General features: G+C 71.2%; 159 protein-coding genes, 1 tRNA gene and 2 pseudogenes. 91 read left to right on the plus strand and 71 right to left on the minus strand.

Annotated elements, in window-relative coordinates:
* Positions 1-31 precede the first annotated feature (31 nt).
* The 4 genes from L942_RS15635 to mgtA form a co-directional block, all read right to left on the minus strand.
* The gene (locus tag L942_RS15635; protein WP_037360745.1) at positions 32-1,309 is read right to left on the minus strand and encodes an ABC transporter ATP-binding protein; all 1,278 of its coding nucleotides are present in this window, start codon (positions 1,307-1,309) and stop codon (positions 32-34) included.
* A 12-nt stretch (positions 1,310-1,321) separates the two neighbouring features.
* Positions 1,322-3,055 (minus strand): ABC transporter permease, encoded by a 1,734-nt coding sequence (locus L942_RS15640; protein ID WP_200862825.1) that lies wholly within the window; start codon positions 3,053-3,055, stop codon positions 1,322-1,324.
* Between the two features lie 2 nt (positions 3,056-3,057).
* Positions 3,058-3,777 (minus strand): MgtC/SapB family protein, encoded by a 720-nt coding sequence (locus tag L942_RS15645; RefSeq protein WP_037361022.1) that lies wholly within the window; start codon positions 3,775-3,777, stop codon positions 3,058-3,060.
* Positions 3,778-3,843: 66 nt separating this feature from the next.
* A complete protein-coding gene (gene mgtA, locus L942_RS15650; RefSeq protein ID WP_037360748.1) occupies positions 3,844-6,411 on the minus strand; it encodes a magnesium-translocating P-type ATPase in 2,568 nt (855 codons plus the stop codon).
* A 250-nt stretch (positions 6,412-6,661) separates the two neighbouring features.
* On the opposite strand from mgtA, the gene L942_RS15655 reads away from it, so the two are divergent.
* The 3 genes from L942_RS15655 to L942_RS15665 all read left to right on the plus strand — a co-directional run bounded on the left by L942_RS15655 (position 6,662) and on the right by L942_RS15665 (position 8,781).
* Entirely contained in the window at positions 6,662-7,012 is a 351-nt protein-coding gene (locus tag L942_RS15655) for an ArsR/SmtB family transcription factor (RefSeq protein ID WP_051166005.1), read from the plus strand.
* 25 nt (positions 7,013-7,037) lie between these two features.
* Entirely contained in the window at positions 7,038-7,760 is a 723-nt protein-coding gene (locus L942_RS15660; protein ID WP_037360751.1) for a mycothiol-dependent nitroreductase Rv2466c family protein, read from the plus strand.
* A 205-nt stretch (positions 7,761-7,965) separates the two neighbouring features.
* Positions 7,966-8,781, plus strand: coding sequence for an alpha/beta hydrolase (locus tag L942_RS15665; RefSeq protein ID WP_037360754.1), 816 nt, complete (start codon positions 7,966-7,968; stop codon positions 8,779-8,781).
* A 5-nt stretch (positions 8,782-8,786) separates the two neighbouring features.
* On the opposite strand, the gene L942_RS15670 is transcribed toward L942_RS15665, so the two are convergent.
* A complete protein-coding gene (locus tag L942_RS15670; protein ID WP_037360756.1) occupies positions 8,787-10,157 on the minus strand; it encodes a helix-turn-helix domain-containing protein in 1,371 nt (456 codons plus the stop codon).
* 183 nt (positions 10,158-10,340) lie between these two features.
* Here L942_RS15670 and L942_RS43765 point away from each other — a divergent pair, with 183 nt between their 5' ends.
* The gene (locus L942_RS43765; RefSeq protein WP_037360759.1) at positions 10,341-10,859 is read left to right on the plus strand and encodes a hypothetical protein; all 519 of its coding nucleotides are present in this window, start codon (positions 10,341-10,343) and stop codon (positions 10,857-10,859) included.
* Here L942_RS43765 and L942_RS15680 read toward each other — a convergent pair.
* Positions 10,795-11,640 carry an NmrA family NAD(P)-binding protein gene (locus L942_RS15680; RefSeq protein WP_037360762.1) on the minus strand — a complete coding sequence of 282 codons (846 nt, stop codon included), beginning with the start codon at positions 11,638-11,640 and terminating at the stop codon, positions 10,795-10,797. The genes L942_RS43765 and L942_RS15680 overlap by 65 nt on opposite strands.
* A gap of 124 nt (positions 11,641-11,764) precedes the next feature.
* Between L942_RS15680 and L942_RS15685 the strand changes: the two genes are divergently transcribed.
* Positions 11,765-12,742: an AraC family transcriptional regulator gene (locus L942_RS15685; protein ID WP_051166006.1), complete on the plus strand. Its 978-nt coding sequence runs from the start codon at positions 11,765-11,767 to the stop codon at positions 12,740-12,742.
* Positions 12,743-12,792: 50 nt separating this feature from the next.
* Here L942_RS15685 and L942_RS15690 read toward each other — a convergent pair whose 3' ends face one another.
* Positions 12,793-13,650 carry a sigma-70 family RNA polymerase sigma factor gene (locus L942_RS15690; protein ID WP_037360764.1) on the minus strand — a complete coding sequence of 286 codons (858 nt, stop codon included), beginning with the start codon at positions 13,648-13,650 and terminating at the stop codon, positions 12,793-12,795.
* Between the two features lie 72 nt (positions 13,651-13,722).
* On the opposite strand from L942_RS15690, the gene L942_RS15695 reads away from it, so the two are divergent.
* Complete coding sequence (locus L942_RS15695) at positions 13,723-14,406, plus strand: FMN-dependent NADH-azoreductase (RefSeq protein ID WP_235079154.1); 684 nt, start codon at positions 13,723-13,725, stop codon at positions 14,404-14,406.
* On the opposite strand, the pseudogene L942_RS15700 reads toward L942_RS15695, so the two are convergent.
* Positions 14,396-17,031 (minus strand): annotated as a pseudogene (locus L942_RS15700) (glycoside hydrolase family 3 protein). The gene L942_RS15695 and the pseudogene L942_RS15700 overlap by 11 nt on opposite strands.
* Before the next feature lie 202 nt (positions 17,032-17,233).
* On the opposite strand from L942_RS15700, the gene L942_RS15705 reads away from it, so the two are divergent.
* The 3 genes from L942_RS15705 (at position 17,234) to L942_RS15715 (ending at position 19,078) form a co-directional block, all read left to right on the plus strand.
* Positions 17,234-17,977: a dienelactone hydrolase family protein gene (locus L942_RS15705; RefSeq protein WP_037360766.1), complete on the plus strand. Its 744-nt coding sequence runs from the start codon at positions 17,234-17,236 to the stop codon at positions 17,975-17,977.
* Between the two features lie 88 nt (positions 17,978-18,065).
* Positions 18,066-18,422 carry a hypothetical protein gene (locus L942_RS15710; protein ID WP_037360768.1) on the plus strand — a complete coding sequence of 119 codons (357 nt, stop codon included), beginning with the start codon at positions 18,066-18,068 and terminating at the stop codon, positions 18,420-18,422.
* An 11-nt stretch (positions 18,423-18,433) separates the two neighbouring features.
* On the plus strand, positions 18,434-19,078 hold the full coding sequence (locus tag L942_RS15715; RefSeq protein ID WP_037360771.1) for a phosphate signaling complex PhoU family protein: 645 nt from the start codon (positions 18,434-18,436) through the stop codon (positions 19,076-19,078).
* Here the strand turns inward: L942_RS15715 and L942_RS15720 are convergent.
* The 4 genes from L942_RS15720 to L942_RS15735 form a co-directional block, all read right to left on the minus strand.
* On the minus strand, positions 18,990-20,210 hold the full coding sequence (locus L942_RS15720; RefSeq protein WP_037360774.1) for a phosphatase PAP2 family protein: 1,221 nt from the start codon (positions 20,208-20,210) through the stop codon (positions 18,990-18,992). The genes L942_RS15715 and L942_RS15720 overlap by 89 nt on opposite strands.
* Before the next feature lie 128 nt (positions 20,211-20,338).
* Entirely contained in the window at positions 20,339-20,725 is a 387-nt protein-coding gene (locus L942_RS15725; RefSeq protein WP_037360776.1) for a hypothetical protein, read from the minus strand.
* A complete protein-coding gene (gene ftsW, locus L942_RS15730) occupies positions 20,722-21,930 on the minus strand; it encodes a putative lipid II flippase FtsW (protein ID WP_037360779.1) in 1,209 nt (402 codons plus the stop codon). The genes L942_RS15725 and ftsW overlap by 4 nt, the downstream gene beginning before the upstream one ends.
* A gap of 63 nt (positions 21,931-21,993) precedes the next feature.
* Positions 21,994-22,365: a winged helix-turn-helix transcriptional regulator gene (locus L942_RS15735; RefSeq protein WP_037360782.1), complete on the minus strand. Its 372-nt coding sequence runs from the start codon at positions 22,363-22,365 to the stop codon at positions 21,994-21,996.
* A gap of 96 nt (positions 22,366-22,461) precedes the next feature.
* Here L942_RS15735 and L942_RS15740 point away from each other — a divergent pair, with 96 nt between their 5' ends.
* Together L942_RS15740 and L942_RS15745 are read left to right on the plus strand one after the other, a co-directional pair.
* Positions 22,462-23,289, plus strand: coding sequence for an alpha/beta fold hydrolase (locus tag L942_RS15740; RefSeq protein WP_106964908.1), 828 nt, complete (start codon positions 22,462-22,464; stop codon positions 23,287-23,289).
* Positions 23,280-24,404, plus strand: a complete 1,125-nt coding sequence (locus tag L942_RS15745) for a hypothetical protein (protein ID WP_037360786.1) — start codon at positions 23,280-23,282, stop codon at positions 24,402-24,404. Before L942_RS15740 ends, L942_RS15745 begins: the two co-directional genes overlap by 10 nt.
* Here L942_RS15745 and L942_RS15750 read toward each other — a convergent pair.
* A complete protein-coding gene (locus tag L942_RS15750) occupies positions 24,329-25,327 on the minus strand; it encodes a DMT family transporter (protein ID WP_051166007.1) in 999 nt (332 codons plus the stop codon). The genes L942_RS15745 and L942_RS15750 overlap by 76 nt on opposite strands.
* A 92-nt stretch (positions 25,328-25,419) precedes the next feature.
* Here L942_RS15750 and L942_RS15755 point away from each other — a divergent pair, with 92 nt between their 5' ends.
* The 6 genes from L942_RS15755 (at position 25,420) to L942_RS15780 (ending at position 30,744) form a co-directional block, all read left to right on the plus strand.
* Positions 25,420-26,310: a LysR substrate-binding domain-containing protein gene (locus L942_RS15755; protein WP_440201320.1), complete on the plus strand. Its 891-nt coding sequence runs from the start codon at positions 25,420-25,422 to the stop codon at positions 26,308-26,310.
* Positions 26,311-26,381: 71 nt separating this feature from the next.
* Positions 26,382-27,686 carry an FAD-dependent oxidoreductase gene (locus L942_RS15760; protein WP_037360789.1) on the plus strand — a complete coding sequence of 435 codons (1,305 nt, stop codon included), beginning with the start codon at positions 26,382-26,384 and terminating at the stop codon, positions 27,684-27,686.
* A 117-nt stretch (positions 27,687-27,803) separates the two neighbouring features.
* Positions 27,804-28,802: a zinc-binding dehydrogenase gene (locus tag L942_RS15765; protein ID WP_235079157.1), complete on the plus strand. Its 999-nt coding sequence runs from the start codon at positions 27,804-27,806 to the stop codon at positions 28,800-28,802.
* Positions 28,803-28,871: 69 nt separating this feature from the next.
* Positions 28,872-29,279, plus strand: coding sequence for a RidA family protein (locus tag L942_RS15770; RefSeq protein ID WP_037360793.1), 408 nt, complete (start codon positions 28,872-28,874; stop codon positions 29,277-29,279).
* Positions 29,280-29,307: 28 nt separating this feature from the next.
* Positions 29,308-30,162 (plus strand): MBL fold metallo-hydrolase, encoded by an 855-nt coding sequence (locus L942_RS15775; RefSeq protein WP_037360795.1) that lies wholly within the window; start codon positions 29,308-29,310, stop codon positions 30,160-30,162.
* Between the two features lie 54 nt (positions 30,163-30,216).
* Positions 30,217-30,744 carry a pyridoxamine 5'-phosphate oxidase family protein gene (locus tag L942_RS15780; RefSeq protein WP_037361036.1) on the plus strand — a complete coding sequence of 176 codons (528 nt, stop codon included), beginning with the start codon at positions 30,217-30,219 and terminating at the stop codon, positions 30,742-30,744.
* Between the two features lie 819 nt (positions 30,745-31,563).
* Here the strand turns inward: L942_RS15780 and L942_RS15785 are convergent.
* The 3 genes from L942_RS15785 to L942_RS15795 all read right to left on the minus strand — a co-directional run bounded on the left by L942_RS15785 (position 31,564) and on the right by L942_RS15795 (position 33,036).
* Positions 31,564-31,773 carry a hypothetical protein gene (locus L942_RS15785; RefSeq protein WP_037360798.1) on the minus strand — a complete coding sequence of 70 codons (210 nt, stop codon included), beginning with the start codon at positions 31,771-31,773 and terminating at the stop codon, positions 31,564-31,566.
* 53 nt (positions 31,774-31,826) lie between these two features.
* On the minus strand, positions 31,827-32,594 hold the full coding sequence (locus L942_RS15790) for a M50 family metallopeptidase (protein WP_051166008.1): 768 nt from the start codon (positions 32,592-32,594) through the stop codon (positions 31,827-31,829).
* 112 nt (positions 32,595-32,706) lie between these two features.
* Positions 32,707-33,036, minus strand: a complete 330-nt coding sequence (locus L942_RS15795) for a hypothetical protein (RefSeq protein ID WP_158684475.1) — start codon at positions 33,034-33,036, stop codon at positions 32,707-32,709.
* Positions 33,037-33,576: 540 nt separating this feature from the next.
* Here L942_RS15795 and L942_RS15800 point away from each other — a divergent pair.
* Positions 33,577-34,179, plus strand: a complete 603-nt coding sequence (locus L942_RS15800) for a hypothetical protein (RefSeq protein ID WP_037360803.1) — start codon at positions 33,577-33,579, stop codon at positions 34,177-34,179.
* 37 nt (positions 34,180-34,216) lie between these two features.
* Here the strand turns inward: L942_RS15800 and L942_RS15805 are convergent, their stop codons facing one another.
* Positions 34,217-34,726, minus strand: coding sequence for a MarR family winged helix-turn-helix transcriptional regulator (locus L942_RS15805; RefSeq protein WP_037360805.1), 510 nt, complete (start codon positions 34,724-34,726; stop codon positions 34,217-34,219).
* 55 nt (positions 34,727-34,781) lie between these two features.
* Between L942_RS15805 and L942_RS15810 the strand changes: the two genes are divergently transcribed.
* Positions 34,782-36,731, plus strand: coding sequence for an MFS transporter (locus L942_RS15810; RefSeq protein ID WP_037360806.1), 1,950 nt, complete (start codon positions 34,782-34,784; stop codon positions 36,729-36,731).
* Here the strand turns inward: L942_RS15810 and L942_RS15815 are convergent.
* From L942_RS15815 to L942_RS15865, 11 genes are all read right to left on the minus strand, one after another.
* Positions 36,728-37,552 carry an HpcH/HpaI aldolase/citrate lyase family protein gene (locus L942_RS15815; RefSeq protein ID WP_037360809.1) on the minus strand — a complete coding sequence of 275 codons (825 nt, stop codon included), beginning with the start codon at positions 37,550-37,552 and terminating at the stop codon, positions 36,728-36,730. The genes L942_RS15810 and L942_RS15815 overlap by 4 nt on opposite strands.
* A complete protein-coding gene (locus L942_RS15820) occupies positions 37,549-38,757 on the minus strand; it encodes a CaiB/BaiF CoA transferase family protein (RefSeq protein WP_037360811.1) in 1,209 nt (402 codons plus the stop codon). Before L942_RS15820 ends, L942_RS15815 begins: the two co-directional genes overlap by 4 nt.
* Complete coding sequence (locus L942_RS15825) at positions 38,754-40,736, minus strand: SUMF1/EgtB/PvdO family nonheme iron enzyme (protein WP_037360818.1); 1,983 nt, start codon at positions 40,734-40,736, stop codon at positions 38,754-38,756. Before L942_RS15825 ends, L942_RS15820 begins: the two co-directional genes overlap by 4 nt.
* Complete coding sequence (locus tag L942_RS15830; protein WP_037360821.1) at positions 40,733-41,635, minus strand: ribokinase; 903 nt, start codon at positions 41,633-41,635, stop codon at positions 40,733-40,735. Before L942_RS15830 ends, L942_RS15825 begins: the two co-directional genes overlap by 4 nt.
* On the minus strand, positions 41,632-42,951 hold the full coding sequence (locus tag L942_RS15835) for an ADP-ribosylglycohydrolase family protein (RefSeq protein ID WP_037360824.1): 1,320 nt from the start codon (positions 42,949-42,951) through the stop codon (positions 41,632-41,634). Before L942_RS15835 ends, L942_RS15830 begins: the two co-directional genes overlap by 4 nt.
* Complete coding sequence (locus L942_RS15840) at positions 42,948-44,108, minus strand: ADP-ribosylglycohydrolase family protein (protein WP_037360827.1); 1,161 nt, start codon at positions 44,106-44,108, stop codon at positions 42,948-42,950. The genes L942_RS15835 and L942_RS15840 overlap by 4 nt, the downstream gene beginning before the upstream one ends.
* Positions 44,109-44,199: 91 nt before the next feature.
* Positions 44,200-45,480, minus strand: a complete 1,281-nt coding sequence (locus L942_RS15845; protein ID WP_037360830.1) for an ABC transporter substrate-binding protein — start codon at positions 45,478-45,480, stop codon at positions 44,200-44,202.
* 38 nt (positions 45,481-45,518) lie between these two features.
* On the minus strand, positions 45,519-46,346 hold the full coding sequence (locus tag L942_RS15850) for a carbohydrate ABC transporter permease (protein WP_037360833.1): 828 nt from the start codon (positions 46,344-46,346) through the stop codon (positions 45,519-45,521).
* Between the two features lie 3 nt (positions 46,347-46,349).
* The gene (locus L942_RS15855) at positions 46,350-47,303 is read right to left on the minus strand and encodes a carbohydrate ABC transporter permease (RefSeq protein ID WP_037360835.1); all 954 of its coding nucleotides are present in this window, start codon (positions 47,301-47,303) and stop codon (positions 46,350-46,352) included.
* A complete protein-coding gene (locus L942_RS15860; RefSeq protein WP_037360837.1) occupies positions 47,300-48,337 on the minus strand; it encodes a LacI family DNA-binding transcriptional regulator in 1,038 nt (345 codons plus the stop codon). The genes L942_RS15855 and L942_RS15860 overlap by 4 nt, the downstream gene beginning before the upstream one ends.
* Before the next feature lie 197 nt (positions 48,338-48,534).
* Entirely contained in the window at positions 48,535-49,086 is a 552-nt protein-coding gene (locus tag L942_RS15865; protein ID WP_037360840.1) for a TetR/AcrR family transcriptional regulator, read from the minus strand.
* A gap of 65 nt (positions 49,087-49,151) precedes the next feature.
* Here L942_RS15865 and L942_RS15870 point away from each other — a divergent pair, with 65 nt between their 5' ends.
* From L942_RS15870 to L942_RS15880, 3 genes are all read left to right on the plus strand, one after another.
* The gene (locus L942_RS15870; protein ID WP_037360842.1) at positions 49,152-49,913 is read left to right on the plus strand and encodes an ABC transporter ATP-binding protein; all 762 of its coding nucleotides are present in this window, start codon (positions 49,152-49,154) and stop codon (positions 49,911-49,913) included.
* Positions 49,914-50,682: 769 nt separating this feature from the next.
* Entirely contained in the window at positions 50,683-52,008 is a 1,326-nt protein-coding gene (locus tag L942_RS15875) for an FtsX-like permease family protein (RefSeq protein WP_037360843.1), read from the plus strand.
* Positions 52,009-52,055: 47 nt separating this feature from the next.
* On the plus strand, positions 52,056-52,382 hold the full coding sequence (locus L942_RS15880; RefSeq protein WP_037360844.1) for a putative quinol monooxygenase: 327 nt from the start codon (positions 52,056-52,058) through the stop codon (positions 52,380-52,382).
* Positions 52,383-52,421: 39 nt separating this feature from the next.
* Here L942_RS15880 and L942_RS15885 read toward each other — a convergent pair whose 3' ends face one another.
* A complete protein-coding gene (locus L942_RS15885; RefSeq protein ID WP_037360845.1) occupies positions 52,422-54,026 on the minus strand; it encodes an amidohydrolase in 1,605 nt (534 codons plus the stop codon).
* On the minus strand, positions 54,019-55,314 hold the full coding sequence (locus L942_RS15890) for an MFS transporter (RefSeq protein ID WP_037360846.1): 1,296 nt from the start codon (positions 55,312-55,314) through the stop codon (positions 54,019-54,021). Before L942_RS15890 ends, L942_RS15885 begins: the two co-directional genes overlap by 8 nt.
* Positions 55,315-55,395: 81 nt before the next feature.
* Between L942_RS15890 and L942_RS15895 the strand changes: the two genes are divergently transcribed.
* A complete protein-coding gene (locus L942_RS15895; protein ID WP_051166009.1) occupies positions 55,396-56,910 on the plus strand; it encodes a PucR family transcriptional regulator in 1,515 nt (504 codons plus the stop codon).
* A 10-nt stretch (positions 56,911-56,920) separates the two neighbouring features.
* Here L942_RS15895 and L942_RS15900 read toward each other — a convergent pair whose 3' ends face one another.
* A complete protein-coding gene (locus L942_RS15900; RefSeq protein WP_037360847.1) occupies positions 56,921-57,946 on the minus strand; it encodes a LacI family DNA-binding transcriptional regulator in 1,026 nt (341 codons plus the stop codon).
* 138 nt (positions 57,947-58,084) lie between these two features.
* On the opposite strand from L942_RS15900, the gene L942_RS15905 reads away from it, so the two are divergent.
* Genes L942_RS15905 through L942_RS15915 form a run of 3 tightly spaced genes read left to right on the plus strand, consistent with a single transcriptional unit; the run spans position 58,085 to position 63,092 of the window.
* Entirely contained in the window at positions 58,085-59,422 is a 1,338-nt protein-coding gene (locus L942_RS15905; protein WP_037360848.1) for an MFS transporter, read from the plus strand.
* Positions 59,423-59,448: 26 nt separating this feature from the next.
* The gene (locus L942_RS15910; RefSeq protein ID WP_037360849.1) at positions 59,449-61,506 is read left to right on the plus strand and encodes a hydantoinase/oxoprolinase family protein; all 2,058 of its coding nucleotides are present in this window, start codon (positions 59,449-59,451) and stop codon (positions 61,504-61,506) included.
* Complete coding sequence (locus L942_RS15915) at positions 61,503-63,092, plus strand: hydantoinase B/oxoprolinase family protein (protein WP_037360850.1); 1,590 nt, start codon at positions 61,503-61,505, stop codon at positions 63,090-63,092. The genes L942_RS15910 and L942_RS15915 overlap by 4 nt, the downstream gene beginning before the upstream one ends.
* Positions 63,093-63,200: 108 nt before the next feature.
* On the opposite strand, the gene L942_RS15920 is transcribed toward L942_RS15915, so the two are convergent.
* The gene (locus L942_RS15920; RefSeq protein ID WP_037360852.1) at positions 63,201-63,611 is read right to left on the minus strand and encodes an NUDIX hydrolase; all 411 of its coding nucleotides are present in this window, start codon (positions 63,609-63,611) and stop codon (positions 63,201-63,203) included.
* Between the two features lie 82 nt (positions 63,612-63,693).
* On the opposite strand from L942_RS15920, the gene L942_RS15925 reads away from it, so the two are divergent.
* Together L942_RS15925 and L942_RS15930 are read left to right on the plus strand one after the other, a co-directional pair.
* On the plus strand, positions 63,694-64,191 hold the full coding sequence (locus L942_RS15925) for an HAD domain-containing protein (RefSeq protein WP_037360854.1): 498 nt from the start codon (positions 63,694-63,696) through the stop codon (positions 64,189-64,191).
* A gap of 150 nt (positions 64,192-64,341) precedes the next feature.
* Entirely contained in the window at positions 64,342-65,145 is an 804-nt protein-coding gene (locus tag L942_RS15930) for a BPL-N domain-containing protein (protein ID WP_037360856.1), read from the plus strand.
* A gap of 56 nt (positions 65,146-65,201) precedes the next feature.
* On the opposite strand, the gene L942_RS15935 is transcribed toward L942_RS15930, so the two are convergent.
* The 4 genes from L942_RS15935 to L942_RS15950 form a co-directional block, all read right to left on the minus strand.
* A complete protein-coding gene (locus L942_RS15935) occupies positions 65,202-65,732 on the minus strand; it encodes a hypothetical protein (protein ID WP_063695780.1) in 531 nt (176 codons plus the stop codon).
* Between the two features lie 94 nt (positions 65,733-65,826).
* The gene (locus L942_RS15940; protein WP_037360859.1) at positions 65,827-66,987 is read right to left on the minus strand and encodes a sulfotransferase family protein; all 1,161 of its coding nucleotides are present in this window, start codon (positions 66,985-66,987) and stop codon (positions 65,827-65,829) included.
* Between the two features lie 10 nt (positions 66,988-66,997).
* Positions 66,998-67,777 (minus strand): SDR family oxidoreductase, encoded by a 780-nt coding sequence (locus tag L942_RS15945; RefSeq protein ID WP_037360861.1) that lies wholly within the window; start codon positions 67,775-67,777, stop codon positions 66,998-67,000.
* A 4-nt stretch (positions 67,778-67,781) separates the two neighbouring features.
* Positions 67,782-68,951, minus strand: a complete 1,170-nt coding sequence (locus L942_RS15950) for a DUF1214 domain-containing protein (RefSeq protein WP_037360864.1) — start codon at positions 68,949-68,951, stop codon at positions 67,782-67,784.
* Between the two features lie 87 nt (positions 68,952-69,038).
* Here L942_RS15950 and L942_RS15955 point away from each other — a divergent pair, with 87 nt between their 5' ends.
* Positions 69,039-69,926 (plus strand): helix-turn-helix domain-containing protein, encoded by an 888-nt coding sequence (locus L942_RS15955; protein WP_037360867.1) that lies wholly within the window; start codon positions 69,039-69,041, stop codon positions 69,924-69,926.
* Between the two features lie 6 nt (positions 69,927-69,932).
* Here the strand turns inward: L942_RS15955 and L942_RS15960 are convergent, their stop codons facing one another.
* Positions 69,933-70,406, minus strand: coding sequence for a nuclear transport factor 2 family protein (locus tag L942_RS15960; RefSeq protein ID WP_037360868.1), 474 nt, complete (start codon positions 70,404-70,406; stop codon positions 69,933-69,935).
* Positions 70,407-70,487: 81 nt separating this feature from the next.
* Here L942_RS15960 and cysD point away from each other — a divergent pair, with 81 nt between their 5' ends.
* Together cysD and cysC are read left to right on the plus strand one after the other, a co-directional pair.
* The gene (gene cysD / locus L942_RS15965; protein ID WP_037360870.1) at positions 70,488-71,405 is read left to right on the plus strand and encodes a sulfate adenylyltransferase subunit CysD; all 918 of its coding nucleotides are present in this window, start codon (positions 70,488-70,490) and stop codon (positions 71,403-71,405) included.
* Between the two features lie 17 nt (positions 71,406-71,422).
* Positions 71,423-73,243, plus strand: a complete 1,821-nt coding sequence (gene cysC / locus L942_RS15970) for an adenylyl-sulfate kinase (protein ID WP_037361046.1) — start codon at positions 71,423-71,425, stop codon at positions 73,241-73,243.
* Positions 73,244-73,265: 22 nt separating this feature from the next.
* Here cysC and L942_RS15975 read toward each other — a convergent pair whose 3' ends face one another.
* From L942_RS15975 to L942_RS15990, 4 genes are read right to left on the minus strand one after another with little or no spacing between them, the layout of a single operon-like run.
* Entirely contained in the window at positions 73,266-74,447 is a 1,182-nt protein-coding gene (locus tag L942_RS15975; RefSeq protein ID WP_037360871.1) for an alkyl sulfatase dimerization domain-containing protein, read from the minus strand.
* The gene (locus L942_RS15980; protein WP_037360872.1) at positions 74,447-75,769 is read right to left on the minus strand and encodes an MFS transporter; all 1,323 of its coding nucleotides are present in this window, start codon (positions 75,767-75,769) and stop codon (positions 74,447-74,449) included. The genes L942_RS15975 and L942_RS15980 overlap by 1 nt, the downstream gene beginning before the upstream one ends.
* Before the next feature lie 44 nt (positions 75,770-75,813).
* Positions 75,814-77,133 (minus strand): alkyl sulfatase dimerization domain-containing protein, encoded by a 1,320-nt coding sequence (locus tag L942_RS15985; protein WP_037360874.1) that lies wholly within the window; start codon positions 77,131-77,133, stop codon positions 75,814-75,816.
* Entirely contained in the window at positions 77,126-79,174 is a 2,049-nt protein-coding gene (locus L942_RS15990; protein WP_235079162.1) for an acetate--CoA ligase family protein, read from the minus strand. The genes L942_RS15985 and L942_RS15990 overlap by 8 nt, the downstream gene beginning before the upstream one ends.
* An 80-nt stretch (positions 79,175-79,254) precedes the next feature.
* Between L942_RS15990 and L942_RS15995 the strand changes: the two genes are divergently transcribed.
* A complete protein-coding gene (locus tag L942_RS15995) occupies positions 79,255-80,424 on the plus strand; it encodes a helix-turn-helix domain-containing protein (protein ID WP_037360880.1) in 1,170 nt (389 codons plus the stop codon).
* A 185-nt stretch (positions 80,425-80,609) separates the two neighbouring features.
* Positions 80,610-81,080, plus strand: a complete 471-nt coding sequence (locus tag L942_RS16000) for a hypothetical protein (protein WP_158684476.1) — start codon at positions 80,610-80,612, stop codon at positions 81,078-81,080.
* 81 nt (positions 81,081-81,161) lie between these two features.
* Here L942_RS16000 and ggt read toward each other — a convergent pair whose 3' ends face one another.
* Positions 81,162-82,958 carry a gamma-glutamyltransferase gene (gene ggt / locus L942_RS16005; RefSeq protein WP_037360885.1) on the minus strand — a complete coding sequence of 599 codons (1,797 nt, stop codon included), beginning with the start codon at positions 82,956-82,958 and terminating at the stop codon, positions 81,162-81,164.
* A 177-nt stretch (positions 82,959-83,135) separates the two neighbouring features.
* Complete coding sequence (locus L942_RS16010) at positions 83,136-83,771, minus strand: TetR/AcrR family transcriptional regulator (protein WP_037360888.1); 636 nt, start codon at positions 83,769-83,771, stop codon at positions 83,136-83,138.
* Positions 83,772-83,851: 80 nt separating this feature from the next.
* Here L942_RS16010 and L942_RS16015 point away from each other — a divergent pair, with 80 nt between their 5' ends.
* Positions 83,852-87,037: an acetyl-CoA carboxylase family protein gene (locus tag L942_RS16015; protein WP_037360891.1), complete on the plus strand. Its 3,186-nt coding sequence runs from the start codon at positions 83,852-83,854 to the stop codon at positions 87,035-87,037.
* 14 nt (positions 87,038-87,051) lie between these two features.
* The gene (locus L942_RS16020) at positions 87,052-88,743 is read left to right on the plus strand and encodes an AMP-binding protein (protein WP_037360892.1); all 1,692 of its coding nucleotides are present in this window, start codon (positions 87,052-87,054) and stop codon (positions 88,741-88,743) included.
* A gap of 29 nt (positions 88,744-88,772) precedes the next feature.
* On the opposite strand, the gene L942_RS16025 is transcribed toward L942_RS16020, so the two are convergent.
* Positions 88,773-89,600 (minus strand): MBL fold metallo-hydrolase, encoded by an 828-nt coding sequence (locus tag L942_RS16025; protein ID WP_037360894.1) that lies wholly within the window; start codon positions 89,598-89,600, stop codon positions 88,773-88,775.
* 37 nt (positions 89,601-89,637) lie between these two features.
* Between L942_RS16025 and L942_RS16030 the strand changes: the two genes are divergently transcribed.
* Positions 89,638-90,207, plus strand: coding sequence for a TetR/AcrR family transcriptional regulator (locus tag L942_RS16030; RefSeq protein ID WP_051166011.1), 570 nt, complete (start codon positions 89,638-89,640; stop codon positions 90,205-90,207).
* 25 nt (positions 90,208-90,232) lie between these two features.
* Here the strand turns inward: L942_RS16030 and L942_RS16035 are convergent, their stop codons facing one another.
* Positions 90,233-91,264 carry a LacI family DNA-binding transcriptional regulator gene (locus L942_RS16035; RefSeq protein ID WP_037360897.1) on the minus strand — a complete coding sequence of 344 codons (1,032 nt, stop codon included), beginning with the start codon at positions 91,262-91,264 and terminating at the stop codon, positions 90,233-90,235.
* Between the two features lie 396 nt (positions 91,265-91,660).
* On the opposite strand from L942_RS16035, the gene L942_RS16040 reads away from it, so the two are divergent.
* From L942_RS16040 to L942_RS16060, 5 genes are all read left to right on the plus strand, one after another.
* Positions 91,661-92,761, plus strand: a complete 1,101-nt coding sequence (locus L942_RS16040) for an ABC transporter ATP-binding protein (RefSeq protein WP_037360898.1) — start codon at positions 91,661-91,663, stop codon at positions 92,759-92,761.
* A 113-nt stretch (positions 92,762-92,874) separates the two neighbouring features.
* On the plus strand, positions 92,875-94,152 hold the full coding sequence (locus L942_RS16045) for an ABC transporter substrate-binding protein (RefSeq protein ID WP_200862827.1): 1,278 nt from the start codon (positions 92,875-92,877) through the stop codon (positions 94,150-94,152).
* 33 nt (positions 94,153-94,185) lie between these two features.
* A complete protein-coding gene (locus L942_RS16050) occupies positions 94,186-95,166 on the plus strand; it encodes a carbohydrate ABC transporter permease (RefSeq protein ID WP_037360900.1) in 981 nt (326 codons plus the stop codon).
* On the plus strand, positions 95,163-96,059 hold the full coding sequence (locus L942_RS16055) for a carbohydrate ABC transporter permease (RefSeq protein ID WP_235079172.1): 897 nt from the start codon (positions 95,163-95,165) through the stop codon (positions 96,057-96,059). The genes L942_RS16050 and L942_RS16055 overlap by 4 nt, the downstream gene beginning before the upstream one ends.
* A 44-nt stretch (positions 96,060-96,103) precedes the next feature.
* Positions 96,104-97,768 (plus strand): glycoside hydrolase family 13 protein, encoded by a 1,665-nt coding sequence (locus tag L942_RS16060; RefSeq protein ID WP_037360902.1) that lies wholly within the window; start codon positions 96,104-96,106, stop codon positions 97,766-97,768.
* Between the two features lie 240 nt (positions 97,769-98,008).
* Here L942_RS16060 and L942_RS16065 read toward each other — a convergent pair whose 3' ends face one another.
* A complete protein-coding gene (locus L942_RS16065; protein ID WP_037360905.1) occupies positions 98,009-99,646 on the minus strand; it encodes an ABC-F family ATP-binding cassette domain-containing protein in 1,638 nt (545 codons plus the stop codon).
* Between the two features lie 121 nt (positions 99,647-99,767).
* Between L942_RS16065 and L942_RS16070 the strand changes: the two genes are divergently transcribed.
* The 4 genes from L942_RS16070 to L942_RS16085 all read left to right on the plus strand — a co-directional run bounded on the left by L942_RS16070 (position 99,768) and on the right by L942_RS16085 (position 103,228).
* Positions 99,768-100,658 (plus strand): PaaX family transcriptional regulator, encoded by an 891-nt coding sequence (locus tag L942_RS16070; protein ID WP_081655090.1) that lies wholly within the window; start codon positions 99,768-99,770, stop codon positions 100,656-100,658.
* Complete coding sequence (locus tag L942_RS16075; protein ID WP_037360908.1) at positions 100,655-101,425, plus strand: enoyl-CoA hydratase/isomerase family protein; 771 nt, start codon at positions 100,655-100,657, stop codon at positions 101,423-101,425. Before L942_RS16070 ends, L942_RS16075 begins: the two co-directional genes overlap by 4 nt.
* A gap of 199 nt (positions 101,426-101,624) precedes the next feature.
* A tRNA-Pro gene (locus L942_RS16080) sits at positions 101,625-101,698 on the plus strand.
* Between the two features lie 588 nt (positions 101,699-102,286).
* Complete coding sequence (locus L942_RS16085) at positions 102,287-103,228, plus strand: S1C family serine protease (protein ID WP_037360911.1); 942 nt, start codon at positions 102,287-102,289, stop codon at positions 103,226-103,228.
* A gap of 599 nt (positions 103,229-103,827) precedes the next feature.
* Here L942_RS16085 and L942_RS44305 read toward each other — a convergent pair.
* Positions 103,828-104,277: a MarR family transcriptional regulator gene (locus L942_RS44305; RefSeq protein ID WP_051166012.1), complete on the minus strand. Its 450-nt coding sequence runs from the start codon at positions 104,275-104,277 to the stop codon at positions 103,828-103,830.
* A 317-nt stretch (positions 104,278-104,594) separates the two neighbouring features.
* Between L942_RS44305 and L942_RS16095 the strand changes: the two genes are divergently transcribed.
* Positions 104,595-105,092, plus strand: coding sequence for a DUF1059 domain-containing protein (locus tag L942_RS16095; protein ID WP_037360914.1), 498 nt, complete (start codon positions 104,595-104,597; stop codon positions 105,090-105,092).
* A 710-nt stretch (positions 105,093-105,802) separates the two neighbouring features.
* Positions 105,803-106,738: a LysR family transcriptional regulator gene (locus tag L942_RS16105; RefSeq protein WP_037361055.1), complete on the plus strand. Its 936-nt coding sequence runs from the start codon at positions 105,803-105,805 to the stop codon at positions 106,736-106,738.
* Positions 106,739-106,740: 2 nt separating this feature from the next.
* Here the strand turns inward: L942_RS16105 and L942_RS16110 are convergent, their stop codons facing one another.
* Genes L942_RS16110 through L942_RS16145 form a run of 8 tightly spaced genes read right to left on the minus strand, consistent with a single transcriptional unit; the run spans position 106,741 to position 115,006 of the window.
* Positions 106,741-107,538, minus strand: coding sequence for an alpha/beta fold hydrolase (locus L942_RS16110; protein WP_037360919.1), 798 nt, complete (start codon positions 107,536-107,538; stop codon positions 106,741-106,743).
* Positions 107,539-107,547: 9 nt separating this feature from the next.
* On the minus strand, positions 107,548-108,759 hold the full coding sequence (locus L942_RS44915; RefSeq protein WP_037360921.1) for a cytochrome P450: 1,212 nt from the start codon (positions 108,757-108,759) through the stop codon (positions 107,548-107,550).
* A gap of 3 nt (positions 108,760-108,762) precedes the next feature.
* Positions 108,763-110,889, minus strand: coding sequence for an AMP-binding protein (locus tag L942_RS44920; RefSeq protein ID WP_037360922.1), 2,127 nt, complete (start codon positions 110,887-110,889; stop codon positions 108,763-108,765).
* On the minus strand, positions 110,889-111,626 hold the full coding sequence (locus L942_RS16125) for a thioesterase II family protein (protein WP_037360924.1): 738 nt from the start codon (positions 111,624-111,626) through the stop codon (positions 110,889-110,891). Before L942_RS16125 ends, L942_RS44920 begins: the two co-directional genes overlap by 1 nt.
* A complete protein-coding gene (locus L942_RS16130; RefSeq protein ID WP_037360925.1) occupies positions 111,623-112,849 on the minus strand; it encodes a cytochrome P450 in 1,227 nt (408 codons plus the stop codon). The genes L942_RS16125 and L942_RS16130 overlap by 4 nt, the downstream gene beginning before the upstream one ends.
* Positions 112,846-113,718, minus strand: coding sequence for an SAM-dependent methyltransferase (locus tag L942_RS16135; protein ID WP_037360928.1), 873 nt, complete (start codon positions 113,716-113,718; stop codon positions 112,846-112,848). Before L942_RS16135 ends, L942_RS16130 begins: the two co-directional genes overlap by 4 nt.
* On the minus strand, positions 113,715-113,975 hold the full coding sequence (locus L942_RS16140; protein ID WP_051166013.1) for an acyl carrier protein: 261 nt from the start codon (positions 113,973-113,975) through the stop codon (positions 113,715-113,717). The genes L942_RS16135 and L942_RS16140 overlap by 4 nt, the downstream gene beginning before the upstream one ends.
* A gap of 11 nt (positions 113,976-113,986) precedes the next feature.
* Entirely contained in the window at positions 113,987-115,006 is a 1,020-nt protein-coding gene (locus L942_RS16145; protein WP_235079174.1) for an acyl-CoA desaturase, read from the minus strand.
* Positions 115,007-115,123: 117 nt separating this feature from the next.
* Between L942_RS16145 and L942_RS16150 the strand changes: the two genes are divergently transcribed.
* The 8 genes from L942_RS16150 to L942_RS16185 are packed head-to-tail and all read left to right on the plus strand — an operon-like array spanning position 115,124 to position 124,435.
* Positions 115,124-115,645, plus strand: coding sequence for a YiiD C-terminal domain-containing protein (locus L942_RS16150; RefSeq protein WP_037360933.1), 522 nt, complete (start codon positions 115,124-115,126; stop codon positions 115,643-115,645).
* Positions 115,645-116,517 carry an alpha/beta hydrolase family protein gene (locus tag L942_RS16155; protein WP_037360935.1) on the plus strand — a complete coding sequence of 291 codons (873 nt, stop codon included), beginning with the start codon at positions 115,645-115,647 and terminating at the stop codon, positions 116,515-116,517. Before L942_RS16150 ends, L942_RS16155 begins: the two co-directional genes overlap by 1 nt.
* 54 nt (positions 116,518-116,571) lie before the next feature.
* The gene (locus L942_RS16160) at positions 116,572-117,537 is read left to right on the plus strand and encodes a LysR substrate-binding domain-containing protein (protein WP_235079177.1); all 966 of its coding nucleotides are present in this window, start codon (positions 116,572-116,574) and stop codon (positions 117,535-117,537) included.
* A gap of 53 nt (positions 117,538-117,590) precedes the next feature.
* Positions 117,591-119,165 carry a PfaD family polyunsaturated fatty acid/polyketide biosynthesis protein gene (locus tag L942_RS16165; RefSeq protein ID WP_037361062.1) on the plus strand — a complete coding sequence of 525 codons (1,575 nt, stop codon included), beginning with the start codon at positions 117,591-117,593 and terminating at the stop codon, positions 119,163-119,165.
* A complete protein-coding gene (locus L942_RS16170) occupies positions 119,162-120,883 on the plus strand; it encodes an acetyl-CoA carboxylase carboxyl transferase subunit (RefSeq protein ID WP_051166014.1) in 1,722 nt (573 codons plus the stop codon). The genes L942_RS16165 and L942_RS16170 overlap by 4 nt, the downstream gene beginning before the upstream one ends.
* On the plus strand, positions 120,880-121,365 hold the full coding sequence (locus L942_RS16175; protein WP_051166015.1) for an acetyl-CoA carboxylase biotin carboxyl carrier protein: 486 nt from the start codon (positions 120,880-120,882) through the stop codon (positions 121,363-121,365). The genes L942_RS16170 and L942_RS16175 overlap by 4 nt, the downstream gene beginning before the upstream one ends.
* Positions 121,362-122,699: an acetyl-CoA carboxylase biotin carboxylase subunit gene (locus L942_RS16180; protein WP_037360937.1), complete on the plus strand. Its 1,338-nt coding sequence runs from the start codon at positions 121,362-121,364 to the stop codon at positions 122,697-122,699. Before L942_RS16175 ends, L942_RS16180 begins: the two co-directional genes overlap by 4 nt.
* Complete coding sequence (locus L942_RS16185; RefSeq protein WP_235079179.1) at positions 122,696-124,435, plus strand: AMP-dependent synthetase/ligase; 1,740 nt, start codon at positions 122,696-122,698, stop codon at positions 124,433-124,435. The genes L942_RS16180 and L942_RS16185 overlap by 4 nt, the downstream gene beginning before the upstream one ends.
* A gap of 47 nt (positions 124,436-124,482) precedes the next feature.
* On the opposite strand, the gene L942_RS16190 is transcribed toward L942_RS16185, so the two are convergent.
* Positions 124,483-125,013, minus strand: a complete 531-nt coding sequence (locus L942_RS16190) for a PaaI family thioesterase (protein ID WP_037360939.1) — start codon at positions 125,011-125,013, stop codon at positions 124,483-124,485.
* Between the two features lie 226 nt (positions 125,014-125,239).
* Between L942_RS16190 and L942_RS16195 the strand changes: the two genes are divergently transcribed.
* From L942_RS16195 to L942_RS16220, 6 genes are all read left to right on the plus strand, one after another.
* Positions 125,240-126,439 carry an NAD(P)/FAD-dependent oxidoreductase gene (locus L942_RS16195; protein WP_037361071.1) on the plus strand — a complete coding sequence of 400 codons (1,200 nt, stop codon included), beginning with the start codon at positions 125,240-125,242 and terminating at the stop codon, positions 126,437-126,439.
* Between the two features lie 16 nt (positions 126,440-126,455).
* Complete coding sequence (locus tag L942_RS16200; protein WP_037360943.1) at positions 126,456-127,058, plus strand: SGNH/GDSL hydrolase family protein; 603 nt, start codon at positions 126,456-126,458, stop codon at positions 127,056-127,058.
* A gap of 88 nt (positions 127,059-127,146) precedes the next feature.
* Positions 127,147-133,686 (plus strand): type I polyketide synthase, encoded by a 6,540-nt coding sequence (locus L942_RS46005; RefSeq protein WP_063695781.1) that lies wholly within the window; start codon positions 127,147-127,149, stop codon positions 133,684-133,686.
* Between the two features lie 26 nt (positions 133,687-133,712).
* A complete protein-coding gene (locus L942_RS16210; RefSeq protein ID WP_037361074.1) occupies positions 133,713-135,863 on the plus strand; it encodes a hypothetical protein in 2,151 nt (716 codons plus the stop codon).
* A 16-nt stretch (positions 135,864-135,879) separates the two neighbouring features.
* Positions 135,880-137,079: a cytochrome P450 gene (locus L942_RS16215; protein WP_037360945.1), complete on the plus strand. Its 1,200-nt coding sequence runs from the start codon at positions 135,880-135,882 to the stop codon at positions 137,077-137,079.
* A gap of 22 nt (positions 137,080-137,101) precedes the next feature.
* Positions 137,102-138,280, plus strand: a complete 1,179-nt coding sequence (locus tag L942_RS16220) for an MFS transporter (RefSeq protein WP_051166016.1) — start codon at positions 137,102-137,104, stop codon at positions 138,278-138,280.
* Positions 138,281-138,348: 68 nt separating this feature from the next.
* Here the strand turns inward: L942_RS16220 and L942_RS16225 are convergent, their stop codons facing one another.
* The 5 genes from L942_RS16225 to L942_RS16245 are packed head-to-tail and all read right to left on the minus strand — an operon-like array spanning position 138,349 to position 143,522.
* Positions 138,349-139,194 carry a carbohydrate ABC transporter permease gene (locus tag L942_RS16225; protein WP_200862828.1) on the minus strand — a complete coding sequence of 282 codons (846 nt, stop codon included), beginning with the start codon at positions 139,192-139,194 and terminating at the stop codon, positions 138,349-138,351.
* Positions 139,195-139,207: 13 nt separating this feature from the next.
* Positions 139,208-140,146, minus strand: coding sequence for a carbohydrate ABC transporter permease (locus L942_RS16230; protein WP_081655093.1), 939 nt, complete (start codon positions 140,144-140,146; stop codon positions 139,208-139,210).
* A 3-nt stretch (positions 140,147-140,149) separates the two neighbouring features.
* Entirely contained in the window at positions 140,150-141,001 is an 852-nt protein-coding gene (locus tag L942_RS16235; RefSeq protein ID WP_037360948.1) for a metallophosphoesterase, read from the minus strand.
* The gene (locus L942_RS16240) at positions 140,998-142,380 is read right to left on the minus strand and encodes an ABC transporter substrate-binding protein (RefSeq protein WP_037360951.1); all 1,383 of its coding nucleotides are present in this window, start codon (positions 142,378-142,380) and stop codon (positions 140,998-141,000) included. Before L942_RS16240 ends, L942_RS16235 begins: the two co-directional genes overlap by 4 nt.
* Entirely contained in the window at positions 142,377-143,522 is a 1,146-nt protein-coding gene (locus L942_RS16245) for an ABC transporter ATP-binding protein (RefSeq protein WP_051166017.1), read from the minus strand. Before L942_RS16245 ends, L942_RS16240 begins: the two co-directional genes overlap by 4 nt.
* A gap of 241 nt (positions 143,523-143,763) precedes the next feature.
* Between L942_RS16245 and L942_RS16250 the strand changes: the two genes are divergently transcribed.
* Both L942_RS16250 and L942_RS16255 read left to right on the plus strand, forming a co-directional pair.
* Positions 143,764-144,732 carry a PDR/VanB family oxidoreductase gene (locus tag L942_RS16250; protein ID WP_081655094.1) on the plus strand — a complete coding sequence of 323 codons (969 nt, stop codon included), beginning with the start codon at positions 143,764-143,766 and terminating at the stop codon, positions 144,730-144,732.
* Positions 144,733-144,845: 113 nt separating this feature from the next.
* Entirely contained in the window at positions 144,846-145,655 is an 810-nt protein-coding gene (locus tag L942_RS16255; protein ID WP_037360954.1) for an MBL fold metallo-hydrolase, read from the plus strand.
* 178 nt (positions 145,656-145,833) lie between these two features.
* Here L942_RS16255 and L942_RS16260 read toward each other — a convergent pair whose 3' ends face one another.
* The 8 genes from L942_RS16260 to L942_RS16295 form a co-directional block, all read right to left on the minus strand.
* Complete coding sequence (locus L942_RS16260; RefSeq protein ID WP_037360956.1) at positions 145,834-146,235, minus strand: hypothetical protein; 402 nt, start codon at positions 146,233-146,235, stop codon at positions 145,834-145,836.
* Positions 146,236-146,249: 14 nt separating this feature from the next.
* Complete coding sequence (locus L942_RS16265) at positions 146,250-147,821, minus strand: right-handed parallel beta-helix repeat-containing protein (RefSeq protein WP_037360960.1); 1,572 nt, start codon at positions 147,819-147,821, stop codon at positions 146,250-146,252.
* A 352-nt stretch (positions 147,822-148,173) separates the two neighbouring features.
* Positions 148,174-148,923, minus strand: coding sequence for a GntR family transcriptional regulator (locus tag L942_RS16270; protein ID WP_063695782.1), 750 nt, complete (start codon positions 148,921-148,923; stop codon positions 148,174-148,176).
* Positions 148,924-148,997: 74 nt separating this feature from the next.
* Entirely contained in the window at positions 148,998-149,747 is a 750-nt protein-coding gene (locus L942_RS16275) for an aspartate/glutamate racemase family protein (RefSeq protein ID WP_037360963.1), read from the minus strand.
* Between the two features lie 97 nt (positions 149,748-149,844).
* Positions 149,845-150,504, minus strand: a complete 660-nt coding sequence (locus tag L942_RS16280; RefSeq protein WP_051166018.1) for a GntR family transcriptional regulator — start codon at positions 150,502-150,504, stop codon at positions 149,845-149,847.
* A gap of 57 nt (positions 150,505-150,561) precedes the next feature.
* Positions 150,562-151,512: an ornithine cyclodeaminase family protein gene (locus L942_RS16285; RefSeq protein ID WP_051166019.1), complete on the minus strand. Its 951-nt coding sequence runs from the start codon at positions 151,510-151,512 to the stop codon at positions 150,562-150,564.
* A 62-nt stretch (positions 151,513-151,574) separates the two neighbouring features.
* The gene (locus tag L942_RS16290) at positions 151,575-152,486 is read right to left on the minus strand and encodes an ABC transporter substrate-binding protein (RefSeq protein ID WP_051166020.1); all 912 of its coding nucleotides are present in this window, start codon (positions 152,484-152,486) and stop codon (positions 151,575-151,577) included.
* A 49-nt stretch (positions 152,487-152,535) separates the two neighbouring features.
* Complete coding sequence (locus L942_RS16295; protein ID WP_063695783.1) at positions 152,536-154,002, minus strand: MFS transporter; 1,467 nt, start codon at positions 154,000-154,002, stop codon at positions 152,536-152,538.
* 307 nt (positions 154,003-154,309) lie between these two features.
* Between L942_RS16295 and L942_RS16300 the strand changes: the two genes are divergently transcribed.
* From L942_RS16300 to L942_RS42970, 25 genes and pseudogenes are all read left to right on the plus strand, one after another.
* Positions 154,310-155,227 carry an ABC transporter substrate-binding protein gene (locus tag L942_RS16300; protein ID WP_051166021.1) on the plus strand — a complete coding sequence of 306 codons (918 nt, stop codon included), beginning with the start codon at positions 154,310-154,312 and terminating at the stop codon, positions 155,225-155,227.
* A gap of 46 nt (positions 155,228-155,273) precedes the next feature.
* Positions 155,274-156,668, plus strand: a complete 1,395-nt coding sequence (locus L942_RS16305) for an NAD-dependent malic enzyme (protein WP_037360966.1) — start codon at positions 155,274-155,276, stop codon at positions 156,666-156,668.
* Between the two features lie 284 nt (positions 156,669-156,952).
* Entirely contained in the window at positions 156,953-158,404 is a 1,452-nt protein-coding gene (locus tag L942_RS16310) for an MFS transporter (RefSeq protein ID WP_200862829.1), read from the plus strand.
* 35 nt (positions 158,405-158,439) lie between these two features.
* Positions 158,440-159,849, plus strand: coding sequence for a M24 family metallopeptidase (locus L942_RS16315; protein ID WP_037360970.1), 1,410 nt, complete (start codon positions 158,440-158,442; stop codon positions 159,847-159,849).
* A 218-nt stretch (positions 159,850-160,067) separates the two neighbouring features.
* The gene (locus tag L942_RS16320) at positions 160,068-160,298 is read left to right on the plus strand and encodes a DUF1490 family protein (protein ID WP_106964911.1); all 231 of its coding nucleotides are present in this window, start codon (positions 160,068-160,070) and stop codon (positions 160,296-160,298) included.
* On the plus strand, positions 160,295-162,469 hold the full coding sequence (locus tag L942_RS16325) for a heavy metal translocating P-type ATPase (RefSeq protein ID WP_037360973.1): 2,175 nt from the start codon (positions 160,295-160,297) through the stop codon (positions 162,467-162,469). The genes L942_RS16320 and L942_RS16325 overlap by 4 nt, the downstream gene beginning before the upstream one ends.
* 123 nt (positions 162,470-162,592) lie before the next feature.
* Positions 162,593-163,684, plus strand: coding sequence for a GTP-binding protein (locus L942_RS42030; protein ID WP_051166022.1), 1,092 nt, complete (start codon positions 162,593-162,595; stop codon positions 163,682-163,684).
* Positions 163,681-163,803, plus strand: coding sequence for a type B 50S ribosomal protein L36 (gene ykgO / locus L942_RS16335; protein WP_037360975.1), 123 nt, complete (start codon positions 163,681-163,683; stop codon positions 163,801-163,803). The genes L942_RS42030 and ykgO overlap by 4 nt, the downstream gene beginning before the upstream one ends.
* Positions 163,804-163,845: 42 nt before the next feature.
* Positions 163,846-164,250 (plus strand): hypothetical protein, encoded by a 405-nt coding sequence (locus L942_RS16340; protein WP_037360977.1) that lies wholly within the window; start codon positions 163,846-163,848, stop codon positions 164,248-164,250.
* Positions 164,251-164,283: 33 nt separating this feature from the next.
* On the plus strand, positions 164,284-165,108 hold the full coding sequence (locus tag L942_RS16345; RefSeq protein WP_037360982.1) for a class I SAM-dependent methyltransferase: 825 nt from the start codon (positions 164,284-164,286) through the stop codon (positions 165,106-165,108).
* 226 nt (positions 165,109-165,334) lie between these two features.
* Positions 165,335-166,294 (plus strand): metal ABC transporter solute-binding protein, Zn/Mn family, encoded by a 960-nt coding sequence (locus tag L942_RS16350; protein WP_037360985.1) that lies wholly within the window; start codon positions 165,335-165,337, stop codon positions 166,292-166,294.
* Positions 166,291-167,211, plus strand: coding sequence for a metal ABC transporter ATP-binding protein (locus tag L942_RS16355; protein WP_200862830.1), 921 nt, complete (start codon positions 166,291-166,293; stop codon positions 167,209-167,211). The genes L942_RS16350 and L942_RS16355 overlap by 4 nt, the downstream gene beginning before the upstream one ends.
* Entirely contained in the window at positions 167,201-168,100 is a 900-nt protein-coding gene (locus L942_RS16360) for a metal ABC transporter permease (RefSeq protein ID WP_037361113.1), read from the plus strand. The genes L942_RS16355 and L942_RS16360 overlap by 11 nt, the downstream gene beginning before the upstream one ends.
* Positions 168,097-168,966 carry a metal ABC transporter permease gene (locus L942_RS16365; protein ID WP_037360988.1) on the plus strand — a complete coding sequence of 290 codons (870 nt, stop codon included), beginning with the start codon at positions 168,097-168,099 and terminating at the stop codon, positions 168,964-168,966. The genes L942_RS16360 and L942_RS16365 overlap by 4 nt, the downstream gene beginning before the upstream one ends.
* Positions 168,963-169,409 carry a Fur family transcriptional regulator gene (locus tag L942_RS16370; RefSeq protein ID WP_051166023.1) on the plus strand — a complete coding sequence of 149 codons (447 nt, stop codon included), beginning with the start codon at positions 168,963-168,965 and terminating at the stop codon, positions 169,407-169,409. Before L942_RS16365 ends, L942_RS16370 begins: the two co-directional genes overlap by 4 nt.
* A gap of 17 nt (positions 169,410-169,426) precedes the next feature.
* Positions 169,427-170,785, plus strand: coding sequence for an amidase family protein (locus L942_RS16375; RefSeq protein ID WP_037360990.1), 1,359 nt, complete (start codon positions 169,427-169,429; stop codon positions 170,783-170,785).
* 356 nt (positions 170,786-171,141) lie between these two features.
* Positions 171,142-172,002: a MurR/RpiR family transcriptional regulator gene (locus L942_RS16380; RefSeq protein ID WP_037360993.1), complete on the plus strand. Its 861-nt coding sequence runs from the start codon at positions 171,142-171,144 to the stop codon at positions 172,000-172,002.
* 152 nt (positions 172,003-172,154) lie between these two features.
* Positions 172,155-173,267, plus strand: a complete 1,113-nt coding sequence (locus tag L942_RS16385) for an ABC transporter ATP-binding protein (RefSeq protein ID WP_037360995.1) — start codon at positions 172,155-172,157, stop codon at positions 173,265-173,267.
* 19 nt (positions 173,268-173,286) lie between these two features.
* Positions 173,287-174,654, plus strand: a complete 1,368-nt coding sequence (locus L942_RS16390) for an ABC transporter substrate-binding protein (protein ID WP_037360997.1) — start codon at positions 173,287-173,289, stop codon at positions 174,652-174,654.
* The gene (locus L942_RS16395; protein WP_037360999.1) at positions 174,651-175,397 is read left to right on the plus strand and encodes a tyrosine-protein phosphatase; all 747 of its coding nucleotides are present in this window, start codon (positions 174,651-174,653) and stop codon (positions 175,395-175,397) included. The genes L942_RS16390 and L942_RS16395 overlap by 4 nt, the downstream gene beginning before the upstream one ends.
* Positions 175,398-175,411: 14 nt before the next feature.
* Positions 175,412-176,251 carry a metallophosphoesterase gene (locus tag L942_RS16400; protein WP_037361001.1) on the plus strand — a complete coding sequence of 280 codons (840 nt, stop codon included), beginning with the start codon at positions 175,412-175,414 and terminating at the stop codon, positions 176,249-176,251.
* Positions 176,252-176,256: 5 nt separating this feature from the next.
* Complete coding sequence (locus L942_RS16405) at positions 176,257-177,213, plus strand: carbohydrate ABC transporter permease (RefSeq protein ID WP_037361003.1); 957 nt, start codon at positions 176,257-176,259, stop codon at positions 177,211-177,213.
* A 9-nt stretch (positions 177,214-177,222) separates the two neighbouring features.
* On the plus strand, positions 177,223-178,119 hold the full coding sequence (locus L942_RS16410; protein ID WP_037361007.1) for a carbohydrate ABC transporter permease: 897 nt from the start codon (positions 177,223-177,225) through the stop codon (positions 178,117-178,119).
* A gap of 26 nt (positions 178,120-178,145) precedes the next feature.
* Positions 178,146-178,556: a hypothetical protein gene (locus L942_RS16415; RefSeq protein ID WP_158684477.1), complete on the plus strand. Its 411-nt coding sequence runs from the start codon at positions 178,146-178,148 to the stop codon at positions 178,554-178,556.
* 158 nt (positions 178,557-178,714) lie between these two features.
* Positions 178,715-178,885, plus strand: a pseudogene (locus L942_RS42970) (amidohydrolase family protein); the annotation flags it as partial.
* A gap of 98 nt (positions 178,886-178,983) precedes the next feature.
* Here L942_RS42970 and L942_RS16420 read toward each other — a convergent pair.
* Together L942_RS16420 and L942_RS16425 are read right to left on the minus strand one after the other, a co-directional pair.
* Positions 178,984-179,685, minus strand: coding sequence for a hypothetical protein (locus L942_RS16420; protein WP_037361012.1), 702 nt, complete (start codon positions 179,683-179,685; stop codon positions 178,984-178,986).
* Positions 179,686-179,733: 48 nt separating this feature from the next.
* Positions 179,734-181,341 (minus strand): carboxylesterase/lipase family protein, encoded by a 1,608-nt coding sequence (locus tag L942_RS16425; protein ID WP_037361118.1) that lies wholly within the window; start codon positions 181,339-181,341, stop codon positions 179,734-179,736.
* A gap of 184 nt (positions 181,342-181,525) precedes the next feature.
* Between L942_RS16425 and L942_RS16430 the strand changes: the two genes are divergently transcribed.
* The 3 genes from L942_RS16430 to L942_RS16440 all read left to right on the plus strand — a co-directional run bounded on the left by L942_RS16430 (position 181,526) and on the right by L942_RS16440 (position 184,044).
* Entirely contained in the window at positions 181,526-182,752 is a 1,227-nt protein-coding gene (locus tag L942_RS16430; protein WP_158684479.1) for a sensor histidine kinase, read from the plus strand.
* Complete coding sequence (locus L942_RS16435) at positions 182,749-183,444, plus strand: response regulator transcription factor (protein WP_037361015.1); 696 nt, start codon at positions 182,749-182,751, stop codon at positions 183,442-183,444. The genes L942_RS16430 and L942_RS16435 overlap by 4 nt, the downstream gene beginning before the upstream one ends.
* 87 nt (positions 183,445-183,531) lie before the next feature.
* Entirely contained in the window at positions 183,532-184,044 is a 513-nt protein-coding gene (locus L942_RS16440) for a hypothetical protein (protein WP_037361017.1), read from the plus strand.
* Positions 184,045-184,281 lie beyond the last annotated feature (237 nt).

The raw sequence follows: 184,281 nt of genomic DNA on the forward strand, positions 1-184,281 counted from the left end.
TGGCGGCGCCGGTTAGAACCGGCGCCGCCACTCACGACGCGGTGACAGTGAGGCGGTCGCTGTCGGTGTCGTAGTCGAAGAGTTCCGCGTACCGGCCCCAGTCGATCGCCGTGTCCAGCTGCTGGCGGGCGTCGGCGGCGGAGAAGCCGCGGCGGAGCAGATCGAGGAAGAACTCCGCGCGGAGCGTGCCGTCCGAACTGGCGGTGAGCGCGTTGACGATCGTCCGCACCAGCGGCGCCCGGTCGCGGGCCTGACCGGCGAAGATCTTCTTGCTGGTCTGGATGTCCGCGGTGGTGAACGCGGTGCCGACCGGCGTCAGGTGCAGGTCGCCGCCGGCCACGAAAAGGAGGTCCAGCAGGGCGGCCGCGTCCACGAGCGGCAGCAGGTCGTCGACCTCGAAGCTGAGTTCGGCGGCGAGATCCGGTAGGTCCGCGTGTCCGCCGCGGGCGTGCACCAGCTCGACGAGCCCGGCCATCCCGCCGACTGACGCGGACGGCAGCGGCCGGGCCGTGGGCGTGGCCTGCGCGGGCTCGACCGCGGCCGGGTCGCGTCCGGTGAGCAGGTCGTAGAGCCGGTCGACCAGCGCGGCGAACGCGGGCGACTTGCGGTCGCGCGGCCGGGCCAGGTCGATTTCCACTTCCGCGCGCAGCTTCCCGGGGTTGGCGCCGAGGACGAGCACGCGGTCGGCGAGCAGCACTGCCTCCTCGATGTTGTGCGTGACGACGCAGACCGCCTTCGTCGGGAAATCGTCGCGCTGCCACAGGCTCATCAGCTCGGTGCGCAGGTTTTCCGCGGTCAGCACGTCGAGCGCGGAAAACGGCTCGTCCATCAGCAGCACGTCCGGTTCGAGCACGAGCGCGCGGGCGAACCCGACGCGTTGCCGCATCCCGCCGGAAAGCTCCTTGGGGTAGGCGGATTCGAACCCGTCGAGCCCGATGAGGTCGATCGCCCGCAGCGCACGCTCCCGGCGGGCTCTCGGCGCGACGCCGCGGGCGGCGAGGCCGAGTTCGACGTTGTCCTGCACGGTCAGCCACGGCATCAGCGCGAAGGTCTGGAACACCATCGCGGCGCCCGGGTTGGCGCCGTCGAGTTCTTCGCCGCGGTAGCGCACGGTGCCGCGGGTCGGGCCGATCAGCCCGGCGATCGTGCGCAGCAACGTCGATTTCCCGCTGCCGGACCGGCCGAGCAGGGCCACGATCTCGCCCGCGCGCAGGTCGAGGGTGATGTCGTCGAGGACGCGCAGTTCGTCGCCTGCCGAACCCGGGAAGCTCTTGCTGACGCGCTCGACGGACACGAGAACTTCGGACATGGGAATTGCCTTTCAGGACAGGGAGAACCGGCGTTCGGCGAGGCGGTACAGCCGCCGCCAGAAGAGCCGGTTGAGGCCGACGACATACAGGCTCATCACCGCGACGCCGAGCAGGATCCGGCCGGAGTCGCCGGAGCCGGTCGCGTCGGCGATGTACGCGCCGAGACCGGTCGCGGTGAGCGTAACCCCGTGGTAGGACACGATTTCCGCGACGATGGAGGCGTTCCACGCGCCGCCCGCCGCGGTGATCCCGCCGGTGACGTAGCTCGGGAAAATCGCGGGCAGCACGAGGCGGCGCCACCACAGCGACCGCGGCAGCCGCAGGTTCGCCGACGCCTCGCGCAGGTCGTGCGGGATCGCCGAGGCGCCGGCGATGACATTGAAGAGGATGTACCACTGCGCGCCGAGGCTCATCAGCAGGATGCCGCCCCAGTCCAGGGAAATCCCGGTCGCCACGAGCACCGCGGTGATCAGCGGGAACAGGAAGTTCGCCGGGAACGAGGCGAGCACCTGCACGACCGGCTGGGCGAGCCGCGACACGCGCGGGTTCATCCCGATCCACACGCCGGCCGGCACCCACACCAGGGTGCCGGCGACCACCAGCGCCACGACCCGCGCGAACGTGATCAGGCCCAGCAGCAGGACGTGGCCGATCTCGCCGTACCCGGTCGTCTCGCCGATGAACAGCACCATGCGCACGGCGCCGTAGAGGAGCAGCCCGAACACCACGACGCTGAACACGATGTCGGCGGCGCGCCGGCGGGCGGGCGAGAACCGCAGCGGGTACTCGGCGAGCCCGAAGACCGCCAGCGCGCGGTCGAGCGGGAACACCAGCTTGCCGAGCGCCCGGCCGAGCAGCGCCGGGATCCGCGACCGGCGCAGCAGGTCGAGCACCAGGCTGCGGGGTGCTTCGGCGGCTTCGGAATTTTCGATGCGGAACCGCTCCGACCACGCCGTCAGCGGACGCCAGAACAGCACGTTCACTCCGACGACGAGGACCACCATCACGCCGACCGCCAGCAGCACTTTGCCGAGATCGCCCTCTTCGGACGCCGCCGCGACATACGCGCCGATGCCGGGCAGTGCGAACTTCTGGTTGTTCACGCTGAGCGCTTCGGAGGCGGTGAGGAAGAACCAGCCGCCGCCGAAGCTCATCATCCCGTTCCAGACCAGCGGGATCATGCCGCTCGGCACGTCGACGCGCCAGAACCGCTGCCAGCGCGAAAGCCGCAGCAGCCGCGACGCTTCGTCGAGGTCCCGCGGCTGCGAGACCAGCGAATGGTGGAACGCGAACGTCATGTTCCAGGCTTGCGAGGTGAAGATCGCGAAGATCGACGCGCATTCCAGGCCCAGTTGCGAGCCGGGGAAGAGCGCGATGAATCCGGTGATCGTCACCGACAGGAACCCGAGCACCGGCACCGACTGGAGGATGTCGAGCGCGGGCAGCAGGATCTTTTCGGTGCGCCGGAGGCGGGCGGCCGCGGTCGCGTAGACGAAGGTGAAGCCGACCGACAGTACTAGCGCGACGAACATCCGCAGAAGCGAACGTCCCGCGTAGTAAGGAAGTTCGGCCGGGTCAGTGGACACAGTGGACGGTGCGGTCGCCGGGGTCCACGCGGTGGCGGCGCCGTGCGCGAGGCGCACGACCAGCCACAGCGCCGCGGCGGCGCCGAGGAACACCGCCACGTCGGCGATCGTGCGGCGGGGGCGGACGAGGGCCCCGCGGGTGGGGAAGGTGCGCAGCATGCTCAGTTCTCGCTGTCCTGCTCGGAGTAGGAGTGTTCGGCTTGCCAGCGCACGCTGGTCACCGACGGCTCCATGGACAGCCGGCTCACCGCCGACTCCATCTGCTTGTCGTCGCGCTGATCGGCGGACAGTTCGGCACGCACCTGCACCTGCCCGTCGGCGTCGGTATTGGTGCTGGTGACCGACTGCAGGGCGAAATCGGTGCGCGCCAACGCCTGCACCAGCAATGCGCGCACGTGCGCTTCGGAATCGTCCTTGGTCACCGCGAGGAAGGTGTACGACGTCGGGGTTTCGCGGCCGGTCGCCGGGCGGCGGTCGACCACCCGGCCGAGCGGGCGCAGCGCGATGTTCACCGCCATCACCACGGCGGTGCCCGCGCAGGCTGCCGAGTACAGCCCGGCGCCGGCCAGCGCGCCCACCGCGGCGGAACACCACAACGTCGCCGCGGTGTTGAGCCCGCGCACGGTCAATCCTTCGCGCAGAATCACGCCCGCGCCGAGAAAACCGATTCCGGAAACAATTTGCGCGGCGACCCGGGTGGGGTCGGCGCTCGCTCCGCTGAACCCGTGCGCGGACAGCAGCACGAACAGCGTCGCCCCGGCCGCGACCAGCGCATTCGTGCGCAGCCCTGCCATCCGGGCGCGGTATTGGCGTTCAAATCCGATCACTGTGCCGAGGCCCACTCCGGTGCCCAGGCGCAGCAGCATCTCCGCAGTCGTCATCTGCGCTCCCACTGTCTTTGGTGCGAAAAGGTCAGAAATGGTCGGGAAAAGCGGGAAAAAGAATGGTTACCACCACGTGCGTTGGCGGGCGTAGCAGCGTTTCGCGACTTGGGCCGCCAGCGCATACCCGGCGAGCACGAGCGCCAGCCACAGCAGGTAGCTGGCGGGGAGCGCCTGCATCCGCAGTGGTCCGGCCAGCGGAGACAGCGGCACCAGCAAGCCGATGAACGCGGCCGCCGTGGTGGCCAGCACGACCGGGCGGCTGGCGCGCAGGGGAGTGCCGCGCCCGCGCAGCACGAGCACGACCAGCAGCTGCGAGAGCAGCCCCTCGACGAACCAGCCAGTCTGGAACAGCAACGGATCCGCTCCCGCGCCGAACACGTGCCACAGCACGGCGAAAGTCGCGAGGTCGAACAGCGACGACAGCGGACCGAACACGAGCATGAAGCCGGTCAGCCCGCGCGCGTCCCAGCGGCGCGGACGGCGCAGGTACTCGTCGTCGACCCGGTCCCAGGCCAGCGCGAGCTGGGCGAGGTCGTAGAGCAGGTTCGACACCACGAGCTGGATCGGGAGGATGGGCAGGAACGGCAGGAACGCGCTGGCCGCGAGCACCGTCAGGACGTTGCCGAAGTTCGACGCGGCGGTGATGTTGACGTACTTCAGCGTGTTGCCGAGCGTCCGCCGTCCTTCGGCCACGCCGCGGGCGAGCACGCCGAGGTCGCGTTCCAGCAGCACCAGGTCCGCCGCGTCTTTCGCCGCGTCGGTGGCGGTGTCCGGAGCGATCCCGACGTCGGCGGTGCGCAGCGCGGTGACGTCGTTGACGCCGTCGCCGACAAAGCCGACCGCACGACCGTTCTCGCGCAACGCGGTGACCACGCGGGCTTTGTGCGCTGGCGTGAGCTTCGCGAAGACGGTGGTGTCCATGACGAGCGCGCGCAGCTCAGCGTCGTCCGCGGCTTCGACCTGGCGGCCGAGTACGACTTCGCCGACCGGGATGCCCGCCGAATCCGCGACGCGCGCGGCGACGTGCCGGTTGTCCCCGGTCAGCACTTTCAGCGCGACACCTTGCTCGCCAAGGGTTTTCACCGCGTTCACGACGCCGTCGCGGACCGGGTCGACGAATCCCACGAAACCGACGAGGATCATCTCGTTCTCGTCAGTTTCGTCGAATCCGTCGAGGCGGTTCTCGACTTCCCGGGCGGCCACCGCGAGCACCCGCATGCCGTGTTCGGCGTACGCGCGCACCAGTTCTTGCGCGGCGATCCGGGCGGCGTCGTCGAATTCGGCGACGGCGCCGTCGCGACGGGCGTAGCCGCAGCGCGGCAGGATTTCGTCCGGGTCGCCCTTGCTGATCAGCAGGTGCTGGCTGCCGCGCCGGACCACGACGCTGGCCCGGCGGCGTGTGTGGTCGAAGCCGATCTCGGCCACGCCGGTGAACAACGCGTCGGTGACCAGGTCGTCTTCGCGGTCGAAGAGGGTCTCGATCGCTTCGTCCAGCCGGTCGTGCCGGTCGGTCTGGAATCGCACGGCGAGCCCGGCGTATTCGGCCGCCTCGCCGTCCGGGCTGCCCGAGTAGTCGACGCTGTGCGCGTAGGCGATCCGGTCCTCGGTGAGCGTGCCGGTCTTGTCGACGCACAGCACGTCCATCGCGGCGAGATCCTGAATGGCGTTGAGCCGCTTGACGATCACCTGCCGCCGGGACAGCGCGGCCGCGCCCCGGGCGAGGTTCGTGGTGACGATGACCGGCAGCATTTCCGGGGTGAGCCCCACCGCGACGGCGACCGCGAACATCCCCGCCTGCGCCCAGTCGCCGGTGACCGTCCCGTTGACGACGAGCACGATCGGCACCATCACCAGCATGAACCGCACGAGCGTCCAGCCGACGCGGCGGACTCCGGCGTCGAAGCTGGATTCCGCGCGCGGTTGCGCGGATTGCTTGGCCAGCACGCCGAAGTAAGTGTCGCTGCCGGTAGCGGCCACGACCGCGGTGGCCGTTCCGCCGACCACTGACGTGCCCGCGAAGCCGAGCGCGGGCGTCTCGACGAGTTCGTGCTCTTCGTGCTTGCCGGGCTGGGGTGCCCGCTTCGCGACCGGCAGCGCCTCGCCGGACAGCGCGGACTGGTCGACGACGAAATCCTTGGCCGCGACAATGCGCACGTCCGCCGGGATCACGTCGCCCGGCCCGAGCAGCACGACGTCGCCGGGCACGAGGTCTGTCGTAGGCACTTCGCGCTCGCTGGCGTGGAACTCCGCGGCCGCGCGCCGCCGCACGGTGACCGTGGTGGTGATCTGGTCGCGGACCGCGCTGATCGCGCGCTCGGACCGGGCGTGCTGCCAGTAGCGCAGGCCGATGCTGAGCACGACCATCGCGCCGACGGTCACCGCGCCGCGAAGGTCGCCGACGCCCGCGAAGACGACGCCGAGCGCGGTCAGCAACGCGACGAAGGGGCTGCGCGCGGCGGCCCAGACGCGGACAGGCGCCCGGACGGCACCGTCGATGCGGTTGTCGCCGAAGCGGCGCAACCGTTCGGCCGCCTCGTTTTCGGTGAGGCCTTTGGGCGAGCTGTCGAGATTCCGGAAAAGGGTCAGCACCGGCGCGTCGCCGTGGGCGCGCAGGGCGGGAAAGCGGGTCATCGGTCGTCCCCTCGAGGTCTGCTGGGCGTCAGCGGACCGCGCGGGAGCCGCCGGACCTACCTGGCTGCCCGGGTTCCCGCGCGGTCGTGCCGACTACTTCCTTCGCCGGTCACCCGGCTCACCTCCTCCGCAAGACTCATCGACCGGCGTTCGCCGCCGGCCGGGGACCAGTAGAGCGCAGATCACGGAAACAGTCAAACACTTGTGCAACTGATGGGGGCTAAGTCACCCTGGAGCCCCGCCCGAGAGGATGTCCGTCGTGTCCACCCCGTCCCAGCCCGAATCCCTGCCCGCCGACCTGTTGCAGGACGCCGCCGCGACGTTCGGACTGCTGTCCGCGACCGTGCGGCTGCACCTGCTCTGGCTGCTGTCGCACGGCGAGCGCGATGTCGGCACGCTCGCCGAGGAGACCGGCCAGACCGTGCCGACCGCCAGCCACCACCTGGGGAAACTCAAGCTCGCTGGTCTCGTCCGCGCGCGCCGGGAGGGGAAGCGGCAGGTCTATGTGCTCGACGACCCGCACGTGCGGCACATCGTCCAGCTGGCGGTGCAGCATCACCGGGAGCTTTCCGGCGAGGTCCGGCGGAGCAAGGGCGCTTGATCGTCCCCGGACGTAGAGTGGGGCCATGGCCGAGCTGAACTTCTACTTCGATCCGGTGTGCCCGTTCGCGTGGATGACCAGCAAGTGGGTCCGGCAGGTCGCCCGCCAGCGTTCGTACGACGTGGACTGGCGGTTCATCTCGCTGCGGCTGCTGAACACGCACGTGGACTACGCGACGCACTTCCCGCCGGAGTACGACGCCTCGCACACGGCAGGCCTGCGCTTGCTCCGCCTGGCGGCCGCGGTGCGCGCCGGGGAGGGCCGCGAGGCAGTCGGGCCGCTGTACGAGGCGCTGGGGGAGCAGAACTTCGAGAGCGGTCTGGTCGAGGACACCGCCGAGGCACGCGCCGCGCACGGCACCCGTTCCGCGGCTGCGACGGCCCTTTCGCGCGCCGGCCTCCCGGAGTCTTTCGCGGACGCGGTCGACGACGAGAGCTGGGACGCGGAGATCCAGCGGGAAACGGACGAAGCCCTTTCGCTGACCGGAAAGGACGTCGGAACCCCGATCCTGCACTTCCGCCCGCCGGAGGGGGTGGCGTTCTTCGGCCCGGTGATCAGCCGCCTGCCCTCCGACGAGGAGGCGGTGCGGCTGTGGGACCACGTGGTGGGCCTGGCGGCGTTCCCGGGTTTCGCCGAGCTGAAGCGGAGTTTGCGGGAGATGCCGCAACTGCCGTCGTTCGGGGTCGAGCCGGGGGAGACCGGACGGGAACAGGACTGGCACGGCGGGAGCCGGAGGCTGAAGAAGTAGCAGCTGCGCGCGGAGCGGCCGCCCAAGACCGCCCGGCGGACGATCGCGTTGCCGACGGCGAACTGTGCCGTTTTCGCGGGCCTCGGCACCGCGAGCGTCGCATCCGGTGAGGCAGCTGTCGGCTCCGTTACACCGTCGGACAATTTCATCCCCCGATGGCGCGAACCTGACACACTGGGAGTTGACGACAACTCCGGGAGTGTCCATGTCACGCGACAGCTATCGGACAGTTCGCACACCGGACGGTCTTGATCTGGCCGGCACGCTGACCGAGCCGGACGGCCAGCCGCGGCGGGCGGTGTTGCTCATGCAGGGCGCGAGCGTCACCCGGGAGGAAGGCGGGTTCTTCACCCGGCTCGCGGCCGGTCTGGCGGACGCGGAAACAGCCTCCCTGCGAGTGGACCTTCCCGGCCACGGCGAGAGCGAAGGAAGGCAGGAGGATCTGTCGCTTTTCGCGCTGCTCAACGTGATTCGCGGCAGTATCGAGCACCTGGCCGGTGTGGTCCCGGGCGTGCGCACGTCGTTGGCGGCGGCCAGTTTCTCCGGCGGCGCCGCGGCGTATTACGCGGCCAAGCGACCGGAGGACGTCGAGCGGCTCGTTCTGTTCAACCCTCTTCTCGACTATCGCGGGCGGTTCATCGGCGAGAAGCCCGAATGGTCGCCTGACGGCTATCTCGACGACGCGGGCGCCGCCGAGCTCAAGCGGCAGGGATTTCTCGGGCACGGGCCCGGCTTCCGGCTCGGGCGGGCGCTGCTCAACGAGGCGTTCTGGTTCGAGGCCCGCGAAAACCTGCCTCGCATCACCGCGCCGACGCTCATCGTGCACGGCACCGAAGACACGTTCGTCCCGGTCGAGTCGTCGCGGGCCGCGGATCGGGCGCTGACCTGCGAACACCGGCTGCTCCAGCTCGACGGCGCGCAACACGGCTTCGCGGTGCACGACGATCCGCAGTACGCCGATCCGCGGACGCAAGCGTGGCAGGGGCAGGTGATCCGCGAAGTCCGGGAATGGCTGGGATAACCGGCTCAGCTGTTCAACGCCTCGCGCAATTCCCGGACGTCCGGACGGTTGTGCCACGGCTTGAGCACTTCGACGACCCGGCGGAGTTCCTCCTTGGTGCGGCGGGAGTTCGTTTCGGCCGCGCGCCGGGCGGAGACGAGACCGGTTCTGGCCGCTTGGTCCGGTTCGCCGGAAAGGGCCAGCGAGTTCGCCATGAGGGACAAGAAGAATCCGTAGTCGCGACGGGAGAATTGCGTTTCCTTCAACGTCTTCTCGTACAGCTCGACCGACCGCCGCGGCTCGCCGGCTTCGGTGTAGCAGATCGCGGTCTGCATATTCAGCAGAGTCGCGTTGAAGTGCGCGCCCAGCGGCGATTCGGCCGGACCGGCGTCGTCCAGCAGTTTCCAGGCGACGTCCAGGGTGCGGTTCACCCGGTCGGCCGACGCGCCGAGCATCGCCTCCGCGCGGGCTTCCTGCTGGGCGGCTTCGGCCTGCAGCCGCCGGGGGAGCGACCAGGGTCCGTTGCGCACCGCCCGGGTCAGGACGAGCATCCGCCGCGGATCGCGTTCGTCGTAGGCGACCTGGGCCTTCTTGAGCAGAATGTAACCCTGCATGGTGCCGTCGCCGGCCGCCTGCGCCCATTCCATCGCGCGGTCGTGCCAGTACAGGGAATCGGCCATCTGCCGGCGGTCCCGATACAGCCAGCCGGCGAATTCCGCGCCCTCCGAAGCGATGCGCAGCAGCTCGCACTGATCGTCCGCGGCCGCGTCGCGCGCGAGGCGGCCGGTGATGTCCAGCACGCCGAGCGTCATCGGCAGCGTTTTCGCCGGACCGCGTTCGCCGTCCTCGTGTTTGTACTGGTCGAGCTGCCGCCGGAAATAGTGCGTGACGGTTTTGTCCAGGTATCGGCGCGGATTTTCCAGCGCTCGCGCGACGTGCTCGGCTCCGCCTATTCCCAGTGCGGGCAAGGCCGCGACCGGCAGGCCGTTCTTGAGCAGCGAGCGGCGGCTGAGCGGGCTCATGGCGTCCCATTCTGTGGTCGGAACCGCGGACTGGGCCGCGTCGCCGGGCACGAGCCGGGCGAGGCCGCTGGCCGCGACGGTGGCCCGGTCCAGCGGCAGCGCGACCGTGCGTCCGTCCACGACGACGGGCAGCAGCACGCTCGGCGGTCTTCGCCGGTCCGCCGCGGTGCCCTCCCGGAGCAGCTCCTCCAGCCGGGCGGGGCTGATGCGCAGGAGCCGGGCGAGCCGGTCGCGCCGGTGCGGACGCGGCTCGGAGCGGCCGGATTCCCAGGCGCGGACGCTTTTCGCGTCGGCGGGGAGCAGCGCGGCGAGCTTTTCCTGCGTCAGATTCGCCGCCTTGCGTGCCCGGACAAGCCCTTCTCGCCGTTCGCCCATGGGCGACACCCCTTCGCCACGACCCGGGGTCGCTAGATTACCGCAGGTCACCATGGGGCGGGCAAGACGATTCCCTCGGTTGCCGCCCGCTTTTCTCCCGGTTTGCCGGCTGGTCCAGGCCATTCGCCGGCCCCATCGTGGTGGGGCACGCGAAGACACTTCCGAAGCTGAGGGGTGGGTCGCATGGAAGCAGCGGAGACGTTCGGGGAGGCGACCCGCACCGGCAGCCCGATCGCGGTCGTCGGGTGTTGCGTGCTCTTGCTGCTGGTCCTGGCCGCGACGTGGCTGTGCCGGACCCGCCGGTCGACCGTCCGTGATCCGCAAGCCCGCCTGGACTACGAGGTCCAGGCCGAACTCGAACAGGCCCGGCTGGCCGAATTCCGCCGGACGGCCGAGCAGGCCGCCGCCGAACGCGCCGGGGAGGAGCCCGAGGTCGTCCCGAAAGGCCTTCCCGAGGCCGGAAACCCGCGAAAACAGGAGAAACCCGATCAGGCTCGGTGCGGTCAGGAGCGTCCCGCCCATCGCTCACCGCACCGTTATGCCTGCCCCAGCCTGGCGCGGCACGCCACCTCCCCTGGGCTGGGGCAGGCCTCAGCGCTTCCCGAACGGGACGAGGACTCCGCCTCGAGCTGGCTGGTCAGCGCCACCGGGCGGCCGCGGCGCGGGCGTAGCCGGCGAAGGAGACCGGTGCCCGGCCGGTGATCCGCTGGACGTCGTCGGTCACTTCGGCGGCCCAGTCGTTGCGGATCCCTTCGTACAGCGCGGCGTAGAAGTCGGCGATCTGGCCGGAGGCGCCGCCGAGGAGCAGGGTTTCGCGGAACTCGGCCGGGTCCGTCGCCTGGTACCGGACCGGCTTTCCGGCGGCGTCGCTCACGATCGCGGTCATGTCCGAAAAGGACAGTGCATCGGGTCCGGTCAGCGAGTAGGCGCGGTGCTGATGTCCTTCCTGAGTCAGTGCGGCGGCGGCCGCGGCGGCGATGTCCTCGACGGAGACGGGCGCCACCCGGCCGTCGCCCGCCGGAACCGCGACGACGCCGGTGCGGATGCCCTGCACCATCGCGGGGTGCTCGGAGAAGTTCTCGGCGAAGACGTTGGGGCGCAGGATCGTCGCGGGCACCGGCCCGGTTTCGAGGAGGCGCTCGACCCCGTGCGGGAAGTCCGCGCCGGACCGGTGCGCCGTCATGTTCGCCAGGTGGACCACCCGGCGGACCCCGGCGGCCTTGGCGTCGTCCAGCAGTGCCGCGACCTCGGCCGTGCGGTCGCGGCCGAGCGGGAACCACTGGTAGATCGCGTCCACGCCGTCCAGCGCGGGCCGATAGGTCGCGGGGCCGCTCCAGTCGAAGCGGACCGGCGTCACCGAACCCTGCGGGCGTGCCAGGGCCTGGCTCGCCGCCCGGATCGCGTGCCCCTGCTCGGCCAGCAAGGACACGACCCGGCGGCCGGTGCGGCCGGTCGCGCCGAGGACAAGAACTGTGGCGGGCAAGCGTTCCTCGCAAGGTAGGGTCGAATCGGCAACGACCTCACCGTATGAAGGGTTTATCGACGCGCACCATGACAGTTCTCGCCGGATTCATATCCGATCGGCACGGAGCCGGAGCGAATCGGATATGACAGGGCAAGCGATCGGTCGTGCGCGCGACCATGTGGCCGACGTCGTGGGCGACCTCGTCGCCGCCCTGCGGCGCGGCGGCGTGGTCTACGGCAGGGCGTTGCTGTCCGCCCCCTGGGGCATGGCGTTCGGGTCGCGGTCGATCGCCACGATTTACGTCGTGATCGCCGGTTCCTGCGTGCTCGCGCCCGACGACGGACCGGCGCTGCATCTCGCCCAGGGCGACGTCGCGTTGCTGCCGTCCGGCGCCGGGCACGTGGTCAGCGACGCCCCGGGCCGACCGGCTCCCACCGTGCGGGAACTGTTCGGCGCCGATCTGGCGGAGCTGTCGGCCACCGACCTCGTCATCGAGGGCGCCGGTCCCGAGACCGTGCTGGTCTGCGGCGCGTACCTGCTCGAACCGGCGCCGCAGCACCCGTTCCTGGCCTCCTTGCCCGACGTGGTGCGGGTGACGGCGGGACAGATGCGCGGCGCCTCTCTCGCCGCTGCCGTCCACTTGCTGACCACCGAGGTCGACCACGCTGGCCGCGGCACGCCCGCGGTGGTGGCCTCGCTGCTCGACCTGCTGTTCACCTACACCCTGCGGTCCTGGTTTCTCAGCCAGCCGGACCAGCTGGCCGGGTGGGCCCGCGCGCTCCACGACCCCGCGGTGGGCCCGGCGCTCGCGCTCTTGCACGACGATCCCGGCAAACCCTGGACGGTGGACGCACTCGCGCACGCGGTCGGCGTCCCGCGGGCCCGGTTCAGCCGCAGATTCGCCGCGACGACCGGACACACCCCGATGGAGTACCTCGGCAGGTGGCGGATGACCGTGGCCGCCCGCCTGCTGCGCGAGGGCCCGGCCCCGCTGCGGCAGATCGCCCGGAAGGTCGGCTACGACTCGGAATTCGCGTTCGCGCGCGCGTTCAAACGGGTCGTCGGCGACGCGCCGGGCCGTTATCGCGCGATGCACCGCCGCGAGGACGGCACAAGCTGACCGTCGTTCGCCGGCCCCGCTGCCGCGATCCAACCAGACTGTATAACGACCTATACGGCACTGCGCGAAAGTGTCGCGATCTCCGTGCTCGCCAACCGTTCGGGACTCGCCACCACCTCATAAGCCTGGAGAAGGCCCCCGCGAACCTCGATCCGGAGCACCCCCGCCAACCGTCCGGCGGGGGCGAGCACCAGCCCGACATCCCCGTCGATCAGCGCGAGTTCGGCCAGCCGGGCGTTCGCCGCGAAGAGCTTCGTCCCCCGGGCCACCTCGTCCGCCCCGCGCAGCACGGCGGCAGCGCCCGGCGGCAGCATCGCCGGATCGGTGTGCCGGACGACATCCGGGGCCAGCACGGTCAGCAGCGCCGCCATGTCCCCGCCCCGGGCCGCGGACAGGAACGCCGTCACCACCTCGCGGTGTTCGGCCAGTTCCGCGGCGGGCACCGCCGGTTCTCCGCGCACCCGCGACCGCGCGCGGCTGGCGAGTTTCTTCGCGGTCGCGGGCGTGCGGTCGAGGATCGGGCCGACCGCGTCGAACGGCACCGCGAACAGGTCGTGCAGCACGAACGCCACTCGCTCAGGCGGGGCCAGCCGGTCCAGGACCACCAGCAGCGCGCGTCCGACCTCCCCGGCCTGTACGACCTCGTCCTCGGGAACAGCGCCGCCGGCGGCGTCCGGCACCGAAGAGACCGGGGTTTCCCGCCGGGCGCGCAACGCGTCGAGGCACAACCTCGACACCACTGTGGTGAGCCAGCCGCCGAGGTTGTCGACACCGGATGTGCGGTTCAGCCGCAGCCACGACTCCTGCACGACGTCCTCGGCCTCGGCCGCGGAGCCCAGCATGCGGTAGGCCAGCGCGTGCAGCCGCGGGCGCTCGTTTTCGAAGCGCCGCGCCAGCGTGTCGTCCATCGGTCACCTTTTCCCGTCTCGATCCGTCATGGGAGTGCCGGCCCGAGGACCAAGGACGAGGAGAGGAACCGGATGACCGCCATGCTAGCGCCCCTGCTGCACGTGGATTCGAGCGCCGACCGCGAGGCGTCGGTGACGAGGCAGCTGGGCACGCTGTTCGCCGACGAGTGGCGGAGGGGCGGTGGAATCGTGCGGCACCGCGACGTGTCCGCCGAGCCGGTGCCGCCGCTGCGCGAGGCGTACCCGAGGCTCGGTCGCCGGGTCGAGCGCAAGGGAGTGCTGTCGCTGGAAGACATCGCGACACTGATCGAGGACGCCGACGAGAAGCGTGAATGGGATCTGACGCTGCCGCTGGTGAACGAGGTGCGCGAAGCGCGCGCTGTGCTGCTGGCGGTGCCGATGTACAACTTCGGCGTGCCCGCGACGCTCAAAGCGTGGATCGACCGGATCAGCTTCCCGGGCGTGTTCGTCGACCCGGAGACCGGCCGGAAACTGCTGGCGGACAAGGACTTCGTGGTCGTCAACGCCCGCGGCGGCGGGTACGGCCCGGGCACGCCGCGGGAGAGATTCGAGTTTCAGGAGTCGTATCTGCGCGCCTACCTGAGCGACAAAGGCGCGGACCGGGTGACGTTCGTGTCCCAGGAATTCACTCGGGTCGGCGATGTTCCGGCTCTGGACGGGCTCGAGGACCTGGCCGCCGCGTCGCGCGCGGCGGCCAGGTCCCGGGTCGTCGAGCTGGCGCGGGCTATCCGGTGAGGTCGGAGCACTTCCGCGCGTCCGGATCCTTCGCCCCGCCGGGAGACCACCGCACGTTCGCGAACGACGCGGAGAACGGGCCGTCGGTGTAGACGAGGAACGGCGTGTCGATGTTCTCGAAGTCCAGCCCGCTCGCGAAGCAGGACAACGGGATCTTCACCGTCGATTTCTGCCCGGCCGGCAGTTCGCCGAACAGCTTCGTCGCGTTGACCTCCGACGAGCACGGATAGACGCAGTGCAGGCTGACGACCGTCCGGTGCACCGGCGGCGAATGCACGATCACGTCGAACTCGAGCGCGCCGTCGGCGTTGGGATATCCGCGCAGGTCGTCGGTGCCGCCGGGATGCTGCGAGTACAGCTGCGCCGCGCCGGTGCCGGTCCACGTCGCTTTCAGGCCGTCGCCCTGGACGTTGACGTCCGCCGGCGTCACGGTGATCTCCGGATGCGACGCGGTGCCGTCGGGGCCGATCTCGGTGCCGCCCCAGTTCGACGCCGAGCCGATGAAACTCTTGTACGGCGCGACATCCGTGCGGTCGTAGATCGGCAGGTCCTCGGTCGCGGTGCCGCCGCCGTCAGTCGCTCCGCAGCGCGCCGGTCCTTCGGACTCGTCGAGCTTGCCGACCGTCGTCCGCTGGTGCGAGGTGAGCCCATAGCCGAGGGGAAACAGCGGATCGTAGCCGGGACTCCACGGGTTGAGCGGCGTCTGGCACGCGCTCTTCGGCCAGGAATACGACAGCTTGCCTTGGTACCCGCCGCGGTCCTTGCCGCGCACCAGCATGTCCGCGACACCGCCCCCTTCGGTGCCGGGCAGCCAGGCGGCGACGAACGCGTCGGAACGGTTGAGTTCCTTGTTGACGTACAGCGGACGGCCGCTGACGTACACGGTTACCACCGGAGTGCCCTTGCCGCTGACTTTATCCAGCACCGCGAGGTCTTCCGGATACAGCTTCGCTGCTTCGAGGCTCTTCCGCTGAAGATCGCCGACGCCTTCCGCGTACGGAGTTTCGCCGATGACGGCGATGACCGCGTCGTAACCCTTCGGGTCTACGGTGCCGGTGGGATCGAAGGTGACGTTGGCGAGATCCTCCTTGAGCCCGGCGAGAATCGACGTGGCGCCAGGGAAGTCCGCGTTGGTGTTGCCGGTGCCTTGCCAGGTCAGCGTCCAGCCGCCGGTCTGGTTCTGGATGCTGTCCGCGCTCTTGCCGACCACGAGCACCTTCGCGTTGCGCGCCAAGGGAAGCACGTTGCCGTTGTTCTTCAGCAGCGTCTGCGACTTGCGCACCGCCTCGCGGGCGAGCGCCTTGTCCGTCAGCGCGTCCGCCGAACCGGCGTACCAGCGCTGCGACGGTTTGCGCTCTTCGAACAGCCCGGCGCGCATTTTCACCCGCAGGATCCGGGTGACCGCGTCGTCGATGCGGGACATCGGGATTTCGCCGCCGCGCACCTGCGCGACCGTGTTGGCGATGAAGGCCTTCCAGTCGTTCGGGACCATCACGACGTCGATGCCGGCGTTGATCGCGCGCGGGCAGCTGGAGTTGGTGCAGCCGGACACCTGGCCGATGCCGTTCCAATCGGACACGACGAGGCCGTCGAAGCCCATCTTGCCCTTGAGGATCTGGTTGAGGACCTTGTCGCTGCCGTGGATCTTGCCCTCGTTGATGCCGAGGTCGGGGTTGGTCCAGCTGTTGAACGACGCCATGACCGTCTGCGCGCCCGCGGCGAGCGCTCCGTAATAGCCCTGGCCGTGCAGGTTGATCAGGTCCGCTTCGGACGAGGCGTTGACGCCCTGGTCCTGGCCGTTGGTGGTGCCGCCGTCGCCGATGAAATGCTTGGCGGTGCCGATCACGCCGTTCGGCCCGATGCGCAGCCGCGCACCGGCTTGCAGGCCGTTCATCGCCTCGTAGCCGTAGGCGCGGGTAATGCGCGGGTCCTCGGAGAAACCTTCGTAAGTGCGGCCCCAGCGGTCGTCCTGCACGACCGCGAGTGTCGGTGCGAACGCCCAGTCCTGGCCCGTCGAGCGGATCTGCCGCGCGGTCGAATTCTCGACGTCGCGCACCAGGCACGGGTCGTGCGCCGCGCCGAGCGCGATGTTCTGCGGGAAAACCGTGGAGCCGTACACATTGTTGTTTCCGTGCACGGCATCTATGCCCCAAATTACCGGGATCTTTGCCCTTGTGGCCTTGGCCGCGTCCCAATAGGAATCCGCGAGCTCGAGCCAGTCCTGCTGGCTGGCGTGCTTGTTCCCGCCCGGCCACGAGCCGCCGCCGTTGAGCACCGACCCGATCGAGTACTGGGTCACCTCGGCCGGAGTGATCGCGGCGATCTCGGGCTGGGTCATCTGCCCGACCTTTTCCTCGAGCGACAGGCCGGAGACGATCTGCTTGATCCGTGCTTCGTCGACCGGGTTCTTCGGCATCGCGCTGCGCACTTTCGGCCAGTCCGGCAGCGTGGGCAGCGAGTTTTCGATGCGGGCACAGCCGTTCCGGTCCAGCGCGGGCGGGCCGACGTCGGGCTGGCGCGGGGAGCGGCGTGGGCGGCTTGGGCGGGGACCAGCCCGCCCAGGAGGACGAGCGCGGCGAGGGCGACCCGGTTCCGGGCGCGCGGGGAGCGAGGAGGTCTGGCCATCGACAGTCCGTTCTGCGGAGGGCGGCCCGGAGCGGGCACCGGTGATCCTGACCGGGCAAACCGGACTCCGTCAATCCGCCGACCGCAGTGGTTCAGTCCACTGACCGGACAGGAAACGCGACATCCGCACGGCGCGGCGGCGCCTCGGCGGACGGGGCTAGATTGATCTCGTACGCACTGGATTCGATGGAGGACAAAGCGGATGCGCAAGGAAAAGCTGGACGTTCCGGCCGCCGACGGGACCGCGGACGCGTACCTGGCCGTGCCGGACGGCGGGCCGCATCCCGGGGTGCTGCTCTTCCCGGACGCGTTCGGGCTGCGGCCGCGGATCGAGGAGATGGCCGACCGCATCGCCGAGGCGGGCTACGCCGTGCTGGCCCCGAACCTGCTCTACCGCGGCGGCCGGGCGCCGCTGGTGGACTTCGCCGCGCTGGAAGACCCGGAGAAGCGCGGCGAGGTCTTCGGCAAGCTGATGCCGATGATCGAGGCCCTCGACACCGACGCGATCACCCGCGACGCGGAGAAGTACCTCGATTGGTTCGCCGCGCAGGACGGCGTCGCGCAGGGGCCGGTCGTGATCACCGGCTACTGCATGGGCGGCCTGAACGCGCTGCGCGTGATCGAGGCGTTCCCGGACCGGGTCAAGGCGATCGCGTCGTTCCACGGCGGACGCCTCGTCACCGACCAGTCGGACAGCCCGCACCTGCGGGTCGGCTCGATCGCCGGCGAGGTGTACTTCGGGCACGCCGACCAGGACCCGTCGATCACCGCCGAGCAGATCAAGACGCTGGAGCAGGCGCTCGACGAGGCCGGGGTGACCTACCGGTCGGAGGTCTACGAGGGCGCGTCGCACGGGTTCACGATGTCGGACACGGCGGCCTACCACGAAGAGGGCGAGAAGCGGCACTGGGACAACCTGTTCGCGCTGCTGGAGCGGGTGCGCTGAACCGCGGAACGGCGGGGCCCGGCACGCAGGACGCGCTCGCGGCCGGGCCCTGCGCGCGGAATCGGCGGCGGCCCCTTACGCTGGCCGCATGGCCGATGGTGCGCTGTGCCGCGAACCGGTGGAGCTGACCGGGCGCGAGCGCTCGGTCCTGCGGAGCGTCGCGGTCCGCGGGACGGAGCCCGAGCTGTTCTGCGAGCTGGAGGCCGGGCACGGCCACGAGCACGCGACCCCGGTCGGCGGACGCGGCGAGGAGCCGCCGATGTGGCTGCGCTGGTGGCCCGGCCGCCGCGTGCTGGAGACCCGCGCGCTCTGCGGCGCGGAGTCCGACGAGGGCGTTTTCTGCCGGGTTCCCGGCGGGCACGAGGGCGGCCACAGCTACGAGCTGGCCGCGCCGGAGGAGGCCGGGCCGCTGGCCGACGCGGGGCTGCCGGCCGGCCGCCGGTAAAGTCGCTCGACATGCGCGAAGGCTTCCACGACGACCTGAAACAGCTCGACGGGCGTCTGGCGGCGATGGCCGGGGCGGCGGCCGAGGCGATGCGCCGGGCCACCCGGGCGCTGCTGACCGCGGACCTGCCGCTGGCCGAGCAGGTGCTCAGCGGCGACGCGGACCTCGACGACCAGCGCGCCGCCTGCGAGGACGAGGCCTATTCGCTGCTCGCGCTGCAAGCCCCGGTGGCCGGCGACCTGCGGGCCGTGCTGGCCGCGGTGTACTGCGCGGAGAAGCTCGAGCGGATGGGCGACCTGGCCGCGCACATCGCGGGCACCGCGCGGCGCGGCCACCCGGAACCGACCGTGCCGCCCGACCTGGAGCCGGTGTTCGCCGAACTCGGCGAGGTCACCTCCGCGATGGCGGAACGGCTCGCGGACCTCGTGCACGGCGAGGCCCGCGGCGGCTATGCCGAACTGAGCCGCGCCGACGAGCGGGTGGACGAGCTGCACGCGCGCGTGATGGCGACGGTGACCGCGCCGGATTGGACGCAGGACCAGCGGATCGCGGTCGCGGTGAGCCTGCTTACGCGTTTTTACGAGCGTTTCGCCGACCAGGCGGTGTCGGTCGCGAAGCGCCTGGAGTTCGCCGCGACGGGCGATCTCCCGGGCTGACCTCCGGCGGCGGCCCGGCCGGGGCTTGATTCGACGGGCGCGGCGGCGAACCCGCGGTGCGGCCGTGCGGCGGACCTGCCGGACGCGGCTGCGGCGAGCGCGCCGGACGGACCGGCGGCTGGTTGCCGCCGCGAGCCGCTGGCGGCGCGGGCGGACGGCCCGGGTGCGGCGGGGCAGCGGCAGTGCGGGGCTGGGGCATCGGCTGCGAGCTTTGCCGTCGGGGTCCGGAGGTGCCTGCCGCACCGGTCTGGCGCGCGACGGCGCGGGTGGGCTGCGAGTTCTGCCGCCCCGGCAAGGAGGCGTCCGCCGCGCCGGGCCGGGGCAGGGGTTGCGAATTCTGCCGCCGGGGCGCACCGCTCGCGTCGGGTCCGCCAGCCGGGCGGACGCGCCGGGTGGGCTGAGCTGGCGCTTCGGGCGGACCGACGCGGCGAGCACGCGGGGGAGCGGCTCCGTCCCGAACGTCCGGCCGAGGCGCGGCGTCCTGCTCCGAGGAAGCGTCGCGGGCACTGCGCGGCGACGCACCTTCCGGGACCACGCCCAGCAGCCCGAACGGCACCTTCCCGGCGAACCGCTCCACGAGCCCGGTGGCCGGAGCCAGCGCGTACCGCTGCGACAGCAACGCCATCCCGGCCCCGAGCGCGAGCCCGATCAGCACGTCATGCGGATAGTGCGCCCCCACGAACACCCGCGAGAAACCCATCGTCGCGGCGAAGGCGGCGAGCCACGGCGCGCCCTTGCGCCAGGCGAAGGCCCCGCCGAGCGCGACCGCGGCCGCGATCGTCGAGTGGTTGCTGGGAAACGACCAGTCGCCCGGCGGCGGGCAGGCGCCGACGATCGCCTCCGGCGGCAGCCCCCGGCACGGCCGCTGCTCGTGCACGAAGGCTTTCACGATCTCGCTGAGCACGTAAGCGACCACCGTCGCCGCCGGGACCAGCAGCGCCGCCGCCATCCGTTCGGACGAGCCGGTCGCGCGCGCCCGCCACCAGAGCCAGACGAAGAACGGGGCCACGAGGACCAGGCCGTACTGCGTGTACGCCAGCACGATCGACTGCACCCAGCCGGGCATCGCGAGCCCGAAATGGGTGATCGCGTCGTACGTCTCGCTGCTGGAAGCTCCGGCCGCGGTCGCCATACAACCCCTCTCCGGCCCGCCGGTTCGCCTGGCGGCCATCTCGCGTTCACCCGAAGGTCACGAGGGTACCGAGCGGCGGAGAGGAGTACGCGACGCCCCGTGAGTCCGCGGGGACTCTCCGGGGCGGGTCAGGAGTCGGTGGTGTGCTTGCAGGTGACCGGCTTGCCGGGACCGGGAGCGCTCGCCTTGGCGAGTTCCTTGGTCTTGTCCAGCAGGATCCGGCAGCGCAGCGTCGCGGCGGTCGAGGGCGTCGCGGTGACCGAGGCGTCCTGTCCGGCGCTGACCACCACGTCCTGTTTCCACGGCAGCCCGAGCGGGCCGGTGAGCTGGTGCGGCGCGACCTTGTTCTCGTAGCGGTTGCCGGATTCGCCGTAGGTGACGCCGGTGGCCGTGGTCTGCTGGTCGGAGGTGACCTCGTAGGTGATCGCCCACGACTTGCCGGTCGGGTTGGAGCACGCGGCGAGGCCGGCGAGCGCCGCGGCGGCGCAGGTAGCGGAGAGTGCTTTCTTGATCACGCGGAGACTGTATCGGAGCTCTTGTTCCGCAGCCCGGCGAGGAACGTCCGGGCGGCCGGTTCCTCCCGCGCGGCCTGGGCGAGGATGCCGAACTGCAGCATGGTGACCACGAGCGAGGTCCCGCCCGCGGACACCAGCGGCAGCGTCACGCCGGTCACCGGCAGCGCGCCGGCGACGTAGCCGATGTTGATCAGCGCCTGCGCCACCAGCAGCAAAGTGGTCGTCCCGGCGACCAGCCGCACCCACGGGTCGGCGACCCGCGACGCGGTCCGCAAGCCGATCACCGCGAGATAGCCGAAGAGTCCCAGCACGACGAGGCAGCCGGCGAACCCGAGTTCCTCGCCGACGAGCGCGAACACGAAATCGTTCTGGACGTCGGGCAGATAGCTCCATTTCGCCGCTCCGCGGCCGAGTCCGACGCCGAACCAGCCGCCGTCGGCGAGGGCGTATTGCGCCTGCTGTGCCTGGTAACCGCTGCCGCTCGCGTCGGGATTCGGCGAAAGAAAAGAAAGGATGCGGGCGAGCCGGTAACTGGCGAAAAGGGCGAGTACGACGATTCCGGCGACACCTCCGGCGAGAATCGCAGCGAACAAGCGCTTCGGCGCGCCGGCGAACCACAGCAAGCCCAAGGTGATCAAGGCGAGTGTGACGGTGCCGCTGAGGTTCGGCTGGGCCAGCAGCAGGGCGCACAACGCGAGCGTCACCGGGATCAGCGGCACCAGCAGATGCCGCCAATGGTGCAGCACTTTCCGCTTCGACACCAGCAGATGCGCGCCCCAGAACACCAGCGCGACCTTCGCGATTTCCACAGGCTGCAAGGTGATCGGCCCGGCCGACAGCCAGCGTTGCGCGCCGCCGTGGTCGGAACCCAGCGGGGTCAGCACCAGAAGCAGCAGCACGACCGCGGCGGCGAGCGCCGGGGTAGCGGCCTTGCGCAGCCGGGAAAACGGGATCCGCAGGCCGAGCACGAAAGCGACCGCGCCGAGGGCGACGAACATCAGATGCCGGAAAAAGGCTTGGTACACCCCGGTTCCGGCGGCCGGGTCGGCCGCTGCGGCCGAGGACGACAGCGCCATCACCGCGCCGAGCAGCGTCAGCAACGCCCAAATCGCGACGATGATCCGGAACGACGCGAGCGGATGCGCGAAAAACTGTCCGATTGCGTGCCGGGCGGGTTTGCTGTCCGGCTCGGTTGGCGACTCCACAACGACAGAGTGTGTGCTGTTTTCGCTTCGGGGTGGCTGACCGACTCGCCCGGGTGGCGGAAATTACCGCCCGGATTCCTGATTGGCCTCGTCGACCTCGGCCATGTGCTCTTCCGCCCACGTCCGCAACACCGCGAGCGCGGATTCCAGCGACGCGCCCAGCGCGGTGAGCCGGTAATGCACCCGGGGCGGCACGGTGTCCTCGACCCGGCGCGTGACGAGACCGTCTCGGACGAGGCTCTGCAGCGTCACCGAGAGCATCTTCTGCGAAACCCCGGGAATGCGGCGGCGGAGGTCGGCGAAGCGCACCTCGTCCGGCGCGGCCTCGGCGAGGATCTTGACCGTCATCGAGGTCCACTTCGTCCCGATCCGGTCGAGCAGCCGCCGCGTCGGGCAGGCCGGGTCGAACAGATCGCCGCGGGCGGAGGAGGTCACCTCGGGCTCACCACCTGTCGGGAAAGTGCCGTCTTGGCGGCACCGCTGCGGTTACCTACCGTGTGTTGGTAACCAATGGTAACCACAGGAGGTCCGATGGACGCGGTGCGGCAGGTCGAAGCGAACGGGGTCCGGCTCAACGTCGCGGTCGCCGGGAGCGGTCCCGCGCTGGTGTTGCTGCACGGCTTCCCGCACACCTGGCAGCTCTGGAGCGAAGTCATCCCGGCCCTTGCCGAGCGGTACCGGGTGCTCGCGCCGGATCTTCGCGGGCTGGGCGCGAGCAGCCGGCCGGAGAACGGGTTCGACGCCGGGACAGTCGCCGCCGACGTCGCGGCGCTGCTCGACGCGATGGGGGAGCCGGACGCCGACGTCGTGGCGATCGACCTCGCCGTTTCCGGGGCTCTGCTGCTGGCGTTGCGGCAGCCGGAGCGGGTGCGCCGGCTGGTGCTGATGGAGTCGCTGCCCTGGGGTTTCCCGGCCAGCCCGCCGTGGTGGTTCGGTTTCCACGCGGTGCCGGGACTGGCCGAGACTGTCCTGAATGGACACGAGGCGGAGTACGTGGGGTGGTTCCTCGACCAGGGCACGCTCGGCCGCGGCGTTCCGGCGGACCTCCAAGCGGCGTTCGCCGAGGCGTACACCGGCGCCGAAGCGCTCCGCTGCGCCTTCGAGTACTACCGGGCAATGCCGGAAAGCGTCCGGCAGCTGACCGAAGCGGCGGAGAAGCGGCTGACCGTCCCGACGCTCGCGATCGGCGGGAATCCCGTCGGCGACGCGCTGGAGCGGCAACTGCGCCTGATCGCCGACGACCTCACCGCCCACGTGCTGCCGGACTGCGGGCACCTGATCCCGCTGGACCGTCCGCGCGAGCTCCTCGATTTGCTGCTGCCGTTCCTGTCGCGGGAGATACTGGCCGGGTGTCGTTGACGTCCGAGCTGGCCGACCCGCGAGGGAAACTCGCGCGCTGGTGCACTCGCGTGTTCACCGGCACCGCCGCGGCTGCGCGCCGAGTCGAGGAGGCGACGAACGGGGTGCGCCCGGTCCGCCCTGCGCTCGCGCGCCCGCCCCGGCAGCACTGGGCCGAGATCGGCGGCGCGTTCGGCCAGCGGGTCGCGGACCTCGTGCAGGCCGCGCCGCCGTACTACGCGCTGCTCGGCATGGTCCGGGCGCAGTGGGGCAGCGGTCCGTGGGCGCACGCGCAGGCCGCCGCGTACCCGACGCACGACGAGCTTCCGGCGGAGTACCGGGCGCGGGCGCTCGGCATCCGTCCTGCGGCGGCGACCTGGCTGGACCTCGGCGACGGACTGCCGGACGGCGGGGCGCTGCCGGGCGCCGAGGAGCTGTGGGGCGAACTGCTGGCACGCGCGCGCCGCTACCAGGCACGGCATGCGCCGCCCGGCGTGCTTGGCGGACCGGGCGCGGAGGCCGGACTGGCGCGGACTAACTGGGTGCTGTCGGCGTGCGAGGACATCTACCGCTCCGGGCGCATCGACCCCCGGCTCGCCCGGGTCGTCGACGGCGGCGGCACGATCGCCGACCTGCGCGCCCTGCCGTCCGACGCTCAGGTGACCGAGCTGGCGGAACTCGCGAAACGCCTGCACGACAACGGTGCGCTGTGGGAACTGCGCCGGCTCGGCGGCGCCCAGCCGGAGGGTTATCCGCTCGGGATCGCCGGGCCGACCGTCGTTCCCGGCTGGGCGGACGGCGACCTCGTGCTCGGGAAACTCGATCCGGAAGCCGGGATCGCCGCCGGGACGCTGCTGGACGTGAAGACCGTGCTGACCGTCGGCGACCCGGACCGGGCCGGGCGCTGGCTGTGGCAGATCCTGCTGTACGCCTGGCTCGACGTCGCCGACCTGTACCGGATCCGGGACGTCGGGCTGCTGCTCGGGCGGCACGGCAAGCTGGTCTGCTGGCCGGTCGACGAGCTGGCCGCGGAGCTGCTCGGCGGGGACGGCCTGGTCGATCACCGCCGCGACGAGTTCAGGGACATGGCACGCGGGCTGCTCGATTCGGCCGGGCTGAGCTTGGCCGACGGCTGAACCGCGGGCTTCTTCGCCGCGCCGCGCCCGGCGAAACACACCGCGCCGAGCACGATCGCGCAGCCGACGAGCTGCAGCGCCCCCGGCCGTTCGCTCAGCAGCAGGAACCCGAAGGCGACCGCGCCGACCGGCTGCAGCAGCATCATCGTCGCGCCGGTCGAGGCCGCCAGCCGCGGCAGCGCCCCGGCGATCAGCAGCCAGCCGACGACCTGCCCGACGATCGCCAGCGCGGCGAACCAGCCGAGCGAGGGCAGGCTCGGCGTCAGGTCGAGGCGGCCGAACGGCAGTCCGAGCGCGACCGACACGAAGCCCGCCGACACGGTGGCCAGCGACAGCGAACGAACCTGCGTCGCGGGGCTGCTGCTGAGCCGGAGCAGCAGCAGGTACGCCGAGTAGCCCGCCCCGGCGGCGAGCGCGAAAACCAAGCCGAGCACCGGATTCGACCCGGTCGCCGACGAGCCGAACACGCCGCCGGCCAGCACGATGCCGCCGATCAGCGTCGGCGCGACGAACGTGAACCGCGGGTCCGGCCGCTCCTTGAGGAAGACGAACGCGAGCAGCGGCACGATCACCACCTGCACCGAAAGCAGCATGGTGGCCACGCCCGCGCCGACGCGCGGAATCGCCTCGCCCCACAGGACGAAGTCGAGACCCAGCCCGAGGCCGGCCAGCAGCGGCAGCAGGATCTTGGCGCGCACGCGGGTCCGCCGCGCCTCGCTGAACGCCAGGATCGCCAGCAGCGGCAGCGCGAGGGCGCAGCGCCAGAACGCGCTGGTCGCCCCGCTGGCCCCGGAAACCTTGATGAGCACCGAGGTCAGCGCGATGCAGAGGCAGCCGGCCGCGGCCAGCAGCCGGGGGTCGGCGCGGCCGGTGAGCGCGGCGATCGGACCGGCGGTCGGCAACGGAGCGGATGCGGTGGTCATGCCTTCTATCGTGGGGGCGCTAACTATCAAGGACAAGTGAATGTTCCTGCGGAGAATTCGGTAGCATAACTACTGTGTTCAGTGTCGATCGGATGCGTGCCCTGCACGCGGTGGCGCAGCACGGCTCGGTTGCCCGCGCGGCGGCCGCGCTGCACGTCACGCCGTCCGGGGTGTCGCAGCAGCTGGCGAAACTGGAACGGGAAGCGGGCCAGGCGCTGCTGGAACCGCGCGGCCGGACCGTGCGGCTCACGCGGGCCGGGCAGGTGCTGGCCGGGCATGCCGAACGCGTGCTGGCCCAGCTGGCCGAAGCGCGCACGGATCTCGAACGGCTGCGCGAGGACGTCTTCGGGCCGTTGCGGATCGGGTCGATCGCGACGTGCGTGCACGCGCTGCTGCCGCCCGCGCTCGCCACGCTGACCGAACAGCATCCGCGGCTGGACGTGACGCTGGGCGAAGGGGAAGCCGAGCAGACGCTGCCGAAGGTGCTCGCCGGGGACCTCGACGTCGCGGTGTTCGAAAGCTGGGCGGACCGGCCGACGGTGGTGCCGCCGGGAATCACCCAGGTCACGCTGTTCTCCGACGTCGCCGATCTCGCGCTGCCCGCCGGGCACCGGCTCGCGCACCGGCGCACAGTCGATCTTTCCGAAGTGGACGACGTGCCCTGGATCGGCTGGACCGGGCGGTCCGGCTGCTACGAATGGCTCGTGCACGTGCTCCGTTCGCAGGATCTGGAGCCGCGGATCAGCTGCACCATCGGGAGTTACGTGACGCAGCTGGCGCTCGTCGCCGGCAACGTCGGAGCCGCGCTGGTCCCGCGGCTGGCCCGCGGACCGATCCCGGACGGCGTCCGGATGCTCGCGACGCGGCCGGTGCTGAACCGCACGATCATCGCCGCGTGCCGGTCCGGCGAGGAGACGCACGGCGGCGTCCGGGCGGCGCTCGAGGCGCTCGGCGAAGCGTCGGCGGCTTATGTGAACCGCTGAATGTCGGCGCACGGCCGCCTTTTCCGGCCGGTTCGGCCCTAGAGTCGGAACCGACGAGCAGGGGAGGGCCGATGACTGCCGAGGATGTCTTGCGAGCCCGGATGTCCGCCGGGCAGGTGCACACGTCCGGCCCGCAGTACGAATCGGCGGCGACAGTGTGGAATGCCGCGGTCGTCGCGCGTCCGGCGGTGGTGGTGGAATGCCGGAGCACAGCGGACGTCCAAGCCTCGGTGCGTGCCTGCCGCGAATTGGGTTTGCCGTTGTCGGTGCGAAGCGGCGGCCACGACTGGGCCGGACGCGCGGTGGCGGACGGCGGGATCCTGCTCGATCTGCGGCCGCTGAACCGTGTCGCGGTCGACGCCGGGCGGCGTGCCGCGGTGGTCGGCGGCGGGGCGCGAGCCAACGATGTGCTTGCGGCGGCGGAAGCGCGCGGCCTGACCGCGGCGGTCGGCACGATCGGCACGGTCGGGTTCGCTGGGCTCGCGCTCGGCGGCGGATACGGTCCGTTTCTGGGGAAATACGGGCTCGCCGCGGACAATCTGCTCGGTGCGGAGATCGTGCTCGCGGACGGCGAGGTCGTGCTGGCCAACGCCTCGCGGCTGCCGGATCTGTGGTGGGCGTTGCGGGGCGGCGGCGGGAATTTCGGCGTGGTGACGTCTCTGGGAGTCCGGTTGCACGCGGCACCGCGGATCACGACCGGGCCGGTCTGGTACCCGGCGTCGGACACGGCGCGGGTTTTCGCCGCGGTAGCGGAGATCCAGACTGACGCGCCGGACGAACTGACCGTGCAGACCGGCGTGCTCGCCGGCGCCGACGGTTCGCTCTGCGCGCTGGTCTGGCCGACCTGGTGCGGCCCCGCGGATCCCGACGGCTTCCTGGCTCGCCTCGGAACGCCGCTCGCCTCCCAGATCGAGACGGTCCCGTCCTACGCGGCGGAGATCGCGCGCCGCGACGCGATGTTCCCGGACGGCCGGTCGGTCACCATCCGCACGCGGTCGCTCCCGGCGCTCACGGCGGAGATCGGATCGGTGCTGGCTTCGGCCGCGGAAGCCCGGACCTCGCCGTTGTCCGGACTCTCGATCCACCACTTCCACGGCGCGGCCTCGCGGGTGCCGGTGACGGATACGCCGTTTCCGCTGCGGGAGGACCATCTGATGGTCGAGGTGCTCGGACTGGGAGACGGCAACGACGACCGGGCCTGGGCGGATGCCACCGCGGCGGCGTTGGACCGGTACGCCTTGCCCGGCGCGTACGCGAACTTGCTGGGAACTGATGTCCCTTCGGCGGAGGTCTTCGGCCGCAACTCGGGCCGGCTGCGGGACGTCAAACACCGCTACGACCCGGACGGGGTTTTCCGCGCGATCCCGCTGGGCTGAGCGTTTCCGGCAACGGCCAGCGCCGGTCCGTGCGTCAGCCTGCGACCTGGCCTGGAGCGAAAATTCCCTGCGGTGACGGGATTCGCGGCGGGCGGACGCGGCTGCTAGGTTGTGGACGTGACAACAAAATCGATGCGGGCGGTGGTCCACGAAGGCGCGGCGGGGGTCGCCGGGGTGCGGGTCGCGGAGGTACCGGTGCCGCGACCTGGGCCGGGAGAAGTGCTGGTCCGGCTGAAGGCGGCCGGGCTGAACCACCGGGATCTGTTCATTGTGGACAGTCGCGGTCCGGCCGCCCCCTCGGTCGTCCTGGGCTCGGACGGAGCCGGAGTGGTCGTGGCGGCGGGAGCGGACGCTGCCGTCGTGGCCGGCGCCGAGGTGGTCGTCAACCCGTCTCTCGACTGGGCCGAACCGGACGCGGTGACGGAAGTTCCCGCCATTCTCGGAGTGCCGACGAACGGCACGCTGGCTGAATACGTCGTGGTCCCGGCGGGCAACGTCGTGCCGAAGCCCGAGCACCTGACCTGGACCGAAGCCGCGGCGCTCCCGTTGGCCGCGCTCACCGCATACCGCGCGCTGTTCACCCGAGGCGGACTGACCGCCGGGGAACACGTGCTGCTGCCGGGCATCGGCAGCGGGGTCGCGACCTTCGCCCTGGCGATGGCGAAAGCCGCGGGCGCGACGGTCAGCGTCACCTCGCGCAGTCCCGAAAAGCTGGCCAGGGCAACGGAACTGGGCGCCGACCGCGCGATCGGCAGCAGCGGCGACTGGGCCGCCGAACTCGGCGAACCGGTGGACCTGGTCGTCGACAGCATCGGCTCGGCGACGTTCGACGCGTGCCTTTCGGTGCTTCGCTCCGGCGGCCGGATGGTGACGCTCGGCGCGACCACCGGGCCGGATGTCGAGCTGTCCCTGCGCAATCTCTTCTTCCGGCAGATCAGCCTGCTAGGCACGTCCATGGGCAGCGCGCGGGAGTTCTCGCGGATGGTCGAACTGGTCGCCGAACACCGCTTGCGGCCGGTGGTGCACCACGTCTACGACCTGTTCGACGGGCCGCGCGCGCTGGTCGAACTGGCATCGGGGGACCAGTTCGGCAAGCTCGTGGTCGCGGTCGGCTGAGCCGGCCGGGCATTTTTGTCGGTGCCTTGTGGTGCACTGTGGGCACGAACCGAGGGAGGGGAACACCTGATGAGCAAGCGCTGGAATCCGGAGACGGTCGCGGCGCCGGTAGGCCGCTACAGCCATCTCGCGCAGATTCCCGCCGGCCAGGAACTGGTCGTCGTGGCCGGGCAGATCGGCGCACGACCGGACGGCACGCTCGCCGGGCCGGACGCGGAAGCGCAGACGCGCGAAGCCCTGGCGAACATCGAACGCGTGCTCGCCGCGGCGGGCGCCGGGCCGGAGCACCTGGTGAAGGTGTTCAGCATGGTCGCCGGCACCGAGCACCTGGCCGGGTTCCGCGCGGCGACCGGCGCCGTGTTCAGCCGGTGGTTTCCGGAGGGCGACTGGCCGACGCAGTCGCTGATTGTCGTGTCGGCTCTCGCCAAACCGGAGCTGGCCGTGGAAATCGAAGCGATGGCGGCGGTGCCGCGATGACCCTTTTCCCCGAACGGCAGGAAGTTCGATGACCATCGCCCTCGGGCCGCTGCGGATCGACCCGGTGACCGAACTGGATCATTGGCCCTTCGCCCCGGCCGAGCTGTTCCCGGCGGTCACGCCGGAAGAACTGGCAGACCACCGCGGCGACCTCGACCTGTCGATCACCACGTACCTGGTGCGCACGCCGGACCAGACCGTGCTCCTCGACGCCGGGAACGGCAACGCCAAGGAACGCCCGGTTCTGCTGGCGCACCACCAGTTCGACACGCCGTACCTGGACCGGCTGGCCGCGGCCGGCGTCGTGCCGGAGGAGGTCGACGTCGTCGTGGCGACCCACCTGCACCCGGACCACTGCGGCGGTTTCACCCAGCTGGTCGACGGTTGGTGGGATCCGACCTTCCCGCGCGCCCGGTACCTGATTCCGGGCGAGGAATACGCCTGGCTCGAAGCAGTGCACGCGTCGGCCCCGGAAGACGGGGTTGCGGCCGACCTGGCGCGGACGTTCGAAGACAGCGTCCTGCCGGTGGTCGAGGCAGGCCTGGTCGAACTGATCGACCTGCCGTATGAGGTAGCGGAGGGCATCACCCTGCGCGCCCTGCCCGGGCACACCACCGGCCACCTGATCGCCGAGCTCAGCGGCGGAGGTCAACACGCATTGGTGAGCGGGGATGTGCTGCACCATCCGTTCCAGTTCGCCAACCTGACCCTGGCCCAAGGCGGCGATGCGGATCCCGCCGCCGCCGCGGAGTCCCGGCGGACGCTGTGCGAACTGGCCGTCGAACGGGACGCCCTAGTCCTGCCCGCGCACTTCGGGCCCGGACGCATCGACCGAGACGGCGACGGTTTCCGCTACCGCCCGGTGCAGTTGGGAGCCGCCTGACCACTAAATCGCGGGCCGATGTCGATTCCGCGGCTGCCCGTTCGACGCATGGGCATGACTGACTACGAACCGACCACGACCCGCAACCTCGACCGCTACGGGAACGCCCCGCTGCCATGGAGCCGTGCCCGCGACGCCTTGGCGACCGACACCCCGACCGCCGACTTGACGTTCTTCGTCGCGACCGTCCGCCCAAACGGACGCCCACACTCGGCGGGCGTGGGTGCGGTCTGGACAGACGGTGCGCTGTACTTCGTCGGCGGACCGGGCACCAGGCGTTCCCGCAACCTCGCGGCGAACCCGGCGTGCAGCATTTCGGTCCGCCTCCGCGGCTTGGACCTGACCCTGGAGGGCGACACCCACCGAGTCACCGACGCCGACACCGTGGCCCGCCTGGCCGAGGTCTACCGCTCCGGCGGCTGGCCAGCAACAGCGGACGGCGATGCTTTGACGGCGCCGTTCAGTGCTCCGAGCGCTGGTCCGCCGCCGTGGTATCTGTATCGGCTTAGTCTGCGACGTGCGGTGGGAGTGGCTTCGGCGGAGCCGCATGGGGCGACGTGCTGGGAGTTCGCTGGGTCTTGAACGCGGTGGTTTCGCGGTCCGGGCCCGGCTTACGGGTGCCGACACCGCGGCACGTCTAGCTGAGGCCTACCGGTCCGGCGGCTGGCCAGCAACGGCGGACGGCGATGCTTTGGCGGCCCCGTTCAGTGCCCCGAGTGCTGGCCTGCCGCCGTGGCATCTGTATCGGCTTAGTCTGCGACGTGCGGTGGGAGTGGCGTCGGCGGAGCCGCATGGGGCGACGTGCTGGGAGTTCGCTGGGTCTTGAACGCGGTGGTTTCGCCGTCCGGGCCCGGCTTACGGGTGCCGACACCATGGCACGTCTAGCTGAGGCCTACCGGTCCGGCGGCTGGCCAGCAACGGCGGACGGCGATGCTTTGACGGCGCCGTTCAGTGCTCCGAGTGCTGGCCTGCCGCCGTGGCATCTGTACCGGCTTAGTCTGCGACGGGCGGCGGGAGTCGCTTCGGGGGAACCTCGCTTGACTACGGTGGTTCGCAGTCCGGGCGGCGGCCCGGGTGCTGATCGTCGTCAGGACCGCACGGCGACCCTGGTCGGAATTCGCTACGAGGGCCACGGTCCGGGCGAAGCACTGTTGGTCGCCTCGCGAACTTCCGAACCCGCTGCAGCCTTGCATAGACGTCTAGAACTTGTGCTTCTTCGTGCCATCAAGCAAAACTGGTCGGCGGCGCGAGGCCAACTACTTCTACGACACGGGACGAGGTCCCGTGTCGTAGAAGTAGTTACCGTCGTTGGAGTCTTGAGCAATTCCGGACGTTGTCGCGACAACCTCCGGGAATGCTGGGCTCCCGCAGTCGTGAGCGGCGGCGAAGCTGCTCGAGTACCTAGTCGCGCCAGCGCGTCCGGGCGCTGTCCAGGTCGGCGAGGCGGTTGAGCTCGGCCGCCGGGGTTTTCCTGTCGTGGAGCACGTTAAACGGGTGGCGCCCAGCGGCGATCGCGTTCACCACTTCCCAGGTGGTGTTCGCGATGCGTGCGTATGCCTCGTCGTCGAGGTCGGGCAGCTGGATGGTGATCCTGCGAGGCAGTGCGGTCACGAGTGTTGTGCTCCAGTTCCGTGCGGTGGCGGGTCTTTTTCCGGCTTCGGCCGTCAGGCTGCTGGCCAGAGGAGGGGAACGGCGGTCCAGGCCGTCCAGCCGATCAGCGCGGTCCAGCCGGCGATCCAGGCGAACGCGGGGATCCCGCTGGCTTCGGCCAGGCCGGCGGCGTCATCGGTCTGGCCGTGGTAGCCGGTGCGGATCCGGTTCGCCACGAGTGCCGCCACGCCGCCGAGTTCGCTGGTGAGCAGCAGCCAGGCCTCGAGGTAGGCGAGGGTGTTCTGCAGCCAGCCCGGTCCCCACTGCAAGGTCGCGAATGCCGCCGCGCCCAGGGCCACCACGATGCCGAAGGTGAGCAGGTCCCGTGTCACCAGCAGGACCAGCGCCATGGCAAGCACAGCCAGCGCGAGCACGGCGGGCGCGAGTCCCCGGTGCAGCAGCGCGGCCGCGCCGAGGCCCGCCAGCGGTGGCATCGCATAGCCGGCGAACAGGGTTGGCACCCGCGACCAGCGCGAGGTGTACCAGGTGCGGGTGAGCCCGGTGTCGGCGCTGGTGACCTCGATCCGGAACACGCCGCCGCCGGTCACGATGCTCAGCAACGCGTGCCCGCCCTCGTGGAACACCGTCCCCAGTGCGTTCGCCCGGGTCAGCGGCCGCCACCGCGCGGGCCCGGCCAACATCAGCGCGAACGTCGCCGCCGACACCGCGGCCGCGAACACCCCGGCCGCCAGCACCAGCCCGACCCCGGGCGGCGCGATCTGCCGGTTGAGGACGCCGAACACGCCTCCGCCGTCGGCGGTCGCCAGCACAGTCGCGGGCATCGTCGGTTCTCCTCCCCAGGGAACAACGGGCTACACCACGATTACACAGGGGCACGACAGTTTCGACCCTGTTTGTGTCGGCGGTGCGGTGTGGCTCGGTTCACGGCGGGGTTCAGAAGAGCCGCAGTTGGGCCGCGCCGGGGTCGCGCCGTTGCTGGATTCCACCGCAGCGGCCGCAGGTCACCTCGTCGTCGGTGGGTTGCAGGCCGCGGGGGTCCCAGCCGTTCAGGCCGGCTCCGCACGCGGGGAGCCACTCGCCGGTGAGCAGGTGCACCGTGCCGGACGGCGCGCGTCCGCGCGCGTCCGCGACGGCGGGTCGTCCCGGTCCCGGCGGTCCGCCTGATCCGGGGTGCTCGCCGGGCCGGTGGTGGGTCAGGCGGCGCCGGAACGCTCCGAGCGGATCCCGGGCCGGGAGCGCGAACAAAGCCGGCGGGTCGTCCATGACGTCCACGATCTCAGCGGTCCGTGGACGCGCGGGACCGCCATTCCGGTGCCCCGAAGCGCATCTCGCCTGACAGCGAACCGCCGTCGCATCGGTCCTTGTGCGTGGGGGCCGGTCTAATGGCGAACCGCACGAGTTCTGGTGCGTGCAGGGCGGGTGGGCTGGTCGAACAGCGAACCGTATGAGTCCTGGTGCGTGCAGGGGGTGGACCGGTCGAATGAAGCCGACGAGGTCATCAGCGTGGTGGATGCTCGGGCACCGCGGTCTGGCCCGGGCACCGGGGGAGATCGCCGAGGAGTCGAGCGGCGGAAGGCCGACGACCGGGAGCCCGGGGCAGCCGCCGGGGCTGGAGGCGGAGAGGACCGGACGCGGTGCGAGGTCGGCCGGGCGTGCGTCGATGCTGGTGTGCGCGGTGCGCGTGCAGATCGCCGAACAGGAATGGTCCGGGCCGAAAACCAGCCGTCCGCACCCAAGAGCCTGCCCAGAGGAAACCGCGATTCCCATTCAGCACCGGCGGCCCCACGCCGTTACTATCCGCACATGGTGTGGGTGCGGACGCTGCTGACGACGTTCGTGATACTCGCCGTCGCCTGGTCCGGGGTGGCGCTGACGGTATTCCACCACAGCGGCGGGACGCAGCTGGTCTGGCTCAGCGCCGCGCTGATTGTCGTGCTTCCCGCGGTCCTGGGGCGCAGCGGCATCTTCGTCGTGCTGAACCTTTTCGTCGCCGGCCTGCATCTCGTGATGATCTTCATGACCGGACCGTCCTTGGTCGACGGCTACGTGCTCGAGACGCGGGGCGTGCCGATGCGGGCGAGCGCGACCGGCTACACCGACCACTGGACCGCGGTGCAATTCACGCCGCCGGACAAATACACGAAGAACGCGCTGGTCGTCGTCACTCCGGACGGGCAACGCGGCCTGGTGGCGGTGGAACACGACAAGCCGGGCAGCACCGTGTCGGTAGTGGTGGACCCGAAGAAAGCGGTCGACCTGCACCGGCCGGACGAGGTCGGCTTCGGCGTCGGGATCGCCTTCGGGATTGTCGACGCGCTGATGGTTCTCGGCTGGAATTTCCACGCCGCCCGTTCGGGGGCGAAGAGCCGCCTGCGCCGCGCCGAGCAGGCGTCCGCCGCGACATAGGCTGCCGGGAACTGGCGGACGCTGAGCCGGCGGGCGGTCACTCCCGTTCGTCCGGGCCTTCCCACTGCAGCAGCAGCTTCCGCAGGTCGTCGTTCATCCGGTCCTGCTCCGCGTGCGGCAGAACGCGCAGCAGCCGGGCCTCGGTCTGCGTCTTCATCCCGAACACCTCCTGCGCCCGCGCCAGGCCCTCCTCGGTCAGGCTCACCAGGATCTGCCGCCGGTCTCCGGGGTCGATGTCGCGGCGGACCCAGCCTTTGCGTTCCAGTCCGGCGACGCGCTTGGTCACTCCGCCGGACGTCAGGCGCATGCTGTCCAGCAGCTGCCCGGCCGAAAGACGGTACGGGGGACCGGCTCGTTTGAGCGCGCCCAGCAGTTCCACTTCCCACAACCCGACCCCGAAGGCGTCGAATTCGCGGCGCAGTTCCGTTTCCAGCAGGCGGGCGGCGCGCAGCAGGCGGAAGCTCAGCGCCTTGCTCACCCGGTCTTCCGCGCGCACGCCGGTGATCTGCGCCATGACTCCGTCGACGTGGTCCCGCTCCGCTGGCATGGGCGAGTATTCTAACACCAGTAATTATCTTACCGGTCTCGAATCAGGACGGTCCGTGCACGCTTCTCCTTCCCCCGAGCCCGATCCGCAGCGCTGGCGCGCCTTGTGGGTGTGCCTGATCGCCGGGTTCATGACGCTGCTCGACGTCAGCATCGTCAACGTCGCGCTGCCCTCGATGGAGCACGGGATCGGCGCGACGCCCGCGGACGTCTCGTGGGTCGTGTCGGGTTACGCGCTCACGTTCGGTCTCGCGCTGGTGCCGTCGGGGCGGCTCGGCGACGACTACGGCCGCCGCCGGATGTTTCTGCTCGGGCTGGCGTTGTTCGTCGCGACCAGCGTGCTGTGCGGGGCGGCGCCGAACGCGACGTGGCTCGTGGCCGCCCGGCTGGGGCAGGGCGTCGCGGGCGGGTTGCTGAACCCGCAGATCATCGGCCTGATGCAGCAGCTGTTCTCCGGCCGCGAGCGCGGCAAGGCGTTCGGCGCGTTCGGGGCGACGGTCGGGCTCTCCACCGCGATCGGGCCGGTGCTGGGCGGGCTGCTGATCCAGGGCATCGGCGTCGACCAGGGCTGGCGCTGGGTGTTCTACGTCAACCTGCCGATCGGCGTTCTCGCGATCCTGTTCGGCCTGCGGCTGCTGCCGAAGGACGCGCGCAGCGGCCGCAAGCGGACGCCGGACCTGGCCGGCAGCTTGCTGCTCGGCGTGGCGGTCGTGCTGGTGATGCTGCCGCTGATCGAGGAAGAGGAACAGGCGACCTCGCCGCGCTGGTGGCTGATGGGCGTCGCGGCCGGGTTGCTCGTGCTGTTCGTGCTGTGGGAGCGCTGGCTCGGCAAGCGCGGCAAGCATCCGCTGGTGAACCTGAAGCTGCTGACCGTGCGCAGCTACTCGATGGGTTCCGCGCTCGGCATGGTCTATTTCGCCGGGTTCACCGGGATTTTCCTGGTCCTGACGCTCTTTTTCCAGCAGGGCCTCGGCTACACGGCGCTGCAGGCCGGCGCGGCGATGCTCGCGTTCGCGATCGGCTCGGCGATTTCGCCGACCATCGGCGGGCGGCTCGTGCACCGGTTCGGCAGGCCGATGGTCGTCCTCGGGACGCTGCTCGTGGCGATCGGGCTCGCCGCGACCGCGTGGCTCGTCCGCGACTACTCCGGCGCGAACACCGCGTTCGTGCTGGCCGGGCCGTTGTTCGTCGGCGGGTTCGGCAGCGGGCTGGTGATCTCGCCGAACTCGACGCTCGCCCTGGAGGAAGTCCCGCCCGCGGAAGGCGGCACCGCGGCCGGCGTGCTGCAGACCGGGCAGCGGATCGGCTCGGCGGTCGGCACCGCGCTCGGCGGGTCGCTGTTCTTCGGCGAACTCGGCCGTTCGCACGGGGACTACCACTCCGCGACCGCGCTCGGGCTGATCGGCTCGACCGCGCTGGTCGGGCTCGCGCTGCTGTTCGGCGTCGTCGACGTGCTGCTGTCCCGGACGCGAAAAGGCCGTCGCACCACCGAAACCAAGCCGCCCGCGGCGATCTCCGGTGCGGTGCGCGGCCTGACTCCGGGCGAAACCGCCTCGGTGTCGCTGACGTCCCTGGACACCCACGAAGTGCGCCGCACCACCACCGGCGCGGACCGCACTTTCGCCCTGGACGCCCCGGCGGGCAGCTATCTGCTGCTGGTCCAGGCAGGCGGCCGGGAACCGGCGGCCCGTCATGTCCAGGTGGGTGCCGAACCGGTCCGCGAGGACGTCGAACTGGCGCGGTCGGTCCGGCTCACCGGCACTGTGCACGCGGTCCGCGGCCCGTTCCCGGGCGCCCAGGTCGCGGTGCTGGACGCCGAGGGACAGGTCCAGCGGGTGACCGTCACGGACGAGGCCGGTCACTACGCCGTCGACGACCTGTTCCCCGGCGAGTACACCGTCGTCGTGACCGGATACCAGCCGGTCGCGGAGCCGGTGCAGCTGACGGCCGAGGGGCCGGCCCGCTTCGACCCGTTGCTGCGCTTGGTTTCCGCGGACAAGTCCTAGTCGGAGACGAGGGCGAGGACCGCCAGCGCCTGGTCCCGCATCGCCACGTCCAGGAACGTCCCGTCGGCGAGCGCGATCGCGCCCACCCCGGCCTCGGTGGCACCGTCCATTCGGGACAGCAGCTCCCGCGCCCGGGCGACCTCCTCGGCCGTCGGCAGGAAAGCCGCGCGGATCGTCGGCAGCTGCCCGGGATGGATCGCGGTCCGGCCGCGGAATCCGAGCGCTCGCCCGGCCCGGCAGCTTTCCGCCAGCCCGTCGAGGTCGCGGACGTTCGCGTACACCGACATCGCCGGCGGGGGCAGCCGGGCGGCACGGGCGGCGTTCACGATCCGGCTGCGCGCCCAGGTGAGCCCCGCTTCGTCGGCGAGCCGCAGGTCGGACCGCAGATCCGCCTCGCCCAGCCCGAGCGACGCCGTCCGCGGGGAGGCGAGCGCGATCTCCAACGCCCGCTCCACCCCGAGCGCCGACTCGATCAGCGGGTGCAATTCCCGTCCCGGCAAAGCCTCGGCGTGCGACCGGACGTCGAGCGAACTCTCGACCTTCGGCAGCCGCGCGCCCACCCACGCCGGCAACTCGGCGACTGCGGCCACGTCTGCCGCGTGCCAGGGCGTGTCCGGGTGGTTGATGCGCACCTGCACTGGCCGCGATTCGGGCACGTCGGCCAGCAGCCGGACGGCGTTGTCCCGGGCGGCGTCTTTGCGTGCGGGCGCGACGGCGTCTTCGAGGTCGACCAGCACGACATCGGCGTCCGAATCGAGCGCTTTGGCGACGCGGTCGGGCCGGTCGGCCGGGACATACAGCAGGGTCAGCGCGGGCGTCATACCGCTCCCTCCGCACGCAGCTCGGCGATCCGCGCCGGGGTGAAGCCGAGCGAGCCGAGGACCTCGTCGGTGTCCGCGCCGTGCGGGCGTCCGGTGAAGCCGATGACCCCGTCGTTGTCGGACAGCCGGAACAGCGGTCCTTGCATCAACGTCGTGCCCAGCTCCGGATCGTCGATCTCGTGGATCGTGCCCAGCGCGCGGAACTGCGGGTCCGCGACGATGTCGGCGGCGTCGTAGATCGGCGCGACCGCGGCCTGCGCCTCCTCGAACGCGGCCACGACCTCGTCGCGGGTGTGCTGCGCGATCCAGCCGCCGACGGCCTCGTCCAGTTCGTCCGCGTGCGCCGCCCGGTCCGCGCCGGAGGCGAACCACGGTTCGTCGGCCAGTTCCGGACGGCCGACCAGCCGCACCACGCGTTCCGCGATCGACTGCGCCGACGTGGACACCGCCACCCACTGCCCGTCGCTCGTGCGGTAGGTGTTGCGCGGCGCGTTGTTCGCGGAACGGTTGCCGGTGCGCGGCTGGACCGTGCCGAGCTGGTCCCACCGCGTGATCTGCGGCCCGAGCATGGCGAGAATCGGCTCGATGATCGCGACGTCCACGACCTGGCCGCGCCCGCCGGCGGTTCGCCCGGCGAGCGCGACCATGATCGCGTACGCGGTGGCCAGCGACGCGACGCCGTCGGCGAGTCCGAACGGCGGCAGCGTCGGCGGGCCGTCCGGTTCGCCGGTGGCCGCGGCGAACCCGCTCATCGCCTCGGCGAGCGTGCCGAAGCCGGGGCGCGGGGAGTACGGGCCGAACTGGCCGAATCCGGTCACCCGCGCGAGAACCAGCCCTGGATTGCGCGCGGACAGCTCGTCGTACCCGAGTCCCCAGCGTTCGAGCGTGCCCGGCCGGAAGTTCTCGATCACCACGTCCGCGGTCTCCGCGAGCGCCAGGAACACCTCGCGCCCGCCGTCGCTGCCCAGGTTCGCGGTGACGGTGCGCTTGTTGCGGCCCAACGTCTTCCACCACAGGTTGACGTCCCCCTTGGCCACCCCGTGCGTGCGCGAGGGGTCCGGCCGTGACGGATGCTCGACCTTGATCACCTCGGCGCCCATGTCGCCGAGGTGCATCGCGGCCATCGGCCCGGCGAACAACGTCGACGCGTCCACCACCCGCAGCCCGGCCAGCGCTCCGGCGGAAGCATCCCTCGACACGGTCATCGCGGCACGTCCCAAGCACAGCGGAAGCCGACGGTCGCGCCCCGCGCCAGCCCGAATCCCGGCAGCAGCAGCTTCACGCTGTAGTCCGGCGCGTGCCGCCCGCCCTCGACGTACCACTCGGAACCCTCGGCGCGGTAATCGCTGCCGCCCTTGAGCATCACGAACCTGGTCCTCCCGTCGGAGTGCTCGCTTTCGGTCCAGTTCCACACCGCGGGCGTCCCGCGCCGCAGCTCGCCGGTCTCCCCGGCGAGCTGCCATTCGTCCTCGGTCGGCAGCCGGCCGCCGCGCCACGCGCAGTACGCCCGGGCGTCGTCGAGGTCCACAAAGGTCACCGGCTCGTCCTCGGCGGGAGGCCGGCCGTCGACCCAGTGCGCGAGGAACCGATGCGGCTCGACCGGCTGGTATCCAGTAGCCGCAAGGAATTCCGCGAACTCGCCGTTCGTCACCTCAGTCGTGGCGACCGCGACCGGCGACGCCAGCGAACCGTCGCGCTGCAGGGTGCGCGCGTCGTGCAGCCGAGGCGGCAGCGGCTTCCACTCGTCCACATACGGCGCGCCCTGGTACATCCCGGTCTCGCGCCCGCGATACCGAACCGTCAGCACATACGGCCCGGCAGGCACCTCAACCACGTCCGTGAAGGGCTCCTTGAGGGAATCAGATTCCCTCAAGGAGCCCTTCACGGACGTCGGGCCGGGCTGGAGGCGAACTGCGAGCCGGTGCGGGAAGCGGGCATCGACATCGTGGGGGAGGGTCGCCACCCGAGACAGCCACGACGGCTCCGCCGCACCGTCCGCGACCCGCAGCAACGCCGAAATCCCGCGTGCCGGCACCCGTCCGTCGGCGAACAGATCGATCACCGGACCGTCCACCACCGGACCGAGATAATCCGAGTCGCCGCGGTTCACGACCGTCCACAGGGTCCAGTCGCCGAGTTCCCAGCGCGAGGCGTAAACCCCGGCCGCCTCGGCTTCCGGCGCCAACGGAGCCAACGGCGTCCACTCGCCGTCGCGCAGCAGGTCACCGGCCGCGCGCTGCACCGACACCATCCGGCGCACCGTCGCGGCGTCTCGCTGCGACCAGCCGACCCACACGCCGAACACGACTTCCCACACCATCACACCGACGCCGTTCAGCCACGCCGACTGCAGTTCTTCGGTGTGGTCGCGGTGCCACCGCCGGACGTGGTGCTGCATGTGCCGCCGCTCGTACCAGTGGGAACGCAGCACGCCCGGCACCGGCGAATCGGCGAAGAACTGCGCCCACGACGCCGAATGGTCCTCGATCCGCTCGACCGGCAGCTTCGACTCGCCCTCCAGCACGACCCCGGGCCGCGCGCGTTCGAGCTGCTCGACCAGCGCCGGATCCGCCTTCTTCAGCGTGTCCAGGAAGACGCCGTCCGCACCGAAATCGGCGAGCACGGCAGAGAGCTCCGTGGCGTCGTCCTCGGCCCGGCGCGTGCCGACGTCCCACGGGTTGTAGTCCACGAACACCCGCACGCCCGCCGAATGGAACACCTCGACCAGTTCCCGGAGCCCGGGCACGTCGCGGTAGAAATCCCACTGGTTGCGGTCGTCGAGGCCGATCACCGGGTACGCGTGCCACAGCACGACCGCGTCGAGCCCGCCGAACCGCTGGTGCGCGTCGGCGAGGAACCGTTCCGGGGTGAACCGGTGCTCCTCGAACGAATACAGCAACTCGTCCCAGAGCCAGACCTGCGCGACGGTGTGGCATCCGGCGGCCCAGGCGGCCTCCGGCCGGTCGTAGGCGCGGCCGTGATAGCGGTGCCGCTGCTGCGCGTCGGCTCGCCATCGCCGCAGCCGCGCCCGCCATTCCGCGCGGTCGGCGGGGTCCGCCGGGCCGGCGAAGATCTTGGCCTCGTCCAGCGCGACGAGCTGCTCGGGGGAGAGCGGCGCGCTGAGCGGGACCTCGGTCGGCCGGTCGATCGGGCGCGGGACGAGCGGGTCGAACACGTACGTCATCGGGCGTTTCCTCCGGTCCCGGACTCAGCGAACTCGGCGACCTCCGCGGCGGTCGGCACCGCGGACTGCGCGCCGGGCCGGGTGACCGCGAGCGCGGCGGCGGCCCCGGCGCGTTCGGCGGCTTCCCGGAGCGAACGACCGTCGGCGAGCGCCGCCGCGAGGACACCGCAGAACGTGTCCCCGGCACCGGTCGTGTCCACTGGGGACACCCGGAACCCGGGCAGCTGCACGATTTCCTGCTCCGCGACGACGCAACCGGCCGCGCCGAGCGTGATCACCACCGCGGATGCGCGTCGTCGCAGGATCCGGGCCAGTTCCTCCGGCGTCCCCGGCGTTCCGGCCAGGTCGGCGGCTTCGTGCTCGTTGACGACCAGCACGTCCAGATCGAGGTCCGGCAGCGGCCGGGACGGCGCGGCATTGAGCACCATCCGCGCACCGGAGCGCCGGGCCGCCGCGGCAGCGGTCACCGCGTCGAGCGGGATCTCCAGCTGTGCCAGCACCACGTCCGCTGTCGCGACCCGGCCGAGCTGCTCGTCGGAAAGAGCGAGCCGCGAGTTGGCCCCGGGCGCGACCACAATGGAGTTCTCGCCGTCCGGCGACACCATGATGAACGCGGTCCCGGTGGCACTTTCCACACGCGACACCAGATCGGTCCGAACCCCGGCCTTCGCCAACGACGCCAGCAGAAAGTCCGCGCCGTCGTCCGCGCCGAACGCGCCGAGGAACGTCGTCTCCGCCCCGCCGGCGAGCGTCGCGGCCACTGCCTGATTGGCCCCCTTGCCACCCGGACTCCGCCGGACATCGCCGCCGAGCACGGTCTCGCCCCCGTGCGGCTGCCGCGGAACGTCGACCACGAGATCGACGTTCGCCGACCCGACAACGACAACTCGGCCGGTCATCGCGCCACCCCGGCTGTCCGCGCCGCGAGGCCGGTGATCCGCTGCTCGCCACCGGGCAACGAGGTCGCGATCCGGTTGTCGAGCGGTTTCGTCCACTGCTCGCCGATCCCGTCCGTCCCCGCCAGCGCACCGACCACCCCGCCGACCGTCGCGGCCGCGGAGTCGGTGTCCCAGCCAGCCGTGACAGCCAGCGAGATGCTCTGCCCGAAGTCGCCATCGCCGCGAGTCAGGGCATACGCGATCACCGCGGCGTTGTTCAGCACGTGCACCCAATGCAGGTCGCCGTACCGCGCGTGGATCCGATCGAGCCCGTCCTCGTGCGCAGCGGCTTCCCGCCCAAACCGCACCGCCGCGGCCAATCTGCTTTCGGGCGGCAGCACGGTTTCCGCCGCATTGAGAACACTGTGGACGGAGTCGCAGACCATCGCCGCCGACGCGAGAGCTGCCGCCCACATCGCGCCGTAGATGCCGTTCCGGGTGTGGCTGAGCCGCGCGTCGACCCACGCGAGCCGCGCAGCTCCGCGGACATCACCGGGGGAGACCCAGCCGAAGACGTCGGTCCGGATCAACGCGCCGATCCATTCGCGGAACGGGTTGAGGTGCGTCGCGGTCTCCGGCACCGGCCGCGCGTCCAGCAGGTTCCGGTACGCCGCACGCTCGGCGGTGAACACCCGCCCGGCCGGAAGCTGCTCCAGCCAGAGCTGCGCGACGTCGTCGGTGGCGAACTCGCGGCCGTGCCGTTCCAGCAGCGTCAGCGCGAGGATCGGGTAGTTGAGGTCGTCGTCCTCCGGCATCCCGGAGATGTTCTCCTCCAAGGAAGTCGGGGCCGACCGCCGGTTCCAGGGCCATCGCGCGGCGACCTCGTCCGGCAGCCCGACCGCGGTGAACCACCGGTCCAGCGGCCAGCGTCCGGTCGCGCGCAGGATCTCCTCGATGCCCTCGCGCGGGATCTTCTCGACCGGTTTCCCGAGCAGGCACCCCGCCGCCCGGCCGGTCCACGCGCCGAGCGCGCGGTCCGCGGCGGGCCGGGGGAGGACCGGCGCGGCCGGAAGCAGCGCGACGATCTCGTCCCACTCGTCCGGCTCGTGCGGCGCGGCCGGGCCGGGGAGCGCGGCCAGTTCGTCCAGCAGCGTCCGGGCCAGCGCCCGCAACGCCGGGGGCGCCGGCCGCGGTCCTGCCCCGCTCACGGCAGGGACCGGATCGCCGCCGGCGGCGACCCAGCGCTCCCGCACCGAGGTGACGTCCTTGCCCTCCGCGGCGGACTGGACGAACTCGTGCGCGAGCAGGTCTTCCGGCTGAGCCCAGGTCAGCCTCATGCCGCGGCCAGCGCGTCGAGAGCGGCGAGCCGTGCCTGGGCGCGCGCCCGGTCGGCCTGCACGATGTCCGCCGCGGCGGAGGCGAGCAGCCGCCCGGTCTCGCGCAGATCCATCTTGCTGGCCTCGCCGATCGGATCGATCCACTCGTCCGGCACCGAAGCGGACCCGCCGAGCCCGGCGCAGAGCGCACCCGCCATCGACGCGATCGAATCCGCGTCCCGGCCGTAGTTCACCGAGGCCAGCACCGCGCCGCGGTAGTCGCCCTGATGGCCGAGCACGAAGCCGAGCGCGGCAGGCAGTTCCTCGATCGCCTTGGTCCGCGACGGCCGCCGCGCGTCCATCGACATCTGCCGGTACTCCGGCCCGACCGAATCGAACGGTGCGACCACCTCGCGGATCTTCCGCGCCAGCGCACGCTCCTCGTCGTCGGTCTCGGGCGCGGCGTTCCACCCCTGGAACGCTTCGGCAACCGCCTGCAGCGCCGCCGAGGTCCCGTCGTGCGAAACCGCGAGCGCGGCCTGCACGATGTCGTCCAGCCCCGCACCCGGCGCGACCGCAGCGGCGACCATCGCGGCCAGCACCCCGGCGGCCTCCCGGCCGTAGCTCGACTGATGCGGTGCGGTCAGGTCGATCGCCTCGGCGTAGGCGGCCCGCGGATCGCCCGGGTTCACCACGCCGACCGGCGCGATGTACATCGCCGCACCGCAGTTCACGATGTTGCCGACGCCCGCCTCGCGCGGGTCCGCGTGCCCGTAGTGCAGCTTCGCGACGATCCACTTCTCGGCGAGGAACACCCGCTGCAGCAGCAGGGCCGTCGACTCCAGCTCCGGCACCCAGCGCGGTTCGCCGATCATCAGCGGCACCAGGTCCTCGGCCATCGCGTACGCGTCGAGGTGCGCGCGGCGCTTCGCGTACACCTCCACGATCGCGCGGGTCATCAAGGTGTCGTCGGTGATGTGCCCGTCGCCCTTGTGGTACGGCGCGATCGGGCGCGCGTCCCGCCAGTTCGGGTACCACGGCGGGACGATCCCGGTCACCCGGCCGCCGTGGCGCTCCTCGATCTGCTCGGGCGTCCACCCTTCGGTCGCGCCGCCGAGCGCGTCCCCCACCGCCGCGCCGGTGATCACTGCCACCGCGCGGTCCTCCAGCCAGGTCACCGGCTTGTCCCTTCGTTCCCCGGCGCGGGCATGCCGCCCGCGCCTGTTGTGCGCGCCGGGGCCGGAGCGGCGCCCGGCCCCGGCGCGGCGGTCACTTGGCGACGCTCTTCCAGCCGTCCTTCAGCTGCTGCGCCAGCGTGTTCGCGTCGATCTGGTTCGCCAGGAAGCGCTGGTAGGCGGGCGTCGCGACGGTGTCCTTCCACTGCGCGTACTTGCCGGCGAACAGATACGGCGCCGAGGTCAGGTACTTGCCCGAGGCCAGGATGGTGCTCCAGCCCTTCTTCGCGCTGAGCTTCTTGTCGAGCGCTTCGCGAGCGGAGTTGCTCGCCGGGATCAGCGTGTCGGCCTCGTTGAGCGCGGCGAGGTTCTCGGTGCTGGTGAAGTACTCCAGGAACTTCGCGGCCTGCTCGACGTGCTTGGAGTCCTTGTTGACCGACAGCGTCTGCGGGTTGGCGGCCTGCGCCGGTCCGGCCGGGCCGGCGATCGGCGGCAGCGCGATCCAGTCCAGGTCCTTCGGCGCGTCCTTCTCGATGTTCGCCGCCTGGTAGGAGCCCTGCACGGTCATCGCGACCTGGCCCGCGTAGAACGGGGCCAGCGCCTTGCCGCCGGACTGGGTCAGCGTCACCGGCAGGATCGAGTGGTCGGTCGCGTTCATGTCGTGCACCAGCTGCGGCAGCGCCATTTCGCCCTGGCCGACGCTGATCTGCGCCTGGTCTCCGGTGCCCTCGAAGTACTTGCCGCCGAAGCCCGGGGCCATCGCCACGAACGTCGCGGTCGGGCTCGACAGTCCCCAGCCGAGGCCGTACTTGCCGTCCTTCGTGGCGGTCTTGGCCAGCTGGCGCAGCTGGTCCCAGGTCATCGTTTCGCCGGTCGGGATCTGCGCGCCGGACTGCTCCAGCAGTTTCTTGTTCGCGAAGACCATATAGGACTGCAGCTCGGTCGGGTAGGCGACGACCTTGCCGTCCACGGTCACCGAGTCGAGCACGCCCTTCGGGATGTCCGCGCGCTTCTGCCCGGACAGGTAGGGGGAGAGGTCGGCGAGGTAGCCGTCGGCCGCGAACGGGCCGATCCCGGCGGCCTCGTAGTGCACGATGTCCGGCGCGGTGCCCGCGTTGAACTGGGTGATCAGCTTGTCGTAGGCGCTGTCCCACCCGGCCTGCACGACCTTCACCTGGGTGTCGGGATGCGCCTGGTTCCACGCCCCGACGATCTTGTTCGTGGCGGCGATCGCGGCGGGCTGGTCCGACAGGGACTGGAACGTGAGGGTGACCGGGCCGCCGTCCCCGCCGCCGCTGTCGCCGCCGCCGCACGCGGCGGCGAGCAGGCTGACGAGGGCGAGGCTGGCGGCGGCTGCCGCGCGTCGTGTCTTCATCGACCGACCTTTCGAAGGGGTTTCCGATGGGGTGGGGCTCATCCCTTCACCGCACCGGCCATGAGGCCGCCGGTGAGTTTCTTCCGCAGGAGGCTGAAGAAGGCGATGCTCGGGATCGCCGCGAGCACCGCGCCCGCGGCCAGCGGGCCGAGGGCGACCTTGCCCTCGCCGCCGATGAACATGGTGAGCGTGATCGGCAGCGTGTAGTTCTCCGGCGACTGCAGCAGCACCAGCGCGAAGAAGAACTCGTTCCACGACGACACGAAGCTGAACATCGCCGTCGCGACCACGCCAGGGGCCAGCAGCGGGAAGACGATGGTGCGCAGCACGGTGAACCGGTTCGCGCCGTCCATCGCGCCGGCCTCCTCGAGATCCACCGGGATCGCCGCGACGTAGCCCTGCAGCATCCACAGCGCGAACGGGAGGATGTAGGTGGTGTGCACGAGCGTCAGCCCGACGAGGCTGTCGGCGAGGCCCAGCGTCCGCAGCACGAGGAACAGCGGCAGGATCACCAGCACCACCGGAAACACCTGGCTGACCAGGATCCAGGTGACGCCCGCGATGCGCAGCTTGCCCTTGAGCCGGGCCAGCACGTAGGCCGCGGGGACCGAGATCAGGATCGCGAGCACGGTGCTGGCCAGCGCGACCAGCAGGCTGTTGAACGCCGAATGCAGCAGGCCCTGCCGGGAGAGCGCTTCGCCGTAGTTGTCCCAATGCCATTCGCCCGGGATCAGGTTGACCGACAGCGAGTTCAGCTCCGCCGACGACTTCACCGACGCGGAAATCAGCCACAGCAGCGGGAACCCGAGGAACAGCAGGTACAGCACGAGAGCCAGGTACTGCGCGGGGCGCACGGACCAGCGCATCGATCACCGCCCCCTTTCCGGACGGTCGCCGCGGAACTGCGACCGCAGGTAGATCGCGAGCAGCGCGACGACCACGATGACGAGGACCAGCCCCATCGCGGCGGCGTAGCCGATTTCGCGGTTCTTGAACGCTTCGAGGTACACGAACAGCACCGGAACCATCGTTTTGCCGCCCGGGCCGCCCGCGGTGAGCACGTAGACGAGCGAGAACGAATTGAAATTCCAGATGAAATTGAGCGAGGTGATCGAGCTGACGATCGGGCGCAGGCTCGGCCAGGTCACCGCGGTGAACCGGCGCCAAGCACCGGCGCCGTCGACCGCGGCGGCCTCGTGCAGTTCGGCCGGGATCTGTTGCAGCCCAGCGAGCAGCGTCACGGTGGTCTGCGGCATGCCGACCCAGACGCCGACCACGATCACCGCTGGCAGCGCGGTATTGAAATCGCCGAGCCAGTTGATTCCGTCCGGCAAGCCGATGCTGCCGAGGAAGGCGTTGAGCGGACCGCCGTTGGCCGAATAAATCATTTGCCACATGATCGCGACGACCACCGGCGGCATCGCCCACGGAATGAGCGCGAGCACCCTGGTGAGGCCCTGCAGTTTGAGACCGGAGTTCAGCAGCAGGGCGAGCCCCATCGCGGCGGCCAGTTGCAGGACCGTCACGCCGACTGTCCAAATCAGACCGATCCGCAGCGAATCCCAGAACAGCGAGTTCCCGCCGAGGCGGACGAAGTTGTCGATCCCGGCGAAGCCGAAGTCCGGATGCCGCACCAGCCGGGTGTCGGTGAAGGCCAGCACGACGCCGATCGCCAGCGGGGCCACCGACAGGACCAGGATCGGGATCAGCGACGGCATGACCAGCGCGATCGCCTCGCGCCGGCGGGTCCGGGCCTGAGTCGTTCTCCTGGGGCGAGGCGGGGGAGCGGGGACGGCTCGCCGCGCCTGCGTGGCGGTGGTCATTCCGCGTCCTCGCCCTTCTGGTCCATTGCGGAGTCCTGAGTGGACTCCCGGACGAACAGCTCGGTCCCGACCGAGATCTGCTGCGCCGGGGCGTCCGCGTCCTCGGTGAGCCCGAGCATCAGCCGGGCGGCGGCGCGCCCGCGCTCGGCCGAACCGAGGGACACGCTGGTCAGCCGCGGCAGGAAGACCTGCCCGAGTTCGGTGTCGTCCATCCCGGTGACGGCGACGTCGCGCGGAACGCTGAGCCCCCGTTCGCGGGCGGCGCGGATGGCTCCGATCGCGAGCAGGTCGTTGGCTGCGACGATCGCGTCCGGCCGTTGTGGACGGTCGAGCAGCTTCCGGGCGGCCTCGATTCCCGCTGCCACCGTGAAGTCGGCCGCCACCTCGACGGCGGTGCCGGCAGTGAAGTCCTTGGCCGACACCGCCTCGTCGAAACCGCGCTGCCGCGAGGAGCCCGGCGTGGTGTCGAGCGGCCCGTTCAGGAAGCCGATCCGGCGGCGGCCCAGCGAAACCACGTGCTGCACCGCGGCGCCGATCCCGGCGGCGGAATCGGTGGAGACCGAACTGATCCCCCGGTCGCTCATCGCCCGGCCGATCACCACGACCGGCACCGGGGCCTGGCCGATCTGCTCGATCAGCTCGTCGTCGGTGCGCAGCGGGATGACGATCATGCCGTCGACGAACCCGCCGTGCAGGCTGCGCATGAGCTCGGCGGTCGACGCCGCGGTGTCCCCAGTGGACATCACCACGACCCGATACCCGTGCGGGGCGAGGACTTCGTGGATGCCCCGCATGATCTCGACGTAGACCGGGTTGCCGATGTCCGCCACCGCGAACGCGATCTGCGACGTCTTCTTCAGCCGCAGCGACCGCCCGATCGCGTCCGCGCTGTACCCGAGCTCCGCCGCGGCGGCCCGCACGCGCTCGACCATCGCCTTGCTCGCGCCGGTCCCGTGCAGCGCGCGCGAGGTCGAAGCCAGCGACACGCCGGCGCGCTCGGCCACCTGGATCAAGGTGGCTCGGGTTGACGTCATCGTCCCTCCCAGTCGGACACTGCGGCAGCGGTACGGAAACCGCTGTTGGAAACGTTTCCAAGCTACGTCCTGGATGGTTTGGAAACGTTTCCAGGCGGCGCGCGAATCATGTCACCCGGATGGCGGACGTGTCAACGGAGCGGTCGCGGGGACCGGGATCTGTGATGTCCGCGTGACGTGCGGGGGTTCGGCGCGGGTTAGGCGGAGCGCCAGTCGGCGCGCACGACGTCCGCGGCCGAGGGAGCGCGGTCGGGATCGGTCAGCCACTGCAGTGCGGTCCCGACCAGCAGCGAGTAGTAGTGCGCGCCGATCGCGTGGACGTCCTCCGTGTCGGCGTCCGGTCCGAGATCGCCGAAAGCGCGGGCGAGCGCGACGCGGGCCAGCTGCTGGCCTTCCGCGTTGATCTTCCGCACCTTCTCGTCGTGCTGGAGGTAGCTGACGCTCTCGAAGTTCACGAACCAGAGCTCGCGGTGCTCCTGGATGGACTCGATGATCCGCGCCCAGCGCCGCTCCGGCCCGGCCTTTTCGCCTGCCGGGTCCGAGAGGACGGCGAACAGCATTTCGCCCCACTCGGTGTTCAAGTCGGACAGAGCCTGCGTGAGCAGCTGCTCCTTCGACCCGAAGTGGTAGTTGATCGACGCCTGGTTGGCCCCGGAGGCGGCGACGAGGTCGCGCACCGTCGTGCGCGCGTAACCGGCCTTGAGGAGGCATTCCCGGGCGGCGGTGATCAGGTTCTCGCGATGTCCCACGCGTGCTACCGTATCAGGTAAACGTTCGTTTTAAACGATCGTTCAGGACACTGGGAGGACTCGAGATGACCGCACCCGCGATCCGCACCCGGCGGCTGCGCTGCCGCTTCGAAGGAGAAGGCGGCCCGGTCGACGCGCTGCGGGGCGTCGACCTGGACGTCCCGCGCGGTGCCTTCGCCGCGATCATGGGCCCGTCGGGCTCGGGGAAAACGACGTTGCTGCACTGTGCTGCCGGGCTGCGCGCCCCGACCGAAGGCACCGTCGAACTGGACGGCGCCGATCTGTCCGCTTTGGACGAACCACGGCTGGCGCAGCTGCGGCGCCAGCGGATCGGTTTCGTGTTCCAGCAGTTCAACCTGCTGCCCGCGCTGACCGCGGCGGAGAACATCGAACTGCCGTTGCGGCTGGACGGTCGCCGCCCGGATCCGCAGCGGACCGCCGCGTTGCTGGCGCAGGTCGGCCTGGCACAGCGCGGCGGACACCGGCCGGGCCAGCTCTCCGGCGGACAGCAGCAGCGCGTGGCGGTGGCCCGAGCGCTGGTGACGGATCCGGAGGTGGTGTTCGCCGACGAACCGACCGGCGCGCTGGACATCCGCAGCGCGCGGGAAGTGCTGCGCTTGCTGCGTCACCTGGCGGACCGCGGCCAGACGATCGTGATGGTGACCCACGACCCGGTAGCGGCGTCGTATGCCGACGCGGTGCTGTTCCTGGCCGACGGTTTGGTGGTCGACCAGCTGTCCCGGCCGACCGCGGCGACGGTGGCCAACCGGATGGCGGTGCTGGTGGAGTCAGCGGAGCGGGCGGCGAACGCGGTGGGTGCCCGATGAACCGGCGCACCGGACAGTCCGAAGTGGACTTATGCGGCGGCTGGCTGGCGGGTGCCGCGCGGACGAGCGGTTCGCAAGCTCCGCGGCGGGTGTGGGCAGTGTGTCCGGGGAGAGACCGGCGTGGAGTAGGTGGCTTGCCGTCGACGGCCGATCGCAGGCGCAGGCGGCTCATCCGGATCGGAGTTGAGATGGCGGGGCTTGCTGGTGGGGCGGGACTTTCGCCTGGTGGCACGGCGGGTGCTGGTCGAGCCTTCGATGAGGCGTCGACCGGGCGGAGCTTGCTGGCGCGGGCGCGATCCGCGGGGTGCTTGGCCTGGCGGCGGTACCGCGCGGGCTGTTCGCGAATCCGGAGGGAAGTTGGCTGGGCGGGCCCTGCTGGTGCGGTCCGGCGGTCGTCGTCGGTGGATCGGCGGGGCGTTGGCGGTGAGACCGCGCGTTGGCCGTGTCTTCGAAGGGAAGTTGGCTGGGCGGGCCTTGGTGGTGTGGTCGGGCGGTCGTCGTCGGTGGATCGGCGGGGCGTTGGCGGCGAGATCACACGGGCTGTTCGCGAATCCGAAGCGAAGCTGGCCTGGCGGACCTTGGGTGGTCGTGCGGCTGCCGTCGGTGACCCGGCGGGGCGTTGGCGGTGAGATCACGCGTGCTGCTCGCGAATCCGAAGCGAAGTCGGTCCGGTGGACCTCGTTGATCTGGTCGGGCGGCTGCCGTCGGTGGGTCGACGGGACGTGGCGGCGAGACCGCGCGCTGGCCGTCTCTTCGAAGGGGAATTGACATGCTGAAACTGGCCCTGCGACTCTTCGGCCACCACCGCGCCGCCGCTGTGGCGACCGGGCTGGTCGCGCTCGTCGGGATGGCTCTGGTGGTCGCCATGACCGCCCTGCTCGGCACCGGGCTCTCCGGCGGCACCGCCCCGGCCGACCGGGGATTTCTCACCCAGTTCCCGCTGATCCTGGGCGGCTGGGTGGTGGCGATCGTCGTGTTCGCGATGGTGTCGACGATCAGCGTCACGCTCGCGGCGCGGTCCGGCGAGATCAGCGGGTTGCGGTTGATCGGCGCGGCGCCGCGGCAAATCCGGGTGCTCGTGTCGATGGAAACCCTCGCGATCACCGCCGTGGCCGCGCTGCCCGGGCTGGGGCTCGGCTACCTGCTCGGGCTTCTGCTGCTGACCGGGGTCCGGTCCACCGGGCTCATCGCGCCGGCGACGTCGTTCGCACCCGGCATCGGGCTGCCGCTGGTCGGCGTCGCGGTGGTGCTGCTGGCCGGAGTTCTCGCGGCGTGGATCGGCAGCCGCGGTCCGGCTCGGCGCAGCCCGGTGGAAGAGGTCACCGGCCCGCGCCGGGTCAGGACTGCGCGACCGCGGCGGATTGCCGCGATCGTGGTGCTGGCGGCGGGTTTCGGCTCGGCCAGCGCGGTGCTCGCCCTGCCTGCCGACTCGATCGCGACCACTGGACTGACCGGTCCCGCCGTAGTGCTGTGCTCGATCGGCTTCGCCGTTCTGGCCCCGGAACTGATCTCCGCGGCCAACCGGATCGTCGGCCGCCTTTCGCGCGGTGCGAAGAACGCCGAGGCGCACCTGGCGGGCGTGAACCTGCGCGCCGCTCCGGAACGCGCCCGTCCGATCGTCACCTTCCTGACCCTGCTGGTCGGCGTCTCCGCGGGCACGCTCGCCATGCAGGGCATCGAAAACCAGCACAGCGCGCCGGGCAGCACCGCCGACGTGCTGGCGTCGATCAACTACCTCGTGGTCGTCCTGATCTCGCTCTTCATGGCGATCGCGCTGACCAACAACCTGGTGGCCGCGATCGGCGACCGGCGGACGGAATTCGCGACGCTGTCGCTGATCGGCTCGACCGCCCGGCAGGTCCGCGGCATGCTCCTGCGCGAAACCGCCGCGGCGGCTCTGCTGGCGATCGTCGTCGCGGTCGTGGGGGCGGTGCTGTGCGTCCTGCCGTTCTCCATCGTCAAGACGGGCAGCCCGGCGGCCGCGTTCGGCGCCTGGCCGTTCGCGGTCAGCGCGGTTTTCGGGGGAGGGGTGGTACTGCTGGTGACGGCGTTGGCCGGGGCGCGGGTGATTCGCGCCGCGGCGGTGGCCGCGTAGCAGTCGCGGCTCTGCGGAACCGGGGAGGTTCCTGCGATACTCGGCGCATGATCTTGATTGTCCTCAAAGCACAGATCCGCCCCGAGAAGCGCGCCGAATGGCTCGAAGGCGTCCAGCGCTACACCGAGCAGGTGCGCGGCGAACCGGGCAACGTGTCGTTCGACTACTACCAGAGCGGCAGCGACGAGAACGAATTCGTCATGGTCGAGGTCTTCGCCGACAGCGCCGCCGGGGACGCGCACGTCGCCACCAAGCACGCGCAGGAATTCTTCCCGTTCATGTCGACGGTCGTGGCGAAGAAGCCGCAGATCAACTACCAGAACCTCGACGGCGAGGCCTGGTCGGAAATGGCCGAGGTCACCCCGGTCGACTAGCCGCGACGCGTGGCCGGGGCGCGGACCCCGGCCACGCGTTCAGCGCTGGTGCACGATCCGCCCGTCCAGCACCGTGGTCGTCACGTGCACCTCGCCGAACTTCTCCGGGCTGGTCTGCTCGAGATCGGCGTCGAGGACCACGACGTCGCCGAGTTTGCCCGGCGTCAGCGAGCCGATCCGGTCGTCCATGCCGAGCGTGTACGCCGCGTCGAGAGTGTGTGCGCGCAGCGCCTCGGGCAGGGAAATCGCTTGTTCCGCACCGATGTCCGCGCCTTCGCGGGTCTGCCGGAGCATCGCGTTCGCGATCGTGTGCAGCGGCTTGAACGACGAGACGAACGAATCGCTGGACAGCGCCGGGCGCAGGCCCGCGTCGAGTTCCTCGCGGATCGGCTGGAGCCGGTGCGCGCGGTCGCCGAGGCGGCGCAGGAAATCCCCGCCGCTGTCGTGCAGGAAGTTCGGCTGGTTCACCGGGATCACGCCCAGCCCGGCGAACCGGCGCACGTGCTCGCGGGTCGGATAGCCGCAGTGCTCGACGCGAGGGCGGAAGTCGTCGCCGTACGCGCGCGAGCCCGCCTCGAGTGCGCGCAGCGTGTTCTCCATCGCCAGATCGCCCTGGGTGTGCACCGCGACCCGCCATCCGGCCCGCGCGGCGCGTTCGACCAGCACGGTCAGGTCGTCGGCGGACCAGTAGAGGCTGCCGGTGAATTCGCCGTGCTCGCCGTACGGTTCGCTGAACACCGCGGTCCCGCCGATGAGCGTGCCGTCCGAGTAGAACTTCATCGCGCCGAGGCTCAGCCAGTCGTCGCCGAACGGGTCGCCGAGTCCGACCGCGGCGAGTGCGTCGAGCTGGTGCGACAGCGGCATCGCGACCGTGCGCACCGGGAGCCGCCCGGCCGCGCGGGCGGCCCGGTACACGCGCAGTTCGCGGGCCGACACCTGCGGGTCGGCGATGGTCGTCAGCCCGGCTTCGACGTAGTGCCGGCCCGCGTCGCCGAGCCAGCCCGACAGTTGCTCGAACGGCAGATCGGTGTGGAAATTCGGGCCGTGACAACCGATTTCGACCGCGACCGGCAGCAGCAGCTGCATCGCCGAGTCGAGGACCATGCCGGTCAGCCGTCCGGCCGCGTCGCGGAGGAACCGGCCGCCCGCCGGATCCGCGACGTCGCTGCCGATGCCGCGCCACTCCAGTGCGGTCGAGTTGACCACCGCGTGGTGGCCGGAGACGTGGTAGACGATGACCGGATGTTCGGTGGTCGCCTCGTCGAGCCGCTGCCGGGTCGGCCGGCCTTCCGGATACTTCGCGTCGTCCATGCCGAAGGCGCGGATCCATTGTCCCGCAGGCGTTCGCGCGGCGGCCTTGGCGACCATTTCCACGAGGTCGTCCACAGTGGACACAGCGGGATAGCTGGCATCCTCCGCGGCGAGGGATTCCGCGGTGGACAACAGGTGGTTGTGCGGGTCCACGAAGCCGGGCAGCACCGTCGCGCCGGACGCGTCCACTCGTTCGGCCTCCGGGGCGGCCTGCGCGACCGCCGCCGGGCCGAGCGCGGCGACGCGTCCGTCGCGGACGAGCACCGCGTCGGTCTCGGCGAGGTCCGGGTCCATGGTCAGGACTCGGGCGCGGTGGATCAGGACGTCAGCCACGGGCGGTCTCCGTTCGGTGGGGCTGGGGGACGTCGTCGGACAGCTGCGGCGCACCGCGCAGACACGCGATGCTGATCAGGCACATCACGACGAGCAGGACGATCACCGGGGCCACGCCGCCGAATCCGGCGACGAGCGCGGTGCAGGCCAGCGGCGAGAAGCCGCCGAAGACGGCGCCGGCGACCTGGTAGGACAGCGAGATGCTGGTGTAGCGGGCGCGGGCGGGGAACATCTGCGCGAGGATCGCCGCGATCGGACCGTAGGTGGCGGCCATGACGAGCCGCATCAGCGACAGCGTCAGGAAGATCAGTCCGGCGCTGCCGCTGCCCATCACCAGGAACTGGGGCGCGGCCAGCACCGCGACGCCGAGCAGCCCGGCGATCACCACCCGCCGCCCGCCGACGCGGTCGCCGAGCCAGGCCACGCCGACGGTGGCGACGAGTTCCACGAAGGACGCGATGCTCAGCCCGGTCAGCACGAGTTCCTCGCTCACGTGCAGATCGGCCGTCGAGTAGCCGAGCAGGAAGGTGGTGACGATGTAGTAGCCGCCGACGGCCACCGGCAGCGCGCCGATCCCGCGCAAGATCTGCCGCCAGGAGGTGCGCAGCGCGAGCCGCACCGGCAGCTCGGCCACCGGGGCCGCCTGCCTGAACACTGGCGATTCCTCGACCTTGAGCCGGATCACGAGACCGACGAGCACGAGCACCGCCGACAGCAGGAACGGCACGCGCCAGGCGCCCGCGGCGAGCGCCCCGTCGCCCTGGCCGGCCAGCAGGCCGAAGAGCCCGGACGCGAGCAGCGCCCCGGCCGGGTTCCCGAGCTGCGCGAACGAACCGTAGAACGTCTTGCGCCCGGCCGGTGCGTGTTCGACGGCCATCAGGACCGCACCGCCCCATTCGCCGCCGACCGCCAGCCCCTGCGCGAACCGGAGCACGACGAGCAGCAACGGCGCGAGCACCCCGGCGGTGGCGTAAGTGGGCAGCAGCCCGGTCGCGAACGTCGCGACGCCCATGATCAGCAAGGTCGTCACGAGCGCCGCTTTGCGCCCGACGCGGTCGCCGAAGTGCCCGAACACGATGCCGCCGAGCGGGCGGGCGAGGAACCCTACCGCGTAGGTCGCGAACGACGCCATGAGCCCGACCAGCGGACTGGTGCCTTCGGGGAAGAAGAGTTTCCCGAACACGAGGCTCGCGGCGGTCGAATAGGCGTAGAAGTCGTACCACTCGATGGTGGTGCCGACGAACGCCGCGGCGGCCGCGCGGCGGGCGCTCGAGACGGATGCGGTCATGGGGGCTCCCACTGCTCCGGGGGATCGGTTCGGGCCACGCTAACCGCGGAACCGGCCGGAACCCGCTGTACGATGTGTCCTTTGCCGAAGATCGTTTTGTGCGAACCGCACTGGGAGGCGGCTGTGCTGACCGTGGCCGGCGTGCTCCGGTTCGAAGGGCTCGAGCTGGGCTTGCTCGCCGGGCGGGCCGGACTGGGCCGGGAAGTGTCCTGGGCGCACGCGATCGAGGTCGCCGATCCGGTGCCGTGGCTGCGCGGCGGCGAGCTGGTGCTGACGATCGGGCTCGGCCTGCCCGCCGACGAACCGGGGCGACGGGCGTATGTGCGGCGGCTGGCCGAAGCGGGCGCGGCCGGGCTGGGGTTCGCCGCGGAAGTGCTCGACGCGTTGCCGCCCGAGGTGCTCGACGAGGCCGAGGCATGCGAGCTGCCGGTGGTCGGCGTACTGGGCACGACGCCGTTCATCGCCGTCAGCCAGGCCGTCGCGCGCTGGCACGCGGAGGCAGCGCTTCGGGCGGAGCGGCACGCGATCGCCGTGCAGGAAGCGATCGCGCGGGCGGCGCTGCGCTCCGGCGACCGCGGGATACTGGCCGAGCTGGCGAAGGGCGTCGGCGGCGAAGCGCTGCTGCTGGACGTCGAGGGGCGGCCACGCGCGGCGCATCCGGCCGGGGAGCGCCCCTGGCACGGACGGGCGCGCGATCTCGTCGCCGGGATGGCCGGACCGGCGCAGGCCGCGGGCGCGGAGGAGCGCGACGGGCGGTATCTCGTCGTGCACAGCATCGGGCTGTCCGGGCATCCGCGCGGCTGGCTGGCGGTCGACAGCCCGGCCGGCGACCCGGCGCATCAGCGCCTGCTGGTCAGCCACGCGGCGGTGTTGCTGGGCATGACTTTGCTGGGCATCCGCGCACTCCGCCGCACCCTGCACGAACAGCGGGCGCGCTTGCTTCCCGCGGTCGCGGAACCAGACGCGTCGCTGTTGCCGGAGCCGCCGTTCGAGGTCGTGGTGTTCGCGCTGGCGGTCGACGATCCGCTCGCCGCGGTGCTCGACGCGATCGCCGACGTGGCCGGGAAAACCGACCAGGAGCGGCTCCTGCTGACGCCGTGTTCCGGCGGCCTCGCGGCGGTGCTGCCCGCGGCGGCCGGGCTCGGTGCGCGGATCCGGGCCAGGGCCGCGGAACTGACCGGGGTCGCGGTCGGCTGCGGCGCGAGCATCGCGGTGGACGTGGCCGGGATTCCCGCCGCGATCCGCCGGGCAGCGGATGTCGCGCCCGCCGATTCGTCCTATGTGGACGCTGAGGAGGCGTCGTCGTGGGGGCTGCTGCGCGAGGCATTGCGCCCGGCGGCGCTGGCCCCGTTCACCACCGCGGTGCTCGGGTCATTGCGCGAACACGATCGCCGCACCGGCAGCGAACTGGTGCCGACGCTGCGGTGCTACCTCGACGCGGACGGCAACCTGGAAACCACTGCACGGGAGCTGGGCGTGCATCGCAACACGGTGCGGACCCGGTTGCGGACGGCCGAGCGGGTGTCTCGGCGGCGGCTGGACCGGCCGCGGGACCGGTTGGAGTTGTGGCTCGCGTTGGCGGCGGAAGATCTCTGAACCGGGGTGGTCACTTTCGCCGCTGGGTTGATTCCCGCAGCCGCAGTTCCGGAGTCAGGAACACCGGCCCCTCCGGGGTTTCCGCGCCGGACAGCCGGGCCAGCATCAGCTCCACCGCGCGTTCGGCCAGCGCTTCATGGGTCAGATCCATCGCCGTGATCGGCGGGCTGCTCGTCCGGGCGTGTTCGCTGTCGGTCAGCGCGGCCAGCAGCAGATCGCCCGGGATCCGCAGGCCTTCCGCGGCGGCGGCGTCGGCGATCAGCGGGGCGAAATCGCTGGTCGCGACCACGATCGCGTCCGGCCGGCCCGGGCCGGACAGCAGCGGCTGCACGAGTTCGGGCACGTCTCCGGGAGTGAGACCCTCGCTGAGCAAGGCGGTCCGCGGCGGCAGCGAGCGCCGCTCGCACCACGCCAGATAGGTTTCGCGCGGCCGCCGGTTCCAGGCGTTGTCCTCGGTGCCGGAAAGCAGCAGCACGTCGCGCGCGCCCTGGTCGTAGAGGTGGTCCAGCAGCGCCTCGACCACCGGCGGGTAGTCCAGCCGCACCGCCCACGGGAGATCCGGCTGTTCCGGGTCTTCCTCCACGGTCACCACCGGCAGGCCGCGGCCGAGCAGTTCCGCCAAAGCGGTGTCGCCGCCGTACGGGTGGGCCACGATGCAGCCGTCCATCGGCACGCTCGCCACCGCCGGGTCGTGCAGGTCGGGCACGTGGATCAGGCCGGTTTTGCGCCGCAGCATCTCGGTCGCGATCGACCCGACGAGCCGGTTGAACGTTTCGGCGCGGTCGGGCGTGCCGGCCACCGCGTAGCGGGGTCGCAGGATGAGCCCGACCAGGCCGGACCGTCCGGTGCGCAGCGAGCGCGCGTTCGGGTTCGGGTCGTAGCCCAGCTCCGCGGCGGCCTCGCGCACGCGCGCCTTCGTCGCCGCCGAAATCGGCCGGCGCCCGGAAAGCGCGTGCGAAACCGTGCTGATCGAGACCCCGGCCCGCTCGGCGACCTCCCGGATCGTCACCGGCCGTTTGCCGCCCTCGGCGTCCACCGTCGTTCCCCTCCGCCCTGCCTCCGGACGGCCCAGTATCGCCCACCGGCCGGCCGCCGAGGTCTTGACACGGCCCCGGCGCGCGGGTTTGATGCCGCGAAAGCTCATCAAAACGTTTTGATGATGATAGGAGGCGCCATGGCCGCCCCGCACGAGCCCGCCCCGCCCACCTCCGCCGCCGCGCCGACCGTCGGCGACGTCTGCACCGGGATGGGGCTGACCCGACGGCATTGGCTCGCCGGATCGGTGCTGTTCTTCGCGTTCGTCGTCGAGGCCTGGGAACAGGTCGGGCTCGTGTACGTGTCGAACGGGATCGCCGGCGAATTCGGCGTGGACAACACGAAACTGGGCTGGGCGCTGTCCGCGGTGGCGTTCGGCATGGTGCCCGGCGCGCTGGTGTGGGGCGGGCTGATCGACCGGCTCGGCCGCCGCCGGGTGACGGTCGCGAGCCTGCTGCTTTACGCGGTGCTCGCGCTGGCCGCCGGGCTTTCGCCGGCCTTCTGGCCGTTTGTCGCGCTGCGATTCCTGTCCGGCGTCGCGTTCGGCGGGGTTTACGCGGTCACGTTCCCGTACTTCCTGGAACTGCTGCCCACCGCGCGTCGCGGCCAAGGCGCGGTCGCGCTCAGCATCGGGTTTCCCATCGGCACCCTGCTGTGCATCGGGGTGAGCCAGTCGCTCGGGACGATCAGCTGGCGGGCGGTCGCGGTGGTCGCGGCGCTGGCCGGGCTGTGGGCGTTCGCCGTGCTGCGGTGGGTTCCGGAATCGCCGTACTGGCTCGCCCGGCGCGGCCGTCACGCGGAAGCTGCCGCGGTGCTGCGTGGGCTTGGCGCGGAAATTCCGGCTGACACCACGTTTTCCGTCGAGGACGCCGACCGCAAGGCGGGCGCGGTGCGCAACCTGTTCCGTTCGCCGGTGCGGCGGCGGTTCCTGCCGATGCTGCTGACGTCGTTCACTTTCAGCTGGGGCTACTGGGGATTGCAGACCTGGCTGCCGGTCCTGCTGCAGAACCGCGGGCTGAGCGTGTCCGGCGCGCTGTGGTTCGTCGCGGTGACGCAGGTCGTGTCCGTTCCCGGCTACCTGCTCGCCGCGTGGCTGACCCGCCGCCACGGGCGCAAGCGGATCTTCCTGCTGTTCGCGCTGGCCTCGGCGATCGGCGGCGTCCTGTTCGGACTCGCCACCGGTTCCGCGCAGCTGTACGCGGGCAATCTGATCCTCGCGTTCTTCTCGCTCGGTGCGTGGGGCATCTGGAACACCTGGTCGGCCGAGGTGCTGCCGACCGGGCTGCGCGGCGTCGGCTATTCCTGGTCCACCTCGGCGATCCTGCTGGCCAACACCGTTTCGGTGCCGGTCATCGGCGCGATGATGGACCACGGCGTGGCGTCCTCGCTGACCGTCGCGTCGATCATGGCCTTCCTCGTCGTCGCCTTGCTGGCCGTTCTGCCGCTGCCCGAGACCGAGGGCCGCGCGCTCACCTGATTTCCCTTACTCGACAAGGAGTTCTCATGACCTACCGGGTCGCCATGGACATCGGCGGCACCTTCACCGACGTGGTCGTCCACGACGGCGCGACGCGGCGGCTGCACGCGGGCAAGGTGCTCACCACCCCCGACGACCTCGCGCGCGGCGTTTTCGGCGCGCTCGAAGGGTTCGACCTGCCGTTCCCGGAGATCGAGTTCTTCGTGCACGGCACCACGCAGGGCCTGAACGCGCTGCTCGAACGACGCGGCGCGAACGTGCTGATCCTGACCACGAAGGGGATCGGCGACGTCTACCGGATCGCGCGCGGCAATCGAAACCGGCTGTTCGACCTGCACTACCGCAAGCCCGAACCGCTCGTCGGGCCGGAGGCGGTCGCGGAGGTCGCCGGGCGGCTCGACGCCACCGGCGCCGAACTCGAACCGCTCGACGAGGACGCCGTGCGGCTGGTCGCGAAGCGTGTGCGGGAAGAGGGTTTCGAGGCCGTCGCGGTGTGCTTCCTGTTCTCCTACTTGGATTCCGGGCACGAGCGGCGGGCCGGCGAGATCCTGCGCGACGAACTCGGCGACGACGCGCTGGTCGTGCTCTCCCATGAGGTCGCGCCGGAATGGCGGGAGTACGAGCGGACGTCGACGGCGGTGCTCGAGGCCTACACCGGCCCGTCGGTGCATCGTTACCTCGACCGCATCGAAGCGCGGTTCACCGAGAAGGGGCTGCATGTCCCGGTGCACGTCATGCAGTCCTCCGGCGGTCTGGTCAACGCCGGGTTCGCGCGGCGGCACCCGTTGCAGACGCTGCTGTCCGGTCCGGTCGGCGGCACGATGGGCGGCGTCGCGGCGGCGAAGCTGCTCGGCCGTCCGGACCTGATCTGCGTGGACATGGGCGGGACCTCGTTCGACGTGTCCCTGGTGATGGACTACGCCGCCGACGTCTCGCCGGACGGCGAGGCGGAGGGTTTTCCGCTGCTGATGCCGCTGGTCAACCTGCACACCGTCGGCGCGGGCGGCGGTTCGCTCGCGTACGCCGAGGGGGACGCGCTGCGCGTCGGTCCCGAATCGGCGGGCGCGGTGCCCGGTCCGGCGTGCTACGGCCGCGGCGGCACGCAGGCGACGGTCACCGACGCGAACTGCGTGCTCGGCCGGGTCGATCCGGAATCGTTCGCCGGCGGCGGCATGCCGCTCGATCTCGGCGCGGCGCGCACCGCGGTCTCGACGCTGGCCCGGCAGCTCGACATGGACCCGGTCGAGCTCGCGTCCGGCATCTGCGACGTGGGCAATGCCAAGATGGCGCAGGCGATCCGCACCTTGACCGTCGAGCACGGCCGCGAGCCGGGCCAGTTCGCGCTGCTCGCGTTCGGCGGCGCGGGACCGATGCACGCGGCGTTCATCGCGCAGGAAATCGGCATCACCGAGGTGATCGTGCCGCGGTTCCCCGGTGCGTTCTCGGCGTGGGGCATGCTCGAGGCGGACGTCCGGCGGGACTTCACGATGCAGTTCTTCGCCAATGGAGCCGAACTCGACACCACCGCCCTGCGCACCGCCCTCGATTCGCTGCGCGACCAGGCGCTGGAAGCGTTGCGGGAACAGGGAATCCCGGAAGACCGGCGGTCGGTGACGCACGGCGTCGACATGCGGTACGAAAGCCAGGACTACACGCTGACCGTGCCGATCCTGGACGACGATCCGGTCGACAGCCCGGAGTTTCTGCCCGTGGTCGAAGCTCGCTTCGCCGAGATCCACCACCAGCGCTACGGCCACGCCACTCCCGGCGCGCCAGTGCAGTTCGTCGCGCTCCGCACCACCGGACACGGCGTCGTCGACCGGTCCGCCGCGTCCGCCGAAGCCAGCGCCGAACGACCGGACCCGGTGGTCCGCGACGTCGTTTTCGCCGGTCGGGCGGTGCCCACGACGATCGTGGCGCGTTCCTCGCTCGCCCCGGGCAGCCGGTTGTCCGGACCCGCGATCGTGCACGAGGAAACCGCCACCACCGTCGTCCCGCCCGACGCCGAACTCGCCGTCGACGACCACGGATTCCTGGTCGTCACCCTCGCGGCCGCCGACCACCTGCAGGAGGACCACGCGTGAGCATCAGCCCCGTCACCACCGAAATCATCCGCTCAGCGCTGATCCAGGCGGCCGAGGACATGAACATGACCCTGATCCGGTCGTCCTACACGCCGACGATCTACGAGGGCAAGGACTGCGCCGTGGCGCTGCTGGACCGGAACCACCGCGTCCTCGGCCAGTCGTCGGGGCTGCCGATTTTCCTGGGGAACCTGGAGATCTGCACGAGTCACACCGAGGACTTGTTCGGCGCGGGCGTCTGGCAGCCCGGCGACGTGTGGGTGCTCAACGACTCCTACATCGGCGGCACGCACCTCAACGACTGCACGGTGTACGCGCCGATTTTCGTCGACGACGAGCTGGTCGGCTTCGCGGCTTCGCGCGCGCATTGGATCGACATGGGCTCCAAGGACCCCGGCGGTTCGATGGATTCCACCGACATCTACCAAGAAGGCCTCCGGATGGGGCCGACGCGGATCGTCGCGGGCGGCGTCGAATGCGCTGACATCCTGCGGCTGATCGAGACGAACGTGCGCTTCCCGTACGTCACCCTCGGCGACATGCGTGCGCAGATCGCCTGCGCCCGGATGGGCGTGCGGCGGCTGGGCGAGCTGTTCGCCCGCTACGGTGCGGAAACCGTCGACGCGGCGCGCGAGCAGATCTTCGCCCAGACCGAACGGCTGGAGCGGGAACGGATCGCGGCGATCCCGGACGGCGAGTACGAGGCGACCGGATATCTGGACAACGACGCGATCGACCCGGACACGCCGCTGAAGGTGCGCGTGCGAGTGGTCGTCGAGGGCGAATCGATGACGATCGACCTCACCGATTGTGCCGACCAGGCCGCCGGTCCGGTCAACTGCGGGCGCTCCCAGGCGATTTCGGCCGCGCGGGTCGGGTACAAACTGCTGATCTCGCCGCAGGTGAGCCTTAACGGCGGTTCGTTCGCGCCGTTGGACGTGCAGGTCCGCGACGGTTCGATGCTCGGCGCGCGGGAGCCCGCCGCCTGCCAGTACTACTACTCGAGCCTGGGCATGCTGATCGACCTGGTGGTGGCCGCGCTGGCGCCCGCGATGCCGGACCGCGTCGCCGCGGCCAGCTACGGCGATTCGATGATCGTCCAGTTCGCCGGGGACCATCCGCGGACCGGCGAACCGTTCGTGACGCTGGAGGCGACCGTCGGCGGCTGGGGCGCCTGGGAGGGCGGCGACGGCGAGACGGCGCTGATCAACAACGTCAACGGCTCGCTGCGCGACCTGCCGGTCGAGGTCGTGGAAACGCTGTATCCGGTGCGGGTGAACGAATACCGCATCCGCACCGGCTCGGGCGGCGCGGGCCGCTGGCGCGGGGGCGACGGCGTGATCCGGGAGTACGTGATGGAGGCGGATCAGGATCTGTCGCTGTGGTGGGAGCGGTCGGTGACGCCGGCGTGGGGCCTGTTCGGCGGGTCGGCCGGTGCGCCGCCGCGGGTGGTGCTGAACCCCGGGACGCCGGATGCCCGGGAGATGCTGAAGGTGAACAGCCTCCGGGTGCACCGGGGGGACGTGCTGCGGTGCGAATCCGGCGGGGGAGGAGGGTACGGAGTTCCGGAACCTGCTGGGGCGTAACCGGACCTTGGCCGGGCCGGGAGATTCGGTCTTCCGGCCCGGCGTTCGTGCCAAAGCTGCGCGGCCGAGGGGCGATACGGCATTGCTCGGCCGCCGCAGGATGACCGTCTATTGTGGAGCGTCGGCTATTCGGCCGGTCTCGCGCAGGTGGTCGAAGATGATCTGGTCGACCGGGGACCCCCGGGCCCGGTCGGCGTAGGTCAGCCAGACGATTTCCGCGATCTCGCTGCTGGGGGTCAAAATGCCGCGATAGCCGGCGGTGTAGCAGGTCATCCGGACCGCGGTGCCGGCGGCGTGGCCGTGCGCTGGGGCCTGGAAGGTGCCGAAGTAGCGGGCACTGCCGGGCGTGATGGCGACGGCGAGTTCCTCGTCGATCTCCCGGACGAGAGTCTGCAGATCGGTCTCGCCGGGTTCGCGTTTGCCGCCGGGCAGGTAGTAGACGTCCTTTCCCCGGGAGCGGGTGCTGAGGATCTTGCCCGCGTCGAACCGGATCCAGGCGATCTTGTCGATGACGGTCACGGGGCGTCCTTTCGCGGAGGCGTACGCCGGTGAAGGTAGCCGTCGAGGCGGGGGCGGTCCAACTGGATATGCTGGCAGCGCAATGGAATCGTCATCTGGCCGCCCGGTGCTCTTCCTCGACGTCGACGGAACGCTGCTGCCGTTCGGGCCGGGCCGCGCTTCGCCGGTGGGCGAGCCGGGTGCTCTGCTCGATCGACTGGATTGCCGGTTGGGGCGGCGGCTCACCTCGCTGTCCGCCGGCCTGGTGTGGGCGACGACGTGGGAGGACGAGGCCAACACCGAGCTCGCGGCGCGGCTCGGCCTGCCGCCGCTGCCGGTCGTGCGCTGGCCGGAATCTTCGCCGGAGACAGAACGCGAAGACCGGTGGTTCGGCGTGCACTGGAAGACCCGGACCTTGGTCGGCTGGGCGCACGGCCGCCCCTTCGTCTGGGTGGATGACGAGATCGCCGACGGAGACCGGGAGTGGGTGCTGGCTCGGCATTCCGGCCCGGCCTTGCTGCACCGCGTCGAGCCGAACCGCGGTCTCGAGGAGCGGGACTTCGCGGTCATCCGCGAGTGGTTGCGGGCGCTCAGCTCGTAACGAACACGGAGCCGTCGGGGGCGTTCAGGGGCGGACCAGGCGGGCATGGAGCTCCCCGTCTGCGGCAAGATCGGCAAAGCGCACCCGATCAGCGCCGAGATCCGTAACTGTTACGGTAAGTCACCGGATAGTCCACGGGGAGAAGAAACCATGCCGGGTCGGCCATCGGTTCTGCGACGGCGACAGTTGCTGTGCGGTTTTCTCTCGAGCGCCGCGCTGCTGGCGGCGGCCTGCGGCCAGCCGGACGCCGTAGCTAAGCCACCGGCGGGGCCTCCGGCGCGCGGTGCGGAAGCGCCGCTCGCGTTGGTGTACAACGGGCCGCAGGGCTGCGAGGATTGCGCACCCGCCGTGGCGGAGGTGCTTCGCCGGGCACCGCAGCATTATCGCGTCGAGTACGTGGGGCCGGGCACGGGGAAGCCGCTCACCTCGGCCGCCCTGGCGGCGGCGCAACTGTACGTCCAGCCGGGCGGCGGGCAGGATCTCGACCGGACTTGGCAGGACCTCGACGAATCCGCCGACGCGGTGCGCGACTGGGTCCGGGGCGGCGGGAGCTATCTCGGACTGTGCTTCGGCGGCTATCTGGCGGGCCGCGATCCGGGGTTCGGCCTGCTGCCGGGCGACGCGCACGCGTACGCGGGAACTCCCGGCTCCCCGGTTCCGGACGAGCGCGACACCGTCATCGAGGTGAGCTGGCGAGGGAAGCCGCGGCACCTGTATTTCCAAGACGGTCCGGCGTTCCGGCTGAACGAGGGGGCCGACGCGACAGTGTTGGCGACCTATCCCAACGGGGCGCCCGCGGTGGTCGTTGCTCCGTACGGCAAGGGAAAAGTCGGGGTGAGCGGGCCGCATCCGGAAGCCGACGCCTCCTGGTACGACGAACAGGGGCTCACCAATCCCGACGGCGTCCGGACGGACCTCGCTGACGACTTGATCGAGACCACCGTCTCGCGGTAGCGGACAATCGTTGGCACGCGGGCCTTGCGCGGGTCGAAGCGGCGGTCCGATCGGAATCAGTTCGGCGGCTGCTGCGGTCCCTCGCCCGGGCTGGGCTGCGAGTACCCGGACACCTGGCCGGGATCCGGCTGCGGATAACCCGCCTGCGCGTAGCCGGGCTGCGGATAGCCCGCCGGCGGATACCCGGGCTGGCCGTACCCGCCCTGCGGGGCGAACCCCGGCTGGCCGGCCGCCGGGTATCCGGAGCCGGGCTGCGGCGCCCGGTTGCTCTTCGCGACCGCGAGTGCGACCAGCAGCCACGACAGCACCTCGAGAAGGCTGAGCGGGATGCCCACGATCAGGAAGATCGTCGACATCTCCGACGCGCTCAGGTGATCCGACGCCATCCAGGACGCGACGTTCGTCAGCATGAGCCGCCAGGCGATGTTCAGCGCCGTGGCGACGAGCATGACCGCGAAGGCGGCCACCATCAGCCCGGAGACGCCGCGCGAGCGCCGGTTGATCGAGAGGATCAGACCGAACAGTCCCGCGACCAGGAGCAACGCCTGCGGGAGGATCTCGAGAATCGTGCTGGTCAGGGTCGTCATACCGGGTCTCCGCTCCAGGAAGGTCAGGCAGATCCTAGGGGCTGGCCCGGTGCCGGGTGGGCGGTTCGGCGAGATGCCCGGTCACGAAACGGCGTCAGCTCTGGTGCGCGGCACGGTATCCGGCGAACCGCTCGTCGACTTCCCCGGCGGTCAGGCCGAAGCCGCCGAGGTCGTAGCGGTGCCTCGGCTTCGCCTCTCCGGACCGGCTCCGCTCGTGCAACGTGGTCATCGCGGCGCGTGCTCGCGGCGCCAGCTCGAGACCGAAGTGCTGGTAGACGCTTTCGACGGTGCCGATCGGATCGGCCACGAAGTCCTCGTACTGGACGTCGAAGAACTGGGCGGGGCGGTGCTTTGCCCGGGCGGCCGCGAACTGCTCCGCGCCGCGCGCCCACAGGTCGAGCTGACTGCGTCCGACGACCTCGCCGCGGAAGGTGTCCGACCAGCCTTCCGACGCTTGTTCGGTCAGGCTGCACACCGACGCGATGACGGTGCTGGGCGCGCGGTGGGTCTGCACGATCAGCGCGTCGGGGTAGACCGCCAGCAGCTCGTCGAGCGCGAACAGGTGGCTCGGGTTCTTGAGCACCCAGCGGCGGCCGGCGTCGGGCAGGCCGATCAGCTGCAGGTTGCGCCGGTGCCTGCGGTAGGCGTCGGTCCAGTCCTGGCCGTCGAGCCAGCGCGAGTAGCCGGGCACGTGCGCGAGGCATTCGTACGAGACCGACTTCAGCGACTGCCGCAGCAGCTGCCAGCATTCCTCGACCTGGTCGGCCGACATGTGGTGCAGGCCCATGAATTCGGGATGCTCGACGTGATGCTGCTCGTACCCGGCCTGAATCGCTTGGAAGACCGGGTTGGCCGGCCACGTCTCGCGCGGCGGGCGCGGCTGCGGCATCTCGGTCAGCCACACTTCGAGGCCCTGGTGTGCCGGGTCTTCGGTCAGCAGCCGGTGCAGCGCGGTGGTTCCGGTGCGCGGCAGCCCGGTGACGAAGACGGGCCGTTCGATGGGCACGTCGGCGTGCTGCGGATGCTGCTTCCACGAAGCTTCGCTCAGCAGCCGCGCGACCAGCGCCCCGCGAAGGAAAGCACGATGGACTTTGTTGCCGTACGGGGTCAAATCGGCTTCGTCGGCGTAGGAATCGAGCAGCACGCGCAAGCCTTCGAGATATTCGCCGCCGCCGAAATCGTCGAGGCCGGTGAGTTTCGTGGCGGACGCGTGAAGGTCCTCGACCGTGCCGACGCTGTCTCGTCCTGGACGCATGCTCTTCCCCTCAGTGGTGGTATTCGCCAGCGTTGACATCGAGGCATTGCCCGGTGACGCAGCGGGCGAGCGCGGACGCGAGGAACACGACGGTGTCGGCGATCTCGTCCGGCTCCGGGAGACGGCGCAGGTCGATCGTTTCCGCCGTTTCCGCATACACCTGCTCCGCGGGAACGCCGCGTTCCTTGGCCAAGTACGCGAAGTACCACTTGAGCGAGTCCGCCCAGATGTAGCCCGGCGCGACGGAATTGACCCGGATTCCGCGCGGCCCGAGCTCCGAGGCGAGGCTTTGGGCGAGGGCGAGCAGACTCGCCTTGGCCATTTTGTACGCACCGAAAGTGCGCCGCGAATGCCGCAGCACGGCCGAATTGATCATCACCACCGAGCCGGCGCTCTCGGCGAGCGCGGAGGTGCAGAGCCGGGTCAGCCGGAGCGCGGCGAGCACGTTGGTTTCGAAGCCGGCGCGGACCGCGTCGAGATCGACTTCGGCGAGATCGGTGATCGGCGGGATCGCGAAAGCGTTGTTCACCACCGTGTCCAGCCGTCCGAACTCGCTCAGCGCGGTCTCCACGAGCTGGGTCGCCGAGGCGTCGTCGGTGATGTCCGTCGGCACCGGGACGGCACGGCGGCCGAGCGCTTCGACCTCGGCGGCGACTTCGGCGAGCCGGGATTCGGTGCGCGCGGCGAGGACGACGTCGGCCCCGGCCGCGGCGGAGCGCAGGGCGAGGGAGCGGCCCAGTCCCGGGCCGATCCCGGACACGAGAACGACTTTGCCGGCCAGGAGGTCCATCGGGTCAGCCCAGCATCCTGGCCGCGACCGCGGCCTGTCGCGCGGCGATCCGCTGTGCCCATTCCTCGGGGGTCACGCGGGCTTCTTCGTGGAAGGGCAGCCGTTCGGCCAGTTCGCCGAACTTCACCACCTCGACCTCAGGGCCGTCCGCCGCGGTCAGCTCCCGGGACAGCCGCTGCCAGCGGATCTGCACGTAGCCGCGGTCGTGGCCGGTGCGTTCGAGCCAGTTCGCGAGACCGGGGTCGCGCTCGCTGATCACGAACCGCATCCTGCCGTCCGGGTCGACCCGGGCCTGGTCGGCGGTGAGGCTGGTCTGGCGGTGCACGTAGTCGAGCGAGACATACCACGGGCTGCCCAGCTGAATGCCCTGGTACGGCGCGTCCGACCGGGGCACGGTGACGATCATGACCTCGTCGTCGGCGAGTTCGTAGTGCCCGGCCGAGGAGTACTGCGTGGGCAGGCCGCCGGGGGTGCTGCGCGGTTCGGTCATCGTGTTCGCCGGCAGGTTCAGGTAGAACCACTTCGGGAAGGCGAGGAACGTCCGCAACCGGCTGAGCAGGATCTTCCCGGTGACGCCGTAGCGTTTCTCCATCGCGGTGCGCGTCGGCGCGGGCGGCGCCTGGCCGGTGGTGCCGGCACAGCGAAGCTGGATCGTGCCGCGCCGCTCGGTCGCCCAGTCGCTGTAGACCTCGCGGACGACGAGCATCGACGAACCCGGGCCGAGCACGAAATAACCGGGCTCGGGATCGGGTTTCGCCGGTCCGAAGCGGATCTCGAAGGAACCGTCGGCGGCGATCGGGATGTCGCGGTCGTCGAACGCGGTCACGCTGTCGGGCACCTCGACCGGCGTGTAGTCGCCGTTGAGGACCTGGAAGCTGAGGTCGGCGGTGGTGCCGCGGGTTCCGGTGACGACGTATTCGCGGTCCTCGCGGACGTTCGCGTTGAAGTACAGCGTGTCCGGGTTGTCCAGGCCCATTTTCGTGTACGGGCCGGTGGAGAGGGTGAAGTACGGGAAGTCCCGGTCGTAGGCCCACGCCGTCTGGACCGAAGCGCGGATGCTCCCGGCGAGGTAGTCGTAGCCCTCGATCAGGTCCTGTTCGGTCCGGACGTGCGGGGCGTCGGCGATGATCTTTTCGGCTTCGGCGATCGCGGCGGCGAGCGGTTCGGTCAGCACCGGAGACTCCTCCCGCTGGTCCAATTCTGTACCGGAGTGGTACGTTTGGTGTCCGTTGAGGCTAGAACACGTTCTAAGGACGGGTCAATGGCGGTTGCCCGGCGCTCGCCGCCGACCGAACGGGTCGTGCGGTTGCTGGACTATTTCGCGGCCCGGCCGGGCCAGCGCTTCGGGCTGTCCGCGCTGGCCCGCGAACTCGGCCTGAGCAAGCCGACCTGCCTCGGCATCCTCGCCGAGCTGACCGCGGGCGGATACGTGGTCCGCGATCCCCGGACCACGACGTATCGCCTGGGGCCGGCGATGATCGCGGCCGGACGCGCGGCGGCGGAGGGCTTCGGAGCCAGCGAAATCGCCCGCAGCCGCCTGGAAGAACTCAGCTCCCGATACCGGGCGACGTGCACCGCGTCGGCGGTCGTGGACGGGCGCATCCTGATGCTGCAGAGCGCCGGGCCGGGCAAGGTCCGGCTCGGCGAGACGTATCCGTTCGCGCCGCCGGTCGGGCTGATGTACGTGCTGTGGGACGCCGATTCCGCCTTCGACGCCTGGCTCGCCACGCCGCCGGCGGTGCCGGTGAGGCTGGACGAAGCGTACTTGCGCCGCGTGGTCGCGGAGTGCCGGGAACACGGGTATCTGGTGGAGAGCCTGACGTCGGCGGGCCGCCGGCTCTACACGCTGATGGCGGGCGTGGCCGTCGGCGATCTGCCGCCCGACGTGCGGGGGCTGGTCGGCGAGCTGGTGTCGAGCCTGGGGGAGCGCGTGTACCTCGGCGCCGACCTCGAACCGCGGAAGAAGCACGCGGTGAGCCTGCTGGCCGCCCCGACGTTCGACGCGTCGGGGCGGCAGGAGCTGGTGCTGACGTTGTCGGTCGGGGAGCCGATCACGGGTGCGGAGATCGCGCGCCGGGGAGCGGCGTTGGCCGCGGTCGCGGACGCGGTGACCGCGGAAGCGGGCGGGGTTCGGCCGGCTCGGCGCTGAGCCCGGTCAGGCGGGCCGGCCCCACCGGTTCGCCGTCAGCTGCCATCCCGGCTGATCCTTCATCGACACCAGCGTTTCGTACAGCCGCTCGTATCCGGTGCTGCTGATCCGCCATTCGCCGTCCTCGCGCCGGTAGGTGTCCTCGTAGTACGCGGCGCCCTCGATCACCACGCGGTGCTCGGCGACGATCACCTTGTCCTGGAACAGCCACCGGCCGGTCGCGGTGTCGCCGTCGATCTCGATTTCCGGATGGCCGGCGAAGTGCGCCGTCGTGATGCCGGGGCCGACCGCGGTGCGCAGGAACTCCATCAGCGCGTCGCGGTTGTCGAAGTTCAGCGGTTCGCCGTAGGCGGGCGTGCCGTAGTGCACACGGGCGTCGGCGGTCAGCGTCTCCGCCATCTCGTCCCAGCGCTTCAGGTCGAGGCAGCGGAGGTAGCGGAATTTCACGCGGCGGATTTCTTCGAGTGCGGCCAGATCCATCCGCTCAGCGTCCTCCGCTGCTTGACCGAGCGCAAGAACCTGTTCTACTTTTCTGTCCTCGAACCCGGAAGGGCGGATCCGATGGCGACCCAGGCACCCCCGGCCTACGAGCTGAGCCACCTCGGTGCGCTCGAAGCCGAAGCAGTGCACGTCTTCCGCGAGGTCGCGGCGACCTTCGAGCGGCCGGTGCTGCTGTTCTCCGGCGGAAAAGACTCGATGGTGATGCTGCACGTCGCGGCCAAGGCGTTCTGGCCCGCGCCGCTGCCGTTCCCGGTCATGCACGTCGACACCGGGCACAATTTCGACGAGGTCATCCGGTTCCGGGACGAGGTTGTCGAGCGCTACGGCTTGCGGCTGCTGGTCGCGCGCGTCCAGGACGACATCGACGCGGGCCGGGTCGTCGAAGACCCGAAGGCGGGCCGGAACCGGCTCCAGACCGCGACTTTGCTCCGCGGCATCCGCGAGAACGGTTTCGACGCGGTGTTCGGCGGCGCGCGCCGGGACGAGGAGAAAGCCCGGGCGAAGGAACGCGTGTTCAGCTTCCGCGACGAATTCGGCCAATGGGATCCCCGGCGGCAGCGACCGGAATTGTGGAATCTCTACAACGGCCGCCATCGCAAAGGCGAGCACATCCGGGTGTTCCCGTTGTCGAACTGGACCGAGCTGGACATCTGGCAGTACGTCGAAGCGGAGGAGGTCACCCTGCCGTCGCTGTACTACGCGCACCGCCGATCGGTGGTCCAGCGCGACGGGATGCTGCTCGCGGACACCCGGTTCCTCGCCGTGGCCGAGGGTGAAGTTCCTTTCCCCGCAACGGTTCGCTTCCGCACGATCGGCGACGCGACCTGCACCGGGTGCGTCGAATCGACGGCTTCCTCGCCAGCGGAAGTGGTGGCCGAGGTCGCCGCGACGCGGGTGACCGAACGCGGCGCGACCCGGGCCGACGACCGGATTTCCGAGGCCGGGATGGAAGACCGCAAGAAGGAAGGCTACTTCTGATGCGCGCGGGCAACCGCATGACGACGGTGCGGTTCGCGACCGCGGGCAGCGTGGACGACGGCAAATCGACCCTGATCGGCCGGTTGCTGTTCGATTCGAAGACGGTCTTCACCGACCAGCTCGAAGCGATCGAGCGCACCAGCCGGGACCGCGGCGACGCGTATCCGGACCTCGCACTGCTCACCGACGGCCTGCGCGCGGAACGCGAGCAAGGCATCACCATCGACGTCGCGCACCGGTATTTCGCCACGCCCAAACGGAAGTTCATCATCGCCGACACCCCGGGGCCCGTGCAGTACACCCGGAACATGGTGACCGGAGCGTCCACTTCGGACGTCGCGCTGATCCTGGTCGACGCGCGCAAGGGCGTGCTCGAACAGTCGCGCCGGCACGCGTTCCTCGCCAGCCTGCTGGGCATCCGGCACCTGGTGGTGTGCGTGAACAAAATGGACCTCGTCGGCTGGTCGCAGGAGCGGTTCGAGGAAATCCGCGAGGACTTCCGCCGGTTCGCGATGAAATTGCGGGCCCCGGACCTGACGTTCGTGCCGATGTCCGCGCTGCACGGAGACAATGTGGTGCACCGGGGCGCGAGCATGCCCTGGTACGAGGGCACTTCGCTGTTGCACCACCTGGAACAGGTGCACGTCGCTTCCGACCGCAACCTGGTCGACGCGCGGTTCCCGGTGCAGTACGTGATTCGCGAGCACACCCGGGATTTCCGCGGCTATGCCGGGACCGTCGCCGGCGGGGTGTTCAAGCCCGGCGACGAGGTGACCGTGCTGCCGTCCGGGTTCACCACGACCGTGCGCGCGATCTGGGGACCCGGCGGGGCGGAGGTGCCCGAGGCATTCGCGTCGCTGGCGGTCACCATGGAACTCGCCGACGAACTGGACCTCAGCCGCGGGGACCTGATCTGCCGTCCGGGCAACCGTCCGCACGTGGGCCAGGACGTCGACGCCATGGTGTGCTGGTTCTCGGAACAGGCCTCGCTCGCCCCGGGGGCGAACTACCTCGTCCGGCACACCACCCGCGAGACCAAGGCCGAGGTCCGTGCGCTCGACTACCGGCTCGACGTCACCACGCTGCACCGCGACGAAACCGCGGAGTCCCTGTCGCTCAACGAGATCGGCCGGATCCGCCTGCGGACGCGGCAGCCGCTGCTGTTCGACCCGTACCTGCGCAACCGGCCGACCGGCGGTTTCCTCCTGGTCGACGAGCACTCCGGCGACACCGTCGGCGCGGGCGTGATCACCGGTCCGAGCGCGACCGCGCCGAACGTGGTCTGGCATCCGGCGGCGGTGTCCCGGGACGAACGCGCGACCCGCGGCCGCACGATCTGGCTCACCGGGCTGTCCGCGTCGGGCAAGTCCAGCGTGGCCGTGGAACTGGAGCGCAGGCTGGTCGCTTCCGGCCGCCCCGCCTACCTGCTGGACGGCGACAACCTCCGGCACGGGCTCACCAGCGACCTCGGGTTCTCCCCGGCGCACCGGGCGGAGAACATCCGCCGCGTCGCCGAAGTCGCCAAGCTGTTCGCCGACGCCGGAGTCGTGGCGGTGGTGTCGTTGATCAGTCCGTACCAGGCAGACCGCGCACTCGCCCGGGCTGTGCACGAGACTGCGGGCCTGCCGTTCTTGGAGGTGTTCGTCGACACCCCGCTCGAAGTGTGCGAGGACCGCGATCCGAAGGGCATGTACGCGAAGGCACGCGCGGGCGAGATCACCGGATTCACCGGAGTGGACGCGCCGTACGAACGACCCGTGTCGCCGGACCTGGTGCTCCGCCCGGAAAACGGCGACCCGGCCGCGATGGCCGCGCTGGTTCTCGCCGCGCTGGAGTGACGTCCCGCGGCGGTCGGACCGTTCACCACCCGCTGCGGTAAAAACTCCGCGAAACGTAACTGCTGGCTTCGGCGGCCCGCGCCGCGCAGAGTTCCTCCTTCACCGCCCGCGCCTGCTTGACCAGCGGGTCGTCGCCGGGCGCGAGCGCCAGCAAATCGATCACGTGCAGCGCCTCCTGCACCCGTCCCTCGCCGCGCAGCCGCTCGGCGTGGTCGAGCACCGCCTGCTTGTCCGTGATCGCCTCGGCCCGGACCGCGGCCGCGACGTCCGGGCGGGACGGGTGCAGGGTCGTCGGATTCCCGTCCCACCATCCGGTTTCCGACCGGACGATGTCGCGGACGATGTACTCGCGGTGCCCGTAGTGCTCCCGCATCCACGGCACGTCGAACAGCTCGGCCGGATACCGCAGGTCGTGCACGATGTCGTCCACCCGCCGGCCCCGGTTGAGCTCGTCCACTACCGCGCCGCGCAGCCACCGGAGCGCGGCGGCGGTCATGGTGAGCTGCCGGACCGGGTCGTCGCGGACCACTGGGCCGAACTCCGGCACCAGCACGGCCGGGTCGAGCGCGGCGAGCCGGTCCAGGGTGTCGGCCCACCGGACAGTGTCGCGCATGGTCCGCATCGGAGTCCCGATGTTGGGGATGCCGTTGATCACCGCCGCGCTGCCGTACAAAACCCGTTGGGACGGCAGCCATACCGCGGTCACGTCGTCCGTTTCCGACGGTGCCCACAGCAGCCGGACGTCCGGGGCGAGGGTGAGTGCTTCCCGATAGGTCTGGTCCGGGAAGGTGACCGGCGGCGGAGCCGTCAGATCGGCCATCGGACGGCGGAACTGCCGGGTGTTGATGCGGTTCTGCAACCCGGCCGTCTCGAGATACCGCTGGTAGCGCCGGACGACGTTCTCGTGCGCCACGACGGTCGGGCGGCGCTGCCCGTGCGCGGCGGCGTACTCGAAGAACCCGGGCACGCCGTAGTTGTAGCCGAGATGCCCGTGGCTGTAGACGATCCACCGCACCGGTTCGCCCAGCTGGTCCAGCACCGGCGCGACGAGATCCGGAGACGGTCCGGTGTCGACCACGACGAGCCCGGACTCCGTTTCCACCGCCAGGCTGTTGCCCTGCAGGCCGATCGAGCGGACGCCCGGCGCGACCTCGGTGATCTCGCCGCTGCCGTAGAGCGGGTTTTTCCTGTCTTGGAAGGGCATCAGCCGACCGCCTCACTGCGAAGTCCGAGCCGCCGCGCGGTGCGGTCCGGGTTGACGAAGAACACCGCCAGCAGGCCGCCCGCGACGGACAGCAGGCCGCTGATGGTGAAGGCGAGCGTGAAGCCGCTGGCCGGAGACGACGCGGCCTGGATCAGCCGCCCGGTGAGGTACGGCGCGAGCAACCCGGCCGTGGTGACCAGGCCGACGGTGATCGACAGCACCGCGCCGCGCTGGCGGGTCGGGCTGATCTCGGCGTTCATCGTGACGCCGAGCGCGAACACGACCCCGCCCAGGCTGAACGCGACGGTCAGCAGCGCGATCTGGAACCAGCCCCCGGTGTGCGGGAAGAGCAGCATCGCGAGACCGGAGATCAGCACCGCGATGCCGCCGAGCACGCCGCGGGCCACGCGGCTCGACACGCCGCGTCGCATCAGCCGGTCGCTGAGCGCGCCCTGGGCGAGGTTGAACACGACCGACGCGATCCACGGCAGCGCGACGAGCGTCCCGGTGGTCACCGTGCTGTAGTGCAGCGCCGTTTCGAGGTAGTGCGGCACCCACGCGACCAGCACGGACAGTGCCCAGTACGCGGCGAATCCGGCCAGGAACCCGCCGAGCCAGGTGCCGTTCACCAGGATGCGCCGGTACGGGACGCGGGGTTCGTCCGCTTCGGACTTGACCGTCGGCGCGTGCACCGAAGCCGTTCCGGCGACCTTGCCCTCCCGGCCGAAAATCGCCCACAGCAGCGACCAGACCAAGCCGACGACGAGCAGCGCGAAGAACGCCCACCGCCAGCCGTAGCCGACGATCAGCGCCGTCAGCAGCGGAGACGCCAGCGCCACGCCGATCCCGGACCCGGCGTTCAGCAACGCGCTCGGCAGGCCGCGTTTCTCGTTGGGGAACCACTTGTACGCCGCGTGCATGGCCAGCGGGTTCGCCGGGCCTTCGGCCGCGCCGAGGACGATCCGGCTGACCAGCACCGCCCCGAACCCGACCGTGCCGAGCATCGGGGCCTGCGTCAGCGCCCAAATCACGCCGAGCGCCAGCAGGATCCACTTCGTCGGCACGCGGTTCGCCACGAACCCGACCACGATCGCGGAAATGCTGAACAGGAAGTAGAACCCGCTGCTGATCAGGCCGTACGCCTCGGGCGACAGGCCGAGATCGTGCATCAGCGGCTTCGCGGCGAGCCCGAGCACGGCCTTGTCCGCGAAGTTGATCAGCATGAACACCAGCAGCAGCCCGGTGACGACCCAGCCGCGGGCGCTGGTGCCGCGGGTGCGCCGGCGCGCGGCGGTTTCGGCGGGGAGGACGGGAGCGTTCATCGTGGGGTCCCCATTTCAACGTCGTTGTCGGACGGGGTGGCGGGTCAGAAGGCCCAGCGGGTGCGGCCCGCGGTGCGGGCGCGCAGCTGCTCGGCGCGGTCGGTGCCGTCGAGCACGGCTCGGGATTCGGCGGCGGCCCAGGCGTAGACGCCCTTGGCCATCGTCGAGGTCGCGGCTTTTTCCAGCGCGGCGAACACTTCCGCGCGGGCGGTGTGCGCGGTTTCGTCGTCCGGGGCGGCGTCCACCGCGAGCTGGGCGAAGTGTCCGGCCAGCCGGTGCTCGCCGGCGGCGAGCAGTTCCCGCGCCCGCGCGGCCAGCCGGTCGGCGCCGCCGGAGAGGTCGGCGAGTTCGCGGGACAGGTCGGCGCGGCGGGCGGGTTTGAGGTTGGCCGGGTTGCCGTCGTACCAGCCGCCGTAGAGCCGCCAGACGTTGCGGACGACGAATTCCGGCTCGTCGTAGGACGGTTTCAGGTACGGCTTGGCCAGCAGTTCGGCGGGTGCGGTGACGCCGTGCACGACCTCGTCGAGCGTGGCTCCGGCGTTCATCGCGTCCACGGTCTGGTCGTGCAGGGTTTCGAGGAACTCCGCGGTGTCGGACAGCGCGGTCCGGACCCGGTCGGCGCCGGCGATCGGCACGCCGTGCCCGGGCAGCAGCAGTTCCGCGCCGAGCCCGGCCATCCAGCGCAGCGCCTGCGCCCATTCGGCGGCGTAGCGCTGCACCTTCTGCGGGTTGCCCGGGTTGGGGGAGGACCAGATGAAAAAGTCGCCGCAGCACAGGATTTTCCGGTCCGGCAGCCACGCGATCGTCGCGTCGTCCGTCTCGCCGCGGCCGTGCTTCAGCCGGACGTCGAGGTCGCCGATCCGCAGCGTCGTGGTGTCGCGGTAGGTGACGTCCGGGTGCCGGTACCGGTCCGGCCAGCGGAAGCCGGGGGACTGGAACTGGCGCTGGTTGATCACCGTGTTGTAGCCCCGGGTGCGTTCGTATCGCGCGAAGCGCGGCGGCGTGTTTTCGTGCGCCAGCACGGACGGGCGCCGCCAGCCGCGTTCCTCGGCTTCGAGGTCGAACGGGCCGACGCCGAAGACGTGGTCGATGTGCCCGTGCGAGTAGACGGCGGTGTGCAGCGGGGCGTCGGTGCGGGCGCGGGTCGCGGCGAAAAGGTCTTTCGCGGTGCGGCGTTCGCCGGTGTCGAAGCAGAACAGGCCGTCGGAGGTGGGGAAGAGGAAGACGTTGCCGAACGCCGGCCACATCCAGACGCCCTCGGCCAGCTCGTGCAGACCGTCCTCGCGCAGCGTGCCGGTGTGGTAGACGCGGGTGTCGGCCTCGCCTCGCCAGACTTTGTCGGCGTAGTCGAGCAGGTCAGTCACGGGATGCCTCCTGAGCGTTTTCGGTGAACAGCGCGTCGACGGCGATCAGGTCGTCGCCGGCTGCGCAGAGCGGGTTGAGATCGGCTTCGGCGAACTCCGGGTGGTCGCCGAGGATTTTGATCAGTCCGTCGATCGCGGCGGCGACGGCCGGGACCGGGGCGCCGAGCACGTCGCCGGCCCATTCGGCCAGCTCCGCCCGTTGCTCCGAGGTCGCCGGGAGCAGCAGCGCGCGGCGAGGGGCGGTCGGATCCTCGGCCCGGTCGCCGCCCGCGCCGAGCACGATTGCGGTGCCGTACAACGGATCCCGCGTCGCGCCTAGGGCGAGTTCGGCGGTGTGGGGCAGCAGCGGTTGCACGACGAGGGTGCGCTCGGGGTCGGCGGAGACCTCGTCCAGCCGCGCTTGGAGCGTGTCCAGCACCGCAGGCAACTCGGCCGCGGTGACGCCGACACGGACCAGCCCGGCTCGGGCGCGGTGCGGCACGTCGGCGGCGTCGCCCTTGACGACATACGGCTCCGGCCAGCCGTTTTGCCGTACCGCGGCGGCGAGATCGGGTCCGGCGACGGTGTCCACGTGCGGGATCCCAGCGTGCTCCAGCAGCGGAACAGCCCGCAGTTCGGTCCACACTGGACGGTTCTCGGCCGCGGAGGGGTGCTCGGGTTCCGGCACCCGGTCCGGGACCAGCACCCGGAGGCGGCGCACGAGCGCGCCGATGCTGGGCAATACGGTGTCCGGCCGCCCGAGGTTCGCGAGCTCGCCGGGCGGGGCACAGGCCCAGACGAACCACGTCGGCGTCCGCGTCGCGGCGGCGGCCGCGGCCAGCCGGTGGTAGGCCTCCCGGAACCGGTCGCCGAACGTCAGGTAGAGCACGACGCCGTCCAGCTCCGGATCCTCGTCGAGCGCGCCGAGCAGATCGCCGACCCGGTCCATCCAGCGGTCGATGTTGCCGCCGAGGTCGACCGGGTTCTCGTCGGCGGCCTCGACGCCGCCGACCTCCGCGAGCTTCGCGCGGGTCGAGGCGGACAGCGGGGGAATCCGGACCCCCAGCGCGGTCAGGTTGTCGGCGAGGATGCCGCCCGCGCCGCCGGACATCGTCAGCACCGCCAGGCGAGGAGCCGGGGGCAGCGTCGTGCCCTTGCGGGCGCACAGCACCGCGTCCACGAGCTGGTCGTCGTCGGTGACGAGATGGATGCCTTCCTGCCGGCACAGCGAAGCGAGCAGAAAATGATCACCGGCGACGGCTGCGGTGTGCGAGAGCGCGGCCTGGCGGCCGGCTGCGCTGCTGCCCACCGCGAGGGCCACCACGGTCTTGCCCGCCGCGCGCGCCTGCCGGCCGAGGGCGCGGAGACCGTCCGCGTCGCGCACGCCTTCGAGATAGAGCACCAGCACCTCGACGTCGGGCTGGCCGAGCAGGTCGCAGCCGATTTCGTGGCTGGACAGGCAGGCTTCGTTCCCGACGCTCGCGTAATAGGAATAGCCGATCCCGGCCTGTTCGAGAAGATCGGCGAGCACGAACCCCATCGCGCCGCTTTGCGTGACGATCGCGACCGGCCCCGGCGGGACGCGTTCGCGGTCGAGGAAGACGGTCGTCGACAGCTGGACTCCGGCCGGATGGCTCACCACGCCCAGGCAGTTGGGGCCGAGCACCGGCACGTCTCCGGCGGCCTCTCGGAGCTCGTCCTCCAAGGCGGTGTTGCCGCCTTCGGCGAAACCGGACGCGAAGACGATGACCGCCCCGGAGCCGAGTTCGCGCGCTTGTCTGACCAGCGCGGGGACCGTTTCCGCCGGGGTCGCGAGGACCACGAGGTCGGGGCCGTAGCCGATTTCGGCGAGCGAGCCGACCGTGCGCACGCCGGGCAGCTCGAGCGGGCCGCGAGAGACCGCGAACACCTCGCCGCCGTAGCCGCCGCGCAGCAGCCGGTCCAGCGCGATCCGCCCCCAGGACAGCGCGGTGGTCGCGGACACGCCGACCACGGCGACCGACTTCGGGCGGAACAGCGGCTCGCAGCGCATCGGGGCGGGACCTCCTGTGATCGCGGCCATGGACACAACCCCAACTGTCGCCGCTGGCCTCTCCAGCTGGTAGCGCACATCGCCCAGGTTTTCGGCTACCGTGCTGTGACATGTCACAACTGTCGTGGCGCAGCTTCGAGCACCGGCTTCCGAAGCTGGGCGAGCGGACGATCCGCCGGTACGTCGAGACCTCGCCGCACTACCGCGGCAAGGCGCCCGCACACCTGCACCTGCACATGGCGCACACAGTCCGCGAGTTCGGCCGGATGTTCGCGCGCGCGGCCCGGGAGGGGAGCGAGCCGCGCGAGGAGGAGCTGGAGCTGTTCCGCCGGCGCGGCCAGGAGCGAGGCGCGGAGGGGCTGCCGGTCGGCGAGTTCGTGCACGCCTATCTCCTGGCGGCCGAGGAAATGTGGGCGGAGATCGACGATCTGTCGGGCGGCAGCCCGCCCGCGGAGACGACCGCCGTGCTGCTGAACTGCCTGCACCGGGCGTTGAACGTGGCTGTGCAAGCGCACCAGAAGGAATTCCAGACCGCGGACCACGAACAACGCGAAGCGGCGCGAGCGCTGGTCCGGCGGCTGGCCGCGGGGGAGGTCGTGCCGGAACCGGCGGACGTCCGGCTCGCGCCGGCCTATGGCGTGCTGGCGTTGCGCTTCGCGCAGGACCCGGCGGATTCCGTCGGCGACGCGGTCGGCCGCCACCTGGCCGGTCAGCGAAAAGCGCGGTTGCTGCTGCAGCACCTGCGTCGCGAACTGTCCGGAGACGTGCTGGCCGCCTTGGATCCCGACGGCGGCCTGCTGCTGCTTCCGTCTACTTCGGACAGTCTCGACACCGCGCTGGCCGAGGCTCGGCTGGCGGTGCCGCGGGCGCACCAGACGACGGGCATCGAGATCACCGGCGCGTTCGCGCACGCGACCGAGCTGTCCGAAATCCCCTCGGCGGTAGCGGAAGCGGAGCGGCTGCTGCGGCTGAACACGGTTCCCGACACCGTCGCGGTACTCTCGGACCACCTCTTCGAATACCAGCTGAACCACGACAGCGCGGCGACCCCTCAGCTGCGTGCGCTGGCGGAGCGGCTGAACGGCGAGCCCGATCTGACCGCGACCCTCCGGACGTACTTCGAGACCGACTTCAACCGTCGGGAGACCGCGCGCAAGCTGCACGTCCATCCGAACACAGTGGACAATCGCCTGTCCCGGATCGCGAACCTGACCGGGGCGGATCCGCGGACGGCCAAAGGACTTCTGCTGCTCGGCGCTTCGCTGGGCTTGGCCGGCTGACCGCCCCGGCGAGATGACGGGAACGCCGCGGTCATCCGGGGAACCCTCCCGGCGCGGCATGGCACGGTTTGCCGGAGGAACCAGGACCGGTCGCCAGTCGAGCCCACCCAGGAGCGGAGCTTGTCGTGCCAGGACGTCGACCAGGCCCAAGGGGCACCCAGCGTTCAGTCAGGGCCGGAGGGCGGATGGCGACGGTCGCCGCCGCCGCGGTCGCCTTGTCCGCGTGCGCTTCGACGCCACCGGTGCCATCGCGCAGTCCCGGCAGTCCGGCGAGCACTCCGCCGCCGCCGTCGTCCCCCGCATTTTCCTCGCCCGCCCCGGAATCCGGTCCGATGCCGCCTCCGGTCAAAGCGGACCCTCGGTACCTGCCGAGCTGGATGCGGGGGTTCGCGGACAACCCGGAGGACATGGTGGCGAAGGACTACGCCACCGTCGGAATGGCCCGAGTAGAGAGCGCTTTGGTCGAGCACGGGCTGCGGCCGCTTCAGGAGCTGCCTTGCTTTCCCCGGCGGGTAGTCCGGCAGTGCACCGTGCTCAACGCCCATCTCGCCGATCCCGATGGCGAGGCGGTCCAGAGTTTCAGCACTCCGCAACACCCGTTGAGCCGCGCTGAAGGGGCGCGGGTCAACGCGGCCATCCGTAAGGCTTGCGCGTGACCGCGCAGCGTCGATGCGGCACCGGCAAGGAACTGCCGTTGACGGCCCGCCGCCCGGGAAAGGCGGCGGGCCGGCGCGGGGTCAGTGCTTCCCGTCCACCACGGCCGCGGACGTGCCGCCGCGCCGGGTCGGTTCCCCGGCGGCCAGCAGCTGTCCGTGCGGCAGGAATTCGATCCCGGCCGCCACGCCGATGGCACCGGCGTCCTTGAACTTCTGTCCCAGCGCTTCGAGACCCTTCACCACGGGCAGGGCGAGGAACGCCGGTTCCGCGTCGGTGGTCGCCGCGTTGCGCTGGGAGGCGCGCGGGGCGGCGATCGCGTCCGGCAGGCTCATGCCGAAGTCGAGCCGGTTGACGAGGATCTGCAGGACGGTCGTGATGATCGTCGCGCCGCCCGGCGAACCGACCGCGAGGAACGGCTTGCCGTCGTGCAGCACGATCGTCGGCGACATGCTCGACCGCGGCCGCTTGCCCGGCGCGGGCAGGTTCGGGTCCGGGGCCGAGCCCTGCGTCGGGGCGAAGTTGAAGTCGGTCAGCTCGTTGTTCAGCAGGAAACCGCGTCCCGGCACGGTGATGCCGCTGCCGGCCAGCTGTTCGATCGTGTTGGTGTAGGACACGATGTTGCCCTGCTTGTCGGTGACGACGAAGTGGTTCGTGTGCTGCTCGTTGCTGTCCGACGACGCGGCCGGAGCGGTGGTGCACCCCGGTCCGGGGGCGTACGGATCGCCGGGGGCGACGGGGCTCGACCCGGCTTTGCCCGGATCGATCAGGCACGCGCGGCTCGCCGCGAATTGCTTGGAGAGCAGCTGCTGCTGCGGCACATTGACGTAGCGAGCGTCGCCGATGTAGCGGTTGCGGTCGGCGAACGCGAGCCGGCTCGCCTCCAGGTAGTGGTGCAGCGCCTGCGTCTGGTCCATCGTGGACAGCGGGAAGTTGCCCAGGATGTTCAGGGATTCGCCGACGGTGATGCCGCCGCTGGAGGACGGGGCCATGCCGTAGACGTCGTAGCCGCGGTAGTCGATGTGCGTCGGCGCGCCGTCGAGCGCACGGTACGCGCGCAGGTCGGACAGCTGCATCGGGCCGGTCAGCGGGGTCGCGGTGCCGGATGCGGCCGGCGGGTTCTGCACCGCCTGGACGAGGTCGCGGCCGACCGGGCCGCCGTAGAACGCGCCGATGCCCTCGCGCTCGATCTGCCGGTAGGTCGCGGCGAGATCGGGGTTTCGCAGCACGGAACCGACCTTCGGGGCGGCTCCGCCGGGCAGGAACAGCTCGGCGCTGGGGGAGAAGTGGGCCAGCTTCGCCGCCACGGACTGCGTCTGCCGCTCGAACTCGGGCGTGACGACGAACCCGTGCTGCGCGACCTTCTCGGCGGGCTTGAGGTTGTCCGCGAGGCTGAACTTGCCCCAGCGCTGCAGGGCGCGCTGCCAGGTGGCGAGCATTCCCGGCACGCCGACGGAACGGCCGCTCTCGACGGCGGTCTCGAACGCGTACGGCTGGCCGGTGGCCGGGTCGACGAACATGGACGACGAGTCGCCCGCCGGGGTGGTCTCACGGCCGTCGATAGTGGACACGGTCTTGGTGCGGGCGTCGTAGTAGACGAAATATCCGCCGCCGCCGAGACCGGCGACGTACGGGTCGGTCACGCCGAGCGTCGCGGCGACGGCGACCGCGGCGTCCGCGGCGGTGCCGCCGCGGCGCAGCACGTCGATCCCGGCCTGGGTGGACTCGACGGTGTCGGAGACGACCGCGCCCCCGGAGCCCTGCGCTACCGGAGTCGGCGGCGGGGCCGGTCTTGCCGAGGCAGCGGGTGCCGCGGCCAATGCGCAGACAGCGGCGAGCCCGGTGGCCATCGTGGCGGTGAAGATGCGTTTCACAGGCATGGCAACCCTTTCTCGGCGGCGCGCCCGGAGCCCCGGGCCGGGCGCGCCGGGTGAGGCGGCGGTGAAACCAGGGAGGTCCTGTCTAGCACCCGGAGCGCCGAGAGGACAGCGGTTCGCGGCGGCGCGGGCGGTCCGGTCCGCGGCCCGCTGCCGGCGCCGGGCTCGGCCGGAGCGAGGTCAGCGCTGGTCGGCGGGCCTCTCCGGCGGCAGCCCGAGCAGCCGCAGGTACATCCGGGTGAGATCGGCGAGGATCTGCTCCCGGCGTTCGGGATGCCGGGCGAGCACCGGGGCGAGGGCCGCGACGAGCCCGCCGCCGCCGATCGAGACCGTTTCCGGGTCTGCGGCCGGGTCGGCCAGCCCCCGCTCGGCGAGCCGGCGGATGTAGCGGCCGCCCCGTTTCGTGGGCAGCTCGTGGATCTCCTCGCGCAGTTCCGCCATCGCCGGGTCCGCGATCGCCTGGTGGTCGAGAACGGTCAGGAAGGACAGGTTTTCCGCGTACGCGTCGAGGTAGGCGGTGGTGGTCGCCGCGGCCACCGTCCACGGGTCGTCCGGATCGAGCCCGGTCAGCTCCTGCGCGCGCACCAGCTGGTCGCGCACCTGGCGCGCCAGCACCGCGAAGACCTCCTCCTTGGCGGCGAAGTACACGTAGAACGTGGCGCGCCCGACGCCCGCTTCGCGAGTGATGTCCGCGACGGTGGTCAGCGCGAAGCCCTTCGTTTCGAAGACGCGGCGCGCGGCGGCCAGCAGCACGTGCCGGGTCGCGCTGTCGGCGCGGTCGAGCTTCTCGCGCACGGCCCAGGTTCCGGATGCCATGGGCGCGAGCGTACCTATTGACGTTGGCGTCAATGCCAACGCAGGATGGGGCAGCAGCTGACGTCCCGAAGGAGCAGCCCTTGCCTTCCGTCCTCATCGCCAACCGCGGCGAGATCGCCCTTCGCGTCCTGCGCGCCGCCCGTGCTCTCGGCTGGCGGGCGGTCGCGGTGAAAGCCGCGGAGGAACCCGACGGGCCGGTGCACCGGCTGGCCGACGAGGTCGTGGTGCTCGCCGGGGACCGGCCGTATCTCGACGCCGGCCAGCTGGTCTCGGCGGCGGAACGCACCGGCTGCGAACTGCTGCACCCGGGCTACGGCTTCCTGTCCGAAAGCGCGGCGCTGGCGGAGCTGTGCGCGGCGCGCGGGGTCCGGTTCGCCGGGCCGGACGCGACGGTGCTGCGGACGTTCGGAGACAAGGCGGACGCACGGCGGCTGGCGGAAAAGCTCGACGTGCCGGTGCTCCGCTCGACCTCCGACGCGGCCGAGGCGGGCGCGTTCCTCGCGAGCCTCGGCGCGGGGCGCGGGGTAATGGTCAAGGCCGTCGCGGGCGGCGGAGGACGCGGGATCCGGCGGGTCGTCGACCCGGCGGAACTGCCGTCGGCGATCGACCGGTGCCGGTCCGAGGCGTTGCGCGCGTTCGGCGACGACACGGTCTTCGTGGAGGAGCTGCTGCCGCGGGCGCGGCACATCGAGGTGCAGATCGTCGGCGACGGCACCGGGGCGGTCAGCCACGTCTGGGACCGGGAGTGCAGCCTGCAGCGACGCCACCAGAAGGTGGTCGAGGTCGCGCCCGCCCGCACGGTGCCCGAAGAGAGCCGGGCGCGCCTGCGCGAAGCGGCGACGAAGATGACCGCCGCGCTGTCCTATCGCGGATTGTGCACCGTCGAATTCCTGGTCGACGCGGACGATCCCGCGCGGTTCGCGTTCCTGGAGGCGAACCCGCGGATCCAGGTCGAGCACACCGTCACCGAGGCGGTCACCGGACTGGACCTGGTCGTCGCCCAGCTGCGGATCGCGGCGGGCGCGACGCTCGGCGAACTCGGGCTCGCGCAGGAGGAAATCCCGCCCGCGCGCGGGACGGCCGTGCAGTGCCGGGTCAATCTGGAGGAGCTGCGGCCGGACGGCGCCGCGCACGCCACGGCCGGGCGGATCGAGGTCCTGGATCTGCCGGGCGGGCCGGGGGTGCGGGTGGACACCGCCGCGCACGCCGGCGCGGTCGCGACCACGGCGTACGACTCGCTGCTGGCGAAAATCGTCACGCACGTTCCGTCGGCGGAACTGCCCGCGGCGATCGACGCCGCCCGTGCGGCGCTGGCGGAGGTGCGGGTCGACGGACCGGGCACGAACGTGGAATTCCTCCGGAATCTGTTGTCCCGCGACGAAGTCCGGCGGGGAACGGCGACCACGTCCTTTGTGGACGAACACCTTCGCGAGCTGGTGCCCGAACACCGTCCGGAGGGCTCGGCCGGCGACGGGATCGCGGCCGACTTCGCCGGTTCGGTGGTGTCCGTGGCCGAGCCGGGCGCCCGAGTCGCGGCCGGCGACCCGGTCGTGGTGCTCGAAGCGATGAAAATGGAGCACGTGCTCGCCGCGCCGTTCGCGGGCGTGGTGCGGTCTGTCCACATCGGAGTCGGGGATCTCGCCCGTCCCGGGCAGCCGCTCGTGGAGCTGACCGCGGATGCCGACCAGCACGGCGTGCGCACCGGACCGGCCGAACCGGACCCCGCGCACATCCGGCCGGACCTCGAAGAAGTGCTGGAACGGCACCGGATCGGTCTCGACGAGGCACGGCCGGAAGCCGTGGCGAAGCGCCGGCGCACCGGGCACCGCACCGCGCGGGAGAACATCGCGGACCTGTGCGACGACGGCAGCTTCATGGAGTACGGCGCGCTCGTGATCGCCGCGCAACGCCAGCGCCGCACCGAAGCGGACCTGATCGCCGCGACTCCGGCGGACGGTCTGGTCGCGGGAATCGGCACGGTCAACGCCGAGCACGCCGCCGACGCGCGCTGCGTCGTGCTCTCCTACGACTACACCGTGCTCGCCGGCACCCAGGGTTTCATGAACCACGAGAAGACCGACCGGATGCTGGATCTGGCGGCGCGGCAACGGCTTCCGCTCGTCCTGTTCGCCGAGGGCGGCGGCGGACGGCCGGGAGACACCGACGTCGTGACCGCGGGCGGCCTCGACCTCGGCACCTTCGCCGCGATGGGCCGGCTCAACGGGCTCGTCCCGACCGTCGGCATCGCGGCCGGCCGCTGCTTCGCCGGCAACGCGGCGCTGCTGGGAGTGTGCGACGTGGTGATCGCGACGGCGGACGCGAACATCGGCATGGGCGGCCCGGCGATGATCGAGGGCGGCGGGCTCGGCGTGTACCGGCCGGAGGAGATCGGGCCGGTTTCGGTGCAGGAACCCAACGGCGTGCTCGACCTGGTCGCCGCGGACGAGGCCGAAGCGGTGGAGCTGGCGAGGCGCTACCTCTCGTATTTCCAGGGCGATCGTCGCGAATGGACAGTCGCGGACCAGCGCCGGTTGCGGCACGTGATCCCGGAAAACCGGGTCCGGGTCTATGACGTGCGCCGCGCGATCGACCTGCTGGCCGACGAGGATTCGGTGCTGGAGCTGCGCCGCGGCTTCGGGGCGGGCGTCGTCACGGCGCTGGTGCGCATCGAGGGCAGGCCGATGGGCCTGCTGGCCAACAACCCGCGGCATCTCGGCGGCGCGATCGACGCCGAAGCGGCGGACAAGGCCGCCCGGTTCCTGCAGCTGTGCGACGCGCACGGGCTCCCGGTCGTCTCGCTCTTGGACACGCCGGGGTTCATGGTCGGCCCGGACGCCGAGCGGACCGCGACCGTGCGCCGGTTCGGCCGGATGTTCGTCGAGGGCGCGCATCTCGACGTGCCGATGGTGGGAGTGGTGCTGCGCAAGGCGTACGGACTCGGCGCGATGGCGATGGCGGGCGGCGGGTTCCGGGTGCCCGAAGCGATGGTCGCGTGGCCGACCGGCGAGGTCGGCGGGATGGGCCTGGAGGGCGCGGTGCGGCTGGGCTACCGCCGCGAACTCGACGCGATCTCCGACCACGCCGAGAAACAACGCGAGTTCGACCGGCTGCTCGCCGAAAGCTACCGGCGCGGCAAAGCGCTGGCCGCGGCGACGGTGTTCGAAATGGACGACGTGATCGACCCGGCCGACACCCGCGCCTGGATCACCCGGACGCTGCCGCGCGAGCGGCCGGCCGGCCCTCGCAAGCGCATCGACACCTGGTGACGAAGGAGCCCGACATGGACCTCGAGACCTACCTCGACGACGTCCGCGCGCGCCAGGCCCGGGTGCGGCCGGCGAACACCCCGGACCACGTCGTGCTGCCGCTCGGCGAGCTGAGCCTTCCCGGGCACGTCGACCGCTGGGCGCGCGAGCGCCCCGACCGGTCCGCGATCGTCTACGAAGGCCGGACGCTGACCTATCGCGAGCTGGCCGATCTGGTCGCCCGGGTCGCCGGATGGCTGGCCGAGGCGGGCGTGCGGCCGGGCGACCGGGTCGCGGTGGACCTGCCGAACTGCCCGCAGTTCACCGTGGCGATGCTCGCGATCCTGTGGCTCGGCGCGGTGCACGTGCCGGTGAACCCGATGTTCCAGCAAGCCGAACTCGAGTACGAACTCGCCGACAGCGGCGCGACCGTCCTGGTCGCGGTCGACACCGTGCTGCCGGTCGTGCGAGCCGCGCTGCCGGCGACGCAGGTCCGCCGGGTGCTCGTGACAGCGCTGGGGGAGTTGTCGGCGACCGGCGGTTCCCCGGTGCTGCCCGCCGATTTCGCCGCTACCCCCTGGGCGGAAGCCGCCGCGCATCCGCCCGCGCCGGAGCATCCGGCCGACCTGGACGCGCTCGCGGCCTTGAACTACACCGGCGGCACGACCGGCCTGCCGAAGGGCTGCCAGCACACCCAGCGGCACATGCTCTACACCGCCGCGACGGCCGTGGCGGCGACCGGCCACACCGTGGAAACCGGGTATGTGCCGTTGTGCTACCTGCCGGTGTTCTGGATCGCCGGCGAGGATCTGGGAATCCTGAACCCGATCGTGCTCGGCGGCACGTCGGTGCTGATGACCCGGTGGGACGCCGAAGCCGCGCTGACGGCGATCGAACAGCACGGCGTGACGTCGATGGTCGGCACCGTGGAGAACTACCTGGAACTGCTGGAGCGCCCCGATCTCGCGGAACGGGACCTGTCCAGCCTCCGGATGCCGATGGCGGTTTCGTTCGTGCGCAAGCTGACCCAGGATGTGCGCACGGCCTGGCGCGAGGCTGTCGGCGCGCATTCGGTGCTCTGCGAAGCGGCGTACGGGATGACCGAGACGCACACCTTCGACGCGACGCCGTACGGCATGGCGGAAGGCGACCAAGACCTGCTGGCGGAACCCGTGTTCTGCGGTGTCCCGATGCCCGGCACCGACGTCGCCGTGGTCCGCTTCGGCACCCTTGACCCGCTGCCGCTCGGCGAAGCGGGCGAGATCGTGGTGCGCAGCCCGTCGGTGATGACCGGCTACTGGAACCGCCCCGACGCGACGGCCGCGCAGCTGACCGGCGGCTGGCTGCACACCGGCGACAACGGCCGCCTCGACGAGAACGGCTGCCTGCACTATCTGGGGCGGGACAAGGATTTGATCAAGGTCAAGGGAATGAGCGTGTTCCCGGCCGAGGTGGAACTCCTGCTGGCCCGGCACCCCGCGGTCCGGACGGCCGCGGTCGTGCCCGCCGCGCATCCGGAGACCGGACAGGTGCCGGTGGCCTTCGTGAGCCTCGCCCCGGACGCTTCGGTGACCGGCTCGGACCTGCGCGCGTGGGCGAAAACCGCGATGGCGCCGTACAAAGTGCCGCTGGTGGAGGTCGTCGGCGAATTCCCGATGACCGCGACGGGCAAGATCCGCAAGACCGAACTCGCCGACCGCGCTCAACGCGTGGCCGACGAGCGCTGAACCCCGCTCGGTCGGGTGTCGGCCCTCGGTCAGGCCGAGACCCGCGGCCCGGTTTCGTCGTGCCGGAGGGCCCACCGGCCGGGCTCGGCCTCGACCAGGCGAGACCGGATCCCGGCGTCGGAGAATTCGCGCTCCAGATCAGCGAAATTCTCGCTGTAGATGGACCAGCCCTCGTGGTGGACCGCGACGACCCGGCCGGCGTCGAGCAGCGCGGCGACGTCGGCGGCCCGCGCTGAGGTGAGAGTCAGCGCCCGCCCCGCGTTCTTGCTCGGCACCCGCGCGGCCCCGGCATGCAATACCGCGATGTCGATGCGGGGAAACGCGGCCGCGATCGCCGTGACCGGCCCGATGCCCGCGTTGTCGCCGCTGACGTACACGGTGGGCAGCCCGGCGGATTCGAGGACGAAACCGTGGACCTCGGTGTTGATGTTGCCGGCGTCGTCGCGCTCGCCGTCGAGGGGCCCGTGCTGCGCCGGAACCGCATGCACTCGGATCTCCGTGCCGTCGTGGCTCATCCGGTGCACAGCGAAATCGCCGAGCCCGATCGCCGGAGCCCCGAGGCGTTCGGCGCTCTGCCCGCCGGTGACGATCAGCGGGCAGTTCCGGGCGAACACCCGGCCCTCCCGGTCGAAGTTGTCCCAGTGGAGGTCGTGGCTGAGCAGGACCGCGTCCACGGTCCCCAGCGCGGCGGGCGAAACCGCCGGGCCCTCGGTCTTGCGGTAGGCGCCGTAGTCGCCGGGCGGATCGAACGTCGGGTCGGTCAGGAACCGGAGCCCGCCGTAGTCGATCACCGCGGTGGGCCCTCCGACGGCGCCGATCGCGAAACGGTGCCGATCCGAACTGATGTGGTCGCTCATGCCGCCACCATACCTAGAGGTAGGTATGGTGTCTCGCGTGAGCGACAGCCGGACGAAACTGATCGAGACGGGCGCGGAGCTGATCTGGCAGTTCGGCTACACCGCGACGAGCCCCCGTCAGGTGATGGCGGCCAGCGGCGTCGGCCAGGGCAGCTTCTACCACCACTTCCCGGCGAAAACCGACCTCGGAGCGGCCGCGATCGCCGCGAACGCCAGGGCGATCGTCGAGGCCGCGGAGGCCGCGCTCGCCGGGCCGGAACCCGGTCTGGTCCGAGTGCGCCGGTACCTGCTGGCCGAACGGGACGCGCTCGCCGGATGCAAGATCGGCGGTCTCGCCTACGACCGCGCGGTGCTCGACGACCCGCGCTTGATCGAGCCCATCGGAGACGCGTTTCGCCAGGTCGCCGAGCTGCTCGAGTCCGCGCTTCGGGACGCCCAGGAGGCCGGTGCCGTGCGAGCCGACCTTTCAGCGGCGGAGATGGCGACGATGGCGGTCTCGGTCGTCCAGGGCGGCTACATCGTGGCCCGAGCACGCTCTGACGCGGGCCTGCTTCGGCAGGCCGCTTCGGCCGCGTACGCGTTGCTTGACCCGAATGACGGCCGTTGACGTCGGGCCAACTTCGCGGGGACGGTCACGGGCGCGGCCCGGCGAGCGAGCCGCGGATCCTGATCGGCATCGGAAGGTGGTAGATGCTGGGGCTGAGCTGCCCGCTGATCAGCAGTTCGACGGCGCGGTGGCCGAATTGGTAGTGCGGCAGGGCGACCGAGGTGAGTTGCGGGCGCAGCCACGAGGCGAGTTCGGAGTCGTCGAAGGAGACCACTGAGACGTCCTCGGGAATCCGCAGTCCGTAGCCCGCCAGCGCCTGGTAGGCGCCGAGCGCGAGCCGGTCGTTGCTGCAGATGAGGGCGTTCGGGCGGATGCCTTCGGCGAGGAGCCGGTCGACCGCCTCGAAGCCCTGGTCGGGCACCCACGGACCGCATTCGGCGACTCCCGCCAGCCGCGCGCCGGCCTGGCGGAACACCGCCTCGATGCCGGCCATCCGCTGGTTCCCGGCGACGACCCCGTCCGGATGGGAGGCGACGCGGTGGTGCCCGCCGATCACGTAGACCTCGTCGCGGATTCCGGCGTCGAGCACCGCCAGGCCCGCGGTCCGGCCGGCGTTCACCTCGTCCGGCATGACCGCGGGGAGATCGGCGTTCGCGGCGGTGCAGTTGACCAGCACGACGTTGGTGTCGCGCAACGCGGCGGGCAATTCGATCTCGTCGGTGCCCATCAGCGCGTAGAGGAACCCGTCGACCTGCTGGTCTTTCATGCGCTCGATGAGCCGGGTCTCCAGTTCCGGGTCGCGCAGCGTTTCCACGGTGAAGACCAGGTGGTCGCGGGCCAGTGCGGCGTGCATCGCGCCCTGGATGACCTCGCCGGCGAACTGCGACGTCGCGATCACGTCGGACACCAGCGCGATGGTGCCGGTGACGTTGGTGCGCAGGCTGCGCGCGGCGAGGTTGGGCCGGTAGCCGAGGTCCTGGGCGGCGCGCAGGACCCGCTGCTGGGCGTCGGAGGAAATCCGCATGTCGGCGCGTCCGGTGAGGACGAACGACGCCGTCGTCCGCGACACCCCGGCCCGGCGTGCGACGTCGGCCTGCGTCGGGCGGCGGTTGGCCATGAGGCGGGTCTCCTGCTATATCGAGTTAGCTGATGCCGGAAAGCGTACTCCTCTCAACTGGCGGGCGCAGCGGAAAATTCAGCGCCGCCCCCGGCTGGCGCACCGGAGCTGTCAGGCGGAAATGTTGCCGTAATTCCTTTAACGGCAAGGGTTCCTGATCGGCGCTTCCGCCCTTCGGCGACGCTTCGGCGAGTCGCGTGGGGGAAGCTCGCGACGAAGCAAGACTTGACAACGCTGTGGCGGCGACCACACACTGCTTCGTGCTAACACGAGTTAGCAACCTTGTGGAAACCTCATCGAAGCGCTCCGGCGCTGCACACAACCCGACAACCGGACCGGACGGGACCGCCTGTGCGCTGTATCGATCCAGTCCGGCCGGCGGAAGGACGAGAGCACATGGCTGCGGTGACTTTCGAGCACGCGACCCGGGCGTATCCGGGGTCCGATCGGCCCGCCGTGGACCGGCTGGGGCTGGACATCGAAGACGGCAAGTTCCTGGTGCTGGTGGGCCCGTCCGGGTGCGGGAAATCGACGTCGCTGCGGATGCTGGCCGGGCTGGAGGACGTCGACGCCGGCGCGATCCGGATCGGCGGCCGCGACGTCACCGGCCTGCAGCCGAAGGACCGCGACATCGCCATGGTGTTCCAGAACTACGCGCTCTACCCGCACCTGACCGTCGCGCAGAACATGGGGTTCGCGCTGAAGATCGCCGGCCGTCCGGCCGCGGAGATCCGGCGGCGGGTCGAGGAGGCCGCCCGGCTGCTGGACCTGACTGCATACCTCGGCCGCAAACCCAAGGCGCTCTCGGGCGGGCAGCGGCAGCGCGTGGCGATGGGGCGGGCCATCGTGCGGGAGCCGCAGGTGTTCCTCATGGACGAGCCGCTGTCCAATCTGGACGCGAAGCTGCGCGTGTCGACGCGCACCCAGATCGCGGCGCTGCAACGGAAACTCGGCATCACGACGGTGTACGTGACGCACGATCAGGTCGAGGCGATGACGATGGGCGACCGGGTCGCGGTGCTGCGCGACGGGGTGCTGCAGCAGTGCGACACGCCGCGGAAGCTGTACGAGGAGCCGGCGAACGCGTTCACGGCCGGATTCATCGGCTCTCCCGCGATGAACCTGCTGACCGAGGTGCCGGTCCGGGACGGGGCGGCGGTGGCCGGGGACGTGCGGGTGCCGCTGAGCCGGGCGGCGGTGGCTGCGGCGGGGGAGACCGGCACTGTCACCGTGGGCTTCCGGCCCGAGTCGCTGCAGCCGGTGCCCGCTGCGGAAGAGGGTTTCGCGGTCACGGTGAACGTGGTGGAGGAACTGGGGGCGGACGCGTTCGTCTACGGCTCGCTCGAAGGGCCCGGAGCGGAGTTCGCGACCGCCGATGTCGTCGTGCGGATCGATCCGCGCACCGGCGCGCACCGGGGACAGCGGTTGCGGGTGCGGATCCGGCCCGGTGCGGCGCATGTCTTTTCCAGCACGACCGGCGGGCGCTTGCCCGCCTGACCGGCCCGGCCGGGGCGGCGTGTCCCGCCCGCTGCCCCGGCCGCCCCCACTTGCCCGCCGCCGTCCCTCGATGCGCGTGCGGCGACCGGAATTCTGCGATGAAGGAGAAATCGGTGAATCTGAAGGCATATCGGCCGGCCGCCGGGGCGGTCGCCGCCGCGGCGATGCTCGTGCTCACCGCGTGCGGCTCGGGCGGCTCCGACGACCCCGCCGCCCAGCACCTGTCCGATCGCGGGCCGATCACGTACGTCCAGGGCAAGGACAACACCGGCGACGTGAAGAACATGGTCGTCAAGTGGAACGCGGCGCATCCGGACCAGAAGGTCACGCTCAAGGAGCAGAGCGACAATCCCGACCAGCAGCACGACGATCTGGTGCAGCACTTCAAGGCGCAGGACGCGGGCTACGACGTCTCCAGCGTCGACGTGGTCTGGACTGCCGAGTTCGCCGCGCAAGGCTGGCTGCAGCCGCTGGAGGGCGCGATGGCGATCGACTCGAAGCCGTTGCTCAAGGAAGCGGTGAAAGCAGCGACCTACCAGGGCAAGCTCTACGCCGCTCCGCAGACGTCCGACGGCGGAATGCTGTACTACCGCAAGGATTTGGTGCCGAATCCGCCGAAGACCTGGGACGAGCTGGCGGCGGACTGCGCGGTCGCCAAGGCCCACCGCATGGGCTGCTACGCCGGGCAGTACGCCAAGTACGAGGGGCTGACGGTGAACGCGTCCGAGGCGATCAACGCGGCGGGCGGCCAGATCGTCAAAGCCGACGGGAAGACGCCCGACGTGGACACCCCGGCGGCCAAGAAGGGGCTGTCCTTCCTCGCCGACGGCTACCAGAAGGGCGTCATCCCGCAAGAGGCCATCACCTATCAAGAGGAACAGGGCCGCCAGGCCTTCGAAGACGGCAAGCTGCTGTTCCTGCGCAACTGGTCCTATGTGTACAACCTCGCTGCGGCCGACGCCTCGTCCACGGTGAAGGGAAAGTTCGCGGTGGCGCCCGAACCCGGGCCGGACGGCACCGGCGCGAGCACGCTCGGCGGCCACAGCCTCGGGATCAGCGTGTACTCCGCGCACAAGGCCACCGCACTCGACTTCGTCAAGTTCCTCGAGAGCGACCCGATCCAGCGGGAGTACCTGCAGGTGCAGTCGAACGCCCCGGTCCTGACGGCTCTGTACCGCGACCCGGCGCTGCTGGCCGACCCGAAGCTCGGGTATCTCAAGACCCTCGGCGACAGCCTGGCGACGGCCAAGAGCCGGCCGGTGACGCCCTTCTACCCCGCGGTGACCAAGGCGATCGAGGAGAACTCGTACGCGGCCATCAAGGGCGACAAGAGCGTGGACCAGGCCCTGAAAGACATGCAGGCGGCCATCGCCTCGTCGGTCAACGGCTGAGCCGTGCCCTCCCTTCGCCAGACAGGAACGACGATGACCGCACTCGCTGAATCACCGGCGGCGCCCCGCGCCGGCCGCCGGAGAATCGCCCCGCGACCGGGGAGGACGGCGATCCTGCTGATCGCCCCTACGCTGCTGACGCTCGCCGTGGTGATCGGGTACCCGGTCGTCTCGGCCCTGGTGACCTCGTTCCACCAGGACCAGTCGCTGCAGAACGGCTTCTTCACCAAGGGCGGCGGATTCGCCGGGCTGAGCAACTACACGCACTGGCTGACCCAGACCTGCGGGAAGGCGTCCTGCCCGCCGGGCACCCTCGGCAGCGAGTTCTGGGGCTCGATCGGCGTCACCGCGTTCTTCACTGTCGCCACCGTCGCGCTGGAGGTGGTCTTCGGGACGCTGATGGCGCTGGTGATGAACCGGTCCTTCCGCGGCCGCGGCCTGCTGCGGGCCAGCGTCCTGGTCCCGTGGGCGATTCCGACCGCGGTGACCGCGAAGCTGTGGTTTTTCATGTTCGCCTACGACGGCGTCGTCAACCGGCTGCTGGGCACGCACATCCTCTGGACCGACGGGGAATGGGCCTCGCGGTTCGCGGTGATCATCGGCGACGTCTGGAAGACCGCGCCGTTCGTCGCGCTGCTGGTGCTGGCCGGCCTGCAGGTGATCCCGGGCGAGCTCTACGAAGCGGCGCGGGTGGACGGGGCGAGCGCGTGGCAGCGTTTCCGCACGATCACGATGCCGCTGGTGCGCCCGGCGCTGCTCGTCGCGGTGCTCTTCCGGGTGCTGGACGTGCTGCGGATCTATGACCTGCCGGCGATCCTCACGCACGGCGGGGGCGGTACCGGACACGCCACCACCACGTTGTCGATCCTGGTCATCCAGCAGATCCAGCAGGGCTACGGCGGTGCCTCGGCACTGTCCACGATCACCTTCCTGCTCATCTTCGGCGTCGCGTTCGCGCTGGTGAAGCTGTTCAACCTCAACGTGATCCGGACGCAGCAGCAGGCGGTGAAATGACCATGACGACGGCGACGCACCTCTCCTCGCCGCTCGCGCGACCGGCGCGCCGGCGACCGCGACGGACATGGCGGAAACTCGGGCTCTACGCGGGGATCGCGGCGATCGCGCTGTGGTGCCTCGGCCCGTTCTACTGGATGGTGGTCACCGCCTTCCGGGACGTCGGGTACACCTTCGACACCACGCCGTGGCCCGCCCACGTCAGCTTCGACAATTTCCGCACCGTGTTCGACACCTCCCGGGGCAACCACTTCGGGCAGGCGCTGCTCAACAGCATGGTCATCGGGATCGCGGTGACCGTGCTGGCCATGGTGCTCGGCGGCCTGGCCGCGTATGCGCTGGCCCGGCTGCACGTCCGCGGCAAGTTCCTGGTCCTCGGCGTCGTGCTCGGCGCTTCGATGTTCCCCGGCGTGGCGCTGGTGACGCCGCTGTTCCAGCTGTTCACCGGCATCCACTGGCTCGGCACCTACCCGGCGCTGATCCTGCCGGAGATCTCGTTCGCGCTGCCGCTGGCGGTGTGGATCCTGACCAGCTTCTTCGCCGAGATGCCGTGGGAGCTCGAACAGGCCGCCCGGATCGACGGCTGCACCGCGGCGCAGGCGTTCCGGCTGGTCATCCTGCCGCTCGCGGCGCCGGCCCTGTTCACGACCGCGATCCTCGTGTTCATCTCGAGCTGGAACGAGTACCTGCTCTCCAGCCTGCTGGCGAACGGGAACCCGGACGTCGCGCCCGTCACGGTGGCGATCGCGAACTTCACCGGAACGCTGCCGCACCAGGAGCCCTACACCGCCGTGATGGCCGCCGGTGCGGTGGTGACCATCCCTCTCGTCGCGCTCGTGCTGGCGTTCCAGCGCCGGATCATCTCCGGCCTGACCGCGGGCGCGATCAAGTGACCGGCCCGGCCGAACCTAATCACCGACAGCAAAGGAATTTCGACGTGACTCCCCAGCAGCCCGCCGCGCAGTGGTGGCGCAGTGCGGTCGTCTATCAGGTCTACGTGCGCAGTTTCGCCGACGGGAACGGCGACGGCATCGGGGACCTGGCCGGTCTCCGGTCCAAACTGGACTACCTGGCCGACCTGGGCGTGGACGGGATCTGGCTGAACCCGTGCTACCCCTCGCCGCAGGCGGACCACGGCTACGACGTCGCCGACTACACCGGCATCGAGCCGGACTACGGCGACCTCGCCGCCTTCGACGCGCTCGTCGCCGACGCCCGGGCGCGCGGCATCAAGGTCCTGATGGACCTGGTGCCGAACCACTGTTCCGACCAGCACCCGTGGTTCCAGGCCGCGCTGGCGGCCGCTCCCGGTTCGCCGGAGCGGTCGCGGTTCGTCTTCCGCGACGGCCGCGGCGCCGACGGCGAACTGCCGCCGAACAACTGGCAGTCGATGTTCGGCGGCCCGGCCTGGACGCGGACCACGGACGCGGACGGCCGCCCCGGGCAGTGGTACCTGCACTTCTTCGACGCCGCGCAGCCCGATTTCAACTGGCGCGATCCCGAGGTGCCGGCGATGTTCGAGAAGGTGCTGCGGTTCTGGTTCGACCGGGGCGTCGACGGGTTCCGGATCGACGTCGCGCACGGGCTCTACAAGCATCCCGAGCTGCCGGACTGGTCCGGGGGCCACTTCAACGAACACGGGTTCGACCAGCCGGAGGTCCACGACGTCTACCGCAGCTGGCGGGCGATCGCGGACTCCTACGGCCCGGAGCGCGACATCACCCTGGTCGGCGAGGTCTGGGTGCCTACCGTGACGGCCTTGGCGGCCTACTTGCGCGCGGACGAGCTGCCGCAGGCGTTCTTCTTCGACCTGCTGCTGCAGAACTGGGACGCGGGGAACTTCCGGGCGTCGATCGACCGGGCGTTCGCCGAGATCGGCGCGACGGGCGCGACCATCACCTGGACGCTGAGCAACCACGACGTGCACCGCGCGGTGTCCCGCTACGCCGTCACCCGGCTCGCCGAGGTCCCGGAGGGGATCGACCCGCAAGTGGCCCGGTCGCGGCCGCGCGGAGAGACCGACGTCGCGCGCGGCGTCCGCCGGGCCCGGGCCGCCGCCCTGCTGCTGCTGGCGCTGCCCGGCGCGCAATTCCTGTACCAGGGCGAGGAAATCGGGCTGCCCGAGGTGCTCGACCTGCCCGACGACGCCCGGCAGGACCCGACCTGGCGCCGCTCCGGCCGGGTCGACCCGGGCCGCGACGGCTGCCGGGTGCCGCTGCCCTGGACTTCCGAACCCGGCAGCTTCGGCTTCTCCCCGGCGGACGCCACCGCGAAGCCCTGGCTGCCGCAACCGGACTGGTTCGCCGACTACGCCGTGGCAGACCAGCTGGGCGACCCGTCGTCCACGCACACGTTGTACCGGGAAGCCCTGCGCGCCCGGAAAGCCCTGTTCGACCCGGGCGACGACGCGATCGTCTGGCTGGACCTCCCGGACCGGGCCGACGTGCTCGCCTTTCGCCGCGGCGACGTCGCGTGCGTGGTCGTTTTCGGCGCGGAACCGTTCGCCCCGCCCGCGGAGTGGGGCGCGATCGAGCTGGCCAGCCGGGAACCGGAAGCCGGGCGACTGCCGGGGGAGACGGCGGCCTGGCTCCGGCGTCCGTGACCGGGTCCGCTCTCGCCGGGTGACTTGAGCCTGCGGTCCTCCGGGTCCGCGCGGAGGACCGCAGGCGCCGTGCCTGGGGTGTCCTCAACGGCCCGACGAGACGGGCGTCGCCGTCGTCCCGAGCGGGTGCGCGGCGAGCACCCCGAACGTCTTCTCCGGCCCCGTAGCCCGCGTCTCCGGTGCTCAAACGTCCCTTGCCGGCGGCACACTCCGGCGACCTTCTCGCGGCCCCGTCTCCGCCTAGCGCTCGGCGACCTTCCCGCCGTCCACTTCCAGCCTTCGCGTCACCGAAACCGCGTCCAGCATCCGGCGGTCGTGCGTGACCAGCAGCAGCGTGCCCGGGTAGCTGTCCAAAGCGGACTCGAGCTGTTCGATCGCGGGCAGGTCCAGGTGGTTGGTCGGCTCGTCCAGCACCAGCAGGTTCACTCCGCGCGCCTGCAGCAACGCCAGTGCCGCGCGGGTGCGCTCGCCGGGCGAAAGCGTCGCCGCCGGGCGCAGCACGTGCGCGGCCTTCAACCCGAATTTCGCCAGCAGGGTGCGGACTTCCGCGTCGGCGAAGGACGGCACCTCGTGCGCGAACGCCTCCGCCAGCGGGAGGTCGCCGAGGAACAGCCGGCGGGCCTGGTCGACCTCGCCGACCACCACGCCCGGCCCGAGCGCGGCGCTGCCCTCGTCCAGCGGCAGCCGGCCGAGCAGCGCCGCCAGCAGCGTGGATTTGCCCGCGCCGTTCGCGCCGGTGATGGCGACCTTGTCCGCCCAGTCGATCTGCAGATCCACCGGCCCGAGCGTGAAACCGCCGCGCCGCACGACCGCGCCCCGCAGCGTCGCGACCACCGCGCCCGCGCGCGGAGCCGCGGCGATCTCCATCCGCAGCTCCCACTCCTTGCGGGGTTCCTCGACGAGCTCGAGCCGCTCGATCATCCGGTCCGTCTGCCGCGCCTTCGAGGCCTGCTTTTCGGTGGCCTCGCTGCGGAATTTGCGCCCGGCCTTGTCGTTGTCGGTAGCCTTGCGGCGGGCGTTCTTGACGCCCTTCTCCATCCACGCGCGCTGCATGCTCGCCCGGGCTTCGAGCGCCGCGCGGGCAGTGGCATATTCCTCGTAGTCCTCGCGCGCGTGCCGCCGCGCGACCGCCCGTTCCTCCAAATAGGACTCGTATCCGCCGCCGTACGTTTTCACCTGCTGCTGCGCCAGATCCAGTTCGACGACGCGGTCGACCGTGCGGGCCAGGAACTCGCGGTCGTGGCTGACCAGCACGGTTCCCGCGCGCAGTCCGCCGACGAATCGCTCGAGCCGGGCGAGCCCGTCGAGGTCGAGGTCGTTCGTCGGCTCGTCGAGCAGGAAGATGTCGTAGCGGCTGAGCAGCAGCGACGCCAGGCCGGCGCGCGCGGCCTGCCCGCCGGAGAGCGAAACCATCGGCTGGTCGAGGTCGACGGCCAGGCCGAGGTCCGCGGCGACCTCGCCGGCGCGGTCGTCCAGGTCGGCGCCGCCGAGCGCGAGCCAGCGGTCCAGCGCGGCGCCGTATGCGTCGTCCGCACCGTCTTCGCCCGCGGCAAGCGCTTCCGTCGCGGCGTCGAGTGCGGTTTGCGCGGCGGCGACTCCGGTGCGTCGCGCGAGGAAGGCGCGCACCGACTCTCCTTCGCGCCGCTCCGGTTCCTGCGGCAGGTGCCCGACGGTCGCGGTCGGCGGGTTCAGCCGGATCTCGCCGGATTCCGGGCGGGCCAGCCCGGCGAGGGTGCGGAGCAGGGTGGACTTCCCGGCGCCGTTCACGCCGACCAGGCCGATCACCTCGCCCGGGGCGACGACGAGATCGAGACCGGAGAAGAGAACGCGGTCACCGTGGCCCGCGGCCAGGTCCTTCGCGACGAGTGTGGCGCTCATATCGGAGCCGAGTTTACGGGGAGCCCTCGCGCCGCGTGCCGTGTGTCGGCTCCGTCACTCCCAGTGGGTACTCTGGGCGGGTTGCCGGGTCCAACGAGAGCAGTGAGGTCGGTGAAAAGCGATGGCGGAACCCGCCCCGGTCCCGTTCGGACGGGGGAAGCAGCGGGCGCCCCGGCCGACCGTCAGCAGACGGCGCGAGGTGAGCCACGCCAGCGCGCGGTCGCTGCTGATGACCGTGCTGGGCGAGTACGTGCTGCCCCGCGACCGTCCGGTGTGGACGTCGATCCTGGTCGAATCCCTCGGCATGCTCGACATCGAGGAGAAGTCCGCGCGGCAGGCGCTGGCCCGGTCCGCGGGAGAGGGCTGGCTGGTGTCCGAACGCATCGGCCGCCGCGTCCGGTGGTCGCTGACGCCGCCGGGGAGGCGCCTGCTCACCGAGGGCGCCGAGCGCATATACGCCTTCGGCCGCGACGCGCGCCCGTGGGAGAACCGCTGGCTGATGCTGATCGTGTCGGTCCCGGAAGCGAAACGCGACCTGCGGCACCGCCTGCGCACGCGCCTGACCTGGGCCGGGTTCGGGTCCCCGGTGGCGGGCGTCTGGGTGAGCCCGGACCCGAGCCGCGAGCCCGAGGCGCAGAAGATCGTCGCCGAACTGGGCCTCGAAGCGCAGGCGATGTCCTTCACCGCGGAGTACGGCGCGATCGGCGACCAGGAGAGCATGGTCGCGAGGTCGTGGGACCTGTCCGAGCTGACCGACCGGTACGAGGACTTCATCGACCGCTTCACCGGCGTGTCGCCCTCCGGTGCGCAAGCGGTGCTGCGCGCGCAGACCGAACTGGTGCACGAGTGGCGGCGCTTCCCGTTCCTCGACCCGCAACTGCCCGCGGAACTGCTGCCCGCGAGCTGGAGCGGAACCAAGGCGGCCGAGCTGTTCCACCGCAAGCACGTGGAATGGCGGCCGGCCGCGCAGGCGTACTGGGACGAACTCACCGCGAACGAGGAGCAAGCATGACGAGGCTGGAACGCGACGGCGGGCTCGCCGTGCTCACCATCGACGAGCCGCCGCTCAACCTGTACACGAAACCGCTTCAGGACGCGCTGCTGGCCGCGATCGGCTCGCTGGAGGAAACGCCCGCCCGGGCCCTCCTGATCCGCGCCGAGGGCCGCGTGGTGAGCGGGGGAGTCGACGTCGCGCTCTTCGACGCGCAGCCCTCCGCCGCGGAAGCCAAAGTGCTCTTCGACGAAATGCTGACGGTCCCGGATCGCCTTGCCGCACTGCCCTTCCCGACAGTTTTCGCCGCGCACGGCCTGTGCTTGACGTGGGCCTTCGAGGTCGCGATGGCCTGCGACCTGCTGCTGGCCTCGTCCCGCGCGAAGTTCGGGTTGGTGGAGAAAGTCGTCGGCCTGACCCCCACGATGGGCGGCACCCAGCGCCTCGCCGCCCGAGCCGGGGTGGCGCGGGCGAAGGAGTTCGTCTTCACCGGCGAACCCTTCGACGCGGCGACCCTGGAGCGGTGGAACGTCGTGAACCGGGTGCTGCCGGACGAGGGTTTCGACGAAGCTGCCCGGGAATTCACCCGTCAGCTGGCCGAAGGACCGACCCGGGCGCACGCCGCGACGAAGCAGATCCTGGCCCACTTCGAACACGGCGGGGTGCCGGAGGCGAACGAACACGTCACGACGATCGCGGCGGATCTGTACAACACCGAGGACCTGCGGGGCGCGGTGAAGTCGTTCCTCGCCGAAGGACCGGGGAAGGCTCGGTTCACCGGACGTTGATGTCGGGTTTGCTGCCCCCTGGTTCCGTCCGCGGTTTTGTCTCGTCTTCGCCGCTGACGCTGGTGAACCCCGTGGACCCGGTCGTGCGGGGTTTGCACTGGTCAGAGGGTAATGGAGACCTCGTTGCAGGGGCGGTTGGCGGACCCGCTAGAGTAATCGCATCGCACTCCACGAGGGGTTCTTCGGGGAGTGCGGAGTCCGGGCTGTGGCGCAGTTTGGTAGCGCACTTGACTGGGGGTCAAGGGGTCGCAGGTTCAAATCCTGTCAGCCCGACCGGACGAACAAGCCGCTTGGCTTGGGTGAGAGCCCAGGTCGGGCGGCTTTTTTGCTTCCGGGTTTGATCTCGCGCCCAAGTGCCGGTGTGCAGGCTTGGGGACCATTTGCGGACCAGCGTGCAACATGCTGAGCCAATCCGGTGGTCGGGAGCGCTGCCTGAGCGAGCACTCGCCGCGTCGCCTGACGGTGGCGAACGGTGCGCCCGAACGTGTCAGGCGCGCTGAGGTACGGACGGCGCTGGCACGACCTGGTTCACCGCTGGATGTCCGTCGGTACCTCAACGGCACTGAGTTCGCTGCTGCTGGTTTGGTGGCAGGTTCGGGGAGTGGCCGTTCGAGGCCCGGCAATCTCGCCGGACATGCGGTATTCGTGCAACGAGCTCGGGGCATGTGCTGCCGGTCAGCTGCCGCGGAACCTGCCGGATGAACGCCCTGGCCGACGGCGGCGTGAGGAGGCTCGCGAGGGTCCTGTGCATCGGCAAATGGTGTGCCGCGAAGGAACCGGCGGGTTGTTCAGGCATGGCGGGGCTGGTTCGCCGTGGGTGAACTGGGGAATCGGGTGCTTGGTCGGCGGCGTTGTGCGGTCATGGAGAACGACGAGGTCGACGCGGGGGCGATGGATGTCTATTCGGCGATCGTCACGTCGGTGGCTGAGCGGTTGACGCCGCGGGTGGCGGCGTTGAGTGTGCGGTCTTCGCGGGGCGAGTCGGGCGGGTCGGCTGTGGTGCTGACCGGCGAGTCTCATCTGGTCACGAATGCGCACGTGGTGGCCGGTGGGGACCGGGGGACGGCCGAGTTCGCGGATGGCACGGTGGCGGGTTTCGAGGTGGTGGGCCGGGATCCGTTGTCGGATTTGGCGGTGGTGCGGGCGGACCGGCCGTTGCCGGCGCCGCCGGAGTTCGGTGATGCGGACCGGTTGCGGGTGGGTTCGCTGGTGGTCGCGGTGGGCAATCCGCTGGGGCTGGCCGGGACGGTCACCGCGGGTGTGGTCAGCGCGCTGGGCCGGAGCATGCCGGTCCGGACGCGGCGCGCGGGTCGGTTGATCGAGGACGTGATCCAGACCGATGCGGCGTTGAATCCTGGTAATTCGGGTGGTGCGTTGGCGGACAGCCGGGGCCGGGTGGTGGGGATCAGCACGGCGGTCGCCGGGGTCGGTCTGGGGCTGGCGGTGCCGGTCAACGCGACGACTGATCGGATCATTCACGCGCTCATGCACGACGGCCGGGTGCGGCGCGGCTACCTGGGTCTGGTCAGTACGCCCGCGCCGTTGACTCCGGTGCAGGCGGATCGGTTCGGGCAGCGGACGGCGTTGCGGATCGTGGAGGTGGTCGAGAACAGTCCTGCGGCGCGCAGCGGGCTGAAGGCGGCGGACTTGGTGCTCGCGGTCGACGGCGTGCCGCTGGGCGACGCGCAGTCGTTGCAGAAGCGCTTGTTCTCCGATTCGATCGGGAGGCCGATGGAGGTCACTGTGCTGCGCAACGGCGCCCTGGTCGACGCGGTCGCGGTGCCGGACGAGTTGAGCGACTGACTCCTGGAGTGGGATGTCCCAGCGACAGTTTCGTGGGCTGTGCTGAGGATCCAAGCGGGGCGTATGCCGGGTCGTGCAGGCAGGCGGTGAGCCGGATCCGGAGTCCGCGGAGGTCCGACTCGCCGGAATAGTGTCGCGCGACCAGGTGCGGACCGGAATGTCGTGATAGGGCGGGGCTCCTCCTGCCCGACCGTCGTCGGAGGCCTCGAGGGCAAGAGTTCAGAGGCGTGTCTCGCGTACTTCGGCGGCGAGGTGGTTGGCAATCTGTCGGGCGCGGCTGAAGTCGCCGGTGCGTCGGCCATAGATCAGCGCGGTGCGCAGTTCTGTGCCGGGAGCCGAAAACCTCGGGCAGCGACATCGGATTGTCGGCGATGATTCCTCCTGCGGCGGAATCAGATGCCTGCGCGGCCCTTCCGGCTGGAACCGGGCAGCGCTTTCGGACAGGCAGCTTGTCCTCGAGTCGGCGCTGCGGCCGCTGTGACGGCAGAGAAACGGTCGATCCGGCTGCGGCGCAAACAGTCCACCATCCCACCCGGATTTCGCTTTGCGACGCGGCCGGGGGGGTGCGACGCCTGCGCAGCGACGCGCCCCAAGCACGATCACGAGGCGGCGTTCTCCTCTGGTTCGGGGGCGAGCAGGCTGCGGCGGGCCTCTTGGACGAACTCGAGAACCGCGGCACGCAGCGGCGGCTCGAGCCGGTCCGCGAGCGGCTCGAGCCGGACGGCGAAGGCGTCCAGGATCCCGGCAATCGACTCGGTGCCGGCGTCGGTGAGTTCGATGCGCAGCATGCGCCGGTCGCGCGGGTGCGGCTGGCGCGCGATCAAGCCGAGCCCGGCGAGCTTGTCCAGCAGTTCGGTCGTCGAGGCGGTGGTGATCTCCAGGCGCGCGGCGAGTTCGGACGGGCTCTGCGGGCCGTCCAGATGGAGGGAGGCCAGCGTGGTGAGCGCAGTCGAGCTGAGCCCGTGGCGGCGGCCCGCGCGGGCCCGGAACCGTTCTCCGGCGAGCACGAGGTCGCGCACGGCGCGGGTGAACTCTGGGTGTTGTGCCATATTCTCTAGGTTACCATGTTTCATGGTTGCCTGATTGCTAGGAAACCGTGCTATCGTGGCCGGGTGACGAGGTCGCCACGCGTGGCGGCAGCTGGCGCGGCGACGCCCGAAATTTCGCTGGGGGACTGCGGTTCCGCGAGGCGAGGGAACAGCCGAATCCGCCCGTCGGCTCTCCTGCACGGGGCGAGGCTGCCTGGGGCCCGGCCTCGACCGGGTCCGCGCCGCCTGCGACCCCCAGAACCTGTTCCACCGCAACGCCAACATCCGGCCGTCCTCCGGGCGGCGGCCGGCGCAACCACACCTCGGGGAGGTGCCAGATGACCCGAAAGATCGTCGACTGCCGTGACATGCCCAGCGACGTCGGCTGCACGCTCGCCATCACCGGCGAGGAAGAGGAGGTGGTCGCCGCTGCCGCCGCGCACGCCGCCGCGGTCCACGGCCACACCGACGACGAGGAACTGCGCGCCGCGATCCGCGGCCAGTTGCGGGACGCGCCCTCGGCGACCGCGCCGGGCGGGTTCGTGCAGTTCATCGAGTTCCGCGCGGATCCCGACCGGTTGAGCCGGTTCGACGAACTGGCCGAAGAGTGGAAACGCGAGATCGGCGCGGAGCGCACCGCCGGCTGGTTCCTGGTCGGGGCCGACCGCGACGACCCCGGCCGGTTCGTGGAGATCGTGGAGTTCCCGAGCTACGAGGACGCCATGACCAACTCCAAGCATCCCGCCACCAGCCGGATCGCCGCCCAGATGAGCGAGTTCGCCGACGGCGCGCCGACGTTCCGCAACCTCGACGTGGTCCGCGCCGAAACACCCTGAGCCAGCAGGAAAGCGGCGGTCGGGAACACCGAATCTGGCCGACCGGGCCCGCGATGCCACCGGATCGTCATGCCGGTGCAGCCCTGCGCGTGCCTCCGCTGTCAGGCGGAGGCACGCGTCAGTTCCGGCTGTTCGCGTCCGCGCGGCACACCGCACAAGACATCAGCAAAGGCGGCTGACGATAACGGCTCTGGTGATCGACGAGGCCAAGGGCATGACCCGCGACATGGCAGACGGCATGGTCGCCGCCGGGGTCGGAGGCCAGCTCAGGAAAGCAACGGGTTCCGCTACCCCGCCAGCGGTCCTGCCGAGGGCGGCTAGTGCGTCGCCGAGGTCTGGGAATCCCGGGAGCCGCACCTCGCGTGGCTGAACGAGGCCATCAAACCGAATCTCCCGCCGGGGGTCGAGCTCACCGAGCCGGAGTTCCTCGAGATCTGCTCGGAGATCGTGCCCGAGTAGCCGGGCAGACCAGCAATATCCGGCGCTCCCGCATCGAGAAGCGGGACCAGCAAGCCTCCGCGCCGACGATAAACCGCACACCACTCGCCGCTCTGGCCCAGGCGCCAGCTGGCGGCCGGTGCCGCTCGCGGGAGCACTCGCAGGTCGCACCAGCATCTAATCGGGCCGACTCGCTGCCTGCAGCGCAGGTTCACCGGCTGTTCGCGGTGCTGGACGAGGCTGGCCGACACAACCGGGCGGAGGTGTGGAGCGTGGAGTTCAGGCATCTGGAGGGTTTTCTCGCGGTCGCCGAGGAGCTGCACTTCGGACGGGCCGCGGCGAGGTTGCATCGCACTCAGCCGTCGCTGAGCCAGCAGTTGCAGCGGCTCGAGCGCACGCTCGACGTCCAGCTGGTCGACCGGACGTCGCACGAGGTCAGGCTGACGTCGGCGGGCCGGGCGTTCGAGGTCGAGGCGCGTGCGATCATGGCGCAGGCGGACAAAGCGGCGTATTCGGCGCGCGAGGCCGCCGCCGGGCGCACTGGCACGGTCCGCGTCGGGTACAACTTCCCGGCTGGGCAGCATGTGCTTCCCCCGACGATGGCGCGCATGCACCGGGAGCATCCCGGCTTGACGGTACGGCTGGAGGAGAAGCGCACTGGCGCGCAGCTGGCCGCGCTGGCCGGCGGGGAGCTGGACGTCGCGCTCGTCTACGGGCATCCGGTGACGAGCGAGTTCCGGCACCGGCACCTGATGAGCCTGCCGATGGTCGCGGTCGTCGGGCAGCGGCACCGGTGGGCGGGCAGACCGGGGGTGCCGTTCTCGGAGGTGGGCCGGCAGGCGTGCATTCTCTTCACCCGCGACAAGTGCCCGGCGATGTACGACGCGATCACGACGGCGGCCGAGCAGGCCGGGGTCCGGCTCACCGTGGCCCAGGTCGTCGACGACCCGGTGGCGACCGGGGTTCTCGTGTCGGTCAAGCCGCTGATCGGGTTCGCGTCGGTGTCGCGCGGCCTTTTCGGCGGGGCGACGGCGGGCGGCATGCGGCCTGCGTGGGTGCAGCTTTACGACCCGGTGCCGACGATCGACTTGTACGCGGTGTGGCGCGACGGCGACGAAGCGCATCCCGCGCGGTCAGTGTTTCTCGATTGTCTCGAGGAGGCCGGTCCGTTCCGGGCCCCGGCGCGTCCGGAGGCCCGGATCGCCTGACGTCAGGCGAGAAACTCTTCGAGCAGACCGGTCACGGCGGCGGGCTGTTCGAGCGTGCTGGTGTGCCCGCAGTCCGCCAGCACGCGCAGCGTGGCGTTCGGGATGCCGGCGGCCAGGTCCTCGGCCTCGGCGGGCGGGGTAGCGGTGTCGTCGGCGCCGACCACGACGAGGGTTTTCGCGGTGATCGCTTCGAGTTCGGCGGTGACCGGCGCGCGTCCGCTCACTCCGAGGACGGCTTGGCGCAGCCCGGACCGGTCGACCCGGACGAGGCGGCGGACCCATTCGTCGAGCACCGGCCGCGCGGCCGGGTCGGCGAGGAAGGCCGGGCCGAACAGGATCGGTTTCACCTTGCCCAGCACGGCTTTGATGCCGGCCAGCTGCTGCACGCGGGTGAGGAGCCGGTTCCGCCGCGACTTCGCCGCTTCTTCGGCGCGGGCGCTGGTGTCGAGAAGCACGAGCGACCGCACCAGCTCGGGGTGCCGGGCGGCGAGCCGCAGCCCGACGAAGCCGCCCATCGACAGACCGACCCAGTGCACCGGTGCGACGCCGAGTTCGCGGATCAGCGCGACGGCGTCGGCGGTCAACGTGTCCATGTCGTAGCCGCCGGGTGCGGGCGGACTCTCGCCCTGGCCGCGCCAGTCGATCGTCACGCAGCGGTACCGGTCGCGCAGGGCCGCGATCTGGGGATGGAACATCCAGCCGCTGAACAGCAGTCCGTGTCCGAAGACGATCACCGGGGCGTCCGGCGTGGCGGTGTCGGTGTAGGCGATGGTGGCGCCGTCGCGCTCGATGGTCGGCATGCTTCGCTCCTAGTGCACCGCGACCGACAGCGAAGCCGGGCCGCGGACGTTGATCCGGCCGTTCCAGCGCACCCCTTGGAGTTCGGGCGCGGCGAACCGCTGGGCGAACCGTTCGAAGGCGATCCGGGCTTCGAGCCGGGCGAGCGCGGCGCCGACGCAGTGGTGCACGCCGGCCCCGAAGGAGACGTTGCGGTGCGCGTTGTCGCGGTCGATCCGCAGCTCGTCGGCATCGGATCCCCAGAATTCCGGGTCGCGGTTGGCCGCGGCGAGGCACGCGACGACCCAGCTGCCGGCGGGGATCACCGAGCCGCGCACCGAAACCGGCTCGAGAGTGATGCGTCGCATGAGCTGCACCGGGGTGTCGTAGCGGACCAACTCTTCGACGGCGTTGGCCACGAGCGCGGGCTCCCCGCGCAACAGGGAGTACTGCGCGGGGTGGCGCAGCAGCGCGAGGATTCCGCCGGAGATGAGGTTGACGGTGGTTTCGTGGCCCGCGACGTAGAGGAACGCGACCTGGGCGACGAGTTCGTCCCGGCTCAGCACGTCGCCGTCGTGTTCGGCGGCGAGCAGCGCGGCGAGCAGGTCGTCGTCGCGCCGGCCGCGTTTCCAGTCCACGAGGTCGGCGACCATGGCTTCGAGATCGCGGCTGGCCTCGCGCGTGCGGCTTTGCAGGTCCGGCGAGGCCAGCGGTTCCAGACCGAGCGCGAGCGTTCCGGTGAGGTCGCGCAGCCGGTCGTGCTCGACTCGCGGGATGCCGAGGAGTTCGGAGATCACCGTGAACGGCAGCGGGAAAGCGAGCTCGGCGACCACATCCGCCACGCCCGCGCCGGCGATCCGGTCGAGTGCTTCGCCGACCAGTTCGGTGATCCTCGGTTCGAGCGCCTCGACGGCGCGCCGCGTGAACGCCTGCGAGACGAGGCGGCGCAGCCGGGTGTGGTCGGGCGGGTCGCGGTCCAGCAACGCGAGGCCGCGCATCATCCGGTTCTCCTTGCCGAGCGTGCCCGAGTCGCTTTTCCAGCTCGGCAGCCGGGAGAGATGCTCCTCGTCGACGGAATGGCTGTCGCGCTGCAGTCGCGTCACGTCGGCGTAGCGCGAGAGCAGCCAGAACCCGAGCGGGTGCTCGTGCGCGGGCGCGGTTTCGCGCAGCTCGGCGTAGTGCGGGTAGGGGTTCTCGGCGAACCCGTCGGCGAACAGGTCGAAGACGTACGCGCTGCCCGGCACGGCTCAGTCCTGCGGGAGCTTGATGTTGCGCATGGTCACCAGCGCTGTCGCGCACAGCGTTTCCTCGCCGTCGGTCACGGAGTAGAGGTCTGCCGCGGCGACGGTCGTCGTGTGGCCGGCTTTGACGGTCCGGCCACGCGCGATCACTTTCTCGCCTTTCGCGGGCGCGAGGAGCTTCACGGTGTAGTCCACCGTCATGTTGACCCAGCCCGCGGGCAGCAGAGTTCCGGCAGCGGACCCGGCGGCGAAGTCGGCGAGCGAGCCGAGCACGCCGCCCTGGAAGAACCCGCTGTGCTGGGAAAGTTCCTCGCGCCACGGCTGAATGATCTCGGCCGTGCCGGGTTCGATCCGGCCGAAGGAGAAACCGAGGTGCTTCGCGGCGGGCATGCTCAGCACCACGTCGGTCACGGCCTGTGCGAAGTCGGAGTTGGGTGCGGTCACCGGTTGCGTCCTTTCGGGATCCTGTGGCCATCGGATGAAATCGCCGGCGAGGTAACGGGTTCTGGCCGCGGCGCGTCGGATCTTGCCGCTGCTCGTTTTCTCGAGCTGGCCGTGCCGGACGAGCACGAGGTCGCCGAGGGCCAGGTCGTGCTCGGCGACGACGGCGGCCCGGATCGCGCCGGCGACGTCGGCCGGGCGCGCGTCGTGGCGGTGGTCGCGCTGGATCTCCGCGACGAGCACGAGCTTCTCGGTTTCGGTCCCGGGCACGGCGAACGCGGCGACCGACCCGCGGCGCACGGCCGGATGCGCCGATTCGGCGGTGCGCTCGAGGTCGTGCGGGTAGTGGTTGCGACCGCGCAGGATGATCAGGTCTTTGCGGCGGCCCGCGACGTACAGTTCCCCGCCGGCCAGGACGCCGAGGTCGCCGGTGCGGAGGAAGTCGCGGCCGGAGCCGGCACAGCGCGCGCGGAACGTCTCGTCGGTCGCCTCCGGCTGCTTCCAGTAGCCCTGGGCCACGTGGTCGCCCGCCACCCAGATCTCGCCGACTTCCCCTGGCTGGCAGGGAATCCGCGTCACCGGATCGACGATCCGCACGTCCGCTCCCGGCAGCACGGTGCCGGCGCCGGCCAGCGCGCGTCCGCCGGGGTGCTCGGTGAGCTTGCCGTTCGCGAGATCGTCGACGTCGGCGGTCACCGTGCGCGGGCCGCGGCCCTTGCGGCTGCCGGTCACGATCAGCGTCGCCTCGGCCAGTCCGTAGCACGGGTAGAACGCCGAAGCCCGGAATCCGGCCGGCGCGAAGGTGTCCGAGAACCGCCGCAGCGTCTCGGGGCGAATCGGCTCGGCTCCGTTGAACGCGACTCGCCAGCTGGACAGGTCGAGGCCGTCCGGCACGCCGGAGCGTTCTGCTTGTGCGACACACGCGTCATACGCGAAGTTCGGGCCGCCGCTCGTGTGGGCGCGGTAGCGGGAGATCGTCGAAAGCCACAGCGCGGGCCGGCGGATGAACGCGCTGGGGGACAGGAGAACGGCGGTCGCGCCGACGTACAGGGGCTGCAGCACATTGCCGATGAGGCCTTGGTCGTGGAAGAACGGGGCCCAGCCGACCACAGTGGACTTCTCGTCATGGCCGAACCCGTGGCGGATCATCTCCTCGTTGGCCACCAGATTGCCGTGCGAGACCATGACGCCCTTCGGTGCCGAGGTCGAGCCGGACGTGTACTGAAGGAACGCCAGCGTGTCCGGGGTGGCTTCGACCGGCGTGAAGTCCGCGTCCGGGAGTTCGTCGACGGCGAGCCACGCGAGCCCGCCCACCAGACCGTCCACTTCGGACTTCAGCGGCGCGAGCGTGGAGAGCGTGAGCACGGCGGCGGGTTCGCAGTCCTGGACGATGCTGCGCGTGGCGTCCTGCACCCGGTTGCGCCGCGGCGGGTTCACCGGCACCGCCACTGCACCTGCGTAGAGGCAGCCGAAGTAGGCGACGATGAAGTCGAGGCATTGCGGGAAGAGCAGGAGCGCACGGTCACCGGGTGCGCAGACCCGGCTCAGTTCCGCGGCGACGGCGAGCGCGCGCCGATGCAATGCCGCATAGCTCAGGTCCGCTGTCTCGTCGCCGTTCTCGTTCACGAACACGTAGGCCCGCCGGTCCGGCTCCCTGGCGGCGCGGTCGCGCAGGACTTCGGGCAGCAGCATCAGCGCTCCAGTGCCTCGGTGATCCGCGCCGCGATGGCGGCCCGGTGGTGCTGGTGGAAGAAATGGCCGCCGGAGAACGCGCGGGTGTCGAACGGCCCGGTGGTGACCGCCTGCCACGCCGCCACCTGGTCGGCTTCGACGATCGGGTCCTCGGTGCCGGCGAAAACGGTGACCGGACACGTCAGCCGCGGTTCGGGCTCGGGCGGGCAGTCCTCGGACAGGGCGAGGTCCGCGCGGATGAGCGGGAAAGCATAGCGGCGGAACGCCGGGCTGGCCTGCATCGCGCTCGGCATGCCGAGGCCGGCGAGCGCCTCGGCGAATTCGTTATCGGGGAGCCGGTGGATCGGCGGTTTGCACGCGGCCAGGTGCGGCGCCCGGCGGCCGGAGACGAACAGGTGCGCTGGGGCCCGGCCCGCGGCCGAGAGCGCGCGGGCGAGTTCGAACGCGAGCAACGCGCCCATGCTGTGCCCGTACAGGGCGACCGGGCTGGTGCCGAGGGCGAGGACCTGGGGGAGCAGTCCGCCGACTGCCTCGTCGAGCCGGCGCAACGGCGGCTGGGCGGCGGCGTCCTCGCGTCCGGGCAGTTGCACGCGGACGGTCGTGATGCCCGGGGCGAACAGCTCCGGCCAGCGCGCGAACGACGCGGCACCGGCTCCGGCGTGCGGAAAGCACAGCAGGAGCGGGTTCGTCGGCGGGCCGGACCAGCGGAGCCAGGGCGGATTCGCGATCGCCGTCATGCGCCCGCCCCGAAGGACACCGGCAGCTTTCGCGGCCCGCGGACGATATAGCTGTGGTCCTGGTACTGGACGTCGGAATCCCCGAGGTCCAGACGGTCGGTGCGCAGCAGCAGTTGTTCGAACGCGATTTCGGTTTGCAGTTCGGCGAGCAGGCCGCCGAGGCAACCGTGCATGCCGTGGCCGAACGCGAGGTGGCCGTGGGCGTCCCGGGCGATGTCGAGCTCGTCCGGCCGGGAAAACACCTCCGGGTCGCGATTGGCCGCGCCGAGGCACAGCAGCACCTGGTCGCCCTCGCGCACCAGCTGGCCGCCGATCTCGACCTCGCGGGTGGCGAGGCGTTTGGTGAGCTGGAGCGGGCAGTCGTAGCGGAGCATTTCCTGCACCGCCGCGGGCACCAGTTCCGGCCGGGCGCGCAACCGCTCCGTCTCGCCGGGGCGGTGCAGCAGCGCCAGCAAACCGTTGCCGATCAACGACTTCGTGGTCTCGTTGCCCGCGACGAAGCACATCATGCAGACGAAGACGACCTCCTCGTCGGCCAGCCGATCGCCGCCGCCGGTTTCGGCCGCGAGCAGACGGCTGACGAGGTCGTCGCCGGGATGCGCGCGGCGAGCGTCGAGAACTTCGGTCAGCGCCGCCACGAAGTCCTCGACGACGTCGCACACGTGCGCGAAATCGCCCCCGCGCATGAGGCCGGGTTCGAGCAGGAAGCGGATGTCGTGGGTCCATTGGCCGACGTGCTCGCGCAGCGAGGGCGGCAGCGCCATCCACTCCGACAACACGGCGACCGGCAGCGGCGCGGCGAACCCGGCGATGGCGTCCATGCCGCCGGCGGCCAGCGCGCGGTCGAGCAGTTCCCCGGCGATCTTCTCCGCCGACGGCCGCAGCGCCGCCACCGCCTGCGCGGTGAAAACGCGGTTCACCAGGCCGCGCAGGCGGGCGTGCTCGGGATTGTCGGTGAACACCAGCGATTTGCGCCCCAGGCGCTCGATCCGCCCGACGTCGCGCCCGGACACCCGCCCGGCCTGCTTGCGCACGAGCTGCGGGATGAGGTCCGCGCTGAACGTGCGGTCGCGCAGCACGGCCTGCACGTCGGCGTGCCGCGTGAGCACCCACATGCCGAGGGTTTTGTGCACCGGCCGGGTTTCGCGCAGCAGCCGGTACTGCGGGTACGGGTCCGCCCGGAAGTCCGCGCCCAGCGGGTTGAACCGGATCGCCGTGCTCATCGCGTGAAATGCCCGTCGCCGTAGGGGGCGAGCACGAGCCGGAGCAGCCCGATCTTGCCCATCCGGAAGCCGAGCGCCGACAGCTTGAGGTAGCGCTCGTAGCGCGCGACGATGTCGGGTCCGACGAGGGCGACGGCCTCCTCGCGGCGGGCCCGCAGCCGCTTCGCCCACTGCCCGCACGTCCACGCGTAGTCCAGCCGGCCGTTGTGCATCGAGCGAAGTTCGAACAGGCCTTCGGCCGCGGCGGCGATTTCCGCGAGTGTCGGGAGATCGGCGTCGGGGAAGACGTCCTGCTGCATGAACTCGCTCGCGTCCTGGCGGGACATGTCGGCGTAGGCGATGGTCTGCAGCGAGAGCACCCCGCCGGGCGCGAGCCAGTCGCGGCAGCGGCTGAAGAAGTGCCGGTAGACGCGGATCTTCTCCGCCGGAGGGTCGTCGGGGCGGGCGAAATGCTCGAACGCGCCGATCGACACGATCCCGTCGAACCGGCTGCCGGGTTCGTAGTCTGTCCAGCTTTCCAGCAGCACCTCCGCGCCCGGATACTCCTGGGCGGCAACGAACTCCGCCTGCCGCCGGGACAGCGTGAGACCGACAGCGCGCGGGACGTGATGGGTTTCGGTGAGCCGCTGCAGGATCGAACCCCAGCCGCAGCCGATGTCGAGCACGCTGGCGGCCCCGGCGGCGCCGATCGCGTCCAGGTGGTAGGCGAGCTTGTGTTCCTGCGCTTCCTCGAGCGAGTCGTCCTCGGTTTTCCGCAGCGCGCAGGAATACGTGAGCGATTCGTCGAGCCACAGCGCGAAGAACTCGTTGCCGACGTCGTAGTGGTGGCTGATCGCGCCGGCCGCTCGTTGTGCCGTCGGCGCGTTCACGGCGCGACGCGCTCGCGCAGCCGGTCGTGCAGGTAAGCGGCGACCGCGCGCAGGCTCGGGTTCTCGAACAGCGTCTCCGGCGGCAGGTCGACGTCGTAGTGCTCCTCGACCTCGGTCAGCAGTGCGACGGCGATGGCGGAGTCGATGCCGAGCCGGTCGAAATCGGCGTCGGGGTCCACCGAATCCACGGCGATCTCCAGCAGGTCGGCCACGTAGCGGCGGCAGAACCGCAGGATCGCGTCTTCGCTGTGGTCCATTTCGGTCGTCCTCATGCTCGGGTCGCGGCGGACACGGGAATCCGCTTGGCCGCGCGGCGGTCTTCGTCGGGCAGTTTCAGGTCCCAGGCGAGGCCGGCCGCGGCCAGCAGCCGGATCAGCCAGAACCCGGGGTCGAGCCGGTACCAGTCGAGGCCGAACGACGGCGAGTCCGGGAAGGCGTGGTGGTTGTTGTGCCAGGCCTCGCCGAGGGTGATCAGGGCGAAGACGCCGCCGTTGCGGCTGTTCTCGCGCGATTCGTAGGGCCGGGTGCCGAACATGTGCAGGAACGAGTTGATCGCCCAGACGATGTGCTCCAGCAGGAAGATCCGCACGAACCCGCCCCACAGCAGGCCGCTCGCCGCGCCGGTCCAGCTCATCGTGACGAGGCCCCCGACGAGCGCGGGGAGCAGCAGCCCCAGCACGACCCAGTAGTAGTAGAGGCGGGCGACCCGCACGAGCGGCTGGTTCTTCAGCAGGTCCGGCGCGTAGTGGACGATGTTGGGGTACTCGTGGCGGCGCATCCACAGGAAATGCGAATGCGCGAGTCCTTTGAGGCGGCCGGCGAAGCCGCTGCCGGAGAGGTTCGGCGAGTGCGGGTCGCCTTCGCGGTCGCTGCACTCGTGGTGGCGGCGGTGCAGCGCGACCCACGAGATCACCGAGCCCTGCCCGGCCATCGAGCCGAGCACCGCGAGCACGACGGTCACCGACCGGGTCGCCTTGAACGTGCGGTGGGTGAACAGCCGGTGGTAGCCGGCCGTGATCGCGAGCCCGGTCAGCAGCCACATCGCGAACAGCAGCACGACGTCGCTGATCCGGAGCGGATGCACGGCGAGGAACGCGAACGCGCCCGCGGTGCCGACGATCGGCAGGATGTCGAACAACAGGAAGTGGCGGCGCTGCAACTTGTGCAGGTACGGGCTGCTCAGCACCTTCCGGCGGGGACCCGGGCGTTGCGGGCCGCCGGACTCGGGGGATTCCACGTCTTCCACCGCCGCGTCCGGTGCGGGCGGCGCGGTTTCTTCAGCGGACACGGAGCGAGGCTAACCGCGGCGGGCGGGCGCCCGAAGCGGCGAGACGGGAGTGCGTTCGCCCGATTGGTTTTGGTTATGGCGCGCCGTTCGCGCGGCGAATCGTGCGGGACTGGGGCCATGACTACTGAGCTGAAGGCCCCCGCGGGCTTCGGAGCCGTGTTCGCCGCGATCGACCAGGACAACCCGGATTACGCCCTCCTGCAGCGCATCGTCAGCGGTCTCATCCCGTTCGGCGCGCACGCCGGGGTCGAGGTCACGCAGCTCGGCCCGGACCGCGCGGTCGTCGAGATCCCCGACGAACCGCACCTGGGCAACCACTTGCGCACTGTCCACGCCGGGGCCTTGTTCCTCGCCGCCGACGTCGCGGGCGCTTGCGCGTTCGTGGGGGCGATGGCGACGCGCCTGGGAGCGATCGGCTCGTTCGTGCTGCGCGATTCGCGGATCGCGTTCCGCAAGCCGGCGACGGGCCGCGTCCGCGCGGTGGGCACCATCGACCGCGGCGACGTGGAGACGCTGCTCGCGGCGAAAGGCGAGCAGCGGCTGGACGTCGACGGCCGAGCCCTGCTGTACGACGAAGCGGGCACGATGGTCGGCAAGGTCCAGCTCGACTACGTCTGCACTCTCGCACCGGAGGCGTGATGGCTGCCGAAGCTCCGGCCGGGCTCGAGGAGAGCGTGGTCGAGACGCCGGACGGCGCGCGGCTGGCCCTGCGCCTGCTGCCGCACCCCGACCCGGCCGCGCCGGTGGCGCTCGTGCTGCCGGCGATGGCGATCAAGGCGAAGTTCTACCTTCCGCTGCTGAAGGCCCTGCACGCCGCCGGACTCACCGCGGCGGTCGCCGATCTGCGCGCGCAAGGCGACAGCGAGCCGAAGCTGGGCGAGGGCCCGGGTTTCGGCTACCGCGAGCTGCTTGAGGTGGACCTGCCGGCAGTCGCCGCGGCTCTGCGGGCCCGCTTCCCGCAGGCGCCGCTGCACCTGTTCGGCCACAGCGTCGGCGGGCAGCTGGCGTTGCTTCACGCCGCGGCCGAGCCCGAGGGCGTCGCGAGCGTGACCACCATCGGCACCGGATCCGTCTACTGGCGCTCGTTCCCGGCGCCGCGGCGGCTGTCGATCCTCGCCACCACCCAGTGGGTCGGGCTCGTGTGCCGGGTGCGCGGAAACTGGCCCGGCGGCGGCGGGATCGGCCCGATGACCGGCGGGGTGATGGCCGATTGGGTGCGCCACGCGCGCACCGGACGCTACCGCCCGCGCGGCACCGCTCGCGACTACGACCGGTTGCTCGCCGGGCTCGCCCTGCCCGTGCTCGCCGTCTCGCTGGACAAGGACCCGCTCGGTCCCGAGTCGACGGTGCGGTTCCTGTGCGAGCGGATGCCGTCGGCGAAACTCGCGCGCTGGCACATCGACGGATCGTCGGGGCTCAAGCACCTCGGCCACGCCTCCTGGGTGAAGGACAGCGACCTGGTCGGCCCGGCGGTGGCCGCCTGGATGACCTCGGGCAAGGTTCCCGGGTGACATAGGCCACAAACGCCCGTGCGGTTCACGGCTCGTTCGCCTTGGCGGACGACTATGGACCGCGCCGTGCGGGCGGAGGTGGTGGCGGTGGAGTACCGGCATGTGCTGGCCTTCCTGGCGATCGCGGACGAACTGCACTTCGGCCGCGCCGCCGCGAAGCTGCACCTCACCCAGCCCTCGCTGAGCCAGCAGCTGCAGCGCCTGGAACGCACCCTCGGCGTCGAGCTGGTCGCGCGGACCACCCACGAGGTGCGGCTCACGCGGGCCGGCGCGGCGTTCGAGGTCGAGGCGCGGGAGCTGGTGCGGCAGGTGGACCTCGCCCGGCGCTCGGCGCGGGAAGCCGCGGCCGGGCGGTCGGGCACGGTCCGCGTCGGCTACAACTTCCCGGCGGCCCAGCACGTGCTGCCGCCGGTGCTGGAGAAGATGCAGGCCGGCTTCCCCGAGGTCTCGGTGGTGCTCGAGGAGAAGCGCACCGGCCCGCAGCTGCGCGCCCTCGAAAACGGCGAGATCGACGTCGCGCTCGTCTACGGCCGCCCGGCCACGGCGAAGTTCCGCTACCGGCGGCTGATGCGGCAGTCGCTCGTGGCGGTCGTGCGGCAGCGCCACAAGTGGGCCGGGCGGCCCGGCGTGCCGTTCGCCGAATTGGCCGGGCAGCCGTGCGTGCTGTTCGAACGCGACCTGTGCCCGGCGATGTACGACGCGATCGTGGGCGCCGCCGACGAGGCGGGCATCGGGCTGGACGTGGTCCACGAAATCGACCACCCCGCCACGACGGAAATCCTGGTGACCGCGAGATCGCTCGTCGGTTTCGCGTCTATTTCCCGCGCGATGCTCGCGGGCGCGGTGGCGGGCGGCGCGCGCACGGTCGCGATTCCGCTCTACGACCCGGTTCCCACCGTCGATCTGTACGTCGTGTGGCGCGACGACGAGGACGACCGGGTGCGCGATTCGTTTCTCGAATGCCTCGACGCCGCGGGACCGTTTTCCAGTCCGCCATTACGCAAGTCAATCAGGTCATGAGTTCCGGCCGGACCGCGTTGACCGGGGTCCGGCGCGGGGCGAAGAATCGCGGTGTGAGCACAACAGCCTTGCCGGATGCGGCCAGGGACCAGGAATCGATCTACCACCAACTGTCCACAGTGGATTCTCCGGTGTTCGTGACGCGCGACGAGCGCGGGGTCGCGCTCACCCGCGACGCCGCGGCCGCCCGCCGGGCCGAAGTGCTCGCCGCGGCGCCGGCGGTGCGGCCGGAATCGCTGGGGGACCCGGAGTTCCGCAAAGCGCACGGAGTCGGCCACGCCTACCACGCGGGCGCGATGGCCAACGGAATCGCGTCGGCCCGCATGGTCGCCGCGATGGCACGGGCCGGATTCTTGGCGTCGTTCGGCGCCGCGGGCGTGGTGCCCGCGAAGCTCGACGAAGCGCTCGCCGCGATCCGTCGCGAGGTGCCGGGGCGGCCGTTCGCCTGCAACCTGATTCACAGCCCGAGCGAGCCCGCGCTGGAGCGGGCGACCGTGGACGCCTGCCTGCGGCACGAGGTCCGCTGCGTCGAGGCGTCCGCGTTCCTCGACCTCACGCCCGAGGTCGTGCGGTACCGGCTGGCGGGGCTCGACCGCGGCGCCGACGGCCGGGTCGTGGCCGGCAACCGGGTCATCGCGAAGGTTTCGCGCGCCGAGGTCGCCGAGAAATTCCTGCGGCCCGCTCCGGAGAGCCTGGTGCGGGCCCTGCACGAGACGGGCGCGGTCACCGCGGACCAGGCTCGCTGGGCCGCCGAGGTCCCGATGGCCGACGACATCACCGCCGAGGCCGACTCGGGCGGGCACACCGACCGCCGCCCGCTGGTCGTGCTGCTGCCCGCGCTGATCGCCCTGCGCGACCGCATCAGCCGGGAGAATCCGCACGCGGCGCCGGTCCGGATCGGCGCGGCCGGCGGGATCGGCACGCCCGCCGCGGCGGCGGCCGCGTTCGCCATGGGGGCGGCCTACGTGGTCACCGGTTCGGTCAACCAGTCCTCGGTCGAGGCCGACCAGTCCGACGCGGTCAAGAAGCTCCTCGCCGCGGCCGGTGCGGCCGACACCGAGATGGCCCCGTCGTCGGACATGTTCGAACTCGGGGTCGACGTGCAGGTCCTCAAGCGCGGCACGATGTTCCCGGCCCGCGCGCGGCGGCTCTACGACACTTACCGTTCCTGCGCGGGCCTGGACGCGATCCCCGCGGCCGAGCGCGCGGACCTGGAGCGGAAGGTCTTCCAGCGTTCGTTCGACGAGGTGTGGGACGACTGCGTGCGCTACTTCTCCGAACGCGACCCGGACCAGCTCGAGCGCGCCGAGGGCAACCCGAAGCGGCGCATGGCGCTGGTCTTCCGCTGGTATCTCGGGCGGTCCTCGGGCTGGAGCATGAGCGCGGCTCCCGGCCGCGCGGCCGACTACCAGATCTGGTGCGGGCCGGCGATGGGCGCGTTCAACGAATGGGCCAGCGGCACTTACCTCGCCGCGCCGGGGCACCGGCAGGTGGCGGAGATCGCGGCCCAGATCATGCGCGGAGCCGCGTTCTCGGCCCGCGTGAGCCAGCTGCGCGCCGCCGGGGTCCGCCTGCCGGCGCGCTGCACCACCTACGTCCCAGTTCCGCTGGGGGAGGCGACGAGATGACCGCGACCCAAGAGGTCGGCAGTGCGTGGCTGGTCTGCGGCGGCTGCGGAAAAATCCTGTACGGCAAGCGATTCGCCCGCTCCGGGCGAGTCTGCCCGGAATGCGGCCGGCACGCGGCGCTGACCGCCGGGCAACGGCTCGATTCGCTGCTCGACCCGGGTTCGGCCCAGCCGCTCGAGCTGGTGGTGTCCGACACCGACCCGCTGCAGTTCTCCGACACCTGGCCTTATGCCGAACGACTCGCCGACGCCCGCGCCCGCACCGGCCTCGTCGAGGCGGTGCGGTGCGCTCGCGGCCGGATCGAAGGCAATCCGGTGGTCGTGGCCGCGATGGATTTCCGGTTCCTCGGCGGAAGCCTCGGCTCCGCGGTCGGCGAAGCGATCACCGGCGCGGCCGAGGTCGCGCTCGCCGAGCGGACGCCGCTGCTGATCGTCACCGCCTCCGGCGGGGCGCGCATGCAGGAAGGCGTGCTGTCGCTGATGCAGATGGCCAAGACCAGCCAGGCGCTCGGCCAGCTCGACGAAGCCGGTCTGCTCACCGTTTCGCTGATCACCGACCCGACGTTCGGCGGCGTCGCCGCTTCGTTCGCCACGTCGACCGATCTGATCGTCGCGGAACCGGCCGCGCGTCTCGGCTTCGCCGGTCCGCGGGTGATCGAGCAGACGATCAAGCAGACGCTGCCGGACGGGTTCCAGACCGCGGAATTCCTGCTGGAGCACGGGATCGTGGACCTGATCCGGCCGCGCGCCGCACTGCGCGCGACGCTCGGCCGGCTGCTGGCGATCGCGACCCGGCGGCCGGACGGGCCGCGGACCGAGATCTCGCCGGCGGAGCCGACGATCACCGACGCCCGGCGGCTGCCGGAACGTTCGGCGTGGGAGTGCGTGCGGGCGGCGCGCGAACTGGACCGGCCCACGACGCTGGACTACGCGGCGCTGCTGCTGGAGGATTTCCACGAACTGCACGGAGACCGGATGTCGGAGGACGACCCGGCCCTGGTCGCCGGCCTCGGCCGGTTCGAGGGCCAGCCGATCGTGCTCATCGGTACGCAGAAAGGCCACACGGCCGACGAACTCGCCCGCCGCACCTACGGCATGCCGAGCCCGGCCGGCTACCGCAAAGCCGCCCGCGCCATGCGGCTCGCGGCGAAGCTCGGCCTTCCGGTCGTCACCCTGATCGACACCGCGGGCGCCTACCCCGGCGTCGAGGCCGAGCGGCGCGGGCAGGCGGTCGCCATCGCGGAGAATCTCAAGCTGATGGCCGGGCTTCCGGTGCCGGTCGTCGCCGTGGTGACCGGCGAGGGCGGCAGCGGCGGCGCGCTCGCGCTGGCGTTCGCCGACCGGGTGCTGATGTGCGAAAACGCGGTGTACTCGGTGATCAGCGCCGAAGGCTGTGCCGCGATCCTCTGGAAAGACCCGGCGGCCGCGCCGGCCGCCGCCGAGGCGCTGCGCGTGGACGCCCGCTCGCTGCTGAGCCAGGGCGTGATCGACGGGGTGATCCCCGAACCCGACGGCGGCGCGGGCGCCGACCACGTGCGCGCGGCCGCCGCGTTGCGCGCGGCGCTGGCGGAGAGCCTGGCGCAGCTCGTGCCCTTGGACCAGATGAATCTCGTGACCCGCCGTCGCGCGCGGTTCCGCGCGTTCGGCTCGGACGGCTCAGTGCTGCTCGACGACGCGCCGCACTCCACCAGGACGGACAACTCGGAGAGGGCCCGGTGACCACCGAAGTGAACGCGAGCGCGCCGATTGCGGAAGGAACAGACCAGGTGGTGACCGTGCTGCGCGAACAGGTGCTCGCGCTGTGCACGGAATCGCCGCGGCACCCGGCGACGGTCCGGGTGAGCGCGCACGGCGTGGCGGTGGAGGTCGAATGGCCGGAGCCGGCCGCGGCTTCCGTCGCCGAGGCCGAGCCGGCCTCGCCGGATGTCGCACCGGCGCCGGTCGCCGAACCGGCCGGAACGACGTCCGTGTGCGCGGAGACAGTCGGCACTTTTTACCGTGCGCCCGAACCCGGCGCGAAGCCGTTCGTGACCGAAGGCGACGTGATCGCCGCCGGCACGCAGATCGGCATCATCGAGGCGATGAAGCTGATGATCCCGGTGTCCTCCGATCGCGCGGGCCGCGTCGTCGAGTTCCGCGTGTCCGACGGGACGCCCGTAGAGCACGGGCAGCCGCTGCTGGTGCTGGAACCCGCGCCGTGATCGGGTCGCTGCTGGTGGCCAACCGCGGCGAGATCGCGGTGCGGGTGATCCGGACGTGCGCGGAACTCGGCATCCGTTCGGTGGCGGTGCATTCGAGCGCCGACCGCGATTCCGCCGCCGTGCGGCTCGCCGACGAAGCGGTCCAAATCGGACCCCCGGCGGCCAAGGACAGCTATCTCGACATTCCCTCGGTGATCGAGGCGGCCCGCGGCCGGGGAGTCGAGGCGATTCATCCCGGGTACGGGTTTTTGTCGGAGAACGCGGATTTCGCCGAGATCTGCGAAGCCGAAGGGATCGCTTTCGTCGGCCCGCCGGCGAAGGTCATGGCGCAGCTGGGCGACAAGTCCAGCGCGCGCTCGCTCATGGCGGGCGCCGGGCTGCCGTTGCTGCCCGGCAGCCGCGACCCGCTCGGTGCGGCCGACGCGGCGAAACTGGCCGGGGAGATCGGGTACCCGGTGATCATCAAGGCCGTCGCGGGCGGGGGCGGCCGGGGCATGTCCGTCGTGCGGTCGGCCGCCGAGTTCCCGCGCGCCTGGACCCAGACGCGGGCTGCGGCGCAGGCGGTGTTCGGCGACGGCAGGCTCTACGTGGAGCGGTACCTCGACTCGGCGCGGCACGTCGAGATCCAGGTGCTCGCGGACCAGCACGGCTCGGTCGTGCATCTCGGCGCCCGCGACTGCTCGTTGCAGCGCAGGCACCAGAAGCTCGTGGAGGAGTCTCCGGCGCCGCTGCTGCCGCCGGAGCTGATCGACGAGATGGGCGCGGCAGCGGTGCGCGGAGCCGAGGCGGCGGGCTACGTCGGAGCCGGGACGTTCGAGTTCCTCGTGGACGAGGAGCGGCGGTTTTTCTTCATGGAGGTCAACTGCCGGCTGCAGGTCGAGCACCCGGTGACCGAGGCGGTGACCGGGCTGGACCTGGTACGGGAGCAGTTGCGGATCGCCTCGGGCGAGCCGCTGGGCTTCGCCCAGGACGACGTGCGTCTGTCCGGCGCGGCCATCGAATGCCGGGTCAACGCCGAGGATCCCGCCCGGGAGTTCGCGCCCGCGCCCGGCCTGCTCGACGAATGCCGGCTTCCGGCCGGACCGTTCACGCGGGTCGACACCCACGCCTATCCGGGCTACCGCGTGCCGGCGCTGTACGACTCGCTGCTGGCCAAGGTGATCGTGTGGGCGCCGGACCGGGACGCGGCGATCGCGCGGATGCGGCGTGCCCTCGCGGAGGTCGAAGTGCGCGGCGCCGGGGTCGCCACGACCGCGGAGTTCCTGCACGAGGTGCTCGGCCATCCGCGGTTCCGCGCGGCCGAACACGACACGACCTTCATCGAGACACTGTGACCGGCCGGGAGGGCATCGTGCGGGAGTATCGCGTTGCGGCATTGGTCGAACCCGCGGACGACGAGGGGCTCGCGGACGCGGTCTTCGAGCGGAATCCGGGCGACGTCGTGTTCAGCCGCGCGACCGCGGGCGGCTGGTTCGACGTGACGGCCCGCGAGTTCACCACCGAGGTGCGCGAGGTGGCCAATGGCCTGGTGTCGGCCGGGATCGAGCCGGGTGACCGGGTGCTCGTCCTGGGGCGGACGAGCTACGAGTGGTCGGTCGCCGACTTCGCGGCGCTGAGCGTCGGGGCCGTGGTGGTCCCGGTGTACCCGACGTCGTCGGCCGAGCAGATCCGCCACATCATCGCCGATTCCCGGCCCGCGGCGGGTTTCGCCGAAACACCGCAGCAGCGGGAATTCCTGGCCGAGGCGGGACTTTCCGGGCCCTGCTGGCTTTTCGGCGAGCTGGCCGAGGGCGAGGTCGCCGACGAGGAGGTCGACCGGCGGCGGGCGGCCGTGCGCGCCGACGACCTCGCGACGATCGTCTACACCAGCGGCACCACCGGCGTGCCCAAAGGCTGCCTGCTGACCCACCGGAACGTGCTCGCGGCCGCCGCGAACGTCGTGGAGCTGCTGCACGAGGTGTTCCGGCCGTCGTCCGGAGGACCGGCGTCCACCCTGCTGTTCCTGCCGCTCGCGCACGTATACGGCCGGGTCACGCAGTTCGGCTGCGTCTGGGCTGGCGTCCGTACCGGACTCGTCGGGACGCCCGCGGAACTGCTGGGCGCGCTGCCGTCGTTCGGCCCGACGTTCCTGGTCGGCGTGCCGTACCTGCTGGAGAAAATCCGGAAGGCGGCCCGGACCGCGGTCGGCGAAGCGGCGTTCCCGGCCGTGGACGCGGCTGCCGTCGCTCTGGGGCACGCGCGGCGGCACAAGACCGACGAGCCGCACCTGCCGGTCGATTTCGCTGCGGCGCAAGAGAAATTGCGTGCGGCGATCGGCGGAAAGCTGCGGTACTTCGTGGCCGGCGGGGCCTCGCTGGAACCGTCCACAGCGGACTTTTTCGCCGCGCTGGACGTCGAAGTGCTCGGTGCGTACGGGCTCACCGAGGCGTCGTCGGCGGTCAGCATGAGCGCACCGGGGGCGAATCGTCCCGGTGCGGTCGGCCGGCCGGTGCCCGGCACGACGGTCGCGATCGCCGACGACGGCGAGATCCTCGTCCGCGGCGACCAGGTGTTCCCGGGGTACTGGCCGGACCGGGCCGGGGCGCCGGCGCCGTGGCTGGCCTCGGGCGACGTCGGGCTGCTGGACGACGACGGGTTCCTGCACCTCACCGGTCGGCGCAAGGAGATCATCGTGACCAGCGGCGGCAAGAACGTCGCGCCCGCGCCGCTGGAGGACCGGGTGCGGCTGCATCCGCTGGTGAGCAACTGCTTGGTGGTGGGGGAGGGGCGGCCGTTCGTCACCGCCCTGATCACTGTGGACGCGGCCGCGCTCGCGGGATGGGCCGAGGCCCATGGCGTGGACTGCGCGGACGGCGTGCCGGTGGACGACCAGCGGCTGCTGCGGGAAATCGCGAGTGCGGTGGACGGAGCCAACGCCCTGGTGTCCCGGGCGGAATCGATCCGCCGGTTCGCGGTGCTGCCGCAAGACTTCTCGGTGGAGCGCGGACAGCTGACGGCGTCGTTGCGGCTTCGCCGGCACGTGCTCGAAGCGGAATTCGAGGAGACGATTTCGGGGATGTACGGAAACTGACGCCAGAAAAGCGGTGGCCGAGTGCGGTCACCGCTTTTCGCGTACCCTCAGGCCGCGGCCAGCAGGCACAGGTAGTTGAAGTCCATGGTGGCCACCAGGGCGTCTTTGCCGTCGCGCAGCAACGCTTTTCCGGCGAGCTCGAATTGCGCCTCGGACCGGCTCGCGACCGCGGCGGCGAGGTCCGGCCCGGACACCGTGCCGTGCGCCCGGATCCGGCCGTTCGCCGCGCGCAGGAACGTCGCCCGGGTGTCGCGCAGCACGAAGGTCCGCACGTGCAGGATCCGCGGCGCGATCGCGCCGGAGAACGCCGCCGCGCACGCGACCTCGGCGGCCAGGAACTGCGCGCCCGCGTGCACCGTGCCCAGGTGGTTGAGCATCTGCCCGGAGGCGGGCACCTCGGCGGACGCGGTCCCGGGCCCGAGTTCGGTGATGCGCACGCCCGCGAGGTTCACGAACGGGACGACGGTGTCGATCGTGGCGCGGATCTGCTCGTAGTCCGGGGCGGCCGCGCCGGCGAGCGACGCCAGCCGGGCCTGTGCGGCGGTGATTCCGGTGCTGGGCCCGTTTTTCGCAATCATGGCGGAATTACCGCACGGGCGGCCGGCGAATCGGTGAACCGGAAATGACGCGGCCGTCTCGCGGGCATTGCCGGTGCGACAATTGTGCGCCGGTAATCGGGGCGGCAAATGATGTGATCGGAAGGCGGAATGCTGATCAAGCCCCGGGCCGGTTCCGGGGTTGACTGTCGCCGTGGTCGCCGGTGACCGCGCACCGGAATTCGAGCGACGCCTGGGAGGCACCCTGATGTACGACGCGATCGTGATAGGCGCGCGCTGCGCGGGCTCACCGGCTGGCATGCTGCTCGCCCGGCGCGGCCACCGGGTGCTGGTGGTGGACCGCGCGACCTTCCCCAGCGACACGGTGTCCACTCACTACATCCAGCAGCGCGGTCTCGCCCGGCTCGCCGCGTGGGGCCTGCTGGACGAACTCGTCGCGACCGGCGTGCCCGCGATCAAACACATGACGGTGTCCTATCGGGACATCGTGATCGCCGGGTTCGCCGACGCGATCGACGGCATCGATGTGACGTACGCGCCTCGCCGCACGGTGCTCGACCAGATTCTCGTCAACGGAGCGCGGGCCGCCGGTGCGGAGGTGCGCGAGGGCTTCACCGTGCGGGAGCTGATCTTCGAGGACGGCCGGGTCGTGGGGATCCGCGGCGTCGCCGCGGACGGCCAGGCGCACGAAGAGCGCGCCCGCATAGTCATCGGCGCGGACGGGCGCAATTCGTTCGTGGCCGAGGCGGTGGGAGCCCAGCGCTACCGCGAGGTGCCGGCCGAATGCTTTGTCTACTACAGCTATTTCAGCGGTCTGCGCACCGACTTCCACAGCCGCATCGGCGTGGGCGAGCAGATCGGCATCTGGCCCACCCACGACGACCGCACGCTCGTCGCCGTGATGCGCAAAGCCGAGGCCCTGCCGGAATTCCGGGCCGACGTCGAGGGCAACTTCCACGCGATCGCGCGGGCGATCGTGCCCGAGTTCGCCGAGGAACTCGCCGCGCACGGACAGCGCGAGGACCGGTTCCACCCGATGCGCTACCCGGACAACTACTACCGGCAGTCGCACGGCCCGGGCTGGGCGCTCGTCGGCGACGCCGGTTACCACAAGGACCCGCTCACCGGGCTGGGGATCTCCGACGCGTTCGAGTACGCGCAACTGCTCGCCGACCGGGTGCACGACGGCCTCTCCGGCGACGTGCCGATGGCCGACGCGCTGGCGGAGTACCAGCGCGAGCGCGACGCGAAGTCGCACTCCAGCTTCGAGTTCACCTGTTCGATCTCCACGCTCGAGCTCACCCCGCAACTGCACGCGGTCTTCCGCGCGCTCGGCGGGGATTCCGCGTACGCCAAGGACTTCTTCGCGATGATCGGCGGCGGGATGACCGGCGAGGAGTTCTTCGCGCCCGAGCGCATGGCCAAGCTCCTGGGCGCTTCGGCTTGACGGGAAAGGACCGACGTTGCCTCAGCACGAACTGACCGTGATCGGCGACAGCTTCGCCGAAGGCCGCGGCGCGCCGGTGCGGCCGGACGGCTCGTTCGCCGGCTTCACCGTCCACCTGGCACAGTCGCTCGGCATCCGCGGCCCGGTGCTGAACCTCGGTTCGTACGGGGCGACCACGCAGGACGTGGTGGACCGGCAGCTGGCCGTCGCGCTGGCGAACCCGGCTCCGCTGATGGGGGTGATCGTCGGCGGGAACGACCTCGTCACCGATTACGACCCCGAGCGGTTCCGGCGGAACCTGCGCACGATCTACACCCGGCTGGTCGCGCCCGGCAGGCTGGTCTTCACGACGAACTGGCCGCGCATCCCGGACCGGCTCCCCGGACTGCCCGACGCGGCCCGCGCGGTGCTCCGGCGGCGATTCGCCGAAGCCAACGACTATCTCGGCCGGCTCGCGCCCGAACTCGGGCTCGCCTGCCTCGACCTGGCGAACGCACCGGTCACCGCCGACCCGGTGATGTGGTGCCCGGACGGCATGCACCCGAGCGCGGCCGGCCACGAACTCATCGGAGCCGCGATGGCGGACCTCGTCGACGAGGCGCGCTGCGCGCTGCTCTGACCCGCCCGGCACCGCCGGGACCCATGCGATCAACGGCGATCACACCAGCTGCCTTGACCGGATGAGAACCTGAGACAGGGGTAGGCACGTGAACGACCACCAGCGGCCCGAGGACGACCGGCACACCGCGCGCAGGCTCGCGGACCATCCGATCGCCATCGTGGGCCTGTCCGGGCTGTTCCCGATGGCGCGGAATTTCCGCGACTTCTGGCAGAACGTCGTCGACGCCGCCGACTGCACCTCCGAGGTGCCGGCTTCGCGGTGGAACCTCGACGACTACTACGACCCGGACCCGGCGGCCCCCGACAAGACCTACTGCCGGCGCGGCGGCTTCGTGCCCGAGGTCCCGTTCAGCACCACCGAGTTCGGCCTGCCGCCCAACCAGCTCGAGGTCACCACGGTCGTGCAGCTGCTGAGCCTGCTCGTGGCGCGCGACGTGCTCGCCGACGCGGGCGCGGTCGGCGCGCGGTGGTACCGGCCCGAGCGCACCGGCGTGGTGCTGGGCGTGGCCGGGCCGACGACGCTGTCGCATCCGCTCGCCGCGCGCCTGTCCACGCCGGTGCTCAAGGAGGTCGTCCGCAGCTGCGGGCTGACGCAGGCCGACGCCGAGCAGATCGCCGAGAAATACGCGGCGGCGTTCGCGCCCTGGGAGGAGAACTCGTTCCCGGGCTTGCTGGGCAACGTGATCGCCGGGCGGATCGCCAACCGGCTGGACCTCGGCGGGATGAACTGCACCGTCGACGCCGCGTGCGCGAGTTCGCTTTCGGCCGTGCACCTGGCCATCGGCGAACTGGTGTCCGGCCGGTCCGACCTGATGATCACCGGCGGATGCGACACCGAGAACTCGGTGTTCGGGTACCTGTGCTTCAGCAAGGTCGGCGCCCTCTCGAAGTCCGGGCAGATCCGGCCCCTCGACGACACCGCGGACGGAACGCTCGTCGGCGAGGGCATCGGCATGCTGGCGCTCAAGCGCCTCGCCGACGCCGAACGCGACGGAGACCGCGTGTACGCGGTCATCCGCGGCATGGGTTCGTCCAGCGACGGGCGGTTCAAGAGCATCTACGCTCCGCGCGCCGAGGGCCAGGAGGCGGCGTTGCGCCGGGCGTACGAGGACGCGGACTGCTCGCCCGCGTCCATCGGTCTTTTCGAGGCGCACGCGACCGGCACGCGCGTGGGCGACCAGACGGAACTGACGGCGCTGCGGGCGGTGCTGAGCGCGGAGACCGACGAGACCGGGTACGCCGCGATCGGCAGCGTGAAGTCGCAGATCGGGCACACCAAGGGGGCCGCGGGCGCGGCGAGCCTGATGAAGCTCGCGCTTTCGCTGCATCACAAGGTGCTGCCGCCGACGATCAACGTGACCAAGCCGAACCGGGCCCTGGACGAGGCCTCGCCGTTCTACGTGAACACCAAGACGCGGCCCTGGATCCGCGACCCGCGCCGCCCGGCCCGCCGCGCCGCCGCGTCCGCGATGGGCTTCGGCGGCACCAACTTCCACGCGGTTCTGGAGGAAGCGTCGGCCGATCGGACCGGAATCCGGACGTTGCACCGCACCGCGCGCGTGCAGCTGTGGCACGCCGCGGACCCGGCGGCGCTCGCGGACCTGCTGCGGTCCGGTGCCGCGCCGAACGGCGACGCGGGAATCCCGGCTGACCATGCCCGGATCGGCTTTGTCGCGCGCAGCGACGAGGAGGCTGCTTCGCTGCGCGAGCTGGCTGCCGCGGAACTGGCGTCGGCAGGCGCGGAATTCGCGCACCCCAAGGGAATTTTCTACCGGCGAAGCACGATGCCGGACCTCAAGATCGGCGCGTTGTTCGCCGGACAGGGCAGCCAGTACGTCGACATGGGTTTGACCGCGGTCCTGAACAACCCGGTCGTCGCAGCGGCGTTCGACGAGGCCAACGCGGTGTTCCCAGGTCTGGCGAACGTCGTGTTCCCGCCGCCGGTGTTCGACCCCGAAGCCCGCACCGGGCAAGAGGACACGCTGCGGCGCACCGACCACGCGCAGCCCGCGATCGCCGCGCTCTCGGCCGGCCAGTACCGGTTCCTGACCGAGCGGGGCCTCGACTGCGCTGGCGTGATGGGGCACAGCTTCGGCGAGCTGACCGCGCTGTGGGCCGCGGGTTCGCTCGCGGACGAGGATTTCTTCTCCCTGACCAAAGCGCGCGGCGACGCGATGGCCGGCGACACCGGAGACCCGGACGCGGACCCGGGCACGATGGCCGCGGTCCAGGCGAGCCGGGAACAGGTAGCCGAACTGCTGGCCGGGCACCCGGACGTGGGCATCTGCAACCACAACGCGCCGGAACAGGTCGTGGTCGGCGGCGGGACCACCGCAGTAGCCGCGTTCGTGACTGCCTGCCATGACGCGGGGCTGTCGGTGCGGGAGCTGCCCGTGGCGGGCGCGTTCCACACGCGGTATGTGGCGCATGCCGTCGAGCCTTTCCGCGAGGCCGTGAGCCGCACCCACGTCGGCGAGCCGCGACTGCCGGTCTACGCGAACTCCGCGGACGGCGAGTACGGCGCTTCGGTGGAGAGCAACCGCGAGGTGCTCACCGTGCAGCTTCTCGAAACGGTCGAGTTCGTGCGCGGCTTGCAGGCCATGCGCGCCGACGGCTGCACCGTGTTCGTCGAGTTCGGCCCGAAGGGCGTGCTGACCCAGCTTGTGCAGCGGACTCTCGGCGATGAGGTCGTCGCGATCCCCACCGACCAGGGACCGACCGGCGACAGCGACGCCGCGTTGAAGAAGGCCGCGCTGCGCCTGGCTGTCCTCGGCGCGCCCATCCACGAGGTCAACCGCGCCGACGCGGAGCCGTTCCGGGAAGTTCCGGCCGAGGGTATGGTCGTGCAGCTCACCGGCCGCGACTTCGTGCCGGAATCCCGGCGCGCGCGGTACGAGGGCCTGATCGGCGAGCCGACGATGCTGGAAGCGGTCGCGGAGGCCGCCGAGGCGGCGAAGCACGTCGCCGCCGCGGGCCCGGTTTCCTCGGCGCTGGCGCGGGTTCCCGAACCGCCCGCTCCGGCCGCGGCTCCCGAACCCCCGGCTCCGGCAGTCCCGGTCGCGGCGGGCCCGAGCCGGGACGAGGTCGTCCACCAGCACCTCGCCCTGCACGAGCGTTACACCGAAACGCAACTCGAAGTGACCGGCGAGCTCGTCTCGGTGCTGCGCGAGGCACAGCAGGCGGGCGCGGTCTCCGACGGCTTGGTGGCCACCGTGTCGGCGATCAAGGACCAGAGCCTCGCGATCGGCCGCTCGCACACCCGGGTCAACGAGATCCTCGCCTCGCTCACCGATCTCGAGCACGCCACCGCCGGGGTCGCTCCGGCACCCGCTGCTTCCCCGGCGCCCGCTGCTTCCCCGGAGCCCGTCGCGGCCCCGGCGGCTCCCGTGTCCACTGTGGTCACGACGAACGGTCACCACCCGGAACTCGCCGCCGCGGCGCCGCCCGAACTTCCCGCCGCCGGGCCGGATGTGGAGTCCGTGTTGGTGGAGGTGGTGGCGGAGAAGACGGGTTATCCGGTGGAGATGCTGGATGTCTCGATGGATCTGGAAGCCGATCTGGGGGTGGATTCGATCAAGCGGGTTCAGATCCTGGGTGCTCTCGGTGAGCGGGTGGAGGGTATTCCGCCGGTGGGGCCGGAGCAGGTGGCGGAACTTCGCACGTTGAGCGACATTGTCGGTTTTCTGTCCGGTGGTGCCGCCCACGCCGCACCGGTGGTGCCGAATGTGGAGTCGGTGTTGGTGGAGGTGGTGGCGGAGAAGACGGGTTATCCGGTGGAGATGCTGGATGTCTCGATGGATCTGGAAGCCGATTTGGGCGTGGATTCGATCAAGCGGGTCCAGATCCTGGGTGCTCTCGGCGAGCGGGTGGAGGGTATCCCGCCCGTCGGTCCGGAGCAGGTGGCGGAACTCCGCACGCTGAGCGACATCATCGGCTTCCTCGGCGGTGGTGCCAAGTCCGCCGGGCCGGATGTGGAGTCGGTGTTGGTGGAGGTGGTGGCGGAGAAGACGGGTTATCCGGTGGAGATGCTGGATGTCTCGATGGATCTGGAAGCCGATCTGGGCGTGGATTCGATCAAGCGGGTCCAGATCCTGGGTGCTCTCGGCGAGCGAGTGGACGGCATCCCGCCCGTCGGTCCGGAGCAGGTGGCGGAACTCCGCACCCTGAGCGACATCATCAGCTTCCTCGGCGGGAAGGCCGAGGCACCTACCACGGAACCCGTCGTCGAGGACGGCGCGGACCCGGTGTTGCTGCGCATCGAACCGGTGCCGCTGCCGGGCATCGACCGGCTCGAAGGAGCGTTCCGCGAAGCCCCGACCGCGCTGGTTGTCGACCACGGCGACCGGACCGCGGAGATTCTCGCGGCGGGCCTGAGCTTGCACGGATGGACCGTCCACACCGTCACGGTTCCGGAGAGCACCGGAAACGAGCTGTCCACTTGGGACGGAACGGAGATCGAGCAGGCCCTCGCGCCGCACGCCACCACGCAAATTGACCTCTGCCTCACCGTGCTGCCCGCGGACCGAGGCGCTGGCGCGCGCCGGATGGCGGACTCCATCCTCACCGCCAAGCTGGTGCGCGAGCGTCTCGAAGCGACCGCCGCGCAGGGGACCCGGGCGGCATTCGCCACCGTCACGCGGATCGACGGCGCGCTAGGCCACGGCGGCGGGCGCCCAGCGGAAGCGGCACTCGTCGGCGGGGTCGGTGGTCTGGTGAAAACGCTGGCCCTCGAAGCGCCCACGGTGTTCTGCCGGGCCCTCGACCTCGCGCCCGAGCTGGGCGACGACGTGCTGGCCGAAACCCTCGTCGCGGAACTCGCCGACGCCGCCCTCGACACCCGCGAGGTCGCGATCAGCGCCGACCGCCGCCGCTGGACAGTACGGCCGCTGCCGGTCGAGCCCACCGCTGCGGGGGCATCGACGCTCACTGCCGACGATGTCCTGGTCGTCACCGGCGGAGCGCGCGGCGTGACCGCGCACTGCGTCCGGGAACTCGCCGCACAGACCGGCTGCGAGTTCGTCCTCCTCGGCCGCACCACACTGGCCGACGAGCCTGAGTGGGCGGCTGGCGTCGCGGACGACGACCTCAAATCAGCCGCGATCACGGCATTGCACGATGCGGGGGAGAAGCCGACCCCGCAGCACCTGACGCGCCTCGTCCGGGATCTCCAGGCACAGCGGGAAATCCGCGCGACTCTCGGCGCGCTGGGCGAGCGCGGGCACTACGTCACCGTCGACATCACTGACGCCGACGCGACCAGCACAGCACTCGCTCCGTACCGCGAACGCGTCACCGGACTGGTGCACGGTGCCGGTGCGCTCGCCGACGGTCTGCTGCAAACCAAGACCGCCGAGGACATCCGGACGGTGCTGGCGACCAAAGTGGACGGTCTCACGAACGTCGCGGCCGCACTCGAAGGCGGCGAACTCCGCCACGTGATCCTCTTCGGCTCCATCGCGGGCGTGCTGGGCAACCCCGGCCAGGCCGACTACGCCACGGCCAACGAAGCGCTCAACCGAGTGGCCGTCAGCTGGAAGCGCGAATCGCCGGCGCAGCACGTCACCGCGCTCAACTGGGGTGCGTGGGACGGCGGCATGGTCACGCCGGAGCTGCGGGAGATGTTCCGCTCCCGAGGCGTGCCGCTGTTGGCGACGGACGCCGGGGCCCGCGCCTTCGCCGCACAGTTCGCGCCGCCGCGCACCGAGGACGTCTCGATGCTGATCGGCCCGCCAGTGCCGCTCGCCCCGCCTGTCCGGACGGGCGCCAGCGCGGCGTTCACCGCGAGCCGCGACCTCGCCGCGCTCGCCTCCGACGCGGTGCTGCTGGATCACCAGGTCGGCGAGCACCCGGTGTTCCCCGCCGCGGCCGGGCTCGGCTGGATGATCAACGCGCTGGAACGCGCCAACCCCGGCCTGCGCGTCGTCGAATGCACCGGATTCGAGGTGCTGAAAGGCATCGTCTACGACGGCGGCCACGACCGCGACCACCGTTTCGAGGCCATGGCCGGGCAGTGGACGGGCGACCGGCTGACGGTCCAGGCCGTGATCCGTTCCGCCGAACCGGGCAAGGCGGTCTCGCCGGCGCACTTCTCCGGCACGTTCGTCCTCTCCGCGCAGGTTCCGTCCGGTCCCGTGCTGGCGGTGCCCGCACTGGGCTCGGGTCCGGAAGACGGACTGGAGGTCTACCAGTCCGCGCACCTGTTCCACGGCCCGCTCCTGCAAGGCGTGCGCCGGATCCTGAAGCGGGAGGAGCGGCGCCTGGTCGTCGAGTGCCGCCTGCCCGACACCCCGCTCGGCCAGGGCAACTTCGCGGGCGCCTGGCACAGCCCGGTCCTCGCCGACGTGGTCCTGCAGGCCGGTTCGCTGCTCGGCGTGTGGTTCCTCGACTCCGGCTGCCTGCCGCTCGAGATCGGCCGGATCGAGTACTTCGCGCCCTTGACCGGCGACACGCCGTTCGTCGTAGTCGTCGACGATCTGCGCGACGCCGGTTCCCAAGTGACGGTCACCGCCACCGCCTGCGCTCCGGACGGCCGCGTCCTTCAGCGCTACCGCGACCTGTCGGTGATCGCCACCCCGGAGATGACCGCGAAGTTCGCCCAGGCCGTCCGCCTGCGGTCCGCCCGATGACCGCCGCCACCCGGAACGGAGCCCCGATGACGGCCCACCTCGACGTCCTCGCCTTCGACGGCGAACCCTTCGACGCGCTCCTGGGGTCAGCCAGCCCCGGCGAGGAAAGGCTGCCCGCCGCGCACAACGAGCCGGAACCGCCCGCCGAACCCCGTCCGGACCGCGACCACCCACAACCGACTGCTTCACCGGCACCACGGAACGAAGCGGCAGCAAACCTGGTCGCCGACCTGATTCGCGACGTGCGCGCCGAACTGGTCGCGACCCACCTGTCGGCCATGGCCGTGCAGTCCGCGCTCCAGCGGCGGGCGCTCGCCGCGCTCGGGCGGACCCGGCGAAACTCCGGCACGACCCAGCCGGTCAAGGTCGCCTACACCCCCGCGACCGGCCTGACGGTGGAGGCCGCCCCGCCCGGGCGCGCGCTCGAACTTCCGCCGCCCGCGACGACGATGAGCGCGTTCAAAGCACTCGCCCGCACCCAGGTGACCACCCTCGACCAAGCCGCCCTCGCGGCGCTGGCCCGCGGGGAGATCGCCGCGGTCTTCGGCTCCGCCTACGACCAGCATGGCGACAACTCCGATGTCCGCCTCGTCTCCGGCGCACACGCGAACCTCACCCGCGTGACCGAACTGACGAGACACGGCGGATCCTGGCACCGTGGCCAACTCCGCGCCGAGTACTTCGCAGGCACCGGCGATGTCCCCGCCGCGATCGAACTCGCCTGGCAGGCCGCCCAGGTGTTCGCTCTCCAGAACGGCCTGCACCTGTGCCTCGCCGGCAGCGGGTTCCACGCCGGGACCGAACAGTCCGAAGTGGACATCAGCGCACCGATCGACGGCGCCGGCGAGCTGATCCTCGATGTGGTCAGCATGGACCTCATCCCGCGCCCGTGGCTGCGGGTCAGGGCCGAAGTGCGCAAAGCCGGTGCCGTCGTGGCGCGGGTGCGCGACCTGGTCCTGGAAATCCGCGAGGCACCGGGCACCCCGGTGGCCCCGGAAACGGGCGGCGTGATCAGCACGTCCTTCGGCCGCTACAACGCCGACGGCGAACGTGCGCTCCTGAACGAGTTCCACATGACTCACAGCGCCCGCGGCGATCTCGGCATCGCACTCGGCCCCGAATTCTCCGCCTACGCGGGCCGCCGCGCGACGCGCATGCCGAACCACGGGCTTCAGCTGTGCGACCGGGTGATGGCAGTCGAGGGCCGCCGCGGCGACCTCACATCGGCGGCCGCTCGCACCGAATACGACTCGCCGGCGGATTCTTGGTACTACGCGGAAACCGCCAATGCCGCCATGCCCAACGTCGTGTACATGGAGACCTCCCTGCAGTCCGCGCTGCTGCTCGGCTACTTCCTGGGCGCCACCCTCACCGCGCCCGACGAGGACTACAGCCTGCGCAACCTCGACGGCACGGCCACCGTGCTGCGCGAGGTCGACCTTCGCGACAAAACCATCCGCCAGAAGACGCAACTGCTGAGCACCACCGTTCTCGTGGGAGCCGTCCTCCAGTCGTTCTCCTATGAGCTGTCCGTGGACGGCGAACCCTTCTACCGCGGGGAATCCCTCTTCGGGTTCTTCAACGAGACCGCGCTGGCCAACCAGAACGGCCTCGACAACGGCGCGTTCGTCCCCACCTGGTTCGACGCGCAGCGGACCCCGCCCGCTTTCCGCACCGTCGACGTCGCCGCCCGCCGCGCCGCTCCCGGCAAGGTCCGTGCGGCACAAGGACATCTGGCCCTGCTGGACACCGTGGACGTGGTCGACGGCGGGGGCAGGCACGGCCGCGGTTACCTGCGCGCCGTGCGCCCGGTCGCCGACGGCGACTGGTTCTTCGCCTACCACTTCCACCTCGACCCGGTGATGCCCGGCTCGCTCGGCGTCGAGGCGGTGCTGCAGGCCCTGCAGGAATGGGCGCTCGACGCGGGCCTGGCCGACGGTCTCGCCGCTCCGGAGTTCGTGGTCCCGGCCGGGCTGCCGCTGTCCTGGCGCTACCGCGGCCAGATCCTCGCCGAGGACCGCGAGATGACGCTCGAAGTGCACATCGAGGACGTGCAGCGCCGCCCCGGCCGGGTGCGGGTGCTCGCCGAGGCGAGCGTCTGGAAGCCCGGCCTGCGGATCTACGAACTGACCGGCGTCGCCGTCGAACTGCGCGACCGCGGCGCCGAACCCTGGTGACCAGAGAGGTTCCGACATGACCGACGTGGAAACACCCCTGCCGCCGGTGTTCGCGCGGCGCGACGGCTTCGACCCGCTGCCGGAACTCGAACGGCTGCGCGACGAGCGGCCGGTGACCAAGGTGGACCATCATTGGGGCGTCGAGACCTGGCTCGTCACGCGCTACGACGACGTCCGCATGATCCTCGGCGACCACAAGCGGTTCACCAGCGCGCCGCCGCCGTACTTCGCCACCGCCGACGGCGAGGACGGCGTGGAGGGCACCGGCTGGTTCATCGTCTACAACCCGCCCGCGCACACCCGGCTCCGGCGCATGCTCGCCGCCGAGTTCACCAAACGCCGTCTCGCCCGGCTCGAACCGCGCATCGAGGAGACGGTCGCCGAGCACCTCGACGAGATGGAGCGCGGCGGCCGCAGCGGCCATGGCGCCGAACTCGTCTCCCAGTTCGCGCTGCGGCTGCCGATGGTGGTGATCTGCGAACTGTTCGGCGTCTCCCTCGAATCCCGCACCGCGCTGCTGCCGCTCAGCTCGAAGTTCACCGACTTCTCGCTGCCGGTCGAAGAACGCCGCGCGGCGTCCGAGCGCGCGGGCGCGATCATGGTCGAGTTCGTCCGCGAGCAGCGCGCGAACCCCGGCGACGGCATGCTCGGGATGCTGATCCGCGACCACGGGGACGAGCTGACCGACCGCGAACTCGCCGGCGTCGCCGACCTGATGGTGCAGGCCGGGTACGAGACCACGATGTCGATGCTCTCGCTCGGCACCCTCGTCCTGCTGCGCCACCCCGAACACGTGCCGCTCCTGTTCGCCGGGGACCGGGAACGGGACCAGGTCGTGGAGGAACTCCTGCGCTATCTGTCGATCACGCACAACCTGTTCCCGCGGGTCGCGCAGGAGGACGTCACGATCTCCGGGCAGCTGGTGCGCGCCGGGGAGCTGCTGATGTGCTCGCCGCCGCTGGCCAACCGCGACGAGCGGCTCGGGCCGGATCTCGACCGCTTCGACCCGTCCCGCGACCCCAGCGGCCATCTCGCCTTCGGCCACGGCATCCACCACTGCATCGGCGCGCCCCTGGCCCGGCTCGAGCTGCGGATGGCGCTGCCCGCGCTGTTCCGGCGGTTCCCCGGGCTGCGCCTGGCCGTGCCGTTCGAGGACATCGCCTGGCGGCCCAACACCAACTTCTACGGCCTGGACGCACTTCCGGTCACCTGGTGACCGGCCGAACGAGGGGAACCCGATGACCTCCGCTGTCGCCACGGACCGGACCACTGCCCGGTGGCTGCCCGTCGTGATGCTGGCGCTCGGCGCGTTCTGCGCCGGCACCGACAACTACCTGATCGCCGGCATCCTGTCGGACCTGGCCGGGGACCTGCGGATGTCCGTCGCCGGCGCCGGGTTGTTCGTCACCGCCTATTCGCTGGCGTACGCGCTCGGCTCGCCGGTCGTGATGACCGTCGCGCAAGTCCGTTCGCCACGGCGGCTTCTGCTGTTCGCCATCGGCGGGTTCGTGCTGGTGAACCTGCTCGCCGCCGTCGCGTGGGCGCCTTGGGTGATGACCGTGGCGCGCATCGCGGCGGGCTGCCTCGCGGGTCTGTACAGCCCGCTCGCTGCCGCAGCCGCGGCGGGCATGGTCCCCGCCGACCGGAGGGGCCGCGCGCTCGCGATCGTCATGGGCGGCATCTCCGTCGCGACGCTCGCGGGCGTGCCGATCGGTGTGTGGCTGTCGCACCTTTGGGGCTGGCGCTCGGCGTTCGTGTTCGTCGCGGTGCTGGCGGTCGTGGCGTTGCTCGGCATCGCGCTGACCGTCTCGGCGGGCGGCGAGACGCCGTCGGTTCCGTTGCGGGAGCGACTGGTGCCGTTGCGCCGCCCGGCAGTGCTGCTCGCGCTCGTCGTCACGGTCACCGGCATGTGCGCCGGTCTCATGGTTTACACCTACGTGGAGCCGATCTTCGCCGCCGCACCCGCGGTCGGAGCCGGCCTGGTCGGGGCGTTGATCATGGCACACGGCTTGGGCGCGCTTGTCGGTCTCGGCTTCGGCAGCTCGCTGGTCGACCGCTTCGGCTCGCGGCCGGTGCTGCTCGCCGCCCTCGCCGTCTTCACCGCGGACATGGCGTTGCTGCCGATCGCCTCGCAGTCGTTGATCGCGACGTTCGCTTTCGTGTTCGTGTGGGGCGTCGTCGGCTGGGCCTTCCTGCCCGCGCAGCAGCACAGCATGATCGCCGACGCCCCGCCGCAGCAGGCGCCGATGCTGTTGTCGCTCAACGGATCCGCGATGTACCTGGGCATCGCGCTCGGCTCGGCGATCGGCGGCGCGGTGATCGCGGGCCTCGGCGCCGGGCACATCTGGATGTTCGCCACCGCGTTCGCGGCGGTGAGCCTGCTGCTTTCGCTGGTCCGCCACCTGCGCCGGCACTGATCGCCAGTGCCGGAAAGCTCCGGCCCGCCGTCAGCGTCGACGGCGGGCCGGAGTCGTTTCCGGACGTCCTACTTCAGGCCCGAGCGGACGAAGGCGCTCACGATGTGCCGCCGCAGCACCAGGTACAGCACGAAGATCGGCAAGCAGGCCAGTCCGGCGACCGCCATCAGCGGGCCCCAGTAAGTGCCCTGCCCGCCCTCGCTGATCATGAAGCTGCGCAGCCCGAGCTGCAGCACGTCGTTGCTGCGCTGCAACACCATCGCCGGCCAGAAGTACTCGTTCCAGGCCGTGACGAACAGCAGAATCGCCAACGCGGCGAGCGGGGCGCGGAGATTCGGCACCACGACCGTCCACAAGGTACGCCAAGAAGAGCGGCCGTCCATTTTGGCCGCCTCCAGAAGTTCCTTCGGGAATCCGTCGAGGTGCTGGCGCAGCAGGATCACGCCGAGCGCCGAGCACAGGTTCGGCACGACCACCCCGCCGAGAGTGTTGAGCAGGCCCAGCTGCAGCAGCAGCACGTAATTGGGCAGCATCGTCACCTGGAACGGCACGAGCCAGGTGCCGACGAACAGCAGGTAGCACAAGCGCTTGAGCGGGAACGACCACGCGGCGAACGCGTACGCCGCGAGCAGCCCGGTGAGCAGCTGACCGAGCGCTGTCAGCAGGGCGACCAGCGTGGTGTTCAGCAGCAGTTGCGGGATGTCGACCAGCTGGACCGCGTCGGCGTAGTTGCCGAGCGAGAGCGGCCACGGGATCGGCGACAGCGACAGCACCTGGTCGGGACGGCGCAGCGACGTCGCGTACAGCCAGTAGATCGGGAAGACGCAGAGCACGCCCAGCAGCCCCAGCGCGAGGTGGCCGGGCACGGCGCGCCACCGGGAGCGTCCGGGGAGGGCGATCGGCACGGAATCCACGGTGTCCAGCTCCTCAGTCGTCGTGGACGGTCAGTTTTTCGCCGAGCAGCACGAGTCCCGCCGCGACGATCCCGAAGGCCACGAACAGCAGCATGCCCGCGGCAGTGCCGAGCCCGGCGTCGAAGCTGTGGAAGCTGTAGTCCCACAACAGGTAATAGACGTTCGTGGTCGCGCCGGACGGGCCGCCCTGGGTGATCGTGTCGATGAGCGGGAAGGTCCATTGCGCCGACAGCAGCACGGTCATCAGCGCGAGGAACACCAACGTCGGCGAAAGCAACGGCAGCGTGATCCAGCGGGTGATCTGGCCGCGGGAGGCGCCGTCGATCATCGCCGCCTCGGCGTAGTCGCGGTTGATGTTCGACAGGCCCGCCGACACCACCAGCACGGCGAACCCGATCAGGTGCCAGCCGGTCACGAGGATGATCGCCGGCTGCGCCCACGCGGTGTCGTGCAGCCAGTTCACGTGCGTGCCGAGCACCCGGTTGACCACGCCGTCGCCGGGCTCGAGCAGCCACTCCCACACCGTCGCGCTCGCCACCGGGGCGACGAGCAGGGGCGCGAACACGAGCGCCTGGTAGACCGCGCGAGCCCGGCCGTGGATGCGCTGGCTGAGCAGGCCGACCGCCAGCGGAACCAGGATCGTGAACGGCACCAGCCCGCCGATCACCTCCAGCGTGCGCAGCACCGACTGCCCGACGGCGGGCAGCTGGAACAGCCGGCTGTAGTTGCCGAGCCCCACCGGCGTCGCCGGCTGCGTGGGCAGCAGGTTCCACGAGAAGAACGACAGCTGCGCGGTCTGCACGAGCGGGCGGTAAGTCCAGATCACCAGCAGCGCCAGCGCGGGCAGGAGGTACAGGTAGGGCGGCGTGGCGCGCAGGACCCGCCGCACGAGGGCCGGGCGGGCGGCCCGCGGCGCCACGACCACCGCGGGCGCGGCTACTTCGACGAACATCGCTCACCCGTTCCCGAAGAACTTCGCGACGGCGTAGCGCACCTGCTGCTCCTTGTCCTGGTCGTAAACCACCGCCGGGTCGCCGATCTCGACCGCGGTCGCGACGAACCGGCCGTCGATCAGGTCGATCCGGCTGATCCCGGCACCGGCCAGCCCGCGCAGCCGACCCGGCGGGGCGAGTGCGTCCGACCGGTAGGCGAGCGCCGGCCCGACCCACACCGGGATGCCGGCGAGCGACCCGCATCCGGTGTGGTGGGCGTGCCCCGAGACGATCAGCCGCACGTCCGTCCCCTTCAGGACCTCGGCGAGGGCGTCGGCGCCATACAGCCGCAGCAGGTGCGCGGACGCCACCGGCGAGGGCAGCGGCGGATGATGCACCACCAGCAGCGTGCCGCGCGGTGCCGGCTGAGCCAGCTCGGCGCGCAGCCAGTCCAGCTGCCCGGGTTCGAGCCGCCCGTCCGGCCGGCCCGGCGTGCTGCTGTCCAGCACGACGATCCGCGCGCCCTGGATCCAGTGCACGGCGTCCACCGGCGCGTCGCCGGGGGAGTCCAGCAGTTCGCGGCGGAAGGCGGCGCGGTCGTCGTGATTGCCCATCGCGTAGACCACCTGGGCGCCGAGCCCGGTCGCCGCGGGAGCCACCGCGGCGGCGAGCCGCCGGTAGGCCTCGGGCTTGCCCGAATTCGCGAGGTCTCCGGTCAGCAGCAACCCATGCACCCGCGTGCCGGACGCCCGCACCGTCGCGAGGGCGGATTCGAGCGCGGCGTGGGTGTCGACGACCCCGTGCACGAGCTCCCCTTGCCCGCACAGGTGCGGGTCGCTGAGCTGGATCAGGGTGAGCTCGGGCTCGGGCGTCACTTGCCGCCGCCCAGCAGCGGGGTCGCCTGCTTTTGCGCCGCGGCGAGCGAGGACTGCGGGTCGCCGCCCTGGAAAACGGACTTCTCCACCGCGTCCATCATGGTGTCGCGGATCTGCTGGAAGCTGGCTCCGGGGAAGGCGACCCAGGGTTCGACGCGCTGCAGCTGCGCCACGTTCGGCTTGATCATCGGGTTCTTGTCCGCCCACGGCTTGAGGTGGGCCGGGTCGTCGAGCAGGCCGAGCCGCAGCGGCAGGTAGCCGATCTTGCTGGTGATGATGTCGTAGGCCTGCGGGCTGGTGAGGAACTTGATGAGCTCCCACGCGGCGCGCTGCTTGGCCGGGTCCTTCGAGAACACGTACAGAGCCGCCCCGGAGTTGGTCGGCACCGTCGGCTTGTCGCCGAAGCTCGGCATCGGCGCGGCGCGCAGTTCCCAGCCGGCCCCTTGCGCGCCCTTGAGGTACCCGCCCTGCGCGGCGCTGCTCTCCAGCATCATGCCGAGGTCGCCGCGCGGGAACGCGGCGGTGGCCTGCACCTGGCTGAGCTTCGGCATCGCGCCCGAGGACACCATGTCCTTCATCTGCTGCACCGCCTGCACGACCGGCGGCTGGTCGAAGGTCAGCTGCTTGCGGTCCTCCGACAGCACGCGGCCGCCGGCCGAGCGCACGAGGCTCTGGAAACACCAGTCGCTCGCCGACCGCACCAGGCAGTCGGCGTACGCGCCGTCCTTGCCGGTGGCCTGCTTGATCTTCTGGCCCGCCTGCGCGACCTCGGCCCACGTCTTGGGCGGCGTGTCCGGGTTCAGCCCGGCCTGCTTGAAGAGCGTGGCGTTGTAGTAGAGGACGGGGGTCGAGAGCACGAACGGCACGCCGTAGGTCTTGCCGTCGACGTTGCCGATGGTGCGGATCGGCGCGGCGTAGGGGAACTGGCCGCCGAATTCGTTGTCGACCTCCTGCTGGCCGTAGAGGTCGCTCAGCGGCTTGGCGCCGAGCTGCCCGGCGGCGAAGGCGAGGGTGTCGAAGCCGAGCTGGGCCACGTCGGGCGGGTTGCCCGCGGCGATCTCCGTCTGCACGCTGGCGGTCGAGTTGTGCGCCGGGTTCGGGTCGCTGCCGTTGGGTTTCTGCGGCGTGACCTTGATGTTCGGGTGCTTCTTCTCGAACGCGCCGATCAGCTCGTTGAACGTGCTCGTCCAGGTGCCGGCGAGGCCGAAGTTGTAGCTCTCGAAGACGATCGACACCTGCTGGCCGGGCGCGAGCTCCGGGGCCTGGGCGGCCGCTGCCGGAGCCGTGGTCGACGGAGTGCCGACGCCGCAGGCCGACACGCCGGCCAGCACCGCCGCGAGGAAGAGCGCGCCGCCGGCGCGGGAACGGGGGATGCTCATGCGGGTACTCCTTGTTCGGTGTGCTCGGTGGGGGAGGGCGGAACGGTTTCGGCGCCGTCGTCCTGCCAGCGCAGGCGGCGCCCGGTCTCGGGATGGAACACGTGGACGCGGCCGGGCTCGACCGCCAGGCCGGTCTCGTCGCCGGCGGCGAGTCCGAGCGGGCGCGGGCCGCGCACGCACAAGCGGATCTCGCCGACCGAGCAGTGCGCGATCTCCTCGCCGCCCAGGTTTTCCAGCAGCCGCACGGTTCCGGTCATCGCCGGGCGCGCGCGGTCCGGGCGAAGGTGCTCCGGACGGATGCCGAGCACGACGTCGGTGTCCGGCACTTCTCCGCGCTGGCCCAGCGGAACTTCCAGGCCCGGCGCGACCGCGACGAGTTCGCCGGTGCGGCTGGCGCGGCTGACGATGGTGGCGGGGAACAGGTTCATCGGGGGCGAGCCGAGGAATCCGGCGACGAACTCCGAGGCCGGCTCGTCGTAGACCTCCTCGGGCGTCCCGACCTGCTCGAGCCTGCCCTGGTTGAGGATCGCGATGCGGGTGGCCATCGTCATCGCCTCGACCTGGTCGTGGGTGACGTAGACGAACGTGGCGCGCAGACGGCGGTGCAGTTCCACGAGTTCGTACCTGGTGGACGCCCGCAGTTTCGCGTCCAAATTGGACAGCGGCTCGTCGAGCAGGAACGCGCCGGGGTCGCGCACGAGCGCCCGGCCGAGGGCGACGCGCTGGCGCTGCCCGCCGGAAAGCTCGCGCGGACGGCGCTGGAGCAGTTCGGAAAGCTCCAGCGTGCCGGCGACTTCGGCGACCTTCCGCCGGATGTCGTGGCGGGCCTGGCGCCGAGCGCGCAGCGGGAAGCCGATGTTGCGTTCGACGGACAGGTGCGGGTAGAGCGCGTAGCTTTGGAACACCATCGCGAGATCGCGTTCGCGCGGCGGGGTGTGCGTGATGTCGCGGCCGTCGAGTTCGAGCGCGCCGGCGGTCAGCGGCGTCAGGCCGGCGATCGCCCGCAGCAGCGTGGACTTGCCGCAGCCGCTCGGGCCGAGCAGCACGAGGAACTCTCCGTCGGCGACGTCGAGGCTGACCCCGTCGACCGCTGTCACCGCGCCGAAACGCTTGGTCGCCCCGCGGATCCGAATGTCGCCCACCGCATTTCCTTTCGTTGTCCGTCCCGATGCCGGCGAATTCCAGCAGGGCGGAATGTATAGGGGGTGAACGGCGGGCGAGGGGACGGTCTCGATCGCTCTGAGCTGCGAAAACCCGGTATTTTCCGGTGTTTCCCGGGGCGGCCATCACCGTTTTCAATCGGCTGATAGTCATCGGTTATGGTTGTTCTCGAGATGCCCTCGGCGAGTCTATTGCAATTTCCAATCGGCCGAATCGAAATCGATGAACGTCGATCTTTCCCGCGCGTACGCGGCCACCCTGGACGCATCGGACGGCGGAGGAGGACGCGTGCTGCGGGTACGAGTGACGGCGAAGACCAGGGAAGCCGAAGACGTGGTGTCGTTCACGCTGTGCGGCGACGGGTTGCCGACGTGGACGCCGGGTGCGCACGTGGACGTCGAGGTGCGGCCGGGAGTGCTTCGGCAGTACTCGCTGTGCGGCGACCCGGCGGATTCCGGCAGCTGGCGCATCGCGGTGCTGCGCGAGGACCCGGGCCGCGGCGGCTCCCGGTACCTGCACGACGAGGTGGCGGTCGGCGCGGAACTGCGGGTGAGCGAGCCGCGCAACAACTTCGAGCTCGTTCCAGCTCCGGCGTATTCCTTTGTGGCAGGCGGAATCGGGATCACGCCGCTGCTGCCGATGGTGCGCGCGGCCGAGGCGGCGGGTGCGAAGTGGACACTGCACTACGGCGGGCGGCGCCGCGAGCGGATGGCGTTCCTCCGCGACCTGGCCGGTTTCGGCGACCGCGTGCGCGTGGTGCCTGAGGACGAGCAGGGCTTGCTGCCGCTGGCGGACATCGTGGCTTCGGGCGACGTGGTCTACTGCTGCGGTCCGGAGCCGTTGCTCGCCGCCGTCGAGCGGCTGTGCCCCGCCGACCGGCTGCGGACCGAGCGCTTCCGGCCGCGGGAGACCTCGGGCCCGGCGGAGGAGTTCGAGGTGTTCGCGTCGCTGTCCGACCAGACCGTGCGGGTGGCGGCGACCGAGTCGGTCCTGGACGCGCTCGACCTCGCCGGGGTGGGAGTGCCGTCGTCCTGCCGGGAAGGCACGTGCGGCACGTGCGAGACGCCGGTGCTGGACGGCGTGGTCGACCATCGCGATTCGGTGCTGTCGGAGGAAGAACGCGCGTCCGGCAAGACGATGATGATCTGCGTCTCGCGGGCGCGGTCGGACCGGCTCGTGCTCGACGTGTGAGCGCGATAAGCAGCGCGAATCGGTTGTTAGGACTTTCCCTCCCGGCCCGGCGAGGGCGGTTCGCGCGAGTCAGGCTTCGCGGAAACCCTTCTCCAGACGATCGGAACGCGTCCATGCAACTCACCGTCCTCGGCTGCCGGTCCGGAATGCCCGCCGACGGCCAAGCCAGTTCGGGCTACCTCGTCGAAACCGCCTCCGCGAAGCTCCTGCTGGACTGCGGGCCCGGCATCGCCGCCGCGCTCAGCGCGGTGGCCGATCCGGCCGAGCTGGACGGTGTCGTGATCAGCCATCTGCACGCCGACCACTGCTACGACCTGCTCCCCATCGGCAAGTCGCTGCTCTCCGCGACCCTGGAATTCCCCGGCGGCCCGCCCGCCCGCCGTGCCTCGCCGCGTCCCGTGCCGCTGTACGTGCCCGCTGGCGCCCGCTCGCTGTTCACCCGATGGGCGGCTCTTTTCCCGGTCGTCACCGCACCTCTGCTGGACCAAGCATTCGAGCGGGCCTTCGCCGTGCACGAGTACACGCCCGGCGACCGGTTCGAGGTCGGCGACACGACGGTCGGCTTGCACGAACTCCGCCACGTCGCGCCGAACTGCGGGGTCCGGGTGGAGACCGCCACGGCGGTTCTCGCCTATACCGGCGACACCGGCTTCGCCGACTCCGCGGTCAAACTCGCCGCCGACGCGGATCTCCTGCTCGCCGAAGCGACCCTGAGTGCCCCGGACCGCACCGCACACGGTCATCTGAGCGGCGGCGATGCCGGTCGAATAGCCGCCGAAGCCGGAGCGCGGGCACTCGCCTTGACCCACTTCGCGTCCATCGAACCAACCTGGCTTCAACACCTGTCCGACGACGCCGCCACGACATTCGACGGCCCGATCCGGTTGGTTCGCGCCGGGGAACGCATTCGGGTGCCTGGGTGAGCCGGGGTGCCGGCGCACAGCGCTCGGCGGCGGAGCGCTGCTGACCCGGAGCCGACTGGGCTTTCGCGCTCAGTCCTTTCCGATGTCACGTGCCGACTTGCACGTCGGACAGCCCCGGTCGGGATTGTGTCCGGTGCCGACCGGGGACCGTCCATTGCCGGCCAAAAGCAGGCGAACCTCAGAAAGGCAGCTGGCTGAGCGCGTGCACCAGTTTCTTGGCGGTTGCGACGGCACCGTCGTGTGCTCCGGTGAGCAGGCCCGCCCCGAGCTGGGTCAGCAGGTTTTTCAGCGCGTCCAGGCCGGTGCGGACGATCCCTCGATCCGGTTTCGGCTTGACCACCTCGGCGAGCACGGTGTCGGCGGTCTCGCGGGCTTCGCGGGCGTCTGATTCGGGCAGCCCGAGGCCGCTGAGCTGCCGCTTGACCTCGGCGACGACCTCGGCGACGGTTTCGAACCCGGGAGCCACTTGCTCGGTGTGCGCGAGGTTCTGCTCGACGGTCCGGTTGTTCCACGCCAGCTGCGAATTGTGCACGCTGCCGTGGATCACCGGGCCGTGGTGATGGTGTTCTTCGGTGGGCACGGGTTTCCTCCCGGTCAGCTGCGGCGGTCGGGTGTTGTCTGCTGGACGATGGTGTTGCCCCAGGTGAGCACGGACTGGACGACGTCTCCGTGGATGACCGGGCCGTGGTAATTGTGCACGACCGGCGGCGGTTCGGGCTTCGGCTCGACCTCGATCACCCGCAGCGGCGAGCGGACCTCTTCCAGCACGGCGCTGCCGTTGTGGTGAACGGCGAAGCCCTCGGACCCGGTCACGTCGACGTTGCGCACGAGCGCCGACGCGCCGTGCAAATTCAGGCCTGCGGTCGTCGTGCCGGTGAAGAGGCTGTCGGCGAGATTCAGGTTGGCCTTCTCCGCGACGAAGACGCCCATGGACGCCGGTCCGGAAACAGTGAGCCGCCGGGCGGTCAGCGTCGCTGTGCCCAACACGCCCGCGCCACTGAGCTCGACGCCGCTGACCTGGCAATCGTGCAGGTCGACATGGGCGCTGTTGTTCGCGCTGAACGCGATTTTGCCGCCGGACACTCGGCAGTTCGCGGCGCGGATCGACGAATTCTCGTGCCCGACCAATCCGACGAGGCCGACGTCGCGCACGTGCGCTTCGGTGACGTGAACGTCGGTCGTCCCCTTGGCTTCGACCGCAACGGGGGAGCCCGCGACGTGCAGCCGGGTCAGCTCGGAATTCCCCTGGCCCGCGAACCGCACGGCGGCGTTGTCCAGCCCCTCGACGACGGTGGCGGCGGCGACCAGACGTGCGTTCTCGACATAGATCCCGACCTTGCCGCCAGTGAAGCGGCAGCCGGCCAGGACCGGCGCGCCCTGCGTGGCCACGAACATGCCGAACTTACGCGCTTGCCGGACGGTGACGTTCTCGAACCGCCCGGTGCCGTGGGTGTTCACCTCGATGCCGGCCACCCGGGGTTGTTCGAAGGTGCATTCGCGCACGAGCGGGTCGGCGCCGTCGGTGACCAGCAGCCCGGTGTCGGTCGGTTCGACGTGCGTGCCGGTGATCGTGCCGCGGGCCCGCTGGCTGTAGTGGATGCCGGTGGTCTGTGCGGCCTCGATGCGGCAGTCGGCGACGTCGAGGTGCCCGTTTTGGTCCGCGACGACCGCGGCGTTGCCGGTGCCGGTGAACTGACAGCCGGTAACGGAGACGCGGGAGCCCCGGGAGACCAGGCCGTGGATCCGGCACCGGTCGAATCGGCTGCGGCGGATGATGACGTCGGCGCCGGCGGCGGCCCAGAGCCCATTGTTCGCGGAGTCGGTGAACACGCATCGTTCGATCAGGGCGCGCGAATTGGTGAAGACCGCGCGGCCGTACTGCAGCTCGGTGTCCGTCACCGCGACGGAGCTGCCGGGCGGCCCGTGCAACGCGGCGGTGTCCCCATGTGCGACGAGGGTGCACGCGCTGACCGCGAGGGTGCCGGCAGCGCAGCGGACCACGTCGTTGTCCTGTGCCCGGAGCACGAGGCCCTCCAGCCGGACGACGCCCGAGGCCACGACGCCCGCACCGGTCGGCGGGCAGATTTCCACCGTTCCCGGCCGCCGTGCGGCGATCCGCACGTCACCCTGCACGAACAGGCTTTCCGGATAACGCCCGGGATCCACCTCGACAACGCAGGACCCTCGCCGCCCGGCGACACTCCGCAGTGCCGACCCGATGCTCTGGTGAGCTCTGCGCTTGCCGGGCGAAACCCGGACCCTGACCGCCATCCCGTCCCCTCCCGCGGCTGCGAGCATAGCGGTGAGCGCGCGATCGCACCGGGAATCAGCCAGAGTGCGCCGTTCGGCGGAGCGGAATCAGCACCTGTTCACGGTGTGCCGGGTTGGCCATCGAGGGAAGCTGATGCGCACGCACTTCTTCGTGTCGGCCGGGCACGTCCGTCACGGACCGCGAATCCTTCGGCCACTGTCCACACTGGCCCCCGCGCCACTGGCAGGCCGGTCTTCCCGAACTGCGTCAACCAGTTCGCGCATCCCCGGCGGCCTCGCCCGCACCACGGGCCGGAGCGCTGCCGTTCCGAGATCGGGCAGCGAGGCGAGGCGTCCGGCCGAACAGGAGGCGGACAGCGATAGCCCGGTTGACCTCGACGTGTGCGAGCGCGAGCGCTTCGGCCCGGTCGGCGTCGCGGGCGGCGATTGCGGCGAACAGGTCGCGGTGCTGGTCGACGAGTTCGGCGAGGTTCTCGTTCTGGGCGAACAGCCAGTGCAGCCGGTCCTGCAGCGGAGAGAGCAGGGCAGCGAGCAGTTCGTTGTGCGCCATGAGGATCAGCGCGTCGTGGAACTTTCCGTTGGACGTGCGGACGCCGGTCCGGTCGGCCCGTGCGACTGCTTGCTCTCCTGCTTCGATGATGGTCCCGAGCGCGGCGATTTCCGCGGCGGTGGCTCGTTCGGCGGCGCGGCGGCAGGCGAGGACTTCGAGGGATCGGCGGACATCGAAGAGCTCCTCGACTTCTTGCCGGGACAGCACGCGGACGACCGCTCCGCGACGAGGGTTCACTTGCACGAAGCCTTCGGTCTCCAGCATTCGGAGAGCCTCCCGCACCGGGATCCGCGAGACGCCGAGTTCGGCGGCCAGTTCCCGCTCGACGAGCCGGATGCCCGGGGCGGCTTTCCCTTGGGTGATCCGGCTGCGGATCGCGTCGCGGACTTGGTCGCGCAGGGGAGCGCGCCCGTTTTCCGGGCACGGGAGTGCGCTGTCGAGGGGCACGGGTGCGTCTCCTTTCCGGCCGGGGCAAGCCGATACCCGGGCGCGGCCCGGAGGAACCGCGCCCGGGGCCGCGGTCAGAGGCCGGCCAGCACTCGCTCCGATCCGGCGTCCCAGCCGGGGCGGGCTTTGGCGCGGGGTGCGGCGTAGGTGCGGAGTTTGCTGGTGCGGTGACCGAGCCGGACCAGCGCTTCGGCCATGGCGACCCCGGCGGCGACCGGGTCGATCACCGGGACTCCGAGATGGGCCGAGACCTCCTTGTCCAGGCCGGCGAGTCCCGCGCAGCCGAGGACCAGGGCTTCGGCGCCTTGCTCCAGCAGCGTCCGCGACTGGACGACCAGCGGGCTTTCCGGGCCGATCTCCAGCGTGCCGACCTTGAGCACCGGGAGGTCGGCGGCCCGGACACCGACGCAGTTCGCCGCCACCCCGGCGGAGTGCAGGCTGTCCTGGATCTGCACGATCGCCCGGGGGAGGCTGGTCACCACGCCGAATCGCGGGGCGAGCATGAGGGCGACGTGCACGGCGGCGTCGGTGATGTCCACGACCGGGACCTCGAGCAGTTCCCGGAACGCTTCGCGGCCCGGTTCGCCGAACCCGGCGAGCACGACCGCGTCGTAGGGCCGGTCGTAGCGGCGGACGGCGTCGAGCATGGCGACCGAGGCGAGCTGCCCGTCGAGATAGCCCTCGGCCGACGCGACGCCCCAGGACGGCGCGATGGTCGCCACCTCGGCGTCCGGGCCGGCGGCGGCGCGGGCCGCGGCGTCGATGACCGACGTGATCGATTCGCTGATGTTGCAGTTGACGACAAGCAGCCGGGGAGGGGTCATGCCCGCGATCTCCTTTGCTGGGACAGAACGGAACGAGCCGGGCGGGCGCAGGCGGGCGCGCCCGGCGGGAGGGGCGGACGGAGATCCCGGGAAGGGCCTATTCGCCGGAGTGGTCGAGCCGCACCCGGTAGATCTGCTCGTCCTTGGCGATGTGCTCGTCCATGAGGTAGCCGGCCTGGATCGGCGAGCCGTTGAGGATCGCGGCCGCGATCGCCGCGTGGTCGGTCCAGGCGGAGTCGATCCGCTCTTCCAGGTCGAGCTCGAACCCCCAGGACACCCGCTGAAGGACGCGGTCGATCGCGAGCTGCAGCTGCTGGTTCCCCGAAGCGCGCGCGACCAGCTCGTGGAACTGCATGATCAGCGGCGGCAGCGCGGTCACCTGATGGGCGTGGGCGGCTTCGCGGCCACGCGCCACCACTGCCGCCAGCTGGTCGGCGTCCTCGCCGCCGCGCCGCTCCGCGGCCAGCCGGGCCGCCATGACTTCCAGGCCGCGGCGCACCTGCATGAGCTCGAAGCTGTCGCGGAACGACCCGGCCGACACCGTGGCGCCGCGGTAGGGGGTCAGCGTGACGAAGCCTTCGGTCTCCAGCCGCCGCAACGCTTCCCGGACCGGCACCCGGGACACCCCGTGCTCCTCGGCCAGCGCTTCCTCGGGAAGCCGTTCGCCGACCTGGTAGCGCCCGGAGATGATCGCCTGCCGCAGCTCGTTCGCGATCACGTCGCGGTGCGGACTGCGGATCTTTCGGGGGCCGGCCATGCGGTGAGAATACGCGTGCGGAGGCGGGAACCCGCTCAACCGGCGGGCCGGGCGCGGTCACGGCGCGGGGCTTTCGGTCGCCGAGAGCAGCGCGGTCACCGCGGCGAGATCCTGGATCGGCAGGCCGACCGAGGTGAACACGGTGATCTCGCCGGGCGCTCGCTCGTAGGGGCGCTCGAGCAGGATCTGCCCGAGTTCCAGCCGGATGTCGCCGGACGAGATCGCCTGTTCCGCGATGGCCGTGACGACGGCCCCGGATTCGGCGAGGGCGACGTCGCGCGCGTCGACCACGATCGTGGCGCGCCGCAGCACCTCCGAGTCGATTTCGCGGTGGTCGGGCCGGGGCGGGGAGCCGACGACGTTCAGGTGCTGACCGGGCTGGAGCCACTCGCCTCGCACGATCGGCTCGCGGGCGGGAGTCAGCGTGCAGACGATGTCGCTCGCTTCGACGAGCGCGCGGGCGTCCGGCGCGACGGCGCAAGGCAGGCCGAGCGCGGCGGCTTCCTCGACGACCCGCTCGGCGTTCTCCGGCGTCCGGTTCCAGACGATCACCTCGTGCAGGTCGCGCACCGCGGCGATCGCGCGCAGGTGGCTGCGCGCCTGCGCACCGGCTCCGATCAGGCCGAGCACGCGCGAGTCGGGCCGGGACAGCGCGCGGGTCGCGACCGCCGAGGCCGCGGCGGTGCGCAACTGGGTCACCACAGCACCCTGCACGGTCGCGACGCATTCCCCGGTGTCGATCCTCATCGCGACGATGGTCGAGCGCTGCCTGCCCTGGTCGTTGTCCGGGTTGTCGATCAGGAGCTTGAAGCACACGAGGTCGCTGACCGTCGACGCGGCGAGCATCGGGACGATCACCGCCTGGCTGTCGGGGACGGCGAGCGGATGGCGGGGCGGCTGGACGGCCCGGCCCGCGGCGAGCTCGAGGTGCAGCTGCTCCACGACTTCGATGAGCTTGCCGAGGTCGAGCGAGTCCCGGACGGTGGTCGCGTCGAACGTGAACGTCACGGACGTCTCCTTTGACGAAGCGGATGCCGGCGGCGGCGGGGGAGGCGCCGCCGCCGGCGGTCTCAGGCCTGCGTTTCCCCGGCGGCGTCCAGCGCCCTTGTGTCCACAATGGACTCGAACTTCACCGGGGACACGGTCAGGCCGGCCGTGTGCAGGATCGAGGTCCACCGCTCGACCGGCCCGGGGTCGAGCCGCACGCCCGCCCAGGTGCCGTTCGCGGCGATCTGCGCCGCGACTTCGGACAGCACGCCCGGATCGGCCTCCGGCCACTCCTTTTCGAACAGCGGCGTGAGATCGCCCGCGGCGCCGGTGCGCAGCTGCCGCATCGCCTCGTCGATCGACCGCACGAACGGCACCAGCCGGGGCTGCAGTTCGTCGAGCCGTTCCCGCAGGGCGTAGTAGACGCTGTTGGGCATCCGTCCGCCGGACTCCGCGTGCCGGAACACGATGTGCCCGGTCCCGGCGCGTTCCAGTTCGGTCGCGGTGCCGAGGTCGGTGACGAACGCGTCGCCGAGGCCCGCGACGAACAGTTCGCGGAACATCTGCATCGACAGGTCGTGGACGAACCGGGCGTCGTACGGCGCCAGCCCGGCTTCGCGCATCAGGCCGCGGGTGAACTCGCCGGGCGCGCCGCCGCCCTGCCCGGGGGCGAGGACGGTTTTGCCCAGCAGCCAGGCCAGCGTGAAGCCCTCGACCGGTTCGCGGGTCACGATCGCCATCGGGAACCGGTCGTTCAGCTGGGCGACCGCGACGAAATCGCGTCCGTTGCCGGCATACATCGCCGGGACCCACAGCCCGCCCAGCGCGAGGTCGGCCGAACCGTCGGCGAGATCGTGCATGACGCCGTCCCACGGGTTGCGCGGACGGTAGGGCACGTCCAGGCCGTTGCGGGCGAAGATGCCGTGCTCGCGGGCGAGGTATTCCGGCAGGTAGTTGACGCCGTGCGCGGTCGCGCTGATCGCCAGGGTTTCCATCAGGCGGGGCCTTTCCTTGTCAGGGGGCGGAATCTGGAGCGGCGCTCGGTCAGGCGGTGTTCGCCTCGGGCGCCGGGGCGGCCGCGGGCGCGGTCTCCTGTTGCTCGTTGATGTCCTCGAGCGACCGTCCGAGCGTTTCGGGAGCGAAGCGGGCGGAAACGGCCAGGATCGTGTACATCGCGGCGATCATCAGGAACACGCCCGCCACGCCGGCGTGGTCGAAGGCGAACACTGCCGCGAACGGCATGAGCGCACCGGCGATGTTGCCGACTCCGTTCACCGTCGAGCAGCCGAGCGCGCGGACCCGCGTCGGGTACAGCTCCGGCGACCAGAGGGCGAGCGTGGAGTTGAGGAACAGCGAGAAGAACTGGAAGACCGACCCGTAGATCAGGATCGCGGCCGGGCCGTTCGCCAGTTCGGCGAACGCGATCGCGGAGAGGCAGCCGAGCACGCCGGCGATCAGCACTGTCGTGCGCCGCGGCAGTTTCGCCGCGACGAGCGCGGCGGCGAGCGCGCCGAACATGCTGCCCGCGTACATGATCAGGGTGAAGACCAGGCTGCTGGACACCGAATAGCCTTTGGAGACCAGCAGGGTCGGGAGCAGCACCAGCAGGGTGACCTGCGCGCCGAACGCCATCCACGACGCGACGCTGATCGCGACGGTCCGCTTGAGCAGCGGGCGCTTGAAGATCTCGGTCGGCGAAACGTGCGGTTGGACCTCGGCCGAGGAACTCGTGTCGAGGAACGGAACGACCTCGGCGTCGCTGGGCCGTTTCCGGATGTTGTCCGAGGCGAGGATCGTCAGCGCGCGGTTGGCTTCGTGGATCCGTCCCGAGTCGACGAGGAACCGCGGCGATTCGGGCAGATAGCGCCGGTACACCACGACCAGCAGGGCCGGGATCGCGAGGAAGCCGAGCAGCCAGCGCCAGGACAGCAGGTTGCCGCCGAGGACGTTGTTGAGCGGTCCGAGGACGACCACGAACAGGCCGTAGGCGGCGAAGTTGCCGATGCCGCCGGAGGCGAATCCCATCGAGCCGACCGCGGTGCCCCGGCGTTTCGTGGCGACGATCTCCGAGACCAGGGTCAGCCCGATGGTGAACTCGCCGCCGAGCCCGATGCCGACGATGAACCGGCTGATCAGCATGATCGGGTAGTTCGGCGCGAAGGCGCTGAGCAGGCCGCCGATCGTGTAGACGAGCAGGTTGAAGCTGAGCGAGAACCGCCTGCCTTTGCGGTCGGCGAGGTACCCGCCGACCAGCCGGCCGACGATGCCGCCGACGACGGTGAGCGTGTTGATGGTGACGAGCTCGTCGTTCCCGATGCCCAGGGCCTCCTTGAGCATCGGGCCGATGGCGCCGGGGGCGTCCTGCTGCAGGGTGTCGAAGAACATTCCGGCCATGACCAGGCCCATGACCCAGAACTGGGCCCGGGTCAACGGGAACGCGTCGAGCGCGTCGGCGACGGAGCGGTGCCGGGCGCGGTGCGGCGCCGGCTGGTGGGGAGCTGGTCCTGACACGACCGTCCTCCTCGGGTCGGCTGCGGGCGGCTGGCCGCGCAGCGGAGCGGTGTGATGTGCCTCATAACCCCCTGCTCAGTTTGTATACGAGATGCGGGGAGGGGTCAAGAGGTGAGGTTTCACCGTAACCGGCGGGCGAGCCGCAATCAGCCAAGATCAGAGGTGTTACACAGGCTTAACTCAGACGTCGGCGGGGGTCGGCCGGGCCGGTGAGGGCTTCTGCATCGGCGAAGTCTCGTATACAATCGTCATCTGTCCTTCGGGTGCTCGCCGTCAGCGGCAGCCCGTGTCTGGCCGAGGAGGATCGATGGATCGCATGCACGTGTCGGCGACGTCCCACTGGCCCAACTACCTGCCGGAGTACATCGCCCGCGAGCACGGCTACTTCGCCGACGAAGGGCTGGACTTCGGGCGCAGCGCGCCGCCGGACTGGACGAAAGTGCTCTCGGACCTCCACGACGGCACTGCCGTCGCGGCGCTCGGCGGACTCTGGGTCCCGGCCATGTACTACGGGCGCGGGCAGCACTACGTGCCGTTCGCCGCGCTCAACTCGCGCAACCCCAAGGTCCTCGTGATGCGCGAACCGGACCCGGGGTTCACCTGGCGGTCGCTGGAACACAAGATCGTGCTGGCCCCGGGCGCCGGCGGGACGGCTCCCTACGTGCACACCGCCGGCCTGATGCGCAAGTCCGGAGTGGACATGGCGACGGTGCGCTGGGTCCGGGACCTGAGCGGGCCGATGATGCTCGATCTCTTCCTGGGCGGCCACGGCGACGCGCTCGTGACCGACGCGGTCAACGGCGCGGTCCTGGAGCGAGCCGGCAAAGCCGCGATCGTCGCCCGGCACGACGTCGACGGCGGCCGGATGCCGAACAGCGTCTACTACACGCTGCCGGGAACGCTGGAGAGCAGCGACGTGGTCTGGAGGTTCTGCGTCGCGCTGCAGCGGGCCTACGACTGGCTGCGCGAGAATTCGGCCGCGGGCGTCGCCGATCTGCTGGCGCGAGAGTGGCCGCAGCTCGACACCGGGCACCTGATCGAGATCGTCGACGACCTGCGCGCGCGGGGCCTGTGGGAAGACATCCGGATCGACCGCGCGGCGTACGAGGAATGGCTGCGGATCATGGTCGAAGACGGGCTCGTCAGCGCCGACGTGCCGTACGAGAAGCTGATCGACCCGTGCCCCGCCGACGCGGCCGTCGAACGAGTCGCCGCCGCCCGCTGACCCGCCCAGACCACCTCCGGCCCCCGAGGCCGGGAACGGAGTCCTCATGCCAGCCCCCAGCCCCGGTTACGCGGTCACCCTCCGGGTGGAGGTCAAAGCGGCCTCCCTCACCGGGGAGGTGACCCAGGCGGTGATCGCCGCCGGCGCGGTCCTGACCGCACTGGACGTCGTCGAGTCCGGGCCGGCGGGCCTGGTGGTCGACGTGACCTGCGACGCGGTCGACGCCGCGCATTCGGCGTCGCTCGCCGCCGCGGTCGAGGCGATTCCCGGCGCGTCGGTGCGCAAAGCGAGCGACCGCACCTTCCTGGTGCACCTCGGCGGCAAGCTGGAAGTGGTGCCGACCGTGCCGCTCAAGCACCGGGACGACCTCTCGCGTGCGTACACGCCCGGCGTGGCGCGGATCTGCCGTGCCATCGCCGAAAATCCCGCCGACGCGCGGCGGCTCACGATCAAGCGCAACACCGTCGCGATCGTCACCGACGGTTCGGCCGTGCTCGGTCTCGGCAACATCGGCCCGGCCGCCGCGTTGCCGGTGATGGAAGGAAAAGCGGCGCTGTTCAAGCAGTTCGCCGGAGTCGACGCGTGGCCGGTCTGCATCGACCGCCAGGACGTCGACGGGATCGTCGAGATCGTCCAAGCGCTTTCGTCGACCTACGGCGGGATCAATCTCGAAGACATCTCGGCACCCCGCTGCTTCGAAATCGAACGCCGGCTGCGCGAACTGCTCGACATCCCGGTGTTCCACGACGACCAGCACGGCACCGCGATCGTCGTGCTGGCCGCGCTCAAGAACGCGTTGCGCGTCGTGGGCAAGACCCTGCCGCGCGCCCGCATCGTGGTGAGCGGGGTCGGCGCGGCCGGGCACGCGATCATCCGGCTGCTGCAGATCCAGGGAGCACAGGACATCATCGCGTGCGATCGCCAGGGAGCCTTGCACTCCGGGCGGGCCTACCGCGACGCCGACCGAGCGTGGATCGCCGAGACGACCAACCCCGGCCAATTCGCCGGGCCGCTCGCCGAAGCGCTGCGCGGCGCGGACGTATTCATCGGCGTGTCCGGGCCCGACCTGCTCACCGGCGACGACATCGCGGCCATGGCGCCCGGTGCGATCGTTTTCGCGCTGGCCAACCCCGACCCGGAAGTCGCTCCGGCGGCCGCCGCGGAACACGCCGCCGTCGTCGCGACCGGCCGGTCCGACTACCCGAACCAGATCAACAACGTCCTGGCGTTCCCGGGATTCTTCCGCGGCATGCTCAACGGCGGCGCGAACGAGATCACCGACGCCCACCTGCTGGCCGCGTCCGACGCGATCGCCGACGCCGTCGGCCCGGAGGAGCTGAACGCCAGCTACATCGTCCCCAGCGTGTTCGACCCGCGCGTCGCCGTCCTGGTGGCGGACGCGGTCGAATCCGTTGTCCGCGCCGGAGAAAGGAGCGCCTGAGGAAACTGCCGCCAAGATCCAGACCGCACCGCACGACTTCTGAACCCCGTCGCCGGGGCCGCGCCCGGACGAAGCACTCCGCGCGCGCCCGCCGAACGGCGACTCCGCGGCCGGCCCTCCGCCCAGTTCCGGGCGCCCGGCCCGCATCCCGCCGCGCGCCCGGCGTTTCCGCCGGCGACGCGCACCCGGGCCCTCGCCCGCGCGACCGCTGCGCGCGCCGCCGAGACCGCCCGGAACCCTGCCCCGCCACGGGCAGATTCCTCTGGCACAAGGAGATCGGCCAGATGTCGTCCCCGGATTTCCCCCACCGCACCGCTCCTCGTCCCGCCGCGCCGCCGCCCGCCGCGGCCGGGGCTCCCGGCCGCCTCTCGGAGGTGATGGACCGGATCGGCTGGACCCGCGCGCACGCGATCGTCGCCGGCCTGGTGCTGGCCGGCATGTTCTTCGACGCACTCGAACAGGACACCACCGGCGCCATCACCCAAGGGCTCAAAGCCAGCTTCGGGGCGGGGACCGCGGACCTCGCCTTCGTCAACACCGTGATGATCGTCGGCGGCCTCGTCGGCCGGGTCGGCACCGGCTACCTCGCCGACCGCAAAGGCCGCCGCTACGCACTGGCGTTCAACCTGCTGCTCTACACCTTGGGCGGCGTGCTCAGCGCGGTCTCGCCGAACCTGGTGTTCCTGGAGGTGTCGCGGTTCATCGTCGGCGTCGGGCTCGGCGGCGAGTTCACCGTCGGCCTCGCGCTGGTCACCGAGATGGTCGCGACCAAGTACCGCGGGACCGTCGCGGCGTCGCTCAACATCGGCTCCGGCGGGGTGGGCAACTTCGTCGCCTTCGGCCTGTTCCTGGTCGTGCTCGGCCCGCTGAACGACGCCCTCGGCGGCACCTCGGCGAGCTGGCGCTGGCTGTACGTGCTGCTCGCCGTCCCCGCCGTGCTCGTGGTGTTCATCCGCCGGTACATGCCCGAGTCTCCCCGCTTCCTGCTGTCGAAGGGACGGCTCGACGAGGCGAACGCGGCACTCACGACGCTCGCCTCCGGCCGGCTCCGCCGCAAGAACCGGGGCGAGGTCACGCCGTACCTGACCGAGGCCGACATCCCGGCCGTCGTCGGCCGGACGGTGCCGCTGCGGACGCTGGCGACGGCCGGTTCCCTCCGCCGCACGGCGGCGATCGGCATCGCGTCCTGGATGTCGTTCGGCGCGCAGATCACCTTGCTGGTGCTGATGCCGAGCATTCTCGTCGCCCAGGGCTACAGCATCAGCGACAGTCTCGCGTTCACCATGGTGATGAACTTCGGCAGCCTCCTCGGCGCGTGCGCCGCCGCGCTGCTGGCCCGCGTCGTCGGCCGCCGGACCACAGTGGTCGCCGCCGCCGTCCTCGGCTGCGGCGCGGCTGTCGCGTTCGCGTCCTTCGCGCACGGCACCGTGCTGATCCTCTTGCTGGGCGGGACTTTCCAGCTCTTCGCCCTGCTGCTGAACACCACGCTCGCGGCGTGGTCGCCGGAGGTCTACCCGACCGAGGTGCGGGCGCTGGGCACCTCGATCGTCAACGGCATCGGCAACGTCTCCGGCGCGGTGATGCCGCTCGTCGCCGTCCCGGTCTTCGCGGGCTGGGGGATGTCCGGCGTCTTCCTGATGCTCGCGTCGATGTACGTCGTCCTCGCGATCGCCGCCCGGTTCGCCCCGGAGACCTACCGGCTGTCGCTGGAAGAAATCAACCGGACCCCAGTCTGAGCCCCGTCGCATTCCTCGAAGAAAGGCAGGCCGCAGTGCGGCAATACAGTGCCCCGGTCGACTACCGGCGGATGGAATCCCTTCTCCACGGCTTCGAACCGAGTTTCGCTTTCGAACCGGCGGACCAGATCGCCGAGGCCGAGTACGCGGACCGGATCGAGCGGCTCCGCCGGGACGCGACCGTCGCCGGTCTCGACGCGATCCTGGTGCACGCCAGTCTGGTCGGCTGGTACCACACGTCGAACCCGTTCCTGCGGTATCTCTGCGACTGGATGCGGGAAGGAGTCCTGATCGTCCCCACCGACGCCGGGCTGGCGCCGGAACTGCTGTCGTTCTGGACCGAGTCGGCCGTCGTCCCGCCGGGCGGCGAGCCGTTGCTGGTCGGCGAGATCTGGCAGGTTTCGCCGTTCGGGCGGGAAAGCGTCGACCGGCCGGGCTCGCCGCTGCGCAAGACCGTCGAGGCGGCCGCGGGCGTGCTGCGCCGGCTCGGCCTCGCCGGCGGGCAGCTCGGCCTGATCGGCGACGACACCGCCGCGCCGTGCTGGGCGGGACTGCGGGAACTCCTGCCCGGCACGGGGTTTCGCGACGCCACCGAGATGATTCTCCGGATGCAGCGGATCCGGTCGGCGGCCGAAATCGCCCTCATCCGCTCGGCCGGGCAGCTGATCGACATCGGGTACGAGGCCGCCTGCCACGTCACCCGGCCCGGCGTCACGGACTACGAGGTCTACGCGGCGTTCTCCTACGCGCAACTGTCGCGCGGCGGCGAAACCGGAGACGGCTACCAGATCGGCGTGAACCAGTACGGCACTCACTGCGGCAAGCCCTACGGGCACGTCATCCGCGACGGCGATCTGCTCAACCTCTACATCTCCAACGTCACGTATCTCGGCTACTGCGCCCAGGCCGCGCGCATGATGGTGATCGGCACGGCGACCGACGAACAGGAAGAAGTCCTCGAGATGACCGTCGACGCGGTGCGCCGGGCGGAAGTCCTGATCAAGCCCGGCACGAAGTTCAGCGACCTGCACGACGCCGCCTTCGAGGCTTACGTGGAACGGGGCTACCTGAAATCGAAGGAAACCCGCACCATGCCGTTCAACTGGGAGGCGCTGCCGGACGGCTCGCCTCGCCCGGTTCCGCGCCGGCCCGTCGCCGACCCGGACTGGGAAGCGCAAGGTCGCCGGCTGCTGCACGTGTACCCGGCCGCGCCCGGACCGCACAACCCGAACCTCGGGCACGCGATCGGGATGCCGAAGCTGCCGCAGTACAACGTCGCCTCGCACAACACCGACCGGATGGAGCCCGGGATGGTGTTCGTCCTGCACGCCCAGTGGGTCGATCCGCTGGTCGCCGGTTCCAACCTGGGCGACCTGTACGTCGTCACCGAGACCGGCTTCGAGAATCTGACCTGCCGGACCTCCGTCGAGCCCTTCCGGGCGTGAGCGTCGCCGGGACCGGCAAGGCGACGGTCCCGGCGGCCCCGGGCGGCTTCCTTGAAATGGAAGTCGTTATCATGAGGCCTCGGCGGCGGCGCCGGACGCGGTCGCGGCTGTTCCCGGATGCCCAGGTCGCGCGATCGGTATACCGTGCTGGACAACGTGCAGGAGGTCTCATGTGGAGCCACGTGATCGTCAAGGCGGCATAGGTCGTAGCGACGGGTCTGGCCGGTGCGGCGGCGTATGACGGAGTGAAGAAGGTCGCCAAGTCGAACGCGGTCCGGCAGGCCACGGTGACGGTGACGGCGTGGGGCCTGCGCGGTGCTCGCGCGGCCGAGGCCGGCGCGGAGAAGGCCCGGCTGGTCACCGCGGACGTGGTGAGCGAGGCCCGGGCCCGGATCGGCGAGGAGGCTCCCGCGCCGGGGACGGCGGCCGGGCACGGGCACGAGCATTGAGCGGGCTCGCGACGCTGGTCGCCGACGCCGCGGGGCGCGCGCGGTTCGAGAGCGCCGCGTTGCGCGGGCGTCCGGCGCTGGCGGTCGCGGTCGAGGACGAGGTGGACCGGGTGGCCGGGGTGCGGCAGGTGCACGCGTACCCCCGGACCGGCAACATCGTCGTCTGGTACCGCACTGGCCGTTGCGACCGGGAGCATTTGCGCAAGGTGATCGACGCCGGCCTGCGGGCGGACCCGGCGAGCGCCGCGGGCCGGACGCCGCGGTCGGCGGACGTGCACAACGGCGATCTCGTGCGGCTGGTCGTGGGCGGTGCGGCGCTGGCGGTGCTGGGGCTGCGCCGGTACGCGCTGCGGCGGCCTCCGCTGCTGGGAGCGCGCGGGCGGGCGGTGGCCACCGGGGTCACGATTTTCACCGGTTACCCGTTCCTGCGCGGCGCGGTCCGCTCGCTGGCGGGCGGTCGCGGCGCGGGGACGGACGCGCTCGTGTCGGCGGCGACGGTGGCCAGCCTGGTGCTGCGGGAGAACGTGGTCGCGCTGACCGTGCTGTGGCTGCTAAACATCGGCGAGTACCTGCAGGATTTGACGCTTCGCCGCAGCCGGCGGGCGGTGTCGGAGCTGCTGACCGGTTCGGAGACCCGGACCTGGACGCGGCTGCCGGACGGCACGGAACTCGAGGTCGACATCGCCGACGTCGAGCCCGGGCACGAGGTGGTCGTCCACGAGCACGTGGTGCTGCCGGTGGACGGGGTGGTCGTCGAGGGCGAGGGCGTCGTCGACACGTCGGCCGTGACGGGCGAGCAGCTGCCGGTCGCGGTGGCGCCGGGTTCGCCGCTGCACGCCGGATCGGTGCTGTTGCGCGGGCGGCTGGTGGTGCGCGCGTCCGCGGTGGGCCGGGACACCGCGATCGGCCGGATCATCGAGCGGGTGGAGCGGGCGCAGGCCGACCGGGCGCCGATCCAGACGGTGGGGGAGAACTTCTCCCGCCGGTTCGTGCCGGCGTCGTTCGCGCTGTCGGCGCTGACGCTGCTGGCCACTCGCGACGTCCGGCGCGCGATGACGATGCTGCTCGTGGCCTGCCCGTGCGCGGTGGGGCTTTCGACGCCGACCGCGATCAGCGCGGCGATCGGCAACGGCGCGCGCCGCGGCGTGCTCATCAAGGGCGGCGCGCACCTGGAGGCGGCGGGCCGGGTCGACGCGGTCGTGTTCGACAAGACCGGCACGGTGACGCTGGGCCGGCCGATGGTCACCAACGTCATTTCTTTCGCCGACGAATGGTCGCCGGAGCAGGTGCTGGCTTACGCGGCCAGTTCGGAGATCCATTCGCGGCATCCGCTCGCGCAGGCGGTCATCCGGTCCACCGAGGACCGCCGGATCGAGATCCCGCCGCACGAGGAGTGCGAAGTCCTGCTGGGACAAGGGATGCGGGTGCACAGCGACGGCCGCGTCCTGCTGATCGGCAGCCTCGAACTGCTGCGGCGGCAGAACGTGCCGATCGCCGACGAGGCGCGGGACTGGGTGCGGCGGCTGCAGGAGGCCACCGAGACCCCGCTGCTGCTCGCGGTCGACGGCAGGCTGATCGGCCTGGTGTCCTTGCGCGACAGCGTCCGGCCGGAATCGAAGGAAGTGCTCGACGCGTTGCGGGCCGACGGGGTCCGGCGCATGGTGCTGCTGACCGGGGACAGCCCGGAGACGGCCGCGGCGGTGGCCGCGGAACTCGGCATCGACGAGTTCCGCGCGCGGGTGCTGCCGGAGGACAAACAGGACGTGGTGAAGCAGTTGCAGGACTCCGGCCACGCGGTGGCGGTGGTCGGCGACGGCACCAACGACGCGCCGGCGCTCGCGCTGGCCGACATCGGGATCGCGATGGGCGTGTCCGGAACGGACGTCGCCGTGGAGACCGCGGACGTGGCGCTGGCCGGCGACGACCTGCGCGCGCTGCTCGATTTGCGCGACCTCAGCCGCCGTTCGGTGTCGGTCGTGCGGCAGAACTACGGCATGTCGATCGCGATCAACACGCTCGGCCTGCTGATCTCGGCCGGCGGCGCGCTCTCGCCGGTGGTGGCCGCGATCCTGCACAACGCGTCCTCGGTCGCGGTCGTGGCGAACAGTTCGCGCCTCATCCGGTACCAGCTCCCGGCAGGCGCCCCGGGGCGTCCGCGCACCGGCGGCTGAACCGGGTTCGCCAGGCGCGGCCCGGAATTCGGCTGCGCAGGTCCGGGATGGCAAACCAGGTCCGGCAAGAGCCACTTTGCCTGCTTAATGGAAACGACAATCATTATCGTGTAGGCTGCGGGCATGCGCTTGCGGCTCACCGTGCTCTCCGGACCCGACGAGGGCGTGGTGGCGCCGGCCTGTGCCCGGCTGGCCGCCCAGGGCGCCGCGGTGCTCGCCTACCGGCACGACGGGCATTCGTGGTCGCGATGGCTGGATTCGGGCGGCGGGTGCCGGGTCGCGCGTCTCGGCGAGGGCGACCGGACCTCCGCGGTGCTCCGCGATCTGCCGGCCGCGGTCGCCGAGGCCCGGGAAGCGGTCGCCGGGCCTGATCTGGTGCTGCGGCTTCCGTTCGCGGTCGATCTCCCGCAGGTGCTGGACGAGGCCGGGGAGCTCGCCGAGGTGGACGCGGTCGTCGTCGCGCTCGATCCGGAGCGGCTCGAAGACTGGCTGTGGGACCCGGCCCCGGTGGACGGGCTCCCGGTCGGCGAACACCTCGTGGACGCGCTGTCGTGCGCGGACACCTGCGTGCTGCCGGCGGCCGGTTCGGGCCGCGGCCGCGGGGAACACCTGCTGGCGCAGCTGGCTCCTCGTGCCCGGGCGGTCCGCGCGGGCGGGAAGCCGGGGCGGCCGGAATTTCGGCTGGGCGCGGGCGGTTACGACGTCGGCGAGGTGATCGCCCGGCTGGCTCCAGGCGCGGTCACGGTTCCGGTGCTGGACGAATCCGGCCCCTTCCGGACTGCGGTGGTGCGGGCGCGCCGGCCGCTGCACCCGGAGCGGCTGGCCCGGGCGATGCCCGCGATGGCCGCCGGGAGCGTCTGGTCCCGCGGCAGGCTCTGGATCGCGTCGGTCCCGGGGAATCGGGTGGTGTGGCGCGGCGTCGGCCCGCACGTGAGTTTCGAGGACGGCGGGGGATGGGACGACGACGGCCTGCTCGATCCGGCTTCGCCGGACGGAGACCGCCGCGGCACCGTGCTCGCGTTCACCGGGGACGAGGTCGACAAGGAGGAGCTGCGGGCCGCGCTGCTGGATTGCGAACTGACGGCGGCGGAATGCGCGGGCGGCCCGCTGGAATGGGCTGATTACCCCGATCCGCTGCGGCTGGCGCGCGCGTTGCCGATGCCGGCGGCGCCGGTGGGTTCGATTTTTTCGGAGATGACGGAGGAGAATCGATGAAGGTGCGGAAATCGCTTCGCTCGCTGAAGAACAAGCCGGGGTCGCAGGTGGTGCGGCGGCACGGCAAGACGTTTGTGATCAACAAGAAGAACCCGAAGTTCAAGGCGCGGCAGGGCTGACGGCCAGCCGGCCCGCATCCAGCCGCTGCCGAGGGGTTCGCGATGACTGAAGTGCTTTTCGAGTCGGGTTTCGCTGTCGTGCTGTGCGATCAGGAGGGATGCCTTCCTCCGCCGGGGCAGCACGACGTGCTCGCCGCGCTGCGCACGGTCGTGAGCACCGCCCGGTATGGCGTCCTGATCCGGTCGGGCTGCCTGTTCCGGTCGCTCCGCGCCGGGGAGGCGCCGTGTTCCCGCGATTGCGGCGGGAACAGCGGCGGCCCGGGTGCGTACGCGCTGGTGCAGCGGTGCGACTCGGAACTGCGGCCGCTCGGCCCGGCCGCGGTGGCCGGGCCGTTGCACGAGCCGGACGACACCGCGGCCCTGTGCGAATGGCTCGAAACCGGTGTCCGGGAAGGGAAACCGCTGCCGGCGCGACTGCGTCCGGTCACAGTCGGCGGCACCGGGTGACCGGTGCCGCGCCAGGTGCGGGGAGGAACGCTCGTGCAGGTGTCCGAGGTGTTCGACGCGGCCGCCGAGGCGTTCGCGCGATGGACTCCGCTGCTGTGGGAGCCGGTCGGCGAGGCCGCGGTCCGGGCCGCGGGACTGCGGCCCGGCGATCGCGTGCTGGACGCCTGCTGCGGCAACGGCGCGGCCGCGATCCCCGCGGCGCGCGGCGTCTCCCCAGCCGGGCACGTCGACGCGGTGGACCTCTCCGGAGCCCTGCTGCGCGACGGCCGGGAACGCGCGGCCGCCCGCGGGGTCGGCGGCATCCGGTTCCGCCGAGCGGACGCGACCGCCTGGACCGCGGACGGGAAACCGGGCTACGACGCGGTGTTGTGCTTGTTCGGGGTGTTCTTCTTCCCCGACCTGGACGCCGGGGGCCGGCACCTGGTGCGGTTGCTCCGGCCCGGCGGCAGGTTTCTCGCGACGACCTGGGAGGGCGGCGCGGTCGAGCCCGTCGTGCGCCCGTTCGCCGAAGCCGCCGCCGCGGAGCGGGCCGCTGCCGGGCTGCCCGCACCCGATCTCTCCCGGCAGCGAAAAGCCAGTGCGCGCTTGGAAAGCGCGGACGGTCTCGCCCGTTGGCTGCGGGAAATCGGCGCGACCGGCCCGGAAGTGCGTTCGGTGACGCCGGAGATCCCGCTCGACGCGGCCCGGGCGTGGGACTTCGTGATCGGCTCGGGAACCCGCGGCCTGCTTTTCGGCCTCGGCGAGGCGGCCGTGTCCAGAATCCGGCGGAGGTTCTGGATTTCCCTGCAAGAGCAGGGAACGACCGTTTTCCGCCCCACTGTCCTCATCGGACACGGCAGCAGGACCCGCACTGCGTGAATCGCCGGCAAAAGCTCCGCCGATCCGAATCGGACATTCTCCATTAACCGCAGAAAAATCAGTCTTTTCGGCGGCATCCGCCGCCGGTCACGAATAGGAAACGGTTGCCATTTGCCATTCCGCGCGGCCTTGAAGTGATAATCACTTTCATCTAGCGTCCCGGTGTCCGCCCGTTCGGGGTACCCGGTCCCGGGCTGTCCCGTCTTGCTGAGGAGAGCGTTCCCGGATGATGTTTCAGTTCGCCGGCTCCGTCCGTCGGCGCGCCGCCGGCCTCGTGCTGGCCGGCGCCGTCGCCGCGGCGGCCACCGGATGTTCCACGACCGCCCCGGCCCAGAACGGCGGCACCAGCGCGGCGGCAGGCTCGAGCACGAAAATCGCCGTGGTCGCGGCGGAGAACTTCTGGGGCAGCATCGCCGAGCAGCTCGGCGGCGAGCACGCGACCGTGCACAGCGTCATCAACAACCCGGACGCCGACCCGCACGACTACGAGCCGACGCCGGCCGACGGCCGGACGATGGCCTCGGCGCAGTTCGCGATCGTCAACGGGATCGGCTACGACCCGTGGGCGCCGAAGCTGATCTCGGCCAACCCCAACGAGAAGCGGACCGTGCTCACCGTGGGCGACGCGGTCGGGGTCAAGGCCGGCGGCAACCCGCACCGCTGGTACTCGCCCGACGACGTGCACAAGGTCATCGACGAGATCACCGCGGACTACCGGAAGCTCGACCCGGCCGACGCGGCGTACTTCGACGCGCAGAAGCAGAACTTCGAGACGAAGGCGCTGGGCCAGTACACCGCACTGGTTTCCGGGATCAAGGCGAAGTACGCGGGAACCCCGATCGGCGCTTCGGAATCCATCGTCACGCCGCTCGCCGAAGGCCTCGGCCTGAAGATGCTCACGCCGGAGTCCTTCCTGGACGCGATCAGCGAGGGCAGCGATCCGACCGCCGCCGACAAGGCCGCCATCGACGCGCAGATCAAGGGCAAGCAGATCAAGATCTACGTCTACAACAGCCAGAATTCGACCCCGGACGTGCAGGCGCAGGTCGCCGCGGCCAAGGCGGCCGGGATCCCGGTGGCGACCGTGACCGAGACCCTGACCCCGGCCGGGGCCACGTTCCAGGACTGGCAGACCAAGCAGCTGCAGGGCATCGAACAGGCTCTCGCGCAGGCGACGGGCAAGTGAGCGAGCCGACTGCGCCGGTCCGGACGGCGGGGCGTCCCGCGCCGCCGCCGGACCGGCCCGGCGAGCCCGATGCGATGCACCGGCCCGAACCTGTCGTCTCCGTCCGCGACGCGGCGGTCCGCGTCGGCGGCCGCACCCTGTGGAGCCAGGTGAGCGCGGACGTCGCTCCCGGCGAGTTCGTGGCGGTGCTCGGCCCGAACGGCGTCGGGAAGTCGACGCTGGTGAAGGTGCTCCTCGGGGAACTGCCCGCGTCCGGCACGGTCCGGGTGCTCGGTGCTCCTGCCGGGCGGGACAACCACCGCATCGGCTACCTGCCGCAGCGGCGCAGTTTCGACGCGTCGCTGCGGATCCGCGGACTGGACATCGTGCGCCTCGGCTGGGACGGCGACCGCTGGGGCGTGCCGCTGCCGTTCGCCTCCCGGTTCGGTTCCCGCCGCCGCGCCGACGCGCGCATCGCCGAGGTCGTCGAACTGGTCGGAGCGCGCGGTTACGCGCACCGCCCGATCGGCGAGCTGTCCGGTGGCGAGCAGCAGCGTCTGCTGATCGCCCAGGCGCTCGTGCGGCGTCCGGCGCTCCTGCTGCTCGACGAGCCGCTGGACAGCCTCGACCTGCCGAACCAGAGCGCGGTAGCCGGGCTCGTCAGCCGGATCTGCCACGAGGAGAAGGTCGCCGTGGTGATGGTCGCGCACGACGTCAACCCGATCCTGCGCCACCTCGACCGGGTCGTCTACCTCGCGCACGGCAGCGCGGTCTCCGGCACGCCGGAGGAGGTCATCACGAGCGCCACGCTGAGCCGGTTGTACGGCACGCCGATCGAGGTGCTGACGACCTCCGACGGGCGGCTGGTCGTCGTCGGCGGCCCGGAAAACCCCGGTGGCCACGGTGATCCGCACGACGGAGGCCGCGATGCTCGCTGACGGACCCGCCGGGCCGAGCTGGAACCTCCTGGCCGACATCCAGGAGCTCTGGTCGTTTCCGTTCATGGTCAACGCTTTCCGGGCCGGCACGATCGTCGCCGTCGTCTCCGCGGTGCTGGGCTGGTTCATGGTGCTGCGCCGGCAGACGTTCGCCGGGCACACCCTGGCGGTCGTCGGGTTCCCCGGCGCGGCCGGCGCGACGCTGCTGGGCATCGGCGCCGGATACGGCTACTTCGCGTTCTGCGTGGCGGCCGCGCTGGTGATCGCCGCGATTCCGCGGGGCGGCAAGGAAAGCCACGGGCACGAGTCGGCCGCGACCGGCACCGTGCAGGCGTTCGCGCTGGCGTGCGGATTCCTGTTCATCGCCCTGTACAAAGGATTCCTCAACGGAGTGAACGCGTTGCTGTTCGGCACGTTCCTCGGCATCACCGACGCCGACGTGCTCGTCCTGCTGGCGGTGACCGCGGTCGTCCTCGCCGTGCTGGCGGTGGTCGGCCGGCCGCTGCTGTTCGCCTCGGCGGACCCGATCGTGGCCGCCGCGCGCGGCGTTCCGGTGCGGCTGCTGTCGATCGTGTTCCTGGTGCTGCTCGGCGCCGCGGTGGCGGCGGCCAGCCAGATCACCGGCACGCTCCTGGTGTTCGCCCTGCTGGTGATGCCGGCCGCGACCGCGCAGGCGCTGACCGCCCGGCCGGGGCTGAGCCTGGTCGTCGCGGTCGTGCTCGCCGTCGCCGTCACCTGGTTCGGCCTCGGTGTCGCGTACTATTCGGAGTATCCGATCGGGTTCTTCGTCACCACTTTCGCCTTCGTCCCGTACGCGCTCGTCCAGTTCGCGCGCCGGTTGCGCCGTCCGGCGCTCCGGCGGGCCGCGGTGGCCGGGAGCGGCGCATGACTGCCTTCGCGTCGCTGCTCGCCCCGCTGGAGCATCCGTTCTTCGCCAACGCCTTGCTCGCCGGCACCGCGATCGCCGCGGCGTGCGGGCTGGTCGGCTACTTTCTCGTCCTGCGCGCGCAGATCTTCACCGGCGACGCGCTCAGCCACGTCGCGTTCACCGGTGCGCTGGCCGCGCTGGCGTTCGGCATCGACGCGCGGATCGGCCTGTTCGCCGCGACCATCGCGGTCGCGGTCCTGATGGGCGCGCTCGGCCGGCGCGGCAACCCCGACGACGTGGTGATCGGCAACATCTTCGCCTGGATCCTCGGCGTCGGAGTCTTCTTCCTCACCGTCTACACCACGCAGCGCAGCACCGGGAACGGCGCGGCGGGCGTGAACGTCCTTTTCGGATCGATCTTCGGGATCAGCGCCGGCGACGCGGTGCTGGCCGCGATCGTCGGCGTGGCACTGTGCCTGCTGATGGCCTTGCTGGCGCGGCCGCTGCTGTTCGCCACCGTCGATCCGGCGGTCGCCTCCGCGCGGGGAGTGCCGGTGCGCCTGCTGGGACTGGTGTTTCTCGCCGTGACCGGTGCGTGCACCGCCGAAGCCGCGCAGGCCGTCGGAGCCTTGCTGCTGCTGGGTTTGCTCGCCGCGCCAGCGGGCGCGGCGCTCTATCTGACCACCCGTCCGTTCCGGGCGCTGGCGTTGTCGGCCGCGCTCGCGGTGGCCGACATGTGGATCGGGCTGGGGCTGAGTTACGCGGTCCCGGTGCTGCCGCCCAGTTTCGCCATCCTCGCAGTCGCGGCCGCGGTCTACGCGCTCGCCGCCGGCGGTTCCGCACTCCGCCGGCGGAGCACGGCGATGGCCGGGCCCGCAGCGACATGACCGGCTCCGGCGCGCGCCGGAGCCGCTACGAGACTCGGCAGCGACGAGCCGTCCTCGCCGAACTCGAACAGGCAGCACAATTCCTGAGCGTCCAGGCGCTGCACGCCCGGATGACCGGCGCCGGGCAGAAGGTCGCGCTTTCCACGGTGTACCGGGCATTGCGCTACTACACCGAGGCCGGCCAGGCGACCGCCGTCCTCGGGCCGAACGGCGAGCGGCGCTATCGGCGCGCTGACGCGCAGGGCGGTTACCTGGTCTGCCGGCGTTGCACCGAGACGGTCCCGATCGATCTGCGGGTCGTCTTGGCCTGGGCTGCGTCCGTGGCGGCGGAACGCGCGTTCTCCCGTGTCGCGGTAGTCGTCTTCGTCACCGGCGTATGCCGGCGGTGCGCGCTTTCGACATCGGCACGGAGCCTCGCGCGGGTTGACTCTGACACTGTGTGAGGCGGTAGACCGGGGGCATGACCGACATATTGCTGCAGTCCGCGACCGGAGTCGCGGGGGAGCTCCGTGCTGGCCGATTGTCCGCGCGGGAGCTGGTGAAACGGGTGCTCGAACGGGTCGACGCGGTCAATCCTGGTTTGAACGCGGTGGTGGAGCTGGGCCGGGAGAGCGCATTGCGTGCTGCGGACGACGCTGACCGAGTGCTGGCCCGAGGCGAGCAGGCGGGCCCGCTGCTCGGGGTGCCGATGACTGTCAAGGAGGCCATTCGCGTCGCCGGGATGCGCTCCACCTGGGGCGATCCGGCTTTCGCCGAGCACGTGGCCGATCGCGACGCGGTGGCGGTGTCGCGGCTGCGTTCGGCCGGGGCGGTGCTGTTCGGCACGACCAACGTCGCGCAGATGCTCGCTGACGTCGTGGAGTGCGTCAATCCGTTGTACGGCAGGACCGTCAACCCGTGGGACCGCACGCGCTCGCCCGGCGGTTCGACCGGGGGAGGAGCCGCGGCGGTGGCCGCCGGAATGTCCTTTGTGGAGTACGGCTCCGACCTGACCGGCTCGATCCGGATCCCGGCCAGCTTCTGCGGGGTGTACGGGCTGAAACCCACTGCCGGCACGGTCCCGCTGGACGGGTTCCAGCCGCCGGGCCCGCCCGCCGGGCCGACGGAGATGGCGTACCTGTCCGCGGTCGGGCCGCTGGCGCGTTCGGCTGCGGATCTGCGCACCGCCCTGCGAGCCACCGCCGGGCCCAGCGGCGCGGAGGCCAAGGCCTACCGCTGGCGTCTGGCGCCCGCGCGGCATGCTCGGTTGGCTGATTTCCGGGTCGGGGTCGTGCTCGATCATCCGGCTGCCGCGGTCAGCTCCGATGTCGGCGCCGTGCTGTCGGACGCCGTAGATTCGCTGGCCGCGGCCGGCGCGACGATCGTGGAGGGCTGGCCGGAGGGCGTCGACCCGATCGGTCAGGCCGAGTCGTTCGGGTTCCAGGTGCGGCAGTTCTTCGCCTTCCACGGCGGCGACCCCGATTTCGCCGGCCTGCCGGCGGTGGTGGAGCAGCACGACCGGCGGATGGCGGCCCGTGCCGCGTGGGACCGGTATTTCTCCGAGGTCGACGTCCTGCTGTGCCCGGCCGTCTGCACCACGGCTTTCCGCCACCTCGGTCCGGACGACGAGCGGCCCTATCCCGAGCTGGGGTTTTGGATCGCGCACGCCTCCCTGGCCGGTCTGCCCGCGCTCAGCGCCCCGGCCGGCCGCACACCGGGCGGGCTGCCGGTCGGCGTGCAGGTCCTCGGCCCGCGGCACGAGGACGACACCGCGATCACCTTCGCCGAACTGGCCGCGGAGGTCATCGGCGGGTTCACGCCGCCGCCCGTGGCGGGATGAGCCAGGCGGCCGAGCAGCGGTCGGCGGGGCGGTTGCCCAAGTCAGGGTTCGTCGCCGCGCGACGTCGGCGTGGCCCAGAACGTCCGTGCAGATGCTCGGCCCGCGGCACGAGGACGACACCGCGCTCGCCTTCGCCGAGCTGGCCGGATGAGCCGGGCCGCCGCGGTAGCGGCGGCGGGGCGGTGCCCAAGTCAGGCTCCGTTGCCGCCCGGCGTCGGCGTGGCGCAGCACGTCCGTGCTGAGCGTCTTCCCCGTCGGCCAGAACGGACAGGAAGCCGTAACCCGCCAACGGTGCCGGTCGCCGCACCCGAGGTCGGGCCCGGCAGGCAAGTGGGCGGCGATGGTATGTATGAGCCATGAGCGAACGGCCCGCGGGCAGCACCCTCGCCGTCATCCGAGCGGCGTTGCCCGCTTTGCTGCCCAGCGAGCAGCGCGTCGCCGAGGTGGTGCTGGCGCGGCCGGCCGAGGTGGTCGACTGGTCGGTCGCGGATCTCGCCGCCGCCGCGAACACGTCGTCCGCTACCGCGGTGCGGGCGTGCCAGCATCTGGGGTTCCGCGGCTTCCAGCAGCTGCGCTTGCTGCTCGCGCGGGACGTGGGCACCGCGGCCGAGCCGGCGAGTCCCGAGTTCGGGCCGGAGGACTCGGCCGAGACGATCGCGGCTGCGGTGTTCGCCACGGCCAGCAGCGTGCTGGCGGGCGGGATGGGCGCGGTCGACCCGGCGGAGCTGCGCAAGGCCGCCGACGTGATGACGACCGCGCGGCGGCTGGTGTTCGTCGCCAACGGCGCGTCCGGGTTCGTGGCTCAGGCGGCGGCGTTCCGGTATGTCGGCACCGGTTTTCTCGCCGAAGCGCCGACCGAGGCGATCACCCAGCAGATCGTGTGCCGGCTGCTCGCGCCCGAGGACGTCTGCGTCGCGATCAGTTCCAGCGGCTCCAACGAACTGACCCTGCGCGCGGCGGAAGCGGCGGCCAAAGCGGGCGCGACCGTCGTCGGGGTGACGTCGTTCGCGCATTCGCCGCTGACCGCGGTGGCCGACCTCACGCTCATCACCGGCACCGCGCCGTTCCAGGGCAACGACGTGCTGGCCGGCCCGATGGCGCAGCTCGCGCTGCTCGTTTCGCTGCAGCTGGCCGCCGGTTTCCGCAGGCCGGACCGTTCGTCGGAAGTGCTCGACGAAGTGTGGCGCGTCGTCACGCCGGACACGCGGCGTAGCTGACGTTCACCCGGACCGGGCCAGTCCTGGCCCGGTCGTCGCGGAAAGCTCGATCCTTCGCCACCCGCTGTTCACGTGTGTCGCCGACACTGCCCGTGTAAGCGCGTACCAGAAATGAAGAAAACTCTGGAACGCGGATTCATGGGAGGAACGCCGTGGGACAGATACACCTCGAAGGCCTCACCCGCCGGTTCGGCTCGGTCACCGCGGTGGACCGGGTGCGCCTGGAGATCGCCGACGGCGATTTCGTCGCGCTGCTGGGTCCCAGCGGATGCGGCAAGACCACGCTGCTGCGGATGATCGCCGGGCTGCTCCCGCCCACCGCGGGCCGGATCCTCGTCGACGGCCGGGACGTCACCCAGTTGCCGCCCAAGCGCCGCGACCTGGCGATGGTCTTCCAGAGCTACGCCCTCTATCCGCACCTGACGGTCGCCGGCAACATCGGCTTCCCGCTCCGGGTGCGCCGCCGGCCGCGCGCGGAAATCCGCGAGCGAGTGTCCGAAGTGGCCGCTCAGCTCGACCTCGAGCCGCTGCTTCGCCGCCGCCCCAAGGAACTTTCCGGCGGGCAGCGGCAGCGGGTCGCGCTCGGCCGCGCGCTCGTGCGGGAGCCGGCCGCGTTCCTGATGGACGAGCCACTGTCCAATCTGGACGCGAAACTGCGGACCGCGACCCGCTCCGAGCTGGCCGCATTGCACCGCAGGCTCGGCTCCACGTTCGTGTACGTGACCCACGACCAGGTCGAGGCGATGACCATGGCGACGCGGATCGCGTTGCTCGACGGCGGGCGGCTGGAGCAGGTCGGCACCCCGGCCGAGGTCTACGACGAACCGGCGTCGGTGTTCGTCGCCGGGTTCCTCGGCTCCCCGCCGATGAACCTGCTGCCCGCCACCGCGCGCACGGTGGACGCCCGGGTGCGGGTGCTCGCCGCGCAGGTCGACGTTCCACTGTGGACCGGAAGCACGCCGGAACAAGAGGTGGTGCTGGGCATCCGCCCCGAGCATCTCTCCTTCGCCCCGCTCACCGAGGAGCCGGGCGCCCGTCCGTTGTTGCGCGGAACCGTTGCCGCGGTGGAAAACCTGGGCAGCGAAGAGGTCGCCCTCTGCACTGTCGGCGGCGCGTCGGTGGCCGTGCGCGGCCCGCGCCCGCTCGGGATCGTCCCCGGCGAGCCGGTCGCGCTGACCGCCTCCGCCGACCGCATCCATCTGTTCGACGCGCCGAGCGGACGCCGGCTCGTCTGGCGGCCGGAATCCGTGCTGGCCGCCGCCTGAAGAATCCGAGGAGAACTCCGTGAGATCACTACGCCGCCCCGGTGCGGCCCTCGTGCTCGCCGCCGCGGCTCTGCTGTCGGCCGCCTGCGGCGGGATCGGCGCGACCGCTGCCGACTCCGGCGCCAGCGCCCCGGTTCCGGAACTGGCCCCGAACCAGCACGTCGACATCACCTTCGAGAGCTACAACCTGTCCACCGCGGGAACGTGGACGAACACCGTCAACGACCTGCTGGCGCGGTTCCAGCGCAAGTATCCCAACATCACCGTGCACGGCCAGCCGCCGCAGGGCGCCGGCGCGGCGGGCTCCAACACCGTGTCCAGCGTGCAGAGCCAGCTGATGGTCGGCAAGGCGCCGGACGTGGCGCAGCTGACCTTCGGGGACCTGGACTACGCGGTCACGAAGCTCAGGCCGAAAGCGCTGGAAGACCTCGTCGGCGCCGCCGCGGTGAAGAACGCGCTCGGCGGCACGCACCCGATCCACGAGCGGGCGCGCGGACTCGCGGCGATGAACGGGAAAACCTACGGCCTGCCTTACGTTTTCTCCACCCCGGTGCTGTTCTACAACGCCGACCTCTTCCGCAAGGCGGGGCTCGACCCGGACAAGCCGCCGTCGACGTGGGCGGAGGTCCAGCAGGCCGCGCTGGCGATCAAGAAGGCCACCGGCGCGGGCGGCGCGTACGTCGACTGCTTCACCAAGGTCTCCGGCGACTGGTGCCTGCAATCGGTGATCCGCTCCGCCGGGGGACGGGTGCTCTCGCCGGACCGCAAGACGCTGACCTTCGCGGACGGGCCGGCCGCGGACGCGGTCACAATGGCCCAGGACATGGTGAAATCCGGGGCCACGCCGGATCTCACGCAGGCCCAGGCGACCGAGGCGATGGGCCGCGGCCAGCTCGGCATGTTCGTGGAATCGAGCGCCTTGCAAGGCACGCTGCAGGGACAGTCGGCCGGTAAGTGGGAGCTGCGCGCGGCGCCGGAGCCATCGTTCGGCTCCCGCCCGGCCGTGCCGACCAACTCCGGCTCCGGGCTGTTCGTCTTCTCCTCCGACCCGGCCAAGCAGCGCGCCGCCTGGGACCTCGTCACGTTCCTGACCAGCGACGAGGCCTACACCCAGATCTCGTCGAAGATCGGCTACCTGCCGCTGCGCACCGGGCTGGTGAACGACCCGGCCGGGCTGAAGCCGTGGGCCGACCAGCACCCGCTGATCAAGCCGAACCTGGCCCAGCTGAACCGGCTCGAACCGTGGGTCTCCCTGCCCGGCGACAACTACGTGCAGATGCGGGACCTGATGATGCAGGCGGTGGAGAACGCCGTGTACCGCGGCGCGGACGTGCGGGCCACGCTGACCGCGGCCCAGCAACGAGCACAGGAGCTGATGCCGAAATGACCACAGTAGACAGCGCCCCGCCGGCGCGGCGCCTCGCACTGCCGGGCACCCGGAACTTCCGCGACGTCGGCGGATACCGGACCCGCGACGGCGGAACGGTCCGCTGGCAGCTGCTGTACCGGTCGGACGCCCTGTCCAAGATGGACGAATCCGGAGTGGCCGAACTGGCCGCCCGCGGCCTGCGGACCGTGCTCGACCTGCGGGAGCCGCAGGAGAGCGACCACGCCCCCGATCCGTTCGCCGGCCCGCTGCCGGAGGTGCTGCGGCGACCGGTGTTCGACGGACGGCTCGAAACCGGAGCCCAGCTCGACCTGGAGGCCGTCTACGAGCGGATGGTGGACGACTTCGGCGCCCAGCTGACCGGCGCGGTCCGCGAGCTGGCCCGGCCGGGCGCATTGCCCGCGCTGGTGCACTGCACCGCGGGCAAGGACCGCACCGGCGTCGTGGTGGCCCTCGTGCTGTCGGTCGCCGGGGTGGACCGGGAGCTCATCGCCGCGGACTACGCGCTCACCGCCGACTATCTCGGCCCCGCGTTCGTCGCCGAGGTGCGGGCCCGGCTGGCGGAGCTCGGCCTCCCGCAAGGACTGCACGACAACGCGATCGCCTGCCCGCCGGAACTCATCCTGCGCACGCTGGAGCGGATCACCGCCGCGCACGGCAGCGTCGAGAACTTCCTGCGCGCGCACGGCGCGACCACCGAAGAACTGACCGCGCTGCGCACCGCGCTGGTCGAAACCCCGTGACCGGAAGGAAAACCATGTCCGCTCCCACCCACACCGTCGTCCAGATCAGCGACACCCACATCGTCGCCGAGGGCAAACTGCTGCACGACAAGGTCGACACCACCGCGAACCTGAACGCCGCGCTGGCCGGCGTCGAGGCGCTCGGCGGGGCCGCGGCGGTCGTGCTGACCGGCGACCTGGCCGACACCGCCGACCTGGCGGCCTACCGCCGGCTGCGCGGAATCGTCGACGAATTCACCGCTCGGACCGGGATTCCGGTGCTGTACATGATGGGCAACCACGACGAGCGCGCCGCGTTCCGCACCGGACTGCTCGGCGAAGAGCCGGACGTCGCGCCCTACGACCACAGCACCGTCATCGACGGACTGCGCTTGATCGTCATGGACAGCACCGTGCCCGGGCACCACCACGGCGAATTCTCCGCCGAACAGCTGGCCTGGCTGCGCGACGAACTGGCCACGCCCGCGCCGGCCGGCACCGTGCTCGCGCTGCACCACCCGCCGATGCCGTCGCCGCTGCCGATCATGGACGAACTCGGCTTCCGCCAGACCGAGGAGCTCGGCGAGGTCATCCGCGGCACCGACGTGCGGATCGTGCTGAGCGGGCACGCCCACCACGCCGCGGCGGGCGTGCTCGCCGGGATCCCGGTCTGGATCAGCGGGGCCATCGCCTACACCCAGGACGTCTTCGCCGGTCCGGAACGGTTGCGCGGCATCGCCGGCGCGGCCTGCACCCGGGTGGACGTCTACCCGGGCACGGCCACCGCCACCTCGGTCCCGGTCGGCGCGCCCGACGTCGTCTACGACGTCGCGATCAGCGAGATGCTGGCCATGGCCGCCGAGTACACGCACTGACCGCCGTGCTCGTCCTCGCCCCGGCCCCCGCGCCGGCGCCCGCCGCCGAAGGCCGCACCCCGCGGCCCTCGGCGGCGCGGCGCCTGCGCGGCTGGCTCGTCCCGCTCGCGTACCTGGCACCGGCGCTGGTGTTCCTCTTCCTGTGGACCTACCGCCCGCTGGCGCAGACCTTCCAGCTTTCCTTCTACAACTGGAATCTCCTCCCGACCTCGCCGATGGTCCCGGCGGGCACCGGCAACTACGCCCGGGTCCTGTCCCTGCCGGAATTGGGCCAGGCCGTGGGGAACACACTGGTCTACATCGTCGCCCTGCTGCCGTTCACCGTGGTGATTCCGATCGTCGCGGCGCTGCTGACCCGGCGTGTCCGCGGCCGCGCGAAGACGGTGTACCAGGCACTGATCTTCTTGCCCACCCTCGTCACGCCGGTCGCCAGCGCGGTGGTGTGGCGGTGGCTGTTCGATCCGCAGAGCGGACCGGTGAACCGGGCACTCGGGCTGTTCGGCGTCGAGCCGGTGAACTTCCTGCGCGATCCGCACGCGGCGATCATCGCGATCATCGTGGTCGCCGGCTGGAGCCTGCTCGGCTTCGCGACACTGGTCATTTCGGCCGGGCTGACGGGGATCAGCTCCGACTACCCGGCCGCCGCCTCGCTCGACGGCGCTTCGCGCTGGCAGATCACCCGGTGGATCACCCTGCCGTTGCTGTCGCCGACGGTGCTGTTCCTGGTCCTCACCACGACGCTGCTCTCGGTCCAGATCACGTTCCCGCTGATCGACCTGCTTACCCAGGGCGGCCCGGACGGGGCCACCACGAATGTCTACTACCTGCTGTGGCAATACGGTTTCCGCAATTTCGACGCCGGGTTCGCCGGCGCGGCCGGGACCGTGTTCTTCGCCGGATTCGGACTGCTCGCCCTGCTTTTCGTGTGGCTGTCCGACAAGCTCAGCTTCTACGACAACTGAGGAAGACCCATGCCGCTCGCTGTGCTCGACCCCGCCCCGGCCGCCGAACCGCCGCTGGAACCGGCGACGCGCGATCCGGGCGACCTGCCGGTCGGGGAGGCCTCCCGCCGCCGGGCGCTGCCCGGACACCTGGTGCTCGTCGCGTTGGCAGTGTTCGCGGTGTTCCCGATCTACTGGATGTACGCGACGTCGCTGCGCCGCCCGGGCGACGTGCTCGACGTGTCGCCGCTGCCGTGGCCGCTCTCCGGGGCGAACTACGAGTACGTCCTGAAGGCCATCCCGATAGCGAAGATGCTGCTGAACACGTTCCTGGTAGCGGCCTCGACGAGCGTGCTGCAACTGCTGGTCGCGCTGCTCGCCGCGTACGCGTTCGTCGCCTGGACCTTCCCCGGCCGCAAGCTGCTGTACCTGCTGTTCGTCGGGGCCTGGCTGGTTCCCTTCCAGGTCACGATGATTCCGAACTATGTCTATCTGTCGCAACTCGGCCTGCTCAACGCGTTGGCCGGCGTGGTCGTGCCCACCGTGTGCTCGACGATGGCGATCATGCTTTTGCGCCAGCACTTGCAAGCCTTTCCTACGGAACTGCTCGACGCGTCCCGGATGGACGGACGCTCGTCGTGGCTCACGCTGTGGACGGTCGTGGTCCCCAACCTGCGCCCGGCGCTGGCCTCGCTGACGATCCTGCTGTTCATCTCGGCGTGGAACGACTACTTCTGGCCCGCGCTGGTGCTGCAGCGCACGGACTCCGTGGTGCAGATCGGCGTCCGCGGCTTCCTGTCGGCCGAAGGCGACAACTGGGGCGCGGTGATGGCCGCGTCCGGCATCGCGTGCCTGCCGATCTTCGCGCTGTACCTGTTCCTGCAACGGCAGGTGATGGACGCGTTCGTGCGGTCCGGACTTCGCTGACGCGGGCGCGGACGTACAGTTCAATCATGCCGTTCGGCATGACTCGGCCGCTCAGAGCGGCGCTTCGCGGGGTATCGACGCCCGCTGAACTGCTCTGCCGTCTCTCGCATCCATCTCTGGCATCGCGGTACCCGCGCGCGGCGACCCTGGAGCAACTCATGGCCGCCGCCGCGCACGAGGCAGCGCTCCGGCGGCACCCGTACGTCTCGCCGGAACACGTCGTGCTGGCTGCGGCCCGTCAGGCCGGAGACACCCGGGTGGCCGCCAGTCTTGCGGCCCAGCTGGAGGCTCGAGCGGTGGCGACGAGGAGCTGGTGGCGCCCGCTGGGCCGGAATTCCGCCCTGCGGCCCCGCAAGCAGCGGTTGCTCGACGATCAGCAACGGGCTGCGCGGGAGCTTGAGCTGGACCCCGACCTTCCAGATTCGCCGGGCGGGTGATTCGCGTGGCTGGCCCGATGCAGGCCACCGCTGGAGGTCCGCAGGGAACTCACCAGACGAGGTGCGGGCCGCGACGCGCCGGCCGATGGCCGAAGGCGCGGACGTGATCAAGGTGTGCGCGACCGGCGGGAGCTCGCACACCCGGCACGGTCAACGCCGCCGGGTTGCTGGGCGTGTCGGACCGTCTGGGCAGCATCTCCGCCGGGAAGATCGCGGATTTCGTGGTGCGCGAAGGGGATCCGCTCACGGACATCGAGATTCTCGGCGATCGGCGGGCGGTTTCCTTGATCGTGCAGGACGGCGAGGTGAAGCAGGACTCGCTGGAGTAGTTCGGGGTTCCGGATCGCGGCGCCGCTTCGCGAAACTGAAAGGGCGGAGCTGATCCGAGCGCGGCGACGAGCGGCGCGATTCAGCGTGGAGGCTCATGTCAGTGCGCGCGTATCGCGGCACGCGAGGCCGAGCGGCGTGGCAGCAGCACGGCCAGTGCGAGGAACCAGGCCATCCCCAAGTAGCGGCCGAGCGGCAGAAGCGGGGTGGCGTCCTTGAACAGCAGGGAAAGCACGGACAGCACCGACAGGGCGGCTGCCGTGAGGCCGAGCCAGTTGAGCCACGAGGGGAGGCGGCCGGCCGTGCGGGTGGCGGCTGCGATGGCGCCGATGAGGATTCCCGTGGTGGTGACCTGGGCGGCCGCGCCGGTGATGAAGCTCAGGTCCAGGACGGCGCGGTAGACGGACGGGGCGTCGCCGGTGTTGGGAAGCGAGAGAATCCATTGAACGCTGGCGGACAGGAGCAGGAACGCGGCGGCGACAGTGCCGGATGTGCGGGTCAGCGTGGCCGAGGCGGCGTGCCCGATCCGGTGCACGTAGTCGGCGGCGCAGCCGGCGAAGACCAGCAGCGCCAGGGCACTGATCGCTTGGCAGAAAGCCGCGACCGGAACGGTGCCGTGACCGGCGATGGCCAGATAACGGGCCAGGTCCGCGTTCGTGGAGTAGGGCGTCACCAAGGAAGCGCCGCCGTTTTGTCCGAGGACGTTCGGCAGGACGAGCGAGGCGAGGAAGAACAACACGTAGCAGGCTCCGGCCAGCGCGCCGATCCGAGGGCGGGTCTGGGCATCGCTTGTGGTGGGCATGGAAGCAGTTCTCCTTGGGGAGTAATGGAAAGAGTGCGGGTTCGCCTGTCAGCGGCTGACGGTCTGCCAGAACGAACAGTGATGCTGCATCGCGAAGTCGACCTGCCGCGCGCCGTCCGTGGACAGGGACGGCATGGGCATCCCCGGGCGGTATCGCGGCCATGTCGGGGCTGCGTCGCTGTTCGGATTTCCGGTTCTGGCGAATGAGGTCCAGTAGCTGATCATCGTCTGGGACAGGGCGGGGCTGGGCGGTGCCTGGCGGGGGCCGGCGAAGGTGCCGTCGAACAGGTAGGGCAGTTCCGCTCCGTGCGCGGCGCCCATCGGGAAGGTCCCGATGCGCTGACCGTCGTCCTGCGCGAATTCGTAGGCGTAGACCGGGGCGTGCCGGGCGGCGGCGGTGTCGGCGGGCGGTGCTGCGCAGGAACCGAGTTTGGCTCCCCAGTCGGTGAGCACGGTCGCCAGCGCGAGGCCTGGTGTCGGGTAGCGGCCGGCTGGATACTCGGCGAGCGCCCGGTCGGCGTCGGCACCGAAGACCTGCCGCAGGATCGCCGGGTAGCGTGCCAGCGTCACGGGTTGCCCGCGAGCGTCGTTGTCGAGCGCGACGAAGGGACGCATTTCGTCGCGGGTGGTGCCCTGGATGAGGGGGATGCCGCGAGCCGTGGCGCTGCGCAGCGCGTCGAGTGGCTGCACCGGCAGAGCGGGGGTGCCCGCCACCGGCGTCCACGGCATGTCGCGCAGTCGGCCGGTGGAGCTGAAGGCCTGGTCGTCGTCCAGCCCGACGAGGTCGTCGGCGGGTTTCGCGCGCAGGCACGCGCCGACATCGGCGGCGACGGCACAGCCGAGGCGGGCTGCGACGCGGGCACCTCGGTCCTGCGCGTCCGCTTCGGACACGAAGGAGTTGCCGCAAGGTCCGCTCTGCACGATCGCCTTGTCGAACAGGCCGCGAGCTCGTGGCGAGGCTAGTTGGGCGCACACGCTGAACGCGCCGGCGGACTGGCCGAACGCCGTGATGTTGTGCGCGTCGCCGCCGAACGCGCCGATGTTGTCGCGGACCCAGCGGAGCGCGGCTTGCTGGTCGGCCAGCCCGTAGTTGCCGGTCCAGGCATCGTCGCCGAGGGCGCGGTCGTGGAGGAATCCCAGCGCGCCCAACCGGTAATTGATCGTGACCACCACGACGTGGCCGGCGACTGCCAGTCTCGTCGGGTCGTAGTCGCTGCCGGCGCCGCTGACGAACCCACCGCCGGGGATCCAGACCATGACCGGCAGATGCGCGTGCTCGTCAGTCGCGGGCGTTGTGACGTTCAGATACAGGCAGTCCTCGCTGCCGATGGTCGCTGGCCTGGTTGAGGAACCCTGGCCGAGCTGGGCACAGCGGTTTCCCGGCTTCGTGGCGTTTCGTACGCCTCGCCAAGGGGTGACCGGTTCGGGAGCCCGCCATCTGCGGTCGCCCACCGGGGGTGCGGCGAACGGGATTCCGGAAAACGTGCGGTGCCCGGCGGAGAGCACGCCCCGGAGCACGCCGTCCCGGACCTTGATCAGATCCGACATTGGCGGCGGAGAGGCCGCAGCGCTTGCCGCGCAACCGGAACCGGCCAGCGCGACGCAGACGGCGGCGGCCACCCTCAGGGCTCGGTGCCGCCACAGAGAAGCGATCATGCCGGTCATGGTGCGTCGTCGACCGGGGTCGCCGCGTCGCGTCACGGAAGTATCCATCCGTACTCCACCTGGTGTACCGAACCCGGGCGCGGCTGGCGTTCGATCAGCAGTACGCCTGCGGACGTACGCGGGAATGCGCTTGTGGGACGACGCCCTCGCGAAACGCGCCGTGGAGGATGAGCTGGTGGGACATCGCCGTGGGCTGGGAGTGCCGGGTGCGGACACCGGCTGGAATGGGCGGCGACGCGCGCTGCGCTCCGGTACACGCCTCCTGCCGCCTCGCGGTGACCTGCTGTTCGGGGCGGTGGTGATGACGGTCGCGGTGGCCACGGCGGCGGCGCTGGCCGTCCACCACGGCCTGGCGTGGACAGCGGGGTGTCTCGTGGCCGCGGTCGCCGGGGCCACCGTCGCCTGGTGGCGCGTGGGGCCGACGCCGGCCCTGCTGACGGCGTTCGGCATGTATCTGGCCGACACCGTGCTGGGGGTGGCGGCAGCGCCGGTGTTCCTTCCGCTGATCGTCACCTTCGTGGCCGCCGTGGTCATCGGCCGCCGGTGGATCGCCTACGTGGTGCTCGCCGCTGGCTATCTGGTGGCCGTCGGAGTTCCGGTCCCGGGCTGGAGTGCGCCGACCGTGCTGTCCTCGGCCGGCTTGGCCGCGTGGTTTCTGGTGCTGGCCGCGGGCGCGGAAATCGTCCGGGTGCGTCGCCAAGCCCGCCGCGCGCGGGCAGCGGAGCTGGCCAGCGAGACAGAGGCCCACCAGGAGCAGGCGTTGCGCCGTGCCGGGGAGGAACGCCTGCGGATCGCGCGCGATCTGCACGACGTGCTCGCCCACCAGCTGGCGCTGATCACGGTGCAGGCCAACGCCGGGCTCGCCCTCCTGCCCCGCGATCCGCTCGCCACCGAACAGGCCCTGATCGCGATCAAGGACGCAGGCAACGCGGCCCTGGGGGAGCTGCGCAGCGTGCTCGACACCCTTCGCGCGCCGACGCCGAACCGTCCCAGCCCACGGATCTCGGGAACCCGCGACCTCGCCGAGTTGCTCGACGCGGTACGGGCGGCGGGACTGGCCGTCCACGCGCACACCGCCGGCGCGCTGCCGGACCTGCCCACCCCGGTCGACCAGGCCGCGTACCGGATCGTGCAGGAAGCAGTCACCAACGCGATCCGCCACGCGGGTGCCGGCACCCGCATCGAGCTGCATCTGGCGCTCCGGGCGGATCAGCTGGAGGTGACCGTGACCGACGACGGTGCCGGATCCCCGGGAAACCGGGCGGACGGCAGCGGCAAGGGGCTGCCCGGCATGCGGGAGCGCGCCACCGCGCTCGGCGGGACCCTCGCCGCCGGGCCGCTGCCCGGCGGCGGTTATCAGGTCGCCGCCGCCTTGCCGATCCGCGAAGACGCGACGCCATGACCGCGCGCCAGCCGACCCCGCCGATCCGGGTGGTGCTCGCCGACGACCAAGCCCTGCTGCGCGCGGGAATCCGGGTGCTCTTGGAAACCCAGCCGGACATCGCGGTGGTCGGCGAGGCCGGGGACGGCGAAGCCGCGATCGCCCTGACGACCCGTCTGCGCCCCGACGTGGTCCTGATGGACATTCGCATGCCCGGCCTCGACGGCTTGGCCGCTGCCAAGCGGATCGCCGCCGGCCCGGACTCGTCGGGCACGCGGGTCGTCATCCTGACGACCTTCGACCTCGACGAGTACGTGTTCGAGGCGCTGCGGATCGGGGCCGCCGGATTCCTGGTCAAGAACAGCGAACCGGACGAACTCGTGCGCGGCGTCCGCGCCGCCGCGGCAGGAGACGCGCTGCTCGCCCCCGGCGTCACCCGCCGCCTGATCGCCGAGTATTCCCAGCGCGCCAAACCAGCCCCTGCGGCGGCGGCTGGCCTTTCCGCGCTCACCGAGCGGGAACGCGAGGTGCTGGTGCTGGTCGGGCTGGGACTGTCCAATGACGACATCGCCGCCCGGCTCGTCGTCAGCCCGCTGACCGCGAAAACCCACGTGTCCCGCATCATGCTCAAACTCGCCGTGCGCGATCGCGTGGGACTGGTCGTGCTCGCCTACGAGACCGGCCTCGTCCGCCCGGGCTGGACCGTGAGCTGAGCGGGCGGGGCGTACTCCCGCGGGAGTACCCGGCAACGCTTCCCGCGGGCGACGCGGCGATCCGCCCGGCCCTCGCACCATGACCGCATGACTTCGCTCCCGCGAACCCGCCGGAGGACGCGGCGCATCGCCCTCATCGCGCATCTGGCTACCTCCATGAGCTGGCTGGGGCTGGACATCGTGCTCCTCACCCTCGGAGTGCACGCCGCCGCACATCCGCCCGACCGGCACGCGAGCTACCTCACGGCGCAGTTGCTGCTGAACACCCTGCTCCTGCCTCTGGGCCTGGCCTCGATCGCCACCGGCCTGCTCCTGATGCGCACCGGGCCGTGGCGTTTCCGGCGCGACCACTGGGCCACCGCGAAACTTCTGATCAGCGCAGCGGCGGTCCCGCTGGCCTGGCTGGCACTGCGTCCCAGAGCCACCCAGGCCGTCGCTGCCACCGCAGCGGGCGCCGACCCGCACCCGCTGTTCGCCAACCTCTATGCGCCGGGCCCGACCCTGATCATCGCTCCCGCCGTGGCCTGCGCGCTTTACCTCGCCGCCACCGCGCTCGGCGTGCTCAAACCCGGACGCACCCGCCGCCCGGTCCGCCAGTAACGCCCGAGGGTTGGTCGCCGACTACCGCAGAAGCGCGAAGGACGTTCGCGCCGCGAGTGTTGGCTGGGTCTCCGGTCCGTTCCGCGGCGGGCTCGGGGCCGCAGGGGGTTTCGCGACGGGAGCCGGGGATCGGAGCGAGGGTCATGGATCCATCGAGCGGGTCGGCGGGGATGTCGGCCGAGGATGCGAAGGCGTTGTGCCGGCGCAGCATCGAGATCATGGCTGACGGTGGGTTGG

The organism is Amycolatopsis orientalis DSM 43388, assembly GCF_000411975.1.
Lineage (GTDB): Bacteria > Actinomycetota > Actinomycetes > Mycobacteriales > Pseudonocardiaceae > Amycolatopsis > Amycolatopsis orientalis_D.

Excerpts from the sequence above, each read along its gene's own strand:
- L942_RS15635 (WP_037360745.1), bottom strand. The coding sequence starts at position 1,309 with ATGTCCGAAGTTCTCGTGTCCGTCGAGCGCGTCAGCAAGAGCTTCCCG.
- L942_RS15640 (WP_200862825.1), bottom strand. The coding sequence starts at position 3,055 with ATGCTGCGCACCTTCCCCACCCGCGGGGCCCTCGTCCGCCCCCGCCGC.
- L942_RS15645 (WP_037361022.1), bottom strand. The coding sequence starts at position 3,777 with ATGACGACTGCGGAGATGCTGCTGCGCCTGGGCACCGGAGTGGGCCTC.
- mgtA (WP_037360748.1), bottom strand. The coding sequence starts at position 6,411 with ATGACCCGCTTTCCCGCCCTGCGCGCCCACGGCGACGCGCCGGTGCTG.
- L942_RS15655 (WP_051166005.1), top strand. The coding sequence starts at position 6,662 with ATGTCCGTCGTGTCCACCCCGTCCCAGCCCGAATCCCTGCCCGCCGAC.
- L942_RS15660 (WP_037360751.1), top strand. The coding sequence starts at position 7,038 with ATGGCCGAGCTGAACTTCTACTTCGATCCGGTGTGCCCGTTCGCGTGG.
- L942_RS15665 (WP_037360754.1), top strand. The coding sequence starts at position 7,966 with ATGTCACGCGACAGCTATCGGACAGTTCGCACACCGGACGGTCTTGAT.
- L942_RS15670 (WP_037360756.1), bottom strand. The coding sequence starts at position 10,157 with ATGGGCGAACGGCGAGAAGGGCTTGTCCGGGCACGCAAGGCGGCGAAT.
- L942_RS43765 (WP_037360759.1), top strand. The coding sequence starts at position 10,341 with ATGGAAGCAGCGGAGACGTTCGGGGAGGCGACCCGCACCGGCAGCCCG.
- L942_RS15685 (WP_051166006.1), top strand. The coding sequence starts at position 11,765 with ATGACAGGGCAAGCGATCGGTCGTGCGCGCGACCATGTGGCCGACGTC.
- L942_RS15690 (WP_037360764.1), bottom strand. The coding sequence starts at position 13,650 with ATGGACGACACGCTGGCGCGGCGCTTCGAAAACGAGCGCCCGCGGCTG.
- L942_RS15695 (WP_235079154.1), top strand. The coding sequence starts at position 13,723 with ATGACCGCCATGCTAGCGCCCCTGCTGCACGTGGATTCGAGCGCCGAC.
- L942_RS15705 (WP_037360766.1), top strand. The coding sequence starts at position 17,234 with ATGCGCAAGGAAAAGCTGGACGTTCCGGCCGCCGACGGGACCGCGGAC.
- L942_RS15710 (WP_037360768.1), top strand. The coding sequence starts at position 18,066 with ATGGCCGATGGTGCGCTGTGCCGCGAACCGGTGGAGCTGACCGGGCGC.
- L942_RS15715 (WP_037360771.1), top strand. The coding sequence starts at position 18,434 with ATGCGCGAAGGCTTCCACGACGACCTGAAACAGCTCGACGGGCGTCTG.
- L942_RS15720 (WP_037360774.1), bottom strand. The coding sequence starts at position 20,210 with ATGGCGACCGCGGCCGGAGCTTCCAGCAGCGAGACGTACGACGCGATC.
- L942_RS15740 (WP_106964908.1), top strand. The coding sequence starts at position 22,462 with ATGGACGCGGTGCGGCAGGTCGAAGCGAACGGGGTCCGGCTCAACGTC.
- L942_RS15750 (WP_051166007.1), bottom strand. The coding sequence starts at position 25,327 with ATGACCACCGCATCCGCTCCGTTGCCGACCGCCGGTCCGATCGCCGCG.
- L942_RS15755 (WP_440201320.1), top strand. The coding sequence starts at position 25,420 with ATGCGTGCCCTGCACGCGGTGGCGCAGCACGGCTCGGTTGCCCGCGCG.
- L942_RS15760 (WP_037360789.1), top strand. The coding sequence starts at position 26,382 with ATGACTGCCGAGGATGTCTTGCGAGCCCGGATGTCCGCCGGGCAGGTG.
- L942_RS15770 (WP_037360793.1), top strand. The coding sequence starts at position 28,872 with ATGAGCAAGCGCTGGAATCCGGAGACGGTCGCGGCGCCGGTAGGCCGC.
- L942_RS15775 (WP_037360795.1), top strand. The coding sequence starts at position 29,308 with ATGACCATCGCCCTCGGGCCGCTGCGGATCGACCCGGTGACCGAACTG.
- L942_RS15780 (WP_037361036.1), top strand. The coding sequence starts at position 30,217 with ATGACTGACTACGAACCGACCACGACCCGCAACCTCGACCGCTACGGG.
- L942_RS15790 (WP_051166008.1), bottom strand. The coding sequence starts at position 32,594 with ATGCCCGCGACTGTGCTGGCGACCGCCGACGGCGGAGGCGTGTTCGGC.
- L942_RS15795 (WP_158684475.1), bottom strand. The coding sequence starts at position 33,036 with ATGGACGACCCGCCGGCTTTGTTCGCGCTCCCGGCCCGGGATCCGCTC.
- L942_RS15800 (WP_037360803.1), top strand. The coding sequence starts at position 33,577 with ATGGTGTGGGTGCGGACGCTGCTGACGACGTTCGTGATACTCGCCGTC.
- L942_RS15805 (WP_037360805.1), bottom strand. The coding sequence starts at position 34,726 with ATGCCAGCGGAGCGGGACCACGTCGACGGAGTCATGGCGCAGATCACC.
- L942_RS15815 (WP_037360809.1), bottom strand. The coding sequence starts at position 37,552 with ATGACGCCCGCGCTGACCCTGCTGTATGTCCCGGCCGACCGGCCCGAC.
- L942_RS15820 (WP_037360811.1), bottom strand. The coding sequence starts at position 38,757 with ATGACCGTGTCGAGGGATGCTTCCGCCGGAGCGCTGGCCGGGCTGCGG.
- L942_RS15825 (WP_037360818.1), bottom strand. The coding sequence starts at position 40,736 with ATGACGTACGTGTTCGACCCGCTCGTCCCGCGCCCGATCGACCGGCCG.
- L942_RS15830 (WP_037360821.1), bottom strand. The coding sequence starts at position 41,635 with ATGACCGGCCGAGTTGTCGTTGTCGGGTCGGCGAACGTCGATCTCGTG.
- L942_RS15835 (WP_037360824.1), bottom strand. The coding sequence starts at position 42,951 with ATGAGGCTGACCTGGGCTCAGCCGGAAGACCTGCTCGCGCACGAGTTC.
- L942_RS15845 (WP_037360830.1), bottom strand. The coding sequence starts at position 45,480 with ATGAAGACACGACGCGCGGCAGCCGCCGCCAGCCTCGCCCTCGTCAGC.
- L942_RS15850 (WP_037360833.1), bottom strand. The coding sequence starts at position 46,346 with ATGCGCTGGTCCGTGCGCCCCGCGCAGTACCTGGCTCTCGTGCTGTAC.
- L942_RS15855 (WP_037360835.1), bottom strand. The coding sequence starts at position 47,303 with ATGACCACCGCCACGCAGGCGCGGCGAGCCGTCCCCGCTCCCCCGCCT.
- L942_RS15860 (WP_037360837.1), bottom strand. The coding sequence starts at position 48,337 with ATGACGTCAACCCGAGCCACCTTGATCCAGGTGGCCGAGCGCGCCGGC.
- L942_RS15870 (WP_037360842.1), top strand. The coding sequence starts at position 49,152 with ATGACCGCACCCGCGATCCGCACCCGGCGGCTGCGCTGCCGCTTCGAA.
- L942_RS15875 (WP_037360843.1), top strand. The coding sequence starts at position 50,683 with ATGCTGAAACTGGCCCTGCGACTCTTCGGCCACCACCGCGCCGCCGCT.
- L942_RS15880 (WP_037360844.1), top strand. The coding sequence starts at position 52,056 with ATGATCTTGATTGTCCTCAAAGCACAGATCCGCCCCGAGAAGCGCGCC.
- L942_RS15890 (WP_037360846.1), bottom strand. The coding sequence starts at position 55,314 with ATGACCGCATCCGTCTCGAGCGCCCGCCGCGCGGCCGCCGCGGCGTTC.
- L942_RS15905 (WP_037360848.1), top strand. The coding sequence starts at position 58,085 with ATGGCCGCCCCGCACGAGCCCGCCCCGCCCACCTCCGCCGCCGCGCCG.
- L942_RS15910 (WP_037360849.1), top strand. The coding sequence starts at position 59,449 with ATGACCTACCGGGTCGCCATGGACATCGGCGGCACCTTCACCGACGTG.
- L942_RS15925 (WP_037360854.1), top strand. The coding sequence starts at position 63,694 with ATGGAATCGTCATCTGGCCGCCCGGTGCTCTTCCTCGACGTCGACGGA.
- L942_RS15930 (WP_037360856.1), top strand. The coding sequence starts at position 64,342 with ATGCCGGGTCGGCCATCGGTTCTGCGACGGCGACAGTTGCTGTGCGGT.
- L942_RS15935 (WP_063695780.1), bottom strand. The coding sequence starts at position 65,732 with ATGACGACCCTGACCAGCACGATTCTCGAGATCCTCCCGCAGGCGTTG.
- L942_RS15940 (WP_037360859.1), bottom strand. The coding sequence starts at position 66,987 with ATGCGTCCAGGACGAGACAGCGTCGGCACGGTCGAGGACCTTCACGCG.
- L942_RS15945 (WP_037360861.1), bottom strand. The coding sequence starts at position 67,777 with ATGGACCTCCTGGCCGGCAAAGTCGTTCTCGTGTCCGGGATCGGCCCG.
- L942_RS15955 (WP_037360867.1), top strand. The coding sequence starts at position 69,039 with ATGGCGGTTGCCCGGCGCTCGCCGCCGACCGAACGGGTCGTGCGGTTG.
- L942_RS15960 (WP_037360868.1), bottom strand. The coding sequence starts at position 70,406 with ATGGATCTGGCCGCACTCGAAGAAATCCGCCGCGTGAAATTCCGCTAC.
- cysD (WP_037360870.1), top strand. The coding sequence starts at position 70,488 with ATGGCGACCCAGGCACCCCCGGCCTACGAGCTGAGCCACCTCGGTGCG.
- cysC (WP_037361046.1), top strand. The coding sequence starts at position 71,423 with ATGACGACGGTGCGGTTCGCGACCGCGGGCAGCGTGGACGACGGCAAA.
- L942_RS15975 (WP_037360871.1), bottom strand. The coding sequence starts at position 74,447 with ATGCCCTTCCAAGACAGGAAAAACCCGCTCTACGGCAGCGGCGAGATC.
- L942_RS15980 (WP_037360872.1), bottom strand. The coding sequence starts at position 75,769 with ATGAACGCTCCCGTCCTCCCCGCCGAAACCGCCGCGCGCCGGCGCACC.
- L942_RS15990 (WP_235079162.1), bottom strand. The coding sequence starts at position 79,174 with ATGGCCGCGATCACAGGAGGTCCCGCCCCGATGCGCTGCGAGCCGCTG.
- L942_RS15995 (WP_037360880.1), top strand. The coding sequence starts at position 79,255 with ATGTCACAACTGTCGTGGCGCAGCTTCGAGCACCGGCTTCCGAAGCTG.
- L942_RS16000 (WP_158684476.1), top strand. The coding sequence starts at position 80,610 with ATGGCGACGGTCGCCGCCGCCGCGGTCGCCTTGTCCGCGTGCGCTTCG.
- ggt (WP_037360885.1), bottom strand. The coding sequence starts at position 82,958 with ATGCCTGTGAAACGCATCTTCACCGCCACGATGGCCACCGGGCTCGCC.
- L942_RS16010 (WP_037360888.1), bottom strand. The coding sequence starts at position 83,771 with ATGGCATCCGGAACCTGGGCCGTGCGCGAGAAGCTCGACCGCGCCGAC.
- L942_RS16020 (WP_037360892.1), top strand. The coding sequence starts at position 87,052 with ATGGACCTCGAGACCTACCTCGACGACGTCCGCGCGCGCCAGGCCCGG.
- L942_RS16025 (WP_037360894.1), bottom strand. The coding sequence starts at position 89,600 with ATGAGCGACCACATCAGTTCGGATCGGCACCGTTTCGCGATCGGCGCC.
- L942_RS16035 (WP_037360897.1), bottom strand. The coding sequence starts at position 91,264 with ATGGCCAACCGCCGCCCGACGCAGGCCGACGTCGCACGCCGGGCCGGG.
- L942_RS16040 (WP_037360898.1), top strand. The coding sequence starts at position 91,661 with ATGGCTGCGGTGACTTTCGAGCACGCGACCCGGGCGTATCCGGGGTCC.
- L942_RS16050 (WP_037360900.1), top strand. The coding sequence starts at position 94,186 with ATGACCGCACTCGCTGAATCACCGGCGGCGCCCCGCGCCGGCCGCCGG.
- L942_RS16055 (WP_235079172.1), top strand. The coding sequence starts at position 95,163 with ATGACCATGACGACGGCGACGCACCTCTCCTCGCCGCTCGCGCGACCG.
- L942_RS16065 (WP_037360905.1), bottom strand. The coding sequence starts at position 99,646 with ATGAGCGCCACACTCGTCGCGAAGGACCTGGCCGCGGGCCACGGTGAC.
- L942_RS16070 (WP_081655090.1), top strand. The coding sequence starts at position 99,768 with ATGGCGGAACCCGCCCCGGTCCCGTTCGGACGGGGGAAGCAGCGGGCG.
- L942_RS16075 (WP_037360908.1), top strand. The coding sequence starts at position 100,655 with ATGACGAGGCTGGAACGCGACGGCGGGCTCGCCGTGCTCACCATCGAC.
- L942_RS16085 (WP_037360911.1), top strand. The coding sequence starts at position 102,287 with ATGGAGAACGACGAGGTCGACGCGGGGGCGATGGATGTCTATTCGGCG.
- L942_RS44305 (WP_051166012.1), bottom strand. The coding sequence starts at position 104,277 with ATGGCACAACACCCAGAGTTCACCCGCGCCGTGCGCGACCTCGTGCTC.
- L942_RS16095 (WP_037360914.1), top strand. The coding sequence starts at position 104,595 with ATGACCCGAAAGATCGTCGACTGCCGTGACATGCCCAGCGACGTCGGC.
- L942_RS16110 (WP_037360919.1), bottom strand. The coding sequence starts at position 107,538 with ATGCCGACCATCGAGCGCGACGGCGCCACCATCGCCTACACCGACACC.
- L942_RS44920 (WP_037360922.1), bottom strand. The coding sequence starts at position 110,889 with ATGCTGCTGCCCGAAGTCCTGCGCGACCGCGCCGCCAGGGAGCCGGAC.
- L942_RS16125 (WP_037360924.1), bottom strand. The coding sequence starts at position 111,626 with ATGACGGCGATCGCGAATCCGCCCTGGCTCCGCTGGTCCGGCCCGCCG.
- L942_RS16130 (WP_037360925.1), bottom strand. The coding sequence starts at position 112,849 with ATGAGCACGGCGATCCGGTTCAACCCGCTGGGCGCGGACTTCCGGGCG.
- L942_RS16140 (WP_051166013.1), bottom strand. The coding sequence starts at position 113,975 with ATGGACCACAGCGAAGACGCGATCCTGCGGTTCTGCCGCCGCTACGTG.
- L942_RS16150 (WP_037360933.1), top strand. The coding sequence starts at position 115,124 with ATGACTACTGAGCTGAAGGCCCCCGCGGGCTTCGGAGCCGTGTTCGCC.
- L942_RS16155 (WP_037360935.1), top strand. The coding sequence starts at position 115,645 with ATGGCTGCCGAAGCTCCGGCCGGGCTCGAGGAGAGCGTGGTCGAGACG.
- L942_RS16160 (WP_235079177.1), top strand. The coding sequence starts at position 116,572 with ATGGACCGCGCCGTGCGGGCGGAGGTGGTGGCGGTGGAGTACCGGCAT.
- L942_RS16170 (WP_051166014.1), top strand. The coding sequence starts at position 119,162 with ATGACCGCGACCCAAGAGGTCGGCAGTGCGTGGCTGGTCTGCGGCGGC.
- L942_RS16190 (WP_037360939.1), bottom strand. The coding sequence starts at position 125,013 with ATGATTGCGAAAAACGGGCCCAGCACCGGAATCACCGCCGCACAGGCC.
- L942_RS16195 (WP_037361071.1), top strand. The coding sequence starts at position 125,240 with ATGTACGACGCGATCGTGATAGGCGCGCGCTGCGCGGGCTCACCGGCT.
- L942_RS16210 (WP_037361074.1), top strand. The coding sequence starts at position 133,713 with ATGACGGCCCACCTCGACGTCCTCGCCTTCGACGGCGAACCCTTCGAC.
- L942_RS16215 (WP_037360945.1), top strand. The coding sequence starts at position 135,880 with ATGACCGACGTGGAAACACCCCTGCCGCCGGTGTTCGCGCGGCGCGAC.
- L942_RS16220 (WP_051166016.1), top strand. The coding sequence starts at position 137,102 with ATGACCTCCGCTGTCGCCACGGACCGGACCACTGCCCGGTGGCTGCCC.
- L942_RS16230 (WP_081655093.1), bottom strand. The coding sequence starts at position 140,146 with ATGTTCGTCGAAGTAGCCGCGCCCGCGGTGGTCGTGGCGCCGCGGGCC.
- L942_RS16240 (WP_037360951.1), bottom strand. The coding sequence starts at position 142,380 with ATGAGCATCCCCCGTTCCCGCGCCGGCGGCGCGCTCTTCCTCGCGGCG.
- L942_RS16250 (WP_081655094.1), top strand. The coding sequence starts at position 143,764 with ATGAACGTCGATCTTTCCCGCGCGTACGCGGCCACCCTGGACGCATCG.
- L942_RS16255 (WP_037360954.1), top strand. The coding sequence starts at position 144,846 with ATGCAACTCACCGTCCTCGGCTGCCGGTCCGGAATGCCCGCCGACGGC.
- L942_RS16275 (WP_037360963.1), bottom strand. The coding sequence starts at position 149,747 with ATGACCCCTCCCCGGCTGCTTGTCGTCAACTGCAACATCAGCGAATCG.
- L942_RS16280 (WP_051166018.1), bottom strand. The coding sequence starts at position 150,504 with ATGGCCGGCCCCCGAAAGATCCGCAGTCCGCACCGCGACGTGATCGCG.
- L942_RS16290 (WP_051166020.1), bottom strand. The coding sequence starts at position 152,486 with ATGGAAACCCTGGCGATCAGCGCGACCGCGCACGGCGTCAACTACCTG.
- L942_RS16300 (WP_051166021.1), top strand. The coding sequence starts at position 154,310 with ATGGATCGCATGCACGTGTCGGCGACGTCCCACTGGCCCAACTACCTG.
- L942_RS16305 (WP_037360966.1), top strand. The coding sequence starts at position 155,274 with ATGCCAGCCCCCAGCCCCGGTTACGCGGTCACCCTCCGGGTGGAGGTC.
- L942_RS16310 (WP_200862829.1), top strand. The coding sequence starts at position 156,953 with ATGTCGTCCCCGGATTTCCCCCACCGCACCGCTCCTCGTCCCGCCGCG.
- L942_RS42030 (WP_051166022.1), top strand. The coding sequence starts at position 162,593 with ATGCGCTTGCGGCTCACCGTGCTCTCCGGACCCGACGAGGGCGTGGTG.
- ykgO (WP_037360975.1), top strand. The coding sequence starts at position 163,681 with ATGAAGGTGCGGAAATCGCTTCGCTCGCTGAAGAACAAGCCGGGGTCG.
- L942_RS16340 (WP_037360977.1), top strand. The coding sequence starts at position 163,846 with ATGACTGAAGTGCTTTTCGAGTCGGGTTTCGCTGTCGTGCTGTGCGAT.
- L942_RS16350 (WP_037360985.1), top strand. The coding sequence starts at position 165,335 with ATGATGTTTCAGTTCGCCGGCTCCGTCCGTCGGCGCGCCGCCGGCCTC.
- L942_RS16360 (WP_037361113.1), top strand. The coding sequence starts at position 167,201 with ATGCTCGCTGACGGACCCGCCGGGCCGAGCTGGAACCTCCTGGCCGAC.
- L942_RS16365 (WP_037360988.1), top strand. The coding sequence starts at position 168,097 with ATGACTGCCTTCGCGTCGCTGCTCGCCCCGCTGGAGCATCCGTTCTTC.
- L942_RS16370 (WP_051166023.1), top strand. The coding sequence starts at position 168,963 with ATGACCGGCTCCGGCGCGCGCCGGAGCCGCTACGAGACTCGGCAGCGA.
- L942_RS16375 (WP_037360990.1), top strand. The coding sequence starts at position 169,427 with ATGACCGACATATTGCTGCAGTCCGCGACCGGAGTCGCGGGGGAGCTC.
- L942_RS16380 (WP_037360993.1), top strand. The coding sequence starts at position 171,142 with ATGAGCGAACGGCCCGCGGGCAGCACCCTCGCCGTCATCCGAGCGGCG.
- L942_RS16395 (WP_037360999.1), top strand. The coding sequence starts at position 174,651 with ATGACCACAGTAGACAGCGCCCCGCCGGCGCGGCGCCTCGCACTGCCG.
- L942_RS16400 (WP_037361001.1), top strand. The coding sequence starts at position 175,412 with ATGTCCGCTCCCACCCACACCGTCGTCCAGATCAGCGACACCCACATC.
- L942_RS16410 (WP_037361007.1), top strand. The coding sequence starts at position 177,223 with ATGCCGCTCGCTGTGCTCGACCCCGCCCCGGCCGCCGAACCGCCGCTG.
- L942_RS16415 (WP_158684477.1), top strand. The coding sequence starts at position 178,146 with ATGCCGTTCGGCATGACTCGGCCGCTCAGAGCGGCGCTTCGCGGGGTA.
- L942_RS16420 (WP_037361012.1), bottom strand. The coding sequence starts at position 179,685 with ATGCCCACCACAAGCGATGCCCAGACCCGCCCTCGGATCGGCGCGCTG.
- L942_RS16425 (WP_037361118.1), bottom strand. The coding sequence starts at position 181,341 with ATGATCGCTTCTCTGTGGCGGCACCGAGCCCTGAGGGTGGCCGCCGCC.
- L942_RS16435 (WP_037361015.1), top strand. The coding sequence starts at position 182,749 with ATGACCGCGCGCCAGCCGACCCCGCCGATCCGGGTGGTGCTCGCCGAC.
- L942_RS16440 (WP_037361017.1), top strand. The coding sequence starts at position 183,532 with ATGACTTCGCTCCCGCGAACCCGCCGGAGGACGCGGCGCATCGCCCTC.